Raw genomic sequence first — 226,856 nt, 5'->3', positions numbered from 1 at the left:
AATTGCAGCGGAAAGCGGGAATGGCCATTCCAAAAACACCCAAACCTTTCGCTTCTAAAAAGCACACCTATTATATAGTACGGATTTTGAAGATTATTACTTCTCAGCTTTTTCTTTAGTCAAACGCTCCTGTCTATCTTTTCGGGCGATGTTCACACGCTCTTTCCAGGTAGCGGAAAGTTCTGCCAAATCGATTGGTTTTGCAGGATCTTGCTTTTGAAGTTTATTACTACTGAAAGCCTTTATCAGAATTCCTTCGATATAAAAGTCTTCCAATTCGGTGAATGGTTTGTATTCAGCCTTCATATTAAGGTCGAAAAGTTTTGCTGTGTTGCTCGCCCAAAATGCTTTCCAACCGCTTTTCAAATCCTTAACCAGATTAAATGTGGTTTCTCCGGTTTGTCGGTTGATTAATTTAATTAATATCTGCCCGTCTTTACGAGAGAACTTTTTAAGACGTTCTCCAAATTCGTTTTCAAGATAGTTCTCTACTATTTTAAAGTATTTCTTTTTCTCACGTTCTGTTTTCAGCTTAGCCATATTCCTGTTTAGGATAACAAGATTTTCTGCGGCCATTTTTGCATAAGGATACACTTTCAACACTCTTCTCTCGAGAATTTTTATTTTACGCATTTCTTCCTCCAGAGCTTTGTCTTTGGTGATGAACATTTCTTCCATTTCAGTATTGAAGACAATCGTAGTGTCGCTCAGTGTCTCCAAAGAGTCTTTTACCACTACCTGAGCGTTAAGCGCTGTACTAAAAAAAAGGACTACAAATAAAAAGGCTGATATTCTCATTCTATCTAAGAGTTTAAGTTCAAATTTATACAAAAAATGCAGTGCAACTATAATACCAAATCATTATTTTAGCGAAAAATAATTTTATGGCAACTAAATCAATATTATCAAAATCATCGATTTCATTTCTTGAAAAATATTTAAATAACGCATCTCCAACAGGTTACGAGGAAAGCGGACAAAAAATCTGGATGGATTATTTAAAACCATACGTAGATACTTTTATTACGGATACTTACGGAACAGCTGTTGGTGTTATCAATCCGGATGCTAAATACAAAGTAGTAATTGAAGGACACGCCGATGAAATTTCATGGTATGTGAATTATATTACGGATGATGGTCTTATCTATGTTATTCGAAATGGTGGTTCTGATCACATGATTGCGCCATCTAAAAGAGTGAACATCCACACAAAAAATGGGATTGTTAAAGGTGTTTTCGGCTGGCCCGCTATTCACACCCGAGGCAGAAGCGGTAAAGAGGAACCTGCTAAAATCGAAAATATTTTCATAGACTGTGGTTGTTCCAATAAAGACGAAGTAGAAAAGTTAGGAATTCACGTGGGTTGTGTTATTACTTATCCGGATGAGTTCATGATTTTAAACAATGATAAATTTGTTTGCCGTGCCATCGATAATCGAATGGGTGGTTTTATGATTGCCGAAGTGGCTCGTTTATTAAAGGAAAACAAAAAGAAATTACCTTTCGGATTATATATTGTGAATTCTGTTCAGGAAGAAATCGGGTTACGCGGTGCGGAAATGATCACCCAAAGCATCAAACCTAATGTAGCGATTGTAACCGACGTTTGCCACGACACCACAACGCCAATGATTGACAAAAAAATCGAGGGCGATTTAAAAATGGGCAAAGGTCCTGTTATTGCCTATGCTCCTGCTGTGCAAAACAAATTGCGTGAACTGATTGTGGGAATTGCAGAAGAAAAGAAAATTCCTTTTCAACGTCATGCTTCTTCAAGAGTAACGGGTACCGATACTGATGCTTTTGCTTACAGTAATGGCGGTGTGGCTTCGGCTTTGATTTCATTGCCTTTGCGTTATATGCACACGACTGTTGAAATGGTACACAAAGAGGATGTGGAAAACGTAATCAAACTGATTTACGAAAGCTTACTAAAGATTGAAAACAACGAAACTTTTTCGTATTTCAAATAAACTTTTCATAAGCCACGAATACACGAATGAATTTTAAAACATTTGTGCATTCGTGGCAAAAATAAAAAAATGCCTATGTCCCGTTTTAGATTTACAACCTCACTCTTTATTATAACACTTGTTTTAGTGGTAAGCAGTTGTGGCTCGTCCGGTTCTAAGGTTCGGACAACAAATCATTCGGAAAAAGGAAAGGTGTATAAAAATAAAGGTGTTGCCTCGTATTACCATGCCAAATTCGATGGTAGAAAAACTGCCAGCGGAGAACGCTTCAGTAATTCTGAATACACCGCAGCCCATCGTGAGCTGAAGTTTGGAACGAAAGTCCGCGTGACCAATCTAGCCAACGATAAATCTGTTGTGGTACGGATAAACGATCGTGGGCCTTTTAGCAGAGGACGCGAAATCGATTTATCCAGGAAAGCATTCATGGAAATCACCGACAATAAAAACCACGGCGAATTATCGGTAAGAATTGAAATTATAAATTAGAAATGGTTTTTCATAAGAAGCTCATAGGTGTTTTTATTTTTTCAATCCAGCTATTATGTCATGCACAGAGCGGAAATAAAATAAAAGTCGAATTCAACTCACGAAAAGGCATCGACAAAATCATCTTTTACGAAAACTTAAATCTGAACCAGAAAAGAGTCTACAGGGATTTCTTCTATCAAAACTTTCCTAAACTGGCTACGGATGAACAAATCAATTCCAGCAAAAAAAATCAAATCCGATATAAATTTACTTTAGCCGAAATCTATAATATTAAGGAAGAAGAATTAAAATCGATTGAAATTTTAAAAGAAATCCAAAACGATAAAGATTACCAACTCACAGAAGCCGAACATATGAACGTTTTGGTAGGGCTCCAAAAATCGTACTTAAATCTGAACCTGTACTCCAACGTATTCAAAATTAATTCTGAAATTGCCTTACTGAGAAAAAAAGGTGCCGACTTCCCGCTTTGGAGTTACAACATTAAAAGTAATCTTTATGCCCGATTACAACTTTTTGATAAAGCTATTCCTCAATTAAAATCGGAAATCAAGGATTTACTTAAAAACCCTAAACGGGATTCTCTGATTATACCGTCTGCCTATAACGACTTAGGTTTTTATTACTCAATGAATAATACGATTGACAGTGCTTACCATTATTACAGCTTATCCTTAAAAAAAGCCGAACAATCTGTCAAACTAACAGATTTTGAAACTTACCAGCGGTTAAAAGCCGTAATAAAAGGAAACTTAGCTGTTTTAAAAATCAAAAAAAATGATTATCAGGCTGCCATTCCGCTTTTGGAAGAAGATGCTAAAATCGGATTAAAAAACAATGACGATTCAAACGGCACTATCAGAAGTTTGTTACTGCTTGCGGATTGCTATGCGCAAATCGGAAATTATTCTAAGGCGGAAGAAAATATTGCCCAAATAGAACAATTGCTTTCTTCTGATGTTAATGCGGAAATAATTGTAAACTATTATAAAACAAAAGCCGAGCTTTTAAGAAAAACAGATCAAAACAACGATGCCTTTCTTTACTATCAAAAGGCTTTTAAATTAGGCGATTCCTTAAATATTAAAAAGCAAAAATTACTTTTGGCCGGTAATGATATTTTATATCAATTAGAAGAAAAAGACAACCTGATTGAAAAACAACAGGAAAACCTTAATGCCACCCAAAAGAGGATTCTTTCAATATTAGCGTTTTCGCTGGGATTAATTTCAGTCATTACCTTAATTTATCTGTACAATTCTAAAAAGAAACGAAGAGAAATCGAACAAAAAAACGCTGAGATTTCGGCAAAAAATACAACTATTAATGAATCTCTGGCTGAAAAAGAAATGCTTCTGAAAGAAATTCATCACCGGGTTAAAAACAATCTTCAAATTATATCGGGTATTCTTGAGCTTCAGAATCTAAATGTAAATGATGAAACCACTAAAATTATTCTGAAAGAAGGTCAGGCTCGAATACAGTCTATTGCCCTAATTCATAAAACGCTTTATCAGTCAGAAAATTTCAGTAAAGTTCCTTTTCAAAATTATCTGGAAGAATTAATCCAGGCAATTCAGACTACGTACAGGAATAATCAGTCTAAAATAAGTATTGAGATTAATGCCAACCAAACAGAATTAGGCATCAATACCGCAATTCCATTAAGCCTTATAATTAATGAAATCATAACAAATTGTTTTAAACATGCATTTATTGATAGAGAATTAGGAAAAATTACAATACATTTGACGCGCTTGAACGAATATTACCAACTTGTGGTTACCGATAACGGAAATGGCCTTCCGGATGATTTCAATTTGTATCGATTGAATTCAGTAGGCTTTGATTTAATCAAAGGACTCACCAAGCAATTGGAAGGAAATTTTAACTTTGAAAGCAAAAACGGAACAACCATCAGTATCAATTTTAAGGAAATTAAAAATTAACCATGAGCAGCCCGCTTAAAATATTGGTTGTCGAAGACGAATACATCACACAGAAAACCATTACTGTTTATCTGACGGAAATGGGATACGATGTGGTAGGCACTGCCATGAATTCGGAAGAAGCCATCGAAATTTTACAATCGCATACGATTGAATTTGCGCTTTTGGATATAACAATACAAGGGGACAAAAACGGTATTTGGCTGGCCGACTATATTCAGCAGCATTTCAACATTCCGCATGTTTTCCTGACTGCATATTCCGACAATGATACCATCAGACAGGCTTTAGCTACCAATCCTTACGGTTATCTTATAAAACCATTTCAGAAAGCAGAACTTTTTTCAGCTATTGAAATTGCCGTTCAAAACTATAATAAAACCCTTTCTGCAATTCAGAAGCCAAAGGATGATTTTCTTTTCATTAAACACAATGAGGTTTTCGAAAAAGTTTTTTTAAACGAAGTCGAATATATAGAATCCCAAAAAAATTATCTGCTTATTGTTACCGCAGAAAAAACATTCCGTCACCGCTCTACAATTACAGACTTTATAAATCGTTTGCCGGATAATTTCTTAAAAACTCACAAAGGATTTATTGTAAATCTAAACAAAATAAAAAGTTTTGGAAACAATTACATAATAATCGGTCAGCATAAAATTCCTATTTCCAAAACCTACAAAGAAGAAATTTCACAAAAGTTAAACGACTTTATTTCAAAGGGATAACAATTTTATCCCAGAATTTATTTCATATATCCCACATTTTTTTCAACCAAAAGACTTTTTATAACTTTTGTCGTGCTAAACAAAAACACAACAAAATAACAATGAAAAAGTTACTTTTATTATTACTGTTTTCATTTACCGGATTCGCTCAGGTAGGAATTAACACCACAACACCTAACGCAAGCTCCATGCTGGATGTAACTGCAACAGATAAAGGAGTTTTGATTCCGCGCATATCCATACCCGATCTTAATGCCTCTGGCCCGGTAACATCCCCGGCTACAAGTTTATTGGTTTACAACACAAATGCCACTACAGGAATAGGATTCTATTACTGGGATGGGTCCAAATGGACTCCACTGGGCAGCGGCACTAATTATTGGACAAAAACCGGTAATGACATTTACAATAATAATTCCGGTAATGTTGGGGTGGGAACTACTGCACCTACCAATAAATTTCACATCGAAAATGTTGGTACAGCAGGAAGTTTATTGAATCAGGATTTTGAAAGCAATGCAATTGCACCGTTAACAGCCGGAGGAAGTGCCAACTGGGCTACACAAACAGCTCAAAAATTTGCAGGAACCTATGCCGCAAAATCAGGAACTATCGGGCACAATCAAACCTCTTTTATGACTCACACGGTTACCGTACCAGCAGGTGGAGGCACATTAAGTTTTTATTACAGAGTAAGCAGCGAGTCAGGTTATGACTATTTAAAATTTTACATAGACGGAGTTCAGCAGAACCAATGGTCCGGAACTGTGGGATGGACGCAACAAACTTACCTATTGGCAGCCGGTTCTAGAACCTTGCGTTGGGAATATTCCAAAGATGTTTCTACCTCTACTGCTGAAGATGCTGGTTATATTGACAACATAAGCATTGCAACATCCGCTCCGGCAGCAATACGAATTGTAGATGGGAATCAGGGATTGGGAAAAGCTTTGGTATCTGATGCTAACGGTAATGCAACGTGGCAACAACTAACTGCCAGCAATGTATCTATCCCGGATTTGGTTACCATTCAGGATTTGGACATTCCAATTTGTAGTTCCAATGCAGTAGGGTCTACTGGAAGCATCACCCGATCCATAAAAGGAGTTAGTACCACTATTACATGGACGATTCTTGCGCGCCAAACCACTGCTAGCTCAACAGCTGTAATCAGCGGAAGTACTGTTTTATTGGCTCCTGCCAAACCTGAAAAATTACAAGTCCGTTATGATTTTTCTCCACAATTACCCTTTAGCCCTACCGGTATTATGTTTGCGCCATACAATAATAGTTCGTACCCAGACACTTTTAACATAAACTACTCGCAAAAATCACAATCATCAATGACTGTTAACATAACAAGAACCGATGTTTTGGGAGATACTTCAGCGACCTGCTGGATGGGACAATTCTATTTTGATGCTATAATAATCAACTAAATACCACAACTAAAAACAACCTAATTTAAAAGAAAAAACCACGCAATATTGCGTGGTTTTTTTAATCCTTTCAAAATTTATTTTTTTGTTGAAGCTGCCTTGATTATTTCAGCAACAGCGTTTGATTTACTTTCTTCTGCTAAACGTAAAGCAGTATAACCATTGTTGTTTTTTAAGGTAATATCTGCTCCTTTTTCGATCAGGAATTTGGCAATCTCAGGGTTGTTGTAACGAACTGCAAACATTAATGGCGTCATACCGTTAACCGTTTCGTTTACATCTACACCATACTCCACAAACTTTTTAACGGTAGCTACATCTCCTTTACTGATTGCTACAAAAAGTGGTTTTACATCGTATTTTACAATGGCAACATTACTTGACGTTGACGTTCCGACATTCGAAGCTAAAGCAACATTTGTAGCAGCCACTAAAGCCAAACCTAATACACTGATCGCTTTTTTACTAGCACCTAAATAACTGTTCGTTTTGAACTCTTGAATTTTTGATTTCATGATGATGATTGTTTTGATTAATGATTAAAATTTATTCTTTCTTTTTAAAACTATTTATTCTGTTTTTCCTAATTTGTTAGAGAGCGCTTCACTTAATAAAGCACTTTCGGTTATTTTATGGTTTTCGATTATGATTTCCTCGATTGTTCTTTCTTCAAGACAGCTTTTCATCGAATTGATGCTTTCAATAATTCGCTCTTCTTCAGACAAATTGTCTTCGGTAGATGAAAGATATCTTTCACTTGATGCGGCATTCTCGATTATTTGATTATTCGCTTCGACAATTTCCTGAAAACTTTTTTCATAAGGACGAAAAACAATTACATCGGAAGGATCTCCATTTTTATGTTTTCCGGTTTCCTTATTGCTTTTCCAGTCTCCTGAATGGTCTTCATTTACGGTAACTGGATTTTTTCCAGCTAATAATTGCGACTCTGTCAGACTTGTTTCATCGTTAATGAATGATTGCTGACAATTTAATGCTAAGGCAACATTTGTAAATGCCACTAAAGCGATTCCTAAATAAGTGATTGAAGTTTTCATGATGATTGATTTTGATTGATGATTTAATTTTGATGATTTAAAGGAATAGACGCTGAAAACGCCATGACGTTACTTAAAAAAAGCCACTATAACATAACTTTAACAAAGCAATGCTGATAATCTGATTTTTATTGCAGTTCATCGGTGTTTTTAACATTTCTTTTTTTCACTACAAAGAACAAAAAAACCACGCAAAGCGTGGTTAGTATAAGTTTAAGATTTGATTACCTTATTTGTTTAAAAAAGCTAAAACGTTTTTCTCGATACGTTCGTTGATACTGGTAATATCTGCCTTAACAAACGCTTCTCCTAAAATATTCTCGAACAATTCGATATATCTTTCAGAAACGGTTCCGATGTACTCATCAGTCATTTCAGGGATTTGCTGCCCATCTTTTCCTTGAAAACCATTAGCAATCAACCACTGGCGAACAAATTCTTTTGATAACTGCTTTTGCGCTTCGTTGTTGTCTTGTCTTTGCTGATACCCTTCTGCGTAGAAGTAACGGGAAGAATCGGGTGTGTGGATTTCGTCAATCAAAACGATTTTTCCGTCTTTGGTTTTTCCGAATTCGTATTTGGTATCTACCAAGATTAAGCCTCTTGAAGCAGCAATCTCAGTTCCTCTTTGAAATAACGCTCTTGTATAGTTTTCTAAAACGATATAATCTTCTTCCGAAACGATTCCTTTTGCTAAAATTTCTTCTCTTGAAATGTCTTCATCATGCTCCCCATTATCCGCTTTGGTTGAAGGTGTGATGATTGGTGTTGGAAATTTATCGTTTTCTTTCATTCCCTCTGGCAAAGCTACACCGCAAAGCATTCTTTTTCCAGCAGCATACTCACGAGCGGCATGACCGGATAAATAACCACGGATTACCATTTCTACTTTAAAAGGATCACACAAATGACCTACAGCAACGTTTGGATCCGGAGTCGCGATCAACCAGTTTGGCACTATGTCCTGTGTTAACTGCATGAATTTGGTAGCAATCTGGTTTAGGATTTGACCTTTATATGGAATTCCTTTTGGCATCACCACATCGAAAGCGGAAAGACGGTCGGTTGCGACCATAACCAAAAGTTCGTCGTTGATGTTATATACTTCTCTTACTTTACCGCGGTATACGGATTTCTGCCCCGGAAAGTTAAAATTGGTCGTTGTGATTGTATTCATTTGTGTTGTGTTGTTGTTTTTTGTGATGCAAAAGTAACTCTTTCACAACGATTCACAAAAAAGATTACAAAAATTCAATACAATTAAACCCTAGCCCCGGTTGCAGTGGAAATATTTTTATTTGCTACCTGCAAATAAAAAATTACTTCACAATAATATATTTTGTTTTGGTGTTCAGTGAATAATATTTGGAGCGAAAGACGGGAATTACGTATCTAAAAATTCCCAAACCTTTCGCTCCAAAAAATCATTGAACATTACTTGTCCAATGTTTATTATTTAAATCGGATATTATAGGTTACACCCAAACCGATACTTTGCAGGTTGAAATTGTTTTCCGTGAATGTGTTTTGAAAATATCCGTAAATGTTCCAATCATGATTATGGTATCCGATTTGTGGGTTAACATATAAACCTCCACTGTTATTCTCGGTGTTTGTTAAAAATCCATAACCTAAATCAGATCCAAAAAAGAACCCTTTTGGCATAAAATAATAACGAATATATCCTGCCAAAGGAATCATCCCGAAATCTTCAAAATCGTCTTTCGCAAAATAATGATTATAACCTGATGCCAGACCGAGTCCAACATTCGGAGTGATCATATATTGTGCCCTAACATCCAAACCTGCATTTACTGAAGTAAAATCAGTCGCATCACCAATTGGCACACCAACGGTCAAACCTAGTTTAAACCATGAATTATCTGGTGTAATTTTTACATCTTCTACTTCTTGGGCATTAATCGAATTGATTGACCAAAACCCGATTGCGATAAATAAAATCAGCTTTTTCATAATTTCTTTTTTTAGTTAACACTACAAAGTACTTACATGTTAACAAAAAAGAGCTTACAAGATTATAGCCAATTTTTACAAAATTTCCATTGAAGCCTGTTAGTCGTGATTCTCTATACTCTTATAGGCGTCGATAATTTTTTTCACCAAACGGTGGCGTACAATGTCTTTGTCGTCCAGATAAATGATTCCGATACCGTCCACGTCCTTCAAAACCAGTAAGGCTTCTTTCAAACCGGAAATCGTTCTTCTTGGCAAATCCACCTGTCCGGGATCGCCCGTGATGATGAACTTGGCGTTTTTACCCATACGCGTTAAGAACATTTTCATTTGCGAATGTGTCGTATTCTGAGCCTCGTCCAAAATCACGAAAGCATTATCCAACGTTCGTCCGCGCATGAAAGCCAACGGTGCAATCTGAATGATTCCTTTTAAAATGTAATCTTCCAATGTTTGCGGTGGTAACATGTCGCGCAACGCATCGTATAACGGTTGCATGTACGGATCTAGTTTTTCTTTCATATCACCCGGAAGGAATCCTAAGTTTTCACCTGCTTCTACTGCCGGACGTGTCAAAATGATACGCTTTACCTGTTTCTCTTTTAAGGCTTTAACTGCTAAGGCGACTCCTGTATAGGTCTTTCCGGTTCCTGCAGGTCCCACAGCGAAAACCATATCATTTTTCTGTACGTAATCTACCAGTTTTTGTTGGTTCGGGGTCATGGCTTTGATAAGCTTCCCACCGATTCCGTGTACTAAAATTTTATCGTGGTCAGGCATTCGTTGTTCGTCCTGACTGTTAGTTTGAACAATACGTTCGATCACATTGTCATCAATGGAATTGAAACGCGTGAAATGGATCATTAAGCGGTTGAAGCGCACTTCAAACTCATCCAAAATTTCCTTCTCTCCGTAGGCTTTCACCAACGTGCCTCGGGCTACAATTTTTAATTTTGGGTATAATTTTTTAATTAGCTCAAGATGAGCGTCTTGTGTACCCCAAAAATCTTTTGGAGTAATGTCGGTTAATTCGATAGTTCTTTCGTTCAAAAGCAACAAGGATTTAATTAAAAAATAAGTTAGCTTTGCATTATCTCAAATCTACTAAATTTTAGAAAATCTTTCTGTAATAGTTATAAACAAAATGATGTCAATAATTACGCTAACTACCGATTTTGGCTTGAAAGACCACTTTGTGGGCGCGCTGAAAGGCAAGATTATTACAGAACATCCTCAGGCACAAATCATTGACATTTCCCATGATATTGATCTGTTCAATATTTCCGAGGCGAGTTACATCATTAATGCAGCTTATAACAGCTTTCCGAAAGGTTCCGTACACTTAATTGGTGTGGATTCCGAACGCACTTTGGAAAACAAACACATCGCCATGCAATGGAACGATCATTTTTTCATTTGTGCCGATAACGGAATCCTGAGCATCCTTACCCAGAAAATCGTTCCGCAACAAATTGTGGAAATCAATATACATGACCGCTTGCCGGAAGGTTCCTCGGATATGGATGTATTTACAAAAGTAGCCTGTCATTTGGCAAAAGGCGGAACTCTGAGTGTAATTGGAAAAGAAATTTCGCAGATTAAAGCCATGAGCGAACTTCAGGCGACTGTAACTTCAGATTACAATTCAATCAAAGGTTATGTTGTATATATCGACCATTTCGGAAATTGTGTAACAAACATTTCTAAAAAATTTATTACAGAAATTGGTAGAGGGCGCTTATTTGAGGTAAAATTCGGTACTAAAACCATCAAAAGCATCCACAGAAATTATTCCGATTTTAAGGTTTCGGAAAAATTCACTTTAAAAGATTATGAAGGCGAACGACTGGCACTTTTCAATGAAGCAGATTTCCTTGAGATTGCCATTTACAAAAGCAATCCTTCAACGGTTGGTTCGGCAACATCTTTGTTGGGACTGAAATTCAGGGATTTGGTAACGATTCAATTTTTATAAAGAGAAAAGTTAAAAGAGAAAAAATTAAAACAACAATATCAACTATTGGCCGGCAGCTAAGAACTAATTGCTAAATAACAAAAATATAGTATGTTTGTACGCATTGTAAAACTGAGTTTTCACGAAGAAAATATACCCGCATTTCTGGAGAATTTCGAACAAATGAAGGAGAAAATACGAAATGCGCCCGGAAACCGTTTCTTAGAATTGTATCAGGACAAAAACAATCCGAGTATATTTTTCACCTATAGTTATTGGGAAACCGAGCAGGATTTGGAAAATTACCGCAATTCAGAACTGTTTTACGATGTTTGGACATTTACAAAAAAGCTGTTTAACGATAAGCCGGAAGCGTGGAGCGTGGATAAACTGGTAAGCCTTTCATAATTATTCCAAAAAATGAATTCAATTATTCGAAAAACTTTCTATTCATTACCCGTTTCTTTAAGATACAGTCTTAGGAGAATCATTTATTTACCTGAAGATCTCCTGAAAAAAAGAAATCCTTTAATTCCGCCTAAGGGAATGATCTTTATCGGCGCCGGGGATTATCTTAAAATTGGCGAACAGTTTTTTGCGTATTTTCAAAAATATGGCAATTTTACACCAGACAGTTCAATTCTTGATATTGGCTGCGGTATTGGCCGGATGGCTATTCCTTTCACAGGTTATCTTTCTTCAAAAGGCCGATACGAAGGGTTCGATATTGTGAAGATGGGCATCGATTGGTGTACCAAAAACATCAGTAGTCGATATCCCAATTTTAATTTCAGATTAATTCCTCTTAAAAACGATTTGTATCGATTAGATACAAAAGAAAAAGCAGCAGATTTAAAATTTCCGTATGAGAATGATAGTTTTGACTTTGTTTTTCTAACCTCGGTATTTACACATATGTTGCCTGAAGATCTGGAAAACTATTTAGAAGAAATACAAAGGGTGCTCAAAAAAAATCAAGATTGTTTTGCTACTTTTTTTATTATTGATGATACAGAGGATTCTTCTCAAAACACAATTGCACGTAAAAAGTTTCTGTATAACTTTGGAAACTATTATCTGATGGACAAAAATGTAAAGGAAGCCAACGTTGCTTATCAAAAAAAGTATATTATGGATACTTTAAAAAAGTACAACTTTGAAGTAAGCCATTTCATAAAAGGAAATTGGTCCGGCGCTTCTGAAACGGAATTAAATGAACATCAGGATATTATTATTATTAAAAAACTGTAAATGAAAGCATTATTATTAAGAGAAATCAAATCATTCTTCGGTTCGCCGATCGGGTATTTGGTTATCGCTATTTTTCTTTTGCTCAACGGACTTTTCCTATGGGTTTTTGAAGGGGAATTTAACATTTTAAAAAGTGGTTTCGCTGATTTGAGTCCGTTTTTCACTTTAGCGCCTTGGATTTTGATTTTTCTTATTCCTGCGGTGACCATGAGAAGTTTTTCGGATGAAAAAAAACAAGGAACCATCGAATTAATGCTTACCAAACCTTTGAGTACCTGGGAGATCGTAAATGGTAAATTCTTAGGAGCATTCTTATTGATCGTAATTGCTATCATCCCAACTTTAATCTACGTTTTCGTGATTTCAGATTTAGGAAATCCGGCCGGAAATTTAGACATGGGAAGTACAATGGGTTCCTATTTTGGACTGTTGTTTTTGATTGCGGCTTATTCGGCTATCGGAATTTTCACTTCTACCCTTTCGGATAATCAGATTGTAGCGTTTATCATTGCGGTATTTTTATGTTTCGTTTTATATTACGGCTTTGAAGGCTTATCTTCCATGATGGGCAATTTTGGCGATTTGTTTGCCAGTTTCGGTTTCGAATCACACTTTAAAAGTATGAGCCGCGGCGTTTTGGACACCCGTGACATTTTATATTTCGTTAGCGTTACCATTGCGTTTTTGGCAGGAACGGTTTATCAACTTAAATCTTTGAAATGGTAATGATGAAGGAAGCTAAAAAACAAGGATTAAAGCAATTAGGGATTTTAATCGTCGGATTAATTGCGCTGAATATCTTCGGAAATTACTTTTTTAAACGATTCGATTTAACGGCAGACAAACGTTATACGCTTTCCGAAACCTCCTTAAACCTAATCAAACAGGTTGACAGTCCTTTATACATCGATGTGTATTTAGAAGGACAATTTCCGGGTGAATTTAAACGTTTGCAAAGCGAAACCCGTCAGACATTAGAAGAATTCAAAGCATACAATTCCAATATCATTTTCCAATTCGTGAATCCGTTGGAAAAGGAAGAAGAGCGTGAAGCGAATATGAAAATGCTGTATCAGAGAGGTTTAACTCCTATCAGCATCACTGTTGATGACAAAGGAAAACAGTCTCAGGAAGTGGTTTTCCCGTGGGCTGTTGCTACTTACAACGGTAAAGTAACCAAGGTTCAGCTGCTGAAAAACATGATGGGCGCCTCTACCGAAGAAAAAGTGGTAAGTTCTGTACAGCATTTGGAGTATGCTTTTGCTGATGCTTTCAATAAAATCATCAAAGAAAAACAAAAGAAAATTGCGGTTATCAAAGGTATTGGCGGGTTGCATGATTTACAAATTGCCGATTTCCTGAAATCCGTTCGTGAAAGTTATTATATTGGTCCGTTCACTATGGATTCTGTGGCAAAAAGTCCGCAGCGTTCTTTAGAAGCCTTGAAGAAATATGACATGGCTATTATTGCCAAACCTTCCAAACGCTTTACCGAAGAAGAAAAAGAAGTGTTAGACCAGTATATTATCAACGGTGGAAAAACACTTTGGCTGGTAGACAACGTTCAGGCCGAAATGGACAGCCTCTACAACGAAAGCGGTTCGATTTTAGCCTATCCAAAGGATTTAAATCTAACGGATATGTTTTTCAAATATGGTGTCAGAATCAATCCGGCTCTGGTAAAAGACGAACAGGGAACCCCGATAAAATTAGCAACAGGAGATCCCGGAAGCCAAACACAATACGAGCAATATGTCTGGAAATATTCACCGTTTGTATATCCGGAATCACAACATCCGATTGTTAAAAATATTGAAGGAGTAAAATTTGAATTTACCACCCCAATCGAATTGCTGAAAAACGATATTAAGAAAACGGTTTTGATGGAATCGTCGCAATATTCTAAGGCGATTGGAACTCCTACACAGGTAAGTCTGGAAATGGTAACCGAACAAACAAGCCCGAAAGACTATCAGGGTGGCGGACGTTTGCCGTTATCAGTTTTATTGGAAGGCAAATTCCATTCGATGTATGAAAACCGTGTTTTACCTTTTAAAGACGCTTCCTATAAAAATGTTGGAAAAGACAATAAGATGATTATCATTTCCGATGGTGATGTGGTTAAAAACCAACTGGATCAAGCCTTTCAACCTTTGGAATTGGGATATGACAAATGGACCAACAACCTTTTCGGTAACAAAGAATTCATGCTCAACTGTGTAAATTACCTGTTGGACGACAACGGACTTATTAACATTCGAAGCAAAGACGTCGATTTACCGTTACTGGACAAAGAGAAAGTACATGAAAATTATACTTTCACCCAAATCCTAACTGTCGGATTACCAATTGTTGTGCTGGCTATTTTTGGATTCTTGTTTACTTTCTTAAGAAAACGCAAATACGCCCGCTAGTTGTTAATAAAATTGTTTTTGCCGTTAATTAGATTAGAATATATTTGTGAATTGTAAAATATAAATGCAATTTTACACACCTTAAAAAGAAAGACGATGAAGTTTATAGTATCCAGTTCGTATTTGTTAAAACAATTGCAAGTATTAGGTAGCGTTATCAACAGTAGTAACACCCTGCCTATTTTGGATAATTTCTTATTTGAATTAGATAACAACCAGTTAAGAGTTTCTTCTTCTGATTTAGAGACTACGATGTCTTCTACCTTAGAAATCGATTCTACCAGCCAAGGAAGTGTGGCAGTTCCCGCAAAGTTATTGTTGGAAATCCTGAAAACTTTCCCAGAGCAGCCTTTAACATTCACGGTTGAAGACAATAATACCATTGAAATCAGTTCTAACTCGGGTAAATATGCCTTGGCGTATGCTCCTGGAGAGGAATTCCCAAAAGCAGTAGTTTTAGATGAGCCTTCATCTACGTTGGTTCCTGCTGAAGTATTGGCAACAGCTATCAGTAAAACGATTTTCGCAGCCGGGAATGATGATTTACGTCCGGTAATGTCCGGAGTATTCTTCCAATTTTCTACTGAAGGTCTGATTTTCGTTGCTACGGATGCTCACAAATTAGTGAAATACGCAAGAACCGATGTGAAAGCATCACAAGCTGCAGATTTCATCATGCCTAAAAAACCTTTAAACATCTTAAAAGGAATCTTAGCTACTTCGGATGCGGAAGTTAAAATTGAATACAACGATTCGAATGCAACTTTTACTTTTGATAATTACACTTTAACTTGTCGTTTGATTGACGGTAAATATCCGAACTACGAAGCGGTAATTCCAAAAGAAAATCCGAATAAATTATTAATGGACAGAACTCAGTTTTTAAGTTCTGTGCGTCGTGTGGCAATCTTCGCGAACAAAACCACCCACCAGATTCGTTTAAAAATTGCCGGTGCGGAATTAAACATTTCTGCTGAAGATATCGATTACTCAAACAAAGCAGAAGAACGTTTAACTTGTGACTACCAGGGAGACGACATGCAAATCGGATTCAACTCACGTTTCCTTACTGAGATGTTGACGAATTTGCAATCTGATGAAATCCAATTGGAAATGTCGTTACCAAACAGAGCCGGAATCCTTACGCCTGTTGACGGATTGGACGAAGGCGAAACGGTTACCATGTTAGTAATGCCTGTAATGTTGAACAACTAGTAGTCAATCGCCAGTTTACAGTCACAGAAAAGAAAACCTGAAGATTCAGCAAAACTGAAAACCAGAACTGAGACTGAGAACTTAAAATACGCTATAACCAACCCTTTTATACCAAAAAACCGCAAGACCTTATTGGAATTGCGGTTTTTTATTTACTGAAATTCTTATCTGAATAGCATTGCATTTAGTCTGACAATGTGTTTATGCCCCGCTGCTATTCATCCGGTATTTCCGGTTCAATAAGTTTTATTAGTTTTTCTAAAGATTCCTGCCAACCCAAATAGCACATTTCCGCTGGAATGACAGCAGGAATACCTTCTTGTACAATTTTTAATTCAGTACCTACTGAAACTTTAGTGATCCAAACCGTAGTTGTCATCTCACCCGGAAGATTGGGATCATCAAACGTATCGGAATATTTCAAAAATTCATTGGGCTTTATTTCCAGATATTTCCCGCCAAAAGAATGGCTGTTGCCAGTTGAGAAATTAAGAAAAGACATTTTGTACGTTCCTCCTATCTGAACATCCATGTGGTGAACTGTGCATAAAAACCCATATGGCGGAATCCATGATGCTAAGGCTAAAGGGCTTGTAAATGCCCGATATACTTTATCCGGAGAGCTTTTAACTACCCTGTGAAATGAAACGCTATTTGACATATGATACTTCTTTAGTTGCACTTAAAAACTTTACATATCTGGTGAATACATGCGACACCTTTAAAACAAACTGATTACTCTTCGTGAAAAGCCATAATTGGTGTTTCAATGTGGTACGATAGTTTTTGCGTAAGACTTTTACTGAATAACTCTTCAAAGAAATTACGTTTATGGGTTACCATAGCCAATATATCTATATCCTGATTTTCAACAAAATCCATAATTGTTTCTTTTACATCATCATCCGGGATAACATAAAACTCTACCGGTTCGTTTTTGAATTCTGATTTCCAATATTCTACGCCTTCGTCTGTTATTTTAAAACTATAGGTTTTCACAGCAAGACATTTCACTTTGGCATGGAATTTCTTAGCAATACTGATTACTCTGTGTAATGCAATACGGTCATGGTCGTCAAAAGTGGTGGTAAAACCAATGTTTTTGATTCTTTCAAATTTAGCCTTATTCGGAATACTTAAAAGCGTTACCGGCACATTTACGATGGCATTACCGGTATTGGATCCTAAAAACATCTCCTGCAATCCGGAAGCGCCGTTGGTTCCCATTACAATCATATCGATATGTTCTTCGTGACACATTTCTTTCATAATACGTACCAAATCACCGTGACGAAGCACATGGCTCATTTTTACATCATCTAATTGATATTTCTCGGCTATTTTTCTCAAATGCGGTATCTGATCTTTAAAGTTTTCGAAGTTGTTCAGTTCAATGGAATCGTATATTTCTACTAAAGTAACCGGCACTTCTCCGAAAGAAACCGAAGGCAAATCATAGACATGAAGCACAATTACTTCCGCATCGATGGATTTTGCCATTTCTAAAGCATATACAAAAGCATTGTTTGCTGTTTCAGAAAAATCTGTTGGAAAAAGTATTTTTTTCATGACTGTTGATTTTCAAATTCTTACATAAAGTTACTAAATATAATGCAAGATAAATACTGATAATTATCAGGTTTACAATAATTTAACCTTTTAAAAACATTTTGTATATACTCTACTTATTTTAACTTTATTTCATAAAAAGAGAATTGAGGCGGCACAACACGCTCGTATTTTTTCTTTATGGCCGGCATGGAATAATCTAAAGCATCTACTGCCGCAAATAAACCCAGTACTACGCCACTTTTCTCATCAATTACTTTGGGGTTATTGGCTACTAAATTCAAATGATCATCTCTTCGGGTGTATTGTGTTGTTATGAACATATAATCTTCGGCCTGAATGAGCCCTTTTTCTAAAGAAGTTCCATACTTGTTTCGTAAAATTTCGATAAACAATTCTTTCCCTTCAAGTATTTTGTATTTCCCGAGATTACCAACGTCGGGGTCATTAATTTCAAGATTGATAAGACTGTCTATGACGCTGCTGCTGGAATCTCTACTTCGTATGACTACTTCCTGAATTATATTGTTTGGAAAAAAACGATAGTAAACAGCAGCTATATTGTTATCGGGTGTGGGCAGAAAATCTTTGCAGAGGTAAATTCCTTTGTAGTTTATTAAGGTTGAGTCACTAGCCTCGTATTTATTAGAATCCAGTTTAAATTTGAATTCTTTATTGGGTCTTACGCCGTTAGGCATTACATTGTTTCCGTTTATCTCATATGTATGTTGCTTAGCACTACAGGCTATGAGAAAAAAAGCTACTATCAATACCAAAAACTTCATGATATCACGAATAATTCTCATTGATGAAGATTAGGTTACTGTCTATCAAATTTACGAAATTTATTGCTTTGATTGTCTTGGTTTATCATCAAGTTCATGCCCTGAAAAACAGCTTTAAAAGTGTACCATACCTCGTCTTTACGGCCATCTTTTAATTTGATTGTAAATGAGTACCTTTGCATACTTTAATCCAGTAACGCTGTAAAATGATTTCAAACGATACTATTGTGGCATTGGCTACACCTTCGGGCGCGGGGGCTATTGCGGTTATTCGTATTTCGGGTGCTGCTGCCATCGCTATTGCCTCGCAGGTGTTTCAATCGATTTCGGGTAAGGACATTACCAAACAACGCACGCATACCCTGCATTTAGGACATATTGTGGAGGATGGTAAAGTGTTGGATCAGGTATTGCTTTCTCTGTTTAAAGGAACTAACTCTTATACAGGTGAAAATACTGTGGAAATTTCCTGTCACGGTTCGACGTATATTCAACAGCAAATTATTCAATTATTACTTCGTAAAGGATGCCGAATGGCACAGCCAGGGGAATTTACCCTTCGCTCTTTTTTGAACGGTAAAATGGATTTATCACAAGCGGAAGCGGTAGCCGATTTGATTGCTTCGGATAATGAAGCCAGCCATCAGATTGCCATGCAGCAAATGCGGGGCGGTTTCAGCAATGAGATTGCCAAATTGCGGGAGGAACTACTAAACTTTGCTTCGCTCATTGAACTGGAACTGGACTTTGCCGAAGAAGACGTTGAATTTGCCGATCGTACGCAATTTCATGAGTTATTAAATCGTATTGAATTTGTACTGAAACGTTTGATTGATTCTTTTGCGGTAGGAAACGTGATTAAAAACGGTATTCCTGTTGCGATTGTAGGGGAACCGAATGTGGGAAAATCTACTTTACTGAATGCCTTGCTGAATGAGGAACGCGCCATTGTATCGGATATTGCCGGAACTACAAGGGATACTATTGAAGATGAACTTGTTATTAACGGTATTGGTTTCCGATTTATTGATACAGCGGGAATTCGTGAAACAGAAGACCATGTGGAAAGCATCGGTATCAAGAAAACCTTTGAGAAGATTGAACAGGCGCAAGTGGTTTTGTTTTTAGTGGACAGTTCGCAATTGACCGCTGACCGTATTGAAAACCTAAAAGTTGAAGTTGAGCGCATTAAAAATAAGTATCCACAAAAGACGTTACTTGTTTTGTTTAATAAAATGGATTTGATGTCGGCTGATTTAATTGCTGATCTTAAGTCTCAAATCTCTAATTCGCTTTTTATCAGTGCCAAAAACAATGAAGGCATCGATAACTTAAAAGATGCTTTATTGTCGTTTGTAAACACTGGCGCCTTGCGTAATAATGAAACGATTGTTACCAATGCCCGTCATTATGATTCCTTGTTGAAAGCGTTAGAAGAGATTCAGAAAGTGAAATGGGGATTACAGAATAACTTATCTTCAGATTTGATGGCGATTGATATTCGTCAGGCGTTGTTTTATTTTGGGGAAATTACAGGTCAGGTCACAAACGACGAACTTTTAGGGAATATTTTTGCTAATTTCTGTATCGGAAAGTAATTTTTCTTATTCTTAAAGAGACGAAAGGTTAAAACTTGGAACGCTTCGTCTCTTAATAATACATTCTGAATCCTAAGCTGGTACTTAAGTTGTATTGTTTGTCGTATAATGCCTCGACCAATTCAATTACATCTTCGTAGTCCTGACTTAACGAAAAGTACAGATTATCTAATACCGTACTCAATATCGGTACTGCGTTGGCATAACCTGAAACGGCTTTGGCTCCGGTAACGTCTAAAAAGTACTGAAAGGTTTCTTCCTCCAGGTCCAATTGCAGGGTGTTGGCAAAATGGATGATTTTCCCTTTCAATTTACCTTCAAAGAAATCGGCTATTTCTTCAAAACTATAGTAGTAGTTGTCGATTTTTAACTCATTACTCCTACCCTCAAATACCAGATACAGGATCGTGTAGTCTTTAAAGTGACGGTCTTCGTATAGTAAGGTACTGATGCTTTCTTCAAAGCCTTCTATGCTGTCGCAGTTTTTATATATGTTGGTAATGCCGTAACGCACCGCTAAATCCTCTAAAAAGGGTAAAATTACGCTCTTTGAGGTTGCTGTGTCCTGTACGGATTCTAAGCAATAGATGTGGTGGTTGTTTGGCATTTTTTTTTGAGATGGGTTTGAAACCTGTCTTTGCTTTTTTGAGACGGGTTTGAAACCTGTCTTTACTTTTTTGAGACGGGTTTGAAACCCGTCTTTACTTTTTTGATGATGGGTTTGAAACTGTAATCTCCGGTTCAAATTCCATATAATCCTCTGGTTCTATGTCTTCTTTTTTGGGTTTGGATGCTTTTAATGTATTGAATTTTTCTATTTGTTCTACTCCGTCTTCTTCTCCGCTAAAATACGGAAAAACATCCATAATTGGTGATTCTGAAATGGCCGGTATGGTATAATCGCCCATGGTGTTTTTCATGGCGGTCATCGTGTTGTCGAAGGCTTCTTTTACATCGTTGGCCTGTACTAACAGGTACATATTGGTTTTGCGTTCTTTACCGCTTTCTTCATCATAGGCTGTTAACGCTACTTTTGATCGAAACCAACGGTCGGCATTTTCAAAGGGATGAATCTCGGCATAGTTTGCTACTTTAATATTAGTGATTTTAAACTCTTCACTAACATAACTCATCATCTCCTGAGTAATTCTGGATTCTGCTTCTGTGTAAGATAGGGCATCGACCAAATAGGGTTCTGTGGTTACTTTTTGTATTCCGGTTTCGTCGGCTTTTCTGAATTTTACTTTGCATTCGTACCAGGTTGCACTCATATTTTTTCTTTTTTATTTCTTTTTTGGGAGGGCAAATGTAATTTTTTTATTGATGATATTTTTTTTGGTTTTTATTTTCTTTTGTGTTGTTTGCTCTTCCGTAATTTATTGCTCTTTATAAAGCCTATTTATACATATGTGGCAATTATGAAACAATCACTTAAATTCTTATAACACTAACCATCAGGTGTTTATTAATTTTATTCTGTAAAATTCTTTGTGTTTTTAAACAAAAACATGAGGAAGGAAGTTTACTTAAATATTGAGATTATGGAAACTATCAAAAAAACTATATACCTGTTGTTACTGATTTTCGGGATGATGGGGATAACGCAACAGAAGGCAACGGCTCAGGTTTCGGTGAGTTTTCAGTTGTTTTATGATAATTTGAGTGTACACGGTAGTTGGATTAATGACCCAAATTATGGTTATGTATGGGCTCCTAATGTGGGGGCTGGCTTTGCTCCGTACAGAACAAACGGTCATTGGGTATACACAGACTACGGTTGGACGTGGGCCTCCAACTATTCTTGGGGATGGGCGCCTTTTCACTACGGTAGATGGTTCTATGATCCTTTCTACGGATGGTTGTGGGTACCGGACACTATATGGGCGCCGGCATGGGTAACCTGGAGGTATTATGACGGTTACTATGGCTGGGCTGCCATTGGCCCCGGTATCAGCATCGATATTGCTTTCGGTAGCAGTTACAGTGTGCCTTATAACCAATGGTGCTTTGTTAGGGAAAGGGATTTCGGCAGACGAAACATCAGCAATTACTATGTAAATACCTCGAATAACACAACGATTATCAACAACTCTACGGTTATCAATAACATTCAGACTTCGAACGGTAATCGATACAACGCCGGTCCGGGCAGGGATCACGTTCAAAAAAGAACGGGTAATGCCCCTGCACAGGTTCATCTGAAAGAAAGGGATAAACCGGGCCAAAAGATATCCCGAAATGAATTGCAGTTGTACAAACCACATGTTGAACGGGATAATAATAACCGAAAGGCTGTTCCTGCTAAGGTAATGGATCGAAAAGATTTTAAACCGGTATCGGAAAGGAAAGCCGAACCAAGAGTTAACAGACCGCAAAGATCTTTGGAGAAAGCGAAAGAGCAACCGGCAAGGCAAAAGGAAAATCTGGAACGTAGGGCGCAACAACGCCAACAGGAAATGCAACGCAACGAGCAACGTACAAAAGAACGTGAATTGAAACAACGCCAACAAGAGGTTCAGCGTAATGAGCAGCGGATGAGAGATCAGGAAACCGAACGACGTAAACTGGAGATGCAGCGTAATGAACAACGCTTCAACGGACAACAGTTGCAACGTAAAATGGACGAACCCTTGAGAGAACCACAAAGAATAGAGAGATCCCGTATTAATTCATCGGAAAGAATGCCGCGTATCGAGCATCAAAACCGAAGACAGGGACTCTTGCAACGCAACAATACTGTTGTTCCCCGACAAATGCCTCAAAGTACTGATCGTGTTCTGCCGCAGGGACGTAACCAAAAATAGTGTGATGTACCCTTTTTGCTCCAAGACCTAAATTTGATACGAATGGTTTACAAAAACTGCCGTGGGCTTATTTTTTAGTGAATTAAAATGTCAACATTATGAAAACACCGATCTTAAAAGCGGTACTATTTTTCATCGCCATGAATATTACCCTGTCGGTTTATTCGTTCGCATCGAATAGCGACCCAGTAACTCCAAATGCCACAACGAAAACGGAAGACGTGAAAGGCCAACAGCTTGTGAATCGTCTAAAAGAAATTCGTGCCATGGACAAATCTGATCTTTCCCGTGCGGAACGTAAAGCACTTCGTAAAGAGGTGAAGGAAATTAAAAATGAACTTGCGCTTAACCATCAGGGGGTTTACCTTTCGGTTGGAGCAATCATCATTATTATTTTGTTATTGATTTTGTTACTCTAATTGTCACTTTATCCTGAAGAGGTTTGACAGGCCCAGTGGCCGGAATAATTGAGGCAGAGGTGTTAAAAAATAAAGGCAGTCCTTAAAGGGCTGCTTTTATTTTATTGTATCCTTAACATTTTGACACTAAGAGCCAAAACATCTAATCTGCCTTACTTTTTTATAACATTTTATACTAAAAATCTTATATTTTAGTTATTGCTGTTCATAGTAAAAAACTTACTTTTACAATTATCATATATGATTTAATACATGTTTAACCAATTATTAAAAACCAATGAAAAAAGTTTTATTACTTCTGGGATTAGCTATCCTTTCCTCGTGTTCTGTGGATGAAGACAGCAATGTAACTCAAAATAAGAGCAGCCTCAAAGACACAATTGAGACTAACAGAAGACCACCGACTTCACTATCTGTTACTTGTGTTAACAATTTTACTCCTCCTAATACTTATAACGGAATCATTTCCTGGGATTTAGGAATTACACTTCCTTTTGCGGATGCGGAAGCTTATATTGAAATCAGACCTAAAACCGGGTCTACAAACTTTAACTCGGTTCGCTTTTCTATTCCTTATGTAGATCCAACTTTTGGCAGCATGGATGTTATTCATACCGGTTCGGGTACTTTTGGCAGTACTTGGTTGTCTGGAGATGATATCTATATCACAACTAAAGAATTTGATTACCGCTACATTATTTATGATATTAACTCCAGTATGCATGTTGAAACTGATTGGGCTTATCATGATTTGACTAATATTTAATAGTCCTGTAATTCTTAATGAAGGTACCTTAGGGTACCTTTTTTTGTTTGTATATCCTTAGGGAAGAATACTTTAAAGTAATTACTTTTTGTTGGTTGAAAGAAATAAAGGGTTTTGATTGGGGGCTCTTAAATAAACAAGGCTTTTTATGATAGTTATTTCTTGTACTTTGCCTTGGCACAGATCTTTAGGTTCAATGAACACTAAAACCAAATGATACTTAATGTGCTAAAGTATCAACGGTTAAGGTTTAAAATACTTTATTTCAATCTTTTTCTTTTGTCTTGACACAAAAGAAACAAAAAGTCAAGACTGGAACGCTTCACCTAAAAAATAAAAACACTTCCTAAATTATCCGAACTCGCTGGCGCTCAGACAGCGGATAATTCTTAACGGAAGTGCTTTTACTTTTCTTAACGGTTACGCGTTCTTAGGTCGATTGGGTGCTTTGATATGCCTTTTGTGTTGTTTGCTTTTCATAAGAGGGTCATTTTTGTTGAAAGAAATAAAGGGTTTTGATTTGTAGGACTCTTAAATAAACAAGGCTTTTTATGATAGTTATCTCTTTTTCTTTTGTCTTGATACAAAAGAAACAAAAAATCAAGACTGGAACACTTCACCTAAAAAATAAAACCAACTCCTAAATTATCCGAACTCGCTAACGCTCAGACAGCGGATAATTCTTAACGGAGTTGGCTTTATTTTTCTTAACGGTTACGTGTTCTTAGGTCGGTTGGTGCTTTGATTTGCCTTTTGTGTGGTTTGTTTTTCATAAGGGAGTTATTTTTTGTTGGAAGAAATAAAAGGCTTTGATTGGGGCTCTTAAATAAACAAGGCTTTTATGATAGTTATCTCTTTTTCTTTTGTCTTGACACAAAGTACCAAAGGTCAAGACTGGAACGCTTCTCCTAAAAAATAAAACCAACTCCTAAATTATCCGAACTCGCTAACGCTCAGACAGCGGATAATTCTTAACGGAGTTGGCTTTATTTTTCTTAACGGTTACGTGTTCTTAGGTCGGTTGGGAGCTATTTTAGTTTACTGGGGATGGTTTCGGGATTGATGCCCATGTAGTCACAGAATTCGTTGATGGTGACGGCTTGGTGTTTTTCTTTGTTGTGTTTCTTTTTGATGTTGGCTATTATGTTGCGACATTGTCGTTCGCTTTTTCCTGTGATTTGCTGGATGTCTTTTGGGTAAATTACGATTCTGTTCATGGTGTGTTGTTATTCGTATTGTAGTTATTAATCTATTCTTATTGTTTTTTTTGTATGGCTTTGCATGGGGTTAGCATGGCTTTACCATGGAGTAAGCATGGAGTAAGCATGGAGTATTGTTTTTGCATTGTCGGGTTCTACTTCATTATTTTCATAGGTTTTTTCTTTCGGGATGCAAATATCGAATGATTTTCTTGTAAGAAAAGTATTTTTAAATATTTTTTTCGGCATTTTCGGCAATTTTGGTTGTTTTCGGCAATATTGACGCTTTGCGGAAAGCGTTGTTTGGCTGTGGTTAAGGGTTGTCATAGTATTGCAGCCAAATTATTAACCTTATCAAAACAAAAAAATGGCTAAAGTAAACAGCATTATCAAGATTGAAGGAACGGTAGAGGATTTGACCTTTTATAAAAAAGACGGTGTAAATTATGTTCGCAAAAAAGGTGGCGTCTCGAAAGAGCGCATTGGAAATGACCCTAATTTTATCCGTACCCGTGAGAATAACAATGAATTTGGACACAGTGGCAGCAGCGGTAAGGTTTTGCGCCGTGCTTTAGGAACAATGGTATTCAAGGCCAAAGACAGTAAACTGCAAAGCCGTTTGTTGGGGGTTATGTCCCGTATTAAGAACATCGATACGGTTTCGGCGAGAGGGCAACGCAGTGTAAGTGTCGGGATTACCACTCCCGAGGGAAAACAAGCCTTACGCGGGTTTAACTTTAATGCGAATGCGATTTTAGACAGCGTGTTGTTTGCCCCTTACAATTTAGATACTGCTACCGGAGTAATTACCCTTACGAATATCCTTACCGCCGAGCAGATTTTGTTTCCGCAAGGGGCTACACATGTGAGTTTTCAAGGTGCGGTTTGTGCATTGGATTTTGAAACGGAGGTTTCGGAAGTGGCGTACAGCAATGTAGTGAATTTGCCGTTGAACCTCACTCCTACTACTATTACTTTAACGCCCGCAAGTGTTCCTACCGGAACCGGACAGCAGTTTTTTTTAATGACGGTTTCTTTTTATCAGCAGGTGAATGGGGTGCAGTATTCGTTGAAAAATGAAGAGTATAATGTGTTGGCGATTTTGGAAGTGGTTTAATTTTACTTTTGTCTTGACACAAATTGAAGATTCAACGAACACAGTGAGCAATATTATATTGTGAGTTAAAGCGCCAAAGATTAAGAACGGAACACTTCACCTAAAGAATAAAGGGTTTTGATTGGGAGTTCTTAAATAAATAAGGCTCTTTATGATAGTTATCTCTTTTTCTTTTGTCTTGATACAAAAGAAACAAAAAATCAAGACTGGAACACTTCACCAAAAAAATAAAACCAACTCCTAAATTATCCGAACTCGCTGGCGCTCAAACAGCGGATAATTCTTAACGGAGTTGGCTTTATTTTTCTTAACGGTTACGTGTTCTTAGGTCGGTTGGTGCTTTGATTTGCCTTTTGTTTTGTTTGTTTTTCATAAAGGTGTTATTTTTTGGTTGAAAGAAATAAAGGGGTTTGATTTGTAGGGCTCTTAAATAAACAAGGCTTTTTATAATAATTATTCTTGTACTTTGTCTTGACACAAACCTTTAGGTTCAATGATAACCAAAACCAAATGATACTTAATGTGCTAAAGTACCAACGGTTAAGGTTTAGAATACTTTATTTTAATCTTTTTCTTTGTCTTGACACAAATCTTCGATTCAACGAACACCAAATCAAATTTAATTCATGTGAGTTAAAAGAAACAAAAAATCAAGACTGGAACGCTTCACCTAAAAAATAAAACCAACTCCTAAATTATCCGAACTCGCTAACGCTCAGACAGCGGATAATTCTTAACGGAGTTGGCTTTATTTTTCTTAACGGTTACGCGTTCTTAGGTCGGTTGGTGCTTTGCTTTGCCTTTTGTTTGTTTTTGATAAGGGGGTTATTTTAGTTTAGTGGGGATGGTTTCGGGATTGATCACCAGAGTTTAAAAAGGGAAAATAATAAGTAAGAAAATATTTAATTTTAAATTAATTAGAACTATATTCGAGCGGTTTATATCACAATTTTAAAAAGATGAAACATTTAGAAAAATTATTCATTGTTTTTTTGTTGACATCATGTTCTTCAACAAAAATGCTTGATCTTGGAGGAAAGGCTTCTGTAAAAGGTACAGAGGTTTCTCAAAAAGCAATTGATATATATGGTTTACTATCACAACAAGCTGATATTGATAAATCGCAACAGGATAAAATAAAAGTTTTAACCAATAAAAAGCCTTCCGAAATGGTCTTACCTGACTCTAAAGTTGCTGATTTCTCGGAACAACTTAAACCAAGAATTGATGCCTATGAAAAACTTTTAAACACATATAAAGCATTTACTCTTTTAACCGACAGCAGCTATGGTGACATGACTCAAGAGGCCACCAGTGCTTTGCAGGACAGTTACAACTCCATTCAAACATTCTCAGATATACCCGAATCAGTATCATCTAAACTTCCAGAAATTGCAAAAATGATTTCCCAGGAGATTCAGGTAAAGAAAATAAAAGAACATAATAAAATACTCTATAGCCTGACAACAGTATATACAATGCTTTGGGATAAAGACCAAAAAACCTGGAATGATTATATTGACTTAATCTACAATAATTATGCTCAAGGACTAAATACCGTTGATTCTAAAAAATACGATGCCAAAATGATTTCTGAAACAATGAAAGAGCCTTATAGTGATGAAGCTACAGTGATCCTGATGTATCGCCTTGAAAAGCGTGATGAAATTATTAAGAAAAGAAACGATTTAAAAAAACAACTGAATGATTTTGGCAAAGCCTTAAAAGAATTAAATAAAGCTCATCTTGAAATATCAAAATCAAAAACAGATCCTTCCGATGTTACTAAAATGATGAATACAATAGAAAATCTTTTAAAACAATAATAAAATGGAGGTGCAATTAAAATTAGCTTTATCACAAGCAATAGGGGAATTTAACAACCATCGATCAGAAATTATTGATTTGGCGTATCAAAATGGAGGGCAAACTGCAGTTAAAAAAATTGAAAATGAATATGATGCTTTGCGAGATGCTTATTTTGAAATTCTTAAACGCGAACTAGATAAAAATAATCATTTATATGAAGAATTGGTTAATGTGGCTAATTCTGAAACTGAACGATTAAAAGCCAGCTTAAAACAGCTTAACAACATTAATGATATCATTAAATTAACTACATCGGTAATTAATATGGTGGGTAGGGTTTTAATTGTCTTAGGCCTGTAATACTAACTAATGGTTTTAAATATAACTCTAACTAAATCATTATGAAATTAAAATTAATTGCGCTATTGTTACAAAATAATTAATGCTTCAATATCGAATGAAAAGTTCCAAAATGATCCTATAAAAACACATACCGATTAGCATAAAACAACATGCGTTTTTTTTCAAAAAAATCACTAGATTTAGTGATTGTGTAAGTGTTTTTTTATAGTTAAGTTTGAAAAGTTGATTCAAGAACAAATACATGTCATTATTTCAAAATACGGTATTGAAGAAATACCGCCAAGCCCTGCCCCAGCCTACACTCGATGCCCAATGGCAGCTTTATACTTCTATCTTTCACGATACCAGTAAACAAGCCAATATCCGTTCGAGTAAAGAAGAACAATATCAGGAAGGATTTTTACGCGAGTTATTTGTAAAAGTATTGGGTTACATTATTAATCCTGATGCGAATTTTAATTTAACCACCGAATTAAAAAACCTAACCAACAGCAAAAAAGCAGACGGTGCCATTATTATAGATGATAAAGTAATGGCGGTTATCGAACTAAAGGGCACAGACACCACCGATTTAGGCAAAATTGAAGCCCAAGCCTTTGGTTACAAAACCAACCAACGCGATTGCCGTTATGTAATTATCTCCAACTTTGAGAAACTCCGCTTTTATATTGATGATGCTACCGAGTTTGTAGAATTTAACTTGTTCACACTTACTAAATACGAATTTGCTACCCTTTGGTTGTGTTTGGCGTTTGAGAATATTAAGAACGACTTACCCGGAAAATTAAAAGCCGAAAGTGTTTCGAACGAAGACAAGATTACCAAAAACCTATATAAAGATTACTCTGCTTTTAGAAAAGAGCTGTTTACCAATATTGTTGCCTTAAACCCGCAGCACAACAAGCTGGAACTTTTTAAAAAAACGCAAAAACTGTTAGACCGCTTTTTGTTTATCTTTTTTGCCGAAGACCGCTTGCTATTGCCTACTAACCTTATTTTTTCGATTAATCTGGAATGGCAGAAACTTAAAGAAGCTCGCGTTCCGGTATCGTTGTACGACCGTTACAAAATGTATTTTGATGATTTGAATACGGGAGCGAGAGTTTCGTTACCTGCATTTGGGAAACACACCAATGAAATTGTAACGGCGCAATATGACATTTATGCTTATAACGGTGGCTTGTTTCAAACCGATGAACTGTTAGACAACATAAAGATTGACGACGACCTGCTTTTTAAACATACCCGTAAACTCAGCGAGTATGACTTTGAAAGTGAGGTTGATGTAAACATATTAGGGCATATTTTTGAAAACTCGCTGAACGAGATTGACGAAATCGCCAATGAAATTGAAGGCACGGTAACGGAGAAAACCAAAACCAAGCGCAAGAAAGACGGCGTTTTTTATACCCCGAAATACATTACCAAATACATCGTAGACAACACCATTGGGAAACTGTGTACTGAGAAGAAAACCGAGTTGCAGTTGGACGAAACCCAATATACGACCGACAAGCGCATCCAACAGAAAACCAAGAAAGACTTGTTAGCCAAACTGGAAAGCTACCGCAAATGGTTGTTGGAATTGACCATAGTGGATCCCGCTTGTGGGAGTGGTGCTTTTTTGAACCAAGCGTTAGAGTTTTTAATTGCCGAACACCGTTATGTGGATGAACTTCAAGCCAAATTGTTTGGCGATGCGCTTGTGTTGAGTGATGTGGAAGGCAGTATTTTGGAAAACAACCTGTATGGTGTAGACTTAAACGAAGAAAGTGTTGAAATTGCCAAACTTTCGTTATGGCTGCGCACGGCACAACGCAATAGAAAACTAAACAGTTTAAACAACAACATAAAATGCGGGAACTCGCTAATTGATGACCCCGAAGTAGCCGGCGACAAAGCGTTTAATTGGCAACAAGCGTTCCCGAAAGTGTTTGCTAAAGGTGGGTTTGATGTGGTGATTGGGAATCCACCTTATGTTCAACTTCAAAAAATGGGAAAGATTAGTGACATGCTTAAAAATTGTGGCTATGAAACATTCGATAAAGGTGGAGACATTTACTGTCTTTTTACTGAACGAGGATACAAATTACTTAAAAAAGGTGGTATTCAGTCATTTATTATGCCCAACAAATGGATGTTAGTAGCTTACGGCAAGCCCCTTCGTAAATTTCTTTCGAAAACTGGTTTGTTCCAAGTGCTAAACTTTGGGGATATTCAATTCTTCGAAGAAGCTACCACATATGTTTGTATTTTCATTACTCAAAAAATTGAACAAGGTAAATATGTAGAAGTCTTGTCTCTTAATAAAAAAAACTATCACAACGATTTTCTGACAGAAATTAAGAACAATATTTATAATTATTCATCGTCCAAATTTGATGAAAATGAGTGGAGTATACAACCATATAGTGATGCATTAAAATTGGGACGTATGAAATTGAATGGGATAGAATTAAAAAAATTGCCAGTTTCAATTTATCGTGGAATAATTACAGGCTATAATGATGCATTTTATATAAATGAAGAAACCCGACAACAACTAATTGCAGCTGACCCTAAAAGTAACGAAATCATTAAACCAATGGTGAGAGGTAGAGATATTTCGGCTTATACAATAACAGGTTTTGAATATTTGATTACTACCTTTCCTTCACTAAAAATAGAAATAGATGATTATCCAGCTATCAAAGAACATTTACTTTCATTTGGCTATGACCGACTGAAACAAACTGGAGAAAAAGGAGCTCGTAAAAAGACAAATGGTAAATGGTTTGAGACTCAAGATAGTATTAAATACTACATGGAATTTAATAAACCCAAAATAATATATCCTAATATGACCTCTGTTTTTCCATTCATGTATGATGAAAATGAAATGTTAGGTAATCAGAAGTGTTTTATTCTTACAGTTGAAAATGACTCCGTTTCATTACCATTCCTGACTGCTATTTTTAATTCCTCGTTAGCAAAACTTTGGATTTGGTATAATTGCCCTGAACTTCAAGGAGGAACTCGTGAAATAAGTAAGGTTTATTTCGAAAATTTTCCTGTTCCAAAAGTAAACATGCAACAAACTACTATTCTTGCACATTATACAACAGAAAATATCTCCCAGATATCCAAATTGCAAAAAGTATCGGAAAAATTCCAACGCACGCTCCAACGCAAATTTGAGTTAGACGACCTGCCCAAAAAACTACAGGATTGGTATTTGTTATCCTATGCCGAGTTTATTAAAGAACTCGCCAAAAAGAAAATAAAACTCTCCTTAGCCCAAGAAGCGGAATGGGAAGATTATTTTATGAGTGAGCAGAAAAAAACACTGGAGTTAAAAGCCCAGATTGATGCTACGGATAAGGAAATTGATAGAATGGTTTATGAGTTGTATGGGTTGACTGAGGAGGAGATTTTGATTGTGGAAAATAGTTAGAAAAAAAACGTTGATTATGATAAAAAAAATACATATCCAAAATTTTAAAAGTATCATTGATACTACGGTAGAAATCAATAATAATATTTTTGTATTAGCAGGTCAAAATGAAGCCGGTAAAAGTTCTATTTTGGATGCTCTCGAAGCATTTGAAAAAGAATCTGATTTGCAGGAGAATCTAAATTTTGAAGAAGAAAACAAAGGCAATCTCGTCCAGAAAATTTCAATTACTTATACAGTTCCTAATGCTGATTTCTATGAAGAATTAGAGAAAGAGTGTAGAGAATTAGCTGTAGATCAATATAAGTCAATAGATTTTGAGTCAAGCCCAATTTTAGACATTGAAAAATTAAAGAAAATTAAGGAATATACATTAACTCGTGTATTTGATTATTCAAAAAATGGAACTATAACGCGGCTTGAAATTGATGAATTTACCCAAAGGATATTAAAAGTTGCAATTAATACCGAAAAAAAGATTTTGCAAGATGTAAACCATAAAACAGTTGCTCATCAAATTCCATATTTAAAAATTGAAGAAAAAATAAATGATATTGCTAAAGAAATATGGAGGCTATCACCAATTATAAAACTATTTAATGATTTTGCAGATTTATTACCTGATAATATTTTAGTTAGTGATTTAGAACGTGAAAACAAAACTGCAAAAGGATATAATGCTGTTAAAAAATTTGAAACACTTTTAAAGCAAGATTTTGTAGGGCTATCAAAAAAAGCTCATGCCCAAAAAAAATCCTCTATTCAAGATGAAACTAAGCATATTTCAGCAACTTTTCAAAGTGATTGGAAGCAAAAAATTAATGACGCTGGTGAAATAAAAGTAATTTTTGACATTGATAACAATGATAGTGGTCAACCAACAATAAGATTTTATTTAGAATCAAAAGAAGGTGTTCTTCTAGAACCTAGAAAGAGAAGTAAAGGAATGATTTGGTTTTTATCTCTTTGGTTGGAATTGAAAAATTCCGAAAACAATGAGAATATGGTTTTACTTTTTGATGAACCAGGACTTCACTTACATGTTAAAGCCAATAATGACATGCTTAATGTATTCAAAAGGCTTAAAGAAAAAGGACATCAAATTATTTATTCAACTCATCTACCCTCATTAATAGAAACGGATAATCTTCATAACATCGGTTTAGTTTTGAATACTCCTGAAAAAGGAACTATTGTCGAAGGATTAACAACCTCTAAACTAGACACATCAAACAAAAAAGATGCATTGCAACCTGTTGCCGAGGCAATGGGTCTGACTCCCTTGAAAGATTTCTCAATACTTTCTGAGAAAAATGTTTTATTAGAAGGACTTTCTGATTTTTGGTATTTTCAAGGAATGTCTAAAATTTTAGGAAAAAAAGTTGACTACAAATTTGTACCAGGAGTTGGTATAAAATCCTCTAAAATGTTTCCGCTTATATCATTCTGCATCGGTTATGGTTTAGATTGGATTTTAGTAATGGATAATGGAGAAAACCCAATAAATACAAGAGAAGAGTTAAAAGAAAATCTTTTTAACAGTGATGAAAAATTAACAGATGAAAAAGTTAAATTGATAAACTTTAAAGAAGTAGAGGATATGTTTAACTCAAATGATTTTTTGCTTGTTGATAACAAATTCAATGTTAAATCAGGAAAAATACCGTCAGAAATAATTGGAACTAGAAAGATTATTTATGCAAAGCTATTTTATCAAAATGTAATTGATAAAAAAATTACAAAATCTAAATTGGATAAACAAACAGTCAAAAATTTTGAAAATGTGTTTGATTTTATTGACCAATCTTTTAGTAAAAATGCACAGACTATTAAAGTTCCTCAAAAAAACATAGTCAAAATTGAAGAAATGAACTAAACAATGTAAAAACACCCCGCAAATCAACACTTCCTAGAAACCCTTTTAACCCCATTGTCTAGGATAAATATGAAGTATTATAAACCGTACTAACTTTATTTAGAATAAAAAAAAATTAAAAAATGGCATTTAATCCAAAATCAGAATATACAATAGTACCAACAGAAATTGGAATTAAAGATTTCTTTGAATACAAAGAAGATTTTGTAACTCGACCGCCTTATCAAAGAAAAGTAGTTTGGAATAAAAAGAAAAAACAAGCCTTAATGGATAGTTTATTTAGAAGGTATTATATTCCAAAATTAGTTATAAGAGAAGTTAGACTTTCTGAAGATAGAGCAGTAAACGAAATTGTTGATGGGCAACAACGTATAACTACTGTTCAGGATTTTTTTGATAATCAATATCCATTACCAAAATCATTAGGTGATATTTCTAAGGACCTACCTGGTAGATATTATAAAGATTTAGATACAGAAGTTAGAAAATTCATTGACAAATCATTAAAATATCAGGCTGATATTATAAAAAACATTGAAAATCCATCGAGTGTAGAACATCAAATTATAGCAACAGAGATTTTTTGGCGTTTGCAGCAAGGAGAAACCTTAAACTATATGGAAATTGCTCATGCACAACTGTCAAGTTTGTCAAGAAACTTTATTGTAAAATATTCAGATGATTTAACATTTGATTACCACAAATATGAGCCAATAGATGAAAACCCTGACAAAATGCCTTTTTTTAATTTGTTGAATGTTGAAAACGACAGAATGAAACATTTGCAATTTATGGCAAGATTCTTACTTATTGAAAATGCAAATGGTTATACTGATTTGAGTGACAAAAAAATTGCAGAATTCATTGAAGATGAAAAAGCCACTGATGGCATTGGAAATTACACTTTTGAAAACAAATCTATTGCCCAAAATGTGATTAAAAACTTAAAGCTATTTTATAAAATTTTCGAGAATGATCCAATGCTTGATGAAAACAATGGGGTTAAGGAATTTTCTGTTGAGTATTTTATTATTTCAATATACATGCTTATAAGACATGTACGTGAAAATTATGTTGTTAATGAAAACGTTCAATCTATTATTAAAGAATTTGTATATAAATTTCATTTCAGATGGAAAACTTATGATGAACTTTCAGATACTGATTTGTTAACATTTAGTAATAGAAGACAGCAAGGAGAACATGACTTAGAAGTAAGAGATATGATTTTGAGACAACTATTTTTTCAATATTTAAAAGATATTGATTTCGAATTAATTGAAAAAGATAGAAACAGAGCGTTCTCTGAGCTTGAAAGAATTATTATTTATAGAAATGGTAAAGGCTATTGCCAACAATGCTTAAGGGAGGGAAAATCTGAAACTGAATCTAAAGTTAGTTGGTCAAACTATCAAGCTGACCATGTTTTACCCCATTCAAAAGGAGGTAAAACAATCATTGATAATGGAGAATTACTTTGTACTTACCATAATTTATCAAAAGGAAATAGAAATTAATTTTAAATGGCTAAAAAACCCAAATTTTATGTCGTTTGGAAAGGAAGGATAACCGGGGTTTTTTCTTCTTGGGATGAATGCAAAGCACAAACCAATGGTTTTGAAGGTGCGGTTTTTAAATCGTTTGAGTCGAAAAAATTAGCAGAAGAAGCTTATCATAGTTTAAGTTCAAATTATGTAGGCAAAAATAAAAAGGTAGTAAACTCCCTATCAAAAGAAGAATTAGCGTTAATTGGTGAACCTATTGAAGATGCAATTGCTGTTGATGGCGCTTGGGATAACACTACCGGTTTAGTAGAATATCAAGGCGTTTATATAAAAACCGGTGAAGTATTGTTTCATGTAGGGCCACTAGAGGATGGCACTATTAATATGGTAGAGTTTTTAGCGATAGTACATGCGCTGGCTTTATCGAAACAATGGCATTGGAAAGTGCCTATTTATTCGGATAGCAAAATAGCCTTGAAGTGGTTTAAAGATAAAAAAGCAAGTAGTAATCATCCGCCAAGTGAAAAAAACAAGAAATTGTTTGAAATGTTAGCGAGAGCTAAAAAATGGTTGGAAAACAATACGTATGAGAACGAATTACTAAAATGGGAAACTAAAGCCTGGGGTGAAAACCCAGCTGATTTTGGTAGAAAATAGAGCCGTATGTCAGAAACTAACGATAATATTTTAGAAGGATTAAACGACAAACAGCAAGAAGCTGTTGTAAGTGTTGCCAAACGATTATTGGTTTTGGCCGGGGCAGGCTCTGGAAAAACCAAAACGTTACTGCAAAAAATCATCTATTTAATAGAAGAAAAGAAAGTACATCCCTCCAGTATCTTAGCGATTACCTTTACTAAAAATGCTACGAACGAAATGATTGATCGTTTGATTGTTTCGGCAGACACTACAGGCATGTATGAGCAAATTATTTTTAGTAAGGTATTAACCAAAAAAGACAAGGATTATGAACGCAGGAATTGGCAACGAAAATATAAGTGGATTGAAGGATTAACGGTACGCACTTTTCACGGTTTTTGTTACAGTGTGCTTCGTACTGACGGTGTGAAAGAATTTGACAATAAGTTTAAGATTATTGGTGATGAAAAAGCCAGTGATAGTGACGAGCTTTCCAACCGAATTGCCGAGGAAACCGTTTTTGAGGTTTTCCATAAATTATTTATTGAGCGATGTGAGAATAATGATTTTCTGTTAAAAACCAAACGCTACATTTTAGATTATTTAGTTGATAAAATCCATATTTCTAAAGAGTATGAAAATCATAAAGTTATTGATGGAAAGTTTTATACTACTTTAAATGGAACAAAAGTAAAGTCTAAATCTGAGCAATATATTGCAGATTGGCTATACAGACATAGCATTTCATTTGAATACGAACCTTTACTCAATGTAAAAGACTTTGATTTTCATCCCGACTTTTATATCCCTGATGCCAATTTATACTTAGAGCATGTTAGTGAAAAAAGTTATCCGATGGAAGCCAAAGAAAAGCAGTTTGCCAAAGGAAAGATTCTATATGCAAAGACTTTTGAAAAGGATACCCAAGATTCTGCCGTATTCAATCATACTTTAGATAAAATTATAAAAAGTAGATTACCGTATGATTTTCATGAAAAGAAACAATTAAGTTTTTTAGAAGAGTTTAAAGGTTATTTTGAAGAAGTAAAAGATTTTGTGCGTCAAATCATTCGCATTTGCGACATGATTAAAGTTGAAAATATCTCACTGGAAGAAGTTGCAAAAAGAGCCGGAAGCGATAAACATGAACGAATAAGAGTGTTTTATGAATTGGCGATGCCAATTATTAATGATTATATCGAGTATACTACAAACAAATCCTATTTAGATTTTAACGATTTGATTTCTAAAACGAGGGCTTTGTTTACAAATTATGAGGATGTACGACAACGCTATCAAAATAAGTTTCAGTATATTTTAGTGGATGAGTTTCAGGATGTAAACAACTTACAAGTAGAACTCCTCAAACTGATAATTAAGCCAGAAACGCAATTATTTTGCGTGGGAGACGATTGGCAGAGTATATACGGGTTTAGGGGCTCGAATGTAGAATACATTATCAATTTTGAAAAGTATTTTGCAAATGCGCAGGTAATCAAACTCAATCAAAATTACCGCAGTGAAAAAAATATAGTAGCTGCCAGTAACGAGGTAATTAAATACAATAAGCATAAAATTGATAAAGACATAGTCGCTGTTAAAGACACGCAGCAAAAAATTGTTATCCAAAAAGGAAATAATTTAAACGACAATATTCGATTTTGTGTTGAAAAAGTACAAGAACTGCTTGAAGAAGGCTACTCAAAAGATGATATTTTGTTCTTATACCGAAGAAGCGCCATGTTTTACGATTACAGAGAAGAGTTTAAACAGCATAAGTTTTTTGCTAACGGTAAAACCATACACGCATCCAAAGGACTAGAAGCTAAAGTGGTTTTTATTTTGGGATTAACCGAAGGTAGAGGCGGATTTCCAGATGTGTGGTTAGAAGACCGCTTGTTTCAGATTATCAAAACAGCCGATTACAATTTACTTTTAGAAGAAGAAAGAAGATTGTTTTATGTAGCTATTACAAGAGCAAAAGATAAGTTATACTTAGTGACAGAAAGAGGAAATGAGTCGAGTTTTTTAAATGAAATCCCGGCAGAATACACTTCAAGAAGTAAGCAATTAGAGAAAAGCAGGCATAGAGAAAATGAATGTGTAGTATGTCATGCTCCCATGAAAGAAGAAGCAAATTTTTGTTCTAATTGCGGGCATAAAAAAAGTAATTAAACATGAACAGACTTAGAGGAATCATCTTATACGACATCCAGTTAAATGGTAATTTAAATGGGGTTTACACGAATAACCGAACTCCAAATTCAGAACTGTTTACAGAAACAGCCCGTTTTTTACGCGATGAATCCTTTGGTGATTTTATAAATGGATTAATGCTTTATGAATCTTTTTATTTCGATTTTGAATCTGGCAGGGTTAATGCTAGGTTAGAATTTGTAATCAATAATGGTATTATCAATGCCAGATGGATTGTTGATGGAGATGAGGAACCTGCGTTTGTTGGACAAGGCTACCAAATGAACCACCATCAGATTGCCATATCCTATACCGATGAAGTTTCTTAATATTCTAATTCTGACAACCTGCTTTTTAGTATGCTTCGCTTCTTACGGACAGGGAGCCCTTTAAAAAAATAACTCATGCGATACGTAATAGCCTTTTTCTTTCCTTGGTTATCCTTGTTTTTACAAGGAAAAATTATATCGGGAATAGTTTGTTTGATTCTTCAAATTACTGTTATTGGTTGGATTGCTTCGCCAGTTCACTAAAGCTCGAGTCCCGCTTTTATTTGGGCTGTAACTTCGTTAAACCGAATGTATGCCGATAGAATAACTAATAAAATTATTAAGGAAATGAGGAAGTAAAGTATTCGATCAATAAAAAATTTAATTGAAACTACCACTCATCTATAAAAACAAATCAGTACCCCAAATCATATGAACGTTACCGTTTCTCCTTCTTTCAAGAAGAAAACCACTAAGGCTATTGTCGCCATTATACTTTTTATCGTTACCTATTTAGTTTTGTTTGCCTTGGCATTAGGGCTTATGGCTGTTTGTTTTGTTGGTGCCGGGTATATTCTTAAAGAACATGCATCGTTGGTTACTTTGATTTTAGCCGGAGGTTTGATCGTATTTGGAGTAATGATTGTTTACTTCCTGATTAAGTTCATGTTTAAAACCCACAAAACCGATCTGTCCAATTTAACTCAGATTACCAGAGCGCAGCATCCGGATTTGTTTGCTTTTATTGATGGAATTGTGAAAGAAGTGGGCACGCCATTTCCGAACAAGATTTATATTTCTCCGGAAGTGAATGCCAGTGTGTTTTACGACTCCGGATTTTGGAGCATGTTTTTACCGATTAAGAAAAACCTGCATATTGGGATGGGGCTTGTGAATACCATTACGGAAGAAGAATTTAAAGCCATTCTTGCGCACGAATTCGGGCATTTTTCCCAGAAAAGTATGAAAGTGGGAAGTTATGTGTACAACGTAAACCAGGTGATTTACAATATGCTGTATGATAACGATTCCTATAACAACATTATTACTTCGTTATCGGGTAAAAATACTTTTATTAACTTTTTTCTGGAGTTTGCCATTAAGATTGTGGAGGGCATTCAGTGGATTTTGCGTAAGCTTTATACTCTTGTGAACATTAGCTATATGGAATTATCCCGTGAGATGGAGTTTCATGCCGACGCTGTAGCTGCGAATGTTACAGGGTATTTGCCTTTAAAAGACTCGTTACTGCGTATGGATTTGGCGGATAAGAGTTTTAACAGTGTTGTTAGTTTTTATAACTCTAAAATGAGCGATGCATTTATAAGCGTTAACTTTTTTAAGGAACAACGCTTTGTTATGAACTTCCTTGCCCAAGAAGATGCCATTCCGATTGAAAACGGATTGCCAATGGTTAGCGAAGAAAGCAGCCGTTTTAACCGTTCGCGTCTGGTTATTAAAAACCAATGGGCTTCCCACCCTGAGACTTCGGAACGTATTGCGGCACTTGAAAAACTGAACCTTGTAAAAGAACTTCCGGAAAAAAAAGAGGCTAAATTATTGTTTTCGGATACTGAAGCTTTACAACAAAAACTAACTAATGCCATTTTTGCCGGTGTGGTGTATGAAAAAGAAACCACAGCTTACAACCTTGCGGATTTTGAACGCGAATTCGTAAATTATTATGATTCCCTGACTTTCGACAAACGCTATAACAATTACTACGACAATAAAAACCCCCTGCCGTTTCCGTTGGATGCCGTTGCAGGTATGGACAGCAACGAAGATGCATTGTTTAAACAAGAGAATGTTGACCGGGTATATGACCATTTAGCATTGCAGAATGATGGTTATTTGTTGGATGAGATTACCAACAAGAGTTATAAGATTACCACTTTTGATTATGAAGGAATAAAATACCATGCTAAAGAAGCTGCCAATGTAAAACTGCGCAATGATGCTATGCTAACAACGCTGGAAAAAGAGATACTGGAGCATGACAAGCGTATTTATGCCACATTTTACAAAAAAGCCCAAGCACAGTTGAAAGCCGACGAGTACCGTGGATATTATGAGCGCTTTTTTAATTATGATAGCTTGTATGACGAGCGTTTTAAACTTTACAGCGATTTGATGGAAAGTTTACAGTTTACCGCGGAAACCTTGCCTTATAATGTAATTAATGCAAAATTTAAAAAGGTTTTGATGCTGGAAAAGGATATGAAAGCGCAGCTTAAAGCATTGATTAACAATCCTGTTTTTATGTTGGAGCTAACCAATGAGCTAAGGGATGATATCAATAAATACCTTTCTAAAGATTACATTTATTTTGACACGGATACTTACATTAACGAAAATGTGGATTTGTTAATGCAAATGATTCATAATTTCCAATACCTGAACCACAGAGGATTGTATTTAATGAAACAGAATTTACTTAAGTATCAGGCTGGTTTGATGGATTAGTATGAAACACGGGCAGGATGTTCGCGTTAGTGGTAGAATGATTCTGAATTTGCTGTTAGTTTCTTTGTGTGGGTTTTGGAGACGGGTTTGAAACCCGTCTGTACTTGGGCTTTTGGAGTATTAAAAATATTGCAGATTCAATTCATTATTTTAATAGTATTATAAAAAAAGAGGCCTAATCGCCTCTTTTTTATTTATTGTATTTTCTTCAACTCCTTCACCACAGCTTCCCCAACTGCATGTGCCGATTGCGGATTCTGCCCCGTTACCACACGCTGATCAACCGCAACATGCTCCTGCCATAATCCTGACTTTTCGAATTTTGCACCGCGAGCAATTAATTGTGTTTCCAAAGCAAATGGCACTATGTTTTCCATTTTTACGGCAGCTTCTTCTTCATTGGTAAACGCATTGATTTTTTTGCCGTCTACCAAATACTTACCGTTACTTAGCTTGATGTTTACCAAACCTGCCGGGCCGTGACAAACTGCGCTTACGATACCGTTGTTTTCATAGATTTTAGCCGCTATTGTTGCGATTTCTTTATTATCGGCGAAATCCCACATCGCTCCGTGGCCGCCGGCATAAAAGATAGCTGCGTAGTCTTTCGGATTTACTTCGGAAGGCTTCATGGTGTTTTCTACTTTGTTATGATACGTCTTATCTTCCCAGAATTTTTTGTTGATCGGATCGGTTAAGTCGAAACCGTCTACGGGTGCCTTCCCTCCTTTCGGACTTACAAAATCGATTTCATAACCGGCTTGCTGTAAAACATCCCAAGGATGCGTTACTTCGCCTAAATAATAACCGGTAGCTTCGCCAGTACTGCCTTTTTTGTCATGACTGGTTACTACAAATAAAATTTTCTTTTTCATATTGGTTGCTTTTTTGGTTTGTGCTGTTGCTGATGTGCCGGAAAACGCAATAACGCCTGCCGTGATTAACATTAGAACAGTTTTTAAATAATAACTTAGTGTTTTCATACGGTTTTCTTTTAAAGCGTTGCTAAGGTTGTGTTTATAAATACCAACTCTTCGGGTTGGAATACTACTTCCAGTGCTTTGGCGTTGGACTCTGCCTGTGCTGCGTTTCTTGCTCCTGCCAATGCTGAAGTAATGCCTTGCTGCTGAATGGTCCAGCCTAATACCAATTGCGATAAGCTTATGTTTTTACTTTCCGCGATTGTGGTGATTTTTTCTAAAAACGACTTTACTTTTTCTGAATCGTGCTGTTTGAAATACCCGTTGCGGTGGTCGTCTTGTTTTAATATTTTATCAGCTAAATATTTACCGGTTAACAAGCCTCGTTCCATTGGGCTGTAGGCAATGATTCCGATATTTTGCGCAGTGGTGAAAGGTACCAACTCCTGCTCTATTTTCCGGTTCAGCATACTGTAGGCTACCTGATTGGAGGCTAATAGCGTGGTTTGTTCCGCTTCCTGTAATTGGGCTATGTTGTAATTGGAAACACCAGCGGCTTTTATTTTTCCCTGTTGTTTTAGCAGTTCGATGGCTTCCATGGTTTCGTTGATTGGCGTTGTGACATCGGGCCAATGCAGTTGGAGTAAATCGATGTAATCCGTGTGGAGTCTTTTCAGGCTTTCTTCTACTTCTTTAATTACATTCTGTTTTGAGGCAAATTTGTAGACCGGCAGGGCACTTCCGTTATGGCTGACGTCGAAAAAGTAATCGCCTTTTCCTTGGTTGCTGCCATCCCATACCAATCCGAATTTGGTTAAGAGTTGTACTTTACTGCGGTCTTTGCCTTTTAAAGCTTTTCCGATTACCGTTTCACTTAAACCCAAACCGTAAAAAGGTGCGGTATCAATACTGGTTACGCCGTTATCGATAGAGGCGTGAATGGCTTCTATGGAGTCTTTCTCTTCGTTTCCGCCCCACATGGTACCTCCTATGGCAAAGGTTCCTAAGGCTATGGGCGATATTTTTAAATTTGATTTTCCTAAATTTCTATTCATGGTATTCTTTTTCGATTGAGTTATTTTCTTGATATTCTTGCACTTATTAAAGTTACGACAATTGCCGCAGCTACCAGCAAAGCACCTACCCAAGGTGTGGCTTCCAGTCCTAAGGATGACTCCACTACCAGCCCTCCGGCATATGCTCCAATGGCGATTCCTACGTTAAAAGCGGCAATATTAAAGGCGGAAGCGACGTCTTCTGTACCAGGTAAATATTTTTCAGATAATTGTACTACATAAAGCTGTAACCCGGGCACGTTAGAAAAAGACAGTGCTCCCATGATGAACAGGGTTATAATACCTAAAACCGGATCGCTGGCGGTAAACGTGAAAACCAATAAGGCGATGGTTTGCAGAACGAACATCCACAAGAGTGCTTTTAACGGTTTTTTGTTGGCTACTTTTCCGCCTACCAGATTTCCGATAGCAATGGCGATACCGTACAATACTAAAACGATGTTTACCATTGCTTCGGATAATCCGGTGATTTTCTGAAGGATTGGCGACAGGTACGTGAACGCTACAAACGTTCCGCCATAGCCTAAAGCGGTCATTAAAAAAGCTAATAGCAATCGGCCGTTGGTAATTACTTTAAACTGGTCTTTCAACGACACTTTTTCTTCGTTTTTAATTTGATCGGGTACTAAAATCCAACTGGAAATCAAACCGATAATGCCTAATAAGGCTACTCCGATAAATGTGGCTCTCCAACCGAACTGCTGTCCTATAAAGGTTCCGAAGGGCACTCCGGTTACAATGGCTACTGTTAATCCGGTAAACATGATGGATATGGCGGAGGCTCTTTTATCTGCCGGTACTAAAGCTGCTGCTATTGTTGATCCGATGGAAAAGAAAACCCCGTGGGCAAATCCGGTAATAATTCGTGCTATGACTAAGGTGGTAAAACTCGGAGCAATGGAAGCCAGTCCGTTTCCGATGATGAACATCAGCATTAAATAGATAAGGAGTTTTTTTCTGTGGATGTTACTGGTTAAAGCGGTTAAAACAGGTGCTCCAATAGCTACTCCGATGGCATATAAACTAACTAATAATCCTGCGGACGGAATGCTGATGTTCAAATCGGAAGCTACGGTTGGTAATAATCCGACGATGACAAATTCTGTGGTGCCGATTCCGAAAGCGCTAATGGTTAACGCCCATAAAGCGGCGGGTATTTTTTTTGTGGTACTGCTTACTGTAGCAGTGGTGGCATACGTTGTCGATTTCATATTTGTATTGCTAAAAATTAACGATACAAAGTTCCGTCGGCAGCGGTTAACAGACGATGAGGTAGGTCAATGTTTTGAAGTGATGTAGATCACTTTTTGTGTTCCTCTAAAAACGACTCAAGGTTTCACGGGTTACGCCTAAATAGGCCGCTAATAGCTTTTTAGGAACTCTTTGGACAAGCTTTGGCATTTTTTTGATGAGGTTGTTGTAGCGTTCTTCGGCTGTTTCGGTAAGCAGGGAAAGGATGCGTTGCTGCAATGCAATGTACCCATGATGGGATTTTATCCGGAAGAAGTTAGTCATCTTCGGGATTTCATGACATAAGTGTTCCCTGTCTTCGAGTTTCAGGCAAAAGAACTCGGAATCTTCGATACAGTCTATAAAAATAGTCGCCGGTATTTTGTTCTGAAAGGCATTGAAATCGCTGGTCCAGTATTGTTCCATGGCAAACTGCAGAATGTGTTCTTTGCCGTTGCTGTCTATGGCGTAGGCTTTAGTCAATCCTTTAATGATCCAGTATTCGCAGGGAACCAATTGTTCTTTTTGGATTAAGAACTGGTGTTTTTTAAGGGTTCGATGTGTGAAAAATGGTGCTACTACGTTCCATTCGGCATCGGTTAGTTCGCAGATTTCTTCGATGTGTTTGCGCAAGGATTGGTAATGTTGTTCCATAGTTTAAAAGTATTTCAAAAAGTAATGCCGGCAAAATTTCTTTGTGAAATATATTGTTTTTAAAATAAATAATTTGATAGATTTGTCCTACAAATTAATATAAATGTGTGATATCGCGTGTAGACGCATAAAGATGCGTAGAGATATGTAGAGACAGGTTTGAAACCCGTCTGTACTGATGATTGATGATTGATGATGATGATTATAAATAATAATTTCAAATAATAGATTTTAATAAATAATTCAAGCCAAATAAATAAAATAAATGCCATGAAAAAATTTAAGAATAAGTACCGCATTGATACCGCCCGAGCCAAATGGTGGGATTATAAAAATGAAGGGCTGTATTTCATTACTATTTGCACCAAAAATCGCAAGCATCTGTTTGGTTTTGTAAAAGACGGCGAAATGATTTTAAATGAATACGGTAAAATCGTATTGGATTGTTGGCAGGATTTGCCAAATCATTATCCCAATATTGTATTGGATGAATTTTGTATTATGCCTAATCATATTCATTGTATTGTGGGGGTGGATAATTCGGTATTTTCCGATTATTCCGATTATTCCAATCATTCCGTTTATTCTGTAGAGACGGGTTTGAAACCCGTCTGTACATTACCCGTCTGTACATTACCCGTCTGTACATTGTCCGTCTGTACATTGTCCGCCAAGGAAGTAAAAATTCACGGTGTATTCGAATTTATACGTGCATTAAAATCATTTTCATCGCGAAAAATTAATGAAGTTCGAAATTGTAAAGGGGTTTCTAATTGGCAGGAACGGTTTCATGATCATATAATCAGAAATGAAAATGAATACAATCGGATAAAAAATTATATTGTTAATAATCCAAAAAAATGGGATGAAGATTCTTTCTTTTCGGAATAAATCCCCAGTAGTTGTTACATCTGCCTTGAAGAAGCTATTATGATAATAACAATTCTTTTTAGAAATTGATTTGAATACAAATTAGATGCAAATAAGATGCTCGCGCTGAAAAAAAGCAAAAGCCTCAACTGTCAAACTGAAAAGGTTTTCCTCACCTGCCCGGCATTCGGAACCCAATTACCAAAGCAGAGAAAACGGTTAATACACCAATTAGCAATACTGCATATTCTACTCCAAACCAATCTGCGGTTATCCCGGATATAATGGCACCAAAGGCGTATCCTAAATCGCGCCATAAACGAAAAGTGCCAATACTTTCAGCACGTTGTTTCGGACTGGTGACTTGGGCTATCGTAGCTAAAAAGGTAGGGTAAACCAATGCTGTACCAAAACCCAAAACGGCTGAAAGTGCTGCTAAAACTATAAAACTGGTGCTGTAAGGGAGCAAAAGTATGGCAAATCCCTGTAGCAACATCCCCCAAAATAACATGGCTTTTTTGGAATAATGATCGGACATTTTTCCGGTGAAAAGTTGCCCGATTCCCCATACGGTAGGATAAATTGCGGTGATAATACCAATGTTTTCCGTATTGTAATGAAGAGAAACTAAGATGATTGGCAATAATCCCCAAATCATACCGTCATTAAGATTATTGATTAATCCTGCCTGGGTAACGGAACTTAGGGTTTTGTTCTTAAACGTGGTTTCGATAAATACGTTCTCTAAATGAGCTGTAGTGTCGGTACTGCTTTCTTTATGCACGAATACCCGGGTGTCTTTTACCCAAACAGCCGTCAACAAAAAACCGAGAATCGAAATTACAATCCCAATATAAAACGGATAAGGGGTAACGCCGTACTGATGGGCGATATAACCGGTCAGGAAAGCAATCACACCTACCGCAAAATACCCTGCAAACTCATTTAATCCCATGGCCAAACCACGGTCTTTCTCTCCTACCAAATCGATTTTCATCACCACGGTACTACTCCAGGTTAAGCCTTGACTGATTCCTAAAAGTACATTCGCAAAAATAACCCAACTCCAACTGGGAGCATAAATTAACAGAAACGGTATGGGCATGGCCAAGAGCCAACCGAACAGCAAAAGGTTTTTACGCCCATATTTGTTGGCCAGTTTTCCGGTAAAGTAATTGGTAAAGGCTTTGGTTATCCCGAAAGCCGTGATAAATGATAGTATTGCCGTTTTAGAAGCCACACCGAACTGACTGTGGGCAAATTCAGGAAAAATACTGCGCTCCATCCCTATCATACCTCCTACAAAAGCATTGATAATAACAAGTATGGTAAATTGTCTCCAATTTTCTTTCAGCCCGAGTTGTATGTTTTGTGTTGTCATTTATCTTATCAATCTTGACTTGCAAATATAGTTTGTGATTTATTCTTGATTCGTAATAAAAGTTACATAAAATTTCGAGGCATAATGTTGGACTCTAAAAAATTAAAATGGTTTAAAAATGACTTCGAAAATTTTAACCAAAACTTTGAGAAAAGGACTATTTAGAAAGCGTTAATTAACCAACTTACTGATTTACTGCTTTTTACTTTTTCGTAAATTTGTAAATCTCATCGTCTTGTACATGCAAAACTTATATTCCATAGCAATTTCTCCACCGGATGACGTGATTTCCTCGGTTAAACACATGAAGGAAGACCTGAATAAAGAGGTGGGCTGGTTCAATAGCAAGAACTCGAAGGCTCATATTACTATAAATGAATTCAAATCGTCAGAATTACAATTGGAAAACATCAAAAAACAGCTTACCTATATCTGTAATGGCTTTGAACCGGTTTCGGTACGTATGAATAGCTTTGGCAGCTATAATAATGGTGCTTTTTATATTGCTCCGGACAATTGCTCCAAAATGTGTTTAAAGGCCATTATGAAACATTTGAACAATTCGCTATGCATTGAAGAGAAAAAAACAAGCAACGATCCGCATATGTCCATCGCCAGACGTTTGTCCCCACAAGCGCTGGGAAAAGCGAAAGAAATGTTTAATGAAGTGGATTTTCGTTTTATGTGCGATCATGTGGTAATCCGACAGTTTAACCCCGACATTAAACAATTCGAAATTATTGAACGCTTTCCTTTTAACAATAAACCTAGTTATTCACGAGGAACTTTGTTTTAAATTTGTGTTTTAAATGCTGAACACTCAATAACCGCAACTACATTATGAAGCAACTTTTATTAATTTCCCTGTTTGCCTTGTTTACTATTGCCTGCACGTCTACAAAACAAACTGCTGCTACCGAAACCAACACGGCTTCCTACTTTAAAGCTACCGGTAACGAGCCTTTTTGGGGATTGACTATTGGGGATGCGGAAATTCAGCTGAAGTCTTTAGCGGATGACAAAACTTATATTTTCCCACAAACGGCTCCCATTATAGCAATGGACTCCAACGTGAAAATGTACCGCACGGAAAATGCCGAAGCAAAACTTGAAATAACCATACAGCATACGGAATGCACTAACGATATGTCTGGAGAGAAATTACCCTATACTGTTAACCTTCGATTAGAAAAGAAAAGCGGAGTAACAGAGCAATACAAAGGCTGTGGAAATTATCAGCTTCCTACCCGTTTTCACGATATTTGGGTGCTGGAAACCCTTAACGGAAAAAAGGTAACGGCTTCCGATTTTGCCAAACAAATCCCATATTTCGAGATTGATGCTAAGAATAGCAGCTATACCGGTTACGGCGGCTGCAACGGTATGGGCGGCATATTGTTTTATGAACCGGGCATTTTACGTTTTGAAAGAGGAATGAGTACTTTAATGTACTGCGGTGATTCCAACAAAGAGAATGAATTCCAGAATGCTTTAGGCAAAGTGACGCAATATGAATTTAAAGATTTGCGTTTAGTGCTTTCTAATCCAAACGGTGTTTTAGTGGTTATGAAGAAAGTGGATTAAGGTATCCTAATACCATTTCCCATCCACATAATACCACTGCTCGCCTTCTTTTTTAAAAGTGGATTTTTCATGATGATTATGCGGTTGCAGGCTGCTGTCCAAATAATAGGCTTTAAATTCGACAACATTTTCGGTTGCTTTTACGATTTCCAGCCTTACCCAATGGTTTTCAGTAGCAAAGGCTAAAATGTCTTTTTTGTTGTGATGCTTTCGGGTAGAAATGTGCGTCGTGGCAATTAAATAATCGACATTTTTAAGACAATAAGCCGTATATCGCGAACGCATTAAAGCTTCTGCGGTTTGGGGCTTAGTTTTTCCGGTGATGTGGGGTTCGCAGCATTCGGAAAAGGGTTTTTCGGAATTGCAGTAACAGTTTTGATTCATTCTTTTACTTTTGTCTTGACACAAATCTACGATTCAACGAACACCAAATCAAATTTAATTCATGTGAGTTAAAAGTAACAAAAGGTCAAGACTTGAACGCTCCTCCTAAAAAATAATAACAATTCCTAAATTATCCGAACTCGCTAGCGCTCAAACAGCGGATAATTCTTAACGGAATTGTTATTATTTTTCTTAACGGCTACGCGTTCTTAGGTCGAAAAGTGCTTTGATTTACGTTTTGTTTTAGTTGTTTGTAGGGTCAACGTTTAGCTTCTGATGCAACTGATTTAATAGCACTTGGTATTTACTGATTTCGATCAATTGCTCGTCTTCTTCCGCGTGGTCTAATAATTCGTCTAAGATTTCGCTGGCGTCAACGAGCTTATTGTTAGCGGCTTTTAAATCTTTAGCAGCGATTAAATCGATTATTTGCTGCACGGTTATTTGTAATTCGGTGAAGTTGATTTCCATAAAAAACTGTTTTTGCAAAGGTATTGGTTTCTTTTTACAAACAAACACCTTTATCAGAACCCAATGATTCGTTTCAAACTAGTAATAATGATAACAATTCCCACTAAAATCATCAAGGCTTTGACTGGAACTTTGTTCGCTAAATAAGCACCTATCGGGGCTGCAATAACCCCACCTAAAATCAAACCGATGATTACCGCCCAAAACGAAAAACCAATGGTCGCAATAAAGGTGAACGAACTCGCCAATGCCACAAAAAACTCCGCTAAATTAACGGAACCAATAGTATAACGCGGGTTTTTACCACTGGCAATTAAAGTTGTTGATACAATCGGCCCCCAACCACCGCCGCCAATAGAGTCCAGAAAACCACCCAATCCGGCTAACGGAAACAATCGTTTTATCTTCTTGCGGGTTTTGTCTTTGTTCAACGCTTTTTTGATGATGATGATACCCAGAATTAAGGTATAACCGGAAACAATCGGCTTGATATAATCGTTATATTCTTCAAAACTGGTTAAGAGGTATGCACCTAAAATTGCTCCCAAGACACCCGGAATCAACAAGTTTTTAAACAATTTAGAGTTAACATTACCGAATTTCAGATGCATTAGCCCGGAAACCCCGCTGGTAAACACTTCGGAAGCATGCACACTCGCGCTGGAAGCGGCCGGAGAGATCCCGAACGACAACAGAAAACTCGTCGCGGTTACCCCATACGCCATTCCTAAAGCGCCATCAATCAACTGGGCTACAAAACCGGCTAAGATGAACCACATGAAATTTTCATCTACATTCCCAATCAGATAATCTGCGAAGGAACCGATTTCAACAGGATTCGCCACTTGTGCCAGCAAATAGCCCGTTACAATAAGGGAAGGAATACTGAATCCGTAAATCCATAAACGCAAATTGCTGATTTTTAAGCGGCCTTTTTTTAAGGGCTGTTTGTCCTCTACTAAAGAACTTGTTATTGCATTGAGTTTTTGGACTTTATCACTAAAATCCCCTTTGAGATAACTTCGGATATCTTCCAGATTTTCAATACTTTCATTGAGATTATCCGGGATGCTTTGTTCAAAAACTTCGCGTAGTCGTTTGGAAACCGTTGGGGATTTTCCGTTAGTGGAAATAGCGATTTTCAGATGGCCTTTTTTCACAATTGACCCTAAATAAAAATCACACAACTCCGGCTGATCGGCTGCGTTAACCAATATTTTTAAATCATTCGCTTTTTGTTTGATTTCGGCATTTATCGTTTTATTGTTCGTGGCTGTAATGACGAAATCGGTTTCCTGCAAATCCGTTGCTTCGAATGGACGTTCATGAAAAATGATATGCGGATTTTGTGCTAAAACCGTTTTGAGTTTAGACGAAATTTCAGTAGCCACCAAAGTTATATTCACGGAAGCATTCTGTCGCAATAAGGTTTCGGTTTTCTCCAAACCCACATTACCGCCTCCAACGATTAAAAATCGGGCAGTTTCTGTTTTTAAGAAGACCGGAAATAACGTATTACTCATGTTTTTTCTTTTTTAGATTTAGATTGTGGAATACCGAAAAACGAACAATGTCCCGATTGTAAAAATCCACGCCCGATTTTTGCTGCTGAAACCAGTTCATATACCCTACTTCTACTGCATATTTTGGGCTGAAAGCATAATTCAGTGCCAGATAAATACGATTCTGATCGAAAGTATTTTTCACGATTTTAGAACCGAAATTCAACATTACTTCATCTTTTACTTTTACAATTACTTTTTCCTGATCCTCTTTTTTGATAACCGGGATATCAAAACCTAACTGATAGCGGAATCGGAAATTCGAAAACCGGTACCCGCCAACCAATTCATTATTTTCAACATCATGGAAGAAACGGGCTTCGGCTTTGTAACGGTGTGAAATCGTCATAAAAGACAGTTTCTGTTTGTTGTTGAAACCCAAATCGGGACGTAACTCCGGAACCATCAAATTGCTTTCTGATTCTGGATTGTTCGGACTTTGCAAAAACAAGGTCATCCCTGCTGAAACGCTCCAGTTTTCCACTAGTTTTCGTTCCAAATTCGTTCTGAAAACCAACTGGTGCTGTGCCGAAGGATTAATAAACTGTCTCTCCTGAATTTCACTTTTCAAACTCCATTTTTCATTAAAAATCAGCGAATTGTAATACCCGTACCACAATAAAGTTTGATGTGTAACTCTCTTTTGCGCCTGAACATTTAACTGTAAAAGCAAGACAATCAGCAGGAATTTAATTTTTACTGATAATCGTTCGGAAGGCAAAATCTCCAAAGGTTTCGTTTTCATGCTTTTCTTTGGTGTAGCGCTCCAGGAGCTGATCTACTTCGGTTAAAATTTGTGCTTCCGTTTGTTTTTCTTTATATAACTGATTCAGTCTTTCGCCGTAACGATCGCCGCCCAACATAAAGTTGTACTGTCCGGGCCCGGTTCCAATAAAGCCTAATTCGGCCACATACGGTCTTCCGCAACCATTAGGACAACCCGTCATTCTGATGGAGATTTCTTCATGCTGAAGCTGGTACTTCTCTAATATCGGTTCTATTTTCGTGACCAATTCTGGCAAATAACGTTGGGCTTCGGCAAGGGCTAAAGGACAGGTTGGCAAGGCCACACACGCCATCGAGTTTTTGCGTAGGGCACTATCCTGTTTGTCGATTTGGTGTTTTTCCAACAAGGCTTCCACGTTTGCCTTATCCTGCTCTCGGATTTCCCCTAAAATCAAATTCTGATTTCCTGAGAAAATGAAGTTCGAGACGTTTAGTTGTGCCAGTTCGTACAAAAACTGTTTCTGATACGGCTTTACTACCCCGTGTTCTACAAAAAGTGTGTAAAACCATTTTCCTTCATGGCTTTGCTCCCAACCGAAACGGTCGCTTCTCTCGGTAAACGTAAAAGGCTGCTCGGGCAACAATTCAAAACCGATACGGCTTTCCAGTTCTTTTTTGAAACCTTCTACCGTTAATTTGTCCACGGTATATTTCATGCGGGACAGCTTTCGATCCACACGGTTTCCAAAATCCCTTTGAACGGTTAGGATTTCATAAACAGCTTTCAGGGTCTTCTCTTCCGTATCCGTATAACCGATGATCGAACCCAAACGGGCATAGGTATTCGGATTTCCGTGCGTGGTGGCCAATCCCCCTCCTACGGCAATGTTAAAGCCTTTTAATTGGTTGTTTTCGATGACTGCAATCAGTCCGATATCATTGGTAAACACATCCACATCGTTACTGGGCGGAATAGCAATGGCGATCTTGAATTTTCTTGGCAGATAACGGTCTTCATACAACGGATCCGCTTCGGCAGAACGTTCGTAAATCTTTTCCCCATCGATAAATACTTCATAATACGACTGGGTTTTGGGTAACAGCAAGGTCGAAATCTTGTCGGCATAAGCATGAATCTCCTTGTGTAAAGGCGATAATTGCGGATGCGAACTGGCAATCACGTTTCGGTTCACATCCCCACAAGCGGCAATGGAATCCAGTTTCGCGGTATTGAACGCCTGAATGGTCGGGCGCAGCTGATGCTTTAACAAGCCGTGCAACTGAACGGTTTGTCGCGTCGTTATTTTAAGAGTTCCCGTCCCATACTGTTCGGAAATCTCGTGTGTGGCCAACCATTGTTCGGCATTAATAACACCGCCGGGTATGCGCAAACGAATCATGAACGAATACAGTTTGTCCAGCTTCTTTGCGGCTCTTTCTGCCCTACGGTCGCGGTCGTCTTGTACATACATGCCGTGAAACTTTACTAAAGTCTCATCGTCCGGGCGTACGTTCCCGGTAAAATTGTCTAAATCGATACTCTCTTTTAAAGTTCCTCGAAGCCCGTCACTCTTGGCTTTTATGGCTTCTATTGGGGATAATTTTTCGCTCATTGTTTTTTTAGCTGTTGGCTATTAGCGTATAGCTATTAGCTGGATTATTAATAAATATCTTTTGGGTAACTCCCGGCTGATTCCAAATCTTCTACTACTTACTTTGTATTCTCTTTACTGAATTCTTCTGTGCTATCTGTTTGATTTTATACGTTCTGAACCTCTTTGACCACGTTATCTGACGTGTTTTAATACACTTCGAACTACTTTTAATACGTTACCTGACGTGTTTTAATACATCCAGAACCACTTTTAATACGTTACCTGACGTATTTTAATATGTTCCGAACCACTTTTAATACGTTACCTGACGTATTTTAATATACTCCGAACCAATTAATACACATCCTTTTGATATTTACCGGCGGTTTCCAAATCTTCTAAAACCTGTTTTGCTTCTTCTTTACTGATATTCCTTTCAGAAGCAATCACTTCAATTATGGTGTTCTCGACATCGGTGCTCATGGGGTTCTTTTGCCCGCAGATGTATAATGAAGCACCACTTTCCAGCCACTCGTTAAAATCTGTGGCCTTTTCACGGATTCGATCCTGCACATAGATTTTTCGCTCCTGATCTCTTGAAAAAGCAGTATCAAAATGGGTCAACAAGCCGGAAGCGATCCACTCCTGAATTTCAGTCTGGTAGTAAAAATCCAAGGCAAAATGCTGCTCTCCGAAGAAAAGCCAGTTTCTGCCCTCTGCCCCTTCGGCATCACGGTGCGCCAGGAAACTTCTGAAAGGAGCAATTCCGGTTCCGGGTCCAATTAAGATGATGTCTTTATCCTCGGCAGGCAATTTGAAATTGTTGTTCTTGTGGATATAAAACTCGATCTCACCTTCGGTTGGAAAATCGGCTAAGAATTGGGAACACAAGCCTGTTTTAAGAGTTCCGTCGATGGAAAACGTATTCTTATTTACTGTAATATGCACTTGTCCATCATGGGCGTTCACGGCGGAAGAAATCGAATACAGTCGAGGTGCGATCGGATGTAACAACGTTAGTACATCTTCAAAAGAAACGGTCTCGGGTTTTGGATATTTCTTTAGGATATCGACTAAATCTGCTTTTTCTTCCGTAATGGAAACTCCAAACAAGCCGGAAAGTAATTCGAGTGATTTTTTACCCAAACCACGTATATTTTTATCAAATAACACTTCTTTTTGGGTGTTTTTATCAAAAAATGAAACAATTTCAACAATTTCCTGTTCGCTGTTTTTAGGATAAAATCCGATAGCATCTCCGGGCTCATAAACCAATTCTTCGTTTGGTATAATCTCGATATGATAGGTTTCTTTATTAGAACCTCGGTCGTTCAAAACGATTTTGTGCGATACGATGCCTTTGAAATTCTTCTTATGACTTGTTACAGCTGTTCCAGCTTTGTTCGATACTACCGAAGCTGAGGCATTACTGCCTGCAAAAGCATTTTTTAAATCGGTCTCCCATTGGGTCACGACCGGTGCAAAATCCACATCGGCTTTTACTAGTGGCAATAGACGCTTAGCGCCTTTTTCGACCAGCACCTCATCCAATAAAACGCCAGCATTACAGAACAGCGGATAAGACGAATCCCCCAAACCTAAAACCGCGAAATTCAGTTGGTTTAGTTTGGCTTCAGAGGCTTTCAGCTTTTCATAGAACCCAACGGCATTTTGCGGAAACTCCCCTTCGCCCTGCGTACTTACGATAAAGAGTACCAAGGTTTCTTTCTCCAATTTGGTCACATCAAACTGGAAAATATCCGTCGATTTCGCTTGGATTTTGTTCTTCTTAAAATTAGCCAACAATTGCGTGGCTATTTTTTTGGCGTTCCCGGTTTCAGTACCATATACAATAAGCGGTTTCACGGCTACTGCGGTTGGTGTTTCTACTGGTTGCACTCCATTGTTTTGTGCCGAGAGAAAGCCTGCCAAATAGCCTTTGGTCCAGATGATTTCCTCTTTACTGGACTGTGCCACCAATTGTTGTAATAAGGTTAGTTTCGTATCAGATAGCATTTTGAAATAGTGTTTTATGGTTATCGAAATAGGAATCGGAAGTGTTTTGCTCCTTTATCCATTTATAGTCCTGATGAAGATTGACAACCTCCCCCACCAATATCAGTGTCGGTACGTATTCAAAATCTGGAAGCGGCTTGGTTTTCAAGTCTTCAAAAGAGAATACCGTGGTTTTCTGATTGGGTGTTGTGGCTTGTTGTACAATGGCAATGCCTTTAGCAGCATCGATGTTGTACTCCAATAAAATTTGGGTCAGATCGTTCAGGCGTTGCCCGCTCATGTAGAATACCAACGTATCCGAAGTTGAAGCCCAATCCTTCCACTGGCTTGGCGCGACCGTTTTTAAATCGTACAGCGTTAAAAAGCGAACCCCGCGGGAATATCCTCTTGCGGTTAGCGGGATACCCGTATAGGATGCAGCTCCGAATGCCGCCGAAATACCCGGTATAATTTCATAAGGTATATTGCTTGCTTTCAACACTTGTAGTTCGTCCAGGATATTGGAAAACAACATCGAATCACCGCCTTTCAATCGCAACACCAGCTTCCCTAACAAGGCAAACTCCACCATAAGTTCGTTAATGTCTTCCTGCGGGGTATGAATTCCTTTGGAACATTGCTTCCCCACATAGATAACTGTTGCCTCTTTACTGGCATATTCTTCAATAAGTTCGGGCGACACCAAACGATCGGTTAAAATCACTTCTGCCGACTGGAGGTATCGCAGCGTTTTAAGGCTAATCAGCTCAGGATCACCCGGCCCTGCCCCTGCTAAAATCACTTTTCCTTTATTTAAATACTTCATGTTTCTTTTAAAATTAGGCATGAGAATCCCCTGCTCGCTTGAAAAAGCAAGAAAAAATCACACAGTCTGTTACTTGATTTTTAGAACAATCCTTCTATGGAAAGATAGCGTTCCCCAGTGTCATAATTGAACGTTAGCACGTTAGCTCCATCAGGAATTTCACTGATTTTCTTGGCTACCGCCGATAAGGAAGCTCCAGTGGAAATACCCACAAGAATCCCTTCTTCTTTGGCAATTTTTCGGGCATTTTCGAATGCTTCGTCTCGCCCTACCTGAATGACCTCATCAATTAAATTGCTACTGTAAATTGATGGAACAAATCCAGCTCCGATACCTTGCAATGGATGTGGTCCCGGGGAACCTCCGCTCAATACTGGTGACAATTCCGGTTCTACCGCGATAACCTTTAGGTTCGGGAATTTCTTTTTCAGAACTTTAGCCGTTCCGGTAATGTGTCCTCCCGTTCCTACTCCTGTGATTAAGTAATCCAAACCTTCCGGGAAATCGGCTATGATTTCTTGAGCGGTCGTTTTCTCGTGTACTTCAACATTGGCAGGATTGTCAAACTGTTGCGGCGACCAGGCGTTCGGGATTTGGCTTACCAGTTCGTTGGCTTTTTCAATAGCGCCTTTCATACCTTTCTCCCTTGGGGTCAGTTCGAATTGTGCCCCGTAGATTTCCATGAGTTTTCTGCGTTCCACACTCATCGATTCCGGCATTACCAAAATTACTTTATACCCTTTTACCGCTGCTACTAATGCCAGTCCGATACCGGTGTTTCCCGAGGTTGGTTCTACAATTACGCTATTGGGTTTTAGGATGCCTTTTTGCTCTGCATCTTCTATCATCGCCAGCGCAATTCGGTCTTTGATACTATTTCCCGGATTTGATTTTTCCAATTTGATCCATACGTTTTTATTGGCTCCAAAGAGCTTGTTTATTTTTACTACCGGCGTATTGCCGATGGTTTCTAAAATGTTTGTTGCCTTCATTTTTATTATTTTAATTTAGTTGTTCTTTATTTAAATGACAAAGTTTAACGGTTCCGGAAACTTTGCCTTGCTCTTAATAATGATCTCACTCTTATGATACACTAAGGATTTATCCGGTATCGAGTTGGTGATCCAAACGTTTCCTCCAATGATTGAATCGTCTCCTATTATAGTTGCTCCGCCTAAAATGGTCGCATTAGCATAGATCGTTACATTGTTCCCGATAGTGGGATGGCGCTTGGTTTCTGCTTTGTCTTTGCTTACGGTAAGCGCTCCTAAAGTCACGCCTTGGTACATCTTGACCTCATTCCCGATTACTGAGGTTTCCCCGATTACAATTCCCGTTCCGTGATCGATAAAAAAACGTTCCCCTATTTTTGCTCCCGGATGAATGTCTATCCCGGTTTTGCTGTGCACATATTCCGAAATCAACCGTGGTAAAACCGGTACTTTATTTTCCCAGAGCTCGTGTGATATCCTGTAAATGGCGATGGCGAAAAAACCCGGATACGAAACCAAAACCTCGCTTCGGGATTTGGCAGCCGGATCGAATTCAAAAACCGCTTCCAAATCTTTTTCCAGTTTGGCGTGTATTTCGGTTAATCTTCCAAAAAGCAACACCACAAGCGTTTGCGCTTTAGCAGTATCATCCAGAACGTTTGTAAGCAAATCGATTAATTCCTGTTTCAATTCTTCTTCTTTGCTCTGAAAAAAATCGTAGTTGTCGTATGCATCTCCTATCGAGAATAACCAGTTGAAAACCGCTTCTGTCCATAGCACAACCTTTTGTTTGTCGGGCAGTTTTCGTACTTTCTGTTTGTTGCGCTGAAAAATCAATTCTCCCATTACAAAAACATTAAGGCGCCTACGGTATTGAATGTGGTCTCATCTATTAAAACCGCATTTCCGTTTTTCGAGTTTTCCTCAAAAGGATCAAAGAACAAAGGTTGGTTGGTGCGTAAGGAAATCTGTCCGATGTCGTTGAGTTTGATTTCTTCGGAAGCGCCAAATTCCCAAGTGTTGATGTCCCATTTTTGATCAATGGACTGTATTTTTACCCGAACCGTTTTAAAACGATGCTGTAAAAGATAGGTCTTTCCGATTTGCAACGCATTGTGATCCAACCAGCTAATCCAGGTTTTAATCTCGTTGGATGTTTTTGGAAGCTCATCCGTCTTTACAATGCTATCCCCACGACTGATATCGATGTTATCCGATAGATGCAAGACAATATTTTCTCCGGCGATGGCTTTTTCAATTTCCTTCTGATGTTTCTCAATTTTGGTAATCGTAGTTTCAATTCCGGAGGGCAATACTTTGACCGAATCACCTACCTGATAACTTCCGCTCAAAACCTGACCGGCATACCCTCTGTAATCGTGGTGTTCGTCGTCTTTCGGACGAATAACCCATTGCACCTGAAAACGGGACGCCAGATTTTCTTTGGTCTGGATTTCAATGTGCTCTAGAGTACTCAGCAACGTATCGCCTTCAAACCAGGGCGTTCGCTCTGATGTTTCTACGATGTTATCGCCAACTAACGCACTTACGGGGATATACGCGATTTCATCATAGTTCAAATCGCCTTTAATGGCTTCGAAAGCGTTCTTGATATCGTTGAAAATAGTCTCGGAATAGTCCACCAAATCAATTTTATTAACAGCGATAATTGCTTTTTTGATTCCCATTAACGATCCCACCGAAGCATGTCTTTTGGTTTGGAACGTGATTCCTTTTCGGGCATCCACCAAAATGATGATCAAATCGGAATTGGAAGCGCCGGTAATCATGTTACGCGTATATTGCTCGTGACCGGGCGCATCGGCAATGATAAACTTTCGCTTTTTGGTGGAGAAGTATTTGTAGGCTACATCGATGGTAATGCCTTGTTCTCTCTCGGCACGCAAACCGTCGGTGATTAAGGACAAATCGATTTCGACTCCTTCCTGTTTGGTCTGCTTTTGTAAAACGCCTAACTGATCGGTATGTATACTGTCGGAATCGTATAGCAAACGACCAATCAAGGTGCTTTTGCCATCGTCTACGTTTCCTGCGGTTATAAATTTTAATGTATTCATTTGAGTTGTGAATTATAAGTTATGAATAGATTTTAGAAATAGCCTTGTTTTTTTCGGTCTTCCATCGCGGCTTCCGAAAGTTGATCGTCCAAGCGGGTTTGTCCTCGTTCACTGATTCGGGTTTGGAGGATATCCTCAATAATATCCTGAATCGTAGCAGCTTCTGAAGGAACGGCTGCCGTACAGGTCATATCACCAACGGTTCGGTAGCGTACTTTTTCCACCACTACTTCATCGGTTGGTAAAGGCTTGATGAAATCGGAAGTAGCTACTAATTTGTCCTGATGTACAATGCATTCTCTGTCGTGGGCGAAGTACAAACTCGGTAATTCAATATTATTTTGCTGAATATAATTCCACACATCCAGCTCCGTCCAGTTGCTGATTGGGAAAACGCGCACGTTATGACCTTTTTCAATCTTTCCGTTTAGGATATCCCACAATTCCGGGCGTTGCAGTTTTGGATCCCATTGTCCGAAATCGTCCCTAACGGAGAAAATACGCTCTTTGGCTCTGGCTTTTTCTTCATCACGTCTTGCTCCACCTATGCAGGCATCGAATTCGTTTTCCTGAATAACATCCAAAAGCGCATAGGTTTGTAAAGCATTTCGAGACGGAAAACGGCCTTGGGTTTCTTTCAGGTTGTATTTTTTGATGCTTTCTTCCACCGAAGCCACGATGAGTTTTTCGCCTATTTTTTCTGTTAGATAATCGCGAAAAGCAAGGGCTTCCGGAAAATTGTGTCCGGTATCAACATGGACTAATGGAAACGGGAATTTCCCCGGACGAAAGGCTTTCAAAGCCAAGTGTACCAAGACAATCGAATCTTTTCCGCCCGAGAAAAGCAAGGCCGGTTTCTCAAACTGTGCGGCCGTTTCACGAAGGATGTATATCGCTTCGTCTTCCAATTGATTTAAATAATTTGTTGTATTGCTCATCTGAATTATAAATTATGAGTTATGAATTATGAACTGATCACTGAATACTGCTTACTGAATACTACCTATGCAATCCGCATTCTTTCTTGGAAGCATCTTCCCACCACCAACGTCCTGCTCTGAAATCTTCACCTTCTTTGATGGCTCTTGTACAGGGAGCACATCCGATGCTGATAAAACCTTTATCGTGCAAAACATTGTAGGGGATTCCTTTTTGAGCGACGTATTGCTTGACTTCTTCCGTTGTCCAATGCAAAAGCGGATTGAATTTGTAGAGTTGGTATTGCTCATCCCATTGCAGAATTTCCAGTGTATTTCTGTTGGGAGAATGTTCGGCTCTTAAACCGGTAATCCATACAGCTGCGCCTTTTAACGCTCCTTGCAACGGCTCCACTTTGCGAATGTGACAGCATTGTTTGCGCAATTCCTGGCTTTCGTAAAACGGGTTGATACCTTTCTCATTGATGAAACTTTCCAAGGTATTTGCCTGCGGATAATAGGTCTTAATGTGCTTGTTGTACTGTAATTCCGTTTTATGCCAAGTCGAATAGGTTTCCTGAAACAATCTTCCGGTATCAAGGGTAAACACTTCGATATTGTTTAGGTTTTGTGTGAAAACGGCATCGGTAATCAACTGGTCTTCAATCCCGAAACTGGTAGAAAACACGATTTTACCGGAAACATTCTCGGCTAAGAACCGCAAACTTTCCTCGATGGTTTTGCTTTGATTTAATTGTTTTATAAACTCAGTTTTCATTGTTTTTTATTTTGATTCTTAACGTTTGGATATAAAAAAAGCCCCTTGAGATCAAGAGGCTTACGTTTTTAAATTTGATTATTTACAGCAAATAATACAACAGACGGCCTCTTGCGAAGTTTCGCATACAACACATCATCATCATACAAGCTGCAGATGTTGGTAAAATTGTTGTTAGGGTCGTAATTGTATTCATGTCTATTTTTCTATTTTCTAAAATATGGTGCAAAAAAAAACTCCTCAATGACTTGAGGAGTTTTGCTTTTATATTGTAAATGTTCTAAACATTAACGCGTAGCATATAACCCCTCAATTGCTGAGCAGCACATACACATCATCATGTTTTTAACTTGGTTTTTCATTTTTTTGGTTCTTTTGAACACTGCAAACCTATAAAGTTTTTTTTAGCTGACAAAATGTTTTTTTGAAAAATAATTACTTTTAGTTTATAACACCCTGTTTTTGATACATTTTAAGCGACTTTAATTTTGTTTCATTGCAGAATATTCAAGAAAAGATGTAATTCCTTTATTTCAGATTCAAAACCTTACTTTTGCGTTATGGATTCTTTAACCCAAATAGCATTAGGCATTGCCGTTGCAGAAGTATGTGCAGGCAACGAACTTAAAAACCGTGTGTTTTTATACGGAGCCATATTAGGCACCATTCCTGATTTGGATGTTTTGGTCGGGAAGTTTCTAAATCCAGTCGATGGCGTTATGATTCATAGGGGATTGAGCCACTCTTTGTTGTTCCACCTCTTACTCGCCCCTTCGTTAGGTTGGCTAATTTTTAAATTAGAAAAGAACAAGATTAGTTTTAAAAAAACTGTATTAATGGCTTTTTTGTGCCTGTTTACTCATGCAATACTAGATTGGTTTACCACTTGGGGAACACAGTTACTCTGGCCTCTTGAAAACCGTTTTTCTTTAAAAACTATTTTTGTAATTGATCCGCTGTATACTATACCGCTTGTTTATTTCTTAATTAAAATCTGGAAAACCAATCAAATTGAACTCAGAAAAAAACATGTCCGGATGGGACTTATGATTAGCTCTGGTTATCTGCTTTTGTCCTGTTTTATAAAACTGTACGCATTACATCAATTTAAAAAAGAGGCTGATAATCAAAAAATTAATTATTCAGAAATTATCGTAAAACCCAGTCCGTTCAATCTGATTTTGTGGAATGCCAATATTGACACCAAAGAAGCCTATTTGATTGGGGACTACTCTCTTCTTGACAGCCAGCCAATCGTTTTTCGGAAATATCAAAAAAATCATAACCTAGAACGAATGCTAAAAGGAAATAATGATTTTGAAAAATTGAAAACGATAAGTGAAGGCTGGTACCTTGTTCACGAAAGCAAAGGTAATTTATACTTTAACGACTTGCGTTTTGGTCTTTTAGACGATAACCCAAAAACGCCAAAATTTGCATTTAGCTATCAATTTATACAAGGCAAAGAGGGTTTAAAAGCAATCGAGGCTCCAAAAGACCGTAAGGATGCAAAATTGCTCCTCAGCAAAATGTTTACCCGTTTGAAAGGTAATTAACCTCGTAATAAATTAATGCTCACTGTAGCATAATCCGTATGCGGATATTTCTTAAAGTACTGCATTTCAGTGAACAAACCGGCCTCTGCAGCAACTTTATGCATCACATCAATTTCCACTATATACTGATCTGAAAATCCATGTGTGGCATCATAAGCCGTTGCAGCCGTGCTTCCTAGATTGGCAGCGGTCAAATTAGGTGAAACAGTGTGCAGTTCAATCATCAACAAGCCGTATTTGTGTACATAGGGCGACCATTTCAGAAAGTGTTCCAGCAAATTGTCTTCCACCTCATTATTGGTTAAATGTCTACCACGATGCACAAAGGCTCCGGTTGAAGTACTTTCCCTTCCGGATGTTATGGTTTTAGGCTCTTCCCAAATGCGATTATGATCCAAAAAAGTCCTTACGTTTAATAAATCTTTTAAATCGATATTGTAATTTTCCTGTAAATCTGAAGCCAATCCCTCCGGATTTCCTATATCGCCCCAGATTACTTTCGCCCAGATATCAGCTTTAATAAGATTGGCCCGGGTAACTTTTAGCGCCGCTTGGTTATAATCGGCTCCAACTAAAAATAACGGGTGTTCGTCTAACATTTTGCCCCGAATGGTTTGTCGTTCGATTACATTGAAAATATGCTCCAAAAATGCACCATTACCACAGCCCATATCCAAAATTCCCTTTGGTTGCTCGTGAATCGGTTTGTTAAATAATTCGATAATGATATCGTCAATCACTTTAAAATAAGTAGCATGTGCTCCACCACTACCCCATACGTTCATCTCTCGGTTCACATGGATTTCATCCTGATTTGGGGCAATGTCACGCATTTCGTTCGGATCACCAAATAAAAGGCTTTCCATGTGTTTGAACATTGGAAGATACGAAACGGTTACACCATACGCTGATGCTCTTTTAGCAAAAAACAATCCATCTTCGGTAAATTGGTAATTGCCTTTTTTTTCCGTAAACCATCCCAAGTGAGTAAAGAAGTTCAACATTATTGTAAAAGCTTCGGGATTCTTGTGAAACTCTTCGGCTCGAAAAGAGGTTTCCATAAAGTATTTGTGAAACATGCCGCTCATTCCCAAGCTAACGATCAGCGGAGCTACCAGATAGCCCTCGATGTGCATCAAAACCTGCTGTTGGAGTATTTTCTTCTCCTCGTCAACCTCCAAAACCAAACCAAACTGATTTTTGTATTGCTGAAAAAGAGGTTCTAATTTCTCAATACTATCTGCCGTTATGCTATTGGCAGTAAAAACATCTGTCGTATTAAGCAGTGACACTATATCGTTATACAACGGAAACAAAGAAAAAGCAAATGCTGTTTTACTGTTGGTTTCCACCGTTACAATATTCGTGGCATTATCTGCATTATACTCCAAAAAACCTTGCGAGGCCAGCATCCGAAGTGCTACATTCATATAGCCTTCATTAGCTTTGAATTGCACGGAAACTTCAGTTAAAGTGGTTTTCTTTACTTTCTGCAAATAATCCAAAACACCTTTATCTTTTAAACTAATGGCAACTGGTGCAATGGTAATACCATCTAAATGGCGGAAAATGGATTCGCGGAGTTTGGTTTTTGGTATCATGTTGAGAATGTGTGTATTCTCAAATTTAAGTATTTTTTTATTATTTTTCTTTTGTCTTGACACAAAAGAAACAAAAAGTCAAGACAGAGAACACTCCACCTAAAAATTTGAAAGACTTTCTAAATTATCCGAACTCCCTACGATCAAACAACGGATAATTCTTAACGGAAGTCTTTAAAATTTTCTTAACGGTTACGTGTTCTTAGGTCGAAAAAGGCTTTAATTGAAGTTTTTCTTTTACTGTTCTTATGCCAAAAACCTTTATTTTAATTTATTCCTGTTTGTTTTGATTGACATTGGATTGCTTGATGATGGCTTTCAGTTTTTCCTTCCGGAGTTGTTCGGCTTCTTTTTCTTTGGTTTTCTTCTGATCGACTTTCTTTTTATGTGCCAGTCGGTTGGTTTCGTTACGACGTCCCATTATACTGAATAGTTACGTTTGATTTCAATAAACGATGCGTTGGATGTAACCAATTGTTGTACAATCTCTTTTCGCAGTTCATTGATATCGTTAAAATTAAGGTATTTTGCCCAATTATCTGTAGCCAACACTTCATTAAGTGTCCGGATGGTTTTTGCAGTTTCTGACGCATTACGAAGTTGTGCTTTTCCATTGTAATTCGGGTTAAATTTATGCTGAAAAGTAACTTCATTCGTTTCCCAATTCACTTCAACGTAAAACAGGTTTTCCTGCTCGTTATTCGGATAAAAGTCTGTCCAATTTGCATACCCTACTTTAACACGTTGATTTACAAGTTTACTGTCGGATTGCAGTCGCCAACGGCAATTAGCGGCTCTGCCCCAATGATTTGAAACTCTGTACACTCCTGCTTCCGTAAAATAATAGGTGCTTCCCGAATTGCTTTTGTGATTTAGCTTAAGATGTTCAATATCAATAACTGGCACTTCTTTAAATACGCAAAAGGTATGCTTGTGAAAATTAAATTTATTGTAGGTTTTAGACATAAATTCGATTATTGTGCGGCAGTATTCATCAGGTACGATGTCAGTTGTTTTATTTTTCCGTTATGCATCTGAAAAACATCACAAAATACTAAATTCAATACTTCACCTGTTTTCATTTCACATTGAACGGTTCCTTCGGCTACCACAATATCGTTTTCTTCTACCATTCGGATTACTTCAATAATTGGTTTTCCGACGAAATTCTCGTTTTCGATTTCTTTATCAAATGCTTCTTTACCGGATATCGTGAAAGAGCCGGGAATGTGCCAGGTTACATCATCAGTAAGACAGGACAAGATGACTTCGTGGTCTAGGACTTTGAAGGCTTCCATGTAGTCTTGGACTGTTTTTTTGTTTGGTGTCATAATAAGGCTTTCTGTTTATCAAAATTACTTTATTTTCATTTATTATTTATCTTTGAAAAAAACATATTTCATGAAAGATATCGTCCTGACATTTGGTGCTTTATACGGTGGATTAGCTGTGATTTTTGGTGCTTTTGGAGCGCACGCGTTAAAAAAACGCATGAATGAGGAATTACTGAAAAGTTTTGAAACCGGAGTGAAGTACCAAATGTATCACGCCTTGGCATTGCTTTTAGTCAGTGTGTTATTGCCTTTTGAAAACGGTTTGCAAAATGCGGTGGCCTGGTGTTTTATTCTTGGCACCTTTTTGTTTTCTTTCAGCATTTATGGCTTGTGCCTGACTTCGATGCAAGGCAACAAATGGCGTTTTTTAGGGCCAATTACCCCTCTTGGCGGACTATTACTCGTAACGGGTTGGTTACTTTTAGTGTTTTCCGTGTAACAAATTTCTAAACGCACTACTTATTCATTCATTCGAACCTTAATCATAACTATATGAAAACAAATGCAATTGCTTTGTCATTATGTCTTTCCGCTACATTGCTGGTTAGCTGCAAAAAAGAAGGCAAGGAAAATTTAGCAGAATTGACCGATCCCTTGGTTACCAACCGCGATACTACGGTAAATCCTGCCGATGATTTTTTTAACTACGCCAACGGTGGATGGTTCAAGAAAAACCCAATTCCTTCATCTGAAAGAAGTAACGGAATTTTCAGAACAATTGGCGACACTATCAACTCCCAGATTAAACAAATCTGCATTAAATCTTCAGAAGACAAAGACGCTGAAAAAGGCAGTAATCAACAGAAAATTGGTGATTTCTACGCGTCCGGTATGGATGAAGCTTCAATTGAAAAAGCAGGATTATCTCCGTTAAATGCCAACTTTCAGAAAATTGATGCGGTAAAAGATGCGGCTTCCTTAATGACAACTATCGGTTATCTTCATACGCAAGGTGCCAGCCCTGCCTTTGGCTTTTATGTAGGTCAGGATGATAAAAACAGTACCCAATACGCTGTTTTCTTAGCACAAGGCGGCTTAGGAATGGGTAATCGTGATTACTATTTCAATACCGATGCTGAAACGGTTAAAATAAGAACGGAATATGTAAAGCATTTGGAAGCGATGCAAAAACTTACCGGAGCTGATGATACTTCAGCAAAAAAGAACGCGGCGCTTATCATGAAAATGGAAACCGAGTTAGCAAAAGCATCAAGAAAACTGGAAGCGCTTCGTGATCCTATCAAAAACTACAACAAAATGAAAGTGGCTGATTTGGATAAAACGACATCAGCTATAAAATGGCAACCAGTATTACAAGCGATGGGAATCAAAAATGCCAATGAAGTGATTGTGGGGCAACCGGAATTCTTCAAAGCAATGAACACGATGGTGGGAAGTTATTCCATTGAAGACTGGAAAGTATATTTAAAATGGGATTTGGTAAATTCTTATGCCTCGTATTTAAACAAAGCCATTGACAAGCAAAACTTCTACTTCTACTCGACCGTAATGAATGGTGTAAAAGAGCAAAAACCAAGATGGAAACGCGTAGTAGAACAAACTGACGGTTCTTTAGGGGAATTAATCGGACAGATTTATGTTGCTGAGTACCTTCCAAAAGGTTCCAAAGAGAAATTATTGGAAATCGGCAACAACATCCGCGACGTTTACGCTGATCATATAAAACAATTAGACTGGATGAGTGAACCAACCAAGAAAAAAGCACTCAGCAAACTTTCCAAAATTGTAATGAAAGTTGGGTACCCTGACAAATGGAAAGACATGAGTTCGCTAACCATCGACAGAAATTCATACTGTAAAAACGTGATCAATGCGAACGTTTGGGCTTATAACGATATGGTAAGCAAATTCGGCAAACCGGTAGACCGCAACGAATGGCATATGTATCCGCAAACGTACAATGCTTATTACAACCCAAGCAATAATGAAATTGTAGTGCCGGCTTGTAACATCATCGTTCCCGGTTTTGAAGGCAGAATGCCGGATGATGCTATTTTATACGGAATCATTGGCGGTTCAACTTTCGGGCATGAAATCACTCATGGTTTTGACGACCAAGGCTCACAATATGACGAAAACGGAAACCTAAACAACTGGTGGACTGCTGAAGATTTGAAAAAATTCCAGGAAAAAACCAAACTGATTGTAGAACAATTCAACAATTACACTGTTTTAGGAACGAAACATTTAAACGGTGACGCTACCCAAGGTGAAAACATTGCCGATTTAGGTGGTGTGGTTATGGGCTATGAAGCCTTCAAAAAAACCGAACAATACAAAAAACAACAGAAAATCAGTGGTTTGACGCCGGATAAGCGTTTCTTTTTAGCTTATGGTTATGCTTGGATGGTAAATATGAAAGACGAATCGTTAGCGAATCAAATCATGGTAGACGTACACGCTCCGGCACAATGGAGAATCAATGGGCCTTTAAGCAACATGCCGGAATTCTACAAAACATTTAATGTAAAAGAAGGCAATAAAATGTTCCTTCCGGAGAACAAACGTGTGAAAATCTGGTAATTTTTAGGCATAAAAACCGTAGATTCACAAATTATTTAGATTGGAATTTAACAATCCGCAATAAGTGAATCTGCGGTAAATTTATAGCAACTAAAAGCTAAACATACAAGATACTCAATTGTTGTGCTTTTTAAAACCAATAAAAAAACCGCTCAGTGAGCGGTTTTTTTTATCTGTAAAGTATCTATTAAGGGAAGATACCTCTTTGTTTGTAAGCCATTTCGATACGAACCAATGCCTGAATATAAGCTGCCGTTCTCCAGTCTGTTTTGTACTGACCTCCAGTGATTACAACACGGTTGAAAGCGTCTTCTACTTTCTTTCTTAATTTGATGATTACGTCGTCCATAGTCCAGATTTCTCCGTTACGGTTTTGCAACCACTCAAAGTAAGAGCCGATCACACCACCTGAATTACATAAGATATCCGGAATGATTTCGATTCCTTTTGCTAATAAAATAGCTTCACCTTCTGTATCAATTGGTCCGTTTGCTCCTTCAGCAATAACTTTTGCTTTTACAGTATCTGCATTAACTTCCGTAATCTGGTTTCCTAAAGCAGCCGGGATCACGATATCACAGTCCATTCCGAAGAAATCTGCACCATTATAATCCTGAGTATTTTTGAAACCTGAAATTGTTCCGTTATCGGCCTGGAAACGTAATAACGCCTCAGGATCAATCCCTTCCGGGTTGTAGATAGTTCCTGTAGCATCCTGAACTCCAACTAAAATCGCTTGATTTTTGTTCATGAAGTGTGCTGCCCAGTATCCTACGTTACCGAAACCTTGAACGATATATCTTTTACCTTCTAAAGAAGTGTTTCTCAATTTAGCCCAAGACTCTAAAGTAGCTACTACTCCGAATCCTGTTGCACGGTCACGTCCTTCCAAACCTCCTGAACCTACCGGTTTACCAGTAACTACGTGCTGGTTTCTTGAACGATCGGCCGGAGCTTTTGTAGACATATAAGTATCTGCAATCCAAGCCATCATTTGTGCGTTCGTGTTAACGTCCGGAGCCGGGATATCATACTCAGGTCCGATGTTATCGCCTAATGCATAAGCAAAACGACGTGTGATACGCTCTAATTCTCCTTGAGAATATTTTTTAGGATCTAATTGAATCCCTCCTTTACCACCTCCGTATGGAAGTCCTGCCAATGATGTTTTCCAAGTCATCCAAGTAGCCAATGCTCTTGCTGCATCGATATCAACAGTTGGGTGGTAACGTAAGCCTCCTTTGTAAGGCCCTAATACATTGTTATGCTGAACACGGTAGCCAGTGAATACTTCTACTGATCCGTTATCCATTTTCACTGGAAAGTGAACGATAATTTCATTGTTTGTAGTGGAAAGGATTTTTCTAACTGTGTCGTCTAATCCCATTACATTAGCTGCCTTTTCGAACTGATTTTTTACGTTCTCATACATGCTAGGCTGTTGCTTTGCTGCTGTTGCCATAGTTTCAATTATTTACAACTTAATTTTGTTTGTTTGTTTATTTTTAAGGCTTTAAAAAAGCAAGCAAATATATACTATTTTAAATTATTGAGATTCTTTTTTTTAATAAAATTAAGCTATTTCCGAACAATTTAACACTCCTTTTTGATTACCTTGTAATTCGTTTCAGCTAGGTAACAAAAGTTACTAAAAGGTACTTTTCAAAAACCTACATTTGTAAAAAAGAAAACCATGTATCAGTTGCTTAAAGATTCGTACGGCTACCTGTTTGAAGATGCTTTACTTGAAGAAATGGCCAAGGTCGGAAAACACCGGAAATTTAACGCCGATGAAATTCTTATGGAAATCGGAGAAACCATAAAATTTATGCCAATCCTTTTAAACGGTGCCATTAAAATTATGCGTGAAGACGATAACGGCGATGAATTATTGCTTTATTTTTTAGAACGTGGCGACACTTGTGCCATGACCTTAACCTGTTGTCTGGGAAACAATAAAAGTAAAATTCAGGCAGTCTCAGAAACTTCAGGCGATTTAATCATGATTCCCATCGAAAAAATGGAAGAATGGATTGTGAAATACAAATCCTGGCGCAATTTCGTTTTTGAAAGCTACAACACGCGTTTGATGGAAATGCTCGAAGCTATTGATACGTTGGCTTTTATGAAAATGGACGAACGTTTGTATAAATTCTTAACGGACAAAGCTAAAGTTTTAGGAACAACAGAAATTTCAAACACTCATCAGGAAATTGCTACTGAAATGCACACTTCCCGTGTGGTAATTTCTCGTTTACTAAAAACACTGGAACATGAAGGTAAAATCAAACTGAACCGCAACAAAATAGAAATTTTACAATTCTAATGGAAACATTCGGCTATTTTGGCGCTTTAGTAATTGGACTGATTTTAGGATTAACAGGCGGAGGCGGTTCCATACTGACGGTTCCGCTTTTGGTTTATGCGTTGGGGTTTAATCCGGTTACTGCTACTGCTTATTCGCTTTTTATAGTTGGAACTACTTCGGCTTTTGGAGCTACACAAAATTATCTGAAAGGATTTGTCGATTTAAAAAAAGGGATTTTATTTGCAATTCCTTCCTTTACAACCGTTTACTTAACCCGAAAATATATAGTACCTGCCATTCCGGATGTATTGCTGGAAACAAACTTTTTCAGTTTAACCAAAGAAATGTTCCTGATGGTACTTTTCGCGGTCATCATGTTTTTTGCAGCTTTATCCATGTTGAAAAAGAAAAAGCAAGTAGTAACTGAAGAATCATCCTCAACCGCAAAATTCATCCTGCAAACCATAATAGTAGGTTTACTAATCGGACTGGTTGGAGCCGGTGGTGGCTTTTTAATTATTCCGTCCTTAGTATTCTTTGCCAAATTACCGATGCGAAAAGCAGTTGCCACTTCCCTGCTAATCATTGCCTTAAATTCATTAATCGGATTTACGGGAGATGTTCAGAACATGGAAATCAATTGGCAATTTCTGATGATTTTTACCTCGATTTCCGTGGTTGGTATTTTTATCGGGATCTATCTTAATAAGTTCCTAAATGATGCTCAACTTAAGAAAGGATTTGGTTACTTTGTACTTTTAATGGCGCTTTTCATTTTATCAAAAGAGCTCTTTGGATTGTAACTTATGTTACGTCAGTTATTTAGGCCTTGTATTACCTTTACAAAAAAATTACAACAACTATGAAAATTGAACAAATTTATACCGGATGTATCGCTCACGCAGCATACTATATTGAAAACAACGGCGAAGCTGCCATCTTTGATCCGCTGAGAGAAGTTCAGCCATACATTGATAAAGCCACAAAAGACAATGCTAAAATCAAATACATTTTCGAAACACATTTCCATGCCGATTTCGTTTCCGGACATTTGGATTTAGCCAAAAAAACTGGTGCGCAAATTGTTTATGGACCAACAGCTAACCCAAGTTTCGAAGCTATCATTGCAAAAGACAACCAAGAGTTTAAAATAGGAGGCGCTACCATTAAAGCATTGCACACACCTGGGCACACAATGGAAAGCACAACCTATTTGGTTATCGATGAAAACGGAAAAGAACACGGCATCATCACCGGAGACACTTTGTTTATTGGTGATGTGGGAAGACCGGATTTAGCACAGAAAATTGCTTCCGATTTAACACAGGAAAAACTGGCGGGTTACTTATACGATTCCCTTCGCACGAAAATCATGCCTTTATCCGACGATTTGATTGTATATCCAAACCACGGTGCCGGAAGTGCCTGTGGAAAAAATATGAGTAAAGAAACGACGGATACGTTAGGTAATCAGAAAAAAGTAAATTACGCTTTACGTGCCGATATGACTAAAGAAGAATTCATTTCAGAATTATTAGATGGTTTAAGCGCTCCACCAGCATATTTTCCTCAAAACGTAATGATGAACATTCAAGGATACGAAAGTTTAGACACAATTTTGGACAAAGGAAAACATGCCCTTGAACCGGCAGCATTTGAAACTGTTGCAAACGAATCTGAAGCATTGGTTTTAGATGTTCGTCATCAGGATGCATATGTAAAAGAACATGTTCCGGGATCGATTTTCATCGGATTAGACGGCAACTTCGCTCCTTGGGTAGGCGCTTTGATTATGGATGTAAAACAACCTATCTTATTGATAACTGCGGAAGGTCGTGAAGAAGAAACAATTACCCGTTTAGCCCGTGTAGGTTTTGACAATTGTATAGGCTATTTAAAAGGCGGAATCGAAGCCTGGAAAGCTGCCGGTTTTGAAGTAGACAGCATTGTTTCTATTTCTCCGGAACAATTTGCTTCAGAAAAAGATCAAACTAAACTTAAAGTAGTCGATTCCAGAAAACCGGGTGAATATTCCGCTGAACATGTGGAAAACGCCATCAACATTCCTTTGGATTTTGTAAACAGTCAATTGTCCGAAGTTCCTAAAAATGAAGATTTCTATTTGCATTGTGCCGGTGGTTATCGTTCGGTAATTATGGCTTCTATCTTAAAAGCAAGAGGCTATCACAATATGATTAATGTTGAAAAAGGAATTGCAGGAATCCGAAATGCCGGAGTACCGCTTACAAATTTCGTTTGTCCGTCAACATTGAAATAATCTTTTAAAAATCAGGCTTAGTCCTGATTTTTTTATGTAAAAACACTAACAAAAATTTAGCAGTAACTATTTTAAATCGATAACTATTTTTAAATATTTTTGCACCACAAACAAATAAACATAAATAATGAAGAAAATTCTTTTGGTATCTGCTCTTACGATTTTAGCAGTGGCATGTAACAAAGTTGGAGATAAGGAATATTTAATTTCAGGAGAAGCTCCCGGTATTGAAAACGGAAAAATGGCCATTCTTCAAGTGCAAAACGAAGCAGGAATGTTTCCTAAGGATACCGTAAAAGTTGAAAACGGTAAATTTGAACTAAAAGGATCTCAAACAGAAGGAGCTGAAATAGGGTTCATTATGATTGAAGGTGTTAACAATGGTATGGTACCTTTCATCCTTGAAAACGGAGAAATTAACATTGCCGTTGATAAAGATACTATTCAGAAATCTAAAATTGGAGGTACAAACAACAATGATAAGTTTCAGAAATACAACGATGAATCAAGTGTAATTTTCAAAAAAATGGTTGCTTTCCAAAAAGCCAATCAAGAAAAATTCATTCAGGCAAGAACCGCTAATGACACGGTAACCATGAATGCTTTAATGAAACAGAACCAATCGTTCCAAAAAGAAATGGACAAGCAATCAGAAACATTCATTGAAAAAAATCCTGATGCTTTGTTATCCGTTTTACTTTTGGAAAATTTCATGTCAAGACAAACAATGGAATTTAATAAAATTTCAAAGTTTTACAACGCATTAGCTTCCGATGTTAAAAACAGTAAAAGTGGAAAAAAAGTTGGTGACTTCTTAAAAGCCCAGTCTGCGGTAGAAAATGGAAAAACAGCTCCAAACTTCTCAGCTCCTAATCCGGAAGGAAAAACCATATCCTTAAAAGAATCTTTAGGTAAAGTTACTATTATTGATTTTTGGGCTTCATGGTGCAAACCTTGTCGGGCAGAAAACCCAAATGTGGTTGCCCTTTACAATGAATATCACGCAAAAGGTTTAAACATCATTGGAGTTTCTTTAGACAAAGATGCTGCTAAATGGAAAGAAGCCATTGCTAAAGATCAATTAACTTGGGCTCAGGTTTCAAATTTAAAATTTTGGGAAGACCCGATTGCAAAACAATACAACGTTGAATCAATTCCGGCTACTTTCATCCTAGATGCTTCTGGAAAAATTGTTGCAAAAGACTTGAGAGGTGCAGAATTAAAAGCAAAAGTTATTGAATTATTAGGCAAATAAGCTTTAAAAACGCATACTATTTCTAAAATCTCCTTCGGGAGATTTTTTTATTTAATTCACTTCCAATGCATTAAAAAAAACTTTTAAATTATCTTTATTTAACGCTTGCATAACGAAAAAACAGTTCTATATTTGCAACCGCAATAAGCAAGTACAATACTTGTAACGCATGGGGAGATACTCAAGCGGCCAACGAGGGCAGACTGTAAATCTGCTGACTAAGTCTTCGCAGGTTCGAATCCTGCTCTCCCCACAAGATTATAAAATAAAAAAAAGCACCAAGTTTACTTGAGTGCTTTTTTGTTTTTATAAGCTTGAGTAAGGAAACCTTACTCAAGATCTTGGAGCGAAGCGGAAAAATCCTGCTCTCCCCACAAATTAAAAAACAAAAGGACTCAAAACCCAGTAAATCTTATGATTTTACTGGGTTTTTGCTTTTTAGGCACTTTCAAAATATTCATTGAATCTTAAAGGATAAAATCGAGACAACACAGCAGAAATCTTCAACTAGGTTTACTATTTAAAACCTTAAAAAAACGCATCTCTTAACCAGAATAATTAAAAAAGTTAGGAAATTGCAGATAACGTCACAATCATTAATGCCTGGTAAATTTACTACAAATATTATGATTACTTTTGGATTTCAAAAATTTGACAACGATTAAAGATGTTCCAAAACGCTCGCCTACTAATTCTATTTTTTTTCATATTAACGTTATCTACTTCTTATGCACAGAACAGAGCTATTGATTCGTTAAAAATTGTATTACAGAACCCAAAGCTTCATGACACCACAAGATTGCAAATGATTAATGATTTTGCCGGTTCACACTTTACCAATAACTACGACCCAGATTTTCATCGTGTCTTTGATATGCTGGGTGAACTAGCATTAAAAAATTATAAAAAAAAGAATACACCCAAACTACAAAAAAGATATACCGAATGGCTCGCTAGTTATTACTCGAAACTAGGAACGAGGTATTCGCAAAAAGAACAGTATGACAAATCAGTACTTTATTTTGATAAAGCAATAGCGCTTTATAAAGCTACGAAGTCTTATGACAATATGTATGTTGTTGGTCTTACAAAATCTCAAACCTATGTTTTAACCAAAGAGCTCAATAAGGCGATACCTTTAATATTTTCCGCTCTCAAATATTACGAAAAAGATAAGAAAACATATGTACATTCATTACCTCATGCTTACACAATGTTGGCCAACATATACAGACATCAGAATGAGTTTGAAAAATCCATTCAATATAGTCAGGAAGGTGTACGCTATTATGACTTATCGTATAAGGCGTATCCAATGAATCGTACCCTTAATTACAAAGCCTCAGCCTATCAAAACATAGCTTACTGTAATAGTCAGCTTAAAAAATACAGAGAAGCTTTAGCCTATTGTGAAAAATCGCTGGAAATAACCAAAAAATTAGGTGCCAACGTACAAACAAGCTTGGCTTTAACAGCTGCTGCGGACATGCAAATGAAACTTTCCAATTTTACGGAAGCCGAAAAGCTCTATCAGGAAGTTTTAGAACTGAAATCTGCGACTACCAATAGCATGACAATGGCTACCACCTATTTTGGTCTCGGTACTTTAAATTTTAATAAAGGAGACCTTGCTAATGCTGGTGTTTATCAAGAAAAAGCTTTTGAACTGAGTAAAAAAACAGGCAATAAGATTCTTCAGAAAGATATTGCTGAAATGTTGTACAAGATAAACCTCGCGAACAAAAATTATGAAAAGGCGCTTCAATATTATGAATTTGATAAAAAATTAGCCGATTCTACCCGAGTTGCCTCCTCAAAAAGAGAAATGTCTGAGCAGCAGCTCAAATATGAGTTTGAGAAAAAAGAGCTCCAACAGAAGATAATCCAGCAAAAGAAATTAGCTGCCATAAAACTCGAATCGGAAAGGAAAACTGCCCTCGAAACATCAAAAAACAAATTGGCACAACAGCAATTGAAGTATGATTTTGAACGAAAAGAACTCCAGCAGAAAATCATACAGGGAAAGAAAGTATCGGCCGTAAAACTTCTGGGAGAAAAGAAAGCAGCCGCAATCAAACTCGAAGGCGAAAAGAAAACTGCTATCAAAAACAACTGGCTTATCGGGCTGTCAAGTTTGCTTTTACTGATAGTGGTGGGAGCTTATTTTTATTATCGCAACAGCAAACAAAAACAAGCCATTACCGTTTTGGAGAAAAACCAAATCAAGCAAAAACTGCTTATCACGCAGATGAACCCGCATTTTATATTCAATTCGGTGCAAAACATCAGAAGTTTAATTAACAACAAACAAAATGATGAAGCGGTAAATTATTTGGGGAAATTTTCAAAACTAACCAGACAAATTCTTGAAAACTCCAATGAGAACTATATTTCACTGGAAGAAGAAGTAGAAATGATTGAAAACTACCTTTCGATACAACAACTACTGTATGACAATAAATTTAAATTCACCATTGATATTCAGGAAGGAATAGATAAAGAAACGATATTCCTACCGCCAATGTTAGCACAGCCTTTCATTGAGAATGCCATAAAACACGGTTTAAGCAATGTTCTGGAAAACGGAAAAATAGCTATTCACTTCTATTTAAAAGAGAATAAACTATACTTTGAAGTAACCGATAATGGCAAAGGATTTGGTACTGACACACAAGTTAGCAACCATAAATCACTCGCGATGACTATTACCAAAGAGCGCTTGGTGACTTATACCAAAAACAAAGATTTTGTAGTGCAAACGGATAATCTAATCACTCCGGAAGGAACTGTTAAAGGTGCCAAAGTTGTTTTTGAGATTCCTTATATTTACGAAAATTAAAACCAAATATGTTACGAGCCGTTGTCATTGACGATATTGAAAAAATAAGAAAAGAAAATATTGCTATTATTAAATCTACTTGCCCCAGCATTTCAATTATTGGGCAAGCCGATTCGGTGGCTTCAGGAATAACGTTAATACAACAAGTAACGCCCGACTTGGTTTTTCTAGATGTAGAAATGCCGGATGGTACCGGTTTTGATTTGCTTCAAAAAGTAAAGCCCATCAATTTTAAAGTTATTTTCATTACTGGTTATGAAGACTTTGCTGTTAAGGCATTTCGTTTTTCAGCCATTGATTATTTGCTAAAACCACTTGATTCTGATGATTTGGCAGAAGCGGTAAAAAAGGCAGAAAGTTCCCTTAGCAAAGAAGTCTTTGATATGAAGCTCAGTAATTTATTTGCCAATTTGGAACGTCCTAAAAACCTTCAAAACCTTATTCTTAAAACGGCAGACCGGATTTATTCCGTTAATATTCAAGATATTGTAAACTGTGAATCGGATAAAAACTACACTACGTTTCATTTTATCAATGCGCCAAAGTTAGTGGTTTCCACAAATCTTAAAGAGTATGAAACCTTGCTTACTCCCCATAGTTTTTTTCGCACCCATCAGTCACATTTAATCAATATGGCTTATTTCGACCATTTTATAAAAACTGACGGCGGAAATACTATAATCATGAAAAACAAAAGCGCAATCCCACTTTCGGTTCGTAAAAAAGAAGAGTTCCTGGTTCTTCTTGAAAACCTTCAGGTATAAATTTTTTCAAAAACGAATTTCCTTTAATCTTCTACGAATTTCCTTTAAAAGGAAACAGATATTCATTGCCCAAAATTGCCATTTTCTTTTGAATTATGTTTGGCCTGTAATTAAGAAAACAGAGTACAATTAACTTAAAAAAACAGTAAAACATGAAACAAATTAAAACGAGTGCAATGATTGTTGCATTGTTATTTTGCTTTACGGCTACTAATGCGCAATTGTTGAATAAGATTAAAAAAACAACCAATGATGCCGGATCGGTAATCGAAACTGGCAAAGCCGCAGACAAGGTACTGAAATCTGCTAAAGGGAAAGCAGGAAAAGGCGGTAAAAGCGGTAATTTCGGAGGTCTAAAATTAGATTGGAATACTTTCAAACAAACGCCGGCCGTAACTTTCAACTCTCTACTTTACGGAACAGGTACTTTTCCGGGATTAATTAATAGTTATACGGCAACTTTCATTCCAAATAAAACGGTTGACGGAAGAACAGTTCATGCCTTTTCGGATCAGTCGGAGTATTTGAGAATTAAGGTATACAAAGACAACCAGTACATGAACTATTTCGAGTATTCAGGAGATCAGGTTTTTGATGACGGAAAGAAAACAAAATTCAATGAACCAAGTAGCCGTTACCAACGTGATGGCGAATGGGTTGGACATTCAGAATCATTCATAACACAATGGGGTCCGGGTAATTACAGATTAGATTTTTATGCAGGAGACAAAATGTTTTATTCTTTTGATTTTGAGTTGGCTAAACTAACGAATACCGATCCTTATGCCGCTATGAATGAAATGTATGTTGTTCGTGGGCCATGGAATAATTTTGCTTATATAAATCACGCCAATACTGGTAATCTTCTTTTTGGTTTCTATATTACTCATGAAGAGTTTATGCCTAATCCTTCTAACAGCAGAAAAACCAACAAGAGTGTGAAGTGGTCTGTAAATATGTTTAAAGACAATAAATTGTATGCACAACATTATGGTAACGGACCCAATACGGCTCAAGTAGAACAAGCAAAATGGAATGAAGTTTCATGTGCCTTTAAACTCGTAAACAAACCTGGTGAGATTAAATTTGCAGACCTTACCGACGGGGCTTACAAAATTGAACTTACCATTGAAGGTGAAAGCGATCCGAGAATCTACAACTTTACTGTTAAAGATAAAAAGGTAGTCCAAATTCCGGAACAAGACAGAACTAAAAACACCGATCCGACAAGATTAATCGAAGGATGGAACGATTATTTTTGGCTTAAAAAAGTAAAATAATAACTGCATACAAAAAACAGAAATTTTGGCGACACTCCTAAAATGAATTCTACTTCTTGGGAAAAGGTATCGGAACTATACGTAAAATCAGTCGCAAATATTTTTAAGTCATAATAGCACGTTTTACTCAAACTTTAAAGCCAGTCGCTTGACTGGCTTTATTTCTCTATCCTCATATCCAATATTTCATCCCATGCCAAGAAACGAATTTCCTTTAAATCATAACGAATATCAACCCAAGTCAAACGAATGTTCATTAGACAAAATCCTCATTTTTCTTTCCTGTAATATTGTAATATAATTTTTAAAACAATGTTAAAGGATTAATCTTACACAAAATATATACCTAAGTTTGCGCACCAACACCTAAGTTAGGCAGGAACTCATTAATAAAATTTAATCCTATAAATACTTTATTAACTAAAACCCTATAAAAATAAGGGTCAAATGAAAAACAAAATGAAAAAACAATTACTTTTTATGGCTGTTGCCGGTTTATTTTCCACAATAGCTTCAGCAGCCGATTTGTATGTTAGGGAAAATGATGCCAATGCATTTTCTACTGTAAGCGCAGCAATTGCTCAGGCGTCTGACGGAGACCGAATTATCATCAGACCAAAAGCAAATAACGCAGCTTATATAGAAAACCTAACCATTAACAAATCGCTTACATTGGTATCCGAGACGGCTTATACCAAATATTTCATCAGAGGAACTGTAAATATCAATCCGCTAGCTGGAAGAGTAGTAACCATAAGCGGTTTAAGTTCAGGAAATTTTACCATCTATAATATTGTAGCAACAGGCGCTACCACCGGAGGTAGAACCACCATCAATCTGTATAACTGTTATTTAAATAATGTTGATGCTACCCCAGCGAACACAACCACAAACATGTCTGGATGTACTGTTAATGGCTATGTATATTTTTCACACGGAAGGATGACCGGAAATAACGTGCAGTCGATGACAGCCTACAACACTTCCAGCGATACGTCTCTGGCAGCTAATGATATTGAAATCACAGGAAATGCTGTGTCTTCCTGGATCGGAAGCCAACAAACCAGCTATAATTTTAAATTCTATAATAACTTTGCAAGTGGGTTTGGAATTTATAATACCAAAACAAGTGGAACTAACGAAATCGTAAATAATACTATATATGATCCTAATGGCGGAGACATCGCGCCTATATACATCGGCTTAAATGGCGATCCCGGTACTGGCGGAAACATCACAATCATGAACAATGCGATTTCATTTGTTGTAGCCCAAACCAATGCTTGTATACAGACGAACGGTGTGGCAAATGTAACGGCGACCTATAACGTATCTACAAATGCCTTTGTAACAGAGGGAACAATCACGCAAAGCAACAATACAGGAAGTGCCAATATGAACTTCAACAACACGACTTATACTGTTACTGGTGCCAATGTAAATGCAGGAAACCCTGCGGTTCAATACACCGACTTAGACTTAACCCGAAACGATGCCGGACATAAAGGAGGTTCCAACAGCTTTACCAATTACTGGCCAGCTGATAGTGGTAACAGAGCGCAAATCAATTATTTGAACGTTCCAAGAGTTATTACCGGCGGAACTCTAAATATAAACGGTTCCGGTTTTTCTAAATAATCCCAAATACTGCAAATTAAGATGAAATCGAAGATTCACGAACACAGTAAAAACAATTTTAAAACTGTGAGTAAAAAATATATTTATAGTATTATCGCTTTAGGCATGGTTACTCTTTGTTCCGCCCAGCTAACCATAAGCCAGGCAGAGTATTTTTGGGACAATGATCCTGGATTAGGATTAGGAACAGCTGTTTCAGCTACTGATGGCAGTTTCAATGGTGTCTTCGAACAACTGACCAAAACAGGAATTGCAACACCGGGCACCGGTTTGCATAAATTCAATATCCGTATCAAAGACAGTGCAGGCATGTGGGGTTCAACCTTTACAACTGTAGTTCAGGTGAATGCTGCGGCAACACCATATATTTCGATTGTACAGGCCGAATATTTTTGGGACGCTGATCCGGGAGAAGGAAACGGAACTGCGGTACTAGCTACAGACGGCAATTTCAACGATGTTTTCGAACAACTGACAAAAACCGGAATTGCACTTCCGGCAAATGGCTTACATGTATTCAACATTCGCATGAAGGACAGCGGAGGAATGTGGGGGTCGGTTTTCAGAAGTGTGGTTTCTGTAGAAGCTCCTTTGGCAACAGAAGATTTTAATCTTGCCAATCTAATCGTGTATCCCAATCCGGTGAAGGATATTTTGAATTTTTCTTCCGATAAAGAAATCACTTCGGCTGCAATTTATAACCTAATGGGTCAGGAAGTAAGAACAGAATCATTGCATGTTAGCGAAGGAAGCATCAATGTTTCCAATTTGGCTTCGGGAACCTATTTGATAAAAATAACTGCAAATGACGCCGTTAAAACACTAAAATTTATTAAAGGGTAATCAACTTTAAAAGTTCAAAATTTAAATCTCTAATTCGAAAAGGATTAGAGATTTTTTTTTCATTACCAATATAACTCTGTTATGACTATAGCCGAGTTTATTTTTACAAATGTTTTGGGGCTTTTGGTTTTGAGTAAAGTTCACCTTACTCAGAATGTAGGAACAAAGTGACAAAATCCTACTCTCCGCAGAAATAAAATCAAACCCTGTAAATAATTAAGATTCGCTGTTTTTCAGCTACTTTTAAAATATTCATTCAATCTTAAACTTAGGGAATAAAATCGATTACTTTTACATACAAATGCTACTATATGCTTTGTTTTTAAACATTACAAGTCACAGCGTTACTCATTCTTCTATTTATTAACTAATTTTGTATAAAAACAATTCTCAACTAATGAAAATATATGTTAAAAACATGGTTTGTCCACGTTGCATTATGGCAGTTGAAACCATTCTGAATTCGTTACAAATAGACTACAGGAATGTTTCTTTAGGTGAAATAGACGTAAATGATCAGCTCAGCGATTCGGAGATGATGAAACTATCCAATCAACTGCAAGCCATTGGTTTTGAAGTAATAGATGATAAAAAAAGACAACTGATTGAGCGTATCAAAAACTACATCATACAATTCATCCACCACGATAAAGAAATGCTGAAAGTGAATTTATCCGATTTTCTTGCAAAAGAATTAGACTACGAATACAACTATTTAAGCAACTTATTTTCCGAAGTGGAAGGTACGACAATAGAAAAATACTTAATTGTTCAAAAAATAGAAAAAGTAAAGGAACTTATCGTTTATGATGAACTTTCACTTAAAGAAATCGCACATCAAATGGGTTACAGCAGTGTGGCATATTTAAGCAATCAATTCAAAAAAGTAACAGGATTGACCCCATCTCATTTTAAAACTATTGGACAGCAAAAAAGAATTCCGCTGGATTTTCTGTAAATGTTACAACTCGTTGAAAGAAAAGTGTAATACTTACTGTTGTTATCTGACGGAACTTTGTATCATCAAATAACAATAGTCATGGAAACAACCAATAAAACAATAGCCATTCCTCTTGAAGGTGTTCATAGTGAACATTGTGCTCTTATTGTTGATGATGCATTGGACAAAACCAAAGGCATTCTAACCCACAAAGTGGAGTTAAATAACAATCAGGCAAAAATTGAAGTCGATGCGAAACAATTCAAACTGACCGAACTTACCCAAAACATACGTGATTTAGGATATGATATTACCACTGTAAAAAAATCATTTCCTGTAACCGGAATGACCTGTGCTTCCTGTGCTATAAGCGTGGAAAGTATTTTATCGTTCGAAGAAGGTGTAATTTCCTCAGCTGTAAATTATGCAAACTCCACAGCAACAGTAGAATATATTCCGGGAATTGCCAAACTTGAAAATTTCAAAAAAGCCATTCAAAGTATTGGATACGATCTCATTATCGAAGAATCTGAAAATCAGGAAAATGAATTGGAAGAACGTAAAGAGCAACAATTCACTGCGTTAAAGAAAAAAACCATTGCTTCAGCCTTATTTACCCTGCCGGTTTTTATCATCGGAATGTTCTTCATGAATATGCCTTATGCCAATTGGATCATGTGGGCCTTCTCTACTCCCGTTTTGTTTTGGTTTGGAAGAAACTTTTTCATCAATGCATGGAAACAAACGAAGCATCGTAAAGCCAATATGGATACTTTGGTCGCTTTAAGTACCGGTATTGCTTATATTTTTAGTGCTTTCAATACTTTATTTCCACATTTTTGGCACGATAGAGGACTTCATGCCCATGTTTACTTCGAAGCTGCCACTGTAGTCATTACATTCATTTTACTTGGGAAATTACTGGAAGAACGTGCTAAAGGTAATACAGCATCGGCCATTAAAAAATTAATCGGACTACAGCCAAAAACAGTTATTCGATTGAATAACAACGGAGACCAGGAAGAAATCAAAATCAGCGATGTAAATCTGGGAGACCTTCTTTTAGCAAAACCGGGAGAAAAAATCGCGGTAGACGGAAGTGTAAAAAACGGAACTTCCTTTGTTGATGAAAGTATGATTTCCGGAGAGCCCATTCCCGTTGCCAAAAATGCAAACGACAAAGTATTCGCCGGAACCATCAACCAAAAAGGTAGTTTTCAATATGTTGCGGAAAAAATCGGTAGTGATACTTTATTGTCGCAAATCATTACCATGGTACAAAACGCGCAAGGGAGTAAAGCACCGGTTCAGAAATTGGTTGATAAAATTGCCGGAATCTTTGTACCCATCGTTATTGGAATTTCAATATTGACTTTAATTTCATGGATCATTTTAGGTGGTGAAAACGGCTTTACCCAAGGTCTTTTAGCAATGGTAACCGTTTTAGTGATTGCCTGTCCGTGTGCTTTAGGTTTAGCAACTCCAACTGCCATTATGGTTGGTGTGGGGAAAGGAGCCGAAAAAGGAATCCTGATTAAAGACGCTGAAAGCTTAGAATTAGCTAAAAAAATTGACACTGTCATTTTCGATAAAACCGGAACATTAACCGAAGGAAAACCATCAGTAGTAGCCGCTTTGTGGAAAGAAGAAAATCATCATTTGCACGGTATTTTACTTTCAATCGAATCAAAATCGGAACATCCATTGGCAGAAGCTGTTGTAAAGCATTATTCGGGTATGCCAATCATGAACGTTACTGAATTTGAGAGTATAACAGGATTTGGTGTAAAAGCCAAAGTAGAAGACAAAACTTATTTTATTGGAAACAAACGTCTTTTGGAAGACAATAACATCGTTACAGCTACCATTTTTTCAGAATTTGCTTCCAATCAGGCATCATTAGGACATACTTTAATTTACTTTTCAGATGCTGAAAAAACACTTGCTGTTTTCGCCATTGCCGATAAAATTAAAGAAACTTCCATCGAAGCCATAAGACAACTGAAAGAATTAGATATTGAAGTGGTCATGTTAACCGGTGATAATGAATCGACTGCTGCATCAGTAGCCAAAATTGTAGGACTGACAGAATACAAAGCCGGTGTTCTTCCAGAAGATAAACTAACCTACGTAAAAGCGTTACAATCTGAAGGAAAAACAGTTGCCATGGTTGGTGATGGTATTAACGACAGCGCCGCTTTGGCTCAAGCCAATGTAAGTATCGCCATGGGAAAAGGTTCTGATATCGCGATGGATGTGGCGCACATGACTATTATTTCATCCGATTTATTGAAAGTACCGCAAGCCATTTCATTATCGAAACAAACCGTAAAAACGATAAAACAAAACCTATTCTGGGCATTCATCTACAATTTGATTGGAATTCCAATTGCTGCTGGTCTACTCTACCCTATTAACGGTTTCTTGTTAAACCCTATGATTGCAGGTGCCGCCATGGCGTTGAGCTCAGTAAGCGTGGTGAGCAATAGTTTGTGGTTAAAGTACCGTGGATAACTGTAAATTTTACAAAACAGCATAAAAAAAGCATAACAGAAACCCCAATTATACTACCGAACTTTGTACTAATAATAATCAATAAATTAAGTAATTATGAAAACGAAACAATTTAAAACTAATATCAATTGCTTAGGATGTGTTGCTAAAGTTACACCTATTTTAAATCCTCTTTTAGGAGAAAACAACTGGGAAGTGAACGTTCGTGACAAAGACAAAATCTTAACTGTACCAACTGAAAATTTAGATGAAAAATCGTTGTTGGAACAAGTAAAAAATGCCGGTTTTAAAATAGAAATCATATCATAAAAAAACCATCATGAAAACACTATTTTTTGAAATTATCAGTTTGGGTGCTATCATGACAGCCCAAGCACAACAAAATGAATGGGCGACTGTTCTGGATCATTATTTAGTTATGGAAAATGCTTTAGTGGCTTCAAATCCGGAGGACGCAAAAACCGCAATGGAAAAAATGCATAAAAACGTACTGCAACTTCAAGCGGAGGCCAAAGGCAAAAACTATGAAAAAGAAGTCAAATTTTTAGCAGCTTATCTTGAAGCACACAGTAAAGCAACGTCTTTAGATGATTTAAGATCCGGATTCGAAAAAATATCAAAATCGATGATTGCTTTGGCAGAGCTAAAGGTCTTTGGTAAAGATGCATTGTATGTCGTGTATTGTCCCATGAAAAAAGCCAGTTGGCTGGATGATGCCAATACAGTTAAAAATCCGTTCTTCGGAAAAGCCATGCTAACCTGTGGCAGTGTGAAAAAAACCATTAATTAAAATTTACAGACCATGAAAAAGCTATTCCTGACACTGTTATTTCTAAACTTAGTATTTGCTGCTGATGCACAGCAAATAAAACGTTACGATTTACATATCAAAGATACTCTTGTCAACTTTACGGGAAAAACAAAACCGGGGATAGCTATCAATGGTCAGATTCCGGCTCCTACTCTGGAATTTACGGAAGGTGACATTGCGGAAATTCACGTTCATAATCATATGCATCATGAAACATCATTACATTGGCACGGCTTAATTTTACCCAATGAAATGGACGGTGTCCCTTATTTAACAACAGCTCCGGTCAAATCGCATACTACAGCCGTTTATCGTTTTCCGATTGTACAAAACGGAACCTACTGGTATCATTCCCACACCATGCTTCAGGAGCAGATTGGGATGTACGGAGCCTTCATCATCCACAAAAAAGAACCTTCCAAAATAAAAGAAAAAGTAGTCTTACTAAGCGATTGGAGTGACGAAAACCCAGATCAGATTGAGCGTTCTTTACATCAGGCTACAGATTGGTACGCAATTAAAAAAGGGGCAACTCAAAACTATTATCAAGCGATTAAAGAAAAGCAATTCGGAACCAAACTGGAAAACGAATGGAAGCGCATGATGGCCATGGATGTAAGCGATGTTTATTATGAGAAATTCCTAATGAACGGAAAACTTTCCGAAGCCGTTTCCGATTTACAACCTGGTGAACAAATTCGGTTACGCGTTATCAACGGCAGCGCCTCCACGTATTTCTGGCTTCATTTTGCAGGAGGAAAAATGAGTGTAGTTGCCAGCGACGGCATCAATGTAAAACCTGTTGAAGTAGATCGGTTAATTGTTGGTGTTTCAGAATCGTATGATATTGTTGTGACGGCACCTCATCATGGCAGTTATGAATTTTCAGCCACTTCCGAAGACCGAACCGGACATGTTTCGCTTTGGCTTGGTAATGGCGACAAAAAAGCTTTACAACCCATGGAACGCCTCAATTATTTTGAAGGCATGAAAATGATGAACGACATGATGACCGTTGGCGGAAAAATGAACGACATGGGCATGAACATGAGCCTGCAACAGATGGACATGAATGCCGTAATGTATCCTGAAATAACCGGAAGAAAATCGGATAAAACTTCTGAAAACGAACATCAGCACCATGACATGAGCCATGAATCTGATAGTGAAAAAGTGACACTCAACTACAACATGCTTGAAGCCGTAACAAAAACGACATTACCTGACAAACCTTTCCGGGAGCTTACATTCGAGTTAACAGGAAACATGAACCGTTACGTTTGGACGATGGACAACAAAACGATTTCCGAAACCGATAAAATCCTGATCAAGAAAGGCGAAAATATCCGTATTATCCTGAAAAACAATTCCATGATGCGCCATCCGATGCATTTACACGGACATTTTTTCCGAATCGTAAACCAATACGGCGATTATTCCCCATTGAAAAACGTGATGGATATCATGCCGATGGAAATCAATATTATCGAGTTCAATGCTTCAGAAAATTATGGCGATTGGTATTTCCACTGTCATATTCTGTACCATATGATGTCGGGCATGGGGAAAATCTTCAGTTATGAAAATTCGCCGCCAAATCCGGAATTGGGCGATCCCAAAAAGGCTTTACGAAAAGTATATGCCGATGACAGACGCTTTTATTTAGGAGCCGAAATCGGGATAGAAAGCAACAGCAGCGACGGTGAAATCCGATACGGCAATACCCGATGGATGTTTCAGGGCGAGTGGCATGCAGGCTTTAAGAAAGAATACGGTTATGAAAGTGCAATTCAATTTGGTAGATTTTTGGGAGCCAATCAGTTTTGGTATCCTTATGTGGGTGCTGATTTCCGATACCGTTCCAGTGATGAAACAGAAACCAATTTGTTCGATCAAAGCAGTACCAAAAACAAACGTGCAGCCGCCATTGCCGGTATACAATATACTTTGCCTTGGTTTATCGTAGCCGATGCGCGTGTCGATCATGAAGGAAAAGTTCGTTTTGAAGTAGCGCGGGAAGACATTCCACTAACAGAACGTATGCGCTTAAGAGCCAAATGGAATACTGATAGAGAATGGACCGTTGGCGCGAAATACATGCTAACAAAATACTGGTCGCTTTCCTCGCATTACGACAGCGATATGGATTGGGGTGCAGGATTAACATTTACTTACTAACATAATTCGAATACCATGTCACAACAGAAAGACAAAACAGCTTTAATACTAATTGATTTTCAAAAAGGATTCGATGATATCACCTATTGGGGAGGCAACCGAAATAATCCCGATGCGGAAATAAATGCAAAAAAAATATTGGATTTTTTCAGAGAACATGCACTGCCTGTCTTTCATGTTCAGCATTATTCTGATAATCCAAAATCAAGGCTGGCAGAAGGAAATGAAGGTCATGAAATTAAAGACCTCCTCAAACCTGTTCATGATGAGGTTCTTATTAAAAAAAATGTAAACAGTGCTTTCATCGGTACCGATTTAAAAGACCGATTGGATGCCGATAATATTACTAAACTTGTGATCGTTGGATTAACAACAGATCATTGTGTGTCGACAACAACAAGAATGGCCGGAAACTATGGTTATGAGACTTATTTACTTTCTGATGCCACGGCTACTTTCGATAAAATCGGTTACGACGGAAAGAAATACCCGGCCGAACTTATACACGAAACTGCATTAGCAAGTTTACATAACGAATTTGCAAATGTCCTTACCACAAACGAAATGATTAAAAAATTTATGTTGGGAACTTCATAAAATTTGAACTTTAGCTTAAAATGCACATAGAATTAAACCAAATAATCATGAAACTGGTAATTAAAAATATGGTATGTAACAGGTGTATAACTGTTGTGCAACAGGAATTCGAAAAAATGAATTTCAGCATCGTTCATATCAAACTGGGTGAAGTGATTACAGACAGCGTCATTTCAGATACAGAGCTTAAAATTTTAAATGAAAAACTTGAGCTTCAAGGTTTTGAAATTTTAGATGACAAAAAAACCATCATCATTGAAAAAGTAAAAAACATAGTTGTAGGCATAATTCATGGTACTGATATGATTAATCTGAAAACCAATTTTTCCGAACTTATCCAGGATAATATGGCTATGAGTTATAATTCCATCAGTTCGCTCTTTTCGTCAACAGAAGGTATAACCATTGAACAGTACATCATTCAGCAAAGGATTGAAAGAGCAAAAGAACTTTTAGTTTACAACGAATTGAGTTTAAGCGAGATTTCCTTTAAGTTAGGTTACGCCAGCATCCAACATTTATCTACACAGTTTAAAAAAATCACCGGCACTACTCCATCGCAATTTAAAAACATTACTGAGAAAAACAGAAAACCAATTGATTATCTGTAGTTGAAATTTTCTAAAACCTGCATGCTTTATTGTTAAAACCATAGATTTATTAAGCAACAAAAATTTATAGGTTTCAAAACACTTGAAAAATTATGAATCGGATCCTTTTTCAAACAATCGATTGGAGTAGAATTCCGAAAGTTAAACATTCTGGAAAAACAGACATTTCATTATAGCAAACAACATTCGGGTGTTAAAGACTTTATCTTAAAATCCTTTTCTTTTTGACTTTCGCTTAAATCCTACATCCATTTAAACAAAAACGTTATGAAATTTTACACATCCATTCCAAAGGAACTTAAAATTTATTTCAATACCGAATTGAACAACTACCGAATTGAATATTCAAATGGGAATCTACTAAATGCATGGAACCATTTAGAACGTGCACATATAATTGGTCAAAGCTATCCTTACAATCACACTTTTGTTCATTTGAAAATGCTACAATTTGGCTTTAAAATTAAAAGCAAAAAAGAAATCCTGGGTCAAATTCCGAGGTTACTCTTTGGAGGAATAATGTCATTTGTCGGAAAAATTCCAGTGGGAAATCCCGGAGGGGCAAATGTTCCTCCCTTGAAACCATTTCCAATAGAAAAAGAATTGCAAGATATTTTTAATAAAGCCGGAGTTAATTAAAAAGGTATACTCCGCGTTACGTTTGTTGGCGATATTTATTACTTATATTCATGAATGCTTTATAAGCTTCATCTTACTTCCTATTTGCCTGATTTATAATATCTGGATAAAGAATTATAATCCACTACGGCAGCTTTCCTTTCAAATCACTCTTACTTTCATTTAAGCTCAATTCAGAAAAATTAAGAACTGTAATTCTGAATCATTCTTAAACTAAATTGAGAATTTACAAGTTTTCGACTCTCTCCAGACGTCTTGAAATTCAATTACATAAGATCCTCGTTTTTTTGCAAAAACATGTTTTGCAGTGAATAATTAATGCCCATTTTTTCCTAGAAATACAGCTTAGAAAATTATATAAATCTTACATATAATTATATGAGAACTAGGCTTTCAAACCAACATAACTTTGCCTAAGTAATTCAAAATTATACGATTAACTAATTATTTTATTATGCAAAATGTATTAAAAAAATTATTTCTAGTTTATTCTTTAGGTGCAGTTATGATCTCATGTAATGATAAAAATGAAAAAACTGTAGCCGAGAATTCAACCGCTTCACCGGAAGCCAATAAACTAGTTGTTGATGCTATTCATGTAGAACCGAAAGAGTTAAACCATGAAGAAGCTGTTGCCGGTTCAGTACTTCCTTTTCAGGATGTAATCATTACCAGTGAATTGTCTCAGAAAATCACCAGAATATCCTTTAAAGAAGGGGATTATGTTGGAAAAGGTCAATTGTTATACAAACTAAATGACTCTGAATTCCGAGCACGATTAAGAGAGCTAAATGCCGAATTGAAATTGGCCCGATTAAACGAACAGCGTTTAGGGAAACTCCTTCAATCCGAAACCGTAAGACAGCAGGATTACGATGAAGCCCTTACAAAACTTCACGTATTGCAGGCTCAGGAAGAAATGGTAAGAGTGCAGTTAAGCAAAACCGAAATTAAAGCGCCTTTTTCCGGAAAAATAGGGATTTCAAAAGTCGATTTAGGTTCTTATGTAACTCCAGGGCTTCCCTTGGCAAATATCCAGAATCAAAGCACGGTTAAAATTGATTTTTCCATTCCGGAGAAGTACATCCAAAGCGTTGCCATCGGGAAAACCATTCAGTTTACAACCGGATTATCCGATGAAAAACATACGGCGGTAATCAGTGCAAGTGAATCGGGTGTGGATTCGGAAAGCAGAAACCTGAATCTAAGAGCTACTGCGAGCAATTCCAAAGGAATATTTAAAGGAGGGCAATCCGCTAAAATTTATTTTCCTACTACAAACGAAAACACTAAAGGAGTATTAGTGCCGACAGAGGCTTTAATCCCAAGCGAAAAAGGATTCAGTGTTTACGTCATTAAAAACGGTATCGCAAAAGTTACCCCAGTTACCATTAACAACCGAACCGAAAATGAAGCTGCCATAACATCAGGTTTAGAAGCCGGAGATCAGGTAATTATTTCAAACATCCTGAGACTATCAGACGGAACGCCTGTAAAAGCGATTTTCAAAAATAATATCTAATAACACGATTATGAATTTACCATCATTAAGTATAAAAAAGCCTGTCCTTGCAGGTGTATTCTCCGCTATTCTTGTAGTGGTGGGGCTTGTTGGCTGGAAATACCTTGGGGTACGTGAATTTCCCTTAACCGAACCGCCGGTAATTTCGGTAGTGACGTTTTATCCCGGAGCCAGCCCGGATGTGATTGCTTCCAAAATCACAAAACCAATGGAAGAAACAATCTCGGAGGCAAACGGATTAAGAACCATTTCTTCCGAATCCAGAGAGCAAGTAAGTATTATATCTGTAGAATTTAACCGGGATGTAGATTTGGAAGATGCCTTAAACGATGTTAGGGATAAAGTTTCCAAATCTAAAAACCAAATCCCTTCCGATGTGGATCCTCCTATCGTTGAAAAAGCATCTTCACCGGACAATTTAGTGGCTTTCCTTGAAGTTGAAAGTGATACAAAGGATATAAAAGAAGTCAGTCATCTGGCCTCGACCGTCATTAAAGACCGAATTCAATCCATTCCCGGAGTAAACAAAGTAGCAGTTGTAGGAGAGCATAAATATGCGATGCGCCTTCGATTCGATCCAATCAAACTAGCTGCTTATAAATTGACTCCGGAAGACATCAGGGTTGCATTACAAAGAGAAAATATCGATTTACCGTCCGGAAGAATTGAAGGAAATACCAGTGAAGTAAGCGTGCGATCCATCGGACGTTTGACCACTACGGAAGACTTTGAGAACATGATCATCAAAGAATCCGGAAATGCTGTAATCCATTTAAAAGATATTGGTTCTGCAGAATTAGGCGAAGTAAACGAGAGAAACGCCATCATTAACGGAACAAATAATGCCAACCGAGTTGGTGTAGGTATTGCTATCCAGATTCAGCGAGATGCAAACGCTATTGAAGTAGTGGATGAATTCTACAAAAGATTGGAACAATTACAAAAAGATGTTCCAAAAGATTATCGCTTAATTGTTGGTTTTGATTTCACTAAACCGGTTAGGGATTCCATCAAAGAAGTAGAAGAAACACTCTTTATTGCTTTTGGTTTGGTTGTTTTGGTAATCTTCCTTTTCCTGAGAGATTGGAGATCAACAATTATTCCGGTGCTGGCTATTCCGGTATCTATCCTGTCTGCGTTCTTTATCATGTACATCGCAGGGTTCTCTATTAATGTTCTGACTTTGTTAGGTTTGGTACTGGCCATTGGTCTGGTGGTAGACGACGCAATTGTTGTACTGGAAAACATCTATAAAAAGGTTGAAGAAGGAATGTCGCCGATTCAGGCTGCCTTTAAAGGGTCTAAGGAAATTTACTTCGCAGTAATCTCTACTACGATAACATTAGCAGCCGTTTTTATGCCGATTATTTTTATGGGCGGTATTAGCGGTCAGTTATTTAAAGAGTTTGCCATTGTAGTTTCCGGATCAGTAATGGTTTCCGCATTTGTGGCTTTGACCTTATCACCGATGTTAAGTGCTTATTTGCTGAAAAAACAAAATAGCCACAACTGGTTATACCGTAAAACAGAACCATTCTTCGTAAGCATGAATAAAGGTTATGAAAACCTTCTTTCGGCTTTTATGAAAAGAAGATGGATGGCTTGGCTATTCTTACTACTAACCGGAGGTCTGATTTACTTTGTTGGCACTTCGCTTCCATCGGAATTAGCACCTGTTGAAGACCGTTCCAACATAAGTTTGATTGCCATTGCCCCTGAAGGTGTTTCTTTCGACTATATGAAGAAAAACATGACTGAGGTTGGGAAATATGTAAACGATAATACGGAAGGCTTATACCAAACTTATTCTATGGTGGCCATTTCATTCATCCCCGCTCCTGCTCCAACCAATATTGCGGTGCAAAGTATCTACTTAAAGGATCCTAAAGAACGTGATGTTACCATTCAGGATTTGTATAATAAATACGGTATGGAATCCGGGCAATTCAGAAATTTTCTTCTGTTTCCTTATATGCCGCCAACAATCGGAACGCGCTACGGAGGCGGAATGCCGGTACAATATGTTTTGCAAGCCTCAAATTTAGACAGTCTGAATTTAGCATTACCTAAATTTTTAAATGCTGCCAGACAGAGTAAAAAGTTAATGTTTGTTGATGCCGATTTGAAAATGAACAAGCCGGAGCTTAAAATCAACATTGACCGTCAGAAAGCTGCTTTAATGGGAGTGTCCATTCAGGAAGTATCAAGAGCGCTACAATTGGCATTGTCCGGACAACGTTACGGGTATTTCCTTAGAAACGACAGACAATATGAAGTTATTGGCCAGGTAGAAAGACAACACAGAAATGATTTTAGTGACATCCGTACCATCAATGTAAAATCGAATAAAGGTGAGATGATTTCATTAGACAATCTGGTAACTCTTGAAGAAGGTATCAGCCCTGCTGCCATTTACCGATACGATCAATATACCTCAGCCACTGTTTCTGCAGGATTGGCTCCCGGTGTAAGTTTAGCCGAAGGTATTGAAGAAATGGAAAGAATCAAACAAGAAATATTAGGTGAAAACTTTAAAACAACAGTAGCCGGGCAATCGAGGGATTATCAGGAAAGTCAGGGCAATATCTTGTTTACACTAATCCTTTCATTGTTATTGATTTACATGATTTTAGCCGCTCAATTTGAAAGTTTGCGTGATCCGTTTATCATCATGTTAACGGTGCCAATGGCCATAACCGGTGCTTTGCTGAGTTTGTATTTCTTCGATCAGAGTTTGAATGTATTCAGTCAGATTGGAATTATCACTTTAATCGGTCTGATTACTAAAAACGGAATCCTGATTGTTGAATTCGCGAATGACCTTAAAGATAAAGGCCTTTCAAAATTTGAAGCCGGAAAACAGGCAGCCGTACAGCGATTCCGACCAATCCTGATGACATCCCTTACCATGATTTTAGGAGCCGTGCCTATCGCAATGACGGTTAACAGCCGACAATCTTTAGGGATTGTTATTGTTGGCGGACTCTTATTTGCCGGAATCCTGACCCTTTTTATAATTCCTGCGGTGTATTCCTATTTAGCCAGCCCTAATAAAAAAGTAGTTATTGAGGAAGTACAGGCAGACACAAATGAAGAACAATTTTAAAATTTTAAAAATGAAAATGATGAAAACAAATGTGCTTAAAATTCTTTTTGTTCTGACTTCTTTATTTTCAGTTGTAATTGCTGTCGGACAAACAAAAGCAATTAGCCTTAAAGATGCGATTTCCATCGCTTCAAACGGCAATAAAGAAGTAAAAATCCAACGTCTGGAAGAAAACAGACTGAAAGAAGTTACCAAAGAAATCAAAGGGCAAATGCTGCCTTCCATAAACGCCAAAAGTGAATTCTCGCATTATTTTGACAGACAGGTGATATTCTTGCCCGGTTCATTTACTGGAACAACAAACCCTGTAGAAAATGTTGCAGTAGGAGGCCTAAACAGCTTCAATACAAGCATTTTATTTTCTCAGCCTTTGCTGTCTAAAAGTATTTCAAGACAGAAAAAATCGGCGGTTATCAACGAAAAAATCCAATCTGAAATTACTAAAGATGCTGAAAGTAAATTGGTTTTTGATGTGAGTAAAAGCTACCTGAGTATTTTACTTATGAAAGGGCAACTTGAATTGCAACATAAAAGTTTAGAGCGAAACCTTAAAGAACTGGAAGATGCAAAGTCTTTATATGCTGTTGGCCGCAATCTGAAAATTGACACCTTAAGAAGTTTTATTTCGGTTAAAAATATTAAGTCTTCGATTTCATATTTAAAAAACAGCATCGAAATCCAAACAAGCCAATTCAAAAAAGAAATCGGTTTAGATGCCAATGAAACCATTGAACTAACTGATAAACTTGTACTTCAGGACGATTATGAGTTCAATCAGTTGCTGAATGAATATATGGTTGTGGATAATAACAGACCTGAAATCACAACAAACGCATTGAATTTACTGCAAAGTAAATTCAAAACAATCGAGATTGACAGACCCGACATTGCTATTCAGGAACTAAGCGTTAAGCTGGAGGAACGAAAAAAATCGCAGATTAAAGGACAGAGTATTCCTCAGATCAATTTGGTGGGACAATATCAGGTTCAATCGCAAATGGATGATTTAAAAATCAATAAAGCGGTATGGCCAACCACCTCTTTCGTAGGGCTGCAACTCACGCTTCCTATATACAACGGAAATAAAATTGCTTCTCAGGTAAAACAATCCAACATAAGGATAGAACAGGAAAAAATAAAACTTGAAAGCTTAAAAGACAATGTAAAAATCGAATTGGTTTCCATCATCAGAAATTGGGAAGATGCCAAAGTACAACTTGATATTCAGAAGAAAATCCTTGAGGCTGCCAATTTAAATTACAAAATGAATCAGGAAAGATACGCCAATGGCTTAGGATCTAAATTAGAAACTAAAGATGCTGAAGCTTCCTTGATCACTGCAGAAATGAACCATTTACAAGCCATTTACAATCTTCGGGTTTTAAAAATCGAATTGCAAAAATCTTTAGGACAATTAGCATTAAACAACATCTGAAATTCAAACTAAAACAATTAATACAATGAAATCTAATGCACATTCAAAGCGCTGGACAGCTTTACTTTTACTATGTACTGCGCAATTTTTAGTTATCATGGACACTTCCATAATAGGTGTCGCTTTACCGGCTATAAAAGCAGATCTGGGATATACACAATCCGGATTACAATGGATATTTAATGCCTATGTAATATTCTTTGGCGGTTTACTTTTGTTAGGCGGAAAATTATCCGACTTATTTGGTTCCCGAAAAGTGTTTAACTGGGGATTCCTGATCCTTACCTTATCTTCGCTTTTTGCAGGTTTAGCTTGGTCGGACATGGCTCTTAATACTGCAAGGGCACTTCAAGGTGTTGGTTCCGCCTTAATTGCGCCATCAGCCTTAACACTTTTACTGTCAACTTTTACTGATCCTAAAGAACTTAATAAAGCCTTTGGTTTTTGGGGAGCCTCTGCGGCTGCCGGAGGTTCTGCCGGTGTGTTTTTTGGAGGAGCAATTACAGAGTGGCTTTCCTGGAATTGGATATTCTTAATCAATATTCCCATTGGAATTGCAGTCTTATTTTACAGCAAAAAATACCTTAAAAAAGGCGTTAGCAAAAAAGGAAATGTAGATATTTTGGGTGCCGTGTTAATTACATCTGCTTTGGTTCTTACGGTATATTCAATCGTTTCGGCCGAAAATGTTGGCTGGACTTCTGTACAAACCATAGGTCTTTTATCACTTTCATTAGCACTTTTTCTGATTTTTCTTTTATCGCAAAAGAAGAAGCAAGAACCGCTTATTTCCTTATCAATTTTTAAAGCACCGAATCTTAGTTCCGGAAATATTGTTATGGCTTTATTGGCCGGTTCATGGATTCCGCTATGGTTTTACTTAAATCTTTATTTACAACAAATCCTTAATTATTCTGCTTTTGAAAGTGGACTGGCTCTTTTACCAATGACAATTTGTATCATGTTGGTTATGGTTGGGTTTACCGGTAAATTGGTTGGTAAATTTGGTTTCAAATCAAACTTAATAGTTGGACTATTATTGTTAACATTATCATTATTGTTATTTGGCACCGCTCCGGTAGAAGGATCGTTTTTAAGTAATGTTTTACCTGCATCGTTGTTGGGAGCATTGGGAATGTCTTTGGCTTATATTCCAGGAACTATTGCCGCCACTTCAGGAGCTAAGCCTGAAGAAACCGGTTTAGCATCAGGATTGGTTAGCTCAAGTTATCAGATTGGTTCTGCAATTGGGCTTGCCGTAATTGTTGCGATTGCAGCGTTTTATACAAGTTCAATCGACGCAACAACAACAAAACTAACCGCTCTTAATGAAGGGTTCCGGTTTGCGTTCAATTCCGCAGCAATTTTATCATTCAGTGCTTTACTAATTGCCGCTGTTTACATAAAAAAACCTGAACAGATAATCAATTAAAAAACACTGTTTTTCTAAACAGCAAGCCTAAAAACTTATTTCGGGCTTGCTGTTTTCTATTGTTCAGAGTAATATCAAAATAATAAAGCTTTCATTCCAAAACTTAAACTATGTACAATTGCCTTATAATAGATGATGATGAACTTGACAGACTTACAATTTCATTATTGCTTAAAAAGTTTCCGGATTTTAATATTGTGCATTGCTGTTCCAGTATAGCATCTGCAAAATATTTTATAGAAAACGGTACTATTGATGTAATTTTCACTGACATAAACATGCCTGAAATTTCCGGTCTTGATTTCAGAAAACAAAATTTAAACATTCCGGTTTGCGTGTTTATAACTTCGTACCCTGAGTTCGCTCTTGAAAGTTATGAAACGAATACTTTTGATTATTTAACAAAGCCGGTCAGCTTACTCAGACTTACTGATACTGTCGACAAAATCAAAAGCTTTTTTGAAGTTAAAGCAAAAGCCTCTTCTTTTGAATCTGCAATCGGGAGTGATATTGTGTTCATTAAAGAAGGGAGGAATCATACCAAAATAAAACTACATGATATAATTTACCTTGAAGCTCTCAAAGATTATACAATATTAACATCTGTACAAAAAAAGCATTTTGTATTAAAAGGGCTTGGTAAACTGCTTGAGGAAGATACTTACAAATCATTTGTAAGGGTTCATAGAGGCTTTGCAGTTCAGAAACATTATATCAAACATATTAATTCTAGAGAAATCGTTTTGAAAAATAATGTTTCCATTCCCATAGGCAAATTCTACAGAGAAAATATTGAATCCATGTTATGATGTATGAGCCAATCTGTTTAACGATTTTATTAATCGCAATAATAGCCTTTAGTTGTATTATTCGTCAAATCATCATCCTGAAAAAGAAAAACAAAATACTTCTACTCTTAAATGACGAACTATATAAAGAAAATAAAGCAAAAATGCAGTTATTCAAAATTCTGTGCCATGATTTAAGAGGACCTGTCTCCAGCTTAATTCAGCTGCAACAGGTAGCCGGATTGGTTGATAAAAAAACAAACGATAAACTTAAAAAGAAAGCAATACATAAAACCGAAAAATTATTATATTTTATGGAAGATTTACTTTTATGGGGAAAGGGTCAAATGGTAAATTTCACGACACAATCTGAAACAATCTGCATAGATTCGTTGTTTAAATACGCTGAAAAACACTTTTCTGATGATGAAGAAATTACCTTTTCATTTCATAATCCTGAAAAACTTATGTTATTTACGGATCATGATTTTGTAAAAACCATCCTGAGGAATTTAACAGCTAACGCCTTGGCATTTACTAAAAATCTGCCCAATCCCTTAATTACATTTAAAGCCTGGTCTGATGAATATTCAGTTTACATATCAGTGTTTAATAATGGAGAAGCTAAAAATTTCAATCGTTTTAATACTCTGTATCACGAAAACGACTACGTTAATTCGAGATCCGGGTTAGGGCTTCATCTTATACGGGATTTAGCCCAAATAATTGATTGTAAATTATCCACAAATTTTACCGAGGAAGGAACTACAATTAAACTCACATTTGAAAAACAACAACTTAATTAACCACGGTTTATAGATACTTAAAATAGATAAACTATCATATTAATAGACATAAACCCTTTGGGGCTTACTGTTCATTTTTCTAGTAGTATCTAATTTTGTTTTTATAATTAAACTTCATTTAAAAACATGAAAGTAATTTTCACACTAACCGCTCTTTCTTTGTCTATTTTTAGCATAAATGCACAATGTTGGAAAGATATCGGCAAAGGAGGTTTTGGCAATGCTGGCATAAAACAAGATGGGACTCTTTGGGCATGGGGGCTTAACACTGACGGAAGACTGGGTGACGGAACATTCACAAACAGATCATCACCTACTCAAATAGGTATTGATACTAACTGGAAAAGCCTAAGTACCTATGGCATTTGTACTTTGGCCATTAAAACAGATGGAACACTTTGGGCATGGGGCAACAATTCCTATGGTCAGTTGGGAGATGGAACAACCATTAATAGAATAGTCCCAACCCGAATAGGCACCGACAGTAACTGGTTAAGTGTTAGTGCCAGTAATAATCATGTCCTGGCCCTAAAAAAAGACGGAACGCTTTGGGCATGGGGTTATAATTGGCATGGACAGTTGGGAGACAACTCAACAACTAACAGACGGATTCCAACTCAAATAGGTACTGACACCACCTGGAAAAGTATAAGTGCAGGCGGAAATCACAGTCTTGCATTAAAACAAGACGGAACGATATGGACATGGGGATATAATTGGTATGGACAGTTGGGAGACGGTACAAATTCGAACAAATTGGCTCCTACGCAAATAAACACAAGTAATATCTGGACTAGTATAAATGCCGGCAATAATTTTTCCTATGCTATCAAATCTGACGGTACACTTTGGGCATGGGGTTATAACGGAGGAGGCATTTTAGGAACGGGAGACGGAGGGATAACAACAATGCTATACATTCCTACTCAAGTAGGCACCAACAATAACTGGTTAAGCATTAATGCTGGAGGTATCCATAACTTAGCAATTAAACAAGATGGGACACTATGGGCATGGGGCTATAACACTATGGGACAAATAGGACAAACCGGGGCTGACAATGTCTATATTCCTACTCAAATAGGTACAAACAATAACTGGTTAAGTGTTAGTGCCGGGAATAATCAACAGAGTTATTCAATTAAACAAGATGGAACACTATGGGCATGGGGATTTAATGAAAATTATGAATTAGGAAACGGAACAATGACTAATACAACCACGCCAACAGTTATCAGTTGTAACAACCTAAGCGTTTCACAGCCAGAAGAAGCTACTGTAAGTATTTACCCCAATCCTACAAAGGGCATTGTGTATTTCAAATCTTTAGATCTTATAGCAAAGGTAGAAGTATTTGACCTCAACGGAAGATTAATAAAAACAATCGGAACACAAAACGATACAATTGACTTAAGTTTTATAAATAAAGGAATCTATTTACTGAAAATATTTACAGATGAGAACGTGTTTATTACCAAACTAATTAAAGAATAAGTTTTGCTAATGTTCTCATACTATATTTATCATTGCCATATTTGGTAATACATCATTACAGCTGTAAATGATTTTTTAAGTCTGTTTTTCTATCACGGTTAACCGATAACCTGCTGATTATTATGAATATTGTTTGATAAAAATTTTACTTCACAAATAAAAAAAGCTGCAAAAACATGATGTTTTTGCAGCTTTTTACTTGGAAATAGTTTAATGCATGAACTTTCATTCCCATCTTTACTCCCTCAGATTCCGATGAATTTTAATTCTTCTGGTGTGATACTCTTTTTACGTTATAGCTTTTATTAGTATTAAATCTTGTCAAACCCTTTCAACCATGCAATTATAGCAACCCGGCTTGGCATTATGAATGTGTATATAGCTTACTTTATCATTCTCGAAAATCTGGATTAGATTCTCTTTTAAATTTTGTCCCTCAACAACACTAGCACTAAGCATTATTCCATTTTTGTCATACCCTCTTAAAGAAAGCAGCCTGTGATGAAACATCTTTGGAACTTCGTTAACACCCAGAACTGCTGTTTTAGCATTCTTTCTTACAAATATTGGCCCGCTTGCCCGGTAAGGCGAATTTGTTTTGTGATGCTCGTAGGACAAAAGAATGACTTCCTCTCCTATTTGGGCATCTTCTAAACTAACTCTGCAAGGAAAACCTGGATATTCATCTACGATCATTCTCTTTGCTCCAAGCTCTTCTAACACACTGTCTTCCAATTGAAACAGATTGGAGAACTCGGTATCTTCTAATGATTTTAATTTAAAATTTATTGTCATGGTTACTTTCGCTTTTTTTAATCAGAATTGAATTAGTGTATAAAATTACACTTTAAGAGAATCACAATATCATCAGGAACATATTTTTAATCTTCCAAAACTTTAACAACATCCTCTTCCAACGGATTAATCTTGATAATAATTCCGTTTTTATCAACTAAAAAAGATGCAGGCAGTGCCTCAACATTATAATCCTGAGCCGATTTTGCGTTCCAGAAATTTGTATCATTAACTTGCGTAAAAGTTACTTTATCTTTCTTAACCGCATTTTCCCATGACGTCTTCTTGGAATCAAGTGAAACGCCTATAATTTCAAAACCTTTCAATTTAAACTCCTGATACATTTTCTCCAATTTTGGATTAGATTTTCGACAAGGAGCGCACCAGGAAGCCCAAAAGTCAATCAAAACCGTTTTTCCTCTAAAATCAGACAGTTTCACTTCTTTGCCTTCCATAGTGTTCAATACTATTTCCGGTGCCTTGTCTCCTTCTTTTAATTGTGAAAAACTTTTAAATGGAAACATGATGATTGCCGCAAGCAAAACAATTTTTACCACTACATTAATTTTTAATTCCATCATTAATACTCTTTAATTTAAACTTATTTTGATTTGAATGCATTATAAAAATTATACTCCAAACGAACCTGAAAACCGTTTGGTGATGATCGGTACATATCACTATACAACTGATGACGATATCCCAAATCTAACCTTGCGCGGCTTTTGATGATAAATTGAACTGACGGCGCAATGTCCAGATATGATTTTCCGTTATCGTTTAAACGCTGACCTAAAAACTCTAACATTAAATTGAAATTCGTCTGGTCATATCCTGTATATTTTTTTGGTAACATCAATTTACCTACTGAAAACGTGTAATTAACTGCACTGTTTGAATAATGGTCCGGAAAAGAATTCGATCCGTTATCTAATGCTTTTTCAAAACTCAATGAACCGCTTATAGCTACTTTATGAAGTAATTGTGTTCCGATTACTCCTAATTCATATCCGGTATTATGTCCCACAATTTCTAATTCTTCCTGATGCACCTCAGAATTATTGCGGCTCAATCTTGCATAGGCTGCCATTCTGTAATGCTTTTTCACATCATCGTTATTCAGAAATTTATATTGAGCATAAATTCCTTCTCCTTCATATACCATAACTCCTTTGGAATTATTGATATATGCCTGCCCCATAACCATCAACTTGTTTGTAATCCCATACTTTATTTCAGGCATGTAGTGAATGCTTGTTCCGGATTCATATTTTTCATCATAAAATGAAGCCATTAAACGAGCGCTTAAAACATTTGAAGGCAGGTTACTCGCCGGTTCGGTATAGACAAAAAGTTCCTGCGCCTTTCCCTGTAAACCTATTACAAGGATGGCAAAAAACAATACTATTTTTTTCATTTTTTTTAGATCGTGATGTTAAAAATTCTCTCAGAATTACTTTCCACTAATTTGGTTTTCAGTCTTTTGTATTCTTTAGGAGCAACAAAATTTTTGTTGATCAACCTAAACATTACGTCGCCGTTTAACTTGTTTTCCTTAACATCAACAAAATGGAATTTTTTCCCTTCAAGTTCAAAATTGACACCATCCTTAGCCTCAAGATTTGCTACGTTCATAACAAACTGAAATCCCGATATTGAAAAACCGGTTTTTTCAACAGCTTTATGTACCGCATCTAAATCTACAGTTTCATTTTCTTTAAACTTTATTGTGAAGATTGATTTTTCAACATCACTTTCAACATTCTCAATAAATGATACTTTTTTAAGTGATTTATAAATTGAATTACTACACATACTACAGGTTAAACCACTTGCCTGAATACTGGCACTCTTAATTTGTGCATTAGAGATAAAACCGGTTAGCATTATTAATGCTATAAAGATTGTTTTTTTCATTGCTTTAATTTTTATTTATTTATTGATACAACACTTTTCTCAGCGTTAATCGGTTTGTAATTATTTTTTTGATTTTCTTGGACGATCGTATTGACAGCATTCATGAAGATTGTTGTAAACATTGTCTGGAGCTGTAAAAATTTCACTGTCATAACCCGCATTGGCTATTTTTTTCAAAATTGATGATGCATTTGTCTTTTTGGAGTCAAACGTTATAGTCAAAACTTTTGTTTCCACATCCCAATGTGCTTTTGAAACAGCTTTCTTTTCCGCAGCTTTTTCAATTACATTTTTGCACATTCCACAATTACCGTAAACTTTCACTTTTTCTGTTTTAGCATTTTTAATTTGTGCCTGTGCACTTAAGAATGATAACAGCAGCATAATTCCTAATAACATTTTTTTCATAAATTTCATTTTATTTGATTTTTTAATTAAATGATTTTTTTATCATTACTTATGCAAATTTCAGAAGTATAGAGCGTATAAGGGTTACGCTTTTTTTTGTCAATCTTGTAAAATTTACAGCTAACGTTCATCTTTATAATTCTTTCATAGCTTGTTAATATGAAATAAAAAGTTACAAACCGTTACTGATGGAAATAAAAAAATCCGTGATTTGCACCACGGATTTCAACAATTAAAAATAACCAAACTATCAGAAACACCTACCTCTGAGTTAACTTTACAAACATTATTGTTTTATAATTTTCACGTTTTGAACAGTATTATTATTAAAGGTAATTTTAGCAGTATAACAGCCCTCATTTAGCTTTGAAATATCCAATTGACCATTTGTAAAATTCAATTCCTTATCTAAAGCGCATTTACCTAGCATATCATAAATTTTAAGGGATGAAATTTCATAGTTTGCTGATATGTTCAATACATCCTTTGTCGGGTTTGGATAAACCTTAATTCCCATTATATTCTGATCAGGATTATTCACTCCTAATGTAATATTATTGATTTGGTGTTTAACTATTCCCAAATCGCTGGTTGCTATATAAACATTAATTGTACTTCCGGCAAAATCGTAATCCATCTCATAAGATTGTACGTATGCAATAGCTGATGGCGGTATTTCCGTCCAGCTTATGCCTGTATCTTGACTGTAAAGTATAGAAGCATTATCCGTTTCTGTTGAATATACGGAACCAATTATAACTCCGTTAGATAATGGTGAATGTTTGATTTTTTTAACATTTGATCTGGAACTCAACAAACTCCATGCTTCACCGGAATTATACGTCGTAAATATTCCATTTGTAGTACATATAGTAAACTGATTTGAATTCAACGGATTAGCATCAAGCCCCCAAATATAACCTCCCATAGTTGGATCTAGCGCTTCTAATCCTATAGAAAAATCGGCCCATCGGGAGCCCCCATCACTCGATTTATAAAAACGAGTCCTTTTAGTAATAAACATCGTGTTCGGATCTGTTGGGTGAATTGCAAGACCAGTAATCAGTTCTTCACCAGAAGCTAAATCAGGGGTTTGAATATCTGTAATTTGAATATCCCAAATATTTGTAAAATCGATTTTAGTTAAACTCCCTGCTCCGCCTGATCTAAAAGCAACAAAAATAATGTTCGGATTGGTCGGATGTACCTTAAGTGCAGTTACTTCTTCTGCAAAAGTCTGGAAAAGATCGACAGTGTTTTCACCATAGTCTGTACTCATTTTCAGAACTCCTCCGAAAAAACCCATAGTCGAATATACAAAAAGCCTGCCTGCAATTGTTGGATCCGGTATGATACTATTACGTCTGACATTATACGCATTCGGCTGCTGAACATTATAAGACGATGTTAATGAGCTGTTTATATTTTTGTGAAAGATTCCGCCCTGAATATCATAATATAAATGTCCATTACCAGCATATTTAGCATGTGAACTCCTCATAACAAAACAAAACGGGGCAGAAATTTGTTCCAGGGTTGCAGTTGCCATATCATAAAATTTCGGATAATAATCTGTTGAAATAGCAATTTGATTATAATTATACGGATTAAAAGATGCATTTAAACCATAATAATACGTTAAATCTTCAATTGGATAAGCTGTAGCATTCCATGTAGCTCCTCCATTTGCAGAAGTTACAATGTCATTTTCTTCTAGGACAATAATCTGTTGGCTGTCTAAAGGATTAAAAGCAATCTTAGTTATATTATTCATTCCGCCATCAGACCATGCGATAGGCTGCGGATTCCATGTCACACCGTTATCTGAAGATCTGTAAAGGTTTTCGGGATGCATTCCATACCCCATGCTGGATCCAATTAATACATCGTTGGGATTAGAGGGGTTAAATGCTATTGGATCAAGTGTTACACCTTCTAATGTTTGACCCCATGTTTGACCTGCATCATTTGAAATTAATAGTCCTCCATCTACAGCCGTATCCCCATGTCCTCTTGCTAAAAATAATTTGTTAGGATTATTAGGGCTTATGGCAACATTGTTAATAAAAACGTTGTCATTTGAAACCGTATAATATACTTCACTCCAAGTGTTTCCACCATTTACAGTGTAAAACGTTTTCCCCTGATAAGATAATCCCACAAAAAAACCGGTATCAACAATCATAATATTAGCTGCTGCATCATGAATACTGTATGTTTTTAAATCACTCAGCCCCGCACCATCAACACCACTTTGAGGAATAAGAACCGATTGGGATAAGGTATTGGTGGTTAAGTTAAATATGTAAATGGCCTCTTGAGTCCCAAAAGACAATGCATTATTTCCCGGCAATAGCTTTAACCCGGTAATGAAAGTGTTGCCTGGATAAGTATAAAGCAAATTCCAACTTAAACCATTATCATGGGATACCACAATATGATTACCTAATGTTGATGCGTAAAGTTTGTTTTGGGTAACAGGATCATACGTTATGTTTTGCAATTTTGCATAATCCTTAGAAGCTTCGAAACTTACCTGTGCTTCACTAAAAAAAGCTGTTCCCAGCATTAAAAAAGTAAAAATAATTTTTTTCATAGTTATTAATTTTTTTTCGAAAGTATTTAAAAGCCTACTTTCCCGGTAAAAATGGGGCCAGACAAAGTGTGACCGTGCTGTGACAAAGTGTGACTATTGAAATGTTGTCAGATATTCATAAAAAGAAATGTTGTCCGGAAGCTTCATTTTTACGGATATTCTTTCCTTTCTTTTACGACAGGCTTCTGGCGTTATATTTAGCATTGTGGCTATTTCTTTGGTTGATAAATTCATGTAGATATAAGAAATGTATCGTATATCACCGGCCGTAAGATTAGGATGTTTGCCTTTTATCTTCTTTAGAAAATCCTGATTTACCTCTTCAAAATGCAGTATAAAACTATCCCACTCCTCTTCAATGTTTAATTGATCACGTAATGATTTAATTTTGATATCTAATGATGTATCGTCAGTACCGCTTAAAGGATTCGAAAGCTTACTTAAAATATCTTCAATGATCTGATTTCTTTCAGACAGATAAAGTGTCTTGGATGATAATTTTCTATTTTTAAAATCAATCTCTTTTTTTAAGCGTTCTTGCTCAAAAAATGCGAGTGCTTCCTTTTCCTTAAGTTGGTTTTCCCGCAGTAAATTTTCATTTTTTTCCCTTTCAAGTTCTAAAGCGAGTATTTGCTGTTCTTTTTCTGCCAGGAGTTTTATCTGCTTATGCTTAACTATGCTGTTTTTAAAATTCCAGACAAACAATAACACTGTAAAAACAATAGCAATTAATATAAAAACGAATATCTTTCTCTCCTGAGTTCTTTTTTTCTCACTGTCTGAAATTTTGCTTTTATAGTTTTGCAATTCAAATTTTACTTTACTGTTTTCGAAAAGCTTAGCATTATTTATCTCATTAAGTTTCTGATGTGCAGTAAAAACAGAATCTTTATATCTTATAGCGTTTTCTAATGATTTGTTCTTCAAATGTATCTTGGAAAGCAATTGAAAAGCTTCGATTTTTACTTCCAAATTTGGATTTCTGTCCAACAATGCATTTACATATTTGTCTGCATCCTTCGGGTTGTTTTCTTCGAAATATGAATTCGCAATTAACATTAACAATGAATATTCATGATCACTATCCTTTAAAAGATAACGGCTCCTTAACAGATTAACAGCCGATTTTCTGGCTTGAAAAAAATTCTTATTGAGTAAATCACTTTCTGCTAAACCAATTTCAGCCATCAGTAAAAAATCTGGTTTTACTTTTAAAAAAAGAACGGCCTCAAGAAAAAAATTTCGCGCTCGTTTTATTTTACCCGTTTCATTTAAAATATTCCCAATATTTATGGCATACATACCAGCTCTAATAGTATCCCTATTTTTTTTAGCTATCCTGTAAGCCTTAACCGAATACTCATAAGCTTTATCAAAATTTTTTTTCTTCGCATATAAAACAGCAATGTTGTTTAAGACAACCATCTCTGAACTTGAATCTAATTTTTGCATCGAAATTGAATATGCCTGAAAATAATAGTTAAGTGCTTCACCATATTCAAGCATTAAACAATAATTGGCAGCTATATTATTAATGGCAAGGAAATGCTCTTTATAAAACTGTCCTCTCTCGGCAATTATTTGTGCTTTGGTAAGAAATTCTATTGAGCGTGAATGTTTATTCTCGTTCATTAATGCGATTCCTTTTTCTATAAGAACTTGACAACTATCTCTACTACTCAAACTATTATTACCGGCTATTGTAATAGAACTAAAAAAGATTATGAACAAACATTTATTAAAGAAAACTTTCAAGAACATCGTTAATTATTAATTGTTATACAAAAAATACTATTGCAGCAATCGGAATCATACAGCAAATGATTTAAGCAGCTTGTATATACTATTGCTGAGCTAATTTGTTTAAAAACTTGGCACTTCAACAATAAATTACATTAATAAAAAACCTGTGATTTGTATCACAGGTCTAAAAACAAAAAATACAAATCAAATATTCAGGACATGAGAGTTGAGAGGCCCCTTTTCTCCGCCCTGCATCATATCTACATAATTATTGATCATTTTTTGCTTATAACAATAAGGTTATTTACACAGAATACCATTAATCATTGCTTTATTGAACTAAATGAATTACTAATACAAGACATTTTTTTTCAAAAAAAATAATATCTATTTACAATTAAAAACGATAATAGACCAACTCTCATTTAAATCGATATAAATAATTTAATTTTATTGATTAGTGGAGTTTTGGCAGAAAAATCTTTTAAAAATTTAAGTAGGTTCACCCTTAATCATAATTCGTCCTTACTTCTCATACCAAAAGTGATCCGGTGAAACATTTTGCACCTACGTAGCTTTACTCGATTACCAAAAAGATTTTGAATTTCTGAAGCAGACAGATTTACTTAACGCCAGATAATATTGATATGAAATGAATATTAAATTCTTACACCCAACAAAAAAGCCTTAACAATCGTTAAGGCTTTTTTATTAGTATTTATTTCTCTGTTACTCCAACGCAAAATTAATCGTAACATTAGCTGTAATTTCAATCTCACCAATTGCTAAGGTTTCTCTCGGCATTGCAGCATCGTTTCCTACTTTCATTTCCGCGAACATCGGTCTTGGATAGTAAGTAGCTGAATTATCTGTAACCAAAAGCGTTTTACCAACTTTCTGATTAAGTGCTCCGGCATAATCCAATGCTTTAGCTTTAGCATTCTGAACAGCTTTTACTCGCGCTTCCGATTCGTACTGAGTCAATTTTGACGTTTTAAACTCAACACCGTGAATCGTATTAGCTCCGGCATCAACAACTCCCATCATGATAACATCGTATTTTGATAAATCTTTAAGTGTTATTGAAATGGTTTGTGAAGCCTGATAGTAATGCTTCTTTTTCTCGTAATCATAATTTTTAAACAAACTCACCTGCTTGGTCTGATAATCCGATGCTGGAAGTTTTACACTTTTTAAATATTTGATGATGGCATCCATGGCTGCATCGTTTTTCTTTTTCACTTCGGCAGCATCGTTACCGGAATTCCCTACTCCAACATTAATGATGGCTTGATCTGGTGTTACTTTCACTTTTCCTTCTCCGGAAACAACAACCTGTGGAACTGTTTTCATTTCTTGTGCGTTTGAAAATGTTGTCATAAACATTGTTACGGCGATTACTAAAATTTTTCTCATAGCATTAAAATATTATGTTTTCTATTACAAATCAAAACCGATGCCAAACTTAAATTTTCCCTGTTTTTTCCAAAATAAAAAGTAAAACAATGGGAATAGCCAATAAAATAACCATTAGTGTATTTTCATAAAGCATGGATGGCACTTGGGATATTGTAATAACATAACCACCGATAGCCCCTCCAAAATGTGCCGTATGTCCTATATTATCATTTTTAGCTTTCATTCCGTAAATGGAATACAAAAGATAACCAATACCAAAAATATAAGCCGGAATAGGAATAGGAATAAAAAACATATATAAGTCCATGTCCGGCCGCAGCAAAATAGCCGAATACAGAACCCCGGTAACTGCTCCGGAAGCTCCTATGGCTCGGTAGTAATAATCATTCTTATGAAAATACAATGATAATAAACTTCCGAAAATCAAGCTTCCGAAATATATCAAAACAAAATGTAGCACTCCCAAATAAGCAATAACCACAGGTGCAAAAAAATACAACGTCAGCATATTGAAAATAAGATGTCCATAGTCACCATGCAAAAAACCAGAAGTTATCATTCTTATATGTTCCCCGGCCCGAATACTGCCGATATGAAATTCATACTTTCTAAAAAAAGCATTATCATTTAAACCTCTGTAACTGACTATCGCTGTAATCGCAATGATTAATAATAGGATTGGACTCATGTATCAAATTTTCTCATCGTAAATTTACCAATTGTTTTTCTTCCGTATGTTAATTAAATGAAAGAATAATTACTTTTAAAAGTATATTTGCAAAAAAGAACAAAATGCAGTTAGCCTTATTTCTGATCGTTTACCCAATTTTATGGATTATTTCAATCCTTCCTTTTCGGGTATTATATTTTCTTTCAGATTGTATTTATGTCTTAGTTTATTATATAGTTGGATACCGTAAGAAAGTAGTCCGGGAAAATTTAGCTTTGGCCCTTCCTCATTTATCTGATAAAGAACGTTTAAGAATAGAAAAGGAATCTTACCATCATTTAGTTGACGGATTCCTTGAAATGATTAAAACAATGACTATTTCCGATGCAGAAATCAACAAGCGTTTTACTTTCACCAATATGGAATTGTATCACGAATATGAAGCAAAAGGGAAAAGCATTTCTATTTTTTGTGCTCATTATTCGAGCTATGAGTGGCTTCTGATTATGAACAAGCACATCAATTTTGAAGGATTCGGGATTTACAAAAAAATCAAAAACAAATATTTCGATAAATTGGTACGTGACATTCGCGGAAAATTCGATGCCACCTTAATCGATACTAAAGAAACCACTCAGGTAATGGTGGAAAACTACCGCAAAGGCATTAAAGGCGTTTACGGATTTGCAGCGGATCAATCACCGAAAGTATGGAAAGCACAACATTGGGTTACTTTTATGGGTAAAGAAGTTCCTGTACATACCGGAGCCGAAACACTTACCAAAAGACTAAAAATGAACGCCTTATTTGTTAAAGGTGAAAAACTAGGCCGTGGAAGGTATCAGGCCACTTTTGTACCAATGGTTGAAGATCCCAGTAAGGTTCCAGATTTTGAAATGACTGATATGTTTTTCAAAATGGTAGAGCAACAAATTCTGGAAAAACCCGAATACTATCTCTGGACACACAAACGCTGGAAGCATAACAAAGAAGATCATCCGGAAACCACTGAGAAATAAAATAAAAAAAACACTTATTTTCATAAGTGTTTTTTTATTTGTTTATTTAATTGCTTTACAAAGAAAACCATATCTTAACCATATCTTTTTCCTTGTGAAGCGCATTTTTATGAACAAACTCATTCGATTTATTGTTGTATTCATAATCCTGAGACCATTCTTTATGATTTTCCGCTAATGCTTTAATACTGCTGCAAACATATTCGATTTCAGCAGAAGTTGTCGTTGGGTGAATCGACATACGAATCCATCCCGGTTTTTCGATTAAATCGCCGGCGGTAATTTTGTCGGTCAAATAATGCGACTGTTCCTGATCTACGTGCAATAAATAATGACCGTACGTCCCGGCACAGCTACATCCGCCACGGGTTTGAATCCCAAAACGGTCGTTCAATAATTTCACACCTAAATTAAAATGCAAATCGTTAATGTAGAACGAAATCACACCTAACCTGTTTTCGTGCTGACCTGCCAATATATTTAGATTCGGAATCGCTTTTAATTGTTCGAAAACATAATCAACAATTTCATGTTCGCGCTTCAGAATGTTATCAATCCCCATTTGTTCCTTCAGCTGAATAGCCAAAGCCGTTTTGATTACCTGTAAAAAACCCGGTGTTCCGCCATCTTCACGTTCTTCAATATTATCCAAATATTTGTGTTCGCCCCAAGGATTCGTCCAGCTTACTGTTCCGCCTCCCGGATGATCCGGCACCATGTTTTTGTATAGTTTTTTATTGAAAATAAGCACTCCCGAAGTTCCCGGTCCGCCTAAAAATTTGTGTGGTGAGAAGAAAATTGCATCCAAATACCCTTCCGGATTATCCGCTGGATGCATATCAATTTTAATATAAGGCGCTGAACAGGCGAAATCTACAAAACAAACCCCGTTGTACTGATGCACTAATTTAGCCACTTCATGATAAGGCGTTCTGATTCCCGTAACATTCGAGCAGCCCGTAATTGAGGCAATTTTCAACGTTCTGTCTTTGTATTGTTCCAGCAATGTTTTAAAACTGTCCAGACAAATCAATCCTTTTTCACAGGCCGGAATCACCTCAACTTTAGCAATCGTTTCTAACCAAGAAGTTTGATTGGAGTGATGTTCCATGTGCGAAATAAACACGACCGGCTTTTTCTCTTCAGGAACTTGCGTATACTTCTGAAGGTTTTCAGGTACTTTCAACCCTAAGATTCGCTGAAACTTATTCACCACGCCTGTCATCCCCGAACCGTCAACAATAAGAATATCATCTTGATTGCTGTTGACGTGTTTTTTGATGATGTGACGTGCCTCATGGTACGCCATAGTCATTGCAGTTCCGGAAACGGTGGTTTCGGTATGCGTATTGGCCACAAACGGACCGAATTCGTTCATCAGTTTTTCTTCGATCGGGCGGTACAATCTTCCGGAAGCGGTCCAGTCGGTATAAATGATTTTCTGGGTTCCGAAAGGCGATTCGAACTCCTGATTGATTCCGATGATGTTATTTCTAAACTGCTGAAAATACTGTTCCAGTTGTGTGGTTTTTTCAGTTGTAGTCATGTCATTTTGCATTTGCGGTCAAAGATACATTTTTTTGGAAATTTGTATGAGTACTTACCCTGAATTTGAGCACAATACTTCTGTTTTTAACAAAACTTTTAAAATCGACCAAATTCTACCTGCTGAAACGGAAGAAAAAAGCTATTTTCGTAAAACAATTAAAGCTACAATGGAAGAAAACTACACGGAATCAAACGAAAACTTTATAGAGTTTGAAGCAACCTTATCCCTGACCAATAAAGAAATCTTCAATCGTATCTGGACTTCACCAAGGATGGTGTTCAAATTTATCAACGATAATAAATACGATAAACTGGTAACGCCTTTACTGATAATGGCCGGTATCGCAAACTCCTTAGACAAAGCTGCAGGCAAAGATGTGGGAGATGATAGTATGGGACTTGTCGGTATTATTCTGATTAGCGTAGTAGCTGGAGGATTATTTGGCTGGATTTCGTATTATATTTATGCTGCTTTATTAAGCTGGTCCGGAAAATGGCTTGACGGAAAAGGGAATACCGACAGTATCATAAGAGTGATTGCTTATGCCATGATTCCTTCCATCTTAGCAATAGCCTTTCTGATTCCTCAATTACTGATTCAGCGGAGTGGAATTTTTCAAACTGAAGATGCTACCTCAAGTACCGGGATAATCCTGAATATCATCTCCTACGGTTGTGCGATTGTTCAGGTAGTGTTAGGTATTTGGACCATGGTACTTTGTATAATTGGGCTTTCGGAAGTTCAAAAATTCTCCATTGGGAAAGCGATTTTAAACTTCTTTCTGCCGATACTGTTCATTGTCATACCAATTATCATTATAATCTTTTTATTTCGATAATAACCTCTAAAACAAAACCCTGAGCTTTCACTCAGGGTTTTTATATTAAATTCCGGCTATCTGCTTCAGTTCGCTTACAAAACGCTCGGCTAAAACATCGGCGGCATTTTGCGTTGGTGCTTCCGTATAGATTCGGATAATTGGCTCGGTGTTCGATTTTCTTAAATGAACCCATTCCGTTGGGAAATCAATTTTTACACCATCAATTGTTGAAAGGTTTTCCGAAGCATATTTTTCAGCAATTTGCTTCATCACCTTATCCACATCGATTTGAGGAGTAAGTTCAATTTTATTTTTACTCATGAAATACTGTGGATACGATGCTCTCAATTCGGCTACAGTCATTTCCATATTTGCTAAATGCGTAAGGAATAAAGCCACACCAACCATCGAATCGCGACCATAATGACTTTCCGGATAAATAATTCCTCCGTTTCCTTCTCCTCCGATAATCGCATTTGTGGCTTTCATTAATTCCACCACGTTCACCTCACCTACTGCACTTGCTTGATAACTACCGTTGTGTTTTTCCGTGATATCTCTTAATGCTCTGGATGAAGACATGTTCGAAACCGTATTACCTGGTGTTTTACTTAAAACGTAATCGGCAACGGCAACCAAAGTGTATTCTTCTCCAAACATTTCACCATCGTTTGAAATGAAAGCCAAACGGTCTACATCCGGATCTACAACGATACCGAAATCGGCTTTTTCTTCCACCACCAATTTACAGATGTCACCCAAATGTTCTTTCAATGGCTCCGGATTGTGTGGAAAATGACCATTAGGTTCGCAGTACAATTCTACTACTTCCACGCCCATCTGCTCCAACAATTTCGGAATAATAATTCCTCCAGATGAATTGACACCGTCCACCACAACTTTAAATTTACGTTTGGCAACGGCTTCGGCATCCACTAAAGGCAAATTCAATACTTCATCGATATGAATGTCCATGTAAGCATCGTTTTCGGTAATCGCCCCTAAACTGTCCACATCGGAAAAATCGAAAGCTTCTGCTTCAGCAATTTCAAGGATTTTAGCACCGTCGGCACCGCTTAAAAACTCGCCTTTTGCGTTCAATAATTTTAGGGCATTCCATTGTTTTGGATTGTGCGAGGCGGTTAAAATAATACCACCATCGGCTTTTTCTAAGGGAACGGCAACTTCAACGGTTGGTGTAGTCGACAAACCTAAATCGATTATATCAATTCCTAAACCGACTAAGGTATTTACCACCAAATTGTGGATCATTGGGCCTGAAATACGGGCATCGCGACCAATTACAACCGTTAATCTGTCTTTTTGTATGTTTTGTTTTAAGAAAGTTCCGTAAGCCGAAGCAAATTTCACGGCATCAACCGGAGTAAGGTTATCCCCGACTTTACCGCCAATGGTTCCGCGAATTCCTGATATGGATTTTATTAGAGTCATATGAATTTCTTTTTTGCAAGTACAAATATAAAAGGTACTGAGGTACTGAGGTACTGAGAAACTAAGTTTTTTTGAAAAAAATTGACAGTATAATTACTTAACTTTTTTTATATTTACAAATAACCTTAGTGCCTTAGCTTCTTAAAACCTTAGCGACTTGTTTAATGAACTTTTTAGCACACATCTATCTTTCCGGGGAAAACGATTTGATCAAAATCGGGAATTTTATGGCGGACGGTATTCGCGGTCATGACTACGAACAGTTTCCGCTGGACGTGCAGAAAGGCGTTTTATTACATCGGGCCATTGACACCTTTACGGATGCGCATCCGGTTTTCAGACAAAGCAAACACCGACTACATGAAAAGTACGGACATTATTCCGGAGTGATCATGGATATTATTTACGATCATTTTCTGGCGAAGAACTGGGCCAAATACTCCAATGAAAATTTAGAAAAATATGCCGAGCGGTTTTACAATTCCTTAAGAGATAATTATGACTGGCTTACCCCAAAAACCAAAGGAATGATGCCTTATATGATTGGCAGAAACTGGCTGGTTACCTACGCCACAATTGAAGGAATCGGTCAGATTTTGTTTCAGATGGACCATCGCACAAAAAACCGTGCTAACATGCAAAATGCCGTTGAAGAACTAAAAGAATACTACACTGAATTTGAACAGGAATTTACCACATTTTTCGAAGAATTGCGAACGCACGCCCAACAGAAACTTGCTATTTTATAATGAATTTCATCACCAAGCTTGATACTGTTTTCCGTGAAAATGCTTCCGCAGAATCAGCTGTACCGATGGAAGCTTACATGAAAAACAATTTTACTTTTTTAGGGATCAAAACGACTCCGAGAAGGACTTTGTTTAAAGAAATCTGGAACAACCATAAAGACGAAATCAAACAAAATCCCCACGAAATTGCTTTGGAATTGTATCAGAAGAAAGAACGCGAGTTTCATTATTGTGCCATAGAAATCCTAATCAAAGAACTCAAAAACAAGTTTCAAAAAGAAGACATTTTACTAATTGAAAACCTGATTATCACCCATTCTTGGTGGGACAGCGTGGATACGATTGCCAAATATCTGTTGGGAAATTACCTTGTTCAGCTTCCAGAAGAAATCCAAAATGTAATTAACCGATTTTCAAATGCTGAGAACATGTGGCTAAACCGTTCGGCGATTCTTTTCCAATTGGATTATAAGGCTAAAACCGATGCAGATTTACTGTTTACCATCTGTGAAAAACACAAAGTGTCCAAAGAATTTTTCATTCAGAAAGCCATTGGTTGGGCGCTTCGGGATTACAGTCGTTTTAACCCAAAAGGTGTAACCGATTTTGTCGCAAAGACCGATTTAAAGCCCTTAAGCAAACGCGAAGCCTTACGAAATTTATAACTTCCTTAAACCAGTGTTCTGATAAAAATGCCGTATTTTAGCGTTTTCATCCAATCTGAATTTTAAAAAAATTTAATGCCGAACAGGAAAGCTTCATCATTTACTTTATTCATACGCAAACAGTTAAAGCGTTTTGAAGCGTTCTTATTTTTACTAAAATCAGTAGTAAGTAACCGCCAGTTTTTGTACATTTCCTGTGTTTTGGTGGGAATTTCTTCAGCATTGGCTGTAATTGTCTTAAAAACATTTGCGCATTGGGTCTTTCGCTTCGCAAATTACATCGATCATATTTTCCATTTGCCCTATTCGAACAGTTTACTTCCGGTTATCGGAATTCTGCTGACCGTTTGGGTTATTAAAAAATTTCTGGACGGAAGCATCGAAAAAGGTACTTCTCAAATTATGATTGCCGTTGCCAACAAATCTGGGATTATGCCCAGAAAGCAAATGTATGCGCAAATCATAACGAGTTCCTTGACTGTTGGCATGGGTGGATCGGCAGGTTTAGAATCACCTATTACCATTACCGGCGCGGCTTTTGGTTCCAACTTCGCTCAAAAATACCGATTAAATTATAAAGACCGGACCCTTTTGCTGGCTTGTGGTGTCGCTGCAGGAATCGGAGCCGCCTTTGGTGCGCCCATTGCCGGTGTTTTATTCGCCATTGAAGTGATTTTGGCCGATATGAGCGTAACCGCTTTCATTCCAATTATGATTTCAGCGGCAACCGGCTCTCTGGTCGCTACCGTTCTTTTAAAAGAAGAAATCATTTTATCTTTCAAAAACCAGCTGACTTTCGATTATCACAATATTCCTTACTATATCATTTTAGGCATTTTATCAGGTTTAGTGTCGGTGTATCATGCCCGAAATTTCAGAAAAGTGGAACATTATTTTTCAAAACTTAAGTCGCCACTTTTCACAAAAGCACTATTTGGAGCCGGAATATTGGCCGTACTGATTTTCTTTTTCCCTACACTTTTTGGTGAGGGTTATGAAAGCATTAAAACACTTTCTTCCGCCGATCCATCCGTTCTAATGGAAAATACTATTTTGGAAAACAAAAGGTCCAACGAATGGATTTTACTTGGTTTTATTGGTCTTACGATGATGATCAAATCTTTCGCAACCGGTTTAACATTAGGAAGCGGTGGTAATGGCGGTAACTTTGCACCTTCCCTTTTTGTAGGCTCCTATCTTGGTTTTTTTGTGGCAAAATTTTTTCAGCTAACCGGAATTGATAAAGATTTACCCATCAGCAATTTCTCGGTAGTCGGGATGGCTGGTTTATTGAGCGGTTTGTTTCACGCCCCATTGACCGCTATTTTCCTTATCGCTGAAATTACTGGCGGTTATGGTTTGTTTGTACCGCTGATGATCGTTTCCTCCATCAGTTTTGCCATTTCCAAGAAAATGGAAGTGCATTCCATGGATATTAAAAATTTGGCTGATACAGGAACGGTTTTCACCAGTGATAAAGACAAAAACATTCTTTCCTCCATCGAACTTTCAAAACATATCAAAACGAACTTTGTTTCAATTTCAACTGCTGCTAAATTGGAAGATGTTACTACTATCCTCTCACAAACCAAGCAATCCGTTTTTCCGGTTATCAACGAAAAAGAAGTATTTGAAGGAATTATTAATTTCGATTCCATCCGACCGATAATTTTTAATGCCTTTCAGACAAAATATACTCCTTTAAGCGATGTCATTGAACAACCCAAAACAACTATTTGCTATGACGAAGTCATGGAAACCGTTATGGAAAAGTTTGAAAGTTCCAATACTGATATCCTATTCGTTTTAAAGGACCAAAAATGTTTGGGTTATGTTGAAAAATCCGAAATTCTCACCAGTTACCGTGAAAAACTGAAGTCGTTGCGAATCGAATAAAAACTAAATTTTCTTTTCGGCTGCCTATCTGAAAATTAGCTACAAAACTGTACCTTTGCGTTTTGCACAACTACACAGCTAATTTATGTTGAATTCTGAAGAAACTATTGAAGTTTTAGGCGCCCGCGCTCATAATCTTAAAAATATAGACGTCGTCATTCCGCGGGAAAAACTCGTGGTGATTACCGGGCTTTCAGGTTCGGGAAAATCATCTTTGGCTTTTGATACCATTTATGCCGAAGGACAACGCCGTTACATTGAAACATTTTCTGCTTATGCCCGTCAGTTTTTAGGTGGATTGGAACGACCCGATGTGGATAAAATCGACGGCCTTTCCCCGGTGATTGCCATCGAACAGAAAACCACCAGTAAAAGCCCGCGTTCTACCGTTGGGACCATTACCGAAATTTATGATTTCTTACGTTTATTATTCGCAAGAGCCGGAGAAGCCTACAGTTACAACACTGGCGAGAAAATGGTTTCGTATTCCGATGAGCAAATCAAGGAATTGATCTTTGAGCATTTTAACGGAAAACGTATTAATATTTTAGCACCCATTATCCGTTCCCGAAAAGGTCATTATCGTGAATTGTTCGAACAGATTTCCAAACAAGGCTTTGTAAAAGTTCGTGTAGACGGCGAAATCCGTGATTTGGAATACGGGATGAAAGTGGATCGTTATAAAACCCACGACATCGAAACGGTAATCGACCGAATGGCGATTGAACAAACCGAAGATTTAGACAAGCGCCTGACCGAAAGTATCAAAGTTGCCATGTATCACGGAGACGGTATTATGATGATTATCGAGCAAGAAAGTCAGGAAGTACGCTATTTCAGTAGAAATTTAATGTGTCCTACCTCTGGAATTTCTTACCCAAATCCGGAACCAAACAACTTCTCGTTCAACTCACCAAAAGGTGCTTGCGACCACTGTAACGGTTTGGGAACGGTGAACGAAATCAATCAAAATAAAATTATTCCAAACCCGAAACTTTCCATAAAACAAGGTGGTTTTGCACCGCTTGGCGAACAAAAAAGCTCATGGATTTTCAAACAGTTGGAAATCATTGGAGAAAAATTCGGGTTCAAACTGACCGATCCGATTGAAACTCTTCCGGCCGAAGCCATGGATATGATTTTAAACGGTGGTAACGAGAAATTTTCGGTGGTTTCCAAAGTAATGGGCATCACTAAAGATTATAAAATCGATTTTGAAGGGATTTCGAATTTCATCAAAAACCAATATGAGGAAAGTGGTTCGGCTTCCATCAAGCGCTGGGCCAAAGAATTCATGGACGAAATCGAATGTCCGGAATGCCACGGAACACGTTTGAAAAAAGAATCGTTGTACTTCAAAATCAATGAGAAAAATATTGGCGAATTATCGGCTATGGATATTGACGAATTGTGCGAATGGTTCAACAATTTGGACAATCATCTTACCGAAAAACAAAAAGTCATTGCAGTTGAAGTAGTTAAAGAAATCAAAGCCCGCTTAAGCTTCTTAGTGGATGTCGGTTTGAATTACTTAGCCTTAAACAGAAGTTCAAAATCGCTTTCCGGCGGTGAGGCACAACGTATTCGTCTGGCTACTCAAATCGGTTCGCAATTGGTTGGGGTTTTATATATTTTAGACGAACCAAGTATCGGATTACACCAGCGCGACAATGAAAAACTGATTCATTCTCTGGAGCAATTGCGCGACATTGGAAACTCGGTAATCGTGGTGGAACACGACAAAGACATGATAGAGCGTGCTGATTACGTCATCGATATCGGTCCGAAAGCAGGACGTTTCGGTGGGGAAATCATCAGCAAAGGAACACCGTCTGAATTATTAAAAGAAAACACCATTACCGCACAATACCTGAACGGAAAAATGGAAATTGCCATTCCGAAAAAACGACGCGAAGGAAACGGAAATCTGTTAAAATTATCCGGAGCAACGGGAAATAATTTAAAAGATGTTTCGGTTGAATTTCCACTCGGGAAACTGATTTGTGTTACCGGAGTTTCAGGCAGCGGAAAATCGACCTTGATTAACGAAACGCTTTACCCTATTTTAAATACACATTTCTTCAACGCTGTAAAAAAACCGCAGCCTTATAAAAAAATTGAAGGTTTAGAGCATATCGACAAAGTAATTGACATCGATCAAAGCCCAATCGGACGCACACCACGCTCGAATCCGGCAACATATACTGATGTGTTTTCCGAGATAAGAACCTTGTTTACGCAAACCCCTGAAGCTCAAATTAGAGGTTACAAACCCGGGCGATTTAGTTTCAATGTTTCCGGCGGACGTTGTGAAACCTGCGAAGGTTCAGGCGTTCGTACCATCGAAATGAGTTTCTTACCGGATGTTTACGTGGAATGTGAAACCTGTCAGGGAAAGCGATTCAATCGTGAAACGTTGGAAATTCGTTATAAAGGAAAATCAATCTCCGATGTTTTGGAAATGACAGTAGATGAAGCGGTTGATTTCTTTGAAAACATTCCGAAAATCTACCGAAAAGTAAAAACGATTCAGGATGTAGGATTAGGCTATATCACTATGGGGCAACAAAGTACAACACTTTCCGGTGGTGAAGCACAACGCATCAAACTAGCGACCGAATTATCTAAAAAAGATACCGGAAACACGTTTTACATTCTGGACGAACCTACAACCGGACTGCATTTCGAGGACATTCGCGTGCTGATGGAAGTGATTAACAAATTGGTAGAAAAAGGCAATACCGTTTTAATTATCGAACACAACCTCGATGTTATCAAATTGGCCGATTACATTATTGATATCGGCTACGAAGGCGGAAAAGGCGGCGGACAACTAATCGCGAAAGGAACACCGGAAGAAGTCATCAAAAATAAGAATAGCTACACTGCTCAGTTTTTGAAAAAAGAATTACATTAGCAGGCTATTTAATTTTTAACGAAACGAAAAATGATGAAAGACGAATTTTTAAGTGATGAGGATAAAATCCAGGACAAATTCAAACAGAAAACCTGGAACGAAATACGCGCTAACGACTCTTGGGCGATTTTTAAAATCATGTCGGAATTTGTTAACGGTTATGAAACCATGGGACGTATCGGGCCTTGTGTTTCCATCTTTGGTTCGGCGCGAACAAAACCGGATAACAAATATTATTTATTAGCGGAAAAGATTGCTTTCAAAATAAGTCAGGCAGGCTACGGTGTAATTACAGGCGGTGGCCCCGGTATCATGGAAGCTGGAAATAAAGGGGCCCATTTAGGAAATGGAACCTCCGTAGGTTTAAATATTGAATTGCCTTTTGAGCAACATTACAATCCATATATTGATAAAGACAAAAACCTTAATTTCGATTATTTCTTTGTCCGCAAAGTAATGTTCGTAAAATACTCTCAGGGATTTGTGGTAATGCCAGGAGGTTTCGGAACTCTAGATGAGTTATTTGAAGCGGTTACCCTGATTCAAACTAAAAAAATTGGAAAATTCCCGATCATTTTAGTAGGTAGAGAATTCTGGAGCGGATTATTCGAATGGGTGAAAGCAGTAATGATCGATCAGGAAAAAAACGCAAGTACTGAAGACCTTAATTTAATCAAAATTGTTGATACCGAAGACGAAGTGTTAGAAGTATTAGATAACTTCTACAAAAAATACAATCTTAGTCCAAACTTCTAAGAATAAAAAAGCTTCCGCACAAACGGAAGCTTTTTTGTATACAATCTTTTTATTACTTAACTATAAGTCTTCGGGTGGTGGATTTATTTTCCGAAGTAATTTTCACCATATACAAACCGGAAGACAAATCTAAATTAAACACCGTATTTCCACTGAAGGTTGCCGTTTTTACTTTTTGACCGGTCAAGCTGTAAAATTCAACAATTCCCTCGGAATCAACACCGGTAATCGTTATTCTGTCTGAAGCCGGGTTTGGATACATACGAACATTTAAATCTGTAAATTCACCCGTACTTAATGTGGATGACCACGGCTGTCCATAATTGGCTCCAAAAATATAATTTGCAAGAGTAGGATGATCGATAAACGGATTTCGGTTCATCTGCCAAGTATAGATATAATTGTTGCGATTCATTTCAAAGTCGTCTCTTGGATCTGTAGTGTTCCATGTTAGCAAAGTTGCCAAATCTCCAATATTTCCTGAAGGTGTAACACCATCTGCCAAATATTCTGACGGATCACCATTTACCACATTCAACCCATTAAAACGCACTGCCATATAAAACAAAGCTCTTGCTACATCGCCTTTCCAAGATCCTGCCTGCGGGCCTGTTGATGGACCTGCATAAACTGTTGATGAAGCTACCGGACCATAATTTTTATTATTTCGGGAAGAATTTTCCTGACCGTTTTCCGCACGGATGTGATGGGCATCGGACACACCGTCTACAGTACTTGATGCACTTGTCGTCGTCCATACATTGATACCATCGGCAGTATCGCCCATTGCTGCTTCAAAACCTCCTCGTGACTGACAGAAAATATGCTCTCTGTTCCATTTTCCGACAATACTGCTTCCGGTTTGCTGATCTAGCTTTGCCATTGGCTGTTCGATATACATGCACCAAACCTGATTTGAATTTTGCGGGTTTTGATCGGCAGTTCTTAAAATCTCCCAAATATCTGCATAACTGTGAAGTCTAACCACACCGGGATTGGCAATAATATCCTGAACGGCTTGTTTTAAAGCAGCGCCACTCAATCCTTCCAAAGAACTGTAATAACTGGCTGGTGCAGTGCTGGACACAATTCCATACGTAGGATTTAAAGGCGTTCCCCACGGATTTACCTGATAATCATTATCATAAATTCTAACCACAATATTATCATTGTTGGCTACATAACTTGTTGGTAAAGGCTGAAATCGGAACAACATTTCTTCATCGCCTTCATCTATGGCATCGTTGGTTAAAGTAATTCCTGTTTGCGTAGTGGTTTGACCAACCGGAATCGAAACAGTTAAACCTCCCGAAAAATCAGACATACTGAAAGTACCGTTATTCAAAGTGAAATTCATGATTAGGGTTTCGTTCTGAACTGGCTGGCTTGTTGTAAACGTAATATTAAAACTGTCTCCTTCATTGTAAGAAGGTTGTGTAAATGAAACCGTTACATAATTAATTGGAATACCCGAACCGTCATTGTTTACGCCCGGTGTTGGTGTTGCAACTACAAAGCTTCCGCCAAGTAACTGTATTGATTGGGTGGCACCGGCACTATTCAGCATTTCATTAATACAGGAAGACAGCCCCCAAATGGTCATTAAAGCGCCCGGTTCTGTAGTATTACTGTTCGAATACGCTAAAGCATTAATCAAATTCGTATTTGTCGCAGCAGTACCAAAAGGGTAATCTGAATCATTTCCCTGATATAATGCCACACCATCAGGACCGTTTTGAATGGTATTATTTGGTATTACGATTCTTGGAGACGGAGAAACCTGTGAATTTCCTATGAGAAAGTTACCGTTAATATCTGTAGCATAACCATCCAGATCAATGGCATAATAACTTGTTGTTCCAGTATATGGGCTTGACCCACCGTTAAAAAACACCAAGACATAACCGTCTAAAGCGAAATTAGGTGACGAAGATTTTAATTCAATAAATTCCATTGTATCAAAACCGGAAGTATCGGAATCAATTTCACTTATTACAACCTGTGCAAATGATGCTTTTGAGCATAACGCAATCAAAAAGATTAGTAGTTTTTTTATCATGTTTTTTTAAAATTGGGGGAACTAAATTACATATAACTAATTCATTTTCACTATACAACTCAACTTTTTTCAACATTATCCAATTCCTGTAAGAAAGACTTTATAAAAACAAATTGATTCTGTAAAAAAATTCATCTCACTAGTATTAATGTAGTATATTTACAGAAGTTGAATTCTACAGTCGCATGCATACGAGAATGTTTTTTAAAATACTATTTCAGTTACTTTTTTTATTCCTTTTGCCTTTGTACAATGTATCGGCTCAGCAGAAGATTTCCATCAAAGCTCATCTGGATACCGAAAACAAACTGATAAATGTTGAGGAACAAATCAGCTTTACCAATACTTCTTCGCAATCTCTAAACACCATAGTCCTTAACGACTGGAATAATGCTTATTCAGGCAACGACACCCCTTTAGGCAGAAGATTCTCCGATGAATTCGTGAGAAGTTACCTTTTAGCAAAGGACATGGACAGAGGAAGTACTTCCCTGCTTTCCGTTGTCGATAGTGAAAACCAAAGTATCAACTTTATAAGACCGGATAAAAATCCAGACTTAATTGAAATATTACCCAAAAAACCAATTTTACCCAACCAAAGTTTTAGTTTTACCGTCTCTTACACTCTTAAAATTCCAAATGACAAATTCACCCGATACGGTTTTAACAGCGACAACATTTTTGTCCTGAAAAACTGGTTTCTAACTGTTGCCCGTCTGGAAGAAAACGGATTTGTAAAATACAGCAATGAAAATCTGGACGATATTGCAAACTCCGAAACCGACTATGACGTTGCATTTGAACTCGGGAAAAAGTATCATATTTTTACGGATTTGAATGTTGATCGTAAAACCGAAAACGAAAATTCAAGAACCCATTATTTGAGTGGCAAAAAGCGTCTTGATTTCGACTTAACTGCTGAAATTAAACCTACTTACCACAATTACAAGAACGAGCTTGGTGAAGTAGTAACCAACTTAAGGGATCGACGCTTAAATGAAATTCAAAAAGCAATGGTTATCGACAAGATAACGAATTTTGTTGCTGCAGAAATGGGTTCGCCGAAACATGAAAAAATAATAATTTCTCAAGTAGATTACGACAGAAATCCCTTCTATGGACTGAATCAGCTTCCCGCATTTCTCAGCCCCTTCCCGGATCACTTCCTGTATGAAATCAAGTTTTTAAAAGTATATACCGATAAACATCTAAAAACGACACTTCATCTCAATCACAGAAAAGAAACTTGGATTTACGATGCTTTTCAGTCGTTTATCATCATGAAATACATCAAAGACAATTATCCTGAAATGAAGATGATGGGTAATCTGTCCGATTTCAAATTATTAAAAGGATTTAATATTTTCAAAGCCGATTTCAACGACCAATTTACATACGTATACCTGCTGATGGCCAGAAAAAATCTGGATCAGGCTGTTGGCGATGAAAAAGACACTTTTATCAAATTCAACGAACAAATTTCCGGAAAATACAGAGCCGGACTAAGCTTGAATTATCTGGATCATTATTTAGGAAATGATCTCGTTCTTCAATCCATAAAAGAATTCACTGCCTTAAACCAATTGCGCCCGACACAGGAAGCTGATTTTGAAAAGATACTGAAAAGCAAAACAACTAAAAACATCGATTGGTTTTTTCAAACGGTAATTCATTCCAGAAATTTAATCGATTTTAAAATTACCAAAGTAAGAGCGAAAAACGAGTTTCTGGATGTCACCATCAAAAACAAAACAAAAACCAACGTTCCGGTTTCACTTTATGGCTTAAAAAATGACAGTATTGTTTCTAAACATTGGATTGAAAATATCACATCGGATACTTTAATCACAATTCCAAAAAACGATGCTGAAAAACTAATTCTAAACTACCACAAAGAAATACCGGAATACAACACACGCAATAACTGGAGTTCATTAAAAAGTTTCTTTGGCAACAACAGGCCTTTCAAATTTACTTTTATTAAAGACCTTGAAGATTCAAAAAAAAATCAGGTATTTTACGTTCCGGAATTCTCTTATAATTTGTATGATGGAGTTTCGCCAGGTTTGAGTTTGCATAACAAATCGTTTTTGGATAAACCTTTCATTTTTGACATTACACCGGTATATTCCTCAAAAACCAAACAATTAATTGGCGGCGCATTCTTTACGGTGAATCAGAATATCCGTGAAGACCGTTTGTACAACATTCGGTATTCTTTAGGCGGAAACACCTATCATTACGCTCCGGACGCGGCATATATGAAAATTACGCCCTCCATTAGCTTCCGTTTCAGGGATTTGGATTACCGTTTGAATAAAAAGGAATTTGTAACCATACGCCACATTTTTTTAAATCGGGAAAAATCAGATTATGTTACGGTGAAGGATGAGAATTATTCCGTTTTTAATTTGAGATATTCACAGATTAAATCGGAGATTTCGAACTCTTACAATTTCATGACTGATGCACAAATAGCGGGCAATTTCGGAAAACTCTCCGGGGAAGTACAATACCGAAAACTTTTCAATAACAACCAACAGGTAAACCTTCGTTTCTTTGCCGGAACCTTCATTTACAAAAGCACAAGTTCGGATTTTTTCAATTTCGGCTTAGATCGTCCAACCGATTATCTTTTCGATTATGGGCTTTTAGGCCGTTCAGAAAGCACAGGCCTTTTCAGTCAGCAATACATCATGGCAGAAGGCGGATTCAAATCGAAATTTCAGAACCGATTGGCCAACCAATGGATGACGACGGTAAATGGAAGTTTCAGCATCTGGAATTGGGTGGAAATTTATGGCGATGCTGGGTTTATGAAAAACAATGCTCAAAAAGCAGAATTCCTGTATGACAGTGGAATACGACTAAATCTTGTCCCGGATTATTTTGAATTGTACTTTCCGGTTTATTCTAAAAACGGATGGGAAATTGCCGAGAACAAGTACGAGGAAAAAATCCGTTTTGTAATCACCATTAGTCCGAAAACACTTATATCGCTCTTTACAAGAAAATGGCTGTAATTTGTTTTATAAAAAACTTATCCACTATTTTACACTGTATTTATTAAACTTTTTTCATTTAAAAGTGTATTTTGATAACAATATCAAAAGACAATAGGCTATTTTGATTAAATAATTATCAAAAATGAAATTATTATTTTTTCAAGACATTGCTTTGTATTGCTGAAAACACTAAATTTGTCGCATAACATAATATTAATATGAACCAGACTGCCTCTAAAGAAATATTGTCGTTTGAAGATTTCAAAACCGAAGTCATAAACGATTATAAAATTGCCATTGTAAGCCGCGAATGCAGCCTTTTAGGTCGCCGTGAAGTACTTACCGGGAAAGCAAAATTCGGGATTTTCGGTGACGGAAAAGAAGTGCCGCAGTTAGCTATGGCAAAAGCTTTTAAAAATGGTGATTTCCGTTCCGGATACTATCGCGATCAAACCTTTATGATGGCAATCGGACAAATGAATATCCAACAGTTTTTTGCAGGCTTGTATGGCCATACCGATTTAAACCATGATCCGATGAGCGCAGGCCGTCAGATGGGTGGTCACTTTGCCACTCATTCCCTTGACGAAAACGGAAACTGGAAAAACTTAACCCAACAGAAAAATTCAAGTGCTGACATCTCTCCTACTGCCGGGCAAATGCCTCGTTTATTAGGGTTGGCTCAGGCTTCTAAAATATACCGAAACGTAGGTGGCATCAACCAAACCAATTTTTCAGAAAAAGGAAATGAAGTAGCTTGGGGAACCATTGGTAATGCTTCTACTTCGGAAGGTTTGTTCTTTGAAACCATCAATGCTGCTGGTGTTTTACAAGTTCCGATGGTGATGAGTGTTTGGGATGACGAATACGGAATTTCGGTTCATGCACGTTACCAAACCACAAAAGAAAACATTTCGGAAATCTTAAAAGGATTCCAGCGAGATGAAGACAACAAAGGTTACGAAATCATGAACGTAAAAGGCTGGGATTATCCGGCTTTGGTGGAAACGTATCAAAAAGCTTCACAAATTGCCCGTGAAGAACACGTTCCGGTTCTAATTCACGTTAACGAATTGACACAACCGCAAGGCCACTCCACATCCGGTTCGCATGAGCGTTACAAAAATGCAGACCGTTTGGCTTGGGAAGCAGAATACGACTGTATGGCTCAGATGCGCAAATGGTTAATCGAAAACAACATCGCAACAGCGGAAGAAATCGAAGCAATTGATAATCAAGCTAAAAAAGATGTTTTAGAAGGCAAAAAAGCAGCTTGGAATGCCTTTGTAGAGCCAATTAAAGCGGAACAACAAGAATTAGTTGCTTTATTAAACACTATTGCTACTTCAAGCGAAAACAAAGTTTTCATTGAAAAATACGCTAACGATTTGGCTTCCTTAAAAGAACCAATTCGAAAAGATATTATCACAACAGCCCGTAAAGTTTTACGCTTGATTGTGAAAGAAAATGGCAGAGTACAACTTTCTGCCTGGATTACGGCATATACGGAAAAAATTCAACCGAAGTTCAGTTCTCATTTATTTTCGCAATCGAATGAAAATGTATATGCTGTTAAAGAAGTTTTACCAAAATATGATGAAACTTCAGAAGAAACAGATGCACGCTTAATATTGCGTAACAACTTCGATGCTATTTTTGAAAAATATCCTGAAACTTTAATTTTTGGTGAAGATTCTGGAAACATCGGAGACGTAAACCAAGGTTTGGAAGGTATGCAGGAAAAATACGGTGAATTCCGTGTGGCTGATGCCGGTATCCGTGAAGCGACTATTCTGGGACAAGGTATCGGAATGGCGATGAGAGGTTTACGTCCAATCGCTGAAATTCAGTATTTGGATTACCTTTTGTATGCAATTCAAATTATGAGTGATGATTTGGCTACATTACAATACAGAACAGCCGGTCGTCAGAAAGCGCCTTTAATCATCAGAACGCGAGGTCACCGTTTGGAAGGGATTTGGCATTCCGGCTCTCCGATGGGAATGATTATCAATGCTATTCGCGGTATTCACGTTTTAGTGCCGAGAAATATGACCAAAGCTGCAGGATTCTATAACACCTTGTTAGAAACAGACGAGCCTGCTTTATTGGTAGAATGTTTGAACGGTTACCGTTTAAAAGAAAAAATGCCAACCAATTTAGGGGAATTCAAAACACCAATTGGTGTAGTGGAAACGATCAAACAAGGTAGCGACATTACATTGGTTTCTTACGGTTCTACGTTGCGTTTGGTGGAACAAGCCGCTAAAGAATTGTTAGAAGTTGGAATTGATGCGGAAATCATTGACATTCAATCGTTGTTACCTTTCGACATTAATCATGATATTGTAAAATCATTAGCCAAAACCAATCGTTTGTTAGTCATTGACGAAGACGTTCCGGGTGGTGCATCGGCTTTCATTTTGCAGCAAATTATCGACGAACAAAAAGGATACAAATATTTAGACAGTAATCCGGAAACATTAGCTTCCAAAGCACACAGACCTGCTTACGGAACGGATGGTGATTACTTCTCCAAACCTTCTGTTGAAGATATCTTTGAAAAGGTTTACGCTATGATGCATGAAACAAACCCCACAAAATATCCAAATTTGTATTAATTTTTTTTAAAAATTCTCATATTAAAATCTTAGCTGGAAATTCGCTCTAGCTAAGATTTTTTTATTTTAACCCAAAAGTTTTTAACTGTTTTTTGCGGAAAATCCACAACGGAATTCCGTTATATAAAAATAGATTTGACCTACAATTGACATTAAAATAAAAATAATTTACAATTAATTATTCCTTCATCGCAAATAACTGTTTTATAACTAATTAATTTTTTACAGATTCTGCAAATCAAAAAAAAATGTCATATATTTACTATATAAACCATACATTTTATGGGAGATAAAATTGTCATAAACAAGATAACTGCCAAAAAAGACCTCAATCAGTCAAATAGCAAATATTCTGTATTTGACAACATGATGGAGGGAGTTCAGGTCATTGACTTTGAATGGCGTTATATTTACGCAAATAGTTCTTTGGCAAAACAAGGTTTGACAACAATTGAAGCAATGTTGGGACGTACTATGATGGAAATGTACCCCGGCATTGAAAACAGTTCACTGTTCAAGTACCTTGAAACCTGTATGTATGACCGAAACCCTATTGATCTCTTAAATGAATTTGACTTCCCTGATGGGTCAAAAGGATGGTTTGAGTTGAGCATACAACCGATTCCCGAAGGTGTTTTGGTATTATCATCAGACATTACCAAATTAAAAAAAACCGAAGTTGAACTTAAACAAAAACTGACCGAACGCATCGAAATGCTTGGCCAGATTACTCAGCAGAAAAAACAATTGGAAGAATTCTGCCAGATAATCGCACATAATCTGAGAGCTCCATTAAGCAATCTCCTCTTTATAAATGATTTAATAACAGAATCTCAGGATATTGAGGAAAAACTACAATACATTGAAATGCAAAAGCCAGTACTTGATTTGCTACACAAGACCTTTGAAGAGCTTGTGGACGCTACGCAAGTAAGAATGGATTATACAATTAAACGCAATGATGTTGATCTTGAAAAAAAGACCCTCAATGTGATTAATGCGCTTCAAAAAGAAATAGAAGAATTAAAAGCGATAGTCACTTATGATTTTACAGAAATGGCGACTGTTTTGTATTCTAAAAAATATATGGAAAGCATTATCCGTAATTTAGTAAGTAATGCATTAAAATATCATTCATTTGAAAGAATTCCGAAAATACACATAACAAGCTTTAAAAAAGAGGGCTGGGTATGTATTTCAGTAAAAGATAATGGGCTTGGAATCAATTTAAAGGAAAATCAAAATGATTTATTTAAACTTCATAAAACATTTCACAGCCATCCAAAAGCAAAAGGGTACGGGTTATTTCTAACCAAAACACAGGTTGAAGCACTCGGCGGTAGTATTCAGGTAAAAAGCCAAATTAATAAAGGAAGTACTTTCACTGTTAAGTTATATAAAATGAGCCCCGATGAAGAAGATTAAAAACATATACGTTATAGATGACGATGCAATCTTTCAATTTTTAACTCAAAAAGTTATTACTGACACTAATTTGGTAAAAGATATCAGCTTTTTTTCCAACGGATTGGACGCTATTAAATTTTTAGAGTCTGTATCTCTGAACAAAAAAAAACTTCCCGATTTAATTTTGCTTGATTTATTTATGCCTATCATGGACGGATGGAATTTTCTTGAAGAATTTAAATCGATCCAGTCTAAATTAAGCAAGAAAATTCCAATATACATTGTATCTTCTTCCATTGACCCGAACGATATTCAAAAATCTAAAAAAATAGAAGTGGTTACCGACTTCATTGTAAAACCGCTTACCAAGGAAAATGTGATGCACATCATGAATAATCACATAGACCGAAAACAGAATAAAAATCCTCTTTGAAAATCTACAAAAAACAAATAAAATGGCTAACTTTAAGTTTGGAATTTAATTTAAATTAATAGCATTTGAAATGGATCATGTAGTTAAAGTCTTAAAAGCGAATTTCATCACTCACGATGTAAAATCTTTTGTTGTAGAAAAACCAAAAGGCTTCAGTTATATTCCAGGGCAAGCAACAGAGATATCCATTAATCATCCTGAATGGAAAAGTGAATTACGCCCTTTTACCTTTACCAGTTTAACCGATTCGAATTATCTCGAATTCATGATAAAAATCTATAAAGACCGAAATGGTGTTACCAACGAATTGGGAAAAATTAACGCTGGTGACGAGTTGATTCTTCACGATGTTTTCGGTACAATAAATTACAAAGGCCCCGGTATTTTTATAGCCGCAGGATCAGGGATCACGCCCTTTATTTCTATTTTCAGAGAATTATATAAGATGAATCAGTTGAGAGGAAATCGACTTATTTATGTCAATAAAACCTCTGAAGATGTAATTATGGGTAATGAACTTCACAAAATGCTAAAAAATGATTTCGTAAATTTTTATACACGGGAAAATGTAGTGGGCTTCACAGGCAGAAGAATAGACCGCAATTTTCTTATTGAAAACATAGTGAATTTCAGCCAAAACTTTTATGTATGTGGCCCGGAAGATTTTGTTACGACCGTAAAAAAAATACTTCTTGACTTGGGTGCAACAGCTGAAGCAATAGTTTTTGAAGAATAAATACACCTTAGAACCTTTACAAAAGACATATTTTTTAAAAGAGACTATTCTAATAGCATAAAAATTAATTATTCAATAAGACTATAATCCCAACAATAGTGTGAATCAATCCATAATTGGCCGTTTTTAACTTGAAGCGGACAATCAAAATTATTAGTATAAAGAGCCCCTGTTCCCAAACCTTGCGGCATCTGATTATTTAAGGTAAATGTAAATTGTGCGATAGCATTCAAACCAATATTAGATTCTAAAGCAGATGTAATCCACCAGCCGATTTGGTATTTCTCCGCTAGCTCGATCCATTCTTGTGAACCTTTGAAACCGCCTACTAAACTTGGCTTCAAAATAATGTATTGCGGTTTGGTGGTTTGCAACAATCTTTCTTTTTCTTCATAAGTAAAGATTCCGATTAGTTCTTCATCCAGTGCAATGGGCAATGGTGTATTTTGACATAAAGTGGCCATGTCCTTCCAACTACCTGCTTTTATGGGCTGCTCGATGCTGTGTAGCTTGAAAGCCGCTAATTGTTGCAATTTACTCAAAGCTTCCTCAGTGGAGAAAGCACCGTTGGCATCTACACGGATTTCAATGGTTTTTTCGTTGAAATGGTTGCGGATGAATTGCAATAAATCAAGCTCTTGCTGAAAATCTATCGCTCCTATTTTTAGTTTGATGCAGTTAAAACCGGTAGCTAACTTTTCTTCGATTTGTTGTTTCATGAAAGCTTCATCGCCCATCCAAACCAAACCGTTTATGGGAATGCTTTTCTCTCCAGAAGTATATTCGGAAGGAAATAACAGGAACGGATTTTCACTTTCCAACGATAAAAATGCCTGCTCCACACCAAATTGAATCGATGGAAATTCCAGTAACGCTTCCCAAAGAAAATCTTTTCCCAAATGAATATTGTCACACGTCCATTTTAGTTTTGCTTCATAGTCAGGGCGGTCATCGATACTTAGGGTTCGGAGGATGCCGCACTCTCCTATTCCTTTTTTACCGTTTTTCTCTAGGATGATAAACCAGGTTTCTTTCTCGGTTAAAATACCTCTGGAAGTGCCTGAGGGACGTTTGAAGTCGAGAACGTATTTTTTATAACTTGCTTGCATCATTTAAACTTTAAAAGGTCAATCATTCGTATTTTTTAAAGTATTTCACAACCTCACCTTCTTCTAAATAACCATCAAAAGTTACTTTCGAGTTTCCTTTATCTAAATATTCAATGGTAATTTTTTCTCCGCTGATATATAAAAAATTAACCGCATACTTCTCATCTCCTAATTTATCAAGAGCCTCATCCAGATTATTTTTAAAATTGAAGTCGTAAATACTCAATTCATTAGGAGTATAACCGCAATTCATCGAGATGCTTGAAAAATAATATTTTGATAGTGATTTTGGTTCAATCACCTCATAATCAAAGTCTCCTGTAATACCGATAAATTTCTTTTTGGAAGTATTTTTAAACCGGACCACTCCCCTTTCTGGTTTATTGGTGGAAATCCCGAATATACCGCAACAGACACAGGGCCATAATTTATACTCTTCGTTTTGTTTGAATTTAGCAATAGCCATATCCTTGTATTCTTTACCCTTAAGAATATAAGAATACCGGATAGTATCAAATTGCTTGTCATTAACCGGAAAAGTTATCTTCAGACTGTCTTTAATACAGAAAGTCCTCCCGTTAATATTGAATTTCAAAGATTTAAACACTTCTATTTCTTCCTTAAAAGCAGATTTAAATTCTCTCAAATCACCAACTTTTAAGATCGATTCTTGTGCATCTGCATAATGATAAGACATTACAATCAAAAGCAGCAGTACTCGTTTAAACATGATTATTAAAAACGAATTTTGTTTTACAAATCAATCGAACCTCCGATTTCCAAAAGCATTAAATCTTTGCCTTTGTCGAAGAATTTCTTGATGGCTTCTTCATGGTTGATGACGATAATACCAAACGTATCGTAGTGATAGCCAAGGATTTTGTCGCATTCTAAAAAATCGGAAGCTACAATAGCATCGTCTACATCCATCGTAAAATTGCTACCAATTGGAAGAATGGCTAAATCCAATTTAGTGCGCATCGGAATAAGTTTCATATCCATCGTTAGCGCGGTGTCGCCGGCGATGTAGATGTTTTTGTGCTCACCTTCGATGACAAATCCGCCGGGGTTTCCACCATAACTTCCGTCTGCAAAGGAACTCGTGTGGATCGCGTTTACATATTTTACGGTTCCGAAATCAAATTTCCAGCTTCCACCGTGGTTCATTGGGTGGTAACTCAATCCTTTTCCGGCGAAATACATTGCGATCTCATAATTTGAAACTACCACTGCACCAGTACGTTTCGCGATAGCTTCCACATCCAGAACGTGGTCTTGGTGTGCGTGCGTTATTAAAATGTAATCGGCTTTTATAGTGTTGATATCGATATGCGAAGCTAATGGATTAGCGCTTATGAACGGATCGACCAAGATGTGCTTTCCGCTTACTTCAATACCAATGCAGGCATGACCGTAAAATGTAATTTTCATATATGTGATGTTTTTTTACTGATATTTCTTTAAAAGTACTAAAAATATAAAAAACAATAAAGACAGCAGGAAGGTACTCAAAGCTACTTTCTTCAGCTCGGGATCGAAATCTTTGTAGGTTTGTGCCCTGTTAACCACTTTCATGTGTCTGATTAAAAGAAAGAAAACAATAATAACCGGTACAATGGAGGTTTTGGTTAAGATAAAAAAAGTGAACATACACGGCATGGGCATGAAAACCAAAAAGTTATGATAGTGTTTTGCACTCTCCAACCCCATTTTCACTACCAATGTATTTTTTCCTGATTTTTTATCGTTTTCGATATCGCGCATGTTGTTCAGATTCAGCACGGCTACGCTTAATAAACCGATGGAAATGGCGGGCAAAAGCAACAACCAATCAAATTGTTTGGTAAACAAAAAGTTACTGCCCAAAACGCTTACCAATCCGAAGAAGATAAAAACGAAAACATCGCCGAAACCGCTATAACCATAAGCGCCTTTTCCAACGGTATATTTAATGGCGGCTACAATGGAAGCAATTCCTAAAAAGAAAAACAACAACGAATAACCAAAATCTTTTTTCCCGAAAGCCACATAAATTAACGCGACTGCCGAAAGTAACGACAATAAAGCGGTAATGATAATGCCTTTTTTCATTTGCGAAACCGAAATCGCTCCGCTTTGAATGGCGCGTTTTGGTCCTACTCTGTCTTCATTGTCAGTGCCTTTTACGCCGTCGCCGTAATCGTTGGCGAAATTGGACAATATCTGGAAGAAAAGCGTCGTCAGCAAAGCTAAAACTACAATTTTCCAGTTGTCATGTCCTTTGAAATAGGCGTAACTGCTTCCCACTATTATTCCCGATACCGAAAGCGGCAAGGTTCTGAGCCTTGCGGCTTCAATCCATTTTTTCATATTTTTATTCTATTAGCCGACTATTTTGTACAGACAAAATACGGTCATGCCATTTATAAGTAAGGCATAAAGCCATAACTTTTTGTAACTAAATTTATTTTTTACCAGCATTACCAGATTAGTAATCGGCAACGCAAAAAACAAGATCAGAAAAGGAAACCACAAGAGTTCGTATATGGCTCCAACGACCGGATACTGATAAACGTCTATTAAACTTGTAATTACCCAATAGGTTAATACCAAAAGACTTAAAACAAAAACGATGATACTTTGTTTTCCGATGAATTCTAAAAATCTATTCATTTTACATCCAGTTTTTTTCTGTCGCTTCCACCTGATACAGCCAGAGGTTTGCTAATTCTTTTACCTTATTGAAATTTGCCAATCGGAACGATAAGTTACCGCCGGCAGTTGCGAACGTAATGCTTCCAATATTTTCTCTTTTATGCCAGAATAGCTGACTTACTTTTATCGACTGAATTTTATGCGGTTCGATGATTTCACGATCAACATCCCAAGCGCCGCTTTGTCGGATGATATAATCCTCGTTCACAAACAATCGGTAATGTCGGTAACTGAAATACAGCATGATAGTTACAAACGTCAAGTAAATTGGCAGAAACAACAAATAATTGAAGGCTTCTTCATCACTATTCAACACATAAAGCAACAATCCGGAAACCGGAAGTACCATGTAAAACAGAACCGGAAACAGTAAATACCGCCAATTCGGTTGCAGTTTGACGCCTTTTTGAGGAATCTGACGGAACAATAATTTTAAAATTTCGTCTTTCTCCAAGGCATTGCAACCCGGAATTTCAAGCGCTGATTTTTTATTTTCCTTATCCGTTTCACTGCCGGAAGCCTGTTTAATTTTGATGTTCAGCACATCCATTTTCTTTTGCAACCAATTCTGACTTAAGGCTACAATCTGAACTTTCTCCGGTTTGATAATTGTATTTTTGGTATTCAGCAATCCGTAGGACAATAATAACGAATGGTTTTGCTTCGCCATTTTAAAATCGAAATAACGGATAATGGTGCGTACCAGATTGATAATCAGAATTAAAACAAACAATACCAAAATGAAAATTGAGCCCGCATATACTACATTCTCAAAATTAAGAATACTGTCAATTTTATCATCTACGCTGTTAGCGGCTTCATCCCCTTCAATATTCTGAAGCACTTGTTTAACATTCTCGTAAATAGTAAAAAAGAAAGCCATCAAAACCCCGAAACTGCGTACGTAATTGGACGTAATTCCGATTTTAATCAAGCTGATAAAACTGATTTTAATGAACGGTTCTTCTTTTACAATTGGTGCAACATCATCCGAAACAGTATCCGACTGTATTTTGTGTACTTCACTCAACAGTTTTGTTTTAAGTGCAATCGCCAAATCGTGAGAAATCGCCCGAATTGACACTTCTTTTTTGTTGCTGCCCGCCGTATCGACATCCAAAGCGTGCACCCCAATTATCTTCTGAATTAACGTCTGATTAATATTCACCTGCTGTATTTTGTGCAACTGAATCGCAATCTTGGTTTTATTAAGAATACCTTTGTTGATGATGAATTCGTCGTTTTCCTCATCAATGTAAAAGGTAAAATTCAAATACTGTAAATACGCGACAATTCCTATCAAAGCAATTACGACCAGTAAGCCCAAGCCAAGATACAACTTGTTCATCTGGTTGAACTTGAACAACCAAACTACCAACAACGGCCACATGGCACGGACAATCTTCTGGAACGTATCAGTGAACATGACCAAAACGCCTACCAAAGACTGTCGTTGCGGCTGATTAAAGTTCGCTTTCTCCGCCATTTTCAGCTGATGGTTTATTGGGTTCGTCGGATAGTTTTGACATTAGCAATTGTTTGATTTGCTGTGCTTTTTCGCGTTCAATTCCCGGAATTTCGATATCACTGTCACCTCCTCCTGCTGTAAAAATTCCGATGGAAGCCAAGCCGAACATTCGGGCAAAAATTCCTTCATTAAGCGCCACGTGCTGGATTCGGTTAAACGGAATTATCGTTGTGGTTTCGGAAATGATTCCGCTTTTATACAACACATCGTGCTTGCGGAAGGCAAATCCCTTTTTCTTAAAACTAAGCTTACCAAAAAACAGCGAAACCGCAAATAATAACAATAGTGTTAGGGCAAAATAGAGCCAAAATTCTCGTATTTCCTCTTTGAAAAACAATAACAAGCCTGTTACAACACCAAGAATCATAAAGAAAATAATTCTACTGATAAGCATAACTTTCCAATAATCCGGATGCAAAGGCTGCAACGGAACTTCCTCGTATTTAGGAAGCTCGTCGATATTTAGGGTTTCGTTCGTGAAATGCTGCATTTACAACTATTAAGGGATGTATTTCTTTTCAAAATTCGGTTTACGCTTTTCAAGGAATGCGTTTCTTCCTTCAATCGCTTCGTCAGACATATAAGCCAAACGGGTAGCTTCTCCTGCAAAAACCTGCTGTCCTACCATACCGTCATCGGTTAAATTCATGGCAAACTTTAGCATTTTGATGGAAATTGGCGATTTCTCAAGGATTTCCTGCGCCCATTGATAAGCCGTATCTTCCAATTCAGCATGAGGAATTACGGCGTTTACCATTCCCATATCAAAAGCATCCTGTGCGGAATAATTTCTGCCCAAGAAGAAGATTTCACGAGCTTTTTTCTGCCCGACCATTTTCGCTAAATAAGCAGAACCATAACCACCGTCGAAACTCGTTACATCAGCATCGGTTTGTTTGAAAATAGCGTGTTCTTTACTCGCTAACGTTAAATCACAAACTACGTGTAAACTGTGTCCGCCACCAACAGCCCATCCCGGAACTACAGCAATTACAGCTTTCGGCATGAAACGGATTAATCGTTGTACTTCCAAAATATTCAATCTGTGGTAACCGTCATCGCCCACATATCCTTGATGACCGCGCGCTCTTTGGTCGCCGCCGCTGCAAAATGACCAAATGCCGTCTTTAGACGACGGTCCTTCCGCTGATAATAAAACTACTCCGATGGAAGTATCTTCATGTGCATCGTGAAACGCTTCTAAAAGTTCTTTGGTGGTTTTTGGACGGAACGCATTACGCACATCCGGACGGTTGAATGCGATTCGCGCTACCCCATCGCATTTTTTATAGGTAATATCTTCAAACTCTTTTACAGTTTGCCAGTTAATTGTACTCATGATGTAAAAATTTTAGCGTAAAAATAAACCATTTTTTGCATTATATTGCGCTTTCAAATAATTAAAATCAACATGAAAAAACTATTTGTTTCAGCAGCTATATTAGGCTTTATACTTAATGTCAATGCTCAAAAATATGAATTCCAAACGGTTACTGATTTAGAAGCTTTACCTGTAATCAGTCAAGGGCAAACCGGAACATGCTGGAGTTTTTCTACTTCATCATTTTTAGAGTCGGAGATTATCCGCCTGACGGGGAAAAAGATTGACCTTTCTGAAATGTATCAGGTTCGTAATACCTATCCGAAAAAAGCTGAAAATTATGTGATGCGTCAGGGAAAAGCGCAATTTAGCGAAGGTGGTCTGGCACACGATGTAATCAATTCCGTTGCGGATTTCGGTTTGGTTCCGAATTCGGTTTATACAGGTTTGAACGGTACTTATGAAAACCATAATCATGCAGAAATGGTTGCCGTTATGGAAAGTATGTTGAAAACATATGTAGACAATCCGGCAAAAAAACTGTCGCCAAACTGGAAAAAGGCAATTGATGCGATGTTAGACGTTTACATCGGAAAAAATCCATCGGAATTTACGTTTGAAGGCAAAAAATATACCCCGAAAAGTTTTCAGGAATTCACAAAAATCAACCCTTCCGCATATGTGACGATTGCTTCGTTTACCCATGTTCCGAATTACAAATCATTTCTGTTAAACATTCCGGATAATTTCTCAAACGGAAATTTCTACAATCTTCCTTTGAATGAATTTATTGCGAATATTGACCACGCTTTAGCGAACGGATTTACGGTAGAATTGGATTGTGATGTGAGCGAACCGACATTTTCCGGTAAAACTGGCGTTGCAGTTATTCCAGCCAATGATGACGATGCAAAAATCATCTTAACGGAGATTAAAACGGAAAAAAATATCACTCCGGAGTTCCGTCAGCAGGAATTTGAAAATTTAACGACTACAGATGACCATTTAATGCACATCGTCGGTAAAATGAAAGATCAAAAAGGGAATGTTTATTACAAAGTAAAAAACTCATGGGGAACTGACGAAAAACGCGTTGCCAACGGCGGTTATGTTTATATGAGTGTTCCGTATATTAAATTAAAAGCGATTTCGGTTTTGGTTCACAAAGATGCCTTACAAAAAAACACCCGACAAAATTTAGGACTGTAAAGCTGAAAAATTAACAATCTCAAGAGAGTAGTATTTATTTTTTTTTGTAATTTTAACTACTTCTTTCACAAGAAGTTAACTCACTGATTTATTAATTAAAAAGTTATTCTTTGAAAAAATCTGTAATTTTTGTCGCTCTTTTATCTGTAGTATTTTTTGCTAGTTGTAAAAACTCTTCTGAAGTGAAAACGGAAGAAACAACAACAGAAACAACAATGCAAGAGCAAGTGGATTCAGTTGCAACTGACAGCATTAAAGCCGATGAAGTAGCACCTGTGGAAGTTGAGAAGGACACATTGACAAAAAAATAAAGTCAATTTCTTTTAAGTTATTTTAAAAACCACGGGTAACGAAGTGAATGTCGGATTAATGAGATGAAGTTTTCGGCTATCCATTTAAAAGACAAAGAAATTTTAAGGCAACTCCGTTCAGTGCTATTTTTCAGCTGATGGAATTTGTCAGAATTTATTTTTTTTACAAAAATAATGAAGGCTGTCTCCAAAAGGCAGCCTTTTTTATTTCCTTACGGCAATACTAAGGAATTGTAAATTTTAACAGAAATAATTCTTATTATCCTTTTTTAAAATTATAACAGTTGGTTATATTTGCTTTTTACCTAAGATTACTAATGAAGATTTCAAGATATATAACAATACTTTCCCTTTCACTATTTTTAAGTTGCAATAAAGACAAATCAGGAAAAGACGGAAATAACAGCGACACGCTACTACTTGCGGATAAATATGAAGTAAGTTTACCCAAACTAAGCAAAAAATTTTTAGCCGATAACAAAGCGTATGTTGAGACATTTTACAATAAAAACTACAACCCTAAAGATTTTAGTGGTGGTTTTTTAGTAGCTAAAAATGGTCAGATTATCTATGAGAATTACAGCGGTTACGCCTACAAAGAGAAAGACTGGAAAATTGAAGCCGAAACGCCAATCCATATCGCATCGGTAAGTAAAACATTAACAGCGGTTTGTGTTTTAAAATTAGTCGATAACGGTAAAATTGAACTGGACAAAACCGTTCAAACCTATTTACCAACTTTCCCACACGAAGTAACTACGGTTCGTATGCTTTTAAACCACAGAAGCGGCTTGCGTAATTATGCTTATTTTACAGACGACAAAGGTGTTTGGAACAAAAAGCAAACCCTAACCAATCAAGATGTTTTAGATTTATTGGCAACGAAACCGATTGGCTTGGAATCAAAACCGGGAACACGTTTCGGATATTGCAACACAAATTATGCTTTATTGGCGCTGATCATCGAAAAAGCAACCGGAAAATCCTATTCCGCAACCATGAAAGAAATGATTTTCGAACCACTGGGCATGAAAAATACTTTCGTTTTTGACAATCTGGAAAAGAAAGACGAAGTAAGTCAGTCGTATAAAAACAATTACCTGCGTTTGGCGTTTGAGTTTTTGGATCAGGTGTATGGTGATAAGAATATTTATTCGACAGCGAGAGATTTGCTGAAATTTGATATTGCAACCTATTCCGATGAATTTTTAAGTCCGGAAATGAAGAAAGAAATGTTCAAGGGTTATAGTTATGAAGCCAAAGGGCAGCGCAATTACGGCTTAGGGATTCGTATGATGGAATTTGAAACCGGTCAGCAATATTTCTTCCACAACGGCTGGTGGCATGGTAATACATCATCATTAGTTACGTTACGAAAAGAAAATGTAACACTGATTTCCTTATCCAACAAATACACACACAAAACGTATCAGACCAAAAAACTGGCACCTCATTTTGGGGATTATCCGTTTAAATTTAAGGATGCGGTGATTGGTGCGGAGTAAATTCCCATTACGAAATAGCAACTATTCATATAAAATGAAAACCTATCGTACAACCTTAAATCCCATCATTGTACCGTTTCTGGTTATGATAGTGTTTGGCTCAATTGCCTCGTTTTTTGTGGAAAACGAAGGCGAAGAAATGCCTGTTGTAATTTCAATTTTCTTAACCGTAATTTCAGGCTTTATTCTTTGGATGTTATTCGATACTAAATACCAAATTAAGGATAATTTTATGCACTACTCCTCTGGGCCAATTCGCGGAAAAATCGACATTCTTCAGATTCACAAAATTGAGAATGTAAAGACGTGGATGGTTGGTTCTACTTTAAAACCGGCATTAGGTTCTTATGGTTTAACCGTATATTACAATAAATTTGATGACATTTACATTTCCCCGAAGCGTAAATCAGAATTTGTGGCAGAATTACTGAAAATCAACCCTAGCATTCAAATCATTGCTTAACCGATTTTCACGGAAGTCATGGTAAGCGAACCGCCAACGGCTTTGTCGTTAAAGAAGCTTACGTCATCTTTATTGTCCTGAAGCGCTAAATTGTAAAGCATCGGATAATAATGATCTGGCGTTGGAATAGCTAATTTGGCGGCTTTATTCAAGGTTTCATATTCGATTAAAGCTTTATGATTTCCGTCTGCGATTTTGCTTTTGAAAACCGTATTCATTTCCGTCGCCCAATCATAAGCATATTCGGTTTCGTTCAGTTTGTCCCAAGCGACCATTCTTAGATTGTGCACCATGTTACCGCTTCCAATGATTAAAACACCTTTTTTACGCAAAGAGGCTAATTGTTTTGCTAAATCATAATGGTATTGCGGCGGTTTGCTGTAATCGATACTTAACTGTAAGACAGGAATATTAGCGTCTGGGTACATATGACGTACAACTGTCCAGGTACCGTGATCCAGACCCCAATCATGATCTAAACTAACATCTGTCGAAGTGATTAATTGTTTGGTAGCCATTGCCAATTCAGGGCTTCCGGGTGCCGGATATTGCACATCGAACAACTCTTGCGGAAAACCACCGAAGTCATGAATCGTTTTAGGATTATTCATCGCTGTGATATGAGTGCCACGGGTTAACCAGTGTGCGGAAATTACCAACACAGCTTTGGGTTTAGGAATCTCCTTCCCCATTTTGGCCCAGTTCTGGGAAAACTCATTGTCTTCAATACCGTTCATGGGCGAGCCGTGTCCGATGAATAAAACCGGAAGTTTTACGTCTTCTTCTTTTAAATCCTGAGTCCAGTTGTAAAAGGGATATAATGATGCCATAGTTGCTCCTCCTAAAATCGTTTTGATAAAATCACTTCTATTCATATCTATACAATAATTGTATATACAAATGTATAAATAATTTTCAATCTAACTTTAAAATTAGCAATTTTTAACAGTATAAAATTGATTTACAGAAGATAAATACCGTCTTCTTTAATATCGATAAGCTTTTGCTTGTATAGTGTCCCGATGGCTTTTTTGAAAGTTTTTTTACTCATCTGAAGCACGGTTTTAATATCTTCCGGATGTGAATCATCATTCAATCGAAGGAAACCACGGCTGGCTTTCAGTTCGTCTAAAATGGCTTGGGCAGAAGCATCAACGCGCTCCATTCCGAAAGGTTGTCTGGACACATCTATCTTGCCGTCTGGTCGGATTGTTTTGATAAAACCAATGATGCGGTCGCCCGTACGCAAATCTTCGAAAACTTCATTCTTATACAAAAGGCCTTTGTACTTTTCGTTTATGATTACGTTGATACCCACTTCAGTAATGTGAGAGACAATCAAATCGACTTCCTCTCCTACTTCAACGGTAATTTCATCATTGTTTAAAAATTGATTCGTTTTGCTTGACCCCACCAAACGCTTGGTTTTTTCATCCAAATACATGTACACCAAATAACGTTTGCCTTGTTCCATCGGACGCGCCTGTTCTTTAAAAGGAACAAACAAATCTTTTTCCATGCCCCAATTCATGAATGCACCAAATTTGTTCGTGTAATTTACGCGCAATAAAGCAAATTCGTTCAGGAAAATATACGGCTCCAATGTAGTCGCCACAGGACGTTCTTCATGATCCAAATAAACAAAAACTGCAATTTCATCACCTATTTTGAAGTCATTGGGAACGTATTTGTTAGGTAATAAAATATCCGTATCTCCATCGGTCAGGTATAAACCTACTTTGGTGTCGCGTGCAATTTTTAGTGTATTGTATTTTCCTATTTCGATCATGGCTTTGTTATATCAGGCTGCAAAGATACGAAGTAGTTTTTAGTTTATAATATTCAACAGATCATTCTCGTTATAGAAGAAAATTTTTACTTTTATACCATGAAAAGCCTTATTTATTTTATCCTTGCTATTTTTATTTGCAGTTGCTCCAATCGTATAAGTCCTTATTATGCATCGAACATTTATGTAAGTCAAAACAATCATGTGGTTAATGATGCACTACAGTTCTCTCATGTTTCCTACGGGGATGTAAACTTCATAAAGTCAAAATCAGCATTAACCAAACACCTTAAAACCAATAAATTACCATTTGACAATGTATTGGTTTACGGAAAAACATACGTCGAACCTTTCTATGAATATTGCATCCTGGAAAATTCTAAAAAAACCTTTAAAGACAGGAGATTCATTCAAACCGATACCTTAATTAATGGCCGAAAATTTTCTTTCATTGGCATCATAACACACAAACACCCGCCACAGCAAGATATAAACGAATTATCCAAAAACATACGCTTTGGCAGCAATTACAATAAAAATCTAAGTTCCATTTTTGACGTTATTACCGCCAACAAATATTCCAACCAGTTTTATAAAGGGTATTGGGAGATTGAAAACTATCCGGTGTATTCCGAAAATGAAAAAAGCCAAAAACTCCAATTACTTTTAACCTATGCATCATTTTTGGGAAAAAATAAAAATTACGATAAACTCCTGAACCAATGGGGAAATTCGAACCTCAATGACTCAATTACGGCAATCATTAAAAATAAAAGTTTAGGAAGTTTTGAAAGTGTAAAACGTGAAATACTTTCCAGAACAAAAGAGGAAAAATTAGTCATGTTCAATGAGAATCATTTCTATCCGAATCATCGCATTCTCGCAACCAAACTGTTGCCTGAACTCAAAGCACAAGGATTTACCCATTTGGCTTTAGAAGCTTTAGACCAGAAAAAAGACAGCACTTTAAATTTGGGAGCCAATGTTGATATTCAAACCGGATTTTACACTCGTGAACAGCATTTTGCCGAATTGATCCGAACCGCACAATCATTAGGTTTTCAATTTGTGGCTTATGAAAATTTTGATTCGGAAAAAGAACGCGAGAATGCAGAAGCCGAAAATCTTTACCGGGAAACTTTCAGTAAAAATCCAAAAGCCAAAGTGCTTGTCATGGCCGGTATCTCACACATCACTGAAAAACCAGACCGAAGCGGTAAAAAATGGATGGCCCAGTTATTTAAAGAAAAGTACGGTATTGATCCTTTGACATTTTCACAAACGGATTTAAATGCTTACCGAAATCTGACCGATTCTGTGCTTTTGCTGAGTAGTCATCATTTGGGAAATAAATTTCTGAATACAGACTATAAGATCATCAACAATATCCCTTTTAAAGAAACCCTGGGCAATTACAGCTACACAAATGATGCTTTTGAAAAAGTACAGCTTTCACTCTACTTTGAGGACGAACTGAACAGTAAAAACGAATACTCAAAACGAATTCCTTATCGCAGTTACTTATTGGATAAAAAAGAAACTTTTTTCACCACATTGCCCAACAAAAAAATACGACTGATGCTTTTTAACGAACAAGGGGAAACCCTTGAAAACAAAATCATCAACTAAAAACAAAAGCGCCTTTTCAGACGCTTTCACTTATTTTTTTAAAATATCTTATTTGTAAACACTTTCTTTTTTAAAGTGAACGGCCAGTAAATAATACACTACGGCTCTGTATTTGTTTTTATTGGATTTGCCATACTTTTCAATCACGGCATCGATACCTTTCATTAAATCCGGGCTGTCTTTCAATCCTAACTTTTTAATTAAGAAGTTGTTTTTAACTGTGGCCAATTCAGATTCCGAAGAACCGGAAACCGTAGCCGAATCTGCATTGTAAATCGCCGGACCGCATCCTATGGTTACTTTGGTTAACAAATCCATGTTTGGGGTTACACCGCATTTGTCTTTTAAATCGGCTGCGTATTTTGCAATCAATTCATCTCTTTTACTCATAATTTTTTTTAAGTTTTAGTTTACTAATTGACAGATTCTCAAATGTAAACATTCAAAACGAAAAAAAGAGCCAATTTCATACGCCGGAAAATTATAATTATGTTAAATTTTTAAAATAGTCTTTCAAAATGGCGTCGTTTACATGTGTTGGTGTAAAAATCTCGACAATTGAAGGTTTTTCAGTTTTCATAAAAGAAATCATCTCGCTTTTTACTTCGGATTCATCTGTTGCCTTAAAATACTCAAAACCGTACATTTTTGCCAAATGTTCCGCCGTTAAGTTGTGACTGGTTTCAAAAAAAGTATTGAATACCGGAGTTTCCTGATGCCCTGGAAGAATTCTGAAAATACCACCGCCCGCATTATTAATTAAGATGATTTTGAAAGTATTCGGAATATAATTGTTCCAAAGCGCGTTGCTGTCATAGAAGAAACTCACGTCACCGGTAATCATAACATTCTGTTTCTTTGATGCATAGGCTGCTCCGATTGCCGTTGTCGTACTTCCGTCGATACCGCTTGTTCCCCGGTTACAGAAAACTTCAATACTCGGGTGAATCGGAAACAATTGCGCATAACGTATTGGCGAGCTGTTGCTGATTTGCAATTGAGAATGTTCAGGCAACATCGGCAAAATCATATCAAATACTTTCATATCCGAAAACGGAATCTGCTGCACATACTGATTGTGTTTCAAACCTCGGTAAGCTTTCAAGTGCAAAGCCAACTGCTGATAATCGCTGTCAACTGTTCCGGTTTTAGTAAACAAGGCTTTAAAAAACTGATTCGGCGTTATTTCAAAATGTTGCGTTAAACAATCAAAAGTATTGTACGCTCGTAATTCGTCAACATGCCAATGTTCAGTCGGCTGGTATTTTCTTAAAAAAGCTTTGATGCGTTTTGAAACTACCATGCCTCCAATTGTAATCAGAATTTCGGGTTGAAAAGCGCTGAAATCTTCTTCCGTAAAAGGTGTAATAATCGTATCAATGTTGCTGATGAAATTCGGATGATGGATATTTGACGTTACTTCGGTCATTACAACAACAGATTTATCTTCAGCTAATTGCTTTATGATTTCCGCATCAATTGCATCCGGATAATTTACACCGATTAAAATGAGTTTCTTCTTGGCGGAATTCCACTTTTGAGCAAACGCATCGAGATTTGGCAACGGCTTTGCTTCATTAAATAATGCTACAATTTTCGGTACAACAGACAACTCATTAACCGTTTCGTAAAGCGGTTCCTCGAAAGGGGCATTGATATGAACCGGCCCTTTTTTTGTGATGGCCTGATGGATGGCTTCATTGATTTTCAAATCGTTTGCTTCGGAAGCATTTTCATCCAAATTCGCATTGAAAAGAATATGATTGGCATAAACATTTTCCTGACGAATGGTTTGCCCGTCACCAATATCGATTTTACTTTTCGGACGGTCTGCTGAAATAACAATCAACGGAATCTGACTGTAAAAAGCTTCGGCAATTGCAGGATAATAATTCAATAGAGCCGAACCGGAAGTACAAACTATTGCAACCGGTTTCTTTTTCTGCTGGGCTATGCCTAAAGCAAAAAAAGCAGCACAGCGTTCATCGGCTATACTCAAACAATTAAACGCCGGATTACTGGCAAAACCAATAGTTAAAGGTGCATTTCGGGAACCTGGGGAAATTACAATATCGTGAATGGCTTTAGCTTTTAAGACTTCAATAATACTTTGGGCTAAAGGTATTTTTGGGTATATCATTGTTGTATTCGGTAAATAACAAAGATAATGAGATAATTGGGATTTTTTATTTGTGGTTTCGGTTATTTGACAATACGCTGTTCAAGTATTCCTTCAAATAATTCATATGATTATTAAATTTGGAATTTAGAGTTTCATCCCTGCTCAACCGACTCTTCATCCTTAAAAACCATAAACTTAAAAAAAGTATAATGCGATACGCCGTAAAGAAGAATAATCATATGTACAAATAATTGCTGTTTCAGGTAAAACTTGTTCACAAAAAAGAGTCCAATCTGCACCACAAAAAGCAGAGCACTAATTAAGAGCCAGAAACTTTTCTTATCGTCTTTGTAGCAATAATTACTTACGGACAAACCACCAAGAAAAGCGGTCAGAAAACCGTTTATAACCCATAAATAATAACTGTTTGTTATACTTTCTTTTATTAAATCGATAAGATATAGAAACACAAAAAGAATGGGTAATGAAGTAAGAAAAATAGTTGTCCAACGCATATCCTTTAAAACTCGGCAAACAATCACAATCAAAACAAACCGAAATACTACCGAAGTCACAGCTCCCCAAAAATAACTCGACTCAGAACTTTGAGAAAATGACAGATAAGCTATCTGAAACAAAAGAAGTGCTAAAAAGTATAAATAATCTCTTTTTAATGAAGCGTAATAATACAAAAGCATTAAAATCGGTATTCTAATAAATCCGAAAACTTCTTTTAATGGATTATATTCAAAAAAAACAAAAATACTGTATAATCCGATTACAGAAAAATACAGTAGTGTTACACTGCGAATTACGTTTTCTTTTGCCTGAAAAGCCATACCTAAAGTTATGATTTTTTTTCGAGGCCACAACAAACAAACTTTTGAAAATCAACCACATAAGTTTCAAACGGGGATTTTTTCTTGTTCTCTTAAAATTAAAAATCTATAAAAAGTATAGTGTGAAATTCCATACGACAAAATAACCATCTGGTAAATCCCTTCACTTTTCACGTAGAACTTATTAATAAAAAATGCCGCAATCTGAACGATAAACAAAACCGCACTGATTAACAACCAATACCCTTTTTCATCAGAATCATTAAGATAATGTATAATCGAAACTCCACCAAGAAAAGAAGTCAGCAAGGCATTTATTATCCAAATGTAATAACTGTCCCCAAGCGATACCACAACCAATTCGATCACATATAAATACAAGACAAAAAAAGGCAGACTGGCGAAAAATATTGCCAACCGTCTCTTTTTAATAACCAAATCCAAAACCAGTAAAACGAGACAAAATTTAAACAGTACAGAAGAGAAAGTACCGAAAATAAACAAATCCGGATTCCCTGTAAAGAATAAAACCGAAGCCAGTTGATACAACAAAAGTCCAATAAAATAAATAATCTTCTTTTCCCTTGAACTTATTAAATACAAAACCATTAAAATGGGAATCCTTACAAACCAAAAATACTTGCCGTTTTCTTCATCGTTTAACAATGAAAAAACACTGTATACAGCAAGATTTACAAAGTAAAGTATGGTTAATATGTTAGAAAATTTTAGTAACTTCATATCCTTCAATACATCATTCTCGACGAAACCAATAAATCTAACAAATTTTAACATAAGAACAAAGTTTATGTCAATAATTATCCGACAAGCAACAACAGAAGATTTACCCGGCATACTGCAAATCGTAAATCATGAAATCTTAAATACGACAGCCATTTGGGATTATGATGTACGAACGTTAGCACAACAGGCTGCTATTCTTGATGAAAAAAAGGAGAAAAATTTTCCTTTTCTGGTAGCCGAAAAAAACGGAATAGTTGTAGGGTTTGGAACATATGGGACCTTTCGGTTTAAAATAGGTTACCGTTTTACTGTGGAGCATTCCGTATACATCCATAAAGATTATATTGGCAATGGAATTGGATCCTTACTTTTAAAAGAACTGATCGAAATAGCCAAACTTCAAAATTTGCATACTATGATTGGTGTAATCGATGCAGAAAACGGTGGCAGTATCGCTTTCCATGAGCGTATGGGGTTCAAAAGAGTGGGCCATATCAAGGAAACCGGTTACAAGTTTGACCGATGGTTGGATTCGGTATTCGTGCAGATAATGCTTTAAAAAACCAAAATAAAACCGCAGAATCACAGATCTTAAATATAATCTGGAATCTGCGGGATTTTTTTTAAGAATTGTAGAATTACGCTTTTATCCAATCCGTAATCTCTTTATCGTCGGGTAAAACTCTTGGACTGATTACATTTTCCAATTGTCCTTCCTCATTGATTAAATACTTCTGAAAGTTCCATTCTACATGATTGTCTTCCAAACCGTTTTTGGATTTTTCAGTTAAAAATTGGTATAGCGGATGCATGTCTTCCCCCTTAACGGAAATTTTTTCCATCATAGGAAAAGTAACACCGTAATTTCTGCTGCAAAATGTTTTAATTTCCGCATTACTTCCCGGTTCCTGGGCTCCGAAATTGTTGGCCGGAAAACCTACAATTATAAAATTTTTGTCTTTAAATTCGGAATATACTTTTTGCAGTTGTTCGTATTGAGGTGTTAAACCACATTCCGAAGCGGTATTGACAATCATGATTTTTTTCCCTTTTAAAGCCGCGAAATCGAACTCTTTACCTTCAATATCCTGAACTTTAAACTGATAAATATTTTTTTCTTTCATCACTTTTTCTTTTGGTGCTGTTTCCATGGTTTTATTTTTGTTTTGCCCCTGGCAGCTAATCATAAATAATAAACCAAAGGCTAAAATGAAACTTCTCATTGCTATATTTTTTATAAAATTACTGAAAATGTAAGTTTTGAAATACTTTTTCCGTTTAAAGTTTTGTTAAACAAAAAACCCACAATCTTTCAATTATGGGTTCTTCTGTAATTATTTTTTATAATGTTTTCGATATTGAAAATAAGATGTAATACCTAAAAGCGCAACCAACGCTACAGAAATATAAACAAAATTAGGCGTTACCACTTTATCTCCTTTTGCGTAGGAATGCAACCCTGTCAAGTAAAAATTCACCCCGAAATACGTCATCATGATTGAATAATAGGCGAAAATACTCATCAGGTTAAAAAACCATTTGCCCCGTAAAGCCGGAACAAATCGGGCATGAATCACAAACGCATACACCATGATACTGATTAAAGCCCAAGTTTCCTTCGGATCCCAGCCCCAGTAACGCCCCCAGCTTTCATTAGCCCATTGCCCACCAAGGAAATTCCCGATGGTTAACATCACCAAACCAACCGTTAAAACCATTTCGTTGATAATGGTTAATTCGCGGATGTTCAGCTCCATTTTCTTTTTATTCTTCGCAGTGGTTAAGAGCATCAATAAAAGCGATACGATTCCCAAGATCATTCCTAAAGTAAACGGTCCGTAACTTCCCACGATAACGGCAACGTGGATCATTAACCAATAGGAATTCAAAACCGCTGCAAGGTTGGCAATGGAAGGATCCATCCAGTTCCAATGCGCAATCATTAAAACCATTGCAGCAACGAATGCCGTGGAAGCTACTGTTAATTCTGATTTTCTTCCGAAGATTAATCCGAATAACATTGTTGCCCATCCGACATAAATCATCGATTCATAAGCATCACTCCAAGGAGCGTGACCCGAAATATACCAACGCGTAATTAAACCGACAGTATGCAACACAAATAACAAACCGATAATTACATGACTGACTTTCACCAGCACATTAATCACTTTTCCGGAATTGAAGATTTTCACAATTACAAACAAAAACATCAACACACCAACATACATGTACCATGAGAACAACTTCTTGAATACATCGTATTTGTTGTATAAAATTTCAGAATCGATTTTTTCTTCACTCGGATAGACATCGTTTCCGTATTTCTTCTGGAATTTGATTAAACCGTCCAAAAACATATTGGCTGATTTATAATCTTTCTTCACAGAAACTTCATCTAAAGCCTGCAAATACAAAGGAATTGCATTTTTAGTAAACAAGGAGTCCATTCCGGTTAAATGCGCTTCGTTTAATTCCAGGTGGGAAACCCATTTGTTATTCTTGTCGTACGGAATCGGGAAAACCTTCAGAATCTGGCCGCTTAAGGCAGAATACAATAGGTTTACTTTCTTATCAGTTTCAATAAAATCTTTCTGGAATTTATTGGGAACTGCGGCTTTGTAGGCTTCATCCAGATAAGGCGAAAGTTTGTAATTTCCTCTCGTGTCAAAAAATTTCATCAGGGAAACGTACTTAGCGCCTTTTTCAGCACCAATCAGGTTGTGGATACTGTCATTATATTTCGGAATAAAAATAATCGGCACATTGTACCAAAGCTGCGGAAATTGTGTCATGGAAAGAAAAGCCTGATCAGAATTCATGCCTTTGTAGGTATCCATTTTACTTACTTTTCTAAGTAATTCTGATGAAAAAGTATTCACCGGCTTCATACGTCCGCCCTGATCCTGAACAATCAAACGACCGAATTTTTCAGCATGCTCTTCCGAAACTTTAAATTTAAACAACAACGAATCGATTTGCACTTCACTTGGCATTTTCGGTTGATGTACGTCATGCTGAGCAAACATTCCCAAGCTGAAAAACAAGGCAATAATCGTTGTTAATGCAGCTTTCTTATCTTTTACTTTTTTAAGTTTTCGGGTTAAATCACCAAATCTTGAACCTCTTGTAAACAAAACCCCTAACATCCCGATATATAAAAGTGTGTAACCAATATAAGTCGTCCAGGTTCCCACAGAGTCGTGGTTTACGGAAAGAATCGTTCCTTTTTCATCCGGATCGAAAGAGGCCTGAAAGAAACGGTACCCTCTGTAATCCAACACGTTATTCATGAAAATTCTCGCATCGAATTTATTATTTAGCTCCTTGTCATCAATGGTCACTTTACTTTCAAAAGCAGAATAACTTTTTTCTGTTCCCGGGTATTTGGATGCGATAAAATCGTTCAATTTTACTGAGAAAGGTGTTTCGTACACTTTACTGCCGTACATCACCGTATATTCTAAATTACCTAATTTAAAGGATTGTGGTACACCCATTTTCCCTTTAGCGCCCACAAGCGTTACCTCTTTCTCTTTGCCTTCGTTACTCACTGTAATCACTAAAGCATCGTCGGTTTCTTTGTCTTTATAATCACCGTTGGATTCCTGAACAATTTTCCCTTTCATGGCCGGCTCGGGAATTACGAATTGTGTTCCGCCCATATTGTATAACGAACGTAGCATCAACGGCTGAATTTTTTCTTTTTCAACCGATCCTTTAAACTGATCTGCCATGCGCATAAAATCTCCTTCAAAAGGCGATTGAATCGTATACGCATCACTTATTTTAGTTATGTTAATAGCTCCTGCCGTAAATTTATTGAAAGCAAAAAGCACATTGTGAATGTTTTGCACTTCGCCTTCTTTAAGGTAATGTTCGTGACGCGTTCCGTCACCCGATTCTACTAATTTCAGATAAAATACACCATTCGAATCTTCTTTCACCACTTCTTTGGCATTCATAATAAAATCCTTATAACGGATTTCAAACGGGATTTCATCAAATTTCTCTGAAATAGTAAAATCGTTATCTGTGACCGGCGACATTAGCAATTGTTTTTCGAACGTACGACGTTTCATTTCACCTTGGTAATTTCCGTCTACAAAAACATTAAGATAAGTTTTCTCGGAAAAGATTTGTGTAGACGTTTCCCCTTCACGGATAGGCATCATACCTTCAAAACTGATGTAGCGGGTGATAAATGCTCCGGCGATAATCAGAATAAATGATAAATGCAGCAACAAAGAAGCCCATTTTTCTTTACTCAAAAGATTGTAACGCTTAATGTTTCCGATAAAGTTAATCATAAAAAACACCATAATTACTTCAAACCATCTGGTATTATAGACTAAAATTCGGGCGGTATCAGTATTGTATTCATTTTCAATGAAGGTTCCTGCTGCCATAGCTACAGCAAAAACAACAAATAAAATGGCCATCAAACGCGTGGAAAACAGGAAGGAGAATATTTTTTTATCCATGACGGAAATCGGGTTTTTCAAATTGTCGCGAAGATACTTAAAAACAAAGTTTTGTTAACTCATTTTAACGTATTTTAAGAAATAAAAAAGCCTGATTGGAAGTTCCGCTCAGGCTTTTTTTCGTTTTTTTTAAATTCCTATTTCCACTTGGAAACGAACATACCAGTTATCTTTGGTTTTTCCGTTTGCATAATTTAATTGGTCATAGGTAAACTCTGTTTGCAGTTTAAAAGCGTGCTCCCAGATATATTTTGTTACGCCGATGGTGTATTCACGGGTATTTGGCGTTAACCCTTTGATATCATCGTGTGGATTTTGATACGAATAACGCCCGATGATTTCATACATCGATGGAAAAGTATAACTCAATTGATAGTCCATCCCCTCTCCTACGTACACATAATTACTTTCCGTAACATCTAAAGGATTAACCGTAATCGGGTTTTTCGCCATACGTTTCATATAGGTTGCCATGGCTGCCCATCCGTTATATTTTAATACAGCATCTCCAAAAAGTGACGACATGGTTCTTTGTTCGTACAAATCGCTACCAGTTTCACCCTGAGTTCTTCTTGCTAAATTGTTCTGATGAGCCGCACCGGAAAGCATCAATTTCGGTTTTTCTTCACGGGCTAAATCACCCTCGAAATTTGTACCATCTTTCTTAAAACTTCCAAATGGAAACAATTCAAGTTTTCCGGTAAATGCCACTCCGTTATCCGGGCTTTTAGTCCAGTTTCTTCCTTCTCCGGTAGTAACTGCTGTTTTTAGATTATAGGAGAATTTATCTTTCTTTTCATGCAGATAATAGGCCTGAATACCGAAATCCCTGTCAATATTAAATCTTGAGTTATTAATGGAACGGTCTGTTAACTGTAATGCTCCGGAAGAGTTCACACGCTGACGGTTCCCGGGAATTTTTGTCTGACCGAAAGTAAAACTCCAGTGCTTACTCGGGCGGTAAATTACAGCCGCATCACGAATAATGTTAATATTTTCTCCGTCGTGAATTTCTCCGACATCACCCGGTGCAAAAGACAACTGAATTACATATAAGAATTTCGGATCACCTACGTAACCATCAAAACGCAAACGCAAACGACGAATCTGTCCGTCATAAGCAGCATCTTCTCCATCATTCTGAATGTAACCAATACGGTTTTGCATACGAAAACGGATATTTAATTGAAATAAACTGTCGGCAGAAGTAATTCCTAAGCCTTTTCCATAACTGTAGTACGGAAGTGCTGCTAATTTTAAATCGTTATCTTTAGTGGAAAGTTTTATGTCTTGCGCCTGCAATGCAGCAACAAAACACAATGACAAAAATGTAATTAATTTTTTCATGTTAAGAAATGGTAAGTTGTGTGTTATTCGGGTGCAAAACTAATGTTATTAATTTCAGCTAATATTAAGGAATTGTTACCTTTGCGGAAATTTTGTGTTATGGAAAACAGCTATATAGGATATCATTTTACAGTGGAACCGAGAGAATTAGGCTCCGAAATTCTAATTGCCGAATTGGGAGAAAAGGCTTTTGAAAGCTTTATCGAAACCGAAACCGGAGTATCGGCTTATGTACAGAAAGAGCTTTGGGACGAAAACATATTGGATGATATTTACATTCTTCAATCAGAGGAGTTTAAAATCTCATACACTTTTGAAGAAATCGAACAGGTGAACTGGAATGAAGAATGGGAAAAGAATTTTGATCCGATTGATGTAGACGGTATTTGCCAGGTGCGAGCGCCATTTCACGAAAAAACCGCTGCAAAGTACGATATCGTAATCGAGCCCAAAATGAGTTTCGGAACCGGCCATCATGAAACGACATACATGATGATCCAGCATTTGTTGGAAATGGATGTAACCGATATGAAAACGCTTGATATGGGTTGTGGAACGGCAATTTTAGCCATTTTGGCAGAGATGAAAGGTGCCAAACCTATTGATGCCATTGATATTGACAATTGGTGTTACCTAAATTCGATTGAAAATGCAGAACGTAACAATTGTAAGCATATTTCAGTTTATGAAGGGGATGCATCTTTATTGAATCAGGGGCAGAAATATGATTTGATTATTGCGAATATTAACCGTAATATCTTGCTGAACGATATGCAAACCTATGTGAATTGTTTAAACAAAAAAGGCGTTTTACTTTTGAGTGGTTTCTATAATGAAGACATTCCGTTCCTTGATGCCAGCTGCACCGAGAAAGGATTGACCTATGTTAAAAAGTTCCAAAAGAACAATTGGGTCTCTTTAAAATACGTAAATTAGCATAAAATTTAACACAAGTAATTGATTATGAGTGTAAAAGAAAAAATAAAAGAAAAGGTATCGGTACAGGAACTGCTTGCTAACAATTATGAAATTATTTTGTTCAATGACGATGTAAATACTTTTGATCACGTCATAGACACTTTAATAGATGTTTGTGACCATGAACCTTTACAAGCAGAACAATGTGCGCTTTTGGTTCACTACACCGGAAAATGCGGTGTAAAAACCGGTTCTTATCAGGAATTGGAACCCCAGTGTTCAGCATTACTGAGTGCCGGTTTAAGCGCTGAAATACAATAAAAAAAGTCCCGATTTAATCGGGACTTTTTAGTATTATCTAATAGACTAATTATTGTCTAGTATATTCATCTACCAATGTCATACCTTCAACAGTATACTTAACTTTTAAAGTTGTAGCGTTTAAAACATAAACTTCTTCATTTGTAGTTACTCCGTCAATAGTACGAGTTAATACATTACCTGTTCTTGACCATGTCCCTGCAATTGCATCAGCAACACAATCACTTGGATAATAAACGTCATTAGCAACTCCACCAGTCAATAATTCAAGATAATCCTTTTTAGTAGTACACTCATGCTCATAATTTGCAAGTACTTCTTGTCCATTTACAATTGCACCTGACTTAGTGTACGCCCATTTTCCTTCAATGTTAGCAGGAGCTGCATCTGAAGAATCATCATCTTTGTTACATGAAGTAAAACCGATCGCTAAAAACGATACCAATAGTAAAACTTTTTTCATTTTTTGTTAATTTTTAAATTTTAGCAAATAAAGTAAAATATTACATTAATGAAAAAAAATCACAAAACTTTTTTTACAACATTTAATGACATTTTTACTATTTTCCTGTTAATGAGGCAATTTATCCTTAAAAAATCCATACAAATAAGTACCTAATAAGGCGCCAATCAAAACAATAACAATTCCGTAGAAACCTGCACCAAGTAAAATAAATATTGGCCCCGGGCAAGAACCAACCAATGCCCATCCCAATCCGAACAGAATCCCACCAACAATATAACGAGTAAAACCTCTTTCTTTATCGGCAATTTCTATTGGTAATCCTTTAATGTCTTTCAACTGCTTTCTTTTTATCAGCTGTACCCCGATTACTCCTGTAAAAACAGCCACTCCAATTATTCCGTACATATGAAAGGACTGAAAATGGAACATTTCATAAATACGGTACCAGGAAACAGCCTCTGATTTTGTCAGCACTACACCAAAAACAAAACCTACCAAAACAAATTTTATCAAATCTAAAATCTTCATAATCAAAATTTAAAAAATTAAGGGTAAAAGAAAATGCGCCATAATCAAACCACCAATGAAAAATCCTATAACAGCGATTAATGATGGTTTCTGCAGATTACTCAAACCTGAAATAGCATGACCTGACGTACATCCGCCGGCATAACGGGTTCCGAAACCAATCAGTAATCCTCCAAAAAACAAAATGAATATTGTTTTTGGCGTTTTAATGGCTTCCCAACCGAAAAGTGAATCTGGACCTAATTTACCGTTAGGCGCTTCAATATTCATAGCTGCGAGCAGTTCTATCGTTTTAGGATTAATATCCACACCGCTTCCGTCACTTAAAAAATGAACCGCGACAAATCCTCCTAATATCGCTCCTAAAACAACGGCAAGATTCCATTTCTGGTCGCGCCAGTCGAATTTAAAAAAATCGACGTTCTTTCCTGCGCCAGCCATTGTACAAAGTGTTCGTAAATTTGAAGACATTCCGAATTGTTTTCCGAACAAAATCAGTGTCAGCATTATTACACCAATCAAAAACCCCGAAACATACCAGGGCCATGTGCCTAAAAATGAATACATAATCTAAATATTTTTACACAAAAATAGGTATTGACTAAAGAATATATGTAACAAACATTACATATTTTTCGTTTCTATAAAAATATTCTTCTACTTTTGAAAACAAAAATAAAGAGCAATGAAAAATTTCACCATTGAATTTAAATGGGCAGCCATTTCCATCTTTACAGGTTTAGCATGGATTCTTTTGGAGAAAACCCTTGGACTTCACGACGCAAACATAAAATGGCACCCTTTATTCAGTATGCTGATCATTTTTATCATTATCCCTTTATATTATCTGGCCATTCGCGATAAAAAAAACAACTTCTATAACGGAACCATAACCTGGAAACAAGGTTTCATCTGCGGATTAATCATAACAGTTATTGTTACTTTGTTTACGCCGCTTACACAATATATTTCCTTAAACGTTATATCGCCGGATTATTTTAAAAATGCAATAGCATACACCCTTAGTAAAAGCCATATGGCACAAGCTGATGCCGAAGCATATTTTAACCTTAACAGCTACATTATGCAGGCTGTTTCCATGGGCTTATCGTTTGGAGTGCTTTGCTCCGGTGTTATTTCATACCTAACAAAATCCAAATAATTTATGCTGAAAAGAATTCTCTTTATTTTAATTACAGGCTTGGGAATTACGTCCTGCATCAGTACAAAATCGACTATTAAAAACATCGATAATACCACCATTAAACCAGTAATTAAAGATGATACTTATCAGATTAAAGAATATGCCTCCGATAAAAAATACGGATACGATTCCGATTACCCCATTAACATCGGGTTTATCATGGAAATAAACGAGGAAAAATTCATCAATTACTATTTTAATGCTTTAGAAGGTCCTAACGGTGAAACACTTACCTATAAAAAAACAGAAAGCTGTTGCCCGTTCCCTACTGCCAACAATAAAATTGGTGGTGGTTTATTGTCGGTATATGAAGTAACGTGGGCTGGTCAGAGCAAACCTCTTAAAATGTACTTTAATATTTTCGAAAGAGGTAAAATTATGTGTCCCAATGGGTTGACTATTAAAAAATCGATTTTAAACAGACCGTAATTTTAAGAATTTTATAAGATTTACAGCCTTCTAAGTCCTTCATTAGAAGGTTTTTTTATTATATCTTTGTACAACTTTTTTTAAACACAACTATGAATTTACAAAACATACCTCAAATTAAACATATAGACAGTAACAATTTCTTCCTTTTGGCAGGACCTTGCGCCATCGAAGGTGAAGAAATGGCCATGCGCATTGCTGAAAAAACCGTTGCTGTTACCGACAAATTAAAAATCCCTTACGTTTTTAAAGGTTCGTTCAAAAAAGCAAACCGTTCCCGTATTGACAGTTTTACTGGAATCGGTGATGAAAAAGCTTTAAAGATATTACAGAAAGTATCCCGCGAATTCGGTGTACCAACGGTTACCGATATTCATACAGAACAAGATGCCGCTATGGCTGCCGAATATGTTGATATTCTTCAGATACCGGCATTTTTAGTACGCCAAACGGATTTGGTGGTAGCCGCTGCAAACACCGGAAAAACCGTAAACCTTAAAAAAGGACAATTTATGAGTCCGGAAAGTATGAAGCATGCGGTTCAGAAAGTTATAGACTGTAACAACCAGAACGTTATGGTAACAGACCGAGGCACCATGTTTGGCTATCAGGATATGATTGTGGATTACAGAGGGATTCCAACCATGCAGCAGTTTGCGTCAACCGTTTTGGACGTAACCCACTCTTTACAACAGCCAAACCAGATGGTGGGTGTAACCGGCGGTCGTCCTGAAATGATTGAAACCGTTGCTAAAGCAGGAATTGCCGTAGGGGTTGACGGAATTTTCATTGAAACCCATTTTGATCCCGCTAACGCAAAAAGTGACGGTGCCAACATGTTGCACCTAGACTTATTCGAAGGTCTTATGGAGAAATTGGTTGCCATACGCCAAACGATAAACAAATTCTAAATTATAAAAGCCCTTGAAAATCAAGGGCTCTTTATTTATATAACAGTTCAGCCTCCTTAATCACTGCTTCCAAAACAGTCAATTCAATTTCTTCAAGTTTATGGTAGCGTAAGGATTTTACCGTGTTTCTGTTTTCATCAATTAAGTATTCTTGATTTTTCGTTAATTGAAATCCTTTGGCGAATCCAATATCTAAAATCCCTTTTTATGATTGGGTGCCAAATAGATAAAAGGCTTCTTTTTCAAATAAAAATATGGTATTCCCCATTTAAAAAGCAATTCCGATTCCGGTACAAGTCGTTCAACTACATCACAAACAAAAAGCATAATTTCCTGATAATTTGCAGGTTGCCTTAAAATGTAAACTTCTGTGGGTTTCATAGCTTAAAAATACTAAAAAAAATTTGTTCAGATGAAAAAATATAACTTACTTTGTTTTTCAAAGTACTTTATATGGATACTCAAAATTATTTACAGGATCTGAAAGAAATCAAAGAATTGATGAATAAATCATCTCAATTCATTTCATTAAGTGGTTTGTCCGGAATTTTAGCCGGTGTTTATGCGCTTATCGGAGCAGTTATCGCTTATTTTCTTATTGAGAATCACACGGAATACTATATCACACTCGAAAGTCAAACATTCAAACTAATTTTATTGACCGCTTTGTGTGTGTTAGTTGCTTCATTAGTAACTGCGTACATTCTTACCGTAAACAAAGCAAAAAAGGTAGGTGAAAAAGTATGGAATGCTTCCTCAAAACGCTTGCTAATCAACTTTTTTATTCCATTGGTTACCGGCGGAATTTTTGCAATACTGCTAACTAGAAACGAATTTTTCTGCTTAGTTGTTCCAACTACATTGATTTTTTACGGGTTAGCCTGCGTAAATGCCAGTAAATACACACTCCGAGATGTTCGCTATTTAGGCATCACTGAAATAATTATTGGTCTACTGGCCGTTGAATTTTCCGGTTATGGTTTGTATTTTTGGGTGCTCGGATTTGGAATTTGCCATATTGTGTACGGAACTGTAATGCATTATAAATACGACAGAAAATAGCATGAAAAAAATTGCATTAATTATGGTTTGCACTTTAGGCATTATTTACCTCGTCGGCTATTTTAATTCTATTGCCGTTAATGATGGATTTAAAACGTTAGAAGAAAAATCATTGGGTTTACTAAAAGAAGGTGACATTATTTTTCAAACATCAGAATCAGAACAAAGTAAAGCGATTCAGATTACAACCAATTCCAAATTTTCTCATTGTGGACTTGTTTATGCTATCAATGGCAAAAAATATGTTTATGAAGCAGTACAGCCTATAAAAATAACCCCGATTGAAGAATGGATAAATCATGGAAAGGATAAAAAATATTTGGTAAAACGATTGAAAAATGCTGAAACCGTTTTAAATTCGCCTACCCTCTCCAAAATGAAACAAAAAGGTGAACTGTATTTAAATAAAAATTACGATGCATATTTCGAATGGTCAGATGACAAAATATATTGTTCTGAACTGGTATGGAAAATCTATAACGAAGGGGCAAATATTAAACTTTGTTCGTTTCAAACGCTAAAAGACTTTAATTTAAATGATCCTAAAGTCCAAAAAATAATGAAACAACGTTACGGAAACAACATTCCTTACCATGAGGAGGTTGTTGCACCATCGCAACTTGTTAACTCAGATGTATTGGAAACCGTAATTGATACGTATTAATAACTTGAAAAACATTATCCAAAATATAAACAAAGCTTTTGACAATCGTATCCGTTTGGGTATTATGTCGATATTGATGGTGAACGAATCAGCTGATTTTTCGACACTTAAAGAGCTTTTAGGGATAACCGACGGAAATTTAGCCAGCCATGCCAAAGCCTTAGAAGCGGAAAATTATATCGTAGTGGAAAAGCAGTTCATTGGCAAAAAACCAAACACCAGTTACCGGGCAACTGCCGAAGGGAAAAAAGCATTTCAGGATCATATTGAGGCCCTTGAAAAATTAATCAGTAAGAGTTAATCTATTTTTTTATTTAAAAACTTTGAATTTCAAAGTACTTTTAAACTGTGAATATGAAAGATAAAATCATCGAAAAAATGTACGAAATCAGTAAGATTCCTTATCAGAAATACGTCAAAACGAATAAACCTTGGCAAGTAACCAAATCCGAACTGCTCGCCTACCCAACCGATTCATTAGGACAAAATCTCGGTAAATTCTTGAACGACAACAACTTTAACATCCAATCAAAACTGGAAGATCATGACATCATTCACATTCTAACCAACACCGGAATTACTGTGGAAGACGAAATCGCGATGCAATACTATCTTTTGGGCAATGGCAAAAAAAGCCTGTATTTGTTCATGGTTATTCTAAGCGGAACACTTTTTTATTCGACACAAATCCGAGAATTTATCAGACAATATAAAAGAGGTAAAAAAGCACATCGCTTCTACGATCTCAATTTTGAAAAATTATTATTTGTTCCAATGGCAAACATCAGACAAACCTTTAACATTCAATAAAATGCAACTTACTTCATCACAACAAAATTTTGGCAAACTAACCGATTATACCGCTTTAGCGAGTTTTGGCACCGGAACTCTTTTACTGGTTTTGGGGTTATCCTTTAAAAGCTTTGATTTTGTCTTTATTATCGGTTACTTTTTTGTACTGATTGCTATAGCCATAAATGCGATATTATTACTCATCACTCTTTCTTTACTCTGTATTCAGTGGAAACATTGGCAGTTCTTTCTTCAAAGAGCATTGATTTTATGCGCTAACATACCGGTTACAGCCCTTTATATGTACATCCTCTTTAATTAATCAAAAACAATAATCATGGAAAACGAAAATCAAAAAACAGAACAGCACAACCAACCGATTGCAAACATTGCAGTTAAAACTTCATTTTTTCAATCGAATACAGCTAAAATGATAATGGTCGGCATTCTTACGCTGGTGCTTTTAATACCACTTTCATTTGTGGAAGAACTAATTTTTGAACGATCCGAACGCAAAAAAGAAGTAGTAAGCGAAATCACGCAACTTTGGGGAGAAGACGTGTTTTTCTATGGCCCTATTTTAAGAGTTCCTTACAAATCGTATTCTGAAACATCCGTAATTGATTCCAAAACAAAACAAACTATTATTGAGCGAAAAGCTACGGTGGATTACGCCTATTTTTTTCCGGATCAATTGAATAACACATCCAACATTAAAAAGAATACATCCTTAAAAAGAGGTATTTACAACAATGTAGTGTATACGGCTGATATGAAATTCGACGGAAGCTTCGGCAAACTGAATTTCGAAAAACTGGGCATAAAAGAAGAAGATCTACTTTGGGACAAAGCGGCTTTAGTAGTAAAAACCACAAATCTGAAAAGTATTAAAAGTGATTTAAATATTAAACTGAACAACCAAACCTTTAATTTTGAATCGAAAGCAGAAGAAGACAATTTTTACGGCACTTTAGAAACCAATCGTTTTGATTATAAAACACTCGCTGCCAACAACAGACTTGCTTTCAACTTTACCATGAAATACAACGGAAGCAACAGTGTAAAATTCATTCCGATTGGAAAAACAACACAAGTTAACCTAAATTCAGATTGGGAATCACCAAGCTTTGAAGGAATGTTTGCCGCTAATGACACCACAAAATCCATAAATGATAAAGGTTTTCATGCCGATTGGAAGATTTTAGACATTAACCGTTCCTTTTCGCAACAATATGTGAGCAAAGTTCCGAATTTGAACAGCTACTCCTTTGGTGTAAAACTGATTGAAACCGTAGACGAATACCAACAGAACGAACGCGCTGTTAAATACGGTTTTCTGGTTATCGGCTTGACCTTTCTGATTTTCTTTCTGATTCAGTCGGTAAATAAAATCAACATTCACATTTTTCAATATACGATGTTAGGCCTTGCCCTGATTATGTTTTACACGCTATTAATCTCAATTACAGAACATTCGAGTTTCTCGCTAGCGTATTTGATTGCATCCCTCGCGGTTATTGCAATGATTGTACTTTACTCGATTTCCTTCTTAAAAACGAAGAAATTCCCAATGTTCATCGGATTGGCGCTTGGTGGACTGTATTCCTTCATTTATGTAATCATCCAACTTGAAAATTATGCTTTGTTAGTCGGAAGCATCGGTTTATTTATCATACTCGGATTGGTAATGTACTTCTCCCGAAAAATAGACTGGAATAACGGAAATTCATAAAAAACAAAAAGCCCCGATTAAATATCGGGGCTTTTATTATTTACCATCTACATAATCCTGCAGATACTTAAATCTTTCCGTTAATTTACCGCTTTCGGTAATCTTGGCTCTTTGCAGAATTCCGTCTTTATCATCATTGTAAAAAGCTGGAATAACGTGTGTTAAAAACATTTCACCGAAACCTTCACTGGCATCCTTCGGCAGTTCACAAGGCAAATTATCAACCGCCATCACTACAATTGCGCCCGGGTGATTGATGTCAACCTCTACACCTTGGCTTGGATAATAACCATACAAAGGTTCTGCAATGGTTGAAGCTCTCAAAGTCGATTCAATCGGACCGTTTACATCACAGGAAATATCTGCAATTACTTTAATTTTATTATCAGCGGCATTAAGCATTTCTCTTGTTAAGATAACCGGCGCTCCGTTTCCGTAAAAATGTCCTGCCAGAAAAATATCAGACACCTTAGTGAATCGCTCAAAATCAGAAGTATAACTTTCCGGATGGGTATAAAAATCTTTATTGTCTAATTTTTGACCGTCTGTACGCTTGTTATAATCTAATACATCTATCTGAGTATAAACCGGTTGGGTGTAGGTTTTCGTCAGATAATCTTCAGGAGAAACCTGCTTGATTTTCATGGCATCCAGAATTTCCTTAGCTCCCATGCCCACTTTTCCGTGCCCTGTCAAAACGATTTTAATTGGCGGCAACATAGGACGACGTAAGCGTTCAATTAAAGCTGCTTTATCAGCTAAAGTTTCGGCTTTAGGCAAATTGAAAAGATCATATTTAATTCCAAATGCTCTGAAACCGTTATACGCTCCAACAATTCCGGCATAACGACCAAAACCGATTAAACGGTGGCTGGTTTGATCTACAATGGTTTCATGATCAATTAATTCAATGTTTTTATCAAGACAGGCTACAAGTAATTTTCGGTTATAGGCTTGCTTTTTAATAGTGTGTGAAAAGAAAAAATATTTTTTGTTTGGGATTAATGCGTCAACAGGTACTTCTTTTACTCCAATTAATACATCACAATCAGACACATCTTGAGTTACTTCAAAACCCAAGGCAGTATATTCCTCATCCTTAAAAATGCGTATGTCAGATGACTCTACTTTAATTTCAGCCTGAGGATACAGTTCTTTAAGCCTAACCAGTTCCGAAGGCGTAAAAACCACGCGACGATCCGGTGGATTCTTTCTTTCTTTAATTATTCCAAATTTCATTGTAAGGCAATCTTTGTGAAATTTACATAGTTTTACATTTTTTTATAACAATAATGCAATTTCAACTGTTTAGTTTTGTTTGTTTTTGTTTATTTTCGTCCAAATGTAACATTTAAAGAATTGAAGTGCAATTATTTTTTATTGAATTTTAAATACTTTATATTTGTGGTTTGATTTTTGCATTTCATTAATCATCTTTTAACCGGGGTCGACTGGTTTTGACAGCGGGTGGAATTGGACGGTAAGCACGTCGAGCATTGTACTTTTGGCTCGTAAATATCAAGGGTACGAACTTATAAACGGCGAAAATAATTACGCTTTAGCTGCTTAATCTGAATTATAGTAAGATTTGCCTAGTTCCGACCAGGTCGGAAAGCTAGATTCTCCTCAAAAGCCTTGGTTTATGGCGCTTGATATAGGGGAACCGTAAAAGTAAACCTAGGAACGGTAATGTTTTAAATCCGTTCTGACACTGATAAAGCTAAGCAGAAAGTGGCGGTTTCCGGCCTTGCTTCCTGTCGAAAATCCAATCGGAAACTAAACGTGTAGAAAGCTCTTCGATTGCCTGTTTGGACGAGAGTTCGATTCTCTCCGACTCCACATTAAAAAACCGCAAATAGCTAATTTTAAAGCTTTTGCGGTTTTGTGTTTTTTAAATATGTACGATTACTGTACGGTAAAAATCATTTAGCTATTAAAAAAATACTCATAATCTTCATTAACCATTCCCTTAATCCTTATCTCCGGAAATTTTTTAAACATTTCAAACAATGCTGAATCTTTTTTGTATATTGAATATATATACAGCCATCTATTTTCATAACCCCATGATTGTCCAAATATAAAATTTAAATAGTATAATTTTTTTTCTCTTTTTAATTCTGATTGTAAAATATAATCAATTAATAAGAAAAGTGAACTATGATATGCTTCCATTGATTTCTTAATTGGATCAAATGCAAAATGGAAAACATTGTATCCTCCTTGAAAATTAAAAACTTGAAAAAAATTAACATTGTCAAAACACCCCTCTAATTTATCAAAGAAATTTGGACCATCTGCTGTTACTCTACCTATAGAGTCATATGTAAATGTATCAACCCTTGATGTTAAATTTACTTTACGCATTAAATTATCATGATGAATATTACTTCTTGCATCTCTGTAATTATTGAATAAAATAAAAAACCCATTTTCAAATAATTGAATTAAATTTATCTCCTTTTGTTTCTTAATATCTTCTTCATTACTCAATATTTGCTTTTGCTGTATGATTATTGTTATCAATAATCCAAAGATTCCAAACCCTGTAAAAAGTGTATTTACATTATCGTTGGTCAAAAAACTACCTTTTTGTAAGGACCCCATTAACCATAAAAAAAGCATGAACAAAAAAGCAAATGACATTAAAAAAATAGTTCCAGGTTTCTTCATCAAATTGTTTCCTTTTTAAATAAAAATATCCCTTGATAAGGGATATTTTTAATGTTAATTATTGCTAATATAAGGATATCCTGATTATCATCAATCCCAACTAGTGTTTTTGGCTTTCCAAATAGCATGTGGAATGTCGATTTTGTCACCATTATTATTAATATTTATTTTTGCTCTTTTGAACCCTTTTTGAATGCCTTCTTCAATCTTTTTCTCCAACCTGTCAAAATCATTATTTTGATTCATAAAAGCATTCAATTGATTTTTTTCTGATGCCAAAGAAGCCATGTTTGCGGCTCGCATTGCACGTTGATATTCTTCGACGGAACTGTGAACTTTATCCCCGGCATATAGTTGAACCAAAGTATCGGTATTAGGTGTTAGCTCTATTTCACCGGTCTTTCTTTCAATAACCTCATGAACTCCACCATCACCAACAAATGCAACTTCTTTTGGTCCGTCTTTACGACCTTTTTTATATTTAGGAATAGGTGCGGCCAACACTGCAGCTAATTGTACAGCTCCAATTGCACCTGCTAAAGCAGCCATTACAACTCCCTGTGGAGGTCCAATTGCTAAAGCCGCCACAATTGCTTGTGCTGTTTTTATACCAATATCAACCCCGGCCATTACTTTATTGAAAACAGCCTGTTTGTGTTGCTCTTTACGTTTTTTCTTCTCCAGTTCCTCGCGCTTTTTCTCTGCTTCTTTTGTGATTAGATCTTTTTGAGCCTGATCATTTCCGGCAAGCTCTAATTGGCGATTATAGTAAGCCTCATTTTTTTGAATTTCATTGTCAATATTTGAAATTCTAGCATCAAAAATCGAATTAGAAAGATTAACCAATTCATCTTTTAATTCCATTGAAAGCTCTTTCACTCTATCAGCAAATTCCTCTTCTGACAATAATCTACTTTCATTGTCTTTAGCGAATTTTTCATTGGTCAACTCGGATAATTCCCTTTTGTAATTTGCTATTCGGTTTTCAATTTTCTTTCTTTCATCTTCGCTAATTGTTTCATCTTTTACCAATTCCTGAAGCGCATCTATTTGGGATTGAAGCCCTTTTTTAGCATACTCTTGTCGAATCGCAAAAACCCTTCTTTCATGTGCTTCAACTTCAGCTTCAATGTTGTCTTGCCCTTCCGTTAAAATTCTGAATCGCTCGTTTTCAGCAGTCAAAGCATTTTGTAACTCAGTATCTTGTTTTAAGAGTTCAGCATCAATTTTCTTCTGAACTTTTGCAACTTCTGAATCCAAAATAGCTTGCTTATTCTTTGCCCCCTTTCTTTCAATATCTTCCTTGTCTTTTTGGAATTTTTCATAAATTAACTTTTCTTCATTGGTAGCATTTTCAGAAAGTTTAACACCGGCGATAAGATCTTTTGCTTTTTGTTCTGCATCTTTTTTGATGGCATTCATTTTTTCAGTTGATGTGTTTTCTGCATCAATCTTACTTAAAGCATTCTTAGTCAATTCGTACTGTAAGGTTAATTCTGCTTCTGACCTCTTCAGTTGCTCTACTTCCATATAAGCATTTAGCCTTTCTTCAGCAGATTTCGTCTCATCATCCACAATTTCTTGATTCAACTCTGCGCCACGCTCCAAACGAAACTTCATTAGCGCATATTCATCATCCAGTTGTTTCTGTAGATTTTTTAGATATTCAGCTCTTGCTTTTTTTAAGGCCTCAAGTCTTTTTTTAAGCTCTTCTTCAGTAAGTTTTGTTACATCTTCATCTTTTTTGGTTTCTTCTTCAGCTGCTTTTGTAGTGATCTCCAAAATACGTTTCTTGGCTTCTTCAATGATCGATTTTTGTTGAGCAACAGCTGCTTCTAATCGTTCTTTTTCTTCCTTCAAAGTCTTACCACTTTTGCCAAAATTGATTGCATAAGGATTAAAATCAGCAAGCTCCTGATTCTTTTTATTTAGCGCCTTTTCAAATTCACCCAATTGCATTGAAGCCTGATTCATTATTAAATTCAATGCTTCCTGGTCTTTAATTCCATTTTGAGTGTAACTTCTGAAAGCTTTATCCACATTTTTAATACCTGCTTCAGCTCCTTTCATCCTGGCTTCCTCAAACAATTCATCCCAGTCTTTATTCAAACGGCCTAAATCTTTAAGCGCTTCTCTGGCCAAATAGATAAACAGCGAAAAGAATCCGGATACAGCACCTTTGCCCTCATTCAATGAGATAATGAAACTGTCATATTCAGCAGATAATCTTTCTGTTTCTCCCTGAAGTGTATCTGTTCGTATTCCGGCTTGCTCTGTAGCCGTTCCATACTCATACATGTATTTTGTAAGTTCCTCAAGTCTTTTAGTGTTTGCAAGAATATTTCTGGCAGCTACGGCATTTTCAACCCCAAATACTTTTACCAAATAAGCATTGTCATTCAATAAAGGTTTAAGCATTTCCATTTTCTCCTGGACAGGAATGGAATTGTCTTTTAATTTTTCCATGGAAATTCCCAAACCGTCAAATACTTTTTGAGCATCTTTTGGTAAAGCATCCGGTGCAGAAATTTTCAACAATACATTTCGTAAGGCAGTACCGGCTTCAGCTCCTTTTAGCCCTTTTTCAGCCAACAATTCGATAAGTGCTGTGGACTCCTGAATATTGACATTCGAAGATTTGGCTACCGCACCAAATTTCAGTAATGCATCCGTTACTTCCGGAATTTCAGCAGATCCATACTTAGCACCATTTGCCAATGCGTCGACAAATTCAGCAGCTCGACTAGCATCGGCACCAAATTGATTCATGGCATCAGTTAATGCTGTGGCCGCTTCAGGTAATTCCATTCCGGCAGCTTTAGAAAGTAATAAAGTGGCCTCGGTAACTTTATTTAAGTTTTGAACATTGTTTAATAATTCAGGTTGAGCGGAAGCAATTAATTTATAAGCTTCAACAACCTTTACAGCACCGCCTTTTGTTTCTTTTCCGACCTCTATTGCTTTCTTTTTCAAGTAATCAAGGTCTTTTCCAGTTGCACCAGTTATTGCTCGTAAATCGGCTACAGACTGATCAAATTCTTTAATCTTTTCAAATGCAGCTCCTAACGCACGAGCAGCAGCATCAACACCAACTACTAAACCAAATGCACCAACTAGATTTTTAAGCATTCCGGTCATTTTTCCTATCTGGGGGTAATTACCCACATTCTTAGTAAAATCTCCAACGGCTTTATCTGCCTTTCTTACTTTATCATCCAACTGGTCAAATTCCTTTTGAGCAGCTTTTACTGCCTTGGAATTTTCTCCTTCTGCAACAATCAGATCACGAAGTTTATTTTTTGCTTCGGTCCTGGCATTGTTAAGTTTTTGATAGGCGCCAACAAGCCCTAATTTCTCCAGAGCTGCTTGCTTCATTGCTTTATTCATTACTTCCAACTCAACCCTTTCTTTGATAACCGCTTGGTTTGTGCTTTCTGAAGCCAGCTGTTGCTTTCTTTTTATAGAAATAAGTTGATTTTCCAATTGGATTTGCTCTTTCCAGACGTCTTTAGTTTTACTAATTATTTCAACTTCCTTTTGCTGTGCTTTTAACAATTCTGAATTGTTCCCAGCGTTTTTCATAGTTTTAGCTGCTTTTGCCAATTCCAAAATGTTTGACTTGAATTCATTGTTTTTACTGATTGCTTTCTCTAGGTTTTTAACATATTCTGTTCCCCAATGAAGAGCATCATCTTCAATAACTTCTTTTCGGGTTATAACCCCATTTTTATTTGCCATAATACTGTTGTTTTAGTTCTTCGGCTTTTGATAGAAATTTCAGAGCATCCGTTTCAATGAACACTAAACTCCATTCATAAACCTCAGCGTTTTCCGAGTTAACTTCATAGTCATACTCATTTTTTAATAATAAAACCAATTCTTCATTGTAATCAAACCGAAGTGATTTACATGCCATTGTTATAACCTTGTAAGCTCCTTCTAACAAAAAAATTTCTCTTTCTTGCTGCCAGGTCATTGTTTTAACAGGCTTATTTTTTTTGAATATTTTTTTAATCATCTCACTTTTATTTTTTATTCTTTGGGCGCTTCATAAGTCTTTTCCTCACGCCAAACAATTGTTTCTACACTTCCAGAATGTTGATTTTCTTTTTTTTCAACTAATCCTAAATCCCTAGCAATAATTACATGAGAAAAAGCGAATACTGCAGCACCTTCAAATTTTTGAGTGTAAATAATATCCTCTACTCGCGTAATGACTTCGGAAAAACCTTTGCTTTTGTCATCATTCTTACCTTCTAATGCCTTTTTGAAATCATTAAAGTATTTTGAATTTACTCCCAAAAACAAACAAAGTCCGGTTATGGTATATGGTGTTTCAGTAGGTATAAGAAACTTCTTTGGTGGATTCCCTTTATATTCAACTTTATTCCATTTTCTCTTGTCTGTGGCTTCAAAATATTCAGCACATGATTCCCAAAGTTGATTTGAATTTTCGAAAATCTTATCTCTTCCGTGTTTACTTCTTAGTTTCCACCATTCATTTCCTTTTTTGGCTGCCATAATATATGTTTTTAAATAGGGCAATATTTAAAAAATACTACCCTATGAATACCTATTTTTTTAAATCAAGTCGATGCATTGCTCTTCGTATCATTCCTATAATGACACTTTTATTCACCTTAATTTCACTTGGTTTAAAACTAGAACTATGCTGATCTGATTCGATTTCAATAAAGACATTCAAATCTCTAAGATTTGTGTTATCTGCATAAAAATTATCAATCATGTGATTTTTTAAATCGGCATAGGCTTTTACATAATTTTGAACTTTATCAAAGAATTCTTGTTCTTCCAGCGAGGTTAAATAAAACCTACAGTAAGTCTCCAGAATGTTCTCTTTATCATCATCAGAGATTGTGAAAGTTCCATTTTCAAAAGAAACATTTTTAGCTTTAAGATGAACCTGTCTTTCACTAATTCTTTGCTTTATATCCTTGGGAACAAACGATTTTAAAGCTGCTATTGCTTGCTCTAATTCCTCAATCAAATGCATGTGGTCCAGGATCATTTTTTCTCGAATGATATTCGATTTAACATTCATATCATCCAATTGACCATTTAACTCTTTTAAGAATTTGTTCTTTGCTAATATAATACTAACACTTGCTGTTAGATCCTTTAATTCTCTATTGGTAAACGCTCCAATATTAAGCGCTTCATATGCACTCTTTAAATTTTGAAGCATTGGCTTCATTTCTTTTAAATCTGAGCTGATTTCATTGAATAATTGAATATCCTCATGAAATAATTTTCTTTCCATTTCCATAGTTCTTTAGATAATATCTCCAACAATCGATTCAACATCTTCTTTCGATATTTCGTTTTGAATATGTGAATGTTTAAATTCGTTAAATTCGTTCTCCAGAGAATTAATCTGGTTTTTGATTGGGATTTCTGAATCAACATCGATACGATTAAACCATCGTAATCTTAATTCAGGCTTGAGGTTTTTGAGAGTCTCTGACTTTTCGAAGAGTTGAAAAGCCATCTCTTTTTTAATTTGCTTTGACATGATGTAAAAAATTTTTAATTATTAATTTTTCAATCATCTGTTTTTTCAAATATCGGGTTTGAACAATGGAACCCTGTTTCTTTTTATGGACTCCGAAAATTCAATTATTATTTTCAATTATTAGGGTGGTCGAATTTATAATTCGACACACTCTTGTATTATCTTTATTATCTTTTTATAATATCTTTTTATAATATCTTTTTATAGGTCGTGTTTGTTTGAAATAAATTCAAAATAATGGTCGTGCTAACTTTAAATTATGATATAAAAATGACATTCAAGTGGTCGTGTTAATGGTCGTGTTAATGGTCGTGTTACAATAAACCTTCATTCCTTAATCTTTCAATCGCTAATTGTTGAGCTGTTTTTTGAGCATTCTCTTGTTTTTTTTGTTTGCTTAAAATCCTATTTTTTTCAACTTGATATGCGAGTTCCTCAATTGTTAAAGAGAATGATACATAAAACCCTTTCGTGTATCTGGCATATGTTATTAATCCCCAATGATCCGACAACAGAGACTTTATTTTTTTTGTTTGATATTCATTTGCGTAAATCCTAATATTGTCATCTAAATCTTCAAAGTAATCAACAGAAGTTGCATTACCTTCCATTCTACTCAACCAAAATTTATTATCAATCTTACAATATGGCTTATTCTGTAAAATGCTTTTTATTGATAAAAAACCAAGCAAACAAATTTTATCAATCTCCCTTTTGTGATTATTATAAAAGTCCCAAAAAATACCTAACCTCAAGCCTACCATCGGGCACTTTTCCGGCTTATTTAAATATAAATGTTCGCCGTTTTTAAGCCATGCTAATGTTACATTTTTGTCTTCCGGAACTTTTATTTCGTAATAATTCAAAGAACTCTCAAACCTTTCCAAATCATTGGAATATTCTAATTTTTCCGAATGGGCATAAATTGAATATTCCAATATATTATTTAAGCACACTGAAGAGTGTTTCATGAACCCTTTAAGCAAGTGAATAGGAAAGTTGAAATATTTTTCTTGATTTTCATCTTTTGTCATATCTTTGTTTAGTTAGTTGCTTAAAGCCATTAAGCAATTTGCATTTGAACATAATGCCGGCCTTGAACAAGCCGGCTTTTCTTTTTCTATTCAACATCAGATTTTACTTTTAAAGGAATTAAAGCTTGCAACAATTCTTTCTTCTTGTAGTATCTACTATGTCCAATTCCATAAGCTATTATTCTTCCTGAATTGGTCCATCTCCAAAGTGTTGAACTTTCAATTTTTAGAAAAGCCATTGCTTCTTCTCTGGTAAGAAGTTCGTCTGAATCATTATTTAGATTGGATGCCTTTGGAAGTAGATGTTCTAAAGCAGCTTTAACCTGTTGTGATAAGATCTCTTTAAACTCATCAGCATTAATTCCTTCAATCTCAAACTTTTTCATTTGCTTTCGATTTAGAAATTAATACCTCCTTTAACTTCAATACTTCAGATTTTTTGAAATAGTACTTTGCATTGTTTGTTGGGATCGCGGTGATTTTCCCTTTCTTTTGTAGTCTTTGAATACAGCTTCTGGATCGCTGCAATAATAAAGCAGCTTCTTTTGCAGAAACTAATTCGTCAACTCCAGGAGTTAGACTTTCCATTGAAAAAATATATTTGGGAAATATCATGCCACTATTTCCTATAGTGGACTTTTTCAAGTATCAAGTGAACTTTAGATTAGTTCAAAGAATTGACATCTCAATAATCGGTAAAACAAATATACAAAAAAAGCGATAAATCTTATCGCTTTTAAAATAATTTAGAAAATGAATATTTTATTTGAACACAGATAAAAGATCTGTTACTTGATTTATCAGATTATCAATATCAATTTTTTCCGAATCAAATTCATTCAGCAACTCAAAATAAGCCTCATGAAGCGCTTCTTTTTCTCCTTCACTAATATTTGTGTATTTATCGTAAGATAATCCAAATATGGCAAATTCTGCCTGCACAGGCATTTCAAATTTTGAAAAGTCCAATACTCGATATGAAACAAGTTCGATTTTTTCAATTTCATTTCTTGCATTGAAATATTTTTTCAATTCCGGGCCTGGAAATCCTTTTTCATTTAGAATTGAATCTATTACCTGAAATAAAATTTCTGTATTGGCTCTAAATGGGGATTTTATGCTCTCGCAAAATCTATTTAACTTATTTAAAGCTGTAATACGGTTTAGGATTTCAATATTTAATCCAAATACACCAACCTCGTCTGTGAACTGCAGATGATTGATGTCTAAAACCATTTCTGAGGTAGAAACATTTTTAATCATAATTTTTAATTGTTAGTTGAACATACATTTGAACATATTACTTTCAGACTAATTGCTGAAAAGTGTATTCTTTGCCATTGATTGTTTGCTTGAACATTGATGTTTGCTTAAACTTATAGTTGAACTGTCTATAAGAATTGGATTCTGATTCAATTTTTTCAAATTTCTTCTGAAATTCTGAAAGGTTGGTTTCAAATAATATTACTTCGTTTTCTAGGCAGCATGAAAACAGCTTAGTAATTCTTTCATTCATATTTTATATTTTTCAATTATGTTGTAAATATAAGCACTTTATTTTACAATTGCAAATAATTTGTTGATAACTATTTTTAATAATCTTCTTTAAAACTTTTGCTTTTCATTACTTTTCAGAATGAAAATCTTACATAAATGAATAAAAAAGATAAAATCCAGTTTTACAAACAACAAATTGAAATATGTAAAGACATGAGAGCTATTGCAGAACAGAATATTGCTGTTGCAAATAGATTAGAACTTGAAGCAAAAAGCGCTTTGAAATTATTGGAAGCAAATCCGGAGCGTGCCCCAAGGGGTAAACATCAATTATCAGATGAAATGAAATTCAATCTGAGAGCAAGCTTAACAAAATAAAAACAAGTCAAAAATTAATAAACTATGAAAAAAATTACTTTCCTAATTATAAGCTTAATTTCATTTACTGGATTTACGCAAGAAATTGCTACAACTGAAAGTGGAAAAAAAGTTCAACTGCATAAAAATGGAACATACAAATATCTAAAAGAAACAAAAATTGAATCTACAACTTTAAAAAGTTCAGATATTATTACTGTTGGTGATTTTGTAAAATCGAAATCAAATTCAATTTATATTATCAATGGTGATGAGAAACCAGTAGAGGTACAATTTAGCCTAAGCTGCAGTTTGAACAGGTATTCTTCAATTTCAATTAATGAGATAAATTCAATGATCTCAACTGCAAACATTAAAACTATGTTTCAAATGAAAAACAGAAGAACTTATGTTCCTAAAAAAGTTTCTTTCTTTTTTTCCGATAAAGAATCTAATTGGCTAATTGCAATTGAATATATTGCTCAAAATGATTTTGGAGCAACAAAAGACGGTACAGCATACTCAACATTTGAAGAATTAGGAGAGTTTAAAGAAATTATTATTCCTTAATTAGCTAAATTTAAGTAAAAAAACCCGACTGGATTCAGACGGGTTTTAAGGTTAATAATTTAATCGGTCTGAAAGTTTATTTTACAAACCACTATTATCATTTTGCCTTAATATATTATTTAACTTTTGCTTTTTCTTGAACTTGTAGATGATGTTGTAGTTTTTGGAGCATCGCTTCTACTTTTAGTAGATGAGCTACTTTTAGTTGTACTATAAGTTGTTGAAGGGCTTTTCTCTGCTGTAGATTTAGAAACATATTGTCCTGATTCAGCACTTCTGTACTGTTTTTTCTCTTGTGCTTGCGTTGTTGTGAAAGCAAATAGCAATCCTGTAATTAAAAGTAATTTTTTCATAGTTGTTATTTTTTTATGTTCTTATTATTTAATTATCCTCATTATTATTTTTTTTTCATTCTGTTGAATTTTGATCGATACTCAGAAAATTTGATTGTATCATAAACACTTATGCAGGTGGCCGCCATACTATATGTGAATAACGCAACTAAAATTAGAAATAGTATATTATCCTGCAACCATTCCTTTGAGGAATATGTCTCAATATAATAAGATGTACCTGTGTACAATATAATCGAATAAATTAGGCTAAAAAAAAGAAATATTAATGTGACTTTAAAAGACCATAATAATTCTGTAAATAAATTCTCTTCATCCAAAAAATCTATAAAATCATTTTCAGATGAAGACATTATAATAGCAAGAGCAGCAAAAAACAATGAGAATATCAATGCTAAAATCGTGATACTCATATTATAAACCGAAAGTAAGAATTTCATGTCAATATATCCCGGCATAATAAAGTAAGCTATTGCAGTCACAAAAACTGTAGCAAAAAAATCCCAACTTAATATTAATGCCTTTACTCTTCTCATGCTTTTTTAGTTCTTAGACTAATTTTGTCAAATGTTGCTTTTAAATAGTTTATTATTGTTTTTGAATCTCCAGTAGATTCAATATCGACTGGTAGTACTGCAGAAACTTCTTTGTTATGTTGTTTGGTGGTGATAGTAACATTTGCACCTGACTCATCAAAGCCTTGAGCTGTACTTTCTCCATAACCATCCTCAGACATAATCATTTTACTTTTTGTTTCTTCATCTATTGTAATACCACCCGGTTTATTAGTTTCTTGTACTTCTTTATATTTTGCAATGTTGTTGTTACGTAATCGCTCGTCCATGCTTTTCCAAATATCGGCATTTCTTGGATTTGAAGGAACTAGAGATATCGTTATTTTTTTAATTTGTTTCAATGTAGATACTTTCTCTACAAATGAGTACTGTTCGGTTATACTTGTCATCGAAAAATCAAAATCCTTACCTTCACAGTTGATTTTAAACAACTCTGTGAACATTCTTGTAAACATCATTCTGGAAATAATATTTGGAACATCTTTAAAAGCAATTACAGACTCACTAACTTGTATAACAAATATCGATTTAGCAACAATAGAGTTAGTCGTTCCTCCTTTTTCGACTTTTCCTTTCTTTTCGTCAAAATATTCACCTTTGCCGTATGGATCATATTTAATTAATGTTCCAACAATAAAGTCATCATGAGTTTCTACGTCAACAATTTTATATGCATAATCTTTAAATCCAGCCGCAGCTGCACTTCTAATACCATCAATGTAAAAAACTTTTTTATTAACACCTTCGGGTACAGTTAAATGTAATCTATTAAATAATATTTTCGACATAATAATTCAGTTAGTTCAAAACAAATGTAAATAAAATCATTCAAGAATTTCACTTATAAATTAAAATTGCCTCTGTAAATACATTTAAAAATAATCTGCTAACTGCTTAGCTTTCTCAGAATCACTTTTACCAATATATTGCAAAAATTGATGCTCAGTACTATGACCGGTTGCAGCAATCAATAGCGATGTTGGTATTTTACCATAAAAATTTGTTGCAAAAGATCGACGACCAATATGAGAACTTACTAATTCCCACTTTTCATATACACCGGTTTCTTTCCTAGTTTTACTCTCATCAACCAATTTACCTGACTTACCAATTACTTTATTTCCGGTCTTTGTTGTTATTGCTTTTCCTCCTTTTACCTTTTGTTTTAAACCGGCCTCAAATGCAACCAATTTAATATAATCGTTATATTTTTGATCTGATATCGGATAAGGAAATTGACCATTCCTTTTTTCTAAGATTTCAAGAACTTTTCGATGTAATGGTAATGTCATTACTTTGCCGGTTTTCACTTGAGTAAAATCAATCAATGGCTTACCATCCTCATATCTTATCATGTTGCTCTTAAACCTCATAAAATCAGACACTCTCTGACCGGTATAGCAGCTTATTATAAGCCAGTCTCGGGCATTAGCCAAACTATCAGATAATTTTGTTGGTTCAATATTATTCAACAATTCAATCTCGTCTTCGGTCAAGTATATTTTTTCAGTTTTTGCACGTTCGAGTGATAATCCATCTAATTGAGGATGTGTTTCGAGACCCATAAAGCGTGCGTGTTTACAGAATGTTTTAATAAAAACCAGCTCTCGATGCATGGTATTTTGAGAATATCCTTCTTTGACAAGATAATTTACAAACTCTGTTTTGAATTTATCATTTATCCCATGGATTAATATAGGTTCTCTTCTATAAGCTTGAAATCTCTCTAATTTATGTTTAATTACATTAAATTTCTTCCTTGAAGCTTCTGAGATTTCATTCTTACGGTAATCAATATAAAAATCAATGTAATGGATTATATTCTCCGGAAGTGCTTTTTCTTTTTTTGGAGGATTATAATAATTTTCAATCTGTAACTGCAGCCAATTTTTTGTTATTGTTTCAGGATTAACTTTAGCAAACGCTTTTAAAATATGATTCTCTATTTTATTTAGATCATTATTGATTTCCGTTTGTTTGTTTTTAATACTGATTTCACTTACTCTTTTTAATTTATGCTGCTTAGTCCAATATTCTCTTGTTACTTCACATTTAGTACTTGCCCCAAAAACATAATCATTGTCCTGGTATCTGAACAATAATCTTAAAATTAGGTTGGCTTTTTCTTTGGATGAACGATATAAAAAATTAACTGTTGCCATAATTGAAATCATTTGAACAATACAAAAATAATCATTTGTACGGTAATTGTACGGTAAAATGAATACATTTGAAATCAATTGAAACAATTTGATACAATATGTTTTTTGAAAAAATATAAAAATACCAATATTTAAGACCTTTGATTCATATGAACCGGAAATATGATGAAATGTGAGTTTTCAAAAAATGTACTCTCTCCGACTCCACATAAAGCCTTTAAAATTTTATTTTAAAGGCTTTTTTATTTTAAAAATAATGCTAATATTGTAATTCTGTAACCCAAAAAATTAACTATAATTTTATAAAAATGAAAAGATTACTTTTAGCCTTATTAACAGCCGTTTCTTTCGGAATGCAGGCACAAGAAGCCAAATTTGACTTCCCATTAAACGAAAACGGACAAATTATTTTTACAGAAGTTGTTCCGGCAGAAGGAAAAACCAAGCAGGATTTGTTTACCAACTCCAAAATGTTTTTTGTGAACACTTACAAAGTAACTCAGGACAAGTTAAAGCAAAACGTTGAAGCTTCATCGGTTACAGACACTCAGTATTCTATAATGAATGTTAAAATCAACGGAAGCGATGTGAAAGTTAAATTGTTTTATACCGTAACAATTCTATCGAAAGACGGTAAATACAAATACGAAATCAAGAACATCTTAACCAAAACCGAGGTTTCCGAAACACCACTTGAAAAGTTATTTGATAAAACCGCAACTGAAAAAGCAGCGCAAAAACCAAAAACCATGGAAGTTTTAACCGCTTATTATGCGGCCATCAATACCGAAATCGGAAACATTAAATCGAACATTAAAAAGGAAATGAGTAAAGCCAATGCTAATTCAAGCGAATGGTAATTTTTTCCATAATAAATAAAAAGTCCCGAATTATCGGGACTTTTTTTATGGTTTCATAATCAATAACGAAGGCGTTTTATTTAACCAGGAACTCTGTTTGTCTAACAGTTCTTTCCAGGTTTCTACACTGATAATCATTAGATCCTGCTCATCCAATAGTGCTTTTTCAATCTTTCTTTCTACCGCCAGTTTAACATGTTTGGGGTATTTTTTACTGATTTTTTCTATCTGCTCATTAAATACTGAACTTCCTTTCAAATGTCCGGCTTTGTCTAAAATGGATACCGTAGCATTCGTATTTTCAATTAATTGTTTGGCATAATCCAAAAGAAACAAATCGCTTTCATCTAAAAGTAAAACAAATACTCTGTTGGCGTTTTGAAAATTTTTATCCACTAAAATACCAACGGGAACTTCTGTTTTGGATAAAATCAAAGCGGTTCTTTCGTCAAAATGATTACTGTCAAACAACTTCTCTCTTCCCGTGAATTTATTGATTAAACTCTCGGGACTGATAATTCGTGTAGTAAATCCAAGTACTTTCCCCAAGAAAGTTCCATCAAAAATAGACTGGCTCAAACTCATTAGCACCAAATCGAAATCTCCTTTGTTGGAAACTTCTATTACATCATTTTCGACTTCTATAGAACTTTTAAAAATAGTTGTTACCTGTTGACTCAATTCTTCTGACGCCTGCAAAACCGGCCTAAAACTTTCCTTCTCATACTCATCTATATTGTACGGATTCAATTCATTACTTGGCAAAATATGCATTGCGGTAACTACAGCTTTGTTGTTCATTTTTTTTACAAAATTGTTAGCCAAACGCAATAAAGACTTACTCTCATCGGCACTATGAAAAGAAAAAAGAATCTTGAACTTACTGTTTTGAACAATCTCTTTAGGAACAATTTCAGTTTTCGATTTGAATACAAAATTGATAATATCCAACGCAGGACCAGTCATAAAAGTTGTTGCCAACGCCATGATTACCATCATCGCAAAGATTTCCGGTTTCAGAACCCCCAAATCATATCCGATGTTCAAAACCACTAGCTCCATCAAACCGCGTGTATTCATTAATGCTCCGATAGTCAAACTGTCTTTCCAACTCTGTCCAACATATCTCGCCGTAAGCGCACTTCCGACAAACTTCCCGACTACAGCCACCAAAACAATGTATCCGCAAACTTCCCACAAATAAGCGTCATTCAACAATCCAATTTGCGTACGAAGTCCTGTAAACACAAAGAACAACGGAAGCAGCATCACTTGGGAAACATCCTCAACCTTTTCGATAAAAACATTACGGAAACGCATACTTTCCGGCATGATTACACCTGCCATAAAAGCTCCAAACAAAGCATGAATACCAATTATTTCTGTAGCATAAGATGAAATCAGCAATGTTAAAAAGAAAATCGCCACCACCGGTTTGGTAATACTTCCCGGATTGTCGTAAAGTTCACCAATACGTTTTAAAAATGGTTTAACCACTTTCAGCATCAACAAAACATATACAATCGCTAACGCAATAATGTATAGTGAACTTAAAAAAGAACCTGCTTTTACAATGGCGATTACCGCGGCTAAAATACACCAGGCAGTGATATCATCAGCGGCAGCACAGGTAATTACCATCGCGCCTAATTTTGTTTTATGCAAACCCCGCTCTTGTACTATACGTGCTAAAACCGGAAACGCCGTGATACTCATTGCTATTCCTGTAAACAAGGCAAAGGATAGGAATTCAATACCTTCCGGAGCAAATTCAGTATAAATAAAATAGGCTAAAACCATGCCCAAGGTAAACGGAATCACAATACTTGCATGACTGATTACCACCGCTTCTTTGGCTTTGTTTTGCAAAACTTTCAAATCAAGTTCCATTCCCACCACAAACATGAACAATATCAATCCTATCTGACTGAGAAACTGAAGATTACCCAACGAAGCCGCCGGAAACAGGGCTTCAGAAAATTCAGGAAAATAATTTCCGATAACTGAAGGTCCAAGAACAATCCCGGCAAGGATTTCACCAATAACGCTCGGCTGTCCGATTCTTTTAAAAAGAGCTCCGAAAAGACGGGCCACAAAAACAATGGTAACAATCTGAGCCAATAAAATAGCCAGCGGGTGTGTTAGATTATGACCTAAAGAATTAAGAAACTCTTGCCATTGACTGTTTTTAGAAGCCAAAACCACAACATTTCTGCCATTTTCCAAGACTTTTCCATTTTGTACTGTCCAGTACATGATGGCCGAAGTAACACCTACAATCCCGAAATAAAAAAAGCTGTTTTTGAATTTTTTCATAGTAAAACCAAGCGGTTTATGCCTTTCGCTTACGGACACCAATATTAGTAATAAAAAAGGAATTAGAAGTTATTGGAAGAATATTTATTCCGCTGAAATGAATATGACAATTATCATTTTAAATAAAAGCTTCATAAAGTAATTTTGAACTTGTAAAATCATCGTTATGACCACTTCATTAGTTCAAAAATACAATGTTCCGGGACCGCGTTATACAAGCTATCCGACTGTACCGTATTGGGATGAAAAAACATTTTCAACAGAACGCTGGAAAGACAGTTTTATACAATCGTTTTCCGAAAGCAACACTTCTGAGGGAATAAGCCTTTACATCCACTTGCCGTTTTGCGAAAGTTTGTGCACCTTTTGTGGTTGTCATAAACGAATTACCAAACGTCATGAAGTAGAACATCCATACATTGAAGCAGTTCTGAAAGAATGGAAGCTGTATTGCGATTTGTTTCCTGAAAAGCCCATCGTCAAAGAAATTCATTTGGGTGGTGGTACCCCAACATTTTTCTCACCGGAAAATCTGGAAAACCTCATCATCGGAATTTTTAAACGAGCTGAAAAAGCAAAAGAACATGAATTCAGTTTTGAAGGTCATCCCAACAATACAACACGCGAACATCTGCAAAAACTATATAATTTAGGCTTTCGCAGAGTGAGTTTCGGTGTTCAGGATTACTCCGATAAAGTACAAAATGCCATCCATAGGATTCAACCGTTTCACAATGTGGCGAAAGTTACGTTTTGGGCAAAAGAGATTGGTTATACTTCTGTTTCGCATGATTTGGTATTCGGATTACCATTTCAGTCGCTTGAAAATGTGGTGGATACCATTGAGAAAACCAAAGCACTTTCTCCTGACCGCTTAGCTTTTTACAGCTATGCCCATGTTCCGTGGATTAAAGGTAACGGGCAACGTGGTTTTAAAGATGAAGATGTACCGAAAGACGATGAAAAACGACGTTTGTATGAAGTCGGCAAACAACTTTTATCAAAAAAAGGCTATCACGAAATTGGCATGGATCATTTTGCCTACAAAAAAGACAGCATGTTTCAGGCGTTTCAGGAAGGAAAACTGCATCGTAATTTCATGGGCTACACTTCTTCTAAAACACAGTTAATGATTGGTTTAGGCGTTTCTTCCATCAGTGACAGCTGGTACGGATTTGCGCAAAACGAAAAGACTTTGGAAGACTACTATACCCGATTGGATAACAACGAAATCCCTGTTTGTAAAGGTCATATTTTAAACGAAGAAGATTTAATCATCCGCAAACACATTTTGAATCTGATGTGTCAATTTACCACTTCTTGGGATGAAAAGTATTTGTATTTTAAAGAACTACCCAATGTTTTGGCACAATTACAGGAAATGGAAAACGATGGTTTGCTCATCATCCAACACAATGCCATTACCGTTACCGAAAAAGGAAAACCTTTTGTACGCAACATCTGCATGGCTTTTGATTTACGTTTAAAACGCAAAGCACCGCAAACGCAATTGTTCTCCATGACGGTTTAATAGCGAAATAAACCTTATTTTTGGAGTAAGCCTTACCTAAATTATGGAAGATTTACTTCGTAAAATAGAACAATGTATCGTCTGCAAAGATTTTCTGCCGAATTCTCCGAAACCGGTTTTGTCTATCAGTGCCGAATCCAAAATCATTATTATTGGTCAGGCCCCTGGAACTAAAGCACATGCAAGCGGAATTCCCTGGAACGATGCCAGTGGTGAAGAACTTAGACGTTGGCTCAATGTAGACCGCAATCAATTTTACGATACTTCTATTTTTGGGATTATGCCGATGGGCTTCTGTTATCCGGGAAAAGGAAAATCCGGCGATTTACCACCAAGACCGGAATGCGAACCGCTATGGCATCAACAACTTTTAGAAAATGTAACCAATGTAAAACTGATCCTGCTCATCGGAAATTATGCGCATAAATACTATCTGAAAGACAAAGCTTATAAGAATTTAACGGAAAACGTGCTGCATTACAAAGAATTTCTGCCGAAGTTTTTACCACTGGTACATCCATCGCCCAGAAATAAATTATGGCAGAAGAAAAATCCGTGGTTTGAAGAAGAAGTTGTGCCGGAACTCAGGAAAATTGTTCGCGAAGCCTTAAAACAACTATTTACAAACTGGATTGTTTTGCACAAAAAGGCTCAAATCACTTGGGGAAACATAAGGAATCCCCAAGCCTAAACCTCTCATAATAAACAACATTCCGATAAAAACCGTCACAATTGGAATAGCTTTCTGAATTTTGTTGCGCATCGGGACAGTTACTAAATTAGAAACATAAACTACAGCGCTCATCATCGGAATCGTTCCTAAACCGTAAAGCAGCATATAGCCAACTCCCAACAATTCATGCTGCATGGCAATCGCACCGAATAAAGCCACGTACACCAATCCGCAAGGCAAAAATCCGTTTAATAAACCTATGGCAAACAAGGCTTTATAACTACGCTTTTTAAATTGGCTTCCCAAAGCCGTTTTCACTCTCGAAATCAATCGGTAAACCGGTTTGGAAAAATTATATTGGGCGAGGACTTTCTCCGGAATAAGTACGAATGCAATCATCAAAATGCCAATGACAACAGACAACTGCTGCTGCAATCCCGCAAGAAAAAGTCCTTTACCCAACAAACCAAAAACCAACCCGAAAGTCATATATGACACTACCCTTCCGGAATGATACGTTAATAACTGTAGTATCTTTTTAGCAGGATTTTTGTGGTCGATCGGCAGCATCATTGCAATGGGACCACACATCCCAATGCAATGTAAACTACTGATTAACCCAAGTATGAACCCCGAAAAAAGCATTTTATAAATTTACTTGTTGTTTATTCAAATACCCAACACCTTCGTATTCCCAATCTATGGTAATGTCCCAACGACCGCCCACCAAATCTGTTTTAGGTATGAGCAAATTTGAAGAGGATAATGAGATCGTTTTCTCAAAATCCAATTTCTGGTTGGACGGTCTGTAGAAGGACACTTTGCCTTTAATTTTAGTATAATCGAATGTTTTCGGAAAGCTTATTAATATGCCTCCGTTTTGAGACGTCACTGTTAGTTTTTCTTTTAAATCGTAAGCATGTTGCGATTTGTCCAACTGTTGTTGGAATCCTAATTCTTTCTTGTAATATTCCTCAGTAACCATTTCGTGGTCGTACTGCGAATCGGATTGTACTTTGAATACGAAGTACAAAATAAATGTCATGAACAGCCCAAAAGCAATGACAATTCCTGTTCCCCAATTAACTTTCATAGTCTTTATTTTTAATTAAAACTTCTCGGTCCTAAAAAATTAGTGGTTGTGGTTTCGAGGAGTTCTCCATTATTATATACTTCAATGGTAATCTTTGTTTTGTCGCCTTTCAAAAATGCCGGATGAATTTCTACAAACAGCGTTCCTTGCGCCATATCTTCTTTAACAACTTTAAAACTTTCTTTTCCTACCATCTTGATTTCACCTTTCGGATTAGCCAATTTGAAATGGATATTCTCGAAATCACGCACGGTCTTGTTTACCACTTTATACGTAAACACATTACTAATGTTCTCACCTTTATGCTGAAACAATTGTCCCGGAAGTCGTAAAACGGTTGCTTCCACATCATTTCTTAGGAACAACATCCCGATTAAAACACCAATCAGGATTGCTAAAACCGCTACATAACCTTTCATTCTGGTCGTGAAAACGAATTTCTCCTTTTTCACGATTTCCGCTTCGGAAGCATAACGAATCAAACCTTTCGGCAGGTTGACACTTTCCATGATGTGATCGCATTCATCGATACAAGCCGTGCAATTGATGCACTCCAACTGAATTCCGTTACGGATATCAATTCCTGTCGGGCAAACGTTTACACATTGGTGGCAATCGATACAATCACCTTTCCCAAGCATTTTACGATCTTCGTTTTTCTTGAATTTGGCTCTTCCCGATGCTCCTTCGCCACGTACGTGATCGTAAGCAACATTGATGGTTTTATTGTCGAGCAAAACACCCTGCATTCTTCCGTAAGGGCAAGCGATGATGCACACCTGCTCGCGAAACCACGCGTAAATGAAGTAGAAAACCGCTGTAAAAATCAATAAGGCAATGAACGTACTTACGTTGTGAAACGGTCCTTGCCGCACCATGTCTAACACTTGGTCACTTCCTACCAAATACGCCAGAAATACATTAGCAATCACAAAAGAGGCAATGAAAAACAAAAACCATTTCGTCGCTTTCTTTCTGATTTTCTCCGCGTTCCATTCCTGTTTGTTCAGTTTTACCTGCGCTCCGCGGTCGCCTTCAATCCAGAACTCGATTCTTCGGAAAAGCATTTCCATAAAAATCGTTTGTGGGCAAAACCATCCGCAGAAAATACGTCCGAAAGCTACCGTAAACAAAGCCAATCCCACTACACCAATGATCATCGAAATCACCACCAAATGAAAATCCTGTGGCCAAAACGGAAAACCGAAAATCGAGAACTTCCGTTCCATAATGTTAAACAGCAAAAACTGATTCCCATTAATTTTGATAAACGGTGCCGAAAACAGAAAGGCTAACAAAAAGTAACTAACCAGTTTTCTTCTTTCGTAGAATTTCCCTTTTGGAATTTTAGGAAAAATCCAGGCACGCTTTCCTTCTTGATCTATGGTCGCGATGGTATCTCTAAAACTTTCATCAGGTAGATTGGACATGGCATTTTTAATTTATGGCTACTGTTTTAGCGGCAGTTTTTGTGGAATCGGTTGCAGTTTTGGAAGCCTCTTGTTTTGGCGCATTTTCATCTACCCAAACTTCGCCTTCCGGTGCTTTACCGTCTTTTGGATTAGTACCTTGAAGACTTAACACATAACTAGCAACTTTTTGAATATCAGACGGCTTAATAATTTCTTTCCAAGGCACCATTCCTTTTCCGGCACGACCGCCTTCCATAATGGTATTGAAAACATTTTTAATTCCTCCACCTAAAACCCAGCGGTCATCGGTTAAATTCGGGCCGATGGCTCCTCCTCCGTCCGGACGGTGACATGCAACACAATTTGTTTCGAAAATCGCTTTTCCGGCAGCTAACTCGGAGGCGTCGGTTAACAACGTAACTTTTTCTTTGTCCATTAAATCGGGAGCGGTTTTCTTGTATTCTTCCACCGCGATTTTGGCCTCGGCCATTTCTTTTTCAAATTCCATCGTCTGATCGTCATGACCTAAGATGTGAAAACGAACTAAGTAAATGAACGAGAACGCAATACAGGCATAGAACAAATACACCCACCACGGCGGTAACACATTATCCAACTCTTTGATACCGTCGTAATCGTGATCCATCATTAACTCGCCTTCTTCCTCAATTTTACGGGAGCGGGTTAATTTTTGCATCCATTTTTTGTAGAAAGCCGTTTCTGTAAAAGGCAGTTCATCTTCGATTTCTTTCTGTTTGCGTTGTTCTTCAGTTAGTAAACTGTTCAGAATGTTGTTCGTAGCTTTCAGTACAACTTCCATCGCAATTAATACGAAAAGAAACAACAACAGAATCAAGGAAACCATCGGATATTTGATGAAAGCAGGACGGTCTCCGGAGTCGATAAAGAATTCCATCGCGATGAAAAACAAAGCGAACAAAACCGGAATCCTTACATATATTGGAAAAAACTTTTTCATAACTGGCAAATTTTAAAGCTCTACAGCATTATCGTTATTGAACGGAATGTTACTCATTTCGGCAATTTTCTCTTTTTTATAGGTGAACACCCAAGCGTACAAGCCTACGAAGAACAAGAAGAAAATAAGTAACGATATGATGGGATAAATCTCAATTCCTGAGATGGTTTCCATATTGTGTTTGATGAATTTTAACATGACTTGTGCTTTTAAATTATTCGGCTTGTTTTACTTTGATATCGGTTCCTAAACGCTGCAAATAAGCAATTAAGGCTGTAATTTCACGATCTTTCATCGGTACGAAGTTTTCGCCTCGAACTTTGGCATTTTTCATACTTTCCTCGTAACTTTTCACAAAATCTGGATCATTTTTAAGGTTTTCCTCGATTTTTGCCGATTGTGTTGCGATGCTTTTCTGAGCATTTGCAATGTCTTCGTCTGTATACGGAACCCCTAGTTTTACCATTACCTTCATTTTGTCTTCAGTTTTTGAATAATCCATCGGTTTGTTATCGAATAACCATTTATACCCTGGCATGATAGAACCAGCCGATGTACTTTGCGGATCCCACATATGGTTGAAATGCCAGTTGTCGTTGTATTTTCCTCCCACACGCATCAAATCCGGACCTGTTCGTTTGGAACCCCATAAGAACGGGTGATCGTACACATATTCTCCTGATTTTGAATATTCTCCGTAACGGGAAACTTCAGAACGGAAAGGTCTAACCATTTGCGAGTGACAACCCACACAACCTTCACGGATGTACAAATCACGACCTTCCAATTCAAGCGGTGTATAAGGTTTTACACTTGTAATTGTCGGAATGTTCGATTTCACTACTAACGTTGGTACAATCTGAATGATACCACCAATTAAAATGGCTATTGTTGCTAAAACGGTCAACTGAATTGGTTTTCTTTCTAACCATCCGTGGAATCTTTCACCTTTTAAACGGTTTGGAGAAATTTTCACTAAAGCTGGCGCCTCGGCTAATTCATCTTCTACAGGTTTACCGTTTTTTACCGTCATGATGATGTTGTACACCAACACTAACATACCGATAATGAACATTGTTCCTCCTACTGCACGCATGGCGTACATTGGCATAATTTCTTTTACGGTTTCAAGGAAGTTACCGTAAACTAAAGATCCGTCCGGGTTAAACTGTTTCCACATCTGTGCCTGAACAAATCCGGCAACATACATCGGTAAGGCATATAAAATGATTCCTAAAGTTCCAATCCAGAAATGGAAATTGGCTAATTTTTTAGAGTATAACTCGGTTTTGGTCATTCTTGGAATCAACCAGTAAATCATACCGAAAGTCATGAATCCGTTCCAGGCTAAGGCTCCAACGTGTACGTGCGCTACGATCCAATCCGTAAAGTGTGCGATGGCGTTTACGTTTTTCAGCGATAGCATCGGGCCTTCAAAAGTGGCCATCCCGTAACCGGTAATCGCTACTACGAAAAATTTTAAAATCGGTTCGGTTCTTACTTTATCCCAAACACCTCGCAACGTCAATAACCCGTTAATCATACCTCCCCAAGACGGTGCAATCAACATTACAGAGAATACTACTCCTAAATTTTGCGCCCAATCCGGTAAAGCCGTGTACAATAAGTGATGAGGCCCTGCCCAGATATATAAGAAAATTAATGACCAGAAGTGAATAATAGACAATCGATACGAATATACCGGACGATTTGCCGCTTTAGGTATGAAGTAATACATCAACCCTAAGAAAGGCGTTGTTAAGAAGAACGCTACCGCATTGTGACCATACCACCATTGTACCAAAGCATCCTGAACTCCGGCATATACCGAATAACTTTTCAACCCATCAACCGGTAAGGCTAAACTGTTGAAAATGTGCAATACGGCTACAGTAACAAACGTTGCAATGTAGAACCAAATGGCTACGTACAAATGGCGTTCTCTTCGACGTAAAATCGTCATAATCATATTGATGCCGAAAACCACCCAAATGATAGCAATTGCGATATCAATAGGCCATTCCAATTCCGCATATTCTTTAGAAGAAGTATAGCCCAATGGCAAAGAAATAGCAGCGGCAACGATAATCAGCTGCCAACCCCAGAAATTGATGTTACTGAGCACATCGCTGTACATTCTGGTTTTTAATAATCGCTGTAAGGAATAGTAAATTCCGGCAAAAATGGCATTTCCAACGAAAGCGAAAATTACCGCATTGGTATGTAAAGGACGTAAACGACCGTAGCTCAACCACGAAATTCCGTCAGTAATGTTCGGAAACAGGTACATGATTGCCACCAAAAGTCCGACCAACATTCCTACCACCCCAAAAAGGATTGAAGCATAAAGGAACTTCTTTACAATTTTGTTATCGTAATAAAATTGTTGCACTTCCATAATTAGTTTTGTTTTTCTATTTGTGTTTTGGATTTTTTCTCGGTTTTGTTTTTAAGCTCATCTTCGAACAACATGCGAACCGATGGCGTGTAATCGTCGTCAAACTGGCCACTTTTCACGGCTCTTATAAAAATGTATAAGAAAGCCAGCGCCACAACGATACTGATGGAGATTAACAGATAAATAACACTCATACCTTAAGTTTTATAGTTCAAAATTACTTTAGCGCTTGCGGATAAAACATGATTTTTATCATGCTTCCCTATTTATTTTCTTGCGAAATAATTACTCATGATGGTCACGAAACTCACGATGGTTACTGTACTCAGCGGCATAATAATGGCAGCCACCAATGGCGATAAATTTCCGGTTACCGCAAAACTCAGTCCCACAACATTATACAGTAGAGAAAGTCCGAAACTCATGTAAATGGTTTTCATGGCGTTTTTAGAGAATTTTAGAAAGTACCCGATTTTTGAAAATTTTGTAGCATCCAAAATCCCATCGCAGGCTGGAGAAAACACGTTTACGTTTTCGGAAATGGAGATTCCGATGTTGGCTTGTGCTAAAGCTCCGGCATCATTAAGACCGTCGCCTATCATCATGACGTTTTTGCCTTGATTTTGCAGATTTTCTATAAACTGAAGCTTCTGTTCCGGTTTCTGATTGAAAACCAAAGTGGTCGTTGCCGGCAGCATTTTTTCTAAAATCTTTCGTTCTCCATCGTTATCCCCAGATAGAACAACCAAATTGTATTTTTTGGAAAGCTTGTCAAACAATTGCTCCAACCCTTCACGGTATTGATTGTTGAACACATAGCTTCCTTTGTAAATTCCGTTTATTTCTACGTGCACTTTGGTTTTCTTATGCGTGTTTTCACTCATGTGCTGCAGAAATTGGGACGAACCTAATTTCACAGTTTGTGTTCCGAAATTGGCAAATATTCCTTTCCCAATGATTTCTTCAAAAGAAGCAGTTTCTAATTTCTCCTGATTCGGAATAAAGTCATAAAGTCTTCTGCTCAAGGGATGGTTGGAGCCTCGTAAGGTATTTTTCAACAATCTTAATTCGGCTTCATTTAACGATGTTCCTTCATAAATTATAGAAGTCTTTTTATTGGTGGTAATCGTTCCGGTTTTATCAAAAACCAACGTATCAACTTTTGCCAATTGTTCGATTACCGTAGCATTTTTCAAATAGAACTTTTTGTATCCCATGATGCGAAGTACGTTCCCCAAAGTAAAAGGTGCAGTTAGAGCCAAAGCACAAGGACAGGCCACAATCAGAATGGCGGTAAAAACATTGAAAGCTGTAGTCACATCTTTGAAAATCCAGAATCCGAAAGAAACAAAAGCCAACAACAACAGCGCCGGAGTAAAATAGCGGCTGATGGAATCCGTGATGGTTTTATACTGCTGCTCTACCCTTTTTTGGAAGACATCATTACTCCACAATTGCGTTAAGTAACTTTGAGAAACCGACTGCAAAACTTCCATTTCCACAACATTTCCAATTTGCTTTCCGCCTGCGTAGACTTTATCGCCGGATTTTTTTTCGATAGCAACGGCTTCTCCGGTTACAAAACTGTAATCGATGGCAGTTTTATCAGAAATAAGAATCCCGTCAACGGGAATCAGTTCTTGGTTTCGGATTAGCAAACGATCGCCTTTTTGAATATCGTAAACCTGAATCGCTTCTTCGGATTTATCACTTAAAATCTTAGTAACGGCAATTGGAAAATAAGATTTATAATCGCGTTCGAAGGAAAGGAAATTGTAAGTTTTCTGTTGAAACATTTTCCCTAAGAGCATGAAGAAAATCAGTCCGCACATGCTGTCGAAGAAGCCTTGTCCGTAGCCCATCGCAATGTCTACCGTACTTCGGACGAACATCACCACAATTCCCAAGGCAATCGGAATATCAATGTTCAGCATTTTTGACTTGATGCTTTTCCACGCCGAAACATAATACCCCCAAGCCGAATAGAAGAACGGTGGTAAAGCCAAAACGAAAATTAGCCAGCGGAAAAAGCCCTTGTATTGCTCGATCCAGAATTCACCTACTTCGAAATATTCGGGAAATGATAACAGCATGATGTTACCGAAACTGAAAAACGCCACACCGATTTTGTAGTACAGGCTTCGGTCGACTTCTTTTTTCTTGTTCTCGTAGTTTTCTAAGCTGATATACGGCTCGTAACCGATGGAACTTAAAAGCAAGACGATTTCTTTCAGGGAAACCTTTTCGGAAGTGAAGGTGATTCGGACTTTTTTCTCATGAAAATTTACTTGTGAAGCCGTGACACCATTGTTCAGTTTATTCAGATTTTCCAGAATCCAGATGCATGAACTGCAATGGATATGCGGAATATAAAGGGAAACAATTTGCGTTTTTTCCTCGTTGAAATCAAGTAGTTTTTCTACAATGTCTGCATTATCCAGAAAATCATATTTTCCTTTGATATCCTGTGGAGTGGCTCCGGGCGCGTTTTCGAAATCGTAATAACAGCTTAAATCGTTCAGACTGAAAATCTCGTAAACCGTCTTACATCCGGTGCAACAGAACGATTTTTCATCAAACTGAATTTCCTGTACTTTTACAATATCGTTACCGCAATGGAAACAATTTTGTGTCATCATAATTTGCTCATTTTACCTGAAGCAAATTTCTTTCGTTATGATTTCTTAAAATATGATTTTTGTCATACTTTAGTATCTTTGCAAAAACAATCGAAAATTATGAGTAGATGTGAACAATGTATCGTACGGGAATTCAGCGCTTTAAAAGCATTGAACAAAGACGAATTGCTAAAACTCGCCGATTGTAAAACTTCGTACGTGGTAAAAAAAGGGGAAGTTATTTTTGACGAAGGCGATCATCTGGACGGAATCTTTTGTGTTAAAGACGGGGTTTGCAAACTTACCAAACTGAGTTCCAACGGAAAAGACCAGATTGTAAAATTGGTTACACGCGGTGAATTGTTAGGACAACGTTCGTTAATCAGTGAGGAACCGACCAATTTAAGTGCAATTGCCCTAGAAGACATGACGGTTTGTTTTGTACCGAAAAGCCAAGTGATGGACTTTTTCAATGAGAACAACAAATTTTCATTGAACATGATGAAAAACGTTTGTCACGATTTGAAAGAAGCTGACAACATTCTGGTAAATCTTGCTCAGAAAAGCGTTAAAGAAAGACTGGCTGCCACCTTACTTTATCTTCACGATACTTTTGGGGTTCATGAAGATGATTCGCTGAAACTGCATTTATCCCGTGAGGAAATCTCCAGTATTATCGGAACTGCTACCGAAAGCTGTATCCGTTTATTATCTGATTTTAATAAAAGTGGGCTTATCGAAATTCACGGAAAAAAAATCATTTTGAAAAATAAAAAAGAACTTAGAAAGTTAGCGGAATAAAAAAAGGAGCCAATTGGCTCCTTTTTTTATTCCGGTGCTACCACAGGACCTTCCCAGTCCATGATTCCACCTACTAAATTGTATGTATTTCCGAAGCCCATTTGCTGCATGATGTTGCAGGCTTGCCCGCTTCTTCCGCCTGAACGGCAATAGATGTAATAGTTTTTCGACTTATCCAACTCATCTACCTGATAGATAAAGCCTTGTCCTTTATAGATATCGATGTGCATGGCGCCGGGAATAATACCTTCATTCCATTCTCCTTCGGTTCTAACATCCAGGATTACGGCGTTTTCATCTTCCTGAGCTCCTTGCCACCATTGTTCTTGTGAAATGTCCATAGTTGTATTTTTTGCAAAAATACTATGCTTTAATGGAACAGCCAATAGCTTTAGTCGTTTTTACCGGAACTTCCTGATTTTTCAAAAGTGCATCCACAGCATTTTCGACATATTTTGTTTTTACAGCACTTTCATCCGAGTAATTATCGTCGATTGCTCCTATATATTGTACAACATTACCTGCTTTGGTTTTTTCTAAAATATACACATGAGGTGTTTTGGTGGCACCGTATTGTGGATAAATTTTCTGTCCTTCATCAAATAAATATGGAAACGTGAATCCTTTTTCTTTGGCGCGTTCTTTCATTAGTTCAAAACTGTCTGCCGGTTGAACTTCCGGATTGTTCGGATTGATAGCGATAACCGGATAGCCTAACTTTTTGTATTTCTTGTCTAAAGCAATGATACGGTCTTCATAAGCCTTCGCATATGGGCAATGGTTGCAGGTGAAAATTACAATAAAACCTTTCGCGCCTTTAAAATCGGCTAAAGCTACTTTCTTGTTATTTACGTTTTTCAGGCTGAAATCCGTAGCAATGTCGCCTACCTGATAACCGGAATCAGATTTAACCAATGTAAAAGCGCTCATTAAACAAACAAGCACAAACAATGTGGTAATTTTAAGTGTTTTCATAATTTAGTTATTGATGATTGTTAGTAATTCGTTTTCCAATTCGTTGTACGTGAATGATCGTTCATAGAACTTTCTGGTTTTACTGTTGTAGATGGTTGTTGCCGGAATAGCTCCGCTCCAATTTTTATCGACTTTTTCAATCCAGGCATTGGCATCGGGATCGTCCAGATGGACAACTTCAGATTGCAGTTTTTTCTTTTTCATAAAAGGAATCAGACTGGTTTCTATCTTCTTCGGCATGTCCATACTCACCAAAATAACTTTTACCTTCTGATTTTTGTATTTCTCGTTAAGTTGTTCAAAATAAGGAAGTTCCTTTATACACGGCAAACACCATGTTGCCCAAAAATTGATTACATAAGTTGTATTATCCGATTTGTTAAAAATTGGTTCCAGACCTTTAAAATTGTAAGACGGGATTTTTATGCTCTCACTTTCATATATCTTAAGAGGAACCAAACCTTCCGTAACATACGATTTACTTTGTTGTGCAAGCGAAAAATTACCTATTAACAGCAACAACAATACAACTTTCATCTTCTTAAATTTTAGGAAGCTTAAAATTAAATAATCTGAATTTTCTTAACTTGTTAATTAACAAAATTTTAAATCGATAAGGTCATAAAAAAAGCGGATAGAATTACTTCCATCCGCTTTAATATTCTTATATAACCAATTAGTTGATGATTAACTTTCTGGTTGCTTTTTTACCTTCAGATTCAACAGATAAAAGGTAAACTCCTTTTTCCAATGCGTTGAAGCTTACTTCCTGATTAAACATTGTTCCGGTTGGATTAAATACTTTATTGTAAACGTTTCTTCCTCTCATATCGAATAAACTAACATTTACTTTTTCTGAAGTATTCAATTGAATAGTAACATTACCATTAGATGGGTTTGGCCACACATTGAATGTTTCAAAACCATTATCTTTTGTCGATAAAGTACCCTGTACCACAAAATTATCGATAATAGCTCCTTCTTGAGTTACAGCCTCGTCAGATACAAAAGTAAATCGGAACATTATATTGGATGCTGGTGTGCCACCTCCTAATCCAAATTGCGATAAGCTATGAGAATAGTTTCTTTTATTTCCATTCATTCCGTTACCCCCACTTGGTGCCGTAGCATAATCTCCAGTCCATTGTTTTCCAATACAATTAAAACAATCTGTACCGTTTGGCGTTCTGCTGCTGTTGTACCAGTTAGGATCAGACGCTGTCCCTAAAACACTCCAGGAATTTCCTCCATTAGTAGAATACTCAAAATAGATAATGTCCCAATTGGCCTCTAAGTCAAACGCCATATCGAAACTTACAGTCGGGTTGCTAACAGTTGTTAAATCATAACATTGTGAAACTAAATATGAGGTAGTGTTATCCGGATAATTTCCAAACGTTTTGGTAGCATAAACCTGTGATCCTGCAACTGTATTACTCAATAAGGTTTTCATAGATGTACCTCTCTGCCATACCGTATTAGTTGTGCCGGATTGATCAATTGAAACTAAAGCATCAGAAGTAGCATTAAAGGTGTTAACTACATTGATCGTTCCGTTATCATTTACCGTTATTAAAGCCGTTTTTGTATTGTTTGTAGCAACACCGTCTCCTGAAACTGTTGTAGTTACACTCAAAGTATGAGTACCTCTGGTTAAACCAGATAATGTAATCGGGTAATTTACCATTGAACAGTTTGGAAGATTTCCAGTCCATGTTGCATTGGTGTTTGCACCTCCATCCACATTATATGAAATATCAACCGAAGAGATTGTATTAGAACCCGCATTTTCAAATACAATTGAAGCGGAATAAGGGACTCCGCATGAAATGCTTGATGTACTGCTGATTGTCTTTAATGTAACATCGTTAGTTTGAGCAGCATAAGCATTTCCGATATTTACTGCCATCCATGCATCTGTAACAGCAATTACTTCCGGGCTGCTTGCGCAATATAAAGAGTTCGCTACCGTTAATGATGCATTTCGTGCGTCTGTAAATGTCGCATTTGGTGTAAGATAATCTCTCTCCGTATAATAAGCGATCTGAGATGATTTTGCCATACCGATTCCCGTTACATTATAAGTATCTCGTTGGGCTATAGGTGCATTATTCATACCTGCCTTACCCGCAGTTAAGATATAAAACCAATGGTTGAAAACACCACTGTTGTTATGAACACCACAGTTATCATTCCCCGAGCCCGGTGTACAACTTCCGTCGTCTGCCGTTGTGGTATAATAAGTCCCTTTAAAAGTATCGGGATTACTTCTTGAATTCGGATAACTCATTGAACGTAAAGGTGAAATTGACAATTCTTCTCCTATTTTCCAAATCCCCAGTGATCCCGGAGAGGCAGTATCCTGACCTGCGTTAAGGTTACCAAATTTAGCATACTGTTCGATGCAGGCTCCCCAAATATCTGAAAAACCTTCATTCATTGCTCCGGATTGGTTTTGATAGGCCAAATTAGCGGTATACTGACAAACGCCATGTCCTATTTCGTGACCGATAATATCAACAGAAGTTAACGGATTCCCATTACCGTCACCATAACGCATCACACTTCCAGTCCATTGTGCATTGAACCATCCTGATCCTCCAGGTACATCGTCAAAATGCACATAACTTCTAATTTGTCCGTTGTTATCGTCAAAACTGTTTCTGTTAAACGTATTTTTCCAGAAATCATAGGTTTTCATTGCTCCCCAATGTGCATCCAATGCCGCATTGTCTTTATTGGTATTGTTATATTCTGCTGCTGTCCAATTGTTGTCTGCATCTTCAAAATGTGTAGATGGCATTGTATTAGTTCTGGCACTATTATAAGTCACAACACCATTTCCTCTTGTAGTATCTTCAAGAACGTATTTGTTTAACCCGGTATTGAAAGTTGTTTCAATAGACCTGTTACCACTATACTTTGTATCTGCAGAAGCCGCAACCAACATCGATTTGCTTCCTACTGTAATTGCTTCAACATGTTTGGAATATTCTTCAATCTGATTGCTTGAAATTAATCCGTGTGCATGTTTGATAATTGGGTTTCTGAAAACAATATCACCGGAAACAGCATCTACATAAATTTCCTCACGAAGGATTGGCTGCACGGCATAAATGTCGTATTTATACACCAATTTCACTTCGCCTGTTTTAACAATTGGGAAAAGCAACATTTCTCCCGAAGGCTTGCTATAATTCATTAAAGCTGCCTGTTGTGGATCATCCCATAAATAAGTTGTAGCATTTGCTGCGCTTACTGCCTTTAAAAAACCTGCTTCTTTTGTGATTCTTGGTGATAAATCTGCAGTTGAGGCATTATAAAGCTCTCCGTTTACCGATAAAATTTTGCCGTCACGAGCATGCGTGATAAAAACTCCAAACTCTACTTTTAAGCCTTTGTAGAATTGCTGAATTCTCTCGTGGGTCATTCCGGTAACATCCGAAGTAGTTCTGATAGTCTCATAAGAATAATTCTTATCCAATTTGAATAATGTTCCAAATTGCGCTATTGCATACTCTCTTGAAGAAGGTGCATTAAGCACTAAAGTTTTTTGGTGAGCTAACTCCTCATCATACTTGTCATTTTGGGAAAATCCATTCGTTGAAAATCCCAACAATAAACACGTAATGAAGAAATAATTTTTTCTCATGGTGGTTATAGTTTTTTAGTTAGGTTAGTTATGAGCGCAATATTAATAAAAATTTAACATTAATCATAAATTAGCCTTAATTTTTGCAAATAAATAATTGAAAAATAAACAATTAGCCTTTTAATAAAGTAAACCCTCATATAAATTGAAGCCTAAAAATTTTAACACAATATTTGTATATACAATTAAAAACATTACTACATTTGTATCGACAAATTAAGTAACAAATGAAAATTGAAGAAATCATAAAATCCACAAAAACATTATCGGTTGCCAAACGAACCGTTTTGAATGTTTTTTACACGCAGAATATAGTTTCGGAAAAATTCGCTGAAATACTAAAACCTTATGATTTGTCAGGAGAACAATATAATGTGCTGCGCATTTTAAGAGGTCAAAACGGAAATCCAACTAATATGTGCGTAATTCAGGAACGCATGCTGGCCAAAACCAGTAACACAACCCGATTGGTAGATAAACTGTTGCTGAAAAATTTGGTCACAAGAGAGGTTTGCGCTGAGAACCGAAGAAAAATGGAAATCACCATTACCCAAAAGGGCTTGGATTTATTAGCAGAATTAGATCCCAAAGTCGAGAATCACGAACACCTTTTTGCCCAAAACCTATCGCAGGACGAATTAGAACAATTAAACAATTTACTGGAAAAATTCAGGACAATTTAAACATGAGCAATTTTATTAAACATCAGAACTGGCGTTATGCCACCAAAAAGTTCGATTCAACTAGAAAAATATCCGATGAAAACCTTGAAATCTTAAAAGAAGCCATTCGTTTAAGTTCTTCATCTTACGGATTACAGCCTTACAAAGTAATTATTGTAGAAAACCCGGAACTTAGAGCTAAAATACAGCCGGCAGCTTGGGGACAGACTCAAATTGTTGACGCTTCTCATCTGTTTGTATTTGCCAATATGGTGAATTTAGGAGAAAAAGAAATCAACAAATACATTAATACGATTGCAGAAACACGCGGAATACCTGTAGAAAACATTTCAGGTTACGGCGATTTTATGAAATCGAAAATTGCTTCGCTTCCGGAAGATGTAAAAAATACCTGGACTGCTAAACAAACGTATTTAGCCTTAGGGAATCTTTTAAATGCGGCCGCAGAACTTCAAATCGATGCCACACCCATGGAAGGTTTCGAACCCGAAAAGGTAAACGAAATCCTGGGTCTTAATGAGTTAGGATTAAATGCATCGCTGATTGCAACTGTGGGTTACCGTCATGAAGAAGATGCAACCCAACACAATGTTAAAGTACGTAAATCTCACAAAGAATTATTCATAAATTTATAATCACTAAAATTCAATTAAAATCATGAAACAATTAAAATCAATCGCATTAGCTTTAGTCGTAGCTTTAGGAACATTGACTGCTTCTGCACAAACCACTAAAAAAGTAGATGCTGCAGCTAGTAAAGTAGAATGGATCGGAAAAAAATTCACAGGTCAGCACAATGGAACTATCAATCTTAAAGAAGGTGCTATCGTTTTTAAAGGAAAAAAATTAGCTGGTGGTAACTTTACTGTTGATATGACATCGATCAACACTACAGATTTGGAAGGAAAAGGAAAAGCGAGTCTAGACGGTCACTTAAAAGCTGATGATTTCTTCGGAGTTGAAAAATTCCCAACATCTCAATTGGTTTTCAAAACTATCGGAACAAAAGCGAACAATACTTACCAAGTAACCGCTGATCTAACAATCAAAGGAATCACAAAACCAATCACTTTTGACATGGTAGTAGACAAAAACACTGCTACTGCAAAATTAATGATCGACAGAACAAAATACGACATTAAATACGCTTCTGTAGGTTTTGGTGCAATGGCTGATAAAGCAATCAATGACGAATTCGAATTGAATGTAAACTTGGCATTCTAATTTCAAAATATTTTCAAAAGAAAAGCCTGATTGTACAATCAGGCTTTTTTTATTACTTACCTTTTAAATCCGCATCATTTAAAGGCAAAACTTCTGTAAACAGCGCTTTAATGGCTGTATGCTGCTTTTTATCGGAAACTTTATAAAACTCATGAATGAGATCTGGAGTTATTGGTTTCGGATTTGGATACTTGTTGGATTGCAAAAACCTCTTCAAAGCCAGATTTACTTTTTCTTCCCCTATCATTTCACTGAGCAGATACATCACAACCGTTCCTTTGGAATATGAAAGGTGTCTGTCATCCGGTTTCACCTGATACAAAGGCATTTCTTTTGAAAATCCTTTCTCATTGTTATAAATATCGAGATGCATTTGCACACGCTTCAGCATTTCTTCTTTTCCGTACATTTTTTTAAGCAACATCATTTCAGTGTACATCGCCAATGTTTCCGTAAGCATGCTCGCACCATGGCGGTTGTCCGGGTGAATCTGATTACCGCCCCACCACAAATGTGCCAGTTCGTGCCCAGCCAGTTCATTAATTACATCCTGCTGTTCATCGGCTTTGATATTGCTGTGAAAAATCAAGTCTTCGGTCATGTAAATGGTTGCCGGATAGGCGGTTGCAGCAAAACCTTTGGTAAAACCCGAAACCTCTGCAAAACGAATAGTTTTAAAAGGATAAGGTCCGAAATTTTCTTCGCAATACTCCATCGTTAACTTGGCATTTTTGAGCAAATGCTCCACATTTTCGAAATGCGACGGATGATAATAAATCTCAAAGTTTTTGCCTTTATAGTGCTCTTTTTTAACTGCATATTCCGCTGAAGAAACCGCAAAACGAAACGGAATTTGCTTGACGCGATACTGAAAAAAACTTTTGTTGTTCGCTTTCCACTTTTTTACTAGTTCTCCCATTCCGATAGCTTCCTGATTAAAAGACGTTGCGATAGTCATATCCAGATCGATAAAATCATTGTTAGGCGATTTTGGCGCATTGAAAGCGATTGGCTGTGTTTTCACACCTAACTGAAATTGTTTTCGGATGGACTCTTCCTGGATTTCATTATCGGAATTGTACCCAAATTGCGGATAATAGCGGCTTATACGCATAAACGAACCATTTTCAACAATCGCATTAAACGATTCATGACCATTTACCGGTTGCCACTGATACCTGATTCTGAACCTAAATTTCGCTTTGGCGTTCGGTTCCATGGGTTGTTTTAAGTGTACGATCTGATGCTGTTTTTCTACGGATTGCCCACTCTCTTCCAATTGAAAATTTGCGTTTTCAATCGTAAAACCATCGGCAAAACTGACCAATATCGTACGGATTTCCGATTGGGTTTTATTTTCGAGCACATAAGTTCCTTCAATGGTGTAACGGTTTTCGTCCGGATACAAATCGACGAAAGTTTTCACAGCAACAATCGTTGGCTGCGGAAGATTTTGCAGGCTTCTGAACTGTTTTTCATATTCGGCTTGAACCTGCAATGCTATAGCTTCATTTTTGGGCTGATACTCTTTCATCACTCTGATTCCCAACACATAACCACCGATTGAGAGCAAAACAAAGGTCAGATACACATACATTTTTCTAAACTGAGCTTTTCTCAAATGGATGGAATAGAGCGTAAGGGTCAAAAGGATAAATCCGAACAGCAATCGATACCCAAATGCGGCCTCATAACTTCCAAAACCGTTCATATCGCTGTAATCAAAGTTGATGCTGTACAGGAATTTGAAAAGCGGGAGCGTGACAATCTTTCTTCCTACGGGCGTTGCCATAACGAATGCAAACAAAGCTGCTATCCCTAAAGCTACATACTTCTGGTTTACAAGCTTTTGAATGACCAGTAAAAAACCGCTTAACACAAATAATGGCAAAGAAACAAACCATAAAATTTTTACATAAATACCTATTTCAATAACGGGATAATCATACAAATACTGAAAAAGAATTCCTTCAAATATCAAAATGACACTAAATGTTAAGACTAGAATCAGCAAAGTAATCCAATGAGCCCAAAATTGTGTTTTTCTGTTCGGCGTGCTGTTTTCAATCAGATTAAAATTCACGTTTTTACTGCGCCAGAAAATATCATGTGTATAAAAAAGCACAACCATGACACCCAGCACATAAAAATTCTGAATGATTGTTGAAGCCATCAAACCGGAAGAGGCATATTTCTGCGGAATCCGAATGCCTTTTTCAATTTCCGCATACATTTCCATCCCAACGGCAAAGAGCAAAGCCAAAACAATCAGCACAAACGGAATACTTTTAAAAATATAAATCAGGTTGATTTTCACAAAAGATAAAAGGGCTTTGTATTCCGATTTTAAACCTTCTTCTACAGCAGTAAATTGAAAGGGAACAACATCGTCACATTTTTCATCTTCTATCTTAAAAATTACTTTTTTTACCTTAGCTTTTTTCGAAAACGAATACGTTCTGAAGGCTGTATAAAGCAACAACATCGAAAGCATAAGGATGCCTAATCGGTTCCAAATAAAAATACCGTCGAATCCTATTACCTCAGTATTTCGTTGTGCTACAGTCCATTGTGCCGTTTGATTGAAAAAAGCAGACATTCCAAAAGGGTCGAAAATCCCCGAAACAAATTTCGTTTCTTCCGATTGCGGCAAACTCTGCGCCATAAAAGGCGAACTCGAAAACAACATCGCTACCATATAAAGAATATAGAGCAACAGGCCGCTTACATAAATTGGCATTTTACTTTTGGAAAACCAAGCGACAACGCATAAAACAGCTGTAACAAAAATGGTATTTATCACTGTGAAACAGAGCATTGGAACCAGATAATACAACACATTAAAGACGCCACTTTCCATGGATTGCGCATTTGCTGACTGTCCGATAAAGAAACTAACTGTCAAAAGAATTGTGCACAAACAACTCATTATCAACACCGAAGCAAATCGGCCGGACAAAAATTGCCTTTTTAAAAGTGGAGTACTGAAATAAATCTGTTCAAAACGACTGTCAATCTCTTTAATAGCCAATTGCGCCGTAAAAAGCGTACCGAAAAATATCGCAGTCAAGCTGATAAAAGCCGTGATAAACCCCACTTGATACGACGAATTGTAGAACACATTTTCACTTACTGAAAATCGGGCGTTTTGTCCTCCGAAAATACCGAAAATGATGATCAGGAGCAGTACGGCGTAGAAGCCCCAGTTTTTAAAATATCCTTGAACATCAAACCAAAAAACTGTTTTCATAACGCTACTAATTTTTGGTTCAACATATTAAAATATACATCTTCCAGAGTAGGGCTTACTTCTTGAAAATCAGGCAGACGGGATTCCGAAAACACATGAATATTCATTTTACCGGATGTAAACTGTGAGGAAATGACCGAATAGTCGCTTTTAAAATGGGTTAATTCTTCTTTTTGGATTTGTTTTCTCCAGATTTTCCCTTCCAAGGACTGAATCAAATCCATTGGATTGCCCTGTAAAAGTACTTCCCCTTGGTTCATAATCGCCATTTTTGAACACATATTACGGACATCTTCCACCAAATGCGTCGATAAAATAACGATGCGGTCTTCCCCTATTTCACTCAAGAGACTGTTGAAACGGTTGCGCTCTTCTGGATCCAGCCCTGCGGTCGGTTCGTCTACAATAATAATTTTCGGATTGCCCAATAAGGCCTGAGCCACTCCAAAACGCTGGCGCATTCCACCGGAAAACGTATGCACTTCTTTTTTGCGATGCGCAAACAAATTAACTTTTTCAAGCACTGAAAGAATTTGGTCTTTTCGTTCTCCAGAAATGGTAACTCCTTTTAAAACAGCCAGATGATTGAGTAAATCGTAAGCCGAAACTTTAGGATATACGCCGAAATCCTGTGGTAAAAAACCGAGTTGCTTTTTAATGAAATCCGGATTTTCCAAGACATTGACTTCATTAAACAAAATTTGACCTTTGTCTGCCGATTGCAAGCCAACTATGGTACGCATTAAGGACGATTTTCCGGCTCCGTTAGGGCCTAACAAACCAAACATTCCGTTGTTGATTTCAAGCGAAACATCGTCAATTGCTTTTACTCCATTTTTATACGTTTTTTGGATGTTTTTGATGATTAAACTGTTCATTTTGATTGATTGTTGATGATTATTGACTGATTTATATGAATTTTGATTTTCTGAAGATTGAGACAAAAGAAACCCTGTCGGTCAAAAAACCGATACTTTCATTCGTTAAAAAAAGATGCTATTTATTCGCTGATGTATTCCAAAACATCACCGGGCTGACAATCCAAAGCCTTGCAAATCGCTTCAAGCGTGTCAAAACGTATACCTTTAGCTTTTCCGGTTTTGAGAATCGACAAATTTGCCGGGGTTATCCCCAGTATTTCTGCCAATTCCTTCGACTGCATTTTACGCTTGGCCAGCATCACATCTACATTTACTACAATTGGCATGGTTCTATATATATAAGTCTTGTTCGTTTTGAAGGTTTACACCCTGTTGAAAAATAGCGGCCATAAAAAAGATAAAAACTCCCATTATCGCATGCGCTACAATCATGGCAATAAAAGGAAAATCTTCCACACTAAAAAGCGACCAAACTATCGCCAATACCGGATACAACAACAAATTGAACTGATAAAACTGCTTTAAATTCTTTAATCCGTCTTTTGTAAACAATCGTTCTTGTTTAAAGGTTTTGAAGACATTACTCAGCACCCAAAAGAACAAACCGTAAAGTGCTAAACCCAAAACCATTTCCAACACATATACAAGGGTGTATTCCGAACCCAGCAAAAAATGTTGTGTGGTAAACGGAATGTTAATAGCGAACCTGTTCTGTTCCATTTTCTCAAAAAAAGGACCTTCAAACAGGCAATTAATCAAAGTATAAAATGCCGTTATCAAATAAAACAAAGCGACAATTCGTACGAGCACAAACAAAAAAGAAGCAATAATCCGGACTGATTTCATGGATTCCTAATTTAAATTCAACAAGACAAATGTAATAATAAATTATCGTAAAACAATAATTTATTATCATTTTTTTATAATTATAAAAAACCACCTATTTTGAGACGAGAAATATTTTCAAAAAAAGTTTGCGTATTCGAAAATCATTTCTATAACTTTGTACCGTAGAAAAAACACAAAATGAACAACATTTTAAACAATACTTGGTGGTGGAATAACTTACGTCGAAAATCGTGAGCGAATCCTCCTATCTGTATTTTTAAAACCAACATAGATAAAAGGCTTGTCAATCACGACAAGCCTTTTTTTATTTCCAGAACTCAAAGATCATGCAAAAATATAAACTACATACCCATCACAAACAAATCCTTGCCGACACCATCACGCCGGTAAGCATTTATTTAAAAATTCGCGACAAATTCCCGAACAGCCTTTTACTGGAAAGCAATGATTTTCACAGTAATGAGAACAGTTTTTCATATATCTGCTGCAACCCAACGGCAAGTATCAAGCTGGAAAACGAAATCCTCACTACAACATTACCCGACGGAACGCTAACAAACAAACGTATTGAAAACCCAAAAGAAGTTGTAGAAGGCGTTCAGGAATTTACTTCGCGATTTGAAACCGACAAGAACAATTTTAAATTTATCACCAACGGTTTATTTGGGTTTACCAGTTATGATGCCGTTCGTTATTTTGAAAAAGTAAACATCGAAAAGAAAACCACAGATTTACAGATTCCAGATTTATATTATGCCGTGTATCAGAACATTATCGCAATCAATCATTTCAAAAACGAAGCGTATATTTTCTGCCACAGCCTTGACAATCAAAATAATATTAATGAAATCGAGCAATTAATCCAGTCGAAGAACTTTGCTTCCTATTTCTTTGCCAAAGACAGTGATTCGATTTCCAATTTATCAGACGAGGATTTTAAAGCCAATGTCAGTCTGGCCAAAAAACACTGTCAACGTGGTGACGTCTTCCAATTGGTTTTGTCCCGAAGATTTACCCAAGGCTTTAAAGGCGACGAATTCAATGTATATCGTGCTTTGCGCAGCATCAACCCATCTCCTTATCTGTTCTTTTTCGATTATGGAAACTTTAAGATTATGGGTTCTTCACCCGAAGCACAATTGGTCATTAAAAATCGAAAAGCCGAAATCCATCCCATCGCTGGAACCTTCAAAAGAACCGGAAACGACGAGCTAGACGCCTTACTAGCCAAGCAATTAGCCGAAGATCCGAAAGAAAACAGCGAACACGTCATGCTGGTAGATTTGGCCCGCAACGATTTAAGTCGCAACGGCAATCAGGTGGAAGTTGAAAAATACCGAGAAGTCCAGTTCTTTTCCCATGTGATTCATTTGGTTTCCAAAGTCAGTGGGCAATTACACGAAAAAGTTTCCACAATACAAGTAGTTGCTGATACGTTTCCAGCGGGAACTTTATCAGGCGCCCCTAAACACAAAGCATTACAACTGATCGAAACCATCGAAAACACCAACCGAAATTTCTACGGCGGCGCTATTGGTTTTATGGATTTTGATGGTAATTTTAACCATGCAATCATGATACGCACATTTTTGAGCAAAAACCATCAATTGCATTATCAGGCAGGAGCCGGAATTACAATCAATTCCTGTGAAGAAAGCGAAACACAAGAAGTGTACAATAAATTAGGAGCCTTAAACAAAGCGTTAGAATTAGCCGAAAGCATTTAAAACCAGAACCATGAAAAAGATATTAGTTATAGACAATTACGACAGTTTCACCTACAATCTGGTTCATTATCTGGAAGATTTGAATTGTGAAGTCACGGTATTTCGCAACGATGAGTTCTTTATTGATGAAATAAAACCATTTGACAAGATTTTGCTATCTCCAGGTCCGGGAATTCCTGATGAAGCAGGCTTACTCAAAGAAGTCATCAAAACCTATGCACCTACCAAAAGCATACTCGGCGTTTGTCTTGGCCAGCAAGCGATTGGGGAAGTTTTCGGCGGAAGTTTGATCAATCTGGAAAAAGTGTATCATGGTGTGGCAACCCAAGTCAAAATCACCGTTCCCGATGAAATCCTTTTTAAAGATTTAGCCGATGAAATTGAAGTTGGGCGCTATCACTCGTGGGTCGTTTCCAATGAAAATTTTCCTGAAGTTTTAGAAATCACTTCTGTGGATGACAACGGTGAAATCATGTCGTTTCGCCATAAAACTTACGATGTTCGTGGCGTACAATACCATCCGGAAAGCGTTCTTACCCCCAATGGGAAGAAGATTCTTGAGAATTGGGTAAATAGCTAATTAGCTTTTAGCAATCAACATTTTAGACAACTATTTAGGGTAGTAAAATTTACTGGCCAAGGGCTTTGCATCTCAAATTTAACGTATCACAAAACAGCTAATAGCTAACTGCTAAAGGCTTAAAGCACAAAAAATGAAAGCAATATTAAACCGATTAATCCAGCACGAAACGCTTACCAAAGAAGAAGCGAAAAACGCGCTCAAAAACATTTCCAACGGACTGTACAATCCAAGTCAAATAGCAAGCTTTTTAACGGTATATATGATGCGAAGCATTACCATTGAGGAACTTGCAGGATTTCGTGAAGCTTTATTGGAATTGTGCATTGCCATCGATTTATCCGATTACGACACCATTGATTTGTGCGGAACCGGAGGCGATGGTAAAGACACCTTCAACATTTCCACATTGGCATCCTTTGTAACGGCGGGAGCCGGAATTCAAGTGGCGAAACACGGAAATTATGGCGTTTCCTCGATTTCTGGATCGAGCAATGTGATGGAAAGTTTGGGAGTTAAGTTCAGTAATGATCCGGAATTTTTAAACAAATCGATTGAAGATGCCGGAATTTGTATCTTACACGCGCCACTCTTCCACCCTGCCATGAAAAATGTCGCTCCCATCCGTAAAGAACTGGCGGTCAAAACGTTCTTCAATATGTTAGGTCCAATGGTAAATCCGAGTTTTCCGAAGCATCAATTAGTTGGGGTTTTTAGTTTGGAATTGGCAAGAATGTACGCTTATCTCTATCAAAACACCACAACCAATTTTACGATTTTACACAGCTTGGATGGCTACGATGAGATTTCCCTAACCGGAAATACTAAGACAATTTCCACAGCCATTGAAGGCATGTTAAAACCAGAAGATTTCGGGGTAAATATTTTAAATCAAGGCGATATTCAAGGCGGAACAACAATTGAAGAATCAGCAAAAATTTTTATGGATATCCTTAACGGAAAAGGAACAAAAGCCCAAAACGATGTAGTTTGTGCCAATGCGGGAATGGCTATCGCTACCGTAAAAAACCTGAATCCAAAAGAAGGATTTGAACTGGCAAAAGAAAGCTTGTTAAGCGGAAAAGCACTTAAAAAATTAAAAAAACTACAACAACTAAGCAAATAATCATGACCATATTAGATAAAATCATCGTCGATAAAAAACGAGAAGTCGAACTCAAAAAACAGCTAATTTCATTTAGTCAGCTGGAAAACTCCGCAGTATTCGGGAGTAGAACCTATTCGCTGAGCAAAAATTTACGAAACAATGCAATTGGAATTATTGCCGAGCACAAGCGCCGTTCGCCTTCAAAATCGGTCATAAACAATTCATATTCAGTAGAAGAAGTCGTTATCGGCTATCAAAACGCGGGAGTTTCAGGGATTTCCGTGTTAACCGATGGGAAATATTTTGGTGGTTCTTTGGATGATTTATTGTTAGCAAAAGCTTCGGTAAATGTTCCTCTGTTACGCAAAGAATTCATCATCGACGAATACCAGATTTTGGAAGCCAAAGCTCACGGAGCCGATGTTATCTTACTGATTGCAGCCGTTTTAACCCGTGAAGAAATCAAACAGCTTTCGGAATTTGCGCATTCATTAGGACTTGAAGTTTTATTGGAAGTCCATAACCGTGAAGAACTTGAGAAATCGATTATGCCAAGTTTGGACATGATTGGCGTGAACAACCGCAACTTAAAAACCTTCGAAGTCAGTTTGGAATACAGCAAACAACTCGCCCAGCACATTCCGGATGAATTCGTAAAAGTTTCCGAAAGCGGCATAAGTTCCTCCGAAGCGATAAAAGAACTTCAACCCTTTGGTTATCAAGGCTTTTTAATCGGAGAACATTTCATGAAAACCGAAAATCCCGGTAAAGCCTCAGCAGAATTCATTAACACAATACTTGTGAAATCATGAAATTGAAAATCTGCGGAATGAAACATCCTACTAACATTCAGGAAGTTGCAGCACTTCAACCTGATTATTTAGGATTCATTTTCTATGAAAAATCGCCTCGCTTTTTTAATGGAGAACTACCAATTCTGCCTAAATCCACTCAAAAAGTAGGCGTTTTTGTCGATGCCTATTTGGATGATATTCTAGGTAAAATACGTCAGTTCAATTTACAAATCATTCAATTGCACGGCAATGAAACATCGGAATTCTGTAAACTGTTTCAACTTATTGATATAAAAATCATAAAAGCTTTTTCAGTTGACGATTCCTTTGATTTCAAAGCACTTACAGCATATGAACCCGTTTGTGATTATTTCCTGTTCGACACCAAAGGAAAACATCACGGTGGCAACGGAACAGCTTTCAACTGGGACATCTTAAAAAACTATCCTTCCCAAAAGCCTTTCTTTTTAAGCGGAGGCATTGGTTTAGAAGCAATTAACAAAATCAAACAACTGAATTTACCGATTCATGCCCTCGATGTCAACAGCAAATTCGAAATCGAACCGGGTTTAAAAAATACACAACTATTAAAACAACTACAAAATGAACTATCATGTTAACAGTCAAGGATTTTACGGCGAATTTGGAGGTGCTTTTATCCCTGAAATGCTCTATCCGAACGTAGAAGAATTACGTCTGCAATATCTAGAAATTACCAAAACCAAAAGCTTTCAAGACGAGTTCCAACAACTCCTAAAAGACTATGTCGGACGACCAACACCGCTCTATTTCGCAGAACGTTTATCTGCAAAATACAACACTAAAATTTATTTAAAACGTGAAGATTTATGTCATACGGGAGCCCATAAAATCAACAATACCATAGGGCAAATCCTGCTGGCAAAACGCTTAGGAAAAACCAGAATCATTGCCGAAACCGGGGCGGGACAACACGGCGTAGCCACAGCAACCGTCTGTGCCTTAATGGGTTTGCAATGCATCGTTTATATGGGAGAAGTCGACATCAAGCGTCAAGCCCCCAATGTAGCCCGCATGAAAATGTTAGGAGCAGAAGTCCGTCCGGCAACATCCGGTTCCAAAACCCTGAAAGATGCTACTAATGAAGCGATTAGAGATTGGATCAACAACCCGACCGATACGTTTTACATCATCGGTTCGGTAGTTGGACCACATCCGTATCCCGATATGGTAGCGCGTTTCCAAAGCATTATCTCTGAGGAAATTAAACAGCAACTATTGGAAAAAGAAGGTCGCGATAACCCGGATTATGTGATAGCCTGTGTGGGTGGCGGAAGCAATGCTGCCGGCGCTTTTTATCACTTTTTAGACGAAGAAAACGTTAAGCTAATTGCTGTGGAAGCTGCTGGAAAAGGGGTGAATTCAGGGGAAAGCGCTGCGACTTCTGTACTGGGTAAGATCGGGATTATTCATGGAAGTAAAACCCTTTTGATGCAGTCGGAAGACGGTCAAATCACCGAACCTTACTCAATTTCCGCAGGTTTGGATTATCCCGGCGTTGGTCCGCTTCACGCCCATCTAAACCATACCAAAAGAGCTGATTTTATGGCTATTACTGATGATCAGGCTATGAGCGCCGGCTTACAATTATGCAAGACGGAAGGCATCATCCCGGCCATTGAAAGTTCGCATGCATTGGCGGTTTTAGAGGAGAAAAAGTTTCAAAAAAACGACATCGTAGTCATCAATTTATCGGGTCGCGGCGACAAAGATCTGAACACCTATATCGACTATTTTAAGTATTAATTTATGGGCGTTACCACAAGGGTCGGGCTGTACATTTTATCTTTTTTGCGTCTGAAAAAGCCACAAAAAAGGATGCCATTTCCATCCCTAACGCAAGCACAAAACACTAAAAAATGAACCGAATCAACATCAAATTACAAGAAAAAAAGAAGCTGCTTTCCATCTATTTTACAGCCGGATTTCCCAACTTAAACGACACGGTTTCCATCATTGAGGAGCTCGAAAAAAGCGGTGTAGACATGATAGAAATCGGCTTGCCTTTCAGTGATCCGTTAGCCGATGGACCAATAATTCAGCAGAGTTCTACCCTGGCTTTAGAGAACGGAATGACCACAAAATTGCTTTTCAAGCAGCTCGAAAACATCCGGAAAACAGTCAAAATTCCGCTCTTAATTATGGGCTATTTTAACCCGATTTTACAGTTTGGAGTAGAAGATTTTTGTCAAAAATGTGCTCAAATCGGTATCGAAGGACTCATCATTCCAGACCTTCCTTTGGCTGTTTTCGAACAGGATTTTAAAGCCATTTTTGACCGTTACAACCTCAAAAACATCTGCTTAATTACCCCACAAACTTCCGAAGAACGCATCCGAAAAATTGACAAAATCAGCGATAGCTTTATCTATATGGTGAGTAGTTCGAGTACCACAGGGAGTCAAAAATCGTTTGGAAAAACACAAAAAAACTACTTCGAAACCGTAGCAAAAATGAACCTGAAAAACCCTCAAATCGTCGGTTTCGGAATTTCAAATCGGGAGACTTTTTTACAGGCAACCGAGCATCAAAAAGGAGCGATTATTGGCAGTTCTTTCGTGAATTTTATCAAAAATAACGAAATTTCAAGTATTCAAAATTTTATCAAACAAATAGTTTAAATAAAAACATATAAACAACTGGAAAACAATATTTTAAATAACAACAATAGATTTTATTTATATACTAAAAAAGGCTGCTTTTAGCATTAAAAACAGCCTTTTTCCTCCATTGAACTTCAGAAATAAATCCTCCAAAATTCAACACCATAAAGTTAGGGTTTTTTAATCAAACCAACAACTGTTTCTTTAAAAAACCACCCACCTACTCCAACCTGAAATTCACCAAAAAAACACCAAAACACAATTGTTAAAAAAAGGTTAAAAACAATTTAAACAAACGTTTAATTTAAACAAGTGTTTAATTTTATGCACGAATTTAAAATCAAATTAAAATGACTGATTTTAACGATAAGCAAATTGAAATTTTACAGACCGCCGAAAAGCTATTTGCCGAGCACGGTTATGACGGAACTTCGGTGCGCGATATTGCCAAAAGTGCCAACATCAACATTGCGATGATTTCGTATTATTTCGGATCGAAAGAAAAGCTGTTGGAAGCACTTATCATTTACAGAATTTCAAGCATGCGTTTGCAAATGGAAAATCTGTATCGCGAAGACTTAACCCCTCTTGAAAAAATCGATCGGTTAATCGAATTGTACATCAAACGGATTAATGCAAACAAGGGCATGTACCAGATCATTCATTTCGAAATTTCATCAGGCAAACGCATCATCAATTGCGATGCTTTCAACGAAATGAAAAAACACAATCTGGACATTTTGAAAAGCATCATTTTGGAAGGTCAGGAGAAAGGCGTTTTCAGAAAAGACGTAAATACCATTTTGATTCCTACTACCATCATGGGAACGTATTTTCATTTTCAGATGAACAAACCGTTTTTTAAAGAAATCCTGAATTTGAATTCTCAGGAAGACATCGACAATTACGTTACCTCAGAACTTACCCTACACATCAAACAAACCATTAAAGCCCTTTTAACCTATGACAAGTAATTCACTAAGGTTGGGAATCTTGTTCCTGTTGGGAGCTTTTTCTGTTTCTGCCCAGGAAAAGAAAAACCTTTCGCTCGAAGAAGCTATTCAACTTGCAGTTACACAAAGTACCGAATCCAAATTGGCCGACACCAAAGTTGCCACCAAGGAATTTGAGATGCAAACCGTAAAAAACAAACAATACCCTGATTTAAAAATTAGCGGACAGTACCAACGCCTGACCAACGCCGATGTCGATTTCAAACTTGGCGGGAATTCCGATGGCGGAAGTGCTCCAAAAGTGAACCAGCTTATGTTGGGAAATGCAACTGCCTCTGTTCCGTTATTTGCCGGATTTAAAATTCAGAGCAGTATCAAAGCTTCTGAAAGTTTATTAGAAGCCGAACAATTCCATGCTAAAGACACCAAAGAACAACTTGCTCTGGAAACGGTGAAATTGTATGTAAGCTTATACAAAGCTCAGGAAAGTGAAAAACTGATTCAGGAAAACATCAAACGTGCCGAACAACGCGTAAAAGATTTCAAGGCGATGGAACAAAACGGTTTGATTGCGAGAAACGATTTACTGAAAGCACAATTACAGGTTTCTAATTATCAGATTGCCTTGGAAGATGCGAGAAAAAACAGCAACATCATCAACTTTCAACTGGCAACACTCTTAAAATTACCCGAAGAAACACAAATAACGCCGAATTCTGCCCTTTTTGCCCAAAAATCAGAAATGAGTACCACTTCAAATGATATTTCCCTTAGAAACGATTTAAGCGCCATTCGCTCGCAACAAAAAGCAGCCGAAGCCAACGTTAAAATCGCAAAAGGGAATTATTATCCGTCTTTAAACTTAATGGGCGGTTACATCGCTTTGGATTTACAAAACGTAATGACCGTGACCAACGCCATGAATTTCGGTGTGGGATTGTCGTACGATCTTACTTCCATCTTCAAAAACGGAAAAGAAGTAAAAACAGCCAAAAGCAAAGCCAAAGAAGCTGAACAATCGCTTGACATCATGACCGACAAGGCAAAAGTCCAGATGCAAACCGCTAACGAAAACTATCTTTTAGCCCAGAAACAAAACAACGTTTACCAACAAGCCGTGGAACAAGCCAACGAAAATTACCGCATCGTAAAAGACAAGTACGACAACGGTCTGGCCGATACCAACGATTTGCTTGACGCCGATGTACAACAACTGCAATCCAAAATCAACGAAGCCTATTCCAAAGCCGATATTGTTCAGAAACAATATGAAGTATTGGCAGCCGGCGGAAAACTAACCGCATCATTAACAAAAAACTAATCAAATTTCTTTAGTCATGGAAAAGAAACCATCCAATAAAAAATTCATCTTCGTAATCAGCAGTTTAGTAATTCTTGGGGCTGTTTACGGAACTTTTAAATACTTACATGCGCAAGCACACGAAGAAACCGACGATGCTCAAATTGAAGGAAACATGAGCCCAATCATCCCGAGAGTTTCCGGTTATGTGGCCAAAGTTTATGTAAAAGACAACGATTTCGTTAAAAAAGGCGACACGCTTTTTGTAATCGACAACAAAGATTATTTAGTAAAAGTGGAAGAAGCCAAAGCCGCTTTAGCCGCTGCAGAAAACTCCTTTGAAGTTTCTAAAGCCGATGTTGGTGCAACTGCTGCAAACATTTCAATCTCCAATGCAACTATTCAATCCAATGCTGGAAGTATTGATGCTGCTAAAATCCGTTTGGAAAGAGCCAGTAATGATTTTGAACGTTATTCAAATTTATATCAGAATCATTCCATTACCAAACAGCAATACGAACAAGCCTTAGCAGCGAAACAAGAAGCTCAGAAACAAGTAGAAGTATTGCAGCAACAGCGTAATGCAAACATTCATCAGCGTGAAGCCGTTGCTTCAAAAACCACAGTGGCAAGCAAACAAACCGGTGTGGCTGCGGCAAACATCAAACGTGCACAAGCCGTTTTGGAAGCAGCCCAAATCAATTTAAGCTACACAGTGGTAACGGCTTCTATTGACGGGCAGGTTTCCAGCATCGACATTCAAGAAGGCCAAATGGTACAACCGGGACAATCGTTGTTTTATATCGTAAACAATACGAATCTTTGGGTAGTGGCTAATTTCAAAGAAACCCAATTGAACAAAATGCGCGCCGGACAGAAAGTAACGCTAACCGTAGATGCTTATCCCGATACGGAATTTGAAGGCGAAGTAAACTCCTTCTCACCTGCTACCGGAGCCCGCTTTTCGATTTTGCCTCCGGACAATGCAACGGGGAACTTCGTAAAAACCATTCAGCGTTTGCCGGTTAAAATCAAATTAGCCACAAATAACGATACTGAAAAAGTAAAATTATTACGTCCGGGCATGAACGTAGAAGTAGACGTACACGTACAATAAGCATGACAACACAAGCAGAAGATTTAGTAGAATATGGCTTTCGCAGGGTCATTATCACAATAACGGCCGTACTTTGTGCGCTGCTTGAAATTGTTGATACGACCATTGTAAACGTAGCCCTAAACGATATGCGAGGCACTTTAGGCGCTACCCTAACCGATGTTGCCTGGGTCATTACAGCATACGCCATCGCTAACGTTATCATCATTCCGATGACCAGCTGGTTATCGCAACAATTTGGACGTCGAAACTATTTTGCCGCCTCCATTATCATCTTTACCGTTTCTTCCTTTTTGTGTGGAAATGCGACCAATATCTGGGAATTGGTTTTCTTCCGATTCATTCAGGGTATGGGTGGTGGCGCGCTTTTGGTAACCGCTCAAACGATTATCACAGAAAGTTATCCAGCTGCCAAGCGAGGAATGGCGCAAGCGATTTACGGAATGGGAGTAATTGTTGGACCTACTTTAGGACCACCACTTGGAGGTTATTTAGTAGATAATTTCTCTTGGCCGTACATTTTTTACATCAACATTCCTTTGGGAATCATTGCAACTATTTTGACGCTTTCGTTTGTAAAAAGTCCTAAATACGGTGAAAAACTCAAAGCCAATCAGGTGGATTGGTGGGGAATCGTGTTTTTGGCTTCGTTCATCGGGTCGTTACAGTTTGTTTTGGAACACGGTCAGCAGGACGATTGGTTTGAAAATCCTTTAATTGTAGCCTTGAGTGTCTTATCGATTTTCGGATTAATATTCTTTATATGGCGTCAGTTAACGTATCAATATCCGATTGTAAACCTCAGAGTGTTAAAAGATAAAAACCTGCGCATCGGAACCATCATGTGTTTCATCTTAGGATTCGGTTTGTACGGAACGACGTTTGTAGTACCGATTTACACCCAATCGATTTTAGGATGGACGGCCACAGATACCGGATTATTACTGATCCCAAGTTCAATCACCACCGCGATCCTGATGCCGATCATCGGAAAACTAATCCAAAAAGGTGTACCTCAAGCCTATTTGGTTTCCTTAGGATTCTTAATTTTCTTTGGATTTACCTTCTGGATGCACAACGTGATGACGCCGGATACCGGAGCAGAACACATGTTTTGGCCGCTTATCTTACGAGGTGTCGGTTTAGGATTTTTATTTGTACCGATTACAACTTTAGCCTTATCCACCTTGCAAGGAAAACAAATTGGAGAAGGCGCTGCGTTTACCGGAATGATGCGTCAGTTGGGCGGTTCTTTCGGAATTGCGATTATTACCACATTTATTGCCCGTTTTGGTCAGGAACACCGCGTGAATTTAATTGCGCATTTGGATACCACAAAGCTTGAAGTACAACAACGCATTCAACAAATGCAAATGATGTTTATGTCGAAAGGTTTCAGTGCAAGTGAAGCGCTGGATAAAGCGCACAAAGCTTTAGAAGGTTCCGTCATCAAACAAAGTACGGTGCTTTCGTATATGGATGTGTTTTTATACCTGGGAATTATGTTCCTAGTCTGCATTCCGTTTATGCTTTTAATTAAAAAAGGCTCCGGAAAAGTCGATATGTCGAATGTTCATTAAACTTTATAATTAGTTATTTTTATTATTCATTATTTTTAAAAGCTCCGGTGTAAATCTCGGAGCTTTTATTTTGTAATATTCTGATAACCTTAAGTTAACACATAAAAAAAGGAAAGCTCTTACTTTCGATTACTATTCTTAATCAACAGAAAAAATGGGCTTATTCAACAAAAAAGAGAAAAAAATCATTGCAGAAATCAGCAAAAAGAACAAAATATACCATCAGGATATTGAAAAAGAAATCACCGATTTGCGAGATGATTTAGAACATGATTTTGAAGAAAATAAAATTATCCTTGAAGAATTTTCAATTTTCATCGAAGAGTTAAAAAGTAAAATCTCAAAAGAAGAATTCGAAAAACTAAACACCTATTTTCAACAGGTTTCCAAAATGAAAAATTGTGCCAAAAAAGGAATCGAATCCCTGAATAATCTGGCAAAAGAACAACGAAAACTATCCAAAGACTCACTTCGTGAGTACGAAGAATACCTTAATTAGTGATATTTTCCTGCATTGTTTTCAATTAAACAGCCTATTATTACTTTTTATCGATTTTTAATTATTCCGTGTTAAATCAAGATGAAATTAACATTACATTTGATTGATTCATAACATTTTACACTAACTAATTAAAATTCTTCATTATGGGTATTTTTACACGCAACGACAAAAAAGTCCTTCAGGAGTTTATAATCAAGAGTGAGCACAACTATCACGACATTGAGAAAGAGATTGATGAGTTTTTAGTGGATTTACAATCCGAATATGAAGAAAACAGCTCTGTTGTGAATGAATTCAATGAACTGGTAAACGAACTTCGTGAGAAATTGCCCCCTACCGACACCAAACGATTACTTGATTTTTCAAACCGTTTGTTACGTGTGCGACGCTGTGCCAGAAAAGGTGTTGAAGCTTTGCGTGAGCTTTCCCGCGATCAGCACAAATTAACCAAAGAAATTCACCGAGATTACGATGAATATCTGCATTTACGTTAATTATCGCGTAAAAACCAACGTATTTCCTTTCGATAAAGACGCATCATATTGATAACCCTCGCAATTGAAACCTTTCAAATCTTCGAGGGTTTCTGCATTGGTATCGACAATGTAACGCACCATCATGCCTCTGGCCTTTTTCGCAAAGAAGCTGATCATTTTGAGTTTTCCGTCTTTGTAATCTTTAAATTCCGGTGTGATTACAGGAACTTTCAACGCTTTTACATCAACAGCTGAAAAATATTCATTACTCGCCAAATTGATAAACAAATCCTCTTTATTCAACTCTTTATTTAACTCTTTGGTGATTTTGGCTTTCCAGAATTCATAAAGGTTTTTATTTTTCCCAATTGGAAGCTGAGTTCCCATTTCCAGACGATACGGCTGAATCAGGTCTAAAGGCTTCAAAAGCCCGTATAACCCTGATAAAATACGCAATTTCGATTGTAAAACATCCAGCTTCTCTACCGGTAAATTATACACATCCAGTCCGATATAAACATCTCCGTTAAAAGCATAAACCGCCGGACGTGCATTTTCCGGAGTAAACGGGGTTGCCCATTCCTGATTGCGCTGCCAGTTCAAATCGGCAAGTTTATCGGAAATATCCATGAGTTCCATCAACTGTTTTGGCTTCTTCTTTTTAAGGACTTTGTGTACCGAATTTGCCTCTTTCAAAAAACAAAGTTCAGAATGTTGGCTGATGGGCAATTGTTTTTCAAAATCCAAAGATTTAGCTGGAGAAATGACTATTTTCATGGTTTACTTTTATCGGTTTTCAAAAATACGAATTCGATTAGTAAAACACTATATGAAAAAATAAATTCGACGGATTCAATAAAATTTTAACTTCATATTTTTAGTACTTTAGTCCTATGACCATTGAAACAATCACAACCGAAAACCTTCTTCTCCGAAAACTCACTCCTGAAGTTTACAACTTTATTTTCAATACTTTTTCAGAGGCAGATATTATAGCCTTTTTAGGGCTCGAATCGCAAACGGATTTTAGTAAGGAAAAAGACAAGTTCGAAAAAGGCTTAACAACTTACAATCGTTCCTTTGTCAACTTTCAAATTATTGAAAAAAGTTCAAATGAAATTATTGGCGCCTGTGGATTCCACACCTGGTACACGGAACATGCCCGTGCTGAAATCGGATATGCTTTAAAAGACGACCGCTTTAAAGGCAAGGGAGTCATGACAGAAGCTCTTTCGGAAGTGATTGCTTACGGCTTCAACACTATGAAATTGAACCGTATCGAAGCTTTTATCGGAACGAACAATGTTGCTTCCTTAAAATTGGTTGCCAAAATGGGATTTAGCAAGGAAGGTTTACTGCGTCAGCATTATTGTAAAAACAATTTCATGGAAGATTCCGTTGTGTTTTCTCTTCTGAAATCTGAATATTTACAGTAAAAAACTTGATTTTGGGGTTTTTACAATCTTAACAGCTGAATATCAAAATTATATGTATATTTAGACTTCTAGGATTCCCAAATGAAGAAACTGGTTTTCATAACGTTACTTCTCTATTATACTGTCGGTACTTTTATTTTACCGATGGGCAATTTTTCCATACTTCCCAAACTTCCTTCCATGTATGCGCATTGCAAAGCGACAGAAGATTGCGACATGGATGCATTAGACTTTATCACAGACCATTTACTGAATTTTGATGGGATTTTCGATACACATGAAGAGGGAGACGATCAAAAACCACATCGTCCGATTCAAACACAAAATACTATAATTCAATTATTTATTACAACAAATTACAGTTTTTCAATCAGCAAGAATCCTATAATCCGGAAACAGAAAAATAGAATTCAATGTACTGCGAAAAATATTTTCAACAGTGATTTCACAGCCCGAAAGTTTCGTCCCCCTATTGTTTGTTGATTTTCCGGAATTAAAGTCGTTCGTACAATAACAAAACAATTATAAACTATGAAAACAAAAATAATACTGATGTTAAGCACTTTCATCCTAAGTGCGGCTACTGCTTTCGCTCAAAAAATTTCCGAAGATAAAGTTCCTGCCGAGGTACTGAGTAGTTTCAAATTAAAATTTCCTTCTTCCACCGCAAAAGAATGGGAAATAGAAGATGATTCCGAATATGAAGCCGATTTCGACTGGAAAGGAAAAAAATATTCTGCCAAATTTGACAAATCCGGAGAATGGCTGGAAACCGAAACTGAAATTAAAGCAGTAGAATTGCCCAAATCAGTAAGTGGGACAATTGCCAATGAATTTACAGGTTTTAAAATTGATGAAGCCGAAAAAGCTGAAACAGCAAACCATGGCATTGTTTACGAAGTAAAACTAAAAAAGGACAACGAGGTTTTAGAGGTAAAATTATCGGCAGACGGAAAAGTCCTTGAAAAGAAAACGAAGGAAAACGAAAAAGAAAACGATTAATTTACGTTTTAAAAAAAGCCCCGATTACTCGGGGCTTTTTATTTTTTTAAACTTTCAAACTTGTTAAACTCTGTTCGATTGTTGCAATTTTAGCCAAAGCATCGGCTTCTTTTTTGCGCTCCATTTCAATAACCTTCTCTGGTGCTCCACTTACGAATTTCTCGTTGGAAAGTTTAGCCTGAACTGATTTTAAGAACCCTTTGGTATAATTCAATTCTTCGGTCAGTTTTGCAATTTCAGCATCGATATCAATATTTCCGGTAATCGGAATAAAGTATTCGTTTGATTTTACACGATATGACAACGCTCCATCCACTTTTTCAGAAACATAGCCCAAATTTGAAACATTCCCCAACTTCTTGATAATCGAATCGAAGAAAACAGAAGCTGCTTCATTATTTACCACTTTCAATTCAATAGTATCCTTAAACGGAATGTTTTTATCTTTTCTAATGGTTCTGATTCCCGAAATTACATCGGTAGCAAAATCAAAATCGGCAATTAGTTTTTCATTCGCTGTTGAAATCTTTGGCCATTCCGCAACAATTAAGGCTTGCTCTGGAGTTCTCTCAGCAATATACTGCCAAATTTCTTCCGTTAAGAACGGCATGAACGGATGCAACAATTTCAAGTTTGCCTCCAACATTTCAATCGCTTTATTAAATGTTGCACGGTCGATTGGTTGTTGATAACCCGGCTTGATCATTTCTAAAAACCAAGAACAGAAATCATCCCAAACCAATTTGTAAATCGCCATTAACGCATCGGAAATTCGGTATTTATCGAAGTTATCTTCAATTTCTGCTAAGGTTTTCTGCAATTTCGCTTCGTACCATTCAATCGCCACTTTAGACGATTCCGGTTGCTCGATATCAGCTACCTCCCACCCTTTAATCAAACGGAACGCGTTCCAGATTTTGTTCGCAAACGCTTTACCTTGGTTGCACAATTCTTCATCGAATAAAATATCGTTTCCGGCCGCAGCACTTAACAACAAACCACAACGAACTCCATCAGCACCAAATTTTTCGATCAAACCTAGCGGATCTGGTGAGTTTCCTAAAGACTTAGACATTTTACGGCCTTCTTTATCACGAACCAAACCAGTCAAATACACATTGCTGAATGGCTTGGCATCCGCGTACTCGTAACCAGCAATGATCATACGGGCCACCCAGAAGAACAAAATGTCGGGTCCGGTAACCAAATCGTTGGTTGGATAATAATATTTAAAGTCTTCATTTTCCGGATTCATGATCCCTCCGAAAACGGCCATAGGCCATAACCAAGAAGAAAACCAAGTATCTAACGCATCAGCATCCTGACGTAAATCAGAAGCTTGTAACGCAGTATTTCCAGTTTTTTGTTTTGCTAACTCCAAAGCTTCAGCCGGAGTTTCCGCTACTACAAAATCTTCTTTGCCTTCCCCATAATAGTATGCAGGAATTTGTTGTCCCCACCATAACTGACGGGAAATGTTCCAATCGCGGATGTTCTCCATCCAGTGACGGTAGGTATTGTTGAAACGCGATGGATATAATTTTACTTCGTCGGATTCCAAAACTGCTTTGATGGCCGGTTTTACCAAATCTTCCATTTTCAGGAACCATTGGTCGGATAAACGTGGTTCAATTACCGCTTTGGTTCTTTCGGAAGTTCCAACTTTATTTAAATGGTTTTCAACTTTCGCTAAAGCACCGATAGTTTCCAGTTCCTTTGAGATTTCTTCACGAACTACAAAACGGTCTTTTCCTTGATAATGCAATCCGAAGGAATTTAACGTAGCATCTTCATTGAAAATATCGATGATTTCCAAATTGTGCTTCACTCCTAGTTCCTTATCGTTTACATCGTGTGCCGGGGTAACTTTCAAACATCCGGTTCCGAATTCCATGTCTACGTATTCGTCGAAAATGATTGGAATTACGCGGTTGCAAATAGGAACGATGGCTTTTTTACCTTTCAGATGCTGGTAACGCTCGTCTTCCGGGTGAATACAGATAGCAGTATCACCCAAAATTGTTTCCGGACGCGTGGTTGCAATAGTCACAAACTCGTTCGAACCTTCAATCTGGTATTTTAAGTGATAAAGTTTTCCTTGTCGTTCTTCGTAGATTACTTCTTCGTCGGATAAGGTGGTTTTTGCTTCCGGATCCCAGTTTACCATGCGGTAGCCGCGGTAAATCATGCCTTTATTATACAAATCCACAAACGAACGGATTACAGAAGCCGACATGTCCGGATCCATGGTAAATTTGGTACGGTCCCAATCGCAAGAACAACCTAATTGTTTTAATTGTTCTAAAATAGTTCCACCATATTTATCAGTCCATTCCCAAGCGTGCTTTAAGAATTCTTCACGGGACAAATCGTTTTTGTTGATGCCTTCCGCTTTTAATTTGGCTACCACTTTTGCTTCGGTAGCAATGGATGCGTGATCGGTTCCTGGTACCCAACAAGCATTGAATCCTTTTAAACGGGCACGACGAATTAACACATCCTGAATCGTGTTGTTTAGCATATGCCCCATATGCAACACTCCGGTTACGTTTGGTGGCGGAATTACGATGGTATAGGGTGTTCTGTGGTCCGGCTTGGAATGAAAATAATTGTTTTTCATCCAGTAGTCGTACCATTTTTTTTCTACAAGTTTGGCTTCAAATTGAGCTGGTATCATGTTTTGTTATAAAATTTAAGGTTTGAGAGTTTATCGTTATTTAAACTCGAAATAAGATTACAAAAATTCAATTCGTATCCTCTTTAGCCCCGATGGAAGCAACTACCTCGTAGTGCGCACAGCGGGTATAAGGACTACAGATACAAGCCGTTGACTCGCTCCAAAAAAAGATTGATATGAAATAAACTTTGGTACACTTTTTGTAATTTACCTGCAAAAATAACGATAACGGACAAATAAAAAAAGAGCGTTAAAATATTTGTTCATTTATTAAAACAATGTAATTTTACAAGAACTATTAAAACTTACTATGATGAAAAAATTATTAGGATTAGTTGCCATTTTAGCTTTCAGTGTTGCTTCCTATGCTCAAAAAGGCCCTAAAATTGAGTTTAAAGCAAAAGATAACACTATCGACTATGGCACTGTATCTAAAGATGCAGACAACGGAATCAGAACTTTCGAGTTTACGAACACCGGTGATGCTCCTTTGATTATCACTAATGTGCAGTCTACTTGCGGATGTACCGTTCCATCTAAACCGACTGAACCGATTATGCCGGGTAAAACAGGTAAAATTGATGTGAAATACAACATGAACCCTGGAAAAATTTCCAAAACCATTACTGTTGAGTCGAACGCAGTTAACGTAGAAGGCGGTAAAGTGGCTTTACGTATTAAGGGTGAAGTTATCGTAAAACAAGAAAAAAATGTACTTGAAAAAGCTAAAGTTGGTCCGCAATCGTAACAACTTTACTTTATAAAAAAATAAAAATCCGCTACTTAGCGGATTTTTTTATTTAGAGGAGTTTTTGCAGTCTTAACTCAAATTTCTTCCTTACTCCCTTTCGTTCGATTTCCAGCTCCAGGGTTTTTCCATCTTCCGATTGAAGCATTTCGGTTATTTTCTGTTTAGAATAATTACTGACCGACTTTTTATTGATTCTTAAAAGCTTGTCGCCAACCTGTAAACCAATTTGTTCCGCCGGTGAATCTTTTCGTACGGATGCAATCTCAAAAACCGGTTTCAGTGTAAACTTATACTTCAGCTTACTGTTCTCAAAAATAATATCTTTAACATCTACAGCATTTTTAGAAGTATTGTCCCTATTTATTTCTTCTCTTACCCATTCCACCCCAGAGTGCATCAGCTCTATGCCGCTCATATTGTAATTAAAAGGTTCATCATAATATATGTTCTTTTTCAGAAAAAGCTGATTTCCTTTAAAATCGAAGAAAATATGAAATCGTTTTAAAATGGCACCACCTATCGAACCGTTTCTGTTATTAACAATTTGCAGCTGTCTATAAGACGCAGCGTCCGGATAGGAAACTAGAGGTTCTTTAATTTTAAACTCCGAAAATTGCACTTCCTGAACCCGGGACTTCTTCCCGATAACAGTTCCTCCGATTCCTTCCCCTAAAACATCAGTGAAAAATTTGTCATTACATTTTATGGAATCGTTTTCAAAGAGCCACAATCCGTCGCCTAATCCTGTGTCAATCAAAAGTTTCAAATCGAATTCATTATTATCAAGTTTGGTCTTGATAGCAAGATAGGGCCGTTCCTTTACAATAGACATCGGCAACTTCGCAAAAGATTTCAACTTCTTTTTCTCCAATACTTTCCGGTCTTTGTATACCGTTATCTTTTTTCGGACATAATCGATATCCACTATATTGTTCTTAAAAAAAGAATAACCTAAAATCCCGTTAACCGGAATCCCGATTCGGGAAGAAAAGTTAAGTTTTTCGTCCAAAACAATTAACAAATCGAAGTCTCTGTCAACATAACCGCCATCTTCAATACCGGCATAATTCCCATGCGAAAAAATCCCTTCGGCTATTTCTTCATTGCCCAAACCGTTAATTTTAATCTTTCTGGTATTGTAAAGGCTGATGGAATCATTCTCCGGAAAACTGAAAAGCAGCGAAGGTTCTGAACCGGAATCCAACAGCATATTAAGCTTAGTATTGTTAACTTCCAGCGGAATAATAATCAGATTATCCACAAAGGTGAAGGGTATAACAATCTTATCCTTATCCGATTCCCAATGAAAACCTTTTTGAGCCAATGAGGTCAATGTAAAAAAAAGGATAATGATAAAGCTAAAAATCCTCATGTGTTATGTTTTTCTGAAAATTACTACATTCTAACAGAATTTCCTATATTTTTTAAAAATTAATAACAATTCATTTTTTATTAATCCTAAAAATAATCGCAAATTTGCAATACAAAAAAACAAACCATGCCAAAAGTTTCAAATAAAGGACAACAAATGCCGGAATCGCCTATCAGAAAGCTGGTTCCGTATTCTGAAATGGCCAAAAAGAAAGGTCATAAAGTATATCATTTAAACATCGGTCAGCCGGATATTAAAACCCCGGAAGTTGCGCTGAATGCGGTTAAAAATGCTAACATCGAAGTTTTGGAATACAGCCATTCTGCAGGTTTCGAAAGCTACAGAAACAAATTGGCGGCCTATTACCAAAAACACGACTTACCGATTAATCCTGCTGATATCATCATTACAACAGGTGGTTCGGAAGCTTTACTTTTTGCCATGGGAAGCACTATGGATCAAGGTGATGAAATCATCATCCCGGAGCCTTTCTATGCTAACTACAATGGTTTTTCAACCGCTTCAGGTGTAAAAGTAGTTCCTGTAATTTCCGGAATTGAAACCGGTTTTGCATTACCTCCTATTGCCGATTTCGAAAAACTAATCACCCCGAAAACAAAAGCGATTTTAATTTGCAACCCTGGAAATCCAACAGGTTATTTATATTCCAAAGAAGAAATTCTTCAATTGGCCGAATTGGTTAAAAAACACGACTTGTTCCTAATTGCCGATGAAGTATATCGCGAATTCGCTTACGACGGTTACACTCACCATTCGGTTATGAATGTTGAAGGTTTGGAAGAACATGCCATCATGATTGATTCGGTTTCCAAACGTTACAGTATGTGCGGAGCCCGTATCGGATGCATCGTTTCCAAAAACAAAGAAGTGATGGCAACTGCCATGAAGTTTGCACAAGCCCGTTTGAGTCCTCCAACGTATGCACAAATTGCCAGTGAAGCAGCTTTGGACACACCACAGGAATATTTTGACGATGTTATTACCGAATACAAAGACCGTCGCGATACTTTAATTGCTGAGTTAAACAAAATTGAAGGTGTAACTGTGGCTACTCCAAAAGGAGCTTTCTACTGCATCGCTAAGTTACCGGTTAAAAACGCCGACGATTTTGCCCAATGGTTATTAGAAGAATACGATTTCAACGGAGAAACCGTTATGGTTGCTCCTGCCGCAGGATTCTACTCCACACCGGGTGTAGGTTTGGATGAAGTCCGAATCGCATACGTACTCAAAAAAGAAGATTTAATAAAATCGGTTCAAATATTGAAAGAAGCTTTAAAAGCGTACAACAATTAAAACAAAGAAGCCTTCAGAAATTAACTGGAGGCTTTTTTGTTCCGTTACTTTTGGGAGCATCATGTTTTGTAATTCAACACACCAATTGCTCCTGCTGTCCGTTATATTTTTTGTCCCGTTAAAAAAACGGAACAAAAAGATGCCACTCCCATCAGGGCTATAAGAACCTTTGGTATTTCATAATAAAGTAAAAAAACAGCATTAAAATAAAAAGCCACTCGTTTGAGTGGCTTTTTATTTTAATGCTGTTTATAATTTCTAGCGTTTCATAGAGAAGTGCGCTTTGAATACTCTTTCTGCCTGATCAGTAGGATCAATAAACTTCACGGTGAACCAGTAATCCGTTGATGGTAATAACTGGCCGTTCATCGTTCCGTCCCATCCGCCGCCTGCCGGAGTGATCTG

General features: G+C 36.8%; 215 protein-coding genes, 1 tRNA gene and 1 other RNA gene. 114 read left to right on the top strand and 103 right to left on the bottom strand.

Annotated features, from left to right (window positions below; all coding sequences use genetic code 11):
* Positions 1-96: 96 nt before the first annotated feature.
* Positions 97-798 (bottom strand): DUF4294 domain-containing protein, encoded by a 702-nt coding sequence (locus ABGT15_RS12910; protein ID WP_367231860.1) that lies wholly within the window; start codon positions 796-798, stop codon positions 97-99.
* Between the two features lie 86 nt (positions 799-884).
* On the opposite strand from ABGT15_RS12910, the gene ABGT15_RS12905 reads away from it, so the two are divergent.
* The 5 genes from ABGT15_RS12905 to ABGT15_RS12885 all read left to right on the top strand — a co-directional run bounded on the left by ABGT15_RS12905 (position 885) and on the right by ABGT15_RS12885 (position 6,584).
* On the top strand, positions 885-1,976 hold the full coding sequence (locus ABGT15_RS12905; RefSeq protein WP_367231859.1) for a M42 family metallopeptidase: 1,092 nt from the start codon (positions 885-887) through the stop codon (positions 1,974-1,976).
* A 75-nt stretch (positions 1,977-2,051) separates the two neighbouring features.
* Positions 2,052-2,465, top strand: a complete 414-nt coding sequence (locus ABGT15_RS12900; protein WP_367231858.1) for a septal ring lytic transglycosylase RlpA family protein — start codon at positions 2,052-2,054, stop codon at positions 2,463-2,465.
* Between the two features lie 2 nt (positions 2,466-2,467).
* Positions 2,468-4,417 carry a tetratricopeptide repeat-containing sensor histidine kinase gene (locus ABGT15_RS12895; protein WP_367231857.1) on the top strand — a complete coding sequence of 650 codons (1,950 nt, stop codon included), beginning with the start codon at positions 2,468-2,470 and terminating at the stop codon, positions 4,415-4,417.
* 2 nt (positions 4,418-4,419) lie between these two features.
* The gene (locus ABGT15_RS12890) at positions 4,420-5,145 is read left to right on the top strand and encodes a LytR/AlgR family response regulator transcription factor (RefSeq protein WP_367231856.1); all 726 of its coding nucleotides are present in this window, start codon (positions 4,420-4,422) and stop codon (positions 5,143-5,145) included.
* Positions 5,146-5,246: 101 nt separating this feature from the next.
* A complete protein-coding gene (locus ABGT15_RS12885; RefSeq protein WP_367231855.1) occupies positions 5,247-6,584 on the top strand; it encodes a hypothetical protein in 1,338 nt (445 codons plus the stop codon).
* Between the two features lie 77 nt (positions 6,585-6,661).
* Here the strand turns inward: ABGT15_RS12885 and ABGT15_RS12880 are convergent, their stop codons facing one another.
* The 5 genes from ABGT15_RS12880 to ABGT15_RS12860 form a co-directional block, all read right to left on the bottom strand.
* On the bottom strand, positions 6,662-7,099 hold the full coding sequence (locus tag ABGT15_RS12880; protein WP_367231854.1) for an ankyrin repeat domain-containing protein: 438 nt from the start codon (positions 7,097-7,099) through the stop codon (positions 6,662-6,664).
* A gap of 54 nt (positions 7,100-7,153) precedes the next feature.
* Entirely contained in the window at positions 7,154-7,642 is a 489-nt protein-coding gene (locus ABGT15_RS12875) for a hypothetical protein (RefSeq protein WP_367231853.1), read from the bottom strand.
* A gap of 229 nt (positions 7,643-7,871) precedes the next feature.
* Entirely contained in the window at positions 7,872-8,819 is a 948-nt protein-coding gene (locus ABGT15_RS12870) for a phosphoribosylaminoimidazolesuccinocarboxamide synthase (RefSeq protein WP_367231852.1), read from the bottom strand.
* A gap of 275 nt (positions 8,820-9,094) precedes the next feature.
* Positions 9,095-9,616, bottom strand: a complete 522-nt coding sequence (locus ABGT15_RS12865) for a hypothetical protein (RefSeq protein ID WP_367231851.1) — start codon at positions 9,614-9,616, stop codon at positions 9,095-9,097.
* Between the two features lie 99 nt (positions 9,617-9,715).
* The gene (locus tag ABGT15_RS12860) at positions 9,716-10,666 is read right to left on the bottom strand and encodes a PhoH family protein (RefSeq protein WP_367231850.1); all 951 of its coding nucleotides are present in this window, start codon (positions 10,664-10,666) and stop codon (positions 9,716-9,718) included.
* A 97-nt stretch (positions 10,667-10,763) separates the two neighbouring features.
* Between ABGT15_RS12860 and ABGT15_RS12855 the strand changes: the two genes are divergently transcribed.
* The 6 genes from ABGT15_RS12855 to dnaN all read left to right on the top strand — a co-directional run bounded on the left by ABGT15_RS12855 (position 10,764) and on the right by dnaN (position 16,450).
* A complete protein-coding gene (locus ABGT15_RS12855) occupies positions 10,764-11,591 on the top strand; it encodes an SAM hydrolase/SAM-dependent halogenase family protein (RefSeq protein ID WP_367231866.1) in 828 nt (275 codons plus the stop codon).
* Positions 11,592-11,681: 90 nt separating this feature from the next.
* Positions 11,682-11,978: a putative quinol monooxygenase gene (locus tag ABGT15_RS12850; RefSeq protein WP_367231849.1), complete on the top strand. Its 297-nt coding sequence runs from the start codon at positions 11,682-11,684 to the stop codon at positions 11,976-11,978.
* 12 nt (positions 11,979-11,990) lie between these two features.
* Positions 11,991-12,821, top strand: coding sequence for a class I SAM-dependent methyltransferase (locus ABGT15_RS12845; protein ID WP_367231848.1), 831 nt, complete (start codon positions 11,991-11,993; stop codon positions 12,819-12,821).
* A complete protein-coding gene (gene gldF / locus ABGT15_RS12840; RefSeq protein WP_367231847.1) occupies positions 12,822-13,547 on the top strand; it encodes a gliding motility-associated ABC transporter permease subunit GldF in 726 nt (241 codons plus the stop codon).
* Positions 13,548-13,549: 2 nt separating this feature from the next.
* Positions 13,550-15,235, top strand: coding sequence for a gliding motility-associated ABC transporter substrate-binding protein GldG (gldG, locus tag ABGT15_RS12835; protein WP_367231865.1), 1,686 nt, complete (start codon positions 13,550-13,552; stop codon positions 15,233-15,235).
* 96 nt (positions 15,236-15,331) lie between these two features.
* Positions 15,332-16,450, top strand: coding sequence for a DNA polymerase III subunit beta (gene dnaN / locus ABGT15_RS12830; RefSeq protein ID WP_367231846.1), 1,119 nt, complete (start codon positions 15,332-15,334; stop codon positions 16,448-16,450).
* Positions 16,451-16,664: 214 nt separating this feature from the next.
* On the opposite strand, the gene ABGT15_RS12825 is transcribed toward dnaN, so the two are convergent.
* The 3 genes from ABGT15_RS12825 to ABGT15_RS12815 all read right to left on the bottom strand — a co-directional run bounded on the left by ABGT15_RS12825 (position 16,665) and on the right by ABGT15_RS12815 (position 18,825).
* Positions 16,665-17,111, bottom strand: coding sequence for an SRPBCC family protein (locus ABGT15_RS12825; protein WP_367231845.1), 447 nt, complete (start codon positions 17,109-17,111; stop codon positions 16,665-16,667).
* A gap of 74 nt (positions 17,112-17,185) precedes the next feature.
* Complete coding sequence (locus ABGT15_RS12820) at positions 17,186-18,019, bottom strand: universal stress protein (protein ID WP_367231844.1); 834 nt, start codon at positions 18,017-18,019, stop codon at positions 17,186-17,188.
* Between the two features lie 116 nt (positions 18,020-18,135).
* On the bottom strand, positions 18,136-18,825 hold the full coding sequence (locus tag ABGT15_RS12815; RefSeq protein ID WP_367231843.1) for a hypothetical protein: 690 nt from the start codon (positions 18,823-18,825) through the stop codon (positions 18,136-18,138).
* A gap of 185 nt (positions 18,826-19,010) precedes the next feature.
* On the opposite strand from ABGT15_RS12815, the gene mnmE reads away from it, so the two are divergent.
* A complete protein-coding gene (gene mnmE, locus ABGT15_RS12810; RefSeq protein WP_367231842.1) occupies positions 19,011-20,402 on the top strand; it encodes a tRNA uridine-5-carboxymethylaminomethyl(34) synthesis GTPase MnmE in 1,392 nt (463 codons plus the stop codon).
* A gap of 52 nt (positions 20,403-20,454) precedes the next feature.
* Here mnmE and ABGT15_RS12805 read toward each other — a convergent pair whose 3' ends face one another.
* Positions 20,455-21,009, bottom strand: coding sequence for a DUF6642 family protein (locus tag ABGT15_RS12805; RefSeq protein ID WP_367231841.1), 555 nt, complete (start codon positions 21,007-21,009; stop codon positions 20,455-20,457).
* Positions 21,010-21,103: 94 nt separating this feature from the next.
* The gene (locus tag ABGT15_RS12800) at positions 21,104-21,673 is read right to left on the bottom strand and encodes a DUF4494 domain-containing protein (protein WP_367231840.1); all 570 of its coding nucleotides are present in this window, start codon (positions 21,671-21,673) and stop codon (positions 21,104-21,106) included.
* A gap of 270 nt (positions 21,674-21,943) precedes the next feature.
* Between ABGT15_RS12800 and ABGT15_RS12795 the strand changes: the two genes are divergently transcribed.
* The 3 genes from ABGT15_RS12795 (at position 21,944) to ABGT15_RS12785 (ending at position 24,391) form a co-directional block, all read left to right on the top strand.
* Complete coding sequence (locus ABGT15_RS12795; protein WP_367231839.1) at positions 21,944-23,206, top strand: DUF6600 domain-containing protein; 1,263 nt, start codon at positions 21,944-21,946, stop codon at positions 23,204-23,206.
* Positions 23,207-23,304: 98 nt separating this feature from the next.
* Positions 23,305-23,625 (top strand): hypothetical protein, encoded by a 321-nt coding sequence (locus ABGT15_RS12790; RefSeq protein WP_367231838.1) that lies wholly within the window; start codon positions 23,305-23,307, stop codon positions 23,623-23,625.
* A gap of 277 nt (positions 23,626-23,902) precedes the next feature.
* Positions 23,903-24,391 carry a hypothetical protein gene (locus ABGT15_RS12785; protein ID WP_367231837.1) on the top strand — a complete coding sequence of 163 codons (489 nt, stop codon included), beginning with the start codon at positions 23,903-23,905 and terminating at the stop codon, positions 24,389-24,391.
* Positions 24,392-25,419: 1,028 nt separating this feature from the next.
* Here the strand turns inward: ABGT15_RS12785 and ABGT15_RS12780 are convergent.
* On the bottom strand, positions 25,420-25,608 hold the full coding sequence (locus ABGT15_RS12780) for a hypothetical protein (protein ID WP_367231836.1): 189 nt from the start codon (positions 25,606-25,608) through the stop codon (positions 25,420-25,422).
* 81 nt (positions 25,609-25,689) lie between these two features.
* Positions 25,690-25,839 (bottom strand): hypothetical protein, encoded by a 150-nt coding sequence (locus ABGT15_RS12775; protein ID WP_367231835.1) that lies wholly within the window; start codon positions 25,837-25,839, stop codon positions 25,690-25,692.
* Between the two features lie 118 nt (positions 25,840-25,957).
* Here ABGT15_RS12775 and ABGT15_RS12770 point away from each other — a divergent pair, with 118 nt between their 5' ends.
* The 11 genes from ABGT15_RS12770 (at position 25,958) to ABGT15_RS12720 (ending at position 41,263) form a co-directional block, all read left to right on the top strand.
* Positions 25,958-26,707, top strand: coding sequence for a hypothetical protein (locus ABGT15_RS12770; protein WP_367231834.1), 750 nt, complete (start codon positions 25,958-25,960; stop codon positions 26,705-26,707).
* Between the two features lie 959 nt (positions 26,708-27,666).
* Positions 27,667-28,533 carry a hypothetical protein gene (locus tag ABGT15_RS12765; RefSeq protein ID WP_367231833.1) on the top strand — a complete coding sequence of 289 codons (867 nt, stop codon included), beginning with the start codon at positions 27,667-27,669 and terminating at the stop codon, positions 28,531-28,533.
* A gap of 4 nt (positions 28,534-28,537) precedes the next feature.
* Positions 28,538-28,876: a hypothetical protein gene (locus ABGT15_RS12760; RefSeq protein ID WP_367231832.1), complete on the top strand. Its 339-nt coding sequence runs from the start codon at positions 28,538-28,540 to the stop codon at positions 28,874-28,876.
* A 244-nt stretch (positions 28,877-29,120) separates the two neighbouring features.
* Entirely contained in the window at positions 29,121-32,312 is a 3,192-nt protein-coding gene (locus ABGT15_RS12755) for an Eco57I restriction-modification methylase domain-containing protein (RefSeq protein WP_367231831.1), read from the top strand.
* A 16-nt stretch (positions 32,313-32,328) separates the two neighbouring features.
* On the top strand, positions 32,329-34,188 hold the full coding sequence (locus tag ABGT15_RS12750; RefSeq protein ID WP_367231830.1) for an ATP-dependent nuclease: 1,860 nt from the start codon (positions 32,329-32,331) through the stop codon (positions 34,186-34,188).
* Positions 34,189-34,310: 122 nt separating this feature from the next.
* Positions 34,311-35,705, top strand: coding sequence for an HNH endonuclease family protein (locus ABGT15_RS12745; protein ID WP_367231829.1), 1,395 nt, complete (start codon positions 34,311-34,313; stop codon positions 35,703-35,705).
* 6 nt (positions 35,706-35,711) lie between these two features.
* Positions 35,712-36,350: a ribonuclease H1 domain-containing protein gene (locus tag ABGT15_RS12740; protein ID WP_367231828.1), complete on the top strand. Its 639-nt coding sequence runs from the start codon at positions 35,712-35,714 to the stop codon at positions 36,348-36,350.
* A 6-nt stretch (positions 36,351-36,356) separates the two neighbouring features.
* Entirely contained in the window at positions 36,357-38,507 is a 2,151-nt protein-coding gene (locus ABGT15_RS12735) for a UvrD-helicase domain-containing protein (protein WP_367231827.1), read from the top strand.
* Positions 38,508-38,509: 2 nt separating this feature from the next.
* Entirely contained in the window at positions 38,510-38,857 is a 348-nt protein-coding gene (locus ABGT15_RS12730) for a hypothetical protein (protein ID WP_367231826.1), read from the top strand.
* A gap of 75 nt (positions 38,858-38,932) precedes the next feature.
* On the top strand, positions 38,933-39,061 hold the full coding sequence (locus ABGT15_RS12725; protein WP_367231825.1) for a YqaE/Pmp3 family membrane protein: 129 nt from the start codon (positions 38,933-38,935) through the stop codon (positions 39,059-39,061).
* Between the two features lie 168 nt (positions 39,062-39,229).
* On the top strand, positions 39,230-41,263 hold the full coding sequence (locus tag ABGT15_RS12720) for a M48 family metallopeptidase (RefSeq protein ID WP_367231824.1): 2,034 nt from the start codon (positions 39,230-39,232) through the stop codon (positions 41,261-41,263).
* Positions 41,264-41,457: 194 nt separating this feature from the next.
* Here the strand turns inward: ABGT15_RS12720 and ABGT15_RS12715 are convergent, their stop codons facing one another.
* From ABGT15_RS12715 to ABGT15_RS12700, 4 genes are all read right to left on the bottom strand, one after another.
* Positions 41,458-42,246 carry a type 1 glutamine amidotransferase domain-containing protein gene (locus ABGT15_RS12715; protein WP_367231823.1) on the bottom strand — a complete coding sequence of 263 codons (789 nt, stop codon included), beginning with the start codon at positions 42,244-42,246 and terminating at the stop codon, positions 41,458-41,460.
* Between the two features lie 11 nt (positions 42,247-42,257).
* Positions 42,258-43,238, bottom strand: coding sequence for an aldo/keto reductase (locus ABGT15_RS12710; RefSeq protein ID WP_367231822.1), 981 nt, complete (start codon positions 43,236-43,238; stop codon positions 42,258-42,260).
* A 20-nt stretch (positions 43,239-43,258) separates the two neighbouring features.
* A complete protein-coding gene (locus tag ABGT15_RS12705; RefSeq protein WP_367231821.1) occupies positions 43,259-44,470 on the bottom strand; it encodes an MFS transporter in 1,212 nt (403 codons plus the stop codon).
* 106 nt (positions 44,471-44,576) lie between these two features.
* Positions 44,577-45,143 (bottom strand): Crp/Fnr family transcriptional regulator, encoded by a 567-nt coding sequence (locus ABGT15_RS12700; protein WP_367231820.1) that lies wholly within the window; start codon positions 45,141-45,143, stop codon positions 44,577-44,579.
* A 270-nt stretch (positions 45,144-45,413) separates the two neighbouring features.
* On the opposite strand from ABGT15_RS12700, the gene ABGT15_RS12695 reads away from it, so the two are divergent.
* Entirely contained in the window at positions 45,414-46,034 is a 621-nt protein-coding gene (locus ABGT15_RS12695; protein ID WP_367231819.1) for a transposase, read from the top strand.
* Positions 46,035-46,185: 151 nt separating this feature from the next.
* Here ABGT15_RS12695 and ABGT15_RS12690 read toward each other — a convergent pair whose 3' ends face one another.
* Positions 46,186-47,394 (bottom strand): MFS transporter, encoded by a 1,209-nt coding sequence (locus ABGT15_RS12690; RefSeq protein ID WP_367231818.1) that lies wholly within the window; start codon positions 47,392-47,394, stop codon positions 46,186-46,188.
* Positions 47,395-47,635: 241 nt separating this feature from the next.
* Between ABGT15_RS12690 and ABGT15_RS12685 the strand changes: the two genes are divergently transcribed.
* Together ABGT15_RS12685 and ABGT15_RS12680 are read left to right on the top strand one after the other, a co-directional pair.
* On the top strand, positions 47,636-48,190 hold the full coding sequence (locus ABGT15_RS12685) for a 2'-5' RNA ligase family protein (RefSeq protein WP_367231817.1): 555 nt from the start codon (positions 47,636-47,638) through the stop codon (positions 48,188-48,190).
* Between the two features lie 44 nt (positions 48,191-48,234).
* Entirely contained in the window at positions 48,235-48,978 is a 744-nt protein-coding gene (locus tag ABGT15_RS12680; protein ID WP_367231816.1) for an META domain-containing protein, read from the top strand.
* Between the two features lie 6 nt (positions 48,979-48,984).
* Here the strand turns inward: ABGT15_RS12680 and ABGT15_RS12675 are convergent, their stop codons facing one another.
* The 12 genes from ABGT15_RS12675 to ABGT15_RS12620 form a co-directional block, all read right to left on the bottom strand.
* The gene (locus tag ABGT15_RS12675) at positions 48,985-49,362 is read right to left on the bottom strand and encodes a YchJ family protein (RefSeq protein ID WP_367231815.1); all 378 of its coding nucleotides are present in this window, start codon (positions 49,360-49,362) and stop codon (positions 48,985-48,987) included.
* Positions 49,363-49,605: 243 nt separating this feature from the next.
* Positions 49,606-49,833, bottom strand: a complete 228-nt coding sequence (locus ABGT15_RS12670) for a hypothetical protein (RefSeq protein WP_367231813.1) — start codon at positions 49,831-49,833, stop codon at positions 49,606-49,608.
* Between the two features lie 53 nt (positions 49,834-49,886).
* A complete protein-coding gene (locus ABGT15_RS12665) occupies positions 49,887-51,356 on the bottom strand; it encodes a TSUP family transporter (protein ID WP_367231812.1) in 1,470 nt (489 codons plus the stop codon).
* Positions 51,349-52,140 carry a DUF2490 domain-containing protein gene (locus tag ABGT15_RS12660; RefSeq protein ID WP_367231811.1) on the bottom strand — a complete coding sequence of 264 codons (792 nt, stop codon included), beginning with the start codon at positions 52,138-52,140 and terminating at the stop codon, positions 51,349-51,351. The genes ABGT15_RS12665 and ABGT15_RS12660 overlap by 8 nt, the downstream gene beginning before the upstream one ends.
* On the bottom strand, positions 52,085-53,734 hold the full coding sequence (locus tag ABGT15_RS12655) for an NADPH-dependent assimilatory sulfite reductase hemoprotein subunit (RefSeq protein ID WP_367231810.1): 1,650 nt from the start codon (positions 53,732-53,734) through the stop codon (positions 52,085-52,087). The genes ABGT15_RS12660 and ABGT15_RS12655 overlap by 56 nt, the downstream gene beginning before the upstream one ends.
* A gap of 336 nt (positions 53,735-54,070) precedes the next feature.
* Positions 54,071-55,732 carry a diflavin oxidoreductase gene (locus ABGT15_RS12650; protein WP_367231809.1) on the bottom strand — a complete coding sequence of 554 codons (1,662 nt, stop codon included), beginning with the start codon at positions 55,730-55,732 and terminating at the stop codon, positions 54,071-54,073.
* A complete protein-coding gene (gene cobA, locus ABGT15_RS12645) occupies positions 55,722-56,537 on the bottom strand; it encodes a uroporphyrinogen-III C-methyltransferase (RefSeq protein WP_367231808.1) in 816 nt (271 codons plus the stop codon). The genes ABGT15_RS12650 and cobA overlap by 11 nt, the downstream gene beginning before the upstream one ends.
* Positions 56,538-56,617: 80 nt before the next feature.
* Positions 56,618-57,529 carry a cysteine synthase A gene (cysK, locus tag ABGT15_RS12640; RefSeq protein WP_367231807.1) on the bottom strand — a complete coding sequence of 304 codons (912 nt, stop codon included), beginning with the start codon at positions 57,527-57,529 and terminating at the stop codon, positions 56,618-56,620.
* A 30-nt stretch (positions 57,530-57,559) separates the two neighbouring features.
* A complete protein-coding gene (epsC, locus tag ABGT15_RS12635; RefSeq protein ID WP_367231806.1) occupies positions 57,560-58,375 on the bottom strand; it encodes a serine O-acetyltransferase EpsC in 816 nt (271 codons plus the stop codon).
* Entirely contained in the window at positions 58,375-59,607 is a 1,233-nt protein-coding gene (locus tag ABGT15_RS12630; RefSeq protein ID WP_367231805.1) for a sulfate adenylyltransferase subunit 1, read from the bottom strand. The genes epsC and ABGT15_RS12630 overlap by 1 nt, the downstream gene beginning before the upstream one ends.
* 32 nt (positions 59,608-59,639) lie before the next feature.
* On the bottom strand, positions 59,640-60,545 hold the full coding sequence (gene cysD, locus ABGT15_RS12625; protein ID WP_367231804.1) for a sulfate adenylyltransferase subunit CysD: 906 nt from the start codon (positions 60,543-60,545) through the stop codon (positions 59,640-59,642).
* A 61-nt stretch (positions 60,546-60,606) separates the two neighbouring features.
* Positions 60,607-61,302 (bottom strand): phosphoadenylyl-sulfate reductase, encoded by a 696-nt coding sequence (locus tag ABGT15_RS12620; RefSeq protein WP_367231803.1) that lies wholly within the window; start codon positions 61,300-61,302, stop codon positions 60,607-60,609.
* 560 nt (positions 61,303-61,862) lie between these two features.
* On the opposite strand from ABGT15_RS12620, the gene ABGT15_RS12615 reads away from it, so the two are divergent.
* The gene (locus tag ABGT15_RS12615) at positions 61,863-62,858 is read left to right on the top strand and encodes a metal-dependent hydrolase (RefSeq protein WP_367231802.1); all 996 of its coding nucleotides are present in this window, start codon (positions 61,863-61,865) and stop codon (positions 62,856-62,858) included.
* Here ABGT15_RS12615 and ABGT15_RS12610 read toward each other — a convergent pair.
* The 4 genes from ABGT15_RS12610 to ABGT15_RS12595 all read right to left on the bottom strand — a co-directional run bounded on the left by ABGT15_RS12610 (position 62,855) and on the right by ABGT15_RS12595 (position 65,790).
* Positions 62,855-64,459: a class I SAM-dependent methyltransferase gene (locus ABGT15_RS12610; protein WP_367231801.1), complete on the bottom strand. Its 1,605-nt coding sequence runs from the start codon at positions 64,457-64,459 to the stop codon at positions 62,855-62,857. The genes ABGT15_RS12615 and ABGT15_RS12610 overlap by 4 nt on opposite strands.
* 271 nt (positions 64,460-64,730) lie before the next feature.
* Positions 64,731-64,880: a hypothetical protein gene (locus ABGT15_RS12605; protein ID WP_367231800.1), complete on the bottom strand. Its 150-nt coding sequence runs from the start codon at positions 64,878-64,880 to the stop codon at positions 64,731-64,733.
* Entirely contained in the window at positions 64,880-65,425 is a 546-nt protein-coding gene (locus ABGT15_RS12600; RefSeq protein WP_367231798.1) for a hypothetical protein, read from the bottom strand. The genes ABGT15_RS12605 and ABGT15_RS12600 overlap by 1 nt, the downstream gene beginning before the upstream one ends.
* A gap of 8 nt (positions 65,426-65,433) precedes the next feature.
* Positions 65,434-65,790: a nuclear transport factor 2 family protein gene (locus ABGT15_RS12595; RefSeq protein WP_367231797.1), complete on the bottom strand. Its 357-nt coding sequence runs from the start codon at positions 65,788-65,790 to the stop codon at positions 65,434-65,436.
* A 70-nt stretch (positions 65,791-65,860) separates the two neighbouring features.
* Here ABGT15_RS12595 and ABGT15_RS12590 point away from each other — a divergent pair, with 70 nt between their 5' ends.
* Positions 65,861-66,232 carry a DUF423 domain-containing protein gene (locus ABGT15_RS12590; protein ID WP_367231796.1) on the top strand — a complete coding sequence of 124 codons (372 nt, stop codon included), beginning with the start codon at positions 65,861-65,863 and terminating at the stop codon, positions 66,230-66,232.
* Positions 66,233-66,285: 53 nt separating this feature from the next.
* Positions 66,286-68,337, top strand: a complete 2,052-nt coding sequence (locus ABGT15_RS12585) for a M13 family metallopeptidase (protein WP_367231795.1) — start codon at positions 66,286-66,288, stop codon at positions 68,335-68,337.
* A 187-nt stretch (positions 68,338-68,524) separates the two neighbouring features.
* Here ABGT15_RS12585 and ABGT15_RS12580 read toward each other — a convergent pair whose 3' ends face one another.
* The gene (locus tag ABGT15_RS12580) at positions 68,525-69,799 is read right to left on the bottom strand and encodes a Glu/Leu/Phe/Val family dehydrogenase (RefSeq protein ID WP_367231794.1); all 1,275 of its coding nucleotides are present in this window, start codon (positions 69,797-69,799) and stop codon (positions 68,525-68,527) included.
* 231 nt (positions 69,800-70,030) lie between these two features.
* Here ABGT15_RS12580 and ABGT15_RS12575 point away from each other — a divergent pair, with 231 nt between their 5' ends.
* From ABGT15_RS12575 to ABGT15_RS12455, 25 genes are all read left to right on the top strand, one after another.
* Positions 70,031-70,663 (top strand): Crp/Fnr family transcriptional regulator, encoded by a 633-nt coding sequence (locus ABGT15_RS12575; RefSeq protein WP_367231793.1) that lies wholly within the window; start codon positions 70,031-70,033, stop codon positions 70,661-70,663.
* Complete coding sequence (locus ABGT15_RS12570; RefSeq protein ID WP_367231792.1) at positions 70,663-71,448, top strand: sulfite exporter TauE/SafE family protein; 786 nt, start codon at positions 70,663-70,665, stop codon at positions 71,446-71,448. The genes ABGT15_RS12575 and ABGT15_RS12570 overlap by 1 nt, the downstream gene beginning before the upstream one ends.
* 59 nt (positions 71,449-71,507) lie before the next feature.
* Entirely contained in the window at positions 71,508-72,923 is a 1,416-nt protein-coding gene (locus tag ABGT15_RS12565; RefSeq protein ID WP_367231791.1) for an MBL fold metallo-hydrolase, read from the top strand.
* 127 nt (positions 72,924-73,050) lie between these two features.
* Positions 73,051-74,178, top strand: coding sequence for a redoxin domain-containing protein (locus tag ABGT15_RS12560; RefSeq protein ID WP_367231789.1), 1,128 nt, complete (start codon positions 73,051-73,053; stop codon positions 74,176-74,178).
* Between the two features lie 171 nt (positions 74,179-74,349).
* Positions 74,350-74,431: transfer RNA gene (locus tag ABGT15_RS12555), tRNA-Tyr, on the top strand.
* Positions 74,432-74,983: 552 nt separating this feature from the next.
* Positions 74,984-77,017, top strand: coding sequence for a tetratricopeptide repeat-containing sensor histidine kinase (locus ABGT15_RS12550; RefSeq protein ID WP_367231788.1), 2,034 nt, complete (start codon positions 74,984-74,986; stop codon positions 77,015-77,017).
* 8 nt (positions 77,018-77,025) lie between these two features.
* Entirely contained in the window at positions 77,026-77,781 is a 756-nt protein-coding gene (locus tag ABGT15_RS12545; RefSeq protein WP_367231787.1) for a LytR/AlgR family response regulator transcription factor, read from the top strand.
* 152 nt (positions 77,782-77,933) lie between these two features.
* On the top strand, positions 77,934-79,061 hold the full coding sequence (locus ABGT15_RS12540; protein WP_367231786.1) for a hypothetical protein: 1,128 nt from the start codon (positions 77,934-77,936) through the stop codon (positions 79,059-79,061).
* A gap of 459 nt (positions 79,062-79,520) precedes the next feature.
* Positions 79,521-80,699, top strand: a complete 1,179-nt coding sequence (locus tag ABGT15_RS12535; RefSeq protein WP_367231785.1) for a hypothetical protein — start codon at positions 79,521-79,523, stop codon at positions 80,697-80,699.
* 21 nt (positions 80,700-80,720) lie between these two features.
* Positions 80,721-81,542, top strand: coding sequence for a T9SS type A sorting domain-containing protein (locus ABGT15_RS12530; protein ID WP_367231784.1), 822 nt, complete (start codon positions 80,721-80,723; stop codon positions 81,540-81,542).
* A gap of 397 nt (positions 81,543-81,939) precedes the next feature.
* Positions 81,940-82,500, top strand: a complete 561-nt coding sequence (locus tag ABGT15_RS12525) for a helix-turn-helix domain-containing protein (RefSeq protein ID WP_367231783.1) — start codon at positions 81,940-81,942, stop codon at positions 82,498-82,500.
* Positions 82,501-82,581: 81 nt separating this feature from the next.
* Positions 82,582-84,996, top strand: coding sequence for a heavy metal translocating P-type ATPase (locus ABGT15_RS12520; RefSeq protein ID WP_367231782.1), 2,415 nt, complete (start codon positions 82,582-82,584; stop codon positions 84,994-84,996).
* Between the two features lie 96 nt (positions 84,997-85,092).
* Complete coding sequence (locus tag ABGT15_RS12515) at positions 85,093-85,305, top strand: heavy-metal-associated domain-containing protein (RefSeq protein WP_367231781.1); 213 nt, start codon at positions 85,093-85,095, stop codon at positions 85,303-85,305.
* Between the two features lie 10 nt (positions 85,306-85,315).
* Positions 85,316-85,786 carry a DUF3347 domain-containing protein gene (locus ABGT15_RS12510; RefSeq protein ID WP_367231780.1) on the top strand — a complete coding sequence of 157 codons (471 nt, stop codon included), beginning with the start codon at positions 85,316-85,318 and terminating at the stop codon, positions 85,784-85,786.
* Between the two features lie 12 nt (positions 85,787-85,798).
* On the top strand, positions 85,799-87,985 hold the full coding sequence (locus tag ABGT15_RS12505) for a multicopper oxidase domain-containing protein (RefSeq protein WP_367231779.1): 2,187 nt from the start codon (positions 85,799-85,801) through the stop codon (positions 87,983-87,985).
* 15 nt (positions 87,986-88,000) lie between these two features.
* Positions 88,001-88,582, top strand: coding sequence for a cysteine hydrolase family protein (locus tag ABGT15_RS12500; RefSeq protein ID WP_367231777.1), 582 nt, complete (start codon positions 88,001-88,003; stop codon positions 88,580-88,582).
* 47 nt (positions 88,583-88,629) lie between these two features.
* Positions 88,630-89,193 carry a helix-turn-helix domain-containing protein gene (locus ABGT15_RS12495; protein WP_367231776.1) on the top strand — a complete coding sequence of 188 codons (564 nt, stop codon included), beginning with the start codon at positions 88,630-88,632 and terminating at the stop codon, positions 89,191-89,193.
* A 267-nt stretch (positions 89,194-89,460) separates the two neighbouring features.
* Positions 89,461-89,832 carry a DUF3703 domain-containing protein gene (locus ABGT15_RS12490; protein WP_367231775.1) on the top strand — a complete coding sequence of 124 codons (372 nt, stop codon included), beginning with the start codon at positions 89,461-89,463 and terminating at the stop codon, positions 89,830-89,832.
* Between the two features lie 454 nt (positions 89,833-90,286).
* Positions 90,287-91,354, top strand: a complete 1,068-nt coding sequence (locus tag ABGT15_RS12485; RefSeq protein ID WP_367231774.1) for an efflux RND transporter periplasmic adaptor subunit — start codon at positions 90,287-90,289, stop codon at positions 91,352-91,354.
* A gap of 10 nt (positions 91,355-91,364) precedes the next feature.
* Positions 91,365-94,460: an efflux RND transporter permease subunit gene (locus ABGT15_RS12480; RefSeq protein WP_367231773.1), complete on the top strand. Its 3,096-nt coding sequence runs from the start codon at positions 91,365-91,367 to the stop codon at positions 94,458-94,460.
* Positions 94,461-94,476: 16 nt separating this feature from the next.
* Positions 94,477-95,895 (top strand): TolC family protein, encoded by a 1,419-nt coding sequence (locus tag ABGT15_RS12475; RefSeq protein ID WP_367231772.1) that lies wholly within the window; start codon positions 94,477-94,479, stop codon positions 95,893-95,895.
* A gap of 25 nt (positions 95,896-95,920) precedes the next feature.
* Positions 95,921-97,327, top strand: coding sequence for an MFS transporter (locus ABGT15_RS12470; RefSeq protein WP_367231771.1), 1,407 nt, complete (start codon positions 95,921-95,923; stop codon positions 97,325-97,327).
* 110 nt (positions 97,328-97,437) lie between these two features.
* Positions 97,438-98,136 (top strand): LytR/AlgR family response regulator transcription factor, encoded by a 699-nt coding sequence (locus tag ABGT15_RS12465; protein WP_367231770.1) that lies wholly within the window; start codon positions 97,438-97,440, stop codon positions 98,134-98,136.
* A gap of 143 nt (positions 98,137-98,279) precedes the next feature.
* Entirely contained in the window at positions 98,280-98,921 is a 642-nt protein-coding gene (locus ABGT15_RS12460) for a sensor histidine kinase (RefSeq protein WP_367231769.1), read from the top strand.
* Positions 98,922-99,047: 126 nt separating this feature from the next.
* Positions 99,048-100,415 carry a T9SS type A sorting domain-containing protein gene (locus ABGT15_RS12455; RefSeq protein ID WP_367231768.1) on the top strand — a complete coding sequence of 456 codons (1,368 nt, stop codon included), beginning with the start codon at positions 99,048-99,050 and terminating at the stop codon, positions 100,413-100,415.
* Between the two features lie 321 nt (positions 100,416-100,736).
* On the opposite strand, the gene ABGT15_RS12450 is transcribed toward ABGT15_RS12455, so the two are convergent.
* From ABGT15_RS12450 to ABGT15_RS12410, 9 genes are all read right to left on the bottom strand, one after another.
* Positions 100,737-101,210 (bottom strand): DUF1203 domain-containing protein, encoded by a 474-nt coding sequence (locus ABGT15_RS12450; protein ID WP_367231767.1) that lies wholly within the window; start codon positions 101,208-101,210, stop codon positions 100,737-100,739.
* Positions 101,211-101,296: 86 nt separating this feature from the next.
* A complete protein-coding gene (locus tag ABGT15_RS12445) occupies positions 101,297-101,791 on the bottom strand; it encodes a peroxiredoxin family protein (RefSeq protein ID WP_367231766.1) in 495 nt (164 codons plus the stop codon).
* 20 nt (positions 101,792-101,811) lie between these two features.
* The gene (locus ABGT15_RS12440; protein WP_367231765.1) at positions 101,812-102,627 is read right to left on the bottom strand and encodes a hypothetical protein; all 816 of its coding nucleotides are present in this window, start codon (positions 102,625-102,627) and stop codon (positions 101,812-101,814) included.
* Between the two features lie 5 nt (positions 102,628-102,632).
* Positions 102,633-103,127 (bottom strand): heavy-metal-associated domain-containing protein, encoded by a 495-nt coding sequence (locus ABGT15_RS12435; RefSeq protein ID WP_367231764.1) that lies wholly within the window; start codon positions 103,125-103,127, stop codon positions 102,633-102,635.
* Positions 103,128-103,187: 60 nt separating this feature from the next.
* Positions 103,188-103,535, bottom strand: a complete 348-nt coding sequence (locus ABGT15_RS12430) for a heavy-metal-associated domain-containing protein (protein ID WP_367231763.1) — start codon at positions 103,533-103,535, stop codon at positions 103,188-103,190.
* 286 nt (positions 103,536-103,821) lie between these two features.
* The gene (locus tag ABGT15_RS12425) at positions 103,822-106,131 is read right to left on the bottom strand and encodes a T9SS type A sorting domain-containing protein (protein WP_367231762.1); all 2,310 of its coding nucleotides are present in this window, start codon (positions 106,129-106,131) and stop codon (positions 103,822-103,824) included.
* Between the two features lie 93 nt (positions 106,132-106,224).
* Entirely contained in the window at positions 106,225-107,763 is a 1,539-nt protein-coding gene (locus tag ABGT15_RS12420; RefSeq protein WP_367231761.1) for a tetratricopeptide repeat protein, read from the bottom strand.
* 840 nt (positions 107,764-108,603) lie between these two features.
* On the bottom strand, positions 108,604-109,290 hold the full coding sequence (locus ABGT15_RS12415; protein ID WP_367231760.1) for an SIMPL domain-containing protein: 687 nt from the start codon (positions 109,288-109,290) through the stop codon (positions 108,604-108,606).
* A 49-nt stretch (positions 109,291-109,339) separates the two neighbouring features.
* Positions 109,340-109,981 carry a rhomboid family intramembrane serine protease gene (locus ABGT15_RS12410; RefSeq protein ID WP_367231759.1) on the bottom strand — a complete coding sequence of 214 codons (642 nt, stop codon included), beginning with the start codon at positions 109,979-109,981 and terminating at the stop codon, positions 109,340-109,342.
* 104 nt (positions 109,982-110,085) lie between these two features.
* Here ABGT15_RS12410 and ABGT15_RS12405 point away from each other — a divergent pair, with 104 nt between their 5' ends.
* A complete protein-coding gene (locus ABGT15_RS12405) occupies positions 110,086-110,982 on the top strand; it encodes a lysophospholipid acyltransferase family protein (protein ID WP_367231758.1) in 897 nt (298 codons plus the stop codon).
* A gap of 55 nt (positions 110,983-111,037) precedes the next feature.
* On the opposite strand, the gene ABGT15_RS12400 is transcribed toward ABGT15_RS12405, so the two are convergent.
* On the bottom strand, positions 111,038-112,528 hold the full coding sequence (locus ABGT15_RS12400) for an aminotransferase class V-fold PLP-dependent enzyme (RefSeq protein WP_367231757.1): 1,491 nt from the start codon (positions 112,526-112,528) through the stop codon (positions 111,038-111,040).
* Positions 112,529-112,574: 46 nt separating this feature from the next.
* Here ABGT15_RS12400 and ABGT15_RS12395 point away from each other — a divergent pair, with 46 nt between their 5' ends.
* Positions 112,575-113,369, top strand: coding sequence for a Yip1 family protein (locus tag ABGT15_RS12395; protein ID WP_367231756.1), 795 nt, complete (start codon positions 112,575-112,577; stop codon positions 113,367-113,369).
* Positions 113,370-113,414: 45 nt separating this feature from the next.
* Here ABGT15_RS12395 and glmM read toward each other — a convergent pair whose 3' ends face one another.
* Positions 113,415-114,803 carry a phosphoglucosamine mutase gene (gene glmM, locus ABGT15_RS12390; protein WP_367231755.1) on the bottom strand — a complete coding sequence of 463 codons (1,389 nt, stop codon included), beginning with the start codon at positions 114,801-114,803 and terminating at the stop codon, positions 113,415-113,417.
* 164 nt (positions 114,804-114,967) lie between these two features.
* Here glmM and ABGT15_RS12385 point away from each other — a divergent pair, with 164 nt between their 5' ends.
* The 5 genes from ABGT15_RS12385 (at position 114,968) to ABGT15_RS12365 (ending at position 121,786) form a co-directional block, all read left to right on the top strand.
* Entirely contained in the window at positions 114,968-115,552 is a 585-nt protein-coding gene (locus tag ABGT15_RS12385) for an ACP phosphodiesterase (RefSeq protein WP_367231754.1), read from the top strand.
* On the top strand, positions 115,552-116,217 hold the full coding sequence (locus tag ABGT15_RS12380; protein ID WP_367231753.1) for a DNA alkylation repair protein: 666 nt from the start codon (positions 115,552-115,554) through the stop codon (positions 116,215-116,217). Before ABGT15_RS12385 ends, ABGT15_RS12380 begins: the two co-directional genes overlap by 1 nt.
* 75 nt (positions 116,218-116,292) lie before the next feature.
* Positions 116,293-118,113: a chloride channel protein gene (locus tag ABGT15_RS12375; RefSeq protein WP_367231752.1), complete on the top strand. Its 1,821-nt coding sequence runs from the start codon at positions 116,293-116,295 to the stop codon at positions 118,111-118,113.
* A gap of 85 nt (positions 118,114-118,198) precedes the next feature.
* Positions 118,199-121,030 (top strand): excinuclease ABC subunit UvrA, encoded by a 2,832-nt coding sequence (gene uvrA / locus ABGT15_RS12370; RefSeq protein ID WP_367231751.1) that lies wholly within the window; start codon positions 118,199-118,201, stop codon positions 121,028-121,030.
* A gap of 33 nt (positions 121,031-121,063) precedes the next feature.
* A complete protein-coding gene (locus ABGT15_RS12365; RefSeq protein ID WP_437125368.1) occupies positions 121,064-121,786 on the top strand; it encodes a TIGR00730 family Rossman fold protein in 723 nt (240 codons plus the stop codon).
* Between the two features lie 52 nt (positions 121,787-121,838).
* Here ABGT15_RS12365 and ABGT15_RS12360 read toward each other — a convergent pair whose 3' ends face one another.
* Positions 121,839-123,845: an endonuclease gene (locus ABGT15_RS12360; protein ID WP_367231749.1), complete on the bottom strand. Its 2,007-nt coding sequence runs from the start codon at positions 123,843-123,845 to the stop codon at positions 121,839-121,841.
* Positions 123,846-124,030: 185 nt separating this feature from the next.
* On the opposite strand from ABGT15_RS12360, the gene ABGT15_RS12355 reads away from it, so the two are divergent.
* From ABGT15_RS12355 to ABGT15_RS12335, 5 genes are all read left to right on the top strand, one after another.
* Positions 124,031-126,868, top strand: coding sequence for an aminopeptidase (locus tag ABGT15_RS12355; RefSeq protein WP_367231748.1), 2,838 nt, complete (start codon positions 124,031-124,033; stop codon positions 126,866-126,868).
* A gap of 200 nt (positions 126,869-127,068) precedes the next feature.
* Entirely contained in the window at positions 127,069-129,471 is a 2,403-nt protein-coding gene (locus ABGT15_RS12350) for an alpha-ketoacid dehydrogenase subunit alpha/beta (protein WP_367231747.1), read from the top strand.
* A 282-nt stretch (positions 129,472-129,753) separates the two neighbouring features.
* Positions 129,754-130,896, top strand: coding sequence for an ATP-binding protein (locus ABGT15_RS12345; RefSeq protein WP_367231746.1), 1,143 nt, complete (start codon positions 129,754-129,756; stop codon positions 130,894-130,896).
* Complete coding sequence (locus ABGT15_RS12340; RefSeq protein WP_367231745.1) at positions 130,883-131,311, top strand: response regulator; 429 nt, start codon at positions 130,883-130,885, stop codon at positions 131,309-131,311. The genes ABGT15_RS12345 and ABGT15_RS12340 overlap by 14 nt, the downstream gene beginning before the upstream one ends.
* Before the next feature lie 70 nt (positions 131,312-131,381).
* Positions 131,382-132,047, top strand: a complete 666-nt coding sequence (locus ABGT15_RS12335; protein ID WP_367231744.1) for an FAD-binding oxidoreductase — start codon at positions 131,382-131,384, stop codon at positions 132,045-132,047.
* Between the two features lie 68 nt (positions 132,048-132,115).
* Here the strand turns inward: ABGT15_RS12335 and ABGT15_RS12330 are convergent, their stop codons facing one another.
* From ABGT15_RS12330 to ABGT15_RS12295, 8 genes are read right to left on the bottom strand one after another with little or no spacing between them, the layout of a single operon-like run.
* Positions 132,116-133,156 (bottom strand): o-succinylbenzoate synthase, encoded by a 1,041-nt coding sequence (locus ABGT15_RS12330; protein WP_367231864.1) that lies wholly within the window; start codon positions 133,154-133,156, stop codon positions 132,116-132,118.
* A 22-nt stretch (positions 133,157-133,178) separates the two neighbouring features.
* Entirely contained in the window at positions 133,179-133,886 is a 708-nt protein-coding gene (locus tag ABGT15_RS12325; RefSeq protein WP_367231743.1) for a hypothetical protein, read from the bottom strand.
* A gap of 23 nt (positions 133,887-133,909) precedes the next feature.
* Positions 133,910-134,587, bottom strand: a complete 678-nt coding sequence (locus ABGT15_RS12320) for a metal-dependent hydrolase (RefSeq protein ID WP_367231742.1) — start codon at positions 134,585-134,587, stop codon at positions 133,910-133,912.
* A gap of 15 nt (positions 134,588-134,602) precedes the next feature.
* On the bottom strand, positions 134,603-135,505 hold the full coding sequence (locus ABGT15_RS12315) for a 1,4-dihydroxy-2-naphthoate polyprenyltransferase (RefSeq protein WP_367231741.1): 903 nt from the start codon (positions 135,503-135,505) through the stop codon (positions 134,603-134,605).
* 12 nt (positions 135,506-135,517) lie between these two features.
* Complete coding sequence (locus ABGT15_RS12310; protein ID WP_367231740.1) at positions 135,518-135,808, bottom strand: hypothetical protein; 291 nt, start codon at positions 135,806-135,808, stop codon at positions 135,518-135,520.
* Position 135,809: 1 nt separating this feature from the next.
* Positions 135,810-137,336 carry a PH domain-containing protein gene (locus ABGT15_RS12305; protein ID WP_367231739.1) on the bottom strand — a complete coding sequence of 509 codons (1,527 nt, stop codon included), beginning with the start codon at positions 137,334-137,336 and terminating at the stop codon, positions 135,810-135,812.
* Complete coding sequence (locus ABGT15_RS12300) at positions 137,314-137,868, bottom strand: PH domain-containing protein (protein WP_367231738.1); 555 nt, start codon at positions 137,866-137,868, stop codon at positions 137,314-137,316. Before ABGT15_RS12300 ends, ABGT15_RS12305 begins: the two co-directional genes overlap by 23 nt.
* 9 nt (positions 137,869-137,877) lie before the next feature.
* Positions 137,878-138,717: a 1,4-dihydroxy-2-naphthoyl-CoA synthase gene (locus ABGT15_RS12295; RefSeq protein WP_367231737.1), complete on the bottom strand. Its 840-nt coding sequence runs from the start codon at positions 138,715-138,717 to the stop codon at positions 137,878-137,880.
* 72 nt (positions 138,718-138,789) lie between these two features.
* Here ABGT15_RS12295 and ABGT15_RS12290 point away from each other — a divergent pair, with 72 nt between their 5' ends.
* The 4 genes from ABGT15_RS12290 (at position 138,790) to ABGT15_RS12275 (ending at position 142,187) form a co-directional block, all read left to right on the top strand.
* Positions 138,790-139,908, top strand: a complete 1,119-nt coding sequence (locus ABGT15_RS12290) for a C1 family peptidase (RefSeq protein ID WP_367231736.1) — start codon at positions 138,790-138,792, stop codon at positions 139,906-139,908.
* Between the two features lie 110 nt (positions 139,909-140,018).
* On the top strand, positions 140,019-140,219 hold the full coding sequence (locus tag ABGT15_RS12285; protein WP_367231735.1) for a hypothetical protein: 201 nt from the start codon (positions 140,019-140,021) through the stop codon (positions 140,217-140,219).
* 317 nt (positions 140,220-140,536) lie between these two features.
* On the top strand, positions 140,537-141,724 hold the full coding sequence (locus tag ABGT15_RS12280) for a serine hydrolase domain-containing protein (protein WP_367231734.1): 1,188 nt from the start codon (positions 140,537-140,539) through the stop codon (positions 141,722-141,724).
* 34 nt (positions 141,725-141,758) lie between these two features.
* The gene (locus tag ABGT15_RS12275) at positions 141,759-142,187 is read left to right on the top strand and encodes a PH domain-containing protein (protein ID WP_367231733.1); all 429 of its coding nucleotides are present in this window, start codon (positions 141,759-141,761) and stop codon (positions 142,185-142,187) included.
* Here ABGT15_RS12275 and ygiD read toward each other — a convergent pair.
* Together ygiD and ABGT15_RS12265 are read right to left on the bottom strand one after the other, a co-directional pair.
* Complete coding sequence (gene ygiD, locus ABGT15_RS12270) at positions 142,184-143,062, bottom strand: 4,5-DOPA dioxygenase extradiol (RefSeq protein ID WP_437125367.1); 879 nt, start codon at positions 143,060-143,062, stop codon at positions 142,184-142,186. The genes ABGT15_RS12275 and ygiD overlap by 4 nt on opposite strands.
* Before the next feature lie 86 nt (positions 143,063-143,148).
* Entirely contained in the window at positions 143,149-143,976 is an 828-nt protein-coding gene (locus ABGT15_RS12265) for a CvfB family protein (RefSeq protein WP_367231732.1), read from the bottom strand.
* Between the two features lie 99 nt (positions 143,977-144,075).
* Between ABGT15_RS12265 and ABGT15_RS12260 the strand changes: the two genes are divergently transcribed.
* Positions 144,076-145,605: a hypothetical protein gene (locus tag ABGT15_RS12260; protein ID WP_367231731.1), complete on the top strand. Its 1,530-nt coding sequence runs from the start codon at positions 144,076-144,078 to the stop codon at positions 145,603-145,605.
* Positions 145,606-145,653: 48 nt separating this feature from the next.
* Here the strand turns inward: ABGT15_RS12260 and ABGT15_RS12255 are convergent, their stop codons facing one another.
* The 4 genes from ABGT15_RS12255 to ABGT15_RS12240 all read right to left on the bottom strand — a co-directional run bounded on the left by ABGT15_RS12255 (position 145,654) and on the right by ABGT15_RS12240 (position 149,361).
* Entirely contained in the window at positions 145,654-145,995 is a 342-nt protein-coding gene (locus ABGT15_RS12255; RefSeq protein ID WP_367231730.1) for a DUF2853 family protein, read from the bottom strand.
* Between the two features lie 97 nt (positions 145,996-146,092).
* The gene (menD, locus tag ABGT15_RS12250) at positions 146,093-147,745 is read right to left on the bottom strand and encodes a 2-succinyl-5-enolpyruvyl-6-hydroxy-3-cyclohexene-1-carboxylic-acid synthase (RefSeq protein WP_367231729.1); all 1,653 of its coding nucleotides are present in this window, start codon (positions 147,743-147,745) and stop codon (positions 146,093-146,095) included.
* Positions 147,746-147,879: 134 nt separating this feature from the next.
* Positions 147,880-148,566 carry a hypothetical protein gene (locus ABGT15_RS12245; RefSeq protein WP_367231728.1) on the bottom strand — a complete coding sequence of 229 codons (687 nt, stop codon included), beginning with the start codon at positions 148,564-148,566 and terminating at the stop codon, positions 147,880-147,882.
* Positions 148,567-148,632: 66 nt separating this feature from the next.
* Positions 148,633-149,361, bottom strand: coding sequence for a hypothetical protein (locus ABGT15_RS12240; protein WP_367231727.1), 729 nt, complete (start codon positions 149,359-149,361; stop codon positions 148,633-148,635).
* A gap of 13 nt (positions 149,362-149,374) precedes the next feature.
* On the opposite strand from ABGT15_RS12240, the gene ABGT15_RS12235 reads away from it, so the two are divergent.
* Entirely contained in the window at positions 149,375-149,869 is a 495-nt protein-coding gene (locus ABGT15_RS12235) for a GNAT family N-acetyltransferase (protein ID WP_367231726.1), read from the top strand.
* Between the two features lie 79 nt (positions 149,870-149,948).
* Here ABGT15_RS12235 and ABGT15_RS12230 read toward each other — a convergent pair whose 3' ends face one another.
* The 3 genes from ABGT15_RS12230 to ABGT15_RS12220 form a co-directional block, all read right to left on the bottom strand.
* On the bottom strand, positions 149,949-150,533 hold the full coding sequence (locus tag ABGT15_RS12230) for a glutathione peroxidase (protein WP_367231725.1): 585 nt from the start codon (positions 150,531-150,533) through the stop codon (positions 149,949-149,951).
* A 111-nt stretch (positions 150,534-150,644) separates the two neighbouring features.
* A complete protein-coding gene (gene ccsA / locus ABGT15_RS12225) occupies positions 150,645-153,794 on the bottom strand; it encodes a cytochrome c biogenesis protein CcsA (protein ID WP_367231724.1) in 3,150 nt (1,049 codons plus the stop codon).
* 129 nt (positions 153,795-153,923) lie between these two features.
* Positions 153,924-155,141 (bottom strand): porin, encoded by a 1,218-nt coding sequence (locus ABGT15_RS12220; RefSeq protein WP_367231723.1) that lies wholly within the window; start codon positions 155,139-155,141, stop codon positions 153,924-153,926.
* A 99-nt stretch (positions 155,142-155,240) separates the two neighbouring features.
* On the opposite strand from ABGT15_RS12220, the gene prmA reads away from it, so the two are divergent.
* A complete protein-coding gene (gene prmA / locus ABGT15_RS12215) occupies positions 155,241-156,077 on the top strand; it encodes a 50S ribosomal protein L11 methyltransferase (protein WP_367231722.1) in 837 nt (278 codons plus the stop codon).
* A 27-nt stretch (positions 156,078-156,104) separates the two neighbouring features.
* The gene (locus tag ABGT15_RS12210; protein ID WP_367231721.1) at positions 156,105-156,380 is read left to right on the top strand and encodes an ATP-dependent Clp protease adaptor ClpS; all 276 of its coding nucleotides are present in this window, start codon (positions 156,105-156,107) and stop codon (positions 156,378-156,380) included.
* Positions 156,381-156,429: 49 nt separating this feature from the next.
* Here ABGT15_RS12210 and ABGT15_RS12205 read toward each other — a convergent pair whose 3' ends face one another.
* The 3 genes from ABGT15_RS12205 to ABGT15_RS12195 all read right to left on the bottom strand — a co-directional run bounded on the left by ABGT15_RS12205 (position 156,430) and on the right by ABGT15_RS12195 (position 157,941).
* The gene (locus ABGT15_RS12205) at positions 156,430-156,843 is read right to left on the bottom strand and encodes a lipocalin family protein (protein ID WP_367231720.1); all 414 of its coding nucleotides are present in this window, start codon (positions 156,841-156,843) and stop codon (positions 156,430-156,432) included.
* Between the two features lie 108 nt (positions 156,844-156,951).
* Positions 156,952-157,374: a DUF6691 family protein gene (locus tag ABGT15_RS12200; protein ID WP_367231719.1), complete on the bottom strand. Its 423-nt coding sequence runs from the start codon at positions 157,372-157,374 to the stop codon at positions 156,952-156,954.
* A gap of 9 nt (positions 157,375-157,383) precedes the next feature.
* Positions 157,384-157,941, bottom strand: coding sequence for a YeeE/YedE family protein (locus tag ABGT15_RS12195; RefSeq protein WP_367231718.1), 558 nt, complete (start codon positions 157,939-157,941; stop codon positions 157,384-157,386).
* Positions 157,942-158,059: 118 nt separating this feature from the next.
* Here ABGT15_RS12195 and ABGT15_RS12190 point away from each other — a divergent pair, with 118 nt between their 5' ends.
* The 9 genes from ABGT15_RS12190 (at position 158,060) to creD (ending at position 164,168) form a co-directional block, all read left to right on the top strand.
* Positions 158,060-158,536: a DUF4199 domain-containing protein gene (locus tag ABGT15_RS12190; protein ID WP_367231717.1), complete on the top strand. Its 477-nt coding sequence runs from the start codon at positions 158,060-158,062 to the stop codon at positions 158,534-158,536.
* Positions 158,537-158,539: 3 nt separating this feature from the next.
* On the top strand, positions 158,540-159,007 hold the full coding sequence (locus tag ABGT15_RS12185; protein WP_367231716.1) for a 2-dehydro-3-deoxyphosphooctonate aldolase: 468 nt from the start codon (positions 158,540-158,542) through the stop codon (positions 159,005-159,007).
* A gap of 92 nt (positions 159,008-159,099) precedes the next feature.
* On the top strand, positions 159,100-159,918 hold the full coding sequence (gene kdsA / locus ABGT15_RS12180) for a 3-deoxy-8-phosphooctulonate synthase (RefSeq protein ID WP_367231715.1): 819 nt from the start codon (positions 159,100-159,102) through the stop codon (positions 159,916-159,918).
* Between the two features lie 453 nt (positions 159,919-160,371).
* Positions 160,372-160,980: a hypothetical protein gene (locus ABGT15_RS12175; protein ID WP_367231714.1), complete on the top strand. Its 609-nt coding sequence runs from the start codon at positions 160,372-160,374 to the stop codon at positions 160,978-160,980.
* Between the two features lies 1 nt (position 160,981).
* On the top strand, positions 160,982-161,644 hold the full coding sequence (locus ABGT15_RS12170; protein ID WP_367231713.1) for a YiiX family permuted papain-like enzyme: 663 nt from the start codon (positions 160,982-160,984) through the stop codon (positions 161,642-161,644).
* Positions 161,645-161,648: 4 nt separating this feature from the next.
* Positions 161,649-161,945, top strand: coding sequence for a winged helix-turn-helix domain-containing protein (locus tag ABGT15_RS12165; protein ID WP_367231712.1), 297 nt, complete (start codon positions 161,649-161,651; stop codon positions 161,943-161,945).
* A gap of 53 nt (positions 161,946-161,998) precedes the next feature.
* A complete protein-coding gene (locus ABGT15_RS12160) occupies positions 161,999-162,454 on the top strand; it encodes a Coq4 family protein (RefSeq protein WP_367231711.1) in 456 nt (151 codons plus the stop codon).
* Between the two features lies 1 nt (position 162,455).
* Positions 162,456-162,758: a hypothetical protein gene (locus tag ABGT15_RS12155; RefSeq protein ID WP_367231710.1), complete on the top strand. Its 303-nt coding sequence runs from the start codon at positions 162,456-162,458 to the stop codon at positions 162,756-162,758.
* A 15-nt stretch (positions 162,759-162,773) separates the two neighbouring features.
* Positions 162,774-164,168, top strand: coding sequence for a cell envelope integrity protein CreD (gene creD / locus ABGT15_RS12150; RefSeq protein WP_367231709.1), 1,395 nt, complete (start codon positions 162,774-162,776; stop codon positions 164,166-164,168).
* Positions 164,169-164,204: 36 nt separating this feature from the next.
* On the opposite strand, the gene ABGT15_RS12145 is transcribed toward creD, so the two are convergent.
* A complete protein-coding gene (locus ABGT15_RS12145) occupies positions 164,205-165,407 on the bottom strand; it encodes an NAD(P)-dependent oxidoreductase (RefSeq protein WP_367231708.1) in 1,203 nt (400 codons plus the stop codon).
* Positions 165,408-165,611: 204 nt separating this feature from the next.
* On the opposite strand from ABGT15_RS12145, the gene ssrA reads away from it, so the two are divergent.
* Positions 165,612-166,010, top strand: a transfer-messenger RNA (tmRNA) gene (gene ssrA / locus ABGT15_RS12140).
* 84 nt (positions 166,011-166,094) lie between these two features.
* Here ssrA and ABGT15_RS12135 read toward each other — a convergent pair.
* From ABGT15_RS12135 to ABGT15_RS12090, 10 genes are all read right to left on the bottom strand, one after another.
* Positions 166,095-166,841, bottom strand: a complete 747-nt coding sequence (locus ABGT15_RS12135) for a hypothetical protein (RefSeq protein WP_367231707.1) — start codon at positions 166,839-166,841, stop codon at positions 166,095-166,097.
* 90 nt (positions 166,842-166,931) lie between these two features.
* Positions 166,932-170,579, bottom strand: a complete 3,648-nt coding sequence (locus tag ABGT15_RS12130; RefSeq protein ID WP_367231706.1) for a phage tail tape measure protein — start codon at positions 170,577-170,579, stop codon at positions 166,932-166,934.
* Positions 170,569-170,859 carry a hypothetical protein gene (locus tag ABGT15_RS12125; protein WP_367231705.1) on the bottom strand — a complete coding sequence of 97 codons (291 nt, stop codon included), beginning with the start codon at positions 170,857-170,859 and terminating at the stop codon, positions 170,569-170,571. The genes ABGT15_RS12130 and ABGT15_RS12125 overlap by 11 nt, the downstream gene beginning before the upstream one ends.
* A gap of 14 nt (positions 170,860-170,873) precedes the next feature.
* Positions 170,874-171,362, bottom strand: coding sequence for a terminase small subunit (locus ABGT15_RS12120; RefSeq protein WP_367231704.1), 489 nt, complete (start codon positions 171,360-171,362; stop codon positions 170,874-170,876).
* A 52-nt stretch (positions 171,363-171,414) separates the two neighbouring features.
* On the bottom strand, positions 171,415-172,122 hold the full coding sequence (locus ABGT15_RS12115) for a hypothetical protein (protein WP_367231703.1): 708 nt from the start codon (positions 172,120-172,122) through the stop codon (positions 171,415-171,417).
* Between the two features lie 12 nt (positions 172,123-172,134).
* The gene (locus tag ABGT15_RS12110; RefSeq protein WP_367231702.1) at positions 172,135-172,350 is read right to left on the bottom strand and encodes a hypothetical protein; all 216 of its coding nucleotides are present in this window, start codon (positions 172,348-172,350) and stop codon (positions 172,135-172,137) included.
* 338 nt (positions 172,351-172,688) lie between these two features.
* The gene (locus ABGT15_RS12105) at positions 172,689-173,408 is read right to left on the bottom strand and encodes a hypothetical protein (protein ID WP_367231701.1); all 720 of its coding nucleotides are present in this window, start codon (positions 173,406-173,408) and stop codon (positions 172,689-172,691) included.
* 86 nt (positions 173,409-173,494) lie between these two features.
* Positions 173,495-173,794, bottom strand: a complete 300-nt coding sequence (locus ABGT15_RS12100) for a helix-turn-helix domain-containing protein (protein ID WP_367231700.1) — start codon at positions 173,792-173,794, stop codon at positions 173,495-173,497.
* Entirely contained in the window at positions 173,781-173,996 is a 216-nt protein-coding gene (locus ABGT15_RS12095) for a helix-turn-helix domain-containing protein (protein ID WP_367231699.1), read from the bottom strand. Before ABGT15_RS12095 ends, ABGT15_RS12100 begins: the two co-directional genes overlap by 14 nt.
* 174 nt (positions 173,997-174,170) lie before the next feature.
* Positions 174,171-174,671 (bottom strand): hypothetical protein, encoded by a 501-nt coding sequence (locus ABGT15_RS12090; RefSeq protein WP_367231698.1) that lies wholly within the window; start codon positions 174,669-174,671, stop codon positions 174,171-174,173.
* A gap of 390 nt (positions 174,672-175,061) precedes the next feature.
* Between ABGT15_RS12090 and ABGT15_RS12085 the strand changes: the two genes are divergently transcribed.
* Positions 175,062-175,283, top strand: coding sequence for a hypothetical protein (locus tag ABGT15_RS12085; RefSeq protein ID WP_367231697.1), 222 nt, complete (start codon positions 175,062-175,064; stop codon positions 175,281-175,283).
* A gap of 24 nt (positions 175,284-175,307) precedes the next feature.
* Positions 175,308-175,832 carry a hypothetical protein gene (locus ABGT15_RS12080; RefSeq protein ID WP_367231696.1) on the top strand — a complete coding sequence of 175 codons (525 nt, stop codon included), beginning with the start codon at positions 175,308-175,310 and terminating at the stop codon, positions 175,830-175,832.
* Positions 175,833-175,951: 119 nt separating this feature from the next.
* Here the strand turns inward: ABGT15_RS12080 and ABGT15_RS12075 are convergent, their stop codons facing one another.
* The 4 genes from ABGT15_RS12075 to ABGT15_RS12060 all read right to left on the bottom strand — a co-directional run bounded on the left by ABGT15_RS12075 (position 175,952) and on the right by ABGT15_RS12060 (position 178,922).
* Positions 175,952-176,185: a hypothetical protein gene (locus ABGT15_RS12075; protein WP_367231695.1), complete on the bottom strand. Its 234-nt coding sequence runs from the start codon at positions 176,183-176,185 to the stop codon at positions 175,952-175,954.
* Positions 176,186-176,229: 44 nt separating this feature from the next.
* Positions 176,230-176,721, bottom strand: coding sequence for a hypothetical protein (locus tag ABGT15_RS12070; protein WP_367231694.1), 492 nt, complete (start codon positions 176,719-176,721; stop codon positions 176,230-176,232).
* Positions 176,718-177,548 (bottom strand): DUF4747 family protein, encoded by an 831-nt coding sequence (locus ABGT15_RS12065; RefSeq protein WP_367231693.1) that lies wholly within the window; start codon positions 177,546-177,548, stop codon positions 176,718-176,720. The genes ABGT15_RS12070 and ABGT15_RS12065 overlap by 4 nt, the downstream gene beginning before the upstream one ends.
* Positions 177,549-177,632: 84 nt before the next feature.
* Positions 177,633-178,922 carry a tyrosine-type recombinase/integrase gene (locus ABGT15_RS12060; RefSeq protein WP_367231692.1) on the bottom strand — a complete coding sequence of 430 codons (1,290 nt, stop codon included), beginning with the start codon at positions 178,920-178,922 and terminating at the stop codon, positions 177,633-177,635.
* 308 nt (positions 178,923-179,230) lie between these two features.
* Here ABGT15_RS12060 and ABGT15_RS12055 point away from each other — a divergent pair, with 308 nt between their 5' ends.
* The gene (locus ABGT15_RS12055) at positions 179,231-179,782 is read left to right on the top strand and encodes a DUF4468 domain-containing protein (RefSeq protein ID WP_367231691.1); all 552 of its coding nucleotides are present in this window, start codon (positions 179,231-179,233) and stop codon (positions 179,780-179,782) included.
* A gap of 45 nt (positions 179,783-179,827) precedes the next feature.
* Here ABGT15_RS12055 and ABGT15_RS12050 read toward each other — a convergent pair whose 3' ends face one another.
* Positions 179,828-182,098: a cation:proton antiporter domain-containing protein gene (locus tag ABGT15_RS12050; RefSeq protein ID WP_367231690.1), complete on the bottom strand. Its 2,271-nt coding sequence runs from the start codon at positions 182,096-182,098 to the stop codon at positions 179,828-179,830.
* A 166-nt stretch (positions 182,099-182,264) separates the two neighbouring features.
* On the opposite strand from ABGT15_RS12050, the gene hemN reads away from it, so the two are divergent.
* Together hemN and ABGT15_RS12040 are read left to right on the top strand one after the other, a co-directional pair.
* Positions 182,265-183,629 carry an oxygen-independent coproporphyrinogen III oxidase gene (gene hemN, locus ABGT15_RS12045; protein WP_367231689.1) on the top strand — a complete coding sequence of 455 codons (1,365 nt, stop codon included), beginning with the start codon at positions 182,265-182,267 and terminating at the stop codon, positions 183,627-183,629.
* A gap of 43 nt (positions 183,630-183,672) precedes the next feature.
* Entirely contained in the window at positions 183,673-184,320 is a 648-nt protein-coding gene (locus ABGT15_RS12040) for a uracil-DNA glycosylase family protein (RefSeq protein ID WP_367231688.1), read from the top strand.
* Here ABGT15_RS12040 and ABGT15_RS12035 read toward each other — a convergent pair.
* The 8 genes from ABGT15_RS12035 to ABGT15_RS12000 form a co-directional block, all read right to left on the bottom strand.
* Positions 184,246-184,947, bottom strand: coding sequence for a sulfite exporter TauE/SafE family protein (locus tag ABGT15_RS12035; protein WP_367231687.1), 702 nt, complete (start codon positions 184,945-184,947; stop codon positions 184,246-184,248). The two genes, ABGT15_RS12040 and ABGT15_RS12035, sit on opposite strands and share 75 nt — an antisense overlap.
* Before the next feature lies 1 nt (position 184,948).
* The gene (locus ABGT15_RS12030; protein ID WP_367231686.1) at positions 184,949-185,395 is read right to left on the bottom strand and encodes a FixH family protein; all 447 of its coding nucleotides are present in this window, start codon (positions 185,393-185,395) and stop codon (positions 184,949-184,951) included.
* 11 nt (positions 185,396-185,406) lie between these two features.
* Positions 185,407-186,825 carry a cytochrome c oxidase accessory protein CcoG gene (gene ccoG, locus ABGT15_RS12025; RefSeq protein ID WP_367231685.1) on the bottom strand — a complete coding sequence of 473 codons (1,419 nt, stop codon included), beginning with the start codon at positions 186,823-186,825 and terminating at the stop codon, positions 185,407-185,409.
* Between the two features lie 7 nt (positions 186,826-186,832).
* Positions 186,833-187,786 carry a cbb3-type cytochrome c oxidase N-terminal domain-containing protein gene (locus ABGT15_RS12020; RefSeq protein WP_367231684.1) on the bottom strand — a complete coding sequence of 318 codons (954 nt, stop codon included), beginning with the start codon at positions 187,784-187,786 and terminating at the stop codon, positions 186,833-186,835.
* 12 nt (positions 187,787-187,798) lie between these two features.
* On the bottom strand, positions 187,799-187,984 hold the full coding sequence (locus ABGT15_RS12015) for a CcoQ/FixQ family Cbb3-type cytochrome c oxidase assembly chaperone (RefSeq protein ID WP_367231683.1): 186 nt from the start codon (positions 187,982-187,984) through the stop codon (positions 187,799-187,801).
* Positions 187,985-188,000: 16 nt separating this feature from the next.
* Positions 188,001-190,184, bottom strand: a complete 2,184-nt coding sequence (ccoN, locus tag ABGT15_RS12010) for a cytochrome-c oxidase, cbb3-type subunit I (RefSeq protein ID WP_367231682.1) — start codon at positions 190,182-190,184, stop codon at positions 188,001-188,003.
* Positions 190,185-190,186: 2 nt separating this feature from the next.
* Positions 190,187-190,378: a cbb3-type cytochrome oxidase assembly protein CcoS gene (ccoS, locus tag ABGT15_RS12005; protein ID WP_367231681.1), complete on the bottom strand. Its 192-nt coding sequence runs from the start codon at positions 190,376-190,378 to the stop codon at positions 190,187-190,189.
* Between the two features lie 72 nt (positions 190,379-190,450).
* A complete protein-coding gene (locus ABGT15_RS12000; protein WP_367231680.1) occupies positions 190,451-192,823 on the bottom strand; it encodes a heavy metal translocating P-type ATPase in 2,373 nt (790 codons plus the stop codon).
* Between the two features lie 99 nt (positions 192,824-192,922).
* Here ABGT15_RS12000 and ABGT15_RS11995 point away from each other — a divergent pair, with 99 nt between their 5' ends.
* Complete coding sequence (locus ABGT15_RS11995) at positions 192,923-193,603, top strand: Crp/Fnr family transcriptional regulator (RefSeq protein WP_367231679.1); 681 nt, start codon at positions 192,923-192,925, stop codon at positions 193,601-193,603.
* Between the two features lie 26 nt (positions 193,604-193,629).
* On the opposite strand, the gene ABGT15_RS11990 is transcribed toward ABGT15_RS11995, so the two are convergent.
* From ABGT15_RS11990 to ABGT15_RS11975, 4 genes are all read right to left on the bottom strand, one after another.
* A complete protein-coding gene (locus tag ABGT15_RS11990; protein WP_367231678.1) occupies positions 193,630-193,944 on the bottom strand; it encodes a rhodanese-like domain-containing protein in 315 nt (104 codons plus the stop codon).
* Positions 193,945-193,966: 22 nt separating this feature from the next.
* A complete protein-coding gene (locus tag ABGT15_RS11985) occupies positions 193,967-194,578 on the bottom strand; it encodes a thioredoxin family protein (RefSeq protein ID WP_367231677.1) in 612 nt (203 codons plus the stop codon).
* 3 nt (positions 194,579-194,581) lie between these two features.
* Entirely contained in the window at positions 194,582-195,115 is a 534-nt protein-coding gene (locus tag ABGT15_RS11980) for a TlpA disulfide reductase family protein (protein ID WP_367231676.1), read from the bottom strand.
* Positions 195,116-195,254: 139 nt separating this feature from the next.
* On the bottom strand, positions 195,255-198,230 hold the full coding sequence (locus ABGT15_RS11975; RefSeq protein WP_367231675.1) for a M4 family metallopeptidase: 2,976 nt from the start codon (positions 198,228-198,230) through the stop codon (positions 195,255-195,257).
* A gap of 227 nt (positions 198,231-198,457) precedes the next feature.
* Between ABGT15_RS11975 and ABGT15_RS11970 the strand changes: the two genes are divergently transcribed.
* The 3 genes from ABGT15_RS11970 to ABGT15_RS11960 are packed head-to-tail and all read left to right on the top strand — an operon-like array spanning position 198,458 to position 200,137.
* Positions 198,458-198,913, top strand: coding sequence for a MarR family winged helix-turn-helix transcriptional regulator (locus ABGT15_RS11970; RefSeq protein ID WP_367231674.1), 456 nt, complete (start codon positions 198,458-198,460; stop codon positions 198,911-198,913).
* Between the two features lie 2 nt (positions 198,914-198,915).
* Positions 198,916-199,548, top strand: a complete 633-nt coding sequence (locus ABGT15_RS11965; protein WP_367231673.1) for an NAD(P)H-dependent oxidoreductase — start codon at positions 198,916-198,918, stop codon at positions 199,546-199,548.
* Between the two features lie 22 nt (positions 199,549-199,570).
* Positions 199,571-200,137: a YceI family protein gene (locus ABGT15_RS11960; RefSeq protein ID WP_367231672.1), complete on the top strand. Its 567-nt coding sequence runs from the start codon at positions 199,571-199,573 to the stop codon at positions 200,135-200,137.
* Positions 200,138-200,189: 52 nt separating this feature from the next.
* Here the strand turns inward: ABGT15_RS11960 and ABGT15_RS11955 are convergent, their stop codons facing one another.
* The 4 genes from ABGT15_RS11955 to ABGT15_RS11940 form a co-directional block, all read right to left on the bottom strand.
* Positions 200,190-203,387 carry an ABC transporter permease/M1 family aminopeptidase gene (locus tag ABGT15_RS11955; protein WP_367231671.1) on the bottom strand — a complete coding sequence of 1,066 codons (3,198 nt, stop codon included), beginning with the start codon at positions 203,385-203,387 and terminating at the stop codon, positions 200,190-200,192.
* Positions 203,384-204,265, bottom strand: coding sequence for an ABC transporter ATP-binding protein (locus tag ABGT15_RS11950; RefSeq protein WP_367231670.1), 882 nt, complete (start codon positions 204,263-204,265; stop codon positions 203,384-203,386). The genes ABGT15_RS11955 and ABGT15_RS11950 overlap by 4 nt, the downstream gene beginning before the upstream one ends.
* Positions 204,266-204,387: 122 nt before the next feature.
* Positions 204,388-204,594 (bottom strand): helix-turn-helix domain-containing protein, encoded by a 207-nt coding sequence (locus ABGT15_RS11945; protein ID WP_264542002.1) that lies wholly within the window; start codon positions 204,592-204,594, stop codon positions 204,388-204,390.
* A 4-nt stretch (positions 204,595-204,598) separates the two neighbouring features.
* The gene (locus tag ABGT15_RS11940; protein WP_367231669.1) at positions 204,599-204,988 is read right to left on the bottom strand and encodes a DUF2975 domain-containing protein; all 390 of its coding nucleotides are present in this window, start codon (positions 204,986-204,988) and stop codon (positions 204,599-204,601) included.
* Positions 204,989-205,443: 455 nt separating this feature from the next.
* Here ABGT15_RS11940 and ABGT15_RS11935 point away from each other — a divergent pair, with 455 nt between their 5' ends.
* The 13 genes from ABGT15_RS11935 to ABGT15_RS11875 all read left to right on the top strand — a co-directional run bounded on the left by ABGT15_RS11935 (position 205,444) and on the right by ABGT15_RS11875 (position 217,914).
* Positions 205,444-206,844: an anthranilate synthase component I family protein gene (locus ABGT15_RS11935; protein WP_367231668.1), complete on the top strand. Its 1,401-nt coding sequence runs from the start codon at positions 205,444-205,446 to the stop codon at positions 206,842-206,844.
* A 10-nt stretch (positions 206,845-206,854) separates the two neighbouring features.
* Positions 206,855-207,424 (top strand): anthranilate synthase component II, encoded by a 570-nt coding sequence (locus ABGT15_RS11930; RefSeq protein WP_367231667.1) that lies wholly within the window; start codon positions 206,855-206,857, stop codon positions 207,422-207,424.
* A 133-nt stretch (positions 207,425-207,557) separates the two neighbouring features.
* A complete protein-coding gene (gene trpD, locus ABGT15_RS11925; protein WP_367231666.1) occupies positions 207,558-208,550 on the top strand; it encodes an anthranilate phosphoribosyltransferase in 993 nt (330 codons plus the stop codon).
* 2 nt (positions 208,551-208,552) lie between these two features.
* On the top strand, positions 208,553-209,344 hold the full coding sequence (gene trpC / locus ABGT15_RS11920) for an indole-3-glycerol phosphate synthase TrpC (RefSeq protein ID WP_367231665.1): 792 nt from the start codon (positions 208,553-208,555) through the stop codon (positions 209,342-209,344).
* A complete protein-coding gene (locus ABGT15_RS11915) occupies positions 209,341-209,946 on the top strand; it encodes a phosphoribosylanthranilate isomerase (RefSeq protein WP_437125366.1) in 606 nt (201 codons plus the stop codon). The genes trpC and ABGT15_RS11915 overlap by 4 nt, the downstream gene beginning before the upstream one ends.
* The gene (gene trpB / locus ABGT15_RS11910; protein WP_367231663.1) at positions 209,930-211,111 is read left to right on the top strand and encodes a tryptophan synthase subunit beta; all 1,182 of its coding nucleotides are present in this window, start codon (positions 209,930-209,932) and stop codon (positions 211,109-211,111) included. Before ABGT15_RS11915 ends, trpB begins: the two co-directional genes overlap by 17 nt.
* Positions 211,112-211,224: 113 nt before the next feature.
* Positions 211,225-211,986, top strand: a complete 762-nt coding sequence (trpA, locus tag ABGT15_RS11905; protein ID WP_367231662.1) for a tryptophan synthase subunit alpha — start codon at positions 211,225-211,227, stop codon at positions 211,984-211,986.
* 332 nt (positions 211,987-212,318) lie between these two features.
* Positions 212,319-212,942 carry a TetR/AcrR family transcriptional regulator gene (locus ABGT15_RS11900; RefSeq protein ID WP_367231661.1) on the top strand — a complete coding sequence of 208 codons (624 nt, stop codon included), beginning with the start codon at positions 212,319-212,321 and terminating at the stop codon, positions 212,940-212,942.
* The gene (locus ABGT15_RS11895) at positions 212,932-214,242 is read left to right on the top strand and encodes a TolC family protein (RefSeq protein WP_367231660.1); all 1,311 of its coding nucleotides are present in this window, start codon (positions 212,932-212,934) and stop codon (positions 214,240-214,242) included. Before ABGT15_RS11900 ends, ABGT15_RS11895 begins: the two co-directional genes overlap by 11 nt.
* Before the next feature lie 16 nt (positions 214,243-214,258).
* A complete protein-coding gene (locus tag ABGT15_RS11890) occupies positions 214,259-215,338 on the top strand; it encodes an HlyD family secretion protein (protein WP_367231659.1) in 1,080 nt (359 codons plus the stop codon).
* Between the two features lie 2 nt (positions 215,339-215,340).
* Positions 215,341-216,918 carry an MDR family MFS transporter gene (locus tag ABGT15_RS11885; RefSeq protein ID WP_367231658.1) on the top strand — a complete coding sequence of 526 codons (1,578 nt, stop codon included), beginning with the start codon at positions 215,341-215,343 and terminating at the stop codon, positions 216,916-216,918.
* Positions 216,919-217,072: 154 nt separating this feature from the next.
* Entirely contained in the window at positions 217,073-217,417 is a 345-nt protein-coding gene (locus ABGT15_RS11880) for a hypothetical protein (protein WP_367231657.1), read from the top strand.
* 146 nt (positions 217,418-217,563) lie between these two features.
* A complete protein-coding gene (locus tag ABGT15_RS11875; RefSeq protein WP_367231656.1) occupies positions 217,564-217,914 on the top strand; it encodes a hypothetical protein in 351 nt (116 codons plus the stop codon).
* On the opposite strand, the gene yaaA is transcribed toward ABGT15_RS11875, so the two are convergent.
* Positions 217,915-218,673, bottom strand: coding sequence for a peroxide stress protein YaaA (yaaA, locus tag ABGT15_RS11870; protein WP_367231655.1), 759 nt, complete (start codon positions 218,671-218,673; stop codon positions 217,915-217,917).
* A 116-nt stretch (positions 218,674-218,789) separates the two neighbouring features.
* Here yaaA and ABGT15_RS11865 point away from each other — a divergent pair, with 116 nt between their 5' ends.
* The 3 genes from ABGT15_RS11865 (at position 218,790) to ABGT15_RS11855 (ending at position 220,334) form a co-directional block, all read left to right on the top strand.
* A complete protein-coding gene (locus tag ABGT15_RS11865) occupies positions 218,790-219,332 on the top strand; it encodes a GNAT family N-acetyltransferase (RefSeq protein ID WP_367231654.1) in 543 nt (180 codons plus the stop codon).
* 81 nt (positions 219,333-219,413) lie between these two features.
* On the top strand, positions 219,414-219,815 hold the full coding sequence (locus ABGT15_RS11860; protein WP_367231653.1) for a hypothetical protein: 402 nt from the start codon (positions 219,414-219,416) through the stop codon (positions 219,813-219,815).
* 48 nt (positions 219,816-219,863) lie between these two features.
* On the top strand, positions 219,864-220,334 hold the full coding sequence (locus tag ABGT15_RS11855) for a PepSY-like domain-containing protein (protein ID WP_367231652.1): 471 nt from the start codon (positions 219,864-219,866) through the stop codon (positions 220,332-220,334).
* A 46-nt stretch (positions 220,335-220,380) separates the two neighbouring features.
* On the opposite strand, the gene ABGT15_RS11850 is transcribed toward ABGT15_RS11855, so the two are convergent.
* A complete protein-coding gene (locus ABGT15_RS11850) occupies positions 220,381-223,011 on the bottom strand; it encodes a valine--tRNA ligase (protein ID WP_367231651.1) in 2,631 nt (876 codons plus the stop codon).
* Between the two features lie 313 nt (positions 223,012-223,324).
* Here ABGT15_RS11850 and ABGT15_RS11845 point away from each other — a divergent pair, with 313 nt between their 5' ends.
* Positions 223,325-223,759 carry a DUF1573 domain-containing protein gene (locus ABGT15_RS11845; protein ID WP_367231862.1) on the top strand — a complete coding sequence of 145 codons (435 nt, stop codon included), beginning with the start codon at positions 223,325-223,327 and terminating at the stop codon, positions 223,757-223,759.
* A gap of 52 nt (positions 223,760-223,811) precedes the next feature.
* Here ABGT15_RS11845 and ABGT15_RS11840 read toward each other — a convergent pair whose 3' ends face one another.
* A complete protein-coding gene (locus tag ABGT15_RS11840) occupies positions 223,812-225,134 on the bottom strand; it encodes a PDZ domain-containing protein (protein ID WP_367231650.1) in 1,323 nt (440 codons plus the stop codon).
* A 126-nt stretch (positions 225,135-225,260) separates the two neighbouring features.
* Between ABGT15_RS11840 and ABGT15_RS11835 the strand changes: the two genes are divergently transcribed.
* Positions 225,261-226,451, top strand: a complete 1,191-nt coding sequence (locus tag ABGT15_RS11835) for a pyridoxal phosphate-dependent aminotransferase (protein ID WP_367231649.1) — start codon at positions 225,261-225,263, stop codon at positions 226,449-226,451.
* Positions 226,452-226,709: 258 nt separating this feature from the next.
* On the opposite strand, the gene ABGT15_RS11830 is transcribed toward ABGT15_RS11835, so the two are convergent.
* Positions 226,710-226,853 carry a T9SS type B sorting domain-containing protein gene (locus ABGT15_RS11830; RefSeq protein ID WP_367231861.1) on the bottom strand — a complete coding sequence of 48 codons (144 nt, stop codon included), beginning with the start codon at positions 226,851-226,853 and terminating at the stop codon, positions 226,710-226,712.
* Between the last annotated feature and the right edge of the window lie 3 nt (positions 226,854-226,856).

The organism is Flavobacterium enshiense (genome assembly GCF_040750275.1).
In the GTDB taxonomy this organism is placed as follows: Bacteria; Bacteroidota; Bacteroidia; order Flavobacteriales; family Flavobacteriaceae; genus Flavobacterium; species Flavobacterium enshiense_B.
This window is presented reverse-complemented; position numbering and strand designations above follow the sequence as displayed.

Bases quoted from the DNA above. Each gene is read 5' to 3' on its own strand.
- ABGT15_RS12910 (WP_367231860.1), bottom strand. From the start codon at position 798: ATGAGAATATCAGCCTTTTTATTTGTAGTCCTTTTTTTTAGTACAGCG.
- ABGT15_RS12905 (WP_367231859.1), top strand. From the start codon at position 885: ATGGCAACTAAATCAATATTATCAAAATCATCGATTTCATTTCTTGAA.
- ABGT15_RS12900 (WP_367231858.1), top strand. From the start codon at position 2,052: ATGTCCCGTTTTAGATTTACAACCTCACTCTTTATTATAACACTTGTT.
- ABGT15_RS12895 (WP_367231857.1), top strand. From the start codon at position 2,468: ATGGTTTTTCATAAGAAGCTCATAGGTGTTTTTATTTTTTCAATCCAG.
- ABGT15_RS12890 (WP_367231856.1), top strand. From the start codon at position 4,420: ATGAGCAGCCCGCTTAAAATATTGGTTGTCGAAGACGAATACATCACA.
- ABGT15_RS12885 (WP_367231855.1), top strand. From the start codon at position 5,247: ATGAAAAAGTTACTTTTATTATTACTGTTTTCATTTACCGGATTCGCT.
- ABGT15_RS12880 (WP_367231854.1), bottom strand. From the start codon at position 7,099: ATGAAATCAAAAATTCAAGAGTTCAAAACGAACAGTTATTTAGGTGCT.
- ABGT15_RS12875 (WP_367231853.1), bottom strand. From the start codon at position 7,642: ATGAAAACTTCAATCACTTATTTAGGAATCGCTTTAGTGGCATTTACA.
- ABGT15_RS12870 (WP_367231852.1), bottom strand. From the start codon at position 8,819: ATGAATACAATCACAACGACCAATTTTAACTTTCCGGGGCAGAAATCC.
- ABGT15_RS12865 (WP_367231851.1), bottom strand. From the start codon at position 9,616: ATGAAAAAGCTGATTTTATTTATCGCAATCGGGTTTTGGTCAATCAAT.
- ABGT15_RS12855 (WP_367231866.1), top strand. From the start codon at position 10,764: ATGTCAATAATTACGCTAACTACCGATTTTGGCTTGAAAGACCACTTT.
- ABGT15_RS12850 (WP_367231849.1), top strand. From the start codon at position 11,682: ATGTTTGTACGCATTGTAAAACTGAGTTTTCACGAAGAAAATATACCC.
- ABGT15_RS12845 (WP_367231848.1), top strand. From the start codon at position 11,991: ATGAATTCAATTATTCGAAAAACTTTCTATTCATTACCCGTTTCTTTA.
- gldF (WP_367231847.1), top strand. From the start codon at position 12,822: ATGAAAGCATTATTATTAAGAGAAATCAAATCATTCTTCGGTTCGCCG.
- gldG (WP_367231865.1), top strand. From the start codon at position 13,550: ATGAAGGAAGCTAAAAAACAAGGATTAAAGCAATTAGGGATTTTAATC.
- dnaN (WP_367231846.1), top strand. From the start codon at position 15,332: ATGAAGTTTATAGTATCCAGTTCGTATTTGTTAAAACAATTGCAAGTA.
- ABGT15_RS12825 (WP_367231845.1), bottom strand. From the start codon at position 17,111: ATGTCAAATAGCGTTTCATTTCACAGGGTAGTTAAAAGCTCTCCGGAT.
- ABGT15_RS12820 (WP_367231844.1), bottom strand. From the start codon at position 18,019: ATGAAAAAAATACTTTTTCCAACAGATTTTTCTGAAACAGCAAACAAT.
- ABGT15_RS12815 (WP_367231843.1), bottom strand. From the start codon at position 18,825: ATGAGAATTATTCGTGATATCATGAAGTTTTTGGTATTGATAGTAGCT.
- mnmE (WP_367231842.1), top strand. From the start codon at position 19,011: ATGATTTCAAACGATACTATTGTGGCATTGGCTACACCTTCGGGCGCG.
- ABGT15_RS12805 (WP_367231841.1), bottom strand. From the start codon at position 21,009: ATGCCAAACAACCACCACATCTATTGCTTAGAATCCGTACAGGACACA.
- ABGT15_RS12800 (WP_367231840.1), bottom strand. From the start codon at position 21,673: ATGAGTGCAACCTGGTACGAATGCAAAGTAAAATTCAGAAAAGCCGAC.
- ABGT15_RS12795 (WP_367231839.1), top strand. From the start codon at position 21,944: ATGGAAACTATCAAAAAAACTATATACCTGTTGTTACTGATTTTCGGG.
- ABGT15_RS12790 (WP_367231838.1), top strand. From the start codon at position 23,305: ATGAAAACACCGATCTTAAAAGCGGTACTATTTTTCATCGCCATGAAT.
- ABGT15_RS12785 (WP_367231837.1), top strand. From the start codon at position 23,903: ATGAAAAAAGTTTTATTACTTCTGGGATTAGCTATCCTTTCCTCGTGT.
- ABGT15_RS12780 (WP_367231836.1), bottom strand. From the start codon at position 25,608: ATGAACAGAATCGTAATTTACCCAAAAGACATCCAGCAAATCACAGGA.
- ABGT15_RS12775 (WP_367231835.1), bottom strand. From the start codon at position 25,839: ATGCCGAAAAAAATATTTAAAAATACTTTTCTTACAAGAAAATCATTC.
- ABGT15_RS12770 (WP_367231834.1), top strand. From the start codon at position 25,958: ATGGCTAAAGTAAACAGCATTATCAAGATTGAAGGAACGGTAGAGGAT.
- ABGT15_RS12765 (WP_367231833.1), top strand. From the start codon at position 27,667: ATGAAACATTTAGAAAAATTATTCATTGTTTTTTTGTTGACATCATGT.
- ABGT15_RS12760 (WP_367231832.1), top strand. From the start codon at position 28,538: ATGGAGGTGCAATTAAAATTAGCTTTATCACAAGCAATAGGGGAATTT.
- ABGT15_RS12755 (WP_367231831.1), top strand. From the start codon at position 29,121: ATGTCATTATTTCAAAATACGGTATTGAAGAAATACCGCCAAGCCCTG.
- ABGT15_RS12750 (WP_367231830.1), top strand. From the start codon at position 32,329: ATGATAAAAAAAATACATATCCAAAATTTTAAAAGTATCATTGATACT.
- ABGT15_RS12745 (WP_367231829.1), top strand. From the start codon at position 34,311: ATGGCATTTAATCCAAAATCAGAATATACAATAGTACCAACAGAAATT.
- ABGT15_RS12740 (WP_367231828.1), top strand. From the start codon at position 35,712: ATGGCTAAAAAACCCAAATTTTATGTCGTTTGGAAAGGAAGGATAACC.
- ABGT15_RS12735 (WP_367231827.1), top strand. From the start codon at position 36,357: ATGTCAGAAACTAACGATAATATTTTAGAAGGATTAAACGACAAACAG.
- ABGT15_RS12730 (WP_367231826.1), top strand. From the start codon at position 38,510: ATGAACAGACTTAGAGGAATCATCTTATACGACATCCAGTTAAATGGT.
- ABGT15_RS12725 (WP_367231825.1), top strand. From the start codon at position 38,933: ATGCGATACGTAATAGCCTTTTTCTTTCCTTGGTTATCCTTGTTTTTA.
- ABGT15_RS12720 (WP_367231824.1), top strand. From the start codon at position 39,230: ATGAACGTTACCGTTTCTCCTTCTTTCAAGAAGAAAACCACTAAGGCT.
- ABGT15_RS12715 (WP_367231823.1), bottom strand. From the start codon at position 42,246: ATGAAAACACTAAGTTATTATTTAAAAACTGTTCTAATGTTAATCACG.
- ABGT15_RS12710 (WP_367231822.1), bottom strand. From the start codon at position 43,238: ATGAATAGAAATTTAGGAAAATCAAATTTAAAAATATCGCCCATAGCC.
- ABGT15_RS12705 (WP_367231821.1), bottom strand. From the start codon at position 44,470: ATGAAATCGACAACGTATGCCACCACTGCTACAGTAAGCAGTACCACA.
- ABGT15_RS12700 (WP_367231820.1), bottom strand. From the start codon at position 45,143: ATGGAACAACATTACCAATCCTTGCGCAAACACATCGAAGAAATCTGC.
- ABGT15_RS12695 (WP_367231819.1), top strand. From the start codon at position 45,414: ATGAAAAAATTTAAGAATAAGTACCGCATTGATACCGCCCGAGCCAAA.
- ABGT15_RS12690 (WP_367231818.1), bottom strand. From the start codon at position 47,394: ATGACAACACAAAACATACAACTCGGGCTGAAAGAAAATTGGAGACAA.
- ABGT15_RS12685 (WP_367231817.1), top strand. From the start codon at position 47,636: ATGCAAAACTTATATTCCATAGCAATTTCTCCACCGGATGACGTGATT.
- ABGT15_RS12680 (WP_367231816.1), top strand. From the start codon at position 48,235: ATGAAGCAACTTTTATTAATTTCCCTGTTTGCCTTGTTTACTATTGCC.
- ABGT15_RS12675 (WP_367231815.1), bottom strand. From the start codon at position 49,362: ATGAATCAAAACTGTTACTGCAATTCCGAAAAACCCTTTTCCGAATGC.
- ABGT15_RS12670 (WP_367231813.1), bottom strand. From the start codon at position 49,833: ATGGAAATCAACTTCACCGAATTACAAATAACCGTGCAGCAAATAATC.
- ABGT15_RS12665 (WP_367231812.1), bottom strand. From the start codon at position 51,356: ATGAGTAATACGTTATTTCCGGTCTTCTTAAAAACAGAAACTGCCCGA.
- ABGT15_RS12660 (WP_367231811.1), bottom strand. From the start codon at position 52,140: ATGAAAACGAAACCTTTGGAGATTTTGCCTTCCGAACGATTATCAGTA.
- ABGT15_RS12655 (WP_367231810.1), bottom strand. From the start codon at position 53,734: ATGAGCGAAAAATTATCCCCAATAGAAGCCATAAAAGCCAAGAGTGAC.
- ABGT15_RS12650 (WP_367231809.1), bottom strand. From the start codon at position 55,732: ATGCTATCTGATACGAAACTAACCTTATTACAACAATTGGTGGCACAG.
- cobA (WP_367231808.1), bottom strand. From the start codon at position 56,537: ATGAAGTATTTAAATAAAGGAAAAGTGATTTTAGCAGGGGCAGGGCCG.
- cysK (WP_367231807.1), bottom strand. From the start codon at position 57,529: ATGAAGGCAACAAACATTTTAGAAACCATCGGCAATACGCCGGTAGTA.
- epsC (WP_367231806.1), bottom strand. From the start codon at position 58,375: ATGGGAGAATTGATTTTTCAGCGCAACAAACAGAAAGTACGAAAACTG.
- ABGT15_RS12630 (WP_367231805.1), bottom strand. From the start codon at position 59,607: ATGAATACATTAAAATTTATAACCGCAGGAAACGTAGACGATGGCAAA.
- cysD (WP_367231804.1), bottom strand. From the start codon at position 60,545: ATGAGCAATACAACAAATTATTTAAATCAATTGGAAGACGAAGCGATA.
- ABGT15_RS12620 (WP_367231803.1), bottom strand. From the start codon at position 61,302: ATGAAAACTGAGTTTATAAAACAATTAAATCAAAGCAAAACCATCGAG.
- ABGT15_RS12615 (WP_367231802.1), top strand. From the start codon at position 61,863: ATGGATTCTTTAACCCAAATAGCATTAGGCATTGCCGTTGCAGAAGTA.
- ABGT15_RS12610 (WP_367231801.1), bottom strand. From the start codon at position 64,459: ATGATACCAAAAACCAAACTCCGCGAATCCATTTTCCGCCATTTAGAT.
- ABGT15_RS12605 (WP_367231800.1), bottom strand. From the start codon at position 64,880: ATGGGACGTCGTAACGAAACCAACCGACTGGCACATAAAAAGAAAGTC.
- ABGT15_RS12600 (WP_367231798.1), bottom strand. From the start codon at position 65,425: ATGTCTAAAACCTACAATAAATTTAATTTTCACAAGCATACCTTTTGC.
- ABGT15_RS12595 (WP_367231797.1), bottom strand. From the start codon at position 65,790: ATGACACCAAACAAAAAAACAGTCCAAGACTACATGGAAGCCTTCAAA.
- ABGT15_RS12590 (WP_367231796.1), top strand. From the start codon at position 65,861: ATGAAAGATATCGTCCTGACATTTGGTGCTTTATACGGTGGATTAGCT.
- ABGT15_RS12585 (WP_367231795.1), top strand. From the start codon at position 66,286: ATGAAAACAAATGCAATTGCTTTGTCATTATGTCTTTCCGCTACATTG.
- ABGT15_RS12580 (WP_367231794.1), bottom strand. From the start codon at position 69,799: ATGGCAACAGCAGCAAAGCAACAGCCTAGCATGTATGAGAACGTAAAA.
- ABGT15_RS12575 (WP_367231793.1), top strand. From the start codon at position 70,031: ATGTATCAGTTGCTTAAAGATTCGTACGGCTACCTGTTTGAAGATGCT.
- ABGT15_RS12570 (WP_367231792.1), top strand. From the start codon at position 70,663: ATGGAAACATTCGGCTATTTTGGCGCTTTAGTAATTGGACTGATTTTA.
- ABGT15_RS12565 (WP_367231791.1), top strand. From the start codon at position 71,508: ATGAAAATTGAACAAATTTATACCGGATGTATCGCTCACGCAGCATAC.
- ABGT15_RS12560 (WP_367231789.1), top strand. From the start codon at position 73,051: ATGAAGAAAATTCTTTTGGTATCTGCTCTTACGATTTTAGCAGTGGCA.
- ABGT15_RS12550 (WP_367231788.1), top strand. From the start codon at position 74,984: ATGATTAATGATTTTGCCGGTTCACACTTTACCAATAACTACGACCCA.
- ABGT15_RS12545 (WP_367231787.1), top strand. From the start codon at position 77,026: ATGTTACGAGCCGTTGTCATTGACGATATTGAAAAAATAAGAAAAGAA.
- ABGT15_RS12540 (WP_367231786.1), top strand. From the start codon at position 77,934: ATGAAACAAATTAAAACGAGTGCAATGATTGTTGCATTGTTATTTTGC.
- ABGT15_RS12535 (WP_367231785.1), top strand. From the start codon at position 79,521: ATGAAAAAACAATTACTTTTTATGGCTGTTGCCGGTTTATTTTCCACA.
- ABGT15_RS12530 (WP_367231784.1), top strand. From the start codon at position 80,721: ATGAAATCGAAGATTCACGAACACAGTAAAAACAATTTTAAAACTGTG.
- ABGT15_RS12525 (WP_367231783.1), top strand. From the start codon at position 81,940: ATGAAAATATATGTTAAAAACATGGTTTGTCCACGTTGCATTATGGCA.
- ABGT15_RS12520 (WP_367231782.1), top strand. From the start codon at position 82,582: ATGGAAACAACCAATAAAACAATAGCCATTCCTCTTGAAGGTGTTCAT.
- ABGT15_RS12515 (WP_367231781.1), top strand. From the start codon at position 85,093: ATGAAAACGAAACAATTTAAAACTAATATCAATTGCTTAGGATGTGTT.
- ABGT15_RS12510 (WP_367231780.1), top strand. From the start codon at position 85,316: ATGAAAACACTATTTTTTGAAATTATCAGTTTGGGTGCTATCATGACA.
- ABGT15_RS12505 (WP_367231779.1), top strand. From the start codon at position 85,799: ATGAAAAAGCTATTCCTGACACTGTTATTTCTAAACTTAGTATTTGCT.
- ABGT15_RS12500 (WP_367231777.1), top strand. From the start codon at position 88,001: ATGTCACAACAGAAAGACAAAACAGCTTTAATACTAATTGATTTTCAA.
- ABGT15_RS12495 (WP_367231776.1), top strand. From the start codon at position 88,630: ATGAAACTGGTAATTAAAAATATGGTATGTAACAGGTGTATAACTGTT.
- ABGT15_RS12490 (WP_367231775.1), top strand. From the start codon at position 89,461: ATGAAATTTTACACATCCATTCCAAAGGAACTTAAAATTTATTTCAAT.
- ABGT15_RS12485 (WP_367231774.1), top strand. From the start codon at position 90,287: ATGCAAAATGTATTAAAAAAATTATTTCTAGTTTATTCTTTAGGTGCA.
- ABGT15_RS12480 (WP_367231773.1), top strand. From the start codon at position 91,365: ATGAATTTACCATCATTAAGTATAAAAAAGCCTGTCCTTGCAGGTGTA.
- ABGT15_RS12475 (WP_367231772.1), top strand. From the start codon at position 94,477: ATGATGAAAACAAATGTGCTTAAAATTCTTTTTGTTCTGACTTCTTTA.
- ABGT15_RS12470 (WP_367231771.1), top strand. From the start codon at position 95,921: ATGAAATCTAATGCACATTCAAAGCGCTGGACAGCTTTACTTTTACTA.
- ABGT15_RS12465 (WP_367231770.1), top strand. From the start codon at position 97,438: ATGTACAATTGCCTTATAATAGATGATGATGAACTTGACAGACTTACA.
- ABGT15_RS12460 (WP_367231769.1), top strand. From the start codon at position 98,280: ATGCAGTTATTCAAAATTCTGTGCCATGATTTAAGAGGACCTGTCTCC.
- ABGT15_RS12455 (WP_367231768.1), top strand. From the start codon at position 99,048: ATGAAAGTAATTTTCACACTAACCGCTCTTTCTTTGTCTATTTTTAGC.
- ABGT15_RS12450 (WP_367231767.1), bottom strand. From the start codon at position 101,210: ATGACAATAAATTTTAAATTAAAATCATTAGAAGATACCGAGTTCTCC.
- ABGT15_RS12445 (WP_367231766.1), bottom strand. From the start codon at position 101,791: ATGATGGAATTAAAAATTAATGTAGTGGTAAAAATTGTTTTGCTTGCG.
- ABGT15_RS12440 (WP_367231765.1), bottom strand. From the start codon at position 102,627: ATGAAAAAAATAGTATTGTTTTTTGCCATCCTTGTAATAGGTTTACAG.
- ABGT15_RS12435 (WP_367231764.1), bottom strand. From the start codon at position 103,127: ATGAAAAAAACAATCTTTATAGCATTAATAATGCTAACCGGTTTTATC.
- ABGT15_RS12430 (WP_367231763.1), bottom strand. From the start codon at position 103,535: ATGAAAAAAATGTTATTAGGAATTATGCTGCTGTTATCATTCTTAAGT.
- ABGT15_RS12425 (WP_367231762.1), bottom strand. From the start codon at position 106,131: ATGAAAAAAATTATTTTTACTTTTTTAATGCTGGGAACAGCTTTTTTT.
- ABGT15_RS12420 (WP_367231761.1), bottom strand. From the start codon at position 107,763: ATGAACGAGAATAAACATTCACGCTCAATAGAATTTCTTACCAAAGCA.
- ABGT15_RS12415 (WP_367231760.1), bottom strand. From the start codon at position 109,290: ATGAGAAAAATTTTAGTAATCGCCGTAACAATGTTTATGACAACATTT.
- ABGT15_RS12410 (WP_367231759.1), bottom strand. From the start codon at position 109,981: ATGAGTCCAATCCTATTATTAATCATTGCGATTACAGCGATAGTCAGT.
- ABGT15_RS12405 (WP_367231758.1), top strand. From the start codon at position 110,086: ATGCAGTTAGCCTTATTTCTGATCGTTTACCCAATTTTATGGATTATT.
- ABGT15_RS12400 (WP_367231757.1), bottom strand. From the start codon at position 112,528: ATGACTACAACTGAAAAAACCACACAACTGGAACAGTATTTTCAGCAG.
- ABGT15_RS12395 (WP_367231756.1), top strand. From the start codon at position 112,575: ATGAGTACTTACCCTGAATTTGAGCACAATACTTCTGTTTTTAACAAA.
- glmM (WP_367231755.1), bottom strand. From the start codon at position 114,803: ATGACTCTAATAAAATCCATATCAGGAATTCGCGGAACCATTGGCGGT.
- ABGT15_RS12385 (WP_367231754.1), top strand. From the start codon at position 114,968: ATGAACTTTTTAGCACACATCTATCTTTCCGGGGAAAACGATTTGATC.
- ABGT15_RS12380 (WP_367231753.1), top strand. From the start codon at position 115,552: ATGAATTTCATCACCAAGCTTGATACTGTTTTCCGTGAAAATGCTTCC.
- ABGT15_RS12375 (WP_367231752.1), top strand. From the start codon at position 116,293: ATGCCGAACAGGAAAGCTTCATCATTTACTTTATTCATACGCAAACAG.
- uvrA (WP_367231751.1), top strand. From the start codon at position 118,199: ATGTTGAATTCTGAAGAAACTATTGAAGTTTTAGGCGCCCGCGCTCAT.
- ABGT15_RS12365 (WP_437125368.1), top strand. From the start codon at position 121,064: ATGAAAGACGAATTTTTAAGTGATGAGGATAAAATCCAGGACAAATTC.
- ABGT15_RS12360 (WP_367231749.1), bottom strand. From the start codon at position 123,845: ATGATAAAAAAACTACTAATCTTTTTGATTGCGTTATGCTCAAAAGCA.
- ABGT15_RS12355 (WP_367231748.1), top strand. From the start codon at position 124,031: ATGCATACGAGAATGTTTTTTAAAATACTATTTCAGTTACTTTTTTTA.
- ABGT15_RS12350 (WP_367231747.1), top strand. From the start codon at position 127,069: ATGAACCAGACTGCCTCTAAAGAAATATTGTCGTTTGAAGATTTCAAA.
- ABGT15_RS12345 (WP_367231746.1), top strand. From the start codon at position 129,754: ATGGGAGATAAAATTGTCATAAACAAGATAACTGCCAAAAAAGACCTC.
- ABGT15_RS12340 (WP_367231745.1), top strand. From the start codon at position 130,883: ATGAAGAAGATTAAAAACATATACGTTATAGATGACGATGCAATCTTT.
- ABGT15_RS12335 (WP_367231744.1), top strand. From the start codon at position 131,382: ATGGATCATGTAGTTAAAGTCTTAAAAGCGAATTTCATCACTCACGAT.
- ABGT15_RS12330 (WP_367231864.1), bottom strand. From the start codon at position 133,156: ATGCAAGCAAGTTATAAAAAATACGTTCTCGACTTCAAACGTCCCTCA.
- ABGT15_RS12325 (WP_367231743.1), bottom strand. From the start codon at position 133,886: ATGTTTAAACGAGTACTGCTGCTTTTGATTGTAATGTCTTATCATTAT.
- ABGT15_RS12320 (WP_367231742.1), bottom strand. From the start codon at position 134,587: ATGAAAATTACATTTTACGGTCATGCCTGCATTGGTATTGAAGTAAGC.
- ABGT15_RS12315 (WP_367231741.1), bottom strand. From the start codon at position 135,505: ATGAAAAAATGGATTGAAGCCGCAAGGCTCAGAACCTTGCCGCTTTCG.
- ABGT15_RS12310 (WP_367231740.1), bottom strand. From the start codon at position 135,808: ATGAATAGATTTTTAGAATTCATCGGAAAACAAAGTATCATCGTTTTT.
- ABGT15_RS12305 (WP_367231739.1), bottom strand. From the start codon at position 137,336: ATGGCGGAGAAAGCGAACTTTAATCAGCCGCAACGACAGTCTTTGGTA.
- ABGT15_RS12300 (WP_367231738.1), bottom strand. From the start codon at position 137,868: ATGCAGCATTTCACGAACGAAACCCTAAATATCGACGAGCTTCCTAAA.
- ABGT15_RS12295 (WP_367231737.1), bottom strand. From the start codon at position 138,717: ATGAGTACAATTAACTGGCAAACTGTAAAAGAGTTTGAAGATATTACC.
- ABGT15_RS12290 (WP_367231736.1), top strand. From the start codon at position 138,790: ATGAAAAAACTATTTGTTTCAGCAGCTATATTAGGCTTTATACTTAAT.
- ABGT15_RS12280 (WP_367231734.1), top strand. From the start codon at position 140,537: ATGAAGATTTCAAGATATATAACAATACTTTCCCTTTCACTATTTTTA.
- ABGT15_RS12275 (WP_367231733.1), top strand. From the start codon at position 141,759: ATGAAAACCTATCGTACAACCTTAAATCCCATCATTGTACCGTTTCTG.
- ygiD (WP_437125367.1), bottom strand. From the start codon at position 143,062: ATGAATAGAAGTGATTTTATCAAAACGATTTTAGGAGGAGCAACTATG.
- ABGT15_RS12265 (WP_367231732.1), bottom strand. From the start codon at position 143,976: ATGATCGAAATAGGAAAATACAATACACTAAAAATTGCACGCGACACC.
- ABGT15_RS12260 (WP_367231731.1), top strand. From the start codon at position 144,076: ATGAAAAGCCTTATTTATTTTATCCTTGCTATTTTTATTTGCAGTTGC.
- ABGT15_RS12255 (WP_367231730.1), bottom strand. From the start codon at position 145,995: ATGAGTAAAAGAGATGAATTGATTGCAAAATACGCAGCCGATTTAAAA.
- menD (WP_367231729.1), bottom strand. From the start codon at position 147,745: ATGATATACCCAAAAATACCTTTAGCCCAAAGTATTATTGAAGTCTTA.
- ABGT15_RS12245 (WP_367231728.1), bottom strand. From the start codon at position 148,566: ATGGCTTTTCAGGCAAAAGAAAACGTAATTCGCAGTGTAACACTACTG.
- ABGT15_RS12240 (WP_367231727.1), bottom strand. From the start codon at position 149,361: ATGTTAAAATTTGTTAGATTTATTGGTTTCGTCGAGAATGATGTATTG.
- ABGT15_RS12235 (WP_367231726.1), top strand. From the start codon at position 149,375: ATGTCAATAATTATCCGACAAGCAACAACAGAAGATTTACCCGGCATA.
- ABGT15_RS12230 (WP_367231725.1), bottom strand. From the start codon at position 150,533: ATGAGAAGTTTCATTTTAGCCTTTGGTTTATTATTTATGATTAGCTGC.
- ccsA (WP_367231724.1), bottom strand. From the start codon at position 153,794: ATGGATAAAAAAATATTCTCCTTCCTGTTTTCCACGCGTTTGATGGCC.
- ABGT15_RS12220 (WP_367231723.1), bottom strand. From the start codon at position 155,141: ATGAAAAAATTAATTACATTTTTGTCATTGTGTTTTGTTGCTGCATTG.
- prmA (WP_367231722.1), top strand. From the start codon at position 155,241: ATGGAAAACAGCTATATAGGATATCATTTTACAGTGGAACCGAGAGAA.
- ABGT15_RS12210 (WP_367231721.1), top strand. From the start codon at position 156,105: ATGAGTGTAAAAGAAAAAATAAAAGAAAAGGTATCGGTACAGGAACTG.
- ABGT15_RS12205 (WP_367231720.1), bottom strand. From the start codon at position 156,843: ATGAAAAAAGTTTTACTATTGGTATCGTTTTTAGCGATCGGTTTTACT.
- ABGT15_RS12200 (WP_367231719.1), bottom strand. From the start codon at position 157,374: ATGAAGATTTTAGATTTGATAAAATTTGTTTTGGTAGGTTTTGTTTTT.
- ABGT15_RS12195 (WP_367231718.1), bottom strand. From the start codon at position 157,941: ATGTATTCATTTTTAGGCACATGGCCCTGGTATGTTTCGGGGTTTTTG.
- ABGT15_RS12190 (WP_367231717.1), top strand. From the start codon at position 158,060: ATGAAAAATTTCACCATTGAATTTAAATGGGCAGCCATTTCCATCTTT.
- ABGT15_RS12185 (WP_367231716.1), top strand. From the start codon at position 158,540: ATGCTGAAAAGAATTCTCTTTATTTTAATTACAGGCTTGGGAATTACG.
- kdsA (WP_367231715.1), top strand. From the start codon at position 159,100: ATGAATTTACAAAACATACCTCAAATTAAACATATAGACAGTAACAAT.
- ABGT15_RS12175 (WP_367231714.1), top strand. From the start codon at position 160,372: ATGGATACTCAAAATTATTTACAGGATCTGAAAGAAATCAAAGAATTG.
- ABGT15_RS12170 (WP_367231713.1), top strand. From the start codon at position 160,982: ATGAAAAAAATTGCATTAATTATGGTTTGCACTTTAGGCATTATTTAC.
- ABGT15_RS12160 (WP_367231711.1), top strand. From the start codon at position 161,999: ATGAAAGATAAAATCATCGAAAAAATGTACGAAATCAGTAAGATTCCT.
- ABGT15_RS12155 (WP_367231710.1), top strand. From the start codon at position 162,456: ATGCAACTTACTTCATCACAACAAAATTTTGGCAAACTAACCGATTAT.
- creD (WP_367231709.1), top strand. From the start codon at position 162,774: ATGGAAAACGAAAATCAAAAAACAGAACAGCACAACCAACCGATTGCA.
- ABGT15_RS12145 (WP_367231708.1), bottom strand. From the start codon at position 165,407: ATGAAATTTGGAATAATTAAAGAAAGAAAGAATCCACCGGATCGTCGC.
- ABGT15_RS12135 (WP_367231707.1), bottom strand. From the start codon at position 166,841: ATGAAGAAACCTGGAACTATTTTTTTAATGTCATTTGCTTTTTTGTTC.
- ABGT15_RS12130 (WP_367231706.1), bottom strand. From the start codon at position 170,579: ATGGCAAATAAAAATGGGGTTATAACCCGAAAAGAAGTTATTGAAGAT.
- ABGT15_RS12125 (WP_367231705.1), bottom strand. From the start codon at position 170,859: ATGATTAAAAAAATATTCAAAAAAAATAAGCCTGTTAAAACAATGACC.
- ABGT15_RS12120 (WP_367231704.1), bottom strand. From the start codon at position 171,362: ATGGCAGCCAAAAAAGGAAATGAATGGTGGAAACTAAGAAGTAAACAC.
- ABGT15_RS12115 (WP_367231703.1), bottom strand. From the start codon at position 172,122: ATGGAAAGAAAATTATTTCATGAGGATATTCAATTATTCAATGAAATC.
- ABGT15_RS12110 (WP_367231702.1), bottom strand. From the start codon at position 172,350: ATGGCTTTTCAACTCTTCGAAAAGTCAGAGACTCTCAAAAACCTCAAG.
- ABGT15_RS12105 (WP_367231701.1), bottom strand. From the start codon at position 173,408: ATGACAAAAGATGAAAATCAAGAAAAATATTTCAACTTTCCTATTCAC.
- ABGT15_RS12100 (WP_367231700.1), bottom strand. From the start codon at position 173,794: ATGAAAAAGTTTGAGATTGAAGGAATTAATGCTGATGAGTTTAAAGAG.
- ABGT15_RS12095 (WP_367231699.1), bottom strand. From the start codon at position 173,996: ATGGAAAGTCTAACTCCTGGAGTTGACGAATTAGTTTCTGCAAAAGAA.
- ABGT15_RS12090 (WP_367231698.1), bottom strand. From the start codon at position 174,671: ATGATTAAAAATGTTTCTACCTCAGAAATGGTTTTAGACATCAATCAT.
- ABGT15_RS12085 (WP_367231697.1), top strand. From the start codon at position 175,062: ATGAATAAAAAAGATAAAATCCAGTTTTACAAACAACAAATTGAAATA.
- ABGT15_RS12080 (WP_367231696.1), top strand. From the start codon at position 175,308: ATGAAAAAAATTACTTTCCTAATTATAAGCTTAATTTCATTTACTGGA.
- ABGT15_RS12075 (WP_367231695.1), bottom strand. From the start codon at position 176,185: ATGAAAAAATTACTTTTAATTACAGGATTGCTATTTGCTTTCACAACA.
- ABGT15_RS12070 (WP_367231694.1), bottom strand. From the start codon at position 176,721: ATGAGAAGAGTAAAGGCATTAATATTAAGTTGGGATTTTTTTGCTACA.
- ABGT15_RS12065 (WP_367231693.1), bottom strand. From the start codon at position 177,548: ATGTCGAAAATATTATTTAATAGATTACATTTAACTGTACCCGAAGGT.
- ABGT15_RS12060 (WP_367231692.1), bottom strand. From the start codon at position 178,922: ATGGCAACAGTTAATTTTTTATATCGTTCATCCAAAGAAAAAGCCAAC.
- ABGT15_RS12055 (WP_367231691.1), top strand. From the start codon at position 179,231: ATGAAAAGATTACTTTTAGCCTTATTAACAGCCGTTTCTTTCGGAATG.
- ABGT15_RS12050 (WP_367231690.1), bottom strand. From the start codon at position 182,098: ATGAAAAAATTCAAAAACAGCTTTTTTTATTTCGGGATTGTAGGTGTT.
- hemN (WP_367231689.1), top strand. From the start codon at position 182,265: ATGACCACTTCATTAGTTCAAAAATACAATGTTCCGGGACCGCGTTAT.
- ABGT15_RS12040 (WP_367231688.1), top strand. From the start codon at position 183,673: ATGGAAGATTTACTTCGTAAAATAGAACAATGTATCGTCTGCAAAGAT.
- ABGT15_RS12035 (WP_367231687.1), bottom strand. From the start codon at position 184,947: ATGCTTTTTTCGGGGTTCATACTTGGGTTAATCAGTAGTTTACATTGC.
- ABGT15_RS12030 (WP_367231686.1), bottom strand. From the start codon at position 185,395: ATGAAAGTTAATTGGGGAACAGGAATTGTCATTGCTTTTGGGCTGTTC.
- ccoG (WP_367231685.1), bottom strand. From the start codon at position 186,825: ATGTCCAATCTACCTGATGAAAGTTTTAGAGATACCATCGCGACCATA.
- ABGT15_RS12020 (WP_367231684.1), bottom strand. From the start codon at position 187,786: ATGAAAAAGTTTTTTCCAATATATGTAAGGATTCCGGTTTTGTTCGCT.
- ABGT15_RS12015 (WP_367231683.1), bottom strand. From the start codon at position 187,984: ATGTTAAAATTCATCAAACACAATATGGAAACCATCTCAGGAATTGAG.
- ccoN (WP_367231682.1), bottom strand. From the start codon at position 190,184: ATGGAAGTGCAACAATTTTATTACGATAACAAAATTGTAAAGAAGTTC.
- ccoS (WP_367231681.1), bottom strand. From the start codon at position 190,378: ATGAGTGTTATTTATCTGTTAATCTCCATCAGTATCGTTGTGGCGCTG.
- ABGT15_RS12000 (WP_367231680.1), bottom strand. From the start codon at position 192,823: ATGATGACACAAAATTGTTTCCATTGCGGTAACGATATTGTAAAAGTA.
- ABGT15_RS11995 (WP_367231679.1), top strand. From the start codon at position 192,923: ATGAGTAGATGTGAACAATGTATCGTACGGGAATTCAGCGCTTTAAAA.
- ABGT15_RS11990 (WP_367231678.1), bottom strand. From the start codon at position 193,944: ATGGACATTTCACAAGAACAATGGTGGCAAGGAGCTCAGGAAGATGAA.
- ABGT15_RS11985 (WP_367231677.1), bottom strand. From the start codon at position 194,578: ATGAAAACACTTAAAATTACCACATTGTTTGTGCTTGTTTGTTTAATG.
- ABGT15_RS11980 (WP_367231676.1), bottom strand. From the start codon at position 195,115: ATGAAAGTTGTATTGTTGTTGCTGTTAATAGGTAATTTTTCGCTTGCA.
- ABGT15_RS11975 (WP_367231675.1), bottom strand. From the start codon at position 198,230: ATGAGAAAAAATTATTTCTTCATTACGTGTTTATTGTTGGGATTTTCA.
- ABGT15_RS11970 (WP_367231674.1), top strand. From the start codon at position 198,458: ATGAAAATTGAAGAAATCATAAAATCCACAAAAACATTATCGGTTGCC.
- ABGT15_RS11965 (WP_367231673.1), top strand. From the start codon at position 198,916: ATGAGCAATTTTATTAAACATCAGAACTGGCGTTATGCCACCAAAAAG.
- ABGT15_RS11960 (WP_367231672.1), top strand. From the start codon at position 199,571: ATGAAACAATTAAAATCAATCGCATTAGCTTTAGTCGTAGCTTTAGGA.
- ABGT15_RS11955 (WP_367231671.1), bottom strand. From the start codon at position 203,387: ATGAAAACAGTTTTTTGGTTTGATGTTCAAGGATATTTTAAAAACTGG.
- ABGT15_RS11950 (WP_367231670.1), bottom strand. From the start codon at position 204,265: ATGAACAGTTTAATCATCAAAAACATCCAAAAAACGTATAAAAATGGA.
- ABGT15_RS11945 (WP_264542002.1), bottom strand. From the start codon at position 204,594: ATGCCAATTGTAGTAAATGTAGATGTGATGCTGGCCAAGCGTAAAATG.
- ABGT15_RS11940 (WP_367231669.1), bottom strand. From the start codon at position 204,988: ATGGAACAGAACAGGTTCGCTATTAACATTCCGTTTACCACACAACAT.
- ABGT15_RS11935 (WP_367231668.1), top strand. From the start codon at position 205,444: ATGCAAAAATATAAACTACATACCCATCACAAACAAATCCTTGCCGAC.
- ABGT15_RS11930 (WP_367231667.1), top strand. From the start codon at position 206,855: ATGAAAAAGATATTAGTTATAGACAATTACGACAGTTTCACCTACAAT.
- trpD (WP_367231666.1), top strand. From the start codon at position 207,558: ATGAAAGCAATATTAAACCGATTAATCCAGCACGAAACGCTTACCAAA.
- trpC (WP_367231665.1), top strand. From the start codon at position 208,553: ATGACCATATTAGATAAAATCATCGTCGATAAAAAACGAGAAGTCGAA.
- ABGT15_RS11915 (WP_437125366.1), top strand. From the start codon at position 209,341: ATGAAATTGAAAATCTGCGGAATGAAACATCCTACTAACATTCAGGAA.
- trpB (WP_367231663.1), top strand. From the start codon at position 209,930: ATGAACTATCATGTTAACAGTCAAGGATTTTACGGCGAATTTGGAGGT.
- trpA (WP_367231662.1), top strand. From the start codon at position 211,225: ATGAACCGAATCAACATCAAATTACAAGAAAAAAAGAAGCTGCTTTCC.
- ABGT15_RS11900 (WP_367231661.1), top strand. From the start codon at position 212,319: ATGACTGATTTTAACGATAAGCAAATTGAAATTTTACAGACCGCCGAA.
- ABGT15_RS11895 (WP_367231660.1), top strand. From the start codon at position 212,932: ATGACAAGTAATTCACTAAGGTTGGGAATCTTGTTCCTGTTGGGAGCT.
- ABGT15_RS11890 (WP_367231659.1), top strand. From the start codon at position 214,259: ATGGAAAAGAAACCATCCAATAAAAAATTCATCTTCGTAATCAGCAGT.
- ABGT15_RS11885 (WP_367231658.1), top strand. From the start codon at position 215,341: ATGACAACACAAGCAGAAGATTTAGTAGAATATGGCTTTCGCAGGGTC.
- ABGT15_RS11880 (WP_367231657.1), top strand. From the start codon at position 217,073: ATGGGCTTATTCAACAAAAAAGAGAAAAAAATCATTGCAGAAATCAGC.
- ABGT15_RS11875 (WP_367231656.1), top strand. From the start codon at position 217,564: ATGGGTATTTTTACACGCAACGACAAAAAAGTCCTTCAGGAGTTTATA.
- yaaA (WP_367231655.1), bottom strand. From the start codon at position 218,673: ATGAAAATAGTCATTTCTCCAGCTAAATCTTTGGATTTTGAAAAACAA.
- ABGT15_RS11865 (WP_367231654.1), top strand. From the start codon at position 218,790: ATGACCATTGAAACAATCACAACCGAAAACCTTCTTCTCCGAAAACTC.
- ABGT15_RS11860 (WP_367231653.1), top strand. From the start codon at position 219,414: ATGAAGAAACTGGTTTTCATAACGTTACTTCTCTATTATACTGTCGGT.
- ABGT15_RS11855 (WP_367231652.1), top strand. From the start codon at position 219,864: ATGAAAACAAAAATAATACTGATGTTAAGCACTTTCATCCTAAGTGCG.
- ABGT15_RS11850 (WP_367231651.1), bottom strand. From the start codon at position 223,011: ATGATACCAGCTCAATTTGAAGCCAAACTTGTAGAAAAAAAATGGTAC.
- ABGT15_RS11845 (WP_367231862.1), top strand. From the start codon at position 223,325: ATGAAAAAATTATTAGGATTAGTTGCCATTTTAGCTTTCAGTGTTGCT.
- ABGT15_RS11840 (WP_367231650.1), bottom strand. From the start codon at position 225,134: ATGAGGATTTTTAGCTTTATCATTATCCTTTTTTTTACATTGACCTCA.
- ABGT15_RS11835 (WP_367231649.1), top strand. From the start codon at position 225,261: ATGCCAAAAGTTTCAAATAAAGGACAACAAATGCCGGAATCGCCTATC.